The organism is Janthinobacterium amylolyticum, assembly GCF_051380655.1.
GTDB lineage: Bacteria > Pseudomonadota > Gammaproteobacteria > Burkholderiales > Burkholderiaceae_D > Janthinobacterium.
This window is the reverse complement of sequence record NZ_JBNYXL010000010.1, coordinates 1-227775: the sequence shown is the minus strand read 5'-3', so window position 1 is coordinate 227775 and position 227775 is coordinate 1. Positions and strand designations below refer to the sequence as shown.

The window sequence follows — 227775 nt, the reverse complement described above, 5'->3', positions numbered from 1 at the left end:
TGCTGCACCGCCCGCGCCGCGAAGACCAGGAACTGATCGAGCAGGCGATAGCCAAATCCCTGCAAGTCATGCCGCTGATCGTCGAGGGCAAGTTCGAGGCGGCTACCATGAAGCTGCATACGGCCTAGTTATTTGCCTTAGTTATTTCCCGGGCTTGGCTTTGCCGAAGCCGGCCATGATGCTTTTCGCCATCTGCTGCTGGCTGGCCTGGGCGCTGCTGCCTTCGCCCGCATTGGCGGTGATCAGCAAGCCGTCGCCGCTGCCGGGTGCCAGTGCGATCAGCGCGTGCCAGTAGCCGTTCGAACCCAGGTGCGTGAGTACGCGCTGCGGTGCCTGCGGCGGGAAATGCATCACGCCCCAGCCTAGTGCCGCGTTCGTCTCGCCCTGTGCCGTGTGCAGGAACACATACGTTTCTTGCTTGAGCAGCTTGCCCTTGCCTTGCTCGCCTTGCAGTTGATCGAGCGCAAACTTGGCCCAGTCGGCCATGCTCAGGTTAATCTCTCCATCGGGCGCCATCATCAGCGGATTGCCCGCCATCAAGCCGGCGATCGGCTTGCCTTCCTTGTGGCCCAGGTTTTGTCCGCGCACCGTGGCGCCGAAGGCGGCCCGCATGCCCAGCGGGCCGAACACCTCACTTTGCATCAATTCCTCGTAGGTCTTGCCTGTTGCCCGCTCCGCGATGGCGGCGGCGATCATGGCGCCGCTGTTCGAGTAATGCGATTCGCCGCGCGCCGTGGCGATCGGCGCGTCTGCCAGCGCGCGTTGCGCGTATTCCAGGCGCAGCAGCGGCAGCGGGCGCGTATCCGTGTAGGTGGAATTGATCCACGCCTCATCGGGATTGGGCGGCAGGCCGGCGCGGTGCGCCAGCAGGTCCGCCAGGCTGACGTCGCGGTATTCCGCGCGCATGCCAGCGCTCAGCCCAGGCAGCATGCGCGACAGGGGCGCATCCCAGGACAGCACGCCTTTTTCCACCAGGCGCGCGATCAGCGTCGCCGTCATGGCCTTGCCGTTGGAGCCGATATTCCACACATCGTCGGCGCGCACGGCGTCCTTGCCGTCATTGGCCCGCACGCCTGCCTGCGCCTGCGTATCGATCTTGCCGTCGCGGATCACGAGGATGGCCATGGCCGGCACGCTGCTGTCGGCCAGCGCCTGCCGCAGCATGGCGTTCACATCATCGGCGCGGGCGGTGCCGCCGAGCAAAAAGGTGGTGCTGCAAACAAGTGTGGCAAGCAGGGTTTTCATGGTGTCTCCAGTCGATAGGGGTGGTGAGCATGGTAAAATGGTCGCAAAACATGATTTAATTATTGTTTTACGATAATTTATTCTAACGATACTTTGTCTTTTCGTATACTTTTAAATATGCAAAAAAATAATGCGGGGCCAGCTGTACTGAGCCGGCGCGTGCGCCTTGGCGTGAAAAGCTTCTTCGTCGTCTACCTGTTGCTGACGGTGCTGGGCTGGCTGGCACCCGCGCCGGCCGCGCACGGCACCGTGGCGGGCGCAGGCATGTACGAGCTGGTATTGCAGCTGCAGAGTCAGCCATACGCCTTGCTGGCGGCCATGCCCTGGTGGCAACGGGCGCTGGGCCTGGCGCTGGCCTTGCCGGCCCTGCTGGTGCTGGGCGATGCCGTGCGCCAGCTGGGGCGGGTCTTGCGCCAGTTCGAGCAGGGCGTGTACTTTACGCCGCCAGTGGCGGCGTACTTTCGCCGCTTCGCGGCTTGCCTGCTGCTGGGAACGCTCTTGACCCTGCTGGAGCCGACCGTGCGCGGCATGCTGTTCGGCTTGCTGGAAGAGGGGACAAGCCAGTTGCGCCTGGTCATCGATATCACGGGCGGCGATCTGTGGACCTTGCTGCTGTGCTGCGTTTTCTTTGCGCTGGCGCAAATCCTCCACGAAGGCCAGCGCCTGGCCGATGAAAACAGCGGGTTCATCTGATGGGCATCATCGTGCGCCTCGACCTGGTACTGGCCAGGAAAAAAGTGAAATCGAAGGAACTGGCGGCCTTTGTCGGCATCACGGAGCAGAATCTGTCGCTCTTAAAATCGGGCAAGGTACGCGGCGTGCGCTTCGATACCCTGTCAAAAATTTGCGAAATGCTCGAATGCCAGCCCGGCGACATCCTGGAATTCGACGCGTCGCAGCCGGACGACGGCGATAGCGACAGTTAGCGTCAAAGAGGGTGGTTTTTTTGAAGAGTAGGGTGCATAGAGGTACAATTGACCCTTACCAGCATTTATACAGCAAGATTATCCAGAAAACGCCTGTACCGGCCGTTTTTGCACCAGCCGCTTGCCGGCAAAATTGATTATTTAAAGGTTTTCCCATGAGTCTCCAATGCGGTATCGTCGGCTTGCCGAACGTCGGCAAGTCCACCCTGTTCAATGCACTGACGAAAGCCGGCATCCCGGCTGAGAACTACCCGTTCTGCACCATCGAGCCGAACGTCGGCGTCGTCGAAGTGCCGGATCCGCGCATGGATGCGCTTGCCGCCATCGTCAAGCCGGAACGCATGGTCAACGCCATCGTGGAATTCGTCGACATCGCCGGCCTGGTGGCCGGTGCATCGAAGGGCGAGGGCCTGGGCAACCAGTTCCTGTCGCACATCCGCGAGACGGATGCCATCGTCAACGTCGTGCGCTGCTTCGAAGATGACAACGTCATCCACGTGGCCGGCAAGATCAACCCGCTCGACGATATCGAAGTCATCCAGACCGAACTGGCGCTGGCCGACATGGGCACCGTGGAAAAAGCCATCCACCGCGAAAACAAGAAAGCCCGCTCGGGCGACAAGGATGCGGCCAAGCTGCTGGCCATCATGGAACGTATGATGCCTTACCTGAACGACGCCAAACCGGTGCGCGCCATGGGCCTGGACGCCGACGAAATGGAACTGATCAAGCCGCTGTGCCTGATCACGGCCAAGCCGGCCATGTTCGTCGCCAACGTCTCGGACACGGGCTTTACGAATAACCCGCTGCTGGACCAGTTGACGGACTACGCGAAATCGCAGAACGCGCCTATCGTAGCCATCTGCGCCGCGCTGGAAGCGGAAATCGCCGACCTGGACGATGCCGACAAGGGCGCTTTCCTGGCCGACATGGGCATGGAAGAGCCAGGCCTGGACCGCCTGATCCGCGCCGGCTACAAGCTGCTGGGCCTGCAAACCTATTTCACGGCGGGCGTGAAGGAAGTGCGCGCCTGGACCATCCCCGTTGGCGCCACGGCACCGCAAGCGGCAGGCGTGATCCACACCGACTTCGAACGCGGCTTCATCCGCGCGCAAACCATCGCCTATGACGACTTCATCGCCTACAAGGGCGAGGCGGGCGCCAAGGAAGCGGGCAAGATGCGCGCCGAGGGTAAGGAATACGTGGTCAAGGATGGCGACGTGCTGAACTTCCTGTTCAACGTCTAAATTGGGAGTGTTGTTTCATGGCATTTCATTGTGTTTCATGATGCCGAAAAATTCTTGAGTTTTCCCTATGAGAGCCGCGAAATTCGCGGCTTTCTCGTTTCTGATCGTTTCACAATATTTCTTGAGTATTCATGAAAATTGCGGGTACATGGGTGGGTACAATTGCTTGGCATTGCGGGTGTTGGTGGGTACAATCCGGTAACTCATCAATTGCCCGGAGACAAGATGCTGACTGACGCACGCTGCCGAAGCGCCAAACCGATGGAAAAGCTCTACCGGCTGAACGACTACAAGGGCTTGTATCTTGAAATCAAGCCGAGTGGCGTGAAGGCATGGCGCTATCGTTTTAAGCTCGCAGGTAAGGAATCGCTTTTTGCGCTTGGCGACTACCCCAGCGTTGGCCTCGCCGATGCCCGCGAAAAATGCGAAGACGCGCGTAAGTTGGTAAGGCTGGGAGTCAGTCCTGTTCAAAATCGGCAGTTTGAAAAAATTAGGCGTGAGATGGATTCCGCTAATACTTTCGAGGCCGTTGCAAAAGAATGGTTAGCGTTGAAAGATTGGGAGGATGTGACTAAGACGCGACGGTTGGACATGCTTCAGAGAGTAGTCTTCCCGTCAATTGGGAAGTTGCCCGTGCGACAAATTACATCCGCTCATGTACTCGATATTCTCATGAAGACTGTTAAGCGCGGAGCGCCGTCCGTTGCCGCCGAAGCCAAGCGAACGATGTCGTCGGTGTTCGAACTTGCGGTTGCGACGCTGCGCGCCGATACCGACCCGGTGTGGGCGGTGCGTAAATCGTTGCCGCCCAATAAAACCCAGCACAAGCGGGCTTTGTCAGTTGAGGAAATTGGCAAGCTGCTTGTTGATTTTGACGGCCACGGAGGTAATTTCCAGACGATCAATGCATTTCGATTGATGTGGTTGACGCTTACGCGACCTAATGAATCGGTTAAGGCAGAGTGGTCTGAGTTCGATATCGAAAATGCGCTTTGGAAAATTCCAGCGCAGAGGATGAAGGCACGTCGAGAGCACGTGCTACCGTTGCCGACGCAGGCGCTTGACTTGCTGAAGGCTATGAGGCCCGTAACGGGGAATACGAAATTCGTTTTCCCAAATCGAGATGACCGTGCGCGCCCGATGGCCGATGCGGCTTTGCGGCAAGCTTTGAAAAAGCTGGGATGGGCGACCAAATATAGTCCGCATGGGACGCGAACAACTGGCTCTACTCGATTGAATGAAATTGGCTTTCGCCATGATGTTATAGAGGCTCAGCTTGCACATGCGGAGCCAAACGCTGTCCGTCGCGCATACAACCATGCCACCTACTTTGAGGAGAGGCGTGTCATGATGCAAAAATGGGCCGACCTTCTGGATGAGTGGAGAAAACAATGACGAGTTCAATGTCTTTTGGTGGCGAGATAGGTGTTCAGGAAAACGATGTTCTGAGGCGTTTTGTCGAGTTTGTCGAAACAGTTCGTGAGTCGCGCAGGAATCGTGGGGAGTCGGTGATTCTGGGCGCGCAAGTGTTTATCGGGAAGTTGCTTGATCTGCGTCGCTTATATGCTGCCCAGCGCGACCGGGAGTGCAAGATCGATGCGGCTCGAGATCGTATTGTGCTCATTCGGAAGTTGTCGGTGGCGCTTCTTGATGCAATTCATGGGCTTGATGATTTTGAATCGAGTGTCCTGTTTGAATCGCGTGCTTCTTCTGATGTAGTCGAGTGTACTAGGTGGTTGGCAGGGGCAGCTACATCGCTATCTGGCGGTCATTCTATAGGGCGTAAAGGGGATGTGGTGGTTCGCAATCTGGCATCGGAATTCGTGATCATGTGTATTGAGCACGATTGGCTGCCTATTCGCGTCGCCAATTCTGCCGTGACCGAAGCGGCCACTTCGGATCATTGTCGGTGTCTTGCGATGGTGCTTGATGCGTGTGGCCTGTTGGACCAAGTAGCGAGTTCGAAGGACCGGGCTGATCTGTTGCGTACCAAGGCAAGTTCAGCATTACGAAGCTTAAGAAAGGGATTTGACTACGTGGCGGCCCAAAGCGAGGCACAGCGCGAATTCGGCGAATCTTTTCTATACAAAGCGCAGTTCGATGGAAAGACGTTCGTTTCCGTCGTGGATGAAAGCGTTTTTGATACCTGGCTCGACGATGACGTTGATATCGATTCACTTCCAAACTTCATTCCCCCTGGTGCACCAGCCGTCTAGCACGGATACAACTCCCCGTCACGGGCATTAAATGGCCGCTCTAGGCCAGTATTTATTGCCCGTGCTTTCTATCTTTCCCTCTGCCAACATTCTCCCCGGTTTCATTGTCTTTCGGGGAGCGCCATGCGCATTCGTTCATATTCAGATGTTCTAGAAATTCTCGGCATAAGTCGTGTGACGTTGTGGCGTTGGCTGCGTGACGACGGCTCAAATTTCCCACGGCCAGTTTGTTTGGGTAAGCGCAAGCTGGGTTTTGTCCAGAGCGAACTTGATGCGTGGATAGCCGGGAATCGTCGTTCATGAATCAAACTTCCGTTGTGAAAAATTCTTGTGGCCATGGCTCTCCTTGCGCGCATCCAGTATTTACGTATCGGATTTTCAGCGGTGTAACCATGCTTTCGCAAGGTGCTTTCAACGACTTTTTACTTTGCGTGTTGACCGCTCAGCAGATCAAAAATGAATCCCTTTCGAAACTTTGGGGAAGTGTTTTGCGTGCTGAGGTTATTTATCCTCATGGCGCACGTGTCCCATCTGCGGACCTTTTCGCGGCTGAAGCCGCCCTCGCTGCACCTGCGCCTGGAACTGAGTTTGGTTGTCCGATTCGGAAAAATATAGGACAACTTGTCGAGTCTCGTCGCGGTTCAGCCTCGCCGAGTTTCATGGTTATTGACACTCCTAGTACGGCGTCACGGCAAAGCTCGAACGTGCACGCGGTAGCGGGTGCGGGCGAATTTTGCCGTGTGTCCGCTAAAGGCGGACCTGCTCCTCAGAATACTTTAAATTCACAGGAATCTGCGGCATGAAGCGCTCCGTACAAATGAACGATTTAAACCCGGCGATTCGTGCTGTCGATGCAGAAGCTGTTCGTGCCATTTTTTGGTCGCGTGCGTCAATCTCTGCCCGTATTGTTGCCATTAGAGCGGCAGATTTCCCCATAGAGCGCGCCAATAGCGGTCTAATGTCCTTTGATACGGCCGAGCGAGATATCGTTTGGAACGCGCTTCAGAATTTGCTGTGCGAGCTTACTGCTATACAAAAATGCATGTGCGGTGGGCATGCCTCCAACCTGGCAAGTAAGGTACATTGATGCTGGACATGGGGATTCCGTCGCGCATGGCGAACGCCGTGCATCGTCTGTTCGGAGGATTGAACTGCCGCCGTGGCGAAGTGATCGATGCAATTCTAGCCGACGACCAGCGCCTGCCGCTGGCCGATAGTAACGGCATGATGACCGGCCCGGGCGCTATCTCGGTAGCCGCACTGCAGGCCGCGCGCGAGTGCTACGAGGTGTGCTCAAGTCTGCACGATGAGCACGCCATCAAGGCGCGAATTGACGCGATATGCAGTCGTCGCGGCGTCAAGTCGCCAGTGGCTGCAACGATACGCGGCTATATCTCGCGCGCCGCAGATCATGCATGGTGGCGCCGCGCACTGCGCAAGGAATTGATGCGCCGCTTCGAACATACGTCTATTCAGCTGGGCCTGACCTACGTGCGAGCGGATCCGTATGTGAGCCGCGAAACGTGCCTGGCCCAAGCGGCGCAGAACGAGGCAAACCAGAAAGCGCTGGCGGCCGTGACGGCCACCAATGAAAACGGCGACGTCTACAGCCTGGCCGAACTGGCCGAACTGGGTATGGGCAATAAAACGCTTCGCCGCGGCGAATTGATGCTGCGCATTCGCGGCTTTGAAGAGGTAGCCGACAAGATGCGCCACGTAGGCATGTTCTGGACCATAACATGCCCCAGCAAATACCACTCGGTGGGCGGTACGAACGCAAAGTACACGGAATTCGGCAGTCCGACGCCGCGCGCGGCACAGGCGTATCTGGTCAAGGTATGGTCCGCCATCCGTTCCGCGCTGCATCGTCGCGGTATCCAGCCCTACGGCTTCCGCATCGCTGAGCCGCACACGGACGGGTGCCCGCACTGGCACATGCTGCTGTTCGTCGCGCCTGAACACCAGGCCGAGATGGAAGGCGTGATAAATGCCTACGCCATGCGCCAGGATGGCGACGAGCCAGGCGCCATCAAAAACCGCGTCAAGCTGGTACGGATCGAGGCGGGGAAAGGCACGGCGGCGGGCTACATCATCAAGTACGTCTGCAAGAGCATTGACGGCGCAGGCGTGGGCGATCACAAGGCATTCGAGGATGGCCGCACTTACGTCATCGTGCCCGATAAGTTCGACAAAAAGGAATTCACGGCATCTCAGCGCGTCACCTATTGGGCGCAGGTACACGGCATTCGCCAGTTCCAGCAGATCGGTGGCGTGCCGGTGGGCGTATGGCGCGAGTTCCGCCGCCTGTCGGAGGAGTCGGTGCGCAATGCTCCGGAACCTATCCGCGAGGCGTACCAGGCCGCGCAGAAAGTCGAGTCCGAAAATCCCGCCATCGCCCAGCGCGCCGACTTCGCCCGTTTCATATGGGCTATGGGCGGCCCCACGTGTGGCCGCAACACGACGATCAGGCTGGCGACAAGGGAGGAGGACGTTGAGGGGCGATATGAGCAGGTGGAGGCACACAGGCCGGTAGGCGTGTATCTTGCGGCGCAGCCGCATGCGGTCTACGAATCCACCCGCTACCGCTGGACGATAGACCGGGCCGGGGTGGCCCTTGCCGTTCCTCGGACTAGTGTAAATAAGTATACGCAGTCCGCAGAAGCGAGGCCAGCGGCTCAGCCAAAAAATAAAATTGTCTCTTCGCCCTTCGATGCTGGACGAATTTCTGATCGTAATCACGTTCGATGTGCAGAGGTGGACCACATCGCTGTCTACCTGCGGCATCGGAAACGTGCCCCAGGTGCCCCGAGCGTGCATTTGGAATACCTACGCGAAAAATATAGGGACCGCCATGAGGTACCCGTCACAAGCTTGCGCACGCCATCAGTGCATTAAAAATAGCTTCAAAGGTTTAGCAAGCGATTGTGTTTTGTACCGGCGCGCAATCGTGAGAAGTAGCACGCAAGCCGGAAATTATGCAGATAGTTTAGGGGAATAAAAAATGGCGGAATCGAACGTAATGATGAAGATGGACGACAAGAAGGGCCATCAGGCAAGCAAGGCAATGCAGGTGATGGTGAGCGGTCGTATCGAGGGTTCCAAAACCTATGAAGGAAAACGCTACACACAGGTGATCACGCCTGCGGCCGATGTCTATTCGCGGCCGCAGATGGTTGAAATTCGTAGCAAAGTTCGTCTGGGCGATAAGGGCGAGGAAATCTCAGTTCCGTGTGTGTTGGGTGGTTTCCAGCGCAAGCCGTATGAAACGAAGGATAAGCAAACCGGTGAGGTTGTGAAGGTAGTGCCGGTTGAGCATACGCTCGATCTCATCGAAGAGTAGCCGACGCTATTAGATACATGAAAAGAGGAGGTATTTGAATGGACGCAATGACGCCGGAATTTGTTTTGGCTATTGCTGTTGTCGTCATCTTCTCCCTGGGCTGGATTGCCGGGGGGCAGCGGTGACGATCAGCAATCTCGAAATTGAAGCCTTGCAGCGCCTCATTGGTATTCAGACGGCTTGGTCATGGTTTTTTGGCTTCCTTGTTGCAATATTTTTTGATTTTGGGAAATGGCTATTTCGTCGTGTACACACGCATTTTCGCCCAATGCAAGAGAGGAAATTGGAGCAGGAAATGCGGCAGAAGAAAGTTAATTCGGTGACGCCGGGATTTGTCTTTTGGATTGCTGCACTTGTCATCTTGTTCCCGCTGTGGATCACAGGAAGGCTGTCATGACGATGATTAACTACGAAATTGAGATGTTCCAAAATTTCGTTCTGTCCCAGATCGCCGCGTCTTGGTTTGCTGGTTTCCTTGGTGTGATCACTTACAAATTCTATTGGTTGCTGGAATGCTATGAGTCCAAATTTAAATCTGAAATACGGCGAGAGGAGGTTGACGAGTGAAAATTCTTCTTGAATCCATTTGGCCGATTCTGCTATTGACCGCGCTTTTCGTTGGCGGGGTGTATCTCTTCAAGTACATCGTCCACCGCTGCTTCGACCATAAATGAGCGTCTACCAAATCGTTGGCTACTGCCTTACCGCCTTCGGCCTCGGCTATGCAGGCGGGGCTATTCGGCGCATTGCACGTCAGGCGATAGAGTCGCTTGATTAACTCTATGCACTTGTCACATTAAGTATTTGTAGTACTCCCCGGCGTTGCCAAACCGGGGTTTCATTAACGGCTCTCCTGAAAGAGATTTTCACATGAACGCAAATATCAAAAAAGGCCTGGTAGCTGTCGCTGCTTTCGCTGCTTCCGCCACCTCGTTCGCTCAAGCCGCCGATCCTGGCGTCGATGCAATCACCGCGCTGTCGGCTCAGGCTACTACCTACATCACTGCCGCGTTCGCGGTTGCTGTGTTGGTTGCTGGTGGCTTCTGGGGCATCAAGATGATGAAAAAGGCATTCAGTAAAGCCGGTTAAACGGTCTCGCTCCTATAGACCCTTTCGGCCAGCGTTTAGCGACTCTGGCCGTTTTTATGGCAAGTGCAAAAATGGCCTCGTTTAAAAAAATCCTCGCCGTCTCGTTCATATCGGCATCCCTAATTGTCGTGCCGATTCGGAGCGCCCGGGCCATCGTGCCGCTGATTATTCCTTGGCTGCTGGTTGGTTCCAATTTGCTCGTTACCGATCTGGTTGTCGGGCAGGTCGGCTTCTTTGCCGCACTGTTCTGGTGGGACTGTAATAAGTTTGCGCTTAGCGCGCCATGTACGACCAAGACGCCCATTCCCGCCGCTCAGTTGCCCAAGCCTGCCCTCACGGTTAACCTCCAACCAGATGCCAAGCGCGAGAATCCTAATCCTGCTAAGTTCAACGATCCTACACCGGGTAAGCGCGATGTGACGCCTAAGCCGGTCATTGCGGCTTCCGGCAAAGGACCTCCAGCCAGTGCACAGGAAATTCCTGGCGTTCCTGTTGGGCCATCTGATATCGGGGTGCTGACGCAGGCAAATGTTGGAGTCGCTGGTACGGACGCCGGGGTACAGCGCTCTATATACAATGGCTCTTATTCCGCTGGCGGTGTTGTAACCGGGATTTTGGTTGTTCCTCAAAAACTACCCGCATCTCCATTAGCCATTCCCTTTGTTGCTCTGCATGCCACATGTGTGACTAAGGAGGATCAACAGTATCCAGACTGTGTTGGTCCAATCCGGGATACGGAGAGTTATCTTTGGCGCTTAACAGGCGGCAAGTCTGCTACCACTCATGTTATTGAGTGTTGTACTGGCAATGTCTATCGTTATGTCAGCGTCGTTTATTTATTCGATCAAGCTACCAATGTGACTTTGGCTTGTGATCCTGGTTATGTGGATGGGGGGAAGGACGTCAACGGCAACTACCGGTGCAGTCTTACCGACGCTACCAAGGTTAAGAAGCCGTTGGACACCCCCTGCGAGATGCTGTTTGACCCTGCTACCAAGCAGATCATGACCGATCCCGCTAATCCGGGGTGTGCTGGTATGGAGTCCACTTCTAGCCTGAGCGTGCCAGGTTCTGATGGCAAGTCGAGCATCGACGTTAAGGCCAACGCTGGTAACGGATTTGATGTCTGCATTAACAAGGCGAATGGCGGCAAGACTTGTTTTGACACTGGCGTCTACGATCCAGGTACCGGAGGATACGTCATCGTACATACCGCTGTCACGCCACCACCTGATCCGAACAACGGCTTGGGTTGCGGCGGACCCGGTCAGGGTGTTTGTGCGATGGTCGCTAACACTAACGCCGACATGCTGGAAAAGGACGCTGCCTCGCGCGCCAGTGTCGATCAGGCCAACGTGGGCTTAAAGGGGAAGATGGACAACATCGACCCGAATAAATTCCAGTGGTCGTTCATCCCACAGATTCCTACTACCGCCTGCGTCAATCCTTCCCTTCGTAACCCTGTTACCGGAGGCCCTGTCGAAATGGACATCTGTGGAGGCTTCAATAAATTCACGTTCTTTCTTAATGCCGTGCTGGCTATTGCCTGTGTGTATGGGTGTGTTAGGCAGGTACAGAACGCTATTAAGGCATGACCATGATCCGTTTTCTCATTTTTCTCGTCATTGCTCTGGCGACAATATCGGCGTCGGGGCAAACCGTCGCCACTGCTTGCGGTGGTAGTTCGCAACCACGCTGTGAGGTGAATATGACCGCCGATAGTTCCATGATCTCTACCGAAAAGGCATACAAGGACAGCCGTACTTCCTGGGACGACTACTCGAAGTCGTTCATTAATACCAGCATGAGTTTCCGGTGGTCTTTTATCCCTAGCATCCCGACCGCCACCTGCGTTAACCCGAGGCTTGACAATCCGTCGGGCACCGCGTCGGTGGAAATGGATGTGTGTGGACCATTTAATGTGTTTATGACGTTCATCAACGGTGTTCTGGCGTTCTTCTGCCTACTTGGCTGTGTTCAACAAATTCGCGGCGCTCTGGCCGCATAAAAAGGAAGTCCCATGTTCCAGTCAATTTTAGCGTTTATCGGCTTTAACGCTACATCCAACATCGGCATGAAGGTGTGGGCCGTCACCACTCTCGCGCTTATGGTCAGCGTTCTGTGGGCCGCAGGACAGGGCTGTGCGCAGTACGTGTGCGGTCCCGCTATTCAGGCGATCAGCACGTCGCATCCTTCGTTTGCCGTAGGCCTATCGCTTGGGTTCAATCCGACCACTTACGGGCTGGCGAGTTGCTACATGTCCGTCTACACGGCATGCCAGCTCTACATCTACAAGAAACGCACTTTGGATAAATTGGTTTAATCATGACATTTCTCATATTTTTTTTGAGCGGCTTTGTTATTGGTTTTGTTTTCGGCTTGTTCTCGTCTAAGCGCTATTGGAGACCGTGACATGGCCGTCTACGCAATCACCGGAAAGCTCGGAAGCGGCAAGGGCAAGGGCGCGATGAAGTTGTTGCGCGACTACCTGCGCGCTGGCAAGCGCGTTGCGACAAACTGTGACGTGTTCATGGAACATATGATGCCGGGGCAGTCGAAGCAAACTGTTATTCGTGTGCCGGACAAACCCACGTCGGCGGACCTGTACGCCATCGGCTCAGGCAACCGCTTCATCGACTTCGAGCCTGTGCTCAAATACACTTCCAAGGGGTTTGAGTACACGCCGCCCGCGCCGCAGCTTCTCCCCGGTTTCGATGAGTCGCACAACGGAGCGCTGTTCCTCGACGAATGCGCGTCTTGGTTGAATACCCGGGACTTCCAAGCTGGCGGACGTAAGGAGCTGCTGGAATGGGCGATCCATGCACGTAAGTACGGATGGGACGTGTACTTCATCTGCCAGAACATCAGCCAGATTGACAAGCAGTTGCGCGACAGCCTGTTCGAGTACGTGGTGCGCATGAGCCGCCTCGACCGGATGAAAGTGCCGTTTGTTTCAGCCGCCTTCAAGCTGGTCACGGCTGGCTTCAGCGATGGCTCACTGCCCCGCATGCATATCGGCGTGGTGCGTCTTGGCTGCTCTCCGGAAGGCATCGTCGCCGACCGCTGGCACTTCCGAGGCGATGACCTGAACCGCGCCTATAACACCACACAAGTGTTCTCGGACAGCTATCCGCACGCTATCCACTGCTTGCTGCCTAGCTGGCACTTACAGTCCCGTACTGGCATCCGTCCTGGCTTCGTTGGCCCTGTACGTATCCCTCAGGACTATGAACTGCTCGCAGACCGCCCGATCCCTCCCAAACCACCGCACAAGCACATGACCAAGTTTCTCGCAATCGCTCTAATGTTTGGCCTCGTACTCGGGGGGGGAGGTTCCCATGTACTTGGACCGATGTTTTTCACCCCCACTTCCGCCGTGGTCGATGCTGCCAAGCCGGTCAAGTTCTCCGAGACCGTTACCGGCAAAGGGTTTCTCACCAACTCCGGTTCGGTGAGCGTGGTTCTTTCCGATGGCCGTGTTATATCGCCGCTGCGCTTCAAGTCTGGTGTCAGCGGTTGGGAGGCCGAAATCGAGACAGGTCTGTGGGTCAGAGGAGGTGCGCAATGAGACGCTTCCTTTCTGCCCTGATCCTCGCCCCGGTCTTGGCGTTTGCCGCACCTGCTCCTGCTCCGGTTTCATTGAGCTTCGATGCCACGCCGCTGATGGCGTTCGGCGAAGCTATGTTTAAGGCGATCATGCACAGGGACTTCGTGGTATCCCCCGACGTTATCGGAATCGACAAACGAATTACGATCAAAGTAAAGAACATCGACGCCGCCGAGTTGCCACGCTTCGTTGAAGACCTGCTCCTGCGCGAAGGAATTGTGACGACGCTCAAGGGCGGTATCTACTACCTGTCGCTGAGCCGTGAGAGCGGCCCTCAGGATGTCATTGCGAGCCAGCCGCTACCTGCGCACTCGGCTAGTCAGGCATTGAGCTTCACTGGCCCGCAAATCGCGCCCATTGGCATCGATGGTCACGTGGTGCAAGATGCCGCAGGTTTTCAAACGCGGAAAGAAGACGAAGAATCGGAACTTTTTGCTCCCACTCACCGGACCAGCGAATTTGTGAGCGCAGTTGTCGCCGCTGGTTTCGGTGCTAAGGCGGCCATCGTCGCTGGCGAATTGGTGGTGCTTACTGGCTCAAAAGCAGCTGTTTCCAAGATGCTTTCGTTGTGCCGCAGTCTTGACACGCACGCGAAGATGGTCGACGTCTCGGCATCGTGGATTGAAGTCACTAACAGCAGCGGCTCTGGCCGTGGCATTTCATTGGCGGCTTCCTTTCTGGGGGCTAAGCTGGGAGCTTCGCTCGGTACAACTAATTCGGGTTCGGTCATCAGTCTGAAGAACACACGCTTTGAGCTGGTCATCGATGCGCTGAACAGCGATACCCGTTTCAAACAGGTTACGAACAGCCGTCTTGTTGGCTATGACAGGACCAAGCTTAAATTGACGGTGGGTGACAAAACGGCCACTGTTTCCAGTAGTGGCAACGACAATGCAGGCAATCGGGTTCAAAACATTGTGTATACGCCGTCCGGGGTCATCATTGACGCCTTGCCTCGCGTATTGGGGAGCGGAGAGATTAGCCTAGACGTGGATGCGCAGATCAGTAGCTTTAAAGCAAATAGTAGCGGGCTTATAGGGGCCCCGACACTCATCCTGCGCCAGTTGACCACCACTGTAGGTCTTAAAGATGGTGACGTAATGCTGCTGGGCGGATTGCAGGATACCCAGTCGTCGGAATCGAAATCCGGGTTGAGTTTCCTGCCTGCATCCTGGTCCGCTGGGTCGGACAGCAAGACTCAGACCGATCTAGTGCTCGTGGTATCTGCAAAGGTCTTAGAGGACTAGGGTAAATTGTATTGCTATTTGCAACAGCTGCAACAGGCTGATGAACGAACGTTTCATCCCCGTTGGTTGTTGCGATTCTGGGATTATCATAGGATGGTTGAGCGGGGTAATGGCTCAACTAAGTGAGGATGGCAACTCGGCTCAATCACGACTCGCACTCGACTTCTGAGTGTTTATGCGTACATATTTTGGGCTTCGTTCGTCAGGAAACTTTGAAGGCCTTGACCGGTTTTTTTAACGAGAATTTACCGTGAAAAGTCGCTAGTACCTAGCTGTCGGCACTGACACCGACGCGACCAAGGCGATGGAAAATCGTTGCCCCGTACCAATGATCAAAGGAAAAATAATGAAAACAGATGTTCGCCTGACTGATGCCGGTTTCGTCGCCAAGATGGAAGATGGGCGTTGGATCGAGCGCTTCGATTTGCTTGACTTGGCTCATGAGCTACACGCCGCTGGGGTTGCCTCTGACGATGTCTCTTGCGGCGATTGGCGCAAAGGAGAGCATGTTTTGATGTCAGGCCAGCAGGTCGCCTTGAAATTTGAGTTGCGCCGACTTGAGGCGCGCGCATGATTATATTCTTGGATGTTGGCGCTGAAGTCGAGCTGCCCTTCAGGGGCAAACCCGAGCGGCTCTAGCGATCTGAGTGTTTATGCGTGAAAATTCCTCGGTGCCGCTAGTCGATGGAGCGTTGAATATCCTGCGCCGTTTCATCGACGAGAATATACCGCAAACTGCCTCTTAGGACCTAACAATAGATCGCTTGGTAGGAGCCGCGATTTCCATCGAATAGTGACGTAAAGCCAGGAGCGTTTGAGGATGAATTTACAAGAGTTAGCTCATATCGTACCAGTTTATATGAATGCTGGACGACGATACTTTATTCGGATTCAGGATATTCCTGATCCTTGGCGCGACCACTTTACGAAGGCGCTACGTGGTTCAGCGTGTCCGGTGCTGGAAGGCGAGGAAGCGTTGGCGTACGTTTGGGATTGGGAGGCATGGATTGAGGGACGCTGGGCTGCTCGTCCGCCTCCAACTGCCTGAATGTAGGCATTGCGCGCTAGTTTGCAAGCGGCTTGAACGAGGTGATTTGACTAAGAATTTCGTATTGCAGCAGCGATAACTGAATACGCAGAAAGGATTCCGACAATCGAGACAGCGCCTAAAGCTGCTTTTAATCCACCATCTGTGCGGCCTCGCCCAGCAAGCAAAGTAACAGCGCCGAAAGCAAGTGCAAACATCCCCATCCCACCTGCCATAAGGATGGCCGACAAGATTAGGTACCAAGCTGGGCCATCAGTCTGATACTGTACGAATAATGCTGCAGGAAAGTTTACCGCTATGCTAGTGATGGTAAGTACACCAATACGCTTAATCCAAATTCGCATAAAATTCCCTTGTGTTGACAATTTTTCCAATTTGTAAAATTATAAAATAAATCTATGAGCCACCCTTCAATATTTTACAAATATACAACTGCAAGTACTGCTGGTCTCATTCTGGAAAACTCGAAGTTACGTTGGTCAAGCCCGCTAATATTCAATGACATTGGGGAGTTTCAGAGGATGCCGTGTTTTGATCCATCAATGAATGACGCCTATGGATTACTCTCAAGGGAAATAGCCGCCATAGTATTTGATGGCAAAGCGACAAGGGAGGAGTCATTAAAACCCAATGTGAAAATGCTGCTGACCTTGGCTAGGAAGCTTGTTGCTGACGGGATGGCACGCGAGGAGTTGATAGCGCGATTTTCATTGAATAATCCAGGCGCAGACGATCAGGTCGAGTCCACGCTAAGAGGTTACTTTGAGATGCGGAATTCGAAGAAAGTAAGAATTTTATGCCTCTCAACACTGTTCGATAATGCGGTAATGTGGGCGTACTATGCAGATGCAAATTCTGGCTGTGTATTGGGCTTCAGGCATCTTGAAGAGAGGTCAACGCCACTTCTTGAAGCAAAGCCGGTGGCCTATTCAAAAGACCGGCCAGTAGTAGGATCGGGCTTAGATTTTTTGATGTACGAAGAGCAACCTGGGCTAGTGCAAAGAACGATTCAGGCAGTTTGCTACACAAAAGAACAGCAGTGGGCGGCAGAATGTGAGTGGCGTGCAATTGCCTATCGTTCGGACGAAGGGAGTGCGCAGTACAGCGACCTTCTTTTTTACCCTGAAGAACTGGAGTCCGTAACCATAGGTGTGCGTGCAACGCAGGAAACTGAAGAGATGGTTCGGCAGACATTATCTGTAAAGTATCCGAATGCTTGTCTCTATCGGATGGAGGCAGTTTATGGAAAATTAACCCGCCGGAGGCTTCCTTGAGTCTCGTTCGCTACTGCTAAATGCTAGGGGCTTGTCAGCTGTAGACCCGTCGTGAAAATTTGCTCATATAAAGAAAGCGCGCTAGCGGGCCGGTCCTTCGCTTTAGCGGCCTGATCCCCGTTTAGGGGATCACTTGAGGCCTCATGACGCCCCTCCAGGGCGGCAGTCATTGCAAGTGAAATAGCGAGTCATATGTCAACCACATGGCTTAATTGACTTAGTTTGTAGTTCATCTAACGGTCAATGTTAAGCGTGTTTGACAATTTGCTTATTGGCAATATCTGTGGCTCCAACAGGCAAGGTCCTGATGCATTCTATATCGATCAACGTCAGCCTGAATTTGGCCGCTGGTGGATGCCACACTCCGTTTATCATTGGGTGAGGGTCGTCAGGGTCTGTGTAGCCTTGTGGATGTCGTTGGTGCGCAGCAAATAAAGCAAACTTGCACAGTGCAGCTTTTCGATCCGCCAAGACATACTTCAGTTTCTTTTCCGTTACGTCCAAACTCACTAGAAAAACGAAGTTTTCTTCGCTGTCAGCACAGAACGCTTGGCACAGATAGCCATCATCAGTCGGTTTTAGGAATTTTACGTCGAGTACTTCCACTGGTGGCAAGTATGCCTCCAGCTCTTTACCATCAGTTTTGCCTAAAGCATGTTGAATGATGATACGTCCCAACTTTACTGCCGCTGCGTCATTAAGATCAAGATTGATGCTAGGGTTGGTCGAGAAGGCTTGGAGAATTCTATCTTCATCAAAGCCTTGTTGTGGTAACCCTCTAATCCACTCGTATAGCCATTGGAAGCGGTTGGCTCGGAAAGAATCAGAAGTGGTGAACTGAACTGTCGGACTGGTCACACCGATGCTTTTAACATCGTTCAATGCCGCCTGAACAGTTTTGAAGATTTTTGGTCCGCCGCGCGCTACTTCAAGCAAGTTAGAAAAATGGGACGGAAGCGGCGCTGCGAGCTGAAACTCAACTATCCATACGCTGCCGTTCTGAGATGGACGCTCAATCACGGATGCGCCAGTAATCGCGCCCACATGTCGCATCGAAAAAGCCTGTCCAAGTTCCATGATTTTTCTCCAAACGCAGTTAATGTGAGTTCATAGTATACGTATTGAGCCTTCAAAACAATAGTTTTGTTGTTGTGAAAATGCATCTTTGATGGTTTCCTGCTGAGTGGAGTGTAATATTTGCAATTCTTATCAGGTAGCGCTCGTGGTAGACTGCGGCTAGTCAGATGTAGTTGTGCAGCCTTGGCAAAAGTGGGTATGCTGGTGAGTACAAAAGGGGGTGTTATGTATATTATGCAATATAATCAATGACATATGCTATAACTTCCTGTTCAACGTCTAACTCCGACCCGCTCCACTACGGAATCGCCACGAACCCTGCAAGTCATTGATTTGCAGGGTTTTTTATTGCCTGCATGGCCAAGCGAGCAAGCAGGACGGTTGCGGCTGTCCTGTTTTTTGCGATATAATGAGAATAATTCTCATTTATATGTATGTGCCGCTTCTTGCCGGCCGTCGACGACAGGAAGGGTATCGTGAGCACCGCCGAGTTAGCCCTAATGGCGCGCGCCTGTCCGCCGACCTGTATCACAGCGAGGACCGCACGGATGGCTTGAACCGGGGCGTCAACCTGGCCCCCGGCTTGCCCGTGCCGCGTCCGCCGAAAGCGCAAACCCTGCTCAATCCCAGTTGGGCGTTCTACGATACCAAGGACAAGGGCGCCATGCTGCGCGGCGAACTGGACGTGAACGAACAAGTGATGGCCTACGCCGCCGTCGGCGCCAGCCAGGCTGACTACCAGTCGACGGGCGCCTATCTGATCCAGGTATTCAACACGGCCGGCGACTACCGCACCAACGTGGCCGACCTGGGCTTCGACGTGGAAAAGCAGTCGGCGGAGCTGGGCTTGCGCGGCAAGCTGCGCACGGGGGCGATCGGCCATCAATGGGCCGTGAACGCCACGTATTACCACCACACGGACAAGCAGTACGGATGCCGCAATACCCTGGCGAAAGACTGGATCACGAATATCTATCACCCCGTCTGGAGTCCGGCGACGCGCTTCGAGGCGCCGCAAATTTCCAAGGCGGAACTGCGCCTGGCCAGCGTTGGCCTGGTCGACACGCTGTCCTTTGCGCAAGACACCGTGCAGCTGACGGTGGGCTGGCGCCGCCAGGAAGTGCTCAGCGACAGCTTCAACATCAGGACGGGGGCGCGGACCTCGCGCTACGACGAAAGCGCCACCACGCCGGCCGTCGCCCTGCTGGTCAAGGCCAGCAAGACTATCTCGCTGTACGGCAATTACATCGAAGGCTTGAGCCAGGGTGCCACGGCGCCGTTGACGGCGGCCAATGCGGGCGAGGTCTTCGCGCCCTACAAGTCGAAGCAGGCCGAGCTTGGCGTCAAGGTCGACCTGGGCGAGTTCGCGCATACGCTTAGCGTATATGAAATCAAGCGCCCCAGCAGCTATGTCGATCCGCTCAGCAATGTCTTTTCCTTTGGCGGCGAGCAGCGCAACCGTGGCGTCGACTGGGGCTTCTTTGGTTCCCCCTTGCGCGACGTGCGCCTGATGGGCGGCGTGGCCTATGTCGATCCGGTATTGAGCAAGACGGTGGGCGGCATGAACCAGGGCAGGCAGGCAACGGGCGTGCCCAAGCTGCAAGCCAAGCTGGGCGTGGAGTGGGATACGCCCGCCATCCCCGGCGTGACCCTGACGGCGAATGCGACGGCGGCATCGAAGCAATATATCAATGCCGAGAACTCGCTGTCCGTACCGGGCCGCACCGTGTTTGACCTGGGCGCCCGCTATGCCACCAGTGTGGCGGGCCGGCCGCTGACTGTGCGCGCCAGCGTGACGAACGTCGGCAACAAGGCGTATTGGGCGCTGCCGCAATGGACCAGTCTGGGCCTGGGCGCGCCGCGCACCGTCATGCTGTCGGCCACGACGGCGTTTTAAGCCAGCTTGCCGCTACTCGTCCGTCCCCCGCGCCGGCAGGCTGGAGCGGCGCCACGTCCACAGCAGCCCGATGCCGGCCGAGGTGCCGCTGTTCTGGCGTAGCAGGGGGCTGGCACGGTTGGCGGAGCCTGTGTAGTTGTCGTAGCGCAGGAAGGCAAAGGCGCGCCAGTCCGGGTGCAGCAAGTATGCACCGCCGAGGCCCAGGCGGGTAAGCATCAGTCCGCTTTTTGCCGCATACGCCGGGCGTTGATCGGTGGCAAAGGCGGGGGCCACACCATAAAAGTAATCGTTGATGGAAGCATTGCCCAGCACGGCGCCCAGGCTGGCGTCCACATGCCATGCCTGGCCTGCATCGTTCAGGCGGTAGATCAGGCGCGGCTCGAACGTGGCGCCCTGGCGCCGCAGACCGCCGCGCGCTTCGATGACGGCGCGCAAGGGCAGTTCCAGGCTCAGGCGGCCCTGCGGCGTCGGTTCGGCCAGCTTGATTTTCAGGCGCGGGCCAAATTCCACCAGGGTGCCCAGGTCCGGCATGCCGCGCCGGGCTGGCACGTCGCTGGAGCGGGCCGGCAGGGACAGGGCGAAACCGATGTCGCCATCAAGACGGTCCGTATTGAGCAGGCGCGCGCCCACGCCGGAGCGGTCGGCGCGCAGCACGTCGCCGCGATAAATCAGGAAGGGCAGGGCCAAGGTGCGCGTCGAGCGCTCGCTGGCGCCCGGATAGGCAGGGGTGACGGCCGTGCCGCCGAAGACACCCGCCTCCCACAATGGCAAAGCGGGCAAGGCTGGCGCGGCACCCCACGCGGGCGCCATGCAGGCGAGGAAAACAGGTGCTGCCAACAGTGTGCGTGCGATGCGCATCGGCGAACTCCCATGACAGTGGCGAAGGAAAGTGGCTAAGGACAGTAGCTAAGGTTGCGGGCCGCAAGGCTTGCCCACCGGCAACGACTCGATATCGGCGAACGCGCCCAGCGCCCGCGACCCGTGCCAGCCCGGTTCATTGCGCACGGCCAGCGCTTCGGCCGTCTTGCCCTGGCGCTGGTACAGGTCGATCAGCGCCTTGTAGCTGAGGGCGCTCGATTGCCGGCCCTGCTTTGCCAGCGCGATGGCGCTACGGAAATGGAATGCTGCCGCCTCGTAGCGGCAAGCGGCGCTGGCGGCGCGTCCCGCCGCGTGGTGCAAACGGGCTTGCCAGGCGGCGTCTCCATGGCCCAGCTCGGCATTTTGCGCAGCGTCGGCGTAGGCGCGCATGGCTTGCGCCCAGTCGCCCTGGCTGGCCGATTCGCGGCCGAACTGCTCCTGCTGCGCCGCCGTGCGCAGTTCCACCTGCGTACCGCAGGCAGTGAGCAATATCGATACAAGCGTGAAAACGAAGCCAGGCCGCATGGTCAGGGGCAGGAGTGTGGAGATGGCGCCACTGTAGCGCACGGACGGGCGCGCACGTTTGCGCGATACGCATGAATTGGGGAAATCCTGGGCATGGATGACATATAATTTGCACACGACTTTGTTATCTTTGCCCTATCACCAAACAGGAGCACCATGTTTTCACGCCAATTCCATTCTTGTGTACAGCTGATGCTGGCCACCGTGCTGACGGGCTTTATCGCCACCGCTCCCGCGCGCGCGCAGCAAGCGGCCGTCAAATTGCCGAACGTGGTGATCCTGGCCACGGGCGGCACCATCGCCGGCAGCGGCGCCGACAGCACTACCACCGTGGGCTACACCTCGGCCACCGTGGGCGTCGAGCGGCTGATCGCCGCCGTGCCGGAACTCAAGAAAGTGGCTAACGTGACGGGCGAGCAAGTGTTCCAGATCGCCAGCGAAAGCATGGGCAACACCCACTGGCTGACCCTGGCCAAGCGCATCAACGTGCTGCTGGCCTTGCCCGACGTCGATGGCGTGGTCGTTACGCACGGCACGGACACCATCGAAGAGACGGCATATTTCCTGAACCTGACCGTGAAAAGCCACAAACCGGTCGTTGTCGTGGGCGCCATGCGTCCATCGACAGCCATTTCCGCCGACGGCCCCATCAACCTGTACAACGCCGTCATGCTGGCAGGCAGCAAGGAAGCCGTGGGCAAGGGCGTGCTGGTGGCCTTGAACGACCAGATCAACGCGGCGCGCGAAGTGACGAAAACCAACACCTCGACCACCGACACCTTCAAGTCGCCGGAACTGGGCATGCTCGGCTACATCCAGGGCAGCAAGGCTTTCTTTTACCGCCAGTCGACGCGCAAGCACACCTTGGAATCGGAATTTGACATCAGCAAGCTCGATGCCTTGCCGCAAGTCGACATCGTGTACGGCTATGCGAATATGAACCGGGTCGGCATGGACGCCTTCATTGCCGCCGGCGCCAAGGGCATCATCCACGCGGGCGTGGGCGATGGCAGCGTGGCCGCGCAAATGAAGCCGGCCCTGGTGGAAGCGCGCCAGAAAGGCGTGCTGATCGTGCGCTCGAGCCGCGTCGGCCAGGGCATCGTGGCGCGCAATGGCGAAGCCAACGACGATGAACTCGATAGTGTTGTCTCCGACACCTTGAACCCGCAAAAAGCCCGCATCCTGCTGATGCTGGCCTTGACCAAGACCAACAGCACGCAAGAAATCCAGCGCATCTTCTACACTTATTGATGCTTGTTGCGCCAGGCCAGCCACACGGGCTGGGCCTGGCGGATTTACGCTTGCCCGCTTTGCTGCCATACTTCGCTTCTGAATAATTTCCTGGCAGAAGCTGCGATACTGCCCCGGCCCATGGCTATCCTGTCCGACATCATTTTGTACCCCATCAAATCCTGCGCCGGCATCCACTTGCGCGAGGCGGTCCTGACGCATTCGGGTCTGATGAGCGAACAGGTGTTTGACCGCGAGTGGATGGTGGTCGATGCGCAGGGGCGCTTCCTGACCCAGCGCGAATATCCGCGCATGGCGCTGATCGTGCCGCGCATCAAGGCCACCACCCTGGAACTGCGCGCGCCCGGCATGTTGCGCCTGGAAATCGAACTGGGCTTGCCCCATCCGCAGCTGGCGCCGATGCTCGACGTGCAAGTGTGGGACGATACCGTGCGCGCCTATGACTGCGACGACGTCACGGCCACCTGGTTTTCGCAGGCCATCGGCGTGCCGTGCCGGCTCGCGCGTTTCCATCCGGACGTGGTGCGCGCCACCAGCACCACCTGGACGGATGGCGTTGCTGCCGGGACCATGTTTGCCGATGGCTACCCGGTGCTGCTCGCGGGCAGCGCCTCGCTCGACGATGTCAATGAGAAACTACGCGCCGCCGGCCGCGAGCCGCTGCCGATGAACCGCTTCCGTCCCAACCTGGTCATCGGCGACATCGGCGCCTTCGAGGAAGACTACGCCGACTTCCTGCAGTTCGGCGCCACCACATTAAAACCCGTCAAGCCATGCTCGCGCTGCCCGATTCCCTCGGTCGACCAGGCCACCGGCGTGCCGGGACCGGACCCGCTCGACGTCATGCAAAGCTACCGGGCCAAACCCGAGCTCGATGGCGCCATCTGCTTTGGCATGAATGCCATCGTCACGGCCGGTGGGGATGAGCGTATCGTGGTGGGGCAGGAAATCGGTTTCGAACTGGCATTTTAAGCGCGGCGCCCGCACAGAAGGGTTTAAGTTTCTATGAATCAAGCAATACCGCCAGAGCCAGGCCAGCAGGAGAGCGATGCCGCCTCGCCGGCCCAGCGCATTGCCAGCCTCGAAGCCGAGAACCAGGCCTTGCGCGCCCGCATGGCCTTCCTGCTCGAGCAGGTCGAGCGCAACCACGACATCATGTGCCGCCACCAGGCGTTCGACCTGGAAATTGTCGGCGCGTCCACCTTTCCCGAATTGATCGGCACCATCTTCCGCACCTTGCCCGTGATTTCCGACCTCGACGGCGTCACCCTGAGCCTGCTCGACGAGGATGACGATATCGTGCTGGTGATGGAAAAGCTGGGCGTCGACTTCAGCGCCTTCCCGCAGCTGCTGTTCGTGCACGCAGTGGCGCAGCTGGGCTTTGCGCCGCCAGTGCCAGCGGCCGATGGCGAAGCGTCCTTGCCGCCGCTGCCGCTGCTGGGGCCGTTCGATGCTGCCGTGCATGGCCCGCGCTTTCCGGAAATCCACGGCCCCCTGCGCAGCGTGGCCCTGGTGCCCTTGCTGCGCAACAAGCGCCTGATCGGCAGCCTGAATCTGGCCAGCAGCGACGCCGCGCGCTTTACGCCCGTGCTGGGCACGGATTTCATCAAGCACATGGCGTCCATCATCGCCATCTGCCTGGAAAACGTGATCAGCAATGAAATGCTCAAGTACATCGGCCTGACCGACTCCTTGACGGGCGTCTACAACCGGCGCTATATCGACCGGCGTTTGCTGGAAGAAATCGCCCGCGCGCGGCGCCAGAATTATTGCATTTCATGCATGTATATCGACATCGACCATTTCAAGCTGGTCAATGACACCCATGGACACCAGGGCGGCGATGAAGTGCTGCGCGAAGTGGCCATGCGCATCCGCAAGGAATTGCGCCGCTCCGATGCGCTGGGACGCTTTGGCGGCGAGGAATTCGTCGTGCTGCTGATCGATGCCGACCTGGCCAGCGCCACGTTCGTGGCCGAACGCATCCGCGCCAGTATCGCCGGCACCATGTTCGACTTGCCCGGCAGCGCGCAGGCGTGGGTCAGCGTGTCGATCGGCGTGGCCAGCCTTGAAGCGGACGCGGCGCTGCTGCCCATCGAAGCGGTGGCGCAGCAACTGGTGGCGCATGCCGACCAGGCCCTGTACCAGGCCAAGGCGGATGGGCGCAACAAGGTTGTCAGCTGGCAGGCAGCGGCACAGTGATTATTTAAGAAGCAAGGTTTCCGCTTTTGCCACGGCATCGGCACTGCCGCGCAGCACCACCACGTCGCCGCTGGCCAGCTGCGTCTCTGGCGTGACTTCCAGGCGGCCCCGGCCGCGGCGGATGGCCGTCACAAAAGCGCCGCATCCTGCCACGTCGAGGGTGCTCAGGGGCAGGCCCACGCAATGCGCGTCCTCGCCCACGGTGACGGTATGCAGGCGTTCCAGCTCGGCCTCGTCGCCGGCGTCGCTGGCGCCGTGGAAATAGCCGCGCAGCGAGGCGTAGCGTTCCTCGCGCGCCGCCTGCACGCGGTGCACCACGCGGCGCAGGGGCACGCCCATCATGATCAGCGCGTGCGAAGCGAGCATCAGGCTGCCTTCCATCAATTCCGGTACCACTTCGGCCGCACCCGCGTTTTTCAGCAGGTCGAGGTCGCTGTCGTCATGGCTGCGCACGATGACGGGCAGAGTCGGCGCCATCTCATTGAGCAAATGCAGTAGGCGCAGCGCCGACGGCGTGTTCGCATAGGTGATCACCACGGCGCTGGCCCGGTAGATACCGGCCGCCACCAGGCTTTCGCGCCGCCCCGCGTCGCCGTAGGAGACGTGCGCGCCGGCCAGCTGCGCTTCCTGCACCCGTTCCGGATCCAGGTCCAGCGCGTGGTATTCGATCTTTTCTTCCGCCAGCAGGGTGGCCAGGCTTTGCCCGCTGCGGCCGAAACCGGCGATCAGCACGTGCTTTTGCGAGGCCATGGTGCGCGTGGCAATCTTCGTCAGCGCCAGCGATTGCATCATCCAGTCATTGGCCGCCAGTTTCATGACGATGGCGTCGGACTTGGCGATGAGGAAGGGCGCCACCAGCATCGACAGCACCATCGAGGCCAGCACCACCTGTACGACGAACGGGTCCATCAGCTTGATGCCGCCTGCCAGGTTCAGCAGCACAAAGCCGAATTCGCCTGCCTGCGCCAGTCCCAGCCCCGTGCGCAGGGCCACGCCGTTGCTGGAGCCGAACAGCCGCGCCAGGCCGGCGATCAGGGCAAATTTCAGCAAGACGGGGCCGCACAGCAGCAGCAGGACGAGCCACCAGTTTTCAAACACCACGCGGATATTGAGCAGCATGCCGACGGTGATGAAGAACAGGCCCAGCAGCACGTCGCGGAACGGCTTGATGTCTTCTTCCACCTGGTGCTTGAATTCCGTCTCGGAAATGAGCATGCCCGCCACGAAAGCCCCCAGGGCCAGCGACAGGCCGGCCCGCTCCGTGATCCATGCCGCGCCCAGGGTGATCAGCAGCAGGTTGAGCATGAACAATTCCTGCGAGCGGCGCTTGGCGACGATGGTCAGCCAGCCGCGCACCAGCTTCTGGCCGATGAACAGTAGCAGGATCAGCACGACCAGCGCCTTGCCGCCCGCCCAGGCCAGGGTTTCGGCCAGGTTGTCGGAGTCGCGGGTGAGGGCGGGAATCAGGATCAGCAGGGGCACCACGGCCAGGTCCTGGAACAGCAGGATGCCGATGATCTTGCGGCCGTGTTCGCTTTCCAGTTCCAGCCGCTCCGTGAGCATTTTCGAGACGATGGCCGTCGACGACATGGCCAGCGCGCCGCCGAGGGCGAACGCGGCCTGCCAGCTCAGGTGGATGTAGGCTGACAGGTAGCGCCCGACGAACCAGCCGAAGACGATGGTGGCGACGATGGTGGTGACCACCTGCGCCATGCCGAGGCCGAAGACGATGCGCCGCATGGCGAGGAATTTGGGTAGAGAAAATTCCAGTCCGATGGAAAACATCAGGAAGACGACGCCGAACTCGGCCAGGGTATGGCTCGCTTCGTTTTCCGCCGCCAGGCCCAGCGCATGGGGCCCGATGACAATGCCGACGGCCAGGTAGCCCAGCATGGGCGGCAAATGCAACATTCTGAAAGCGACCACGCCCAGTACGGCGCTGCCGAGTAACATCAGGGTCAGTTCAAGCGAGGAAAACATGGGTTGCCCGGGGAGCTCAGTGGAAATCGTTGTTTGTTGCGACTGGCAAGTTTTTTGCTTTCCTAATTCGTTTATACTTTGGGCATGAGTGTAACCCATGAAAAAACAATGCTGAAAGCTTTTGATCGAATTGACATGAAAGCGACAAGCGAGCGCGCTGTCGCGCTGGCCCGCACCACCTTGCAGATCGAGTCCGACGCCATCAATGCGCTGCATGCGCGCCTGGAAACGGACGACAGCGTCGGCCGCGCCGTGGCGATGTTGCTGGAGTGTAAAGGACGTGTCGTCGTTTCCGGTATCGGCAAGTCCGGCCACATCGCGCGCAAGATTGCCGCCACCCTCTCGTCCACCGGCACGCCGGCCCTGTTCGTGCATCCGGCCGAAGCGGCCCATGGCGACCTGGGCATGGTCACCTCGGACGATGCCTTTATTGCCATATCGTACTCTGGCGAATCGTCGGAACTGATGGCCATCATGCCTGTCGTCAAGCGCATGGGTGGCATGCTGATCGCCATGACGGGCAAACCGAACTCCAGCCTGGCCCAGTTGGCCGACGTGCATCTGGATATCTCCGTTGAGAAAGAAGCCTGCCCGCTGAACCTGGCGCCGACGGCCAGCACCACCGTCACGCTGGCGCTGGGCGACGCGATTGCCGTCGCCTTGCTGGACTTGCGCGGCTTCAAGGAAGAAGATTTTGCCCGCTCGCATCCGGGCGGCGCCCTGGGCCGCCGCCTGCTGACCCACGTGCATGACGTCATGCGCAGCGGCGAGCAGGTGCCGAAGGTGCCCGTCGAGGCGTCGCTGCTGCAGGCGCTGGAAGAAATGACGAAGAAGGGCATGGGCATGACGGCCGTCGTCGATGCGGACAACCGTCCCGTGGGCGTGTTTACGGATGGCGACCTGCGCCGCATGTTCGAGCGCGTGCAGGATTTCACGAAAGTGGCGATCCGCGACGTCATGCATGCGCAGCCGCGCAGCATCGCGCCCGAACGCCTGGCCGTCGATGCCGTGGCCGTGATGGAGCAGTACCGCATCAACCAGATGCTGGTGGTCGATGCCGACGGCAAGCTGGTCGGTGCGCTGCATATCCATGACCTGACGCAAGCGAAGGTGATCTGATGGACAGCGTGGCGGACAACCTGGCGCGCGCGGCCAAGGTCAAACTGATGATTTTTGATGTCGACGGCGTGCTCACCGACGGCAGCCTGCATTTCGGCCCGGACGGCGAAATGATGAAAACGTTTAATGTGTATGATGGCCTGGGCATCAAACTGCTGCAGGAATCGGGCGTGCAGACGGCCATCATCAGCGCGCGCCGTTCGCCCATCACGGCGCGTCGCGCGCAGGACCTGGGCATTACCCATGTGCACCAGGGCGGCCATGACAAGCTGACGCCGTTCCGCGAACTGCTGGCGCTGACGGGCTTGACGGAAGAGCAATGCGGCTATATCGGCGACGATGTCATCGATGCGCCCATCCTGCGCCGCGTGGGCTTTGCCGTCAGCGTGCCGGGCGGGCGTGCGGAAGCGCAGGATCTGGCGCATTACGTGACGCAGGCCGGCGGCGGCCGCGGCGCGGTGCGCGAGATCTGCGAATTCCTGCTGCGCGCCCAGGACAACTATGCGCGCGTCATGGCGCCGTTCCTGGAGTGAGGCACCTGCCTTGCCGCCAGTATCATTGAAGAGAGTGAAGCACTATGCAAAAGCCAGGAGGCGCCCACCGTTGGCGCATCATATTTACCATGCTGGGCGCGGTTGTCGTCGCGCTGGGCAGCTTTTGGCTGCTCGAGGTGATGAACAAGAATGGCCAGGATATCGAGGCCAGCAAGCATCTGGATGAACCCGATTATTTCATTACCAATTTCAGCATGGTGCGCATGGACTTGACGGGCAAGCCCAGCTATATCGTCTCGGGTACCAAGCTCACGCATTATCCTGCCGACGATTCGTCCGATATCGACCAGCCTTTCGTGCGCAAGCTCACGCCGGGCATGCCGCCGCTGAACATGAATGCGGAGCTGGCGCATATCGACCAGGACAATACCCGCCTGCAGCTGCACCGCAAGGTCGTCATCGACCGGGCGGCCAGCCCGAAGGCGCAGAACCTCACCATGAAGACGGAAGCGCTGACGGTGTTTCCCGATGAAGAGCGGATGGAAACGGATGTGCCTGTCGATATCCTGACGGGCGCCTCGCGCATCAACGGCGTCGGCATGAAGGCCAATAACGCCACCGGCGTGGTGGAAGTGCAGAACGCCTTGCGCATCGTACTCCCGCCGAAGCCACGGCCAGCCGCCGCGGCACAATGACAGAATGAAACAAGGAAACCATAATATGAAAAACGTCTTGCTGTTGACCCTGTTGTCCACCGTCTGCTCGCTGGCAGTGATGGGCCCGGCGCATGCCGAAAAGGCCGATTCCGAGAAGGAAGCCGTCATCACCGCCCAGCGTGGCCAGGTTGATGATGTCAAGCAAGTGCGCACCCTCACGGGCGACGTCGTGCTGGTGAAAGGCACCCTGACCATGAAGGCGGGCCGCGCCCTGATCACGGAAGATCCGCAAGGCTACCAATTCATCACCTTCTGGGCCGATCCCGGCAAGCTGGCCACCTTCCGTCAGAAGCGCGATGGCGCGGGCGACCTGTGGGTGGAAGGCGAAGCGGAGCGCGTCGAATACGACAACAAGACGGAAGTGGTGAAACTGTTTTCCAAGGCCAAGCTGACACGCCTGGAGGGCACGAAAGTGACCGACGTGGCCAATGGCGCCTTCATCTCGTATGACAGCCGCAAGGAAGTCTTTACGATGGAAAATTCCGACAACGGCACCAACACCCCGGGCGCCGGCAGCGTGCGCATGGTGATCCAGCCGAAGACCAAGGCCCCGGCGGCGGAGAAAGCGCCGGCGACGCCTGCGCCAGGAAAGAAATAATGGAAAATACACGTTGCGGCAGTACCCTGATCGTTCGCGGACTGCAGAAAACCTATGGCAAGCGCCAAGTCGTACATGATGTCTCGCTGCAAGTCGAATGCGGCGAAGTGGTGGGCCTGCTGGGACCGAACGGCGCCGGCAAGACCACCTCGTTCTACATGATCGTCGGCCTGGTGCCGTCCGATGGCGGCAGCATCGATATCAGCGGCGTGGACATTTCCAGCCTGCCGATCCACCGCCGCGCGCAGATGGGCTTGTCATATCTGCCGCAGGAAGCGTCTGTCTTCCGCAAGCTGACGGTGGAAGACAATATCCGCGCCGTGCTGGAAATCCAGACCATCGAAGGGCGTCCCTTGAAGAAGGCCGAGATCGAAGAGCGGCTGGATAAATTGCTGGCCGACTTGCAAATTGAAAAGTTGCGCGAAAACCAGGCGCTGTCCCTGTCCGGCGGCGAGCGCCGCCGCGTGGAAATCGCCCGCGCGCTGGCCACCGACCCCCGTTTCGTGCTGCTCGACGAACCGTTCGCCGGCGTCGATCCTATCGCCGTGATCGAGATCCAGCGTATCGTGCGCTTCTTGAAGGAGCGCAATATTGGCGTGCTGATCACCGATCATAATGTGCGCGAGACGCTGGGTATTTGCGACCGTGCCTACATCATCAACCAGGGCTCGGTACTGGCGTCGGGACGCCCCGACGACATCATCGCGAACGAGTCGGTACGCCGGGTCTATCTGGGCGAACACTTCCGTATGTGAGCCAATGAAACAATCATTGCAGCTGCGCACTTCGCAGCACTTGGCACTGACGCCTCAGTTGCAGCAATCGATACGCCTGTTGCAATTGTCTACCCTGGAGTTGCACCAGGAATTAGAGCAACTGCTGACGGACAACCCCTTGCTCGAACGCCTCGACGATCCCCTCGACCGTTCGTTGCGCCTGCTGTCCGATGGGGCCCTCAGTTCCACGGCCGCACCGGCCGAGGCGCCACCGCAGCCACCGAGCCAGGAAGCGCCAGCCGCGCCCGCTGAAGGGGAAACGTTCGACGGCGAAGGCGGCGATGCGCCGGCCGCCATGGATGGCGCCGACAGCGACTGGAGCGAAGCGAGCCGCGGCAAGGCGCCCGACGACGAAGATGCGCGTCCACAACTGGAAGCCCACCACTGCACCCTGCGCGAACACCTGATGGAACAGATGCGCGTGACGGTGCTCGAGTTGCGCGACCGCGCGCTGGTCGAGCTGATCATCGACGCGCTCGACGACAATGGCTACCTGGAAGAGTCGCTTGACGACATCCTGGCGCGCCTGCCCGAAGAACTGGAAATCGACGCCGACGAACTGCGCACGGCCTTGTCCCTGCTGCAAAGTTTCGACCCGCCCGGCGTGGGCGCGCGCAATGCGTCCGAATGCCTGGCGCTGCAAATCAGGCGCTTGCCGCAGATCGCCATGGTGACGCGCCGCATGGCCCTCGTCATCGTGGAAAAGCACCTGGCCTGGTTTGCCCAGCGCGATTTCAACAAGCTGAAAAAAGCCCTCGATTGCGACGATGAAGATTTGCGCGAGGCGCAGACGGTAATTCGCCTGTGCAACCCGCACCCGGGTGCCGTGTTCGCCTCGGATGTCTCCGACTACGTGGTGCCCGACGTCGTCGTCAAGCGCGCGCGCAATGGCTGGCAAGTCACCTTGAACAATGACGTCATGCCGCGCCTGCGGGTAAACGCCATGTATGCCAATTTATTGAAGCAAGGCAAGGGCGAAGGGGCCATGGGCGCGCAGCTGCAAGAAGCCAAGTGGCTGATCAAAAACATGCGCCAGCGCTTCGATACCATCTTGCGCGTGGCGCAGGCGATAGTAGAAAGACAAAAGAACTTTTTCTCGCATGGGGCCGTTGCCATGCGCCCCCTTGTGCTCCGTGAAATAGCTGATACACTGGGTTTACACGAGAGTACTATCTCGCGGGTAACAACTCAAAAGTACATGCTGACCCCGCATGGCATGTTCGAGTTGAAATATTTCTTTGGTAGCCACGTCGCCACCGAAGCGGGGGGCGAAGCGTCATCGACGGCGATACGGGCATTGATCGTGCAACTGACAGGAGCAGAAGACCCTAAAAATCCTTTATCCGACAGTAAGATTGCGGACATGCTGGGGGAACAAGGCATGGTGATTGCGCGACGTACTGTTGCCAAATACCGGGAAGCATTGAAAATTCCGCCAGTGAGCCTGCGTAAGTGTTTGTAAGTTTTTTTCGGTTCCTCTGCGGGCCGGATACGATGGACCGCACGAACCCGATCATCTTTAGGAGTGTGTATGAATCTCACCATCAGCGGACATCATCTCGAAGTGACACCAGCCATCCGTGAATACGTACAAACGAAACTGGAGCGCGTAAAACGTCATTTCGATCAAGTCATCGATATTGCCGTGATTCTGACCGTCGACAACCTCAAAGAGAAAGAAAAACGTCAAAAGGCCGAAGTGAACCTGCGGCTCAGTGGTAAAACTGTGTATGTGGAAAGCCTGGCGCAAGACCTGTATGCCGCGATTGACAGCCTGATTGACAAGCTGGACCGGCAAGTGATGAAGTACAAAACCAAAGTGCAAGGGCACGGTAAAGAGGCGATCAAGCATCTGCCAGACAGTTCGGACGAGGAATTCGCCGCCGCCTAAGCGGCCTGCGATTCTCAACCCGCTGTGATCAACTAAGGGCGCGCCTACCGCGCCCTTTTTTGCGCCCGTCGCCCTCGCCGGGGATGGACGGGAACGCAATGTTCGTGGTGAAAGCGCTAGAATGCGCCATCTTCACCTCTTTCCATCCTGCCATGAGCGACTTCGTCCAGACTGCCATCCGCAACCGCACCGGGCATATCGTGCTCGACCGCCCGAAAGCCCTCAATTCCCTCTCGCTGGAGATGGTGCGCGCCCTCAGCGCCGCCTTGCTGGCCTGGCGCGACGATCCGCAGGTCGACGCCGTCGTCATCCGCTCGAGCAGCGACAAAGCCCTGTGCGCCGGCGGCGACATCCGTTTCTTTTATGACGCGGGCCTGGCCACGCCGCAGGGCGGCAGCGCGCTGCTGGAAGACTTCTTTACGGAAGAATATGCTTTAAACCATCTAATTCATTTTTACCCGAAACCGTATATCACCGTCATGGATGGCGTGGTGATGGGCGGCGGCATGGGCGTGGCGCAAGCCGGCCCCGGCAACCAGCTGCGCATCGTGACGGGTCGTACGCGCATGGCCATGCCGGAGGTGAACATCGGCCTGTTTCCGGACGTGGGCGGCAGTTATTTCCTGTCGCGCCTGGCCGGCCGGCTGGGCCTGTACCTGGGCTTGACGGGCCTGACCATCGGTGCGGCCGATGCCTTGTACACGGGCCTGGCCGATGTGTATTTGCCGGAAACGCAGATGCCTGCGCTGCTGGCCCTGCTTGACGAGACGCCGGGCGAAGGCTTGCCGGTGGCCATCAAGGCCCTGGCCGCACCGTTCCAGTCGCACGCGGGCACGGCGCCGCTGGCCACGGCGCGCGCGGCGCTGGACCGCCATTTCAGCGCCGGCAGCGTGGCCGCCATCCTGTCCTCGCTGGCACAGGACGACAGTGCGTTTGCCGCCAAGGCACTGGCCGCCATGCGGCAGCGCTCGCCGTTGATGATGTCGGTGACTCTGGAATTGCTGCAGCGGGGCGCCCACCTGGGCGTGGCAGACTGCCTGCGCATGGAGCGCACGGTGGTGCGCCACAATTTCGAACATGGCGAAGTGCTCGAAGGCGTGCGCGCGCTGGTGGTCGACAAGGACAATGCGCCGCGCTGGAATCCTGCCAGCCTGGACGAGGTCGACACAGCCATGGTGGCGCGTTTCTTTGCGCCGGTCTGGCCGGCGCAGGCGCATCCGCTACGCTATCTGGATTAAGCGCGTTCGCGGTGGCGCAGTACGACGCGCTCATGGGCGCTGAAATACTGCGTCAGCCGTTCCGCCATGTACACGGAGCGGTGCTGGCCACCCGTGCAGCCCAGGGCCACCGTCAGGTAGCTGCGGTTGTCGGACTTGAAAGAAGGCAACCATTTCTCGATGAAGGCGCGGATGTCGGCCAGCATTTCCAGCGCGCTGGGCTGTGCGTCGAGGAAGGCGATCACGGGCGCGTCGCGGCCATCGAGCGGACGCAGCGCCAGGTCGTAATAGGGGTTCGGCAAGGCCCGCACATCGAACACGAAATCGGCGTCCAGCGGCACGCCCAGCTTGAAGGCGAAGGACTCGAAGAACAGGGTCAGCGGTGCGCGCTCGGAGGCGACGATATCCTTGATCCAGCTGCGCAGCTTGTTGGCGCTCAGCTCCGAGGTGTCGATCACATGGCCCAGCTGTTCGATGGCCGACAGGCGTTCGCGCTCTTCCGAAATGCACTCGATCAGGGTGCGGCGGCTGGCGGGATTCTGGTTCGGACGCAATTCATGCGACAGCGGATGGCTGCGCCGCGTTTCCGAAAAACGCGCCACCAGCGCATGCGTGGTGGCCGTCAGGAACATGACTTTCACGTCGTGCCCCTGGTCGCGCAGCAGCGCCACATTGTGCGGCAAGTTGGCCAGCGATTCGGCGCTGCGCGCATCGACGGCCACGGCCAACTGCGGGGCACCTTCGTCGAGCAGGGTTTGCACCAGGCTGGGCAGCAAGGCGGGCGGCAGGTTGTCGACACAGTAGTAGCCGGTATCTTCCAGCACATTGAGCGCGACGGATTTGCCGGAGCCGGATATTCCGGTAATAAGGACGATATGCATAGGCCGATCATACAATAAAGAACGGCCCTCTGCCTTCAAGGCAATGAGCTTTACAGATTATTGCAATTTCGACTGTCGTATTTCTTTGCCGCACACGTCAACAATGTTGTCGGATGACGCGGGGCTTTGCCCCGCTAATCCGACCTACATTGCTAATCGCCACTCATGGCGAGTCGTTGGTGCAGCAGGGAATTCACGCAGCACTGCTGCGTGCCTGCGTAACGGTTCGCCCTTGCAAGGGCGAACTCCTTGGCAACATTAATCGCCACTCATGGCGAGTCGTTGCCGCTCCATGAACTCCTGCAAGGTATCGATGCCGCGCAGTTGCAAAATGGTATTGCGTACGGCCGCTTCCAGCAGCACGGCGATGTTGCGGCCGGCGGCGACGGGGATGACGACCTTGCGCACGGGCAAACCGAGCACGTCTTCCGTGGGGAACAGGAAGGGCAGGCGCTCGACTTCTTCTTCCAGCGCATTGCGGCGCACCAGGTGGACGATCAGTTTCAAGCGCATCTTGCGGCGCACGGCCGTTTCGCCAAAGATGGCCTTGATGTCGAGCAAACCCAGTCCCCGCACTTCCAGCAGGTTTTGCAGCAGGGGCGGGCAGCGTCCTTCGATCATGTTGGGGGCGATGCGCGAGAACTCGACGGCGTCATCGGCCACCAGGCCGTGGCTGCGCGAGATCAGCTCCAGCCCCAGCTCGCTTTTGCCCAGGCCCGAGTCGCCCGTGATCAGCACGCCCACGCCCAGCACGTCCATGAAGACGCCGTGCATGATGATGCGCTGCGCCAGTTTTTTCGACAGGTAGACGCGCAGGAAGTCGATCACTTGCGCGGCCGGCAGCGGCGTGGAGAACAGGGGAATGTTTTGCTCGTCGCAAATGGCGAGAATGTCGGGCGGCGTTTCCAGCCCTTGCGCGATGATCAGCGCGGGCGGGCCGCCGGCGATCAGCTCGCCGATCACGTGGGTGCGCGTATTGACCTTCAGGCGCTGGTAGTAATTGATTTCCTGGTGGCCAAAGACCTGGATGCGGCCCGGATGGATGAGGTTCAAGTGGCCTACCTGGTCGGCGGCCGACGAGACGTCGCCCGAGATCAGGCGCTCGCCGCCGGGGAAGCCGGCGAACCAGCCCAGTTGCAGACTTTCACGATTGTCGTCGTACAGGCGTTGTATCGTCAGCGGCGTTTGCAACATGGCAGTCTTCTTCAGGAGTGGAGGAATACCTGAAGTTTAACCCGCCGCTTGAAGACTAGGTTGCCAATTGACGATGCGCGAATGCACGGATTTCGGTTCCGGATCCGTGGCCAGCGCCGTACGGAAGGCGTCATCGGAAAACATTTCGGCGATTTCCGAGAGGATTTCCAGATGTTGCTGGGTGACATGATCGGGAATCAGCAGGAAAAACAGCAGATTGACGGGTTTGCCATCGGGCGACTCGAACGGAATCGGCTCGGCCAGACGGACGAAGGCGCCCAGCGGCGCTTTCAGGGTTTTGCTGCCCTTGACCCTGCCGTGCGGCACGGCCACGCCGTGGCCCAGACCCGTCGAACCCAGGCGCTCGCGGGCAAACAGATTGTCCGACACGGTGGAGCGGGCGATGCCGTAATTGTTTTCGAAGATCAGGCCGGCTTGCTCGAAAGCGCGCTTTTTGCTGGAGACTTCCAGGTCCAGGAGGACGTTTTCGAGGGATAGTATTTTGCTAAGATTAGTCATGACACTCAATGAAATGGTGCAATGCGCAGAGGGCTTGCGAGCCGAATTATAGGCCTGTTTCAGCGGCCTGTAACGCCAATTCTCAACAGTATACGCCCGCTGCGGGCGCAGTGGGCGCTACGGCCCTTGTTGCCTTCATTTTAACAAAAAAATAACACCAGCGGATATCGGCTATTTCCTGATTAAAAACGCGGGACGCACCGCTTTTTCCGTCGCCGAATGCGGATTTTCCGACTTTTCAGCGCTTTGATGATGCCGTAAAGCATGACGGCAACGTTGTTTTAAAACACAGTCAACATTCCTGTTGGCATTTTCAACGCGCCGCCCGCTGTTGCCCTGGTGCTTACTGGCGCGCGTTGCGCAGATTGCCCGGCATGCTGCCCGTGCTGAAGTTGCTGCGCCAGGGATTGATATCGAGGCCGCCACGGCGCGTATAGCGCGCATACACGGACAGTTTTTGTGGCTTGCACTGGCGCAAGATGTCGACAAAGATGCGCTCGACGCACTGCTCGTGGAATTCATTGTGTTCACGGAAACCGATCAGGTAGCGCAGCAGGCTTTCCTGGTCGATCTGCGGTCCCGCATACTCGATCTGCACGCTGCCCCAGTCCGGCTGGCCCGTCACCAGGCAATTCGATTTCAGCAAGTGCGAGACGAGTTTTTCTTCCACGGGAGCTTCGTCCAAGGCCGCCTTGAGCAGCAGGGGCGAAGGCGTGTATTGCGTGATTTCCAGGTCCAGGCGATCGAGCAGCACGCCGTCGAACTCGCCCATTTTCAGCTTGCCGAAGTCTTCCTGCAAGGTCAGTTCCACCTGCACGGGCGCGCCGAAACCGTTGGACAAGTCCTGTTTGAGCAAGGCCAGCAGCGCTTCAGGGCTGTCCAGTTTGGTCTGGTTGAAGGAGTTCAGGTACAGCTTGAACGATTTCGATTCGATGATGTTGGGCGAATCGGCCGGCGCGCTGACCTTGGCGATGGCCACCTGCGGCTTGCCGCGCTGATTCAGCCACGACAGTTCGTAGGCATTCCAGATGTCGAGGCCGAAGAAGGGCAGGGTGCCGCGCAATTCCAGCTCGTCGCGCTTGCCCTGGCGGGGAATCAGGAACAGCAGTTCCGGCGCGTAATCGCTGCGGTAGGCGGAGCTTTTGCCCAGCGGGGATTGTTCGGCGAGGTCGTTGGTGGTGGTCATGGTCGTGTGGCGTGAATTCAGTCAAGCACGCATGGTAGCCTATTTACTCGGACGGTAAGCACTGGCGCAAAGCAATCAGTCTGGTCCGAGCAATTTCAACACCTAACAAAACCGTAGCGAGCGGAAGGGAGAGGTGGTCGAGAAGCGCAACCGTACTTTAGTACGGTGAGCATCGCAGGCTACCTATACCGACGCGCAGTAGGTTTGGTTAGGTGTATTCCATTTAACCGAGGAACAGTTTGTAGACAGGATTGCTGCTTTCATCCCAGTAACGATACCCGAGTGTATCGAGGAAGCGGGCGAATTCTCCCATTTCATCGGGCGGTACCTGCAGGCCGATCAGGATGCGGCCCACGTCGCCGCCCTGGCTGCGGTAATGGCACAGTGAAATATTCCAGTTCGGCGCCATGCTGTCGAGGAAGCGCATCAGCGCACCGGGGCGTTCGGGGAATTCAAAGCGGTACAGCAGTTCGTCCTGCGCCAGCCGGCTCTTGCCACCGACCAGGTGGCGGATGTGCGACTTGGCCAGCTCGTCGTGGGTCAGGTCCAGGGTGCGGAACTCGTGTTCCTCAAACGTTTTCGCCAGCACGCTTGACTCATGCCGGTCGGCAATTTGAATGCCGACAAACACGTGCGCGGCTTTTTCATCGCTGATGCGGTAGTTGAATTCCGTGACGTTGCGTGCGCCGATGAGCGAGCAGAAGCGCTTGAAGCTGCCCCGCTGTTCGCGCATGGTGACGGCGAACACGGCTTCGCGAAATTCGCCCAGTTCGGCACGCTCGGCGACAAAGCGCAAACGGTCGAAATTCATGTTGGCGCCGCAGGCAATCGTCACCAGAGTCTGGTTGATGACAGGGTGCTTGCTCAGGCTGGCCCGTTCCACATAGGCCTTGGCGCCGGCGATGGCCAGTGCGCCGGCCGGTTCCAGGATGGAGCGGGTATCGGTAAACACATCCTTGATGGCGGCGCAGATGGCGTCCGTGTCGACGATGATGACTTCATCCACATACTGCTGCGCCAGGCGGAAGGTTTCCTCGCCCACCAGGCGCACGGCCGTGCCGTCGGAAAACAGGCCCACGTCGGGCAAGGTGACCCGTTCGCCCGCTTTCAGCGAGCGCGCCATGGCGTCCGAGTCGACCGTTTGCACGCCGATGATCTTGATGTCGGGGCGTATCTGTTTCACGTAGGCGGCTACGCCGGCGATCAGGCCGCCGCCGCCGATGGCCACGAAGATAGCGTGGATGGGGCCGGAATGCTGGCGCAGGATTTCCATGCCGATCGTGCCCTGGCCGGCGATCACGTCCGGATCGTCGAACGGGTGCACGAAGGTCAGCTTCTGTTCTTTTTCCAGGGTCAGCGCATGGTTGTAGGCATCCGTGTAGGACTCGCCGTGCAGGACGATTTCCACCTGCACGCCGCCGCGCGCCTTGACGGCGTCGATCTTGACGGGCGGCGTGGTGGTGGGCATGACGATGACGGCGCGGCAGCCCATGCGGGCGGCCGACAGGGCCACGCCCTGGGCATGGTTGCCGGCCGAGGCGCAAATCACGCCGCGCTTGCGTTCCGCATCGCTGAGCTGTGCCATCTTGTTGTAGGCGCCGCGAATCTTGAAGCTGAACACGCTTTGCACGTCTTCGCGCTTGAAGTAAATCTGGTTGTTCAGGCGCTGCGACAGGGCAGGGGCCAGTTCCAGCGGCGTTTCGGAAGCAACGTCATAGACGCGGGCGGTCAGGATTTTCTTGAGGTAGTCGATGTTCATAGTCTGCAAGCAAGTGATTCTGGGCCAGAAAGGTCTGGAGCGTGTCGGTCGATCTCGGCTGCGCCGCGGCGGATAGCCAGGCGATAATTATGCTCTGTGGAACTGCGGGCGGGTGCGCCCTTGCCGGCAGGCGCGGTTTGTGCGGCGCCCAAGCTGCTCTTCATTATAATGGAGAGCCTTACCGCATCGCGAAGTGTTCAATGATCGAATCTGCAATCGCCTGGTTGCTGCAACTGATCGCAGCGCCGGAAGTCGGGCTGACATCGGTCTTTCTGATCAGCTTTATTTCCGCCACCCTATTACCGCTGGGCTCGGAGCCGGCCGTGTTTGCCGTCATCAAGGCCAACCCGTCCCTGTTCTGGGCCGCCATTTTCGTCGCTACTATGGGCAATACCCTGGGCGGTATCGTCGACTACTGGATGGGCTACCGTGCCAAGCAGGCGTTCGCCAAGGAACGCGACACGCGCTGGTTCCGCTGGCTGGCCCGTTATGGCGCCAAGACCATGCTGCTGGCCTGGCTGCCGCTCGTGGGCGATCCCCTGTGCACCCTGGCTGGCTGGCTCAAGCTGCCGTTCTGGCCCAGCGTTGCCTACATGGCCATCGGCAAGTGCGCGCGCTATCTGACCATGACGGCTTTGCTGCTGTATGTGCCCGATGGCGTGTGGCACCGGATTGGCCAGATGCTGGGCTGAGCGGCGACAAAATCGTGCGCGCCGCAACGTGCATTTGCCCCATTTTTGGGCAGGCTGATAGTTTGCAGGTCAGTCCGATCCTTGGCATTTTTTCGCGAAAAAGACAGGCAAGCTGATTTTTTATTCATGGAAAATGTGCGTTTGCCATATTTGCTATGGTTGAGCTGACCCCGCTTAAACCTTGGGCGGCATAAGGCTGTTCCCGCATGGTGCGGCGCAATAAGATAAAATGGGTCTTTAGGGTCCAGTCCACATCGTCACCACACTCATGAACGCTCCCGCACATATCCAAGCTTTACTGGCAGAAACGCCGAATGGTCCCGCAGCAAGCCGCCTGCGCGAAATCCCGTATAACTACACGTCGTTTTCCGATCGCGAGATCGTCATACGCCTGTTGGGAGAGGACTCCTGGCGCCTGCTCGACGAGCTGCGCGGTGCCCGTCAGACGGGCCGTTCCGCCCGCATGCTGTACGAAGTGCTGGGCGACATCTGGGTCGTGCGCCGCAATCCGTATCTGCAGGACGACTTGCTCGACAATCCCAAGCGCCGCCAGGGCTTGATCGATGCCTTGCATCACCGCCTGGCCGAAGTCGACAAGCGCCGCCTGTCCATCGATGCGGCCGGCGGCGACGCGCTCGCTGCCGGTGAAGCGCCGGAAGTGGCGCAGGCGCGCAGCCATAACGTTGAACTGCTGTTAAAAGCTGCCAGCCAGGCCGTGGCCGACTTTGGCAACGAATTCCGCAAGACCTACGACTTGCGCAAGCGCACGGTCAAGGTGCTGGGCCGCTACACGGAAAAACACAATGTGCGCTTCGACGGCATGACGCGCGTGTCGCACGTGACGGATGCCACCGACTGGCGCGTGGAATACCCGTTCGTCGTGCTCACGCCCGACACGGAAGAGGAAATGGCCGGCCTGGTGAAAGGTTGTATCGAGCTGGGGCTGACCATCATCCCGCGCGGCGGCGGTACCGGCTACACGGGCGGCGCGATTCCATTGACGCCGATGTCGGCCGTCATCAACACGGAAAAACTCATCACCCTGGGCGCCGTGGAAATGACGGTCTTGCCGGGCCTCACGCACGAGTACGCGACGATCAATTCGGGCGCCGGCGTGATCACGAATAAAGTCTCGGAAGCGGCGGAAAAGGCCGGTTTCGTGTTTGCCGTCGACCCGACGTCCGCGCATGCCTCGTGTATCGGCGGCAACGTGGCCATGAACGCGGGCGGCAAGAAAGCCGTGCTGTGGGGCACGGCGCTGGACAACCTGGCCTCGTGGCGCATGGTCGACCCGAACGGCGACTGGCTCGACGTCACGCGCCTCGACCATAACCTGGGCAAGATCCACGATATCGCACTGGCACGTTTCCAGCTGGAATGGCGTCACCCGAGCACGCGCGACGCGACCAAGCCGAACGCGCCGTTCAAGACGGAAATCCTGGAAATTCCTGGCCGCAAGTTCCGCAAGGAAGGTCTGGGCAAGGACGTCACCGACAAATTCCTCGCCGGCCTGCCGGGCATCCAGAAAGAAGGCTGCGACGGCCTGATCACGTCGGCGCGCTGGATTTTGCACAAGATGCCGAAGTTCGCCCGTACCGTCTGCCTAGAATTCTTCGGCCAGGCACGCGACGCGATTCCATCGATCGTGGAAATCAAGGATTACCTCGATGGCTTGCCGGCGAAAGGCGAGCAATACACGACCCTGCGCCTGGCGGGTCTCGAGCATCTGGACGAGCGCTACCTGCGCGCAGTCGGCTATGCCACCAAGTCGAAACGGGGCGTGCTGCCGAAAATGGCCCTGTTTGGCGATATCGTCGGCGACGATGAAAATGCCGTCGCGCAAGCGGCGTCGGAAGTGGTGCGCATCGCCAACACCCGCGTGGGCGAAGGCTTTGTGGCCGTCAGTCCGGAAGCGCGCAAGAAATTCTGGTTAGATCGTGCCCGCACGGCGGCGATCGCCAAGCACACGAACGCGTTCAAGATCAACGAAGACGTGGTGATCCCGCTCAACCGCATGGGTGAATACACGGATGGCATCGAACGCATCAATATCGAGCTGTCGATCAAGAACAAGCTGCAGCTGGCCGAGGCCCTGAGCGAGTTTTTTTCCAAGGGCAATTTGCCTATCGGCAAGAGCGACGATGCGTCGGACGACCGGGTCGACGATGCGGAAATGCTGGGCGACCGCGCCGAGCAGGCGCAACAGCTGCTGGCGCAAGTCACGGCCCGCTGGACCTATCTGCTGGCCCAGCTCGACCGTCCGCTGGCGGACGCCAAGCACGAACTGGCCGAACTGGGCATGGAGCGCTTGCTGCCCGTCTTCGATGCGCGCCTGGAAACGCAGCCGAACGCGACATTGTTCGACGTGGTGCAGGACCGCACGGTACGCATTACCTGGAAGCAGGAGATCCGCGCCCAGCTGCGCCAGATCTTCAATGGCGCCGCCTTCAAGCTGATCCTTGACGAGGCGACGGCCATCCATGCGCGCATCCTGCGTTCGCGCGTTTTCGTGGCCCTGCACATGCACGCGGGCGACGGCAACGTGCACACCAATTTGCCCGTCAATTCGGACAATTACGAAATGCTGCAGGACGCCCACGAAGCCGTGGGGCGCATCATGATTCTGGCCCGTTCGCTGAATGGCGTCATTTCCGGCGAGCACGGCATCGGCATCACCAAGCTGGAATTTTTGACGGAAGAAGAGATTGGCGACTTCCGCAGCTACAAGCAGCGCATCGATCCGGAAGGCCGCTTCAACAAGGGTAAATTGCTGAACCTGCCGGGCATGGGCGCGGACTTGCGCAATGCCTACACGCCATCGTTCGGCCTGATGGGCCATGAGTCCCTGATCATGCAGCAAAGCGATATCGGCGCCATCGCCGACAGCGTCAAGGATTGCTTGCGTTGCGGTAAGTGCAAGCCCGTGTGCTCGACCCACGTGCCACGCGCGAATTTGCTGTATTCGCCACGCGATAAAATCCTGGCGACCTCGTCCCTGATCGAAGCCTTCCTGTACGAAGAGCAGACGCGCCGCGGTATTTCCATCAAGCATTGGGAAGAGTTCGAGGACGTGGCCGACCATTGCACCGTGTGCCATAAATGCGTCACGCCTTGCCCGGTGAATATCGACTTTGGCGACGTGTCGATGAACATGCGCAACTTGCTGCGCAAGATGGACAAGAAGAGCTTTAATCCGGGTACCAAGGCAACGATGATGTTCCTCAACGCCACCGATCCCGTGACCATCAACGCCACGCGCCAGGTCATGATCGGCTGGGGCTACAAGGCCCAGCGCCTGGGTCACGACTTGCTGAAGAAATTTGCCAAGAAGCAGACCAAGGCACCGCCGCCATCGACAGGCAAGCCGCCCGTCAAGGCGCAGGTGATCCATTTCATCAACAAGAAGATGCCGGGCAACCTGCCGAAGAAATCGGCGCGCGCGCTGCTCGACATCGAAGACGACAAGGTGATTCCGATCATCCGCAATCCGAAGACGACGACGGCCGATACGGAAGCCGTGTTCTACTTCCCCGGTTGCGGTTCGGAGCGTTTGTTCTCGCAAGTGGGTCTGGCCACGCAAGCGATGCTGTGGGAAGTGGGCGTGCAGACGGTCTTGCCGCCGGGCTACCTGTGCTGCGGTTATCCGCAACGCGGTGCGGGCGAATTCGACAAGGCCGAGAAGATGATGACGGACAACCGCGTCCTGTTCCACCGCATGGCCAATACGCTCAATTACCTGGACATCAAGACGGTGCTCGTGTCGTGCGGCACCTGCTACGACCAGCTGGCAACGTACCAGTTTGAAAAGATTTTCCCTGGCTGCCGCATCATGGATATCCATGAGTATCTGCTGGAGAAAAACGTCAAGCTGGAAGGCGTCAACGGCACGCGCTATATGTACCACGAGCCATGCCACAATCCGATGAAGCTGCAGGAGTCTGGCAAGACCATCAATTCTCTGATCAGCACGGTGGATAACGTGAAGATCGAGAAGAATGACCGTTGCTGCGGCGAATCCGGTTCCCTGGCCGTCACGCGCCCGGACATTTCCACGCAAGTGCGTTTCCGCAAGGAAGAAGAGATGGTCAAGGGCGCCGACAAGCTGCGCGGCGACGGCTTTACGGGCGACGTGAAAATCCTCACCAGCTGCCCATCGTGCCTGCAAGGCCTGTCGCGCTACAATGACGATTCGGGCACGACGGCCGATTACATCGTTGTCGAGATCGCCAAACACTTGCTGGGAGAGAACTGGATGCCGGATTACGTAAAGCGCGCCAATGACGGCGGTATCGAACGGGTGCTTGTCTGATGTCCACGCCTTGCGATCTGTGCAGCTTGCTGGACGGTTACGCCAGCCAGCAGGGTCTGGAGACCTTGCTGTGGCGCAGCGACCGCCTGTCCGTGGTGGCCGTGGATGACCCAGCGTATCCGGGTTTTTGCCGCGTGATCTGGAACAAGCACGTCAAGGAAATGACGGATTTGACGCCAGGCGAGCGCAACTACGTCATGGAAGTCGTGTGGCAAGTCGAGCTGGCCGTGCGCGAAGTGATGCAGCCGGAAAAGGTCAACGTGGCCAGTTTCGGCAACATGACGCCGCACGTACACTGGCACGTGATTCCCCGCTACCGCGACGATGCGCATTTCCCCAGCCCAAGCTGGGCCGTGGTGCAGCGCGAAACGGCGCCCGCCGTGCTGGCCGCGCGCCGCGCCCTGCTGCCGGCCTTGCGCGACGCCATCATTCAACGTTTATCTGCATAAAGTATCGTCATGACTGAAAAAACAGCAACACCGCAACCCACCGGCTTGACCGTGCACAACCAGTCGCGCGTGCTCGACGTGGCCTTCGACGATGGCAGCGAGTTTGCGCTGCCATTCGAATACCTGCGCGTGTATTCGCCGTCGGCTGAAGTGCAAGGCCATGGCAAGGGCCAGGAAACCTTGCAACTAGGCAAACGCCTGGTCGGCATCACGGGCATCGAGCCGGTCGGCAACTATGCCGTGCAGCCCACCTTCAGCGACGGCCACAATTCCGGCCTGTACACCTGGGCCTACCTGTACAAGCTGGGCGCGGAAAAAGCGACACTGTGGCAAGCCTACCTGGACCAGCTGACGGCAGCCGGCTACCCGGGCGACAGCGGCCGCGATGCCAAGGCCGACATGACGGTCAAGCAGTCTTCCGGCCACGTGCATGGGCCTAGCTGCGGCCACAAGCATTAAGCTGAAAAAATAATGCGGTAATCTGTCGGATAACCGCTGTCCCATTCGTCGTATGAATGCCCGCGCTTGCGGGCATTTTTCTTTTGGAGAAGAGACTATGGAATACCTGATCCTGATCTACGCCGATGAATCCCGCTATGAAAGCATGGCGGAAGGGCAGATGGCCAGCCTGATGGCCGACTTTGCCAGCTACACGCAGGCGCTGGACGCGGCCGGTGTGCTGCGCGGCGGCGCCGAACTGGCGCCCGTGGCCAGCGCCACTTGCGTGCGCGTGCAAAATGGCAAGCCCGTCGTCACGGATGGACCGTTCGCGGAAACCAAGGAGCAGCTGGGCGGCTATTACCTGCTAGCCTGCGCCAACCTCGACGAGGCGCTGGCCTGGGCTGGACGTTGCCCGGCGGCTAACCTGGGCACCATCGAGGTGCGGCCCGTCACGGCTTGAGCATGGCCGGCGACGCCATTGCGACCGTCGAGCACGTCTTTCGCCAGGAGCGGGGCAGGGTGCTGGCGGGCCTGATGCGGCGTTTCGGCGACCTGGGCCTGGCGGAAGACGTGCTGCAGGAAGCGTGCCGCAAGGCACTGGAGCTGTGGCCGCAGACGGGTATTCCATCCAATCCCGCCGCCTGGCTGACATCGGTGGCGCGCCATGCGGCACTCGACCACGTGCGCCGCGCAGGCAAGAGCGTGCCGGATGCTGATGCCATTATGTCCCGCTTGCCGGCCGAGCCTGCCCTGGATGCGCAGCCCATCGAGGATGACCGTTTGCGCCTGCTGTTCATCTGCTGCCATCCCGCCCTGGCGCCCGACGCCCAGGTGGCGCTGGCCCTGCGCACTCTGTGCGGCTTGTCCACTGCCGAGATCGCGCGCGCCTTTGGCGTGGCGGAAGCGGCCCTGTCACAGCGCGTACTGCGCGTCAAGCGCAAGATCAGCGAGGCTGGCATCCCGTTTGCGTTGCCAGAGCAGCAAGCCTGGCCGCAGCGCCTGGCGCAGGTGCAGCAGGTGATTTACCTGGTCTTCAGCGAGGGCTATTGCGCCAGCGCAGGCGATGCCTTGCTGCGCGCCGACCTGTGCGCGGAAGCCTTGCGCCTGGCGCGGCTGCTCGACAGCCTGCTGCCGCGCCAGCCGGAAGTGCAGGGGCTGCTGGCCTTGCTGTTGCTGCAAGCCTCGCGCGGCGCGGCACGGCTGTCGCCGGACGGCCAGTTGCTGACTCTGGAAGAGCAGGACCGCAGCCGCTGGCAAGGCGAGCTGATCGCCGAAGGGCTGGCCGTGCTGGAGCAGGCACTGGCCGCACGGACGCCGGGGCCATACCAGTTGCAAGCGGCAATTGCCGCCTTGCACGCCAGGGCGGCCACGGCCGGGGAGACGGACTGGCACCAGATTCACCTGCTGTATGGCGCCTTGCTGCGGCACAAGCCGGAACCGCTGATACTGCTCAACGCCGTGATCGCCTGCGCCATGGCGCATGGCGCGCAACATGGCCTGGCGTGGCTGGCGCGCCTGGAAGCGCTGCCCGGCCTGGCCAGCTCGCATTATCTGCATGCGGCCCGCGCCGACTTGCTGCGCCGCCAGGGCGACCGCGCCGGGGCGCTGGCGGCCTATGCGCAGGCGGCATCCCTGGCGGTGAATACGGTGGAAAGGCAATACCTTCTCCGGCGTCAGGGGGAAATGCGCCTGCCGCTTGTATAATGCACCCAAGTTCAAACAGACTGCCTACCATGACCAATACGACCCATTTCGGATACAAAACAGTTGCAGAAGACGACAAAGTGCGCGAAGTCGCCAAGGTGTTCCATTCCGTCGCTGCCAAATACGACGTGATGAACGACTTGATGTCGGGCGGGCTGCACCGTCTGTGGAAGACGTTTACGATTGCCAATGCGGGCGTGCGCCCCGGCTTCAAGGTGCTCGACATCGCCGGCGGCACGGGCGACCTGTCGAAGGCCTTCGCCAAGCAGGCGGGCCCGACTGGCGAAGTCTGGCTGACCGATATCAATGAATCGATGTTGCGCGTGGGCCGCGACCGCCTCTTGAATCGCGGCTTGCTCACCCCCACCTTGTTGTGTGATGCGGAGAAACTGCCATTCCCCGATAACTATTTTGACCGCGTCAGCGTGGCCTTTGGCCTGCGCAACATGACGCACAAGGATGTGGCGCTGGCGGAAATGCGCCGCGTGCTGAAACCGGGCGGCAAGCTGCTGGTGCTGGAGTTTTCCAAGGTGGCGGCTCCCCTGCAAAAACCGTACGACCTGTATTCGTTCTCGGTCCTGCCGTGGTTCGGACAGAAGATCGCCGGCGACGCGGAAAGCTATCGCTACCTGGCAGAATCGATCCGCATGCATCCGGACCAGGAAACGCTGAAAACCATGATGGAAACGGCGGGCCTGGAGCGCGTGCAGTACTACAATCTGACGGCAGGCATTGCCGCTTTGCACACCGGTATCAAGATGTAATGCATCAACGTTGGTGTTTTTAGGAGATGGAATGAAATTGAAGAAATTTATGGTCGGCATGATGCTGGCCGCGACCACGGTATCCATGCTGGGCGAGGCGCTGGCCCGTCCCATGGGCGGTGGCCGTTCGTTTGGCCGCCAGTCGCAAAACGTAGGTCGCCAGGCGCCAGCGCCGGCACCGACGCCTGCACCGGCTGCCGCGCCACGCCAGGCGCAACCGGCGCCTGCTCCCGCACCGGCACCGGCCGCCAAGGCGCCTAGCCGCTGGAAGGGCTTGCTGGGCGGCGCACTGCTGGGCCTGGGCCTGGGCGCCTTGCTGTCGCACTTTGGCCTGGGCGGCGCCCTGGCCAGCATGATCAGCACCCTGCTGATGGTGGCCTTGCTGGCAGGCGCGGCTTTCTTCATCTATCGCATGGTGCGTGGCAAGCGCGCCGGCAACAGCAATGGCAACGCGCCGTTCGCCGGCTTTGGCGGCAACCAGCCTGCGCCAGCAGGCAACACGCCGGATATCGGCTCGCGCATTCCACCGCTGCCGCCGCTGCAGCCAGTCTCGTCCGGCGTAGGCCTGGACAAGGCGGCACCGGCTGCCGCGCCTTGGGGCGTGCCAGGCGACTTCGACAAGGAAGCGTTCCTGCGCCATGCGAAAAGCAATTTCATTCGCCTGCAAGCGGCCTGGGACAAGGCTGACGTCAACGACATCCGCGAATTTACCTCGCCGGAAGTGTTTGCGGAACTGCGCATGCAGATCCAGGAGCGGGGCGCGCAGGCTGACTTTACGGATGTCGTCAGCATCGACGCCGAATTGCTGGGTATTGAAACAAGCGTCAACGATTATCTGGCCAGCGTGAAATTCACGGGCCTGATCCGTTCGGCGCCCGGTGCCGCGGCCGAACCGTTTGCCGAAGTGTGGAATATGTCGAAACCCGTCAACGGCAATAGCGGCTGGGTATTGGCAGGCATTCAACAATTGGGTTAATGATAACTACTTCCTGAATGGCGGCTTAAGCCCATGGTCAATTCGTGGTGCTTGAGGGAATTTTCCTGCCGAACTGGTAAGATCGAAACCGCCCACGTTGTTTTACGGGCGGTTTTTTCTTTTTGAGGGCGCGCGCGGCGCGTTGCATACTATGGCACCACTCCCCGATATTTCGCCCATGACGCCCGTCATCGCGACCATCAACCACCTGCTGGCGCAGGAGCCGTGGGCACGCCAGCAATTGGCGCTGCACGCGGGCAAGCTGGCGTGCATCGACACGGGCGCCGTGGCCCTGCGCATGCGCGTCGACAGCACCGGCATGCTGGAAGCGGCTCCCCGTACGGGGCCGGCGGACGTGCCGGCTAACGTGACCATCCGCGTGAAATTGTCGGACGTGCCGCTGATCCTGCAAAACCGCGAGCGGGCGTTTTCCTACGTCAAGATCGAAGGCGATGCCGAATTTGCCAATGCCATTTCGCAATTGAGCAAGGGCTTGCGCTGGGACGCCGAGCACGACCTGGAAAAGGTCGTCGGCCCCATCCTGGCCACGCGTCTGGTTGCCGGTGCCAGGGACGCGGCCGCCTTTGTGCGCACGAGCCAGCAAAAGCTGGCGGAAAACGTGGCCGAGTACTTTCTTGACGAACAGCCCATGCTGATCCGTCCCACCACTTTGCACGAGTATTCGGCTGGCGTGACGCGCATGCGCGATGATGTCGAACGCCTTGCCAAGCGCCTTGCCAGGCTGGAAAAGGCGGCCGCCGCCGTCCAGCCGCCGTCCTCCTCACCGGATTTGTCTACATGATATTGAAATTCCTGCGCCTGTTTAAGATCATCCGTGTTTCCATCAAGTACGGTCTGGATGAAATAGCAATTTCTGGCCTGCAAGTACCGCGTACGGCCAAGCTGATCGATACCCTGATTTTCTGGCGTAACCTGTCTTCGCCCCGGGGCTTGCGCCTGCGCCTGGCGCTGGAAGAGCTGGGGCCGATCTTCGTCAAGTTCGGCCAGGTGCTGTCGACGCGCCGCGATCTGATGCCACCCGACATCGCCGAAGAACTGGCGCGCCTGCAAGACAGGGTGCCGCCCTTCGATTCCGACCTGGCCATCGCGCAAATCACCAAGTCGCTGGGCGCGCATCCGGACCAGCTGTTTGCCCGCTTCGAGCGCGAACCCGTGGCATCCGCCTCGATTGCCCAGGTGCACTTTGCAACCTTGAAAGATGGCAAGGAAGTGGCCGTGAAGGTCTTGCGTCCAGGCATGAAAAAGCTGATCGACGAAGACGTGGCGCTGATGCACATCGCCGCCGGCTGGATCAGCCGCCTGTGGGCTGACAGCAAGCGCCTCAAGCCAAAAGAGGTGGTGGGCGAGTTCGACAAATACCTGCACGACGAACTGGACCTGATGCGCGAAGCGGCCAATGCCAGCCAGTTGCGCCGCAATTTCGCCAATTCGGACTTGCTGCTGGTGCCGGAAATGTATTGGGATTACTGCTCCAGCAGCGTGATCGTGATGGAACGCATGGTCGGCATTCCCGTGTCGCAGATCGACCGCCTGGTGGCTGCCGGCGTGGATTTGCGCAAACTCTCCAGCGATGGCGTGGAGATTTTCTTCACGCAAGTGTTCCGCGACGGCTTTTTCCATGCGGACATGCATCCTGGCAATATTCTCGTCTCCATCGCGCCGGAATCGTTTGGCCGCTATATCGCGCTGGACTTCGGCATCGTCGGTACCTTGAACGATTACGACAAGGATTACCTGTCGCAAAACTTCCTCGCCTTCTTCCGCCGCGACTACAAGCGCGTGGCCGAGGCGCATATCGAGTCGGGCTGGGCGCCGAAAGACACGCGCGTCGACGAGCTGGAAGCGGCCGTGCGCGCCTGCTGCGAACCGATCTTTGACCGTCCGCTGAAGGATATTTCCTTTGGCCAGGTGCTGCTGCGCCTGTTCCAGACCTCGCGCCGCTTCAATGTGGAAGTGCAGCCACAGCTGGTGCTGCTGCAAAAGACCCTGCTCAATATCGAAGGCCTGGGCCGCCAGCTGGACCCGGAACTGGACCTGTGGCAAACGGCCAAGCCCTACCTGGAAAAATGGATGAGCAACCAGGTGGGGCCGCAAGGCTTCATGGAGCGCCTGCGCGCCGAAGCGCCCCGCTATGCGCATATCTTCCCGCAACTGCCGCGCTTGCTGCACCAGGCCTTGACGGTGCAGGGCGAGCCGCGTGAAAACGATGTGGAACTGCTCAAGGTATTGCTGGCAGAGCAACGCCAGACGAATCGCCTGCTGAGCTTTATCGTGTATTTCGTGGGCGCCTTCGCGCTGGGCGCGCTGGGTTTGCAAGTCTATATGCGCTGGCATCAGCTGCCATTTTAAAGCCTGAGGAGGTAAGTGATGACTGACTTCCAGACCCGCGATCCCCTCTCTCCCGCGTTCTGGGACGAGCGTTTCGAAAAGCAATTCACGCCCTGGGACCAGGGTGGCGTGCCGGCGCGCCTGCGCCGCTTTGTCGCCGACAGCCCGGCGCCCTTGCGCTGCCTGATTCCCGGCTGCGGCTCTGCGTATGAGCTGGTCTTCATGCTTGATCATGGCTGGGATGCCACGGCGATCGACTTTTCGCCAGGCGCCGTGGCGGCCGCCCGCGTCCAGCTGGGCGAGCGGGCAGGGCGGGTGGTGCAAGCGGATTTCTTTGCCTGGCAGCCCGCCGCGCCGCTGGACCTGATCTATGAGCGGGCTTTCCTGTGCGCCATGCCACGCGCCATGTGGCCGCAAGTGGCGCAGCGCTGGGCCCAGCTGCTGGCGCCAGGCGCCATGCTGGTCGGCTACTTTTTCTTTGACGACAATGCCAAGGGCCCGCCGTTCGGAATGTCGCGTGAGACGCTGCAGCAATTGCTGGCGCCGCATTTCGAGTGCCTGGCCGATGAAGCTGTGGATGATTCCATCCCCGTTTTCGCGGACAGGGAGCGCTGGATGGCCTGGCGCCGCCGGGCGGACTGAGCCTGGAAGGTCGGCGGCCGGGCGATTTCCGCTGGGGCCGGCGGAAAAGCTTTATAATTCAGGGTTTTTGATGATTTTCTCGGAGTAGAGATGCCGATTTACGCTTACCGTTGTGACGAGTGTGGTTTTGCCAAGGATGTCTTGCAAAAGATCTCCGATCCAGTACTGACGGTGTGCCTGTCGTGCGGCAAACCCAGTTTCAAGAAACAATTGACGGCCGCCGGTTTCCAATTGAAGGGCACCGGCTGGTACGCGACCGATTTCCGCGGCGGCACGGCACCCACCACGGCCATTCCGACGGGCCCGGCCGACAACGCCAAGCCAGCCCCCGCTGCCGAAAGCGCGCCCGCTGCTGCGCCCGCGCCTGCGCCGGCCGCCGCTGCGCCGAAAGCGGACTGAAACGCGCGCCGCGCCGACCCATTCCCTTACCGAGAAACTGATGCGTAAATACTTTATTACCGGATTACTGATTTTAGTACCGCTGGCCATCACCGTCTGGGTACTCAATCTGGTGATCGGCACCCTGGACCAGTCGCTGCTGCTGGTGCCGGAACGTTTCCGCCCGAACTCGCTGTTCGGCTTTGACATTCCCGGCCTGGGCACGATACTGACCATACTCATCGTGTTCCTGACGGGATTGCTGACGAATAACCTGGTCGGCAATTATGTGGTGAAACTGTGGGAAAAGCTGCTGCATCGCATACCCATCGTCAATTCCCTGTATTCGAGCGTCAAGCAAGTCTCGGATACCTTGTTTTCCTCGTCGGGCAATGCTTTCCGCAAGGCAGTGCTGGTGCCGTATCCGCACCAGAATTCCTGGACCATCGCTTTCCTGACCGGCGTGCCGGGCGGCGATGCGGCGAACCACCTGGTGGGCGACTACGTCAGCGTGTACGTGCCGACGACGCCCAACCCGACATCGGGCTTCTTCCTGATGATGAAGCGCAGCGATGTGGTCGAGCTGGACATGAGCGTCGATGCTGCGCTCAAGTACATCGTCTCGATGGGCGTGGTGGCGCCTGCGGAAGTTGTCGCTGTACTGGCCCCGGCAGCCAAAGAATAAAGGCAGGCGTCCCGCGGGGACGTGGCCGGATTGAACACTCACTAACCTGAACTGAGAATTTTATGTCTATGCGTACTGAATATTGCGGCCTCGTCACCGAAGCCATGCTGGGACAAACCGTCAGCCTGTGCGGCTGGGTACATCGCCGCCGCGACCACGGCAGCCTGATCTTCATTGACTTGCGCGACCGTGAAGGCCTGGTGCAAATCGTCTGCAACCCGGAACAGGCGGAAATGTTCAAGGTCGCCGAAGCCGTGCGCAATGAATTCTGCCTGCGCGTGACGGGCGTCGTGACCAGCCGTATCGACGGCACCGTCAACAACAACCTGAAGTCGGGCAAGATCGAAGTGGTCTGCTCGGAACTGGAAGTGCTGAACCCTTCCGTGCCCGTGCCGTTCCAGCTGGACGACGACAACCTGTCGGAAACGACGCGCCTGACGCACCGCGTGCTGGACCTGCGCCGCCCGCAAATGCAGAACAACCTGCGCCTGCGCTACAAGGTGACGATGGAAGTGCGCAAGTACCTCGACAACCTGGGCTTCATCGACATCGAAACGCCGATGCTGACCAAGTCGACGCCAGAAGGCGCGCGCGATTACCTGGTGCCGTCGCGCGTCAACGCGGGCAGCTTCTTCGCTCTGCCGCAATCGCCACAGTTGTTCAAGCAACTGTTGATGGTCGCCAACTTCGACCGTTACTATCAGATCACCAAGTGTTTCCGTGACGAAGACTTGCGCGCAGACCGCCAGCCTGAATTCACGCAGATCGACTGCGAAACCTCGTTCCTGACGGAACAGGAAATCCGTGACCTGTTCGAAGACATGATCCGCGTCGTCTTCAAGAACACCCTGAACATCGACCTGCCGAACCCGTTCCCGGTCATGGACTTCGCCGAAGCGATGGGCCTGTACGGTTCCGACAAGCCGGACATGCGCGTCAAACTGGCCTTCACCGACCTGACCGAAGTCATGAAAACGGTGGAATTCAAGGTCTTCAACGGCGCCGCCAACATGCCGAACGGCCGCGTGGTGGGCTTGCGTATTCCAGGCGGCGGCTCCATGCCACGTTCGGAAATCGACGCCTACACGCAGTTCGTCGCCATCTACGGCGCCAAGGGCCTGGCCTACATCAAGGTCAACGAGAAAGCCAAGGGCCCTGAAGGCCTGCAGTCGCCGATCGTCAAGTTCCTGCCTGCCGACGTGCTGGCCACGATCCTCGAGCAGACGGGCGCGCAAGACGGCGACCTGATCTTCTTCGGCGCCGACAAGGCGAAAGTTGTCAACGACGCCATTGGCGCGCTGCGCGTGAAAATCGGCCACAGCGAATTCGGCAAGAAAGCCGGCCTCTTCGACGACGTATGGAAACCATTGTGGGTGGTCGACTTCCCGATGTTCGAGCACGACGAAGAAGCGGACCGCTGGACGGCAACCCACCATCCATTCACGGCGCCGAAAGACGGCCATGAAGACATGCTGGAAACCAATCCGGGCGCCTGCATCGCCAAGGCTTACGACATGGTCCTGAACGGCTGGGAACTGGGCGGCGGTTCGATCCGTATCCACCGCGAAGAAGTGCAAAGCAAGGTCTTCCGTGCATTGAAGATCGATGCGGAAGAAGCGCAGCTGAAGTTCGGCTTCCTGCTCGACGCCCTGCAATACGGCGCGCCACCGCATGGCGGCCTGGCATTCGGCCTGGACCGTATCGTGACCATGATGACGGGTTCCGAATCGATCCGCGACGTGATCGCCTTCCCGAAAACCCAGCGCGCGCAAGATTTGCTGACGCATGCGCCGTCGGAAGTGGACGAGAAGCAATTGCGTGAACTGCACATCCGTTTGCGCAGCGCCGAGCCAAAAGTAGTGTAATGAAGCATGCGGCTGCCCTGGCGGCCGCTGTTTGATCCGCTATGCAAAAAAAAGGCGCTGTCGTGGCGCCTTTTTCATTGTTGATATGACTCATAAAATTCCTGTTTCCGTGCTGGTCGTCATTCATACGGCTGACCTTGACGTCTTGCTCATCGAACGCGCGGGCCAGCCCGGCTTCTGGCAGTCGGTGACGGGCTCCGTCGATGCCGTCGACGAACCGCTGCTGCAGACGGCCGCGCGCGAATTGCTTGAAGAAACCGGCATCGTTGCCGATGGGCGCGATATTGTGCTGCGCGACTGGAACTTGTCGAACGTGTACGAGATCTACCCGATCTGGCGCCACCGCTATGCGCCCGGTGTAACGCGCAACACGGAACACGTGTTCAGCGTGCAAGTGCCGCGCGACATTGCCATCACCCTGAGTCCGCGCGAACATCTGCAATACGCGTGGCTGCCGTACCTGGCAGCCGCCGACCGTTGCTTTTCCTCTTCCAACGCGGAAGCCATTTTGCAGTTGCCGGCCATGACAGGCCTGGCACGTCCTGCCTGACCCCTGATAAGAAAGCCTTCCATGTTGAACTGGATTCATTTGACCACGCAGCAAAAACTGCTGGGCACCGTCGGCATCGTTTTTTGCCTGTGCTTTATTTTCCTGCTGTTCAGTTCCACCGTGCCCGGCCGCACGCCGCCGATCGGCATGCCGCTGATGGCCATCGGCTGGCTGCTGCACCCGGGCGCGTTTGCCCCGGGCAAGCGCACTGTGGCGTGGCGCGGCGCCCCCCTGCTGGTGAAAATCGTCTGGGCCGCCGGCATCACGGCTCTGATCGTCAGCGTGACGGCGGGCGTGGGCCGCATGCTGGCCTGATTGCGTTCGTGATTGTGTCGGTTTAGGTGCGCACGCGCACCTACGCTGGCGCCGCGCGGACCCCGTCTGGGAGTAGAATCAATGCATGAAAATCCGCGTAGCAACTTATAATATACACAAGGGCGTTTCCTCCGTGCGGGGCTTGCCCAGGGTTCACGCATTGAAGCAGGCGATTGCGCTCTTCAATGCTGATGTTGTTTTTTTGCAAGAGGTGCAGGGCAAGCACGACCGCAATGCGGCCCGCTATGGCGCCGAGAAAAACGGCCACAAGCATTGGCCGGAAGCGTCGCAGCACGAATTCTTTGCCGGCGCCGAGCACCATTCCGCGTATGGCATGAATGCCGTGTACGACCATGGCCACCATGGCAACGCCTTGCTCAGCAAGTTCCCCATCGCTTCGCAAACCAACCACGACGTTTCCGACCACGCCTATGAGCAGCGCGGCATCCTGCATTGCGTGCTCAAGACGCCGCAGGCCGACGTGCATTGCTATGTCGTCCACCTGGGCCTGTTCGAGTCGGGACGGGGACGCCAGACGCAGGCGCTGATCGATGCCGTGATGGAATCGGCGCCCGATGGCGAACCCGTCATCATTGCGGGCGACTTCAACGACTGGCGCAACACGCTCAGCGACAAGCTGCGCAATGCGCTGGGCGTGGTCGAGGTATTCGACCAGCGCGCGTCGAACTCGGCCCTGGGCGACCTGGTGCGCACCCTGGCGCGGCGCCAGAGCAAGACCCCCACGCCCGTGCCGGCGCGCACCTTTCCCGCCGCCTTGCCGTGGTTCCGCCTGGACCGCATCTATGTGCGCGGTTTCCACGTGGAAGGCGCGCAAGTGATGCATGGCACCTTGTGGGCAAAATTGTCGGACCACGCGCCGATAGTTGCTGCCTTGAAACTCGCGTAGACTGCCGGCATGCGTACAGTCAATTTCATCGCCCACAACGACATCCGGCTGCTGTATTGCGGCACCGACTATTTTCCAGCCTTGATCGCTGCCATCGACGGCGCGCGTTCCGAAGTCTATTTCGAGACATACATCTTCGCCGACGACGCCACGGGCACCCTGGTGCTCGACGCCTTGATGCGGGCGGCCGCGCGCGGCGTGCTGGTCTGCATGATCACGGACTGGTTCGGCACAGGCAACCGCCGGGTCAACGCCATGCATGCGCAGCTGGAAGCGGCCGGCGTGCACCACCGCATCTTCAACCCCTGGTTCCGGCGCGGCATTACGCGCACGCACCGCAAGATCTGCGTTGCCGATGGCGAGATCGCCCTGGTGGGCGGCATCAATATCAACGATGACATGTTTTGCGACTACGACCACAACATCAGCCTGGAAGCGCCGCGCTGGGACTTCGCCGTGCAGGTGCAGGGCCCGCTGGTCGATGCCATCCACGAGGAAGTACAGGCGCAGTGGGCGCGGTTGGGGAAAATGAACCTCGTGCGGCGTATCAAGCTGTACCGCAAGATGCGCGTCGTCAGCAAGGAGCTGGCGAAGAACCCCGTGGTGGCCGGCTTTGTCGTGCGCGACAACCTGCGCAACCGCCGCACCATCCAGCGCGCCTACCTGCAGGCGCTGGGCCAGGCGCGCAAAAGCGTGATGCTGGCCAACCCGTATTTCGCGCCCGGGCACAAGCTGCGCCGCGCGCTGGCCCAGGCGGCCCAGCGGGGCGTTGACGTGGTGCTGTTGATCGGCGTGGGCGAGTTCCGCATGCAGGATGCCGTGGCGCATTCGTTTTATCCAAAACTGCTGGCCGCCGGGGTGAAAATCGTTGAATACCGCAAGACGCAGCTGCACGCCAAGGTGGCCGTCGTCGACGACGACTGGGCGACGGTGGGCTCCAGCAACATCGATGCGCTGAGCCTGTTCCTGAACCAGGAAGCCAACGTGGTCATCAAGGACGTGGCCTTCGCGCAAAGCCTGCGCCAGCATATCGAGCAGGGCGTGGCGGACGGCATCGTGATCCACCAGGATGATTTCAAGCACATCGGCCGCTTCCGGCGCATCGGCTATGAAGCCGCGTTCCTCGTGTACCGGCTGGTAATGCGCATTTTTTCAGTAGGCAAGTACGCATGAGCGAGATGACAACGGTAAGGCTGGACAAATGGCTGTGGGCGGCGCGCTTCTTCAAGACGCGCTCGCTGGCCAGCGAGGCCGTCGATACGGGAAAGGTCAAAGTGGGCGGCGAGCGCGTGAAACCGGCGCGCAGCCTGCGCGTGGGCGACGAGCTGGCCATCGACAATGGCGCGGAGGTGTGGGAAGTGGCCGTGCTGGGCCTGTCCGACAAGCGCGGCGCCGCACCCGTGGCGCGCCTGCTGTACGCGGAAACGCCGGCCAGCATTGTCCGCCGTGAACAGCTGGCGGAGGAACGCAAGCTGTTCCGCGAGCCGGGCAGCACCATCAAAGGGCGGCCGACCAAGCGCGACCGCCGTCAATTGAGCAGGGCAGGCGACCTCGACTGAGGAAAGCCGTCAGCGGCGCAAGCCGACATAGCCTAGGGCAAGTTGCGGACAACATCCGCATTTGCCGGCCTGAAAGCACGGGTAAAAACGCGGCCCTGAAATGCTGCGCTGCACCAATAGAACACCGGCTCTAAAGTTCCCGTTTGACTTTTACGTGGTAGTGGATAATAGTACGAGCGTTCGGATTTTTTCGGAGCGTGCTTTTTTTTACTCGCGCTCCAGTCCGCCAGATCGGCAACCTCACTTTGAGAACGGACCTCTTGAATACTTCAGTCAAATTCATGCGCAAGGGCGAACTGACCCGTGCAGCCATCCTCGACGTGGCGCTGGACCTGTCCAGTCGCGACGGCCTGGAAGGCCTGACGATCGGGCTGCTTGCGGACAAAATGAACATGAGCAAGTCGGGCGTGTTTGCCCACTTTGGTTCGCGCGAAGACTTGCAGATGGAAGTGCTCAAGCTCTACCACTATCGTTTCGAGCAAGAAGTCTTTTTCCCCAGCATGAAAGAACCACGCGGCATCCAGCGTTTGCAATCGATGTTCGCGCGCTGGGTCAAGCGGGTCAGCGTGGAAATCGCTTCCGGCTGCATCTATATCAGCGGCGCCGTCGAGTATGACGACCGTCCCGGTCCCATCCGCGAGGCCCTGGTGGCCATGGTGCGGGCCTGGCAGGGCGCGCTGCTGCGCAGCGTCGAGCAATCGATCGCCACGGGCGACCTGAAAGCGGACACGGACGCCCAGCAGCTGGTGTACGAGATGTATGGCCTGATTCTGGCCCTGCATCACGATGCACGCTTCCTGCGCGTGCCGGGCAGCATCGAACGGGCGCAAGCGGGCTTCATCCGCCTGCTGGCGTCGTACCAGAATTCAGTTACCAGCAAATAAGCCGTCAGGCAGTATCCGCAGCAACGCACACGCAGTTCACAAGTACAACACTTTAGCTAATCGCCTTCAGGAGAAAATTATGGGTCAATACGTCGCGCCAATCCGGGATATGCAATTCGTCCTGCATGAATTCCTGCAAGTGGAAGAAGAACTGAAGCAAATGCCGTCGTACGCCGACGTCGACGCCGAGATCATCAACCAGGTGCTGGAAGAGGGCGGCAAATTCACCTCCGAGGTCCTATTCCCGCTGAACCACTCCGGCGACCGCGAAGGCTGCCACCACGATCCCGTCACGAAAAACGTGACCACGCCGAAAGGCTTCAAGGAAGCCTACAAGCAGTACGTCGAAGGCGGCTGGGCGGCATTGGCTTGCGATCCGGAATACGGCGGCCAGGGCTTGCCTGTGGTACTGAACAATTCGTTCTATGAAATGCTGAACTCCTCGAACCAGGCCTGGTCCATGTACCCAGGCCTGTCGCACGGTGCCTACGAGTGCCTGAAGGAACACGGCACCGACCACCAGAAAGAAGTCTACCTGCCGAAACTGGTGTCGGGCGAATGGACGGGCACCATGTGCCTGACCGAACCACACTGCGGCACCGACCTGGGCCTGCTGCGCTCGAAAGCGCTGCCTGAGGCGGACGGTTCCTGGACCATCACCGGCAACAAGATCTTCATCTCGGCCGGCGAGCACGACATGGCGGAAAACATCCTGCACCTGGTGCTGGCCCGCGTGCCGGACGCGCCGGAAGGCTCGAAAGGCATCTCGCTGTTCCTGGTGCCGAAATTCCTGCCGAACGCGGACGGCACGCCAGGCGAGCGCAACCCGATCACCTGCGGCGCCATCGAAGAAAAAATGGGCATCCACGGCAATTCGACCTGCCAGATGAACCTGGACGGCGCGAAAGGCTGGATCATCGGCCAGCCGAACAAGGGCCTCAACGCCATGTTCGTCTTCATGAACGCGGCCCGCCTGGGCGTGGGCATGCAGTCGCTGGGCCTGACGGAAATCGCTTACCAGAACGCGCTGATCTACGCCAAGGACCGCACGCAAATGCGTTCGCTGTCCGGCATCAAGAACCCGGAACTGCCGGCCGACCGCATCATCGTGCACCCTGACGTGCGCCGCATGCTGCTGACCGGTAAAGCCTACGCCGAAGGCGCGCGCGCTTTCACTTCGTACGTGGCGCTGCAGATCGACCGCGAACTGCACCACCCTGACGCCGATGTGCGCAAGGAAGCGGCCGACGAAGTGGCGCTGCTGACGCCCGTCATCAAGGCTTTCATCACCGATAACGCCTGGATCGCCACCTCGGACGCGATGCAAGTGTTCGGCGGCCACGGCTACATTGCGGAATGGGGCATGGAGCAGTATGTGCGCGACGCGCGCATCAACATGATCTACGAAGGCACGAACACGATCCAGTCGCTCGATCTGCTGGGCCGCAAGATCCTCGGCGACAACGGCGCCAAGCTGCGCAAGTTCGGCGAAAAGATCAAGGCGTTTGTCGAAGACAACGGCACCGATGAAGCGATGAGCGAATTCGTCACGCCACTGGGCGACCTGGGCGACAAAGTCACCAAGCTGACCATGGAAATCGGCATGAAGGCCTTCCAGAATCCGGACGAAGTGGGCGCGGCATGCGTGCCTTACCTGCGCGTCGTCGGCCACATGATCTACAGCTACCTGTTCGCGCAGATGGCCAAGATCGCCCTCGAAAAAGAGTCCAGCGGCGACACCTTCTACACCGCCAAACTGGCTACCGCACGTTTCTACTTCGCCCGCTTGCAGCCTGAAACGGCAACCCTGATCCGTCAGGCGCGTTCCGGTTCGGCCAACCTGATGGCACTCGACGCAGACCTGTTCTAAGACTTGAGGAAAATATGACCAATTTCATCGTTAAAAAAGTAGCCGTCCTCGGCGCCGGCGTGATGGGTGCGCAGATCGCCGCCCACTGCATCAACGCGAAAGTGCCGGTCGTGCTGTTCGATCTGCCGGCAAAGGAAGGCCCGAAGAATGGCATCGTGCTGCGCGCCATCGAGAACCTGAAAAAGCTGTCGCCTGCCCCGCTGGGCAACAAGGACGACGCCGCGCTGATCCAGGTCGCCAACTACGAAGACAACCTGGACCTGCTGGCCGGTTGCGACCTGATCATCGAAGCCATCGCCGAGCGCATGGACTGGAAACACGACCTGTACCAGAAGGTCGCACCGCACATCGGCCCGAACGCGATCTTCGCCTCGAACACCTCGGGCCTGTCGATCACCAAGCTGGCCGAAGGCTTCGATGCCGACCTGAAATCGCGCTATTGCGGCGTGCATTTCTTCAACCCGCCGCGCTATATGCACCTGGTCGAGATCATCCCGACCGAGTTCACCAAGCCGGAGATTTCCGACCAGCTGGAAGGCTTCCTGACCACCACCCTGGGCAAGGGCGTGGTCCGCGCCAAGGATACGCCGAACTTCATCGCCAACCGCGTGGGCGTGTTCGGCATCCTGGCCATCGTGCACGAAGCTGAAAAATTCGGCCTGTCCGTGGACGTCGTCGATGATTTGACGGGCGCCAAGCTGGGCCGCGCCAAGTCGGGCACCTTCCGCACGGCGGACGTGGTCGGTCTGGACACCATGGGCCATGTGATCAAGACCATGCAGGACTACCTGCCGAACGATCCGTTCGCCGCCGTCTACAAGACGCCGGAAGTGCTGGCCAAGCTGGTGGAAAAGGGCGCACTGGGCCAGAAGAGCGGCGCGGGCTTCTACAAGAAGGTCGGCAAGGAAATTCAACGCCTCGATTTCGCCACCGGTGAATACGTGGCTGGCGGCGCCAAGGCTGCCGACATCATCGCCCGCATCCTGAAGGAAAAGGATCCGGTCAAGAAGATGAAGGCGCTGCGCGAATCGACGAACCCGCAAGGCCAGTTCCTGTGGGCGATCTTCCGCGACGCTTTCCACTACATCGCGATCCACCTCGACACCGTGGCTGACAATGCGCGCGACATCGACTTCGCCATGCGCTGGGGCTTCGGCTGGAACGTCGGCCCGTTTGAAACGTGGCAGGCATCGAACTGGCTGCAAGTGGCCAACTGGGTCAAGGAAGACATCGACGCCGGCCACGCGCTGTGCAACGCACCGCTGCCAGCCTGGGTCTTCGAAGGCCCGGTCGCCGAAAAAGGCGGCGTGCACACGCCGGAAGGGTCGTACTCCGCCGTGTCGAACAGCTTCGTGCCACGCTCGACCCTGTCCGTGTATGACCGTCAGCCATTCCGCGCGCCCGTCCTGGGCAGCGGCGCCATCGACGGCAAGACCGCCGGCACCACCGTCTTCGAAGACGAATCCGTGCGCGTCTGGCATACGGGCGACGACGTCCTGATCATCTCGTTCAAGACCAAGATGCACGTGATTGGCGAAGGCGTGATTAACGGACTCAAACTCGCATTGGCGGAAGCTGAAAAGAATTTCAAGGGCCTGGTGATCTGGCACGCCGATGCAGCCGAAGGCGGCGCCTTCTCGGCCGGCGCCGACCTGCAATCGGCCCTGCCGGCGTTCATGCAAGGCGGCGTGAAAGCCGTCGATCCGATCATCGCCGAACTGCAGAACACCTTCATGTCGCTGAAATACGCGAACGTGCCGGTGATCGCCGCGGTCGCTGGCCTGGCACTGGGCGGCGGTTGCGAACTGGCGCTGCATGCATCGAAGCGCGTGGCCTCGATCGAGTCGTACATCGGCCTGGTGGAAGTGGGCGTCGGCCTGATTCCTGCCGGCGGCGGCTTGAAGGAAGCGGCGCAGCGCGCCTACAAGGAAGCCAAGGGTAACGACATCCTGCAATTCCTGAAAACGGGCTTTACCAACGCAGCCACCGCCAACGTGTCGAAATCGGCGCTGGAAGCGAAGAAGATGGGCTACCTGAAGGAAGACGACGTCATCGTATTCAACGCCTACGAGCTGCTGCACGTGGCCAAGGTCGAAGCACGCGCCATGTTCGACGCGGGCTTCCGTCCAGCGCTCCCTTCGCTGATCCAGGTCACGGGCCGTTACGGCTGGGGCACCATCAAGGCGCAGCTGGTCAACATGCGCGACGGCGGCTTCATTTCGGCGCACGATTTCAAGCTGGGCGAGATGATCGCCGAGATCGTATCGGGCGGCGACGTGGACCAGGGCAGCTTCGTCAGCGAACAGTGGCTGCTGGATATGGAACGCAAGGCATTCCTGGAGCTGTTGAACCATCCGAAAACCCAGGAACGGATCATGGGCATGATGCAAACCGGTAAGCCGGTACGCAACTAAGCCTGACGTCGATGACGATCCTGTCCATTATTTTTAAAGTATTGCTGCGCGTGAGGCCAAGCATGGTGTATGACCGTATCAAACAACAGATGATGGACACCTTGCCCTTCGTGCGGCTGCTGGGGATCAGCATCGACGACATCGGCGCCGGCACCTCGAAGGTGTCGATGCCGGAAGATCCAAAACTGAATAATCACCTGGGCACGCAGCACGCGGGCGCCTTGTTTACCCTGGCCGAAACGGCTTCCGGCGCGGCCATGGCTGGCGGCTTCGCCGAGCTGATACTGGGTTTGCGCCCGGTGGCCAAGGAGTCGCGCATCCAGTACCAGAAGGTGGCCCGGGGCGCGACGCGCGCCGAAGGCCGGGTACCGGGCGACCTGGCTGCCTTGAAGGCGCAGCTGGCGCAGGATGGCAAGGTGGCGTTTCCCGTGGCAGTCGATATTTTCGACGCCGAAGGCACGCTGGCGGCACAGGTGACGGTGGACTGGTATTTGTCGCAGAAGCGATAAGCGATTACCTGAGCAGTCCCGGACATTCGACAGAACACGAACCTCGTTCAACATCTTTGAAAGCATAAAATGAGCAAACAACTTCAAGACGCCTACATCGTCTCTGCAACCCGCACCCCGATCGGCAAGGCGCCGCGCGGCATGTTCAAGAATACCCGTCCGGACGACCTGCTGGTGCGCGTGCTGCAATCGGCCCTGGCGCAAGCGCCTGGCCTGGACCCGGCACTGATCACCGACGCCATCATCGGCTGCTCGTTCCCGGAAGCGGAGCAGGGCTTCAACATCGCGCGTAACTCGGTGCTGCTGGCCGGCTTGCCGAAAACCGTCGGCGGCGTCACCGTCAACCGTTATTGCGCTTCGGGCATCACGGCCATCGCCATGGCGGCCGACCGCATCCGCGTGGGCGAAGCCGACGTGATGATCGCCGGCGGCATCGAATCGATGTCGATGGTGCCGATGATGGGCCACCACCCATCGATGAACCTGGACATGTTCAGCGACGAGAACATCGGCATGGCTTACGGCATGGGCCTGACGGCCGAAAAAGTGGCGCAGCAATGGAAAGTGTCGCGCGAACAGCAGGACGCGTTCTCCGTTGAATCGCACCGCCGCGCCATCGCCGCGCAGCAGGCCGGTTTCTTCAAGGCGGAAACGACGCCCGTGGAAATCATCACGCGCACGCCGAACCTGGCCACCGGCCAGGTCGATGTAACGCGCCGCACCGTCGACACCGACGAAGGCGCGCGCGCCGATTCGTCGATGGAGTCGCTGGCCAAGCTGAAGCCTGTGTTCGCCGCCAAGGGTTCCGTCACGGCCGCCAACAGCTCGCAGATGTCCGATGGCGCCGGCGCGCTCTTGATCGTCAGCGAAAAAATCCTGCGCGAGCACAACCTGACCCCGCTGGCGAAATTCTCCTCGTTCGCCGTGCGCGGCGTGCCGCCAGAAATCATGGGCATCGGCCCTAAATTCGCCATCCCGGCAGCATGCGCCGCCGCCGGCATCACGCAAGACCAGCTGGACTGGATCGAGCTGAACGAAGCATTTGCCGCGCAAGCCCTGGCCGTCATCGGCGACCTGGGCCTGGATCCATCGAAGGTCAACCCGATGGGCGGCGCGATCGCCCTGGGCCACCCGCTGGGCGCCACCGGTGCCATCCGCGCCGCCACCGTCATTCACGCACTGCAGCGCACCAAGCAGAAGTACGGCATGGTCACGATGTGCGTGGGCGCCGGCATGGGCGCAGCAGGAATCTTTGAACGCGTTTAAGTTTGACGGACTAAAGCAGTAAAACAGGGCGCTGTGGGATGACTCCGGCGCCCTTTATTTTTTGGAGACGACATGGATATTTTGTGCAGCAAGAGTGAGGGCATCCTGACCCTGGAATTCAACCGCCTGGAACGCAAGAATGCGATTACGGGCGCCATGTACCAGACCCTGGCCGATGCGCTGGTGGCGGCCGAGACGGACGATGAAGTGCGCGCCATCCTGATCTGCGGCAAGCGCGAGATTTTCACGGCCGGTAATGACCTCGATGACTTCATGAAAACGGCGCGCCCGAAGGACGGCTCGCTCGACCATGACCGTCCCGTGTTCCAGTTCATGCGCGCCCTGTACGGCAGCAGCAAGCCCGTGGTGGCCGCCGTCTCCGGCCCGGCCATCGGCATCGGCACCACTTTGCTGATGCACTGCGACCTGGTCTACGCGGCCGACAACGCCAGCTTCTCGATGCCGTTCACGCAGCTGGGCCTGTGTCCGGAATTCGGCTCCAGCCTGCTGCTCACGCAACTGGCCGGCTACCCGCGCGCGGCGGAAAAATTGATGCTGGGCGAGTCGTTCCCGGCGCAAGAAGCGCTGGAAATGGGCCTGGTGTCGAAGGTCGTGCCCCTGTACGACCTGATGACATTCGCGCAAGGCCAGGCCGCCAAGCTGGTGGCCCTGCCAGCCGCCTCGATCCGCGCCACCAAGCGCCTGATGAAGCAAAGCCGCATGGAACCGATGAAGGCCGCCATCGCCGACGAAAATAAACTGTTCAGCGCCATGCTGGGCGGCGCCGAGGCGAAAGAAGCGTTTACTGCCTTCTTTGAAAAGCGCAAGCCGGATTTCAAGAAGTTTGCCTAGGTTTCAGCAAGCGAACCCAAATGCGGCACAGCCGGGGTCGGACCCTCAGGGTGTTTTGTCGGCAGACATGGGTAACGCTTTGTCGGGAGACATAGGTTACACATCCGACTGCCGGGGTCAGACCCCCGCGTCCGTTAGCGCAAGCCTCTGAGTTGGCGGCCTTGAGGGTCTGACCCCAGAATTTTCTTCTGGGCTCAACTTATTCTAGACGACTGGTCTAATTGTGCTACAATGCCTCGCATGAAAGCTGAATACACCGACGTGCGCCAGCACATTATCGACCAGGGCAAGGCCATCATCACGCGTAAAGGCTTTGCCGGCGTGGGGCTGAACGAGATCCTGTCGGCCGCGGACGTGCCCAAGGGCTCGTTCTACCATTACTTCAAGTCCAAGGAATTGTTTGGCGAGGCAATGCTGGAAGATTACGTCACCGGTTATCTGGCGGAAATGGAAGGCGTGCTGGGCCTGCCGGGCCGGAACGCGGCGCAGGCGCTGATGGCGTATTGGGCCAGCTGGACCAGCGAAAGCCTTGACGGCAGCGGTTGCGACTGCCGTTGCCTGGTGGTCAAGCTGAGCAGCGAAGTGGCCGACATGTCGGAGCCGATGCGCGTGGCGCTGCTCGACGGCACCCACCGCATCATCGCCAGGCTGGCCCTGGCCATCGCGCGGGGCAGGGTAGACGATTCCCTGCCATCCGTGGCCGATCCGGCGCAGATGGCAGCCACCTTGTACCAGCTGTGGCTGGGCGCGGCCATGCTGACCAAGCTGCGGCGCGACGCCAGCGCCCTGCAAACGGCATGGCGGGCGACCCTGGACATGTTGCAGCTGCCGGCGGATATGGTTGCCACGCACTGAAGCAGGCCGGCTACTAAAGCGGCCAAGTTACCGAAGCGGCCAGGTTACTGAAAGGCAAGGTAATGTAAGGCAAGGTACTGAAGCATGCAGCGATGGCAGGCGCAAGCGGGTGCCATCGCGAGTGTGAGCGCGGATGACGCTACTGTCCGCGTTTTTTTGAATTGATTTCTAGACGACCAGTCTAATAATAATGGAGCTACTGATGAAAAATTTTGAATTCCATAACCCGACGAAGATCGTCTTCGGCGCCGATACCGTCGCCAAATTGTCCACCCTGGTGCCGCAGGACGCGCGCGTGCTGATTTTGTACGGCGGCGCCAGCGCGGAAAAGACCGGCACCCTGGCCGAGGTGCGTGCTGCTCTTGCGCAGGGCCAGCGCAGCGTGCGGGAGTTCGGCGGCATCGAACCGAATCCCAGCTATGAAACCCTGATGCGCGCCGTGGCCCTGGTGCGCAGTGAAAAAAGTGACTTCCTGCTGGCCGTCGGCGGCGGCTCGGTGATCGACGGCACCAAGTTCGTCGCCGCCGCTGCCCTGTATGACGGCGAGCCGTGGGAAATCGCCGAGCGCGGCGGCGCCAATGTGCAGCGTGCCCTGCCGTTCGGCACGGTGCTGACCTTGCCGGCCACGGGGTCGGAAATGAACAGCGGCGGCGTGGTGACGAAAAAAGCCACGCATGACAAGCTGAGTTTCCGCAACCCGCTGCTGTACCCGCAATTCTCCGTGCTTGATCCCAGCAAGACCTTCACCTTGCCGGCCACGCAGGTGGCCAATGGCGTGGTTGACGCTTTTGTGCACACGACGGAACAGTATCTGACCTATCCGGTGCAGGCCATGGTGCAGGACCGCTTTGCCGAAGGCTTGCTGCAAACCCTGGTCGAGATCGCGCCGCAGGCCGTCGCCTCGCCCGACGATTACGCCACGCGCGCCAACCTGATGTGGACGGCCACCCTGGCCCTGAATGGCCTGATCGGCGCCGGCGTGCCGCAGGACTGGGCCACCCACATGATCGGCCACGAACTGACGGCCCTGTACGACATCGACCATGCGCGCACCCTGGCGCTGGTGCTGCCTGCGCTGCTGGACGTACAGCGCGAACAGAAACGCGGCAAGTTGCTACAGTATGGCGAACGTGTCTGGAACATCACGCAAGGCAGCGAGGACGAACGCATCGATGCCGCCATCGCCCGTACGCGCGCCTTCTTTGAAGGGCTGGGCATCCCGACCCGTTTGTCGGCCTATCAGTTGGGCCAGGAAGCGGTGGAAGCGGTACTGAAGCAATTGGAAGTACATGGCATGACCGCACTGGGCGAACACCGCGATATCGACCTCGCGCGCAGCCGCCGCATTCTCGAAGCAGCACTGTAATCCTCACCCCGCAAGCTCACTGAAAAGGAAACAAGATGAACATTCTGATGGTACTGACCTCGCACGACCAACTGGGCGACACCGGCAAGAAAACCGGCTTCTGGCTGGAAGAATTCGCCGCTCCTTATTACGCGTTGAAAGAAGCGGGGGCCACGCTGACGGTGGTCTCGCCGCTGGGCGGCCAGCCGCCGCTGGATCCGAAAAGCGACGAACCGGAGTCGCAAACGGATGCCACGCGCCGCTTCAAGCAGGACGCCGATGCGCAAGCCGTGCTGGCCAGCACGGGCAAGCTGGCCGACGTGAAGGTGGCCGATTTTGACGCCGTGTTCTACCCGGGCGGCCATGGCCCATTGTGGGACCTGGCTGAAGACCCGCATTCGATCGCGCTGATCGAGCAGATGATCGCCGCCGGCAAACCGGTCGCCGCCGTCTGCCACGCGCCCGGCGTGCTGCGCCACGTGAAGGCGGCCGATGGCACGCCGCTGGTGCGCGGCAAGCAGGTGACAGGCTTTACGAATACGGAGGAAGAGGCCGTCGGCTTGACGGCCATCGTGCCTTTCCTCGTCGAGGACATGCTCAAGCAAAACGGCGGTGTTTACTCCAAGCTGGGCGACTGGCAGCCGTACGCCGTCACCGATGGCTTGCTGGTCACGGGCCAGAATCCCGCATCGTCGGAAGCGGCTGCCCAGGCGCTGCTCAAGCTGCTGGCTTGATGGCTTGATGGCCTGAGGCCCTGCCGGTGCGCGAGGCGGACAGGCAGGGCCTGGGTGGGCCCGGATTCTTCATGCTGCGGCGGTCATGCCCGCCAGGATCAGGCCGACCGATGCATGCCAGACAGTCTCGCTGGCCGGCCTGCCCGCCAGCGCATAACCGTGCAGGAAATCGACAAGCGTATCGCACCCGCGCTGCCGGGTTTTCCTATCCAGTTCGAGGCCGTCGAGGGCCTGCTCAAACAGCGCCGCAAAGCGTTCGGCCACGTCGGCTTGCGTCACCAGTCCGCGCGCCATCAGGCGCACGAAATACGGCGTGGCGCTGACCAGCTCCAGGTACAGCGCGCATAGCGCGAGCACGCGCCGTGGCGGCGCCTGGCGCCGCGTAAACGGCGGCTGCGCCGGATCGAGCGCGGCAAAACGCACCGCCATCAATGCCAGCAACAATTCCTCTTTACCCGCATAGTAGTGATACAGGGCCATGGTGTCGACGCCCAGCTTCTGCGCCAGCGCGCGCAGCGAGAACGCTTCGCCTTGCTCTTCCAGCAGGGGCAAAGCCGCCTGCAGGATGCTGGCGCTGTCCAGCGCGGGCGCGGCGCGGCGTGGCCGCCCGGCGCGGCGCACGGCAGGTTCGATGGCTTGAAGTTTTTTGGTTTCCATGGGCATAATTCTACACCGTAGAATTAAATGAAGGAATATCCATGAACCTGCCTATTGTCAGTGTTTTTCTCGGCACCAGCATCGACGGCTGTATCGCGGGAGAGGATGGCGACCTGTCCTGGCTGGCCGAACTGGCACCCGATTCGCCCGAGGCCACCGGCTACACGGCCTTGATGGAGCAAGTCGATACCTTGCTGATCGGCCGCACCACCTATGACGCCGTGCTGGGCTTCGAACCATGGCCGTATGCGGGCAAGCGCGTGGTGGTACTCAGCCACCGCGACTTCGTGCCGCGCCACGGGGAAACGCGCCGCGAAGGCAGCGTGCGGGACGTGCTGGAGGCGTTGGCAGGGGAGGGCTGCCGCCACGTGTATCTGGACGGCGGCGCCGTCATCCGCGCCGGCTTGCGCGAAGGCGTCATCGACAGCCTGACCTTGTCCGTGCTGCCTGTGGTGCTGGGGCGCGGCGTGCGCCTGTTCGAAGACGGCTTGCCGCGTAGCGACTGGCGGCTCGATGGCACGCGCCAGCTGCCCAGCGGCGTGGTGCAGCTGCGCTACCGCAAAAATTAAGCCACGTTGGCCAGTTCGACGATAAAGCCTGTGTCAAAAGCTTCGTTCTCGGGGGTGCCATCCGGCCGCTTGTAGCCGCACGGGTTGCAGACCACGCGGCAGTCCTGGATGCGGTAGTCGAGCGAGGCGTGCATGTGGCCATGCACCCACAGGTCCGCTTGCGCCACCATTGCATCAAGCTGCGAGGCAAACGCGGGCGAGCCCAAGTTCGTTGCGTATTGCTCTTCCACCGACAGCATCGACGGCGCCATGTGCGTGATGACCACCGTCCTGCCATTGAAGGGCTGCGCCAGCTGCTGTTGCAGCCAGGCCTTGTGTTGCGCGTGCAGCTGCGCCGTGTCGGCCGCGCACAGCAGGCGTGGCGTGTCGCCGCCCGTGCTGATGCGCTGGTAGTCGGGCATGTAGCTTTGCGCCGCATTCAAGGCTTCTTCCTGACGCTCCGCGCCGAACAGCAGGAAGTCCGTCCACAGCGTCGCGCCGAGGAAGCGCACGCCGTTCAATTCCACGGCGTCGCCGTCGAGCAGGCGGATGCTGGCGCCGTGCGCATTGGCGCTGGCGCAGGCCTCGCGCACGGCGTCCTGCATGTGTTCGAGCTGGTGGCCGTAGCCTTCGTGGTTGCCGTGCACGTACAGCACGGGCAGGGCGCCAAAAGTGCGCGCGGCCCAGGCGATGGCGTTGTTGCCCGTGTCAATGTCGCCGGCCAGGATCACCACGTCGGGGCGGCTGGCGGCAAGGTCGATGGCGGGGGTGTCGTCACCCCAGACTTCCAGGTGCAGGTCGGACAGGATCAGCAGACGCATGGCGATAGGGGAGCAGTGACGGGCCTCTATCGTAGCGCAAACGGGCGGCCGCGCGGCGGCGTGCTTGACCGCGTGCGGCCGCCGACGTTACCCTGTGGCATCGCCCACCGCCATTGCACACTTACTTCTGGAGCCGCATGCAGCCCTTCTTCCTTCCCAAGACCTTGTTGAGTATCGCTCTGGCCGCCGCGCCGCTGGCATCCACCGCGCAGGTGGCCGCGCCGGCCGCCGATCCACTGACGCAGCCGATCGCCTCGCCGTACGCGGAGCAGTGGAACCGTCCGCAACAGCCGGCGCGCATCCATGGCGACACGTATTACGTGGGCGTGGGCGGCTTGAGCGCTGTGCTGATCGACACGCGCGACGGCTTGATCCTAATCGACGGCGCGCTGCCGCAGTCGGTGGCGGCCATCGAGGAACATATCCTCGAGCTGGGCTTTCGCGTGCAGGACATCAAGTTCATCCTGAATACGGAAGCGCACTTCGACCATTCGGGCGGCATCGCCGCGCTGGCGCGCGACAGCGGCGCGCAAGTCGTCGCCAGCCCGCTGGGCGCGCAGGCGCTACGCGCGGGCAAGGTGCTCGACACGGATCCGCAGGCGGGCGCAATCGATGCCATGCCGGCCGTTGAAAACGTGCGCGAGATCGCCGATGGCGAGACCCTGCGCCTGGGCGGCGTGACGGTGACGGCACGCTATACGCCCGGCCATACGCCGGGCAGCACCAGCTGGACCTGGGTCTCGTGCGAGGATGCGGCAGGCGATGATTGCCTGAACGTGGTGTTCGGCGCCAGCCTCACGCCGGTGGGCGCCGGTGATTTCCACTTCAGTGGCGATGCGGATCATGCCGACATGACGCCGGCCTTCCGCCGCACCATGCGTGACTTCGCCAAACTGCCCTGCGATATCCTGATCTCGGCCCACCCCGACCATTCCGGCGCCGATGAAAAACTCAGGCGTCTGCTGGAAGGCGCCACGCCGAATCCCTTCATCGATGCGCAGGCGTGCCGCGATTATGCGGCCAGGAATGAAGCCAAGCTCGATGCGCGCATCGCCAAGGAAAAAGCCAGGCAGAAAGCCCAGGAAACTGCCAAGGATGGCGAGGCTGCGACAAAATAACAACGTTGGCGCATTCGCCATGCAAAGCGGTTGACGCACTGCAGCATCCGGTGCAGAATCAATGTCCGTAGTGCAGATTAACCCAACAAAAAGAAAGGATCCCCATGTTCGAGCTGGCTGGCAGCAAATTGTTCTACCACTAGCCCCGTGCATGACGCTCGGGGCCATCGGCATCTTGCCGGTCCCGAGCCGGTGTCCTTGAAAACCCCGGTGAGGAAACTCGCCGGGGTTTTTTGCTTTACCAGCACCCCGGCATAACGACAAACCCAAGGAATACCGTTATGCCCATTCATCAGACCTTGCACGGCGCCCGGGTGCCCGTGCATATTTTTACCGACGATATCGATGCGCAGGCCCTGCGCCAGCTGCAGCATATCGCCAGCCTGCCCATCGTCCATCCGCATGTGGCGGCCATGCCTGACGTGCATGCCGGCACCGGCGCCACCGTCGGCAGTGTGATCCCCACGCGCGGCGCCATCATCCCGGCCGCCGTGGGCGTGGACATCGGCTGCGGCATGAACGCCGTGCGCACCACCCTGACGGCCAGCGACTTGCCCGACAACCTGGCGCGCCTGCGCAGCGCCATCGAAGCGGAGGTCCCCGTCGGCTTCGAGCAGCATGACTGGAGCCGCGTACAGGGCTCGCGCCATGCGCGCGCCGCGCGCCCCCTCGCCGGCCGCCTGGAGCACATCGTCGAGCGCCATCGCGGCATCGCCAAGATGCTGCGCCAGTTCGAGCGCACGTGGATCTGCCAGGCAGGCACGCTCGGTGGCGGCAACCATTTTATTGAAATCTGCCTCGATGAGGAGCAGCGCGTGTGGGTCATGCTGCATTCGGGTTCGCGCGGCATCGGCAATGCGATCGGCCGCTATTTCATCGCCGCCGCGCAAAAGGACATGCGGCGCCACCAGCTGCAGCTGCCGGATGCGAACCTGGCCTACCTGAGTGCAGGCTCGACAGTGTTCGATGACTATGTGGAAGCGGTGGACTGGGCGCAGGATTACGCACTGCTCAACCGCGGCGAGATGATGCGCCGCGTGCTCGACGTGCTGGTGAAGTTCGCGCCGCCGTTCCAGCTCGACGGGGAAGCCATCAACTGCCACCACAACTACATCGCGCGCGAAACGCATGGCCATGAGGACTTGTACGTGACGCGCAAGGGCGCCATTTCAGCACGGCAGGGGGAGCTGGGCATCATCCCCGGCAGCATGGGTGCGCGCAGCTTCATCGTGCGCGGCAAGGGCAATCCCGCATCGTTCTGCTCCTGCTCGCACGGGGCCGGGCGCAGCATGAGCCGCAGCGAGGCAAAGCGCCGCTACGACCGCTTCGACCTGGCCGAGCAGACTGCCGGCATCGAATGCCGCAAGGACGGCGGCGTGGTCGACGAGATTCCGGCAGCGTATAAAAATATCGACGCCGTCATGGCGCACCAGAGCGACCTGGTGGAAGTGGTGCATACCTTGCGCCAGGTCGTCTGCATCAAGGGCTGAAAGGAGAAAACATGAAAATCAAGCTAAAAACCACGCCCAAGCCGCGCAATCGGCTGGTGGCGGCGGCGAAACTGCGCGGCGGCGCCGGCGCGCACCAGTCGGAGGCGTCGCCACGCGCGGCGCGCCGGGCCGGCAAGCACCGCCTGCAGCAATTGCTGGCGGGGCGTCTCAAGCCGGACGATTAGCGCCCGAACGACGCGGCTGCAGCTCGACGATGAAGTCCGGGTCAAAGTCGGGGTTTTGCGGCGTGCCGTCGCGTGTCTTGTAGCCGCACGGATTGCTGACGACGCGGCATGGGCCCAGCTGATAATCGCGCGAAGCGTGGATGTGGCCATGCACCCACAGGTCCGCCTGCGCGGCCAGTTCTTCCAGGCGCGAGGCATAGGCGGGCGCATGCGCTGCGCCGCCATGGGCGGCGTCGAGCGACTGCAGCGACGGCGCCATGTGGCTGATGACCACCGTGCCGCCGTCAAAGGGCTGCGCCAGTTCGCGCGCCAGCCAGGCTTTTTGCTGCGCGTGGAACATGGCCGTGTCGGCCGCGCGCAGCTTGCGAAAGCCCATGCCGGCCAGGCGGATGCGCTTGTAGTCGTTCATCAGGGCTTCCGCGTCGCGCATGGCCGTCTGGCGCGTGTCGTCGCCCAGCAGGCGGAAATCCGTCCACAGGGTGGCACCCAGGAAGCGCACCTTGTTGCCGTCCTGGTCTGCTATCAGATGCGTATTCGCGTCGAGAAAATGCACGTTCGGCGTGGCGGCGCAGGCCGCGCGCAGCTCCTGGCGTACCTTGTCCAGGTGGTGGCCATAGCCTTCGTGGTTGCCGTGCACGTACAGTACGGGCAGGCCGGCAAACGCGGTGGCTGCCCAGGCGACGGCGCGCGTGCCCGTGTCGATGTCGCCGGCCAGGATGACGGCGTCTGGACGGCTGATGGCCAGGTCGCCTTGCGGCGCATCGTCGCGCCATAACTCATGGTGCAGGTCGGACAGGATCAATAGACGCATGCGGTTTTCCAGGCGCAGGGAGAGACTGCCATCCTACCTGAAAGGCTTCATTCTTCCTGCAGCGCGGCGAACGCCTGCGCCAGGTGGTCGATCAGCATGCGCACGGCCGGCAGCAGGCCGCGCCGCGACGGGAAGACGGCGTGGATGATTTCGCGCTGCGGCCGCCATTGCTCCATCAGCGGCAGCAGGCTGCCATCGGCCACCTGCGCGGTAATCATCATGGTCGGCAGCTGCACCACGCCTACGCCGGCCACGGCCGCGTCGCGCAGGGTCAGCATGTCGCCCGTGACGAAACGCGGCGCATGGCGCAGCTGCGCGCGCGCGCCACCGGGGCCGTACAAATCCCACTGGTAATGCTGCTGCGGCGCGCCCAGGGCCAGGCTGGGCCAGTCGGCCAGGTCGGCCGGCGCCTGCGGGACAGGCGCGTCGCCAAACAGCAGCGGACTGCCCACCATGCACTGGCTGCGCTCGGCCAGCACGCGCAGCACGAGATCGCTGTCGGGCAGCGGCGGCGGGCGCACGCGGATGGCCACGTCGATGCCTTCGGCCACCAGGTCGACGCGGCGGTTGGTCGCTTCGAGCAGCAGCGTCACTTGCGGATGTTCACGCATGAAACTGGCCAGCATGGGCGCGACCAGCGATTGCAGCAGGGCGATGGGGCAGGACAGGCGCACCGTGCCGCGCGGCGCGGCGCGCGTCAGCTCGATGGCATCCTGCGCCGCTTCCGCCTCCACCAGCATGGCCTTGCAATGCTCGTAAAACGACTGCCCCACCTCGGTGACGGAAAAGTGCCGCGTGGTGCGCTGCAGCAGGCGCACCCCGAGGCGCTCTTCCAGCAGCGCGATGCGCCGGCTCAGCTTGGATTTCGGCATGCCCAGCGCGCGCCCGGCCGGGGCGAAGCCGCCATGGTCGACCACCTGCACAAAATAATACAAGTCATTCAGATCCTGCATGCCCTCTCCTTGATCGTTCCATATTTAGAACGCTGATGGCACATTTTACCGTCTAGCGCACTCATCGTTGCAAGCGTATTCTGTCTCCATCGCAGTTCCACTGCCGAACATACTCACACAGGAGATCGAGATGAACAAAATCACCGGTATCTACAGCGCACCGCGCCAGCACTGGGTCGGCGACGGTTTCCCCGTGCGCTCGATGTTTTCGTACAACGGCCATGGCAAGCAGCTGAGCCCATTCCTGCTGCTCGACTATGCAGGTCCGGCCGAATTCGCACCCGGCACCCGTCCACCTGGCGTCGGTTCGCATCCGCACCGCGGCTTTGAAACCGTGACCATCGTCTACAAGGGCGAAGTGGCGCACCGCGATTCGACGGGCCAGGGCGGCGTGATCGGCCCCGGCGATGTGCAATGGATGACGGCAGGCGCCGGCATCCTGCATGAAGAGTTTCACTCGCCAGCCTTCACGCAGTCGGGCGGTACCTTGGAAATGGTGCAGCTGTGGGTCAACCTGCCGGCGAAAAACAAGATGGCGGCGCCCGGCTACCAGGCCATCACCAGCGACACCATTCCTACGGTGACGCTGCCGGACGGCGCCGGCTCCGTGCGCGTCATCGCCGGCGAATTCGACGGCCAGCACGGACCGGCCCGCACGTTCTCGCCGATGCAGGTGTGGGACATGCGCCTGGCCCAGGGCAAGTTGACGGAATTGCCCGTCACGCCAGGCTGGAGCACGGCGCTGATCGTCCTGCACGGCACGGTGCTGGTCAACGGCGAGAGCGTGCTGCGCGAAGCGCAGATGGCGCTGTTCGAGCGCGATGGCGACAGCATCACCATCGAGGCGAACAACGACGCCGTGGTACTGCTGCTGAGCGGCGAGCCGATCGACGAGCCGATCGTCGGCCATGGCCCCTTCGTCATGAACAGCGAAGCGGAAATCGTGCAGGCGTTCGAGGATTTCAACAGCGGCCGCTTTGCCCGCATCGCGCCGTAAGCAGCAAGCAGTAAGCAGCAAGCAGCGAGTAATACCCCATGCCGCATCCCGCGGCATGGGCATGCACACGGCGCCGCCAGATGGCGCCACTTCCAGGAGACTACCATGAGCACCCCCGCCAATTTCAACGGATTGCCCCCGATGATCGATCCCGATGACGCCGTCATGCTGCTGATCGACCACCAGAGCGGCTTGTTCCAGCTGGTGCGCGACATCGAGCAGCACGTGCTGCGCGGCCACGTCACGGCGCTGGCCAAGCTGTCGCGCCTGGCCAACATGCCGACCTTCACCACCGCCTCCGTGCCCGATGGCCCGAATGGCCCATTGATCCCGGAAATCCACCATTTCAACCCGGAAGCCGTCTACATTCCCCGCACGGGCCAGATCAATGCCTGGGACAATCCGGCGTGGGTCGAGGCGATTGAAAAGACCGGCCGCAAGACCCTGCTGATCGCCGGCACGCTCACCAGCGTGTGCATGGCCTTCCCCACGATCAGCGCGCTGGCCGCCGGCTACAAGGTGTTTGCCATCATCGATGCGTCGGGCAACTGGTCGAAGATGGCCACCGACATCACCATGGCGCGCGTCACCCAGGCCGGCGCCGTGCCGATCGACACGTATGCCGTGCTGGCTGAAGTGATGAGCACCTGGAACCGCGCCGACGCGATGGAATTTGCCGCCATCATGACGGACCACATCGTGCCGCCGTACCGCGCGCTGATCGAAAGCTACGACAAGGCGCAGGGCGTGCAAAAGAATGGCCGCGAGACCAAGCTGGAAATCCTCGAAGCGGCCAGCAAGGGCTGAGGGGGCTAAGGCGCCTCGTAGCGGGCGCGGATCGCCGCCAGCGCGCCGCGCTGTTCCAGGCGCGTGATGGCGGCGTTCAGGCGCGCCAGGTCGGCGCTGCTGGTGCTGCGCGCATTGAGCATCAGGTGCACGGGCGCACGCAGGGCGAGGAAGGGCAGGGTACGCAAGGCCACGCCCTGCTGGCGCGCTTCGTGGCGCACGGCCAGCACGTCGCCCATCAGCAGGTCGGCGCGGCCCGCATCGAGCATGCGCACGCCTTGCTGGAAGCCGCCGAAGGTATTCAGGCGGCTTTCCTTTTCCAGCTGCGCGCGGGCCGCCGCATACTGGGCGCCATACCAGCCCACCTTGGGCGCCAGCAGGGTCGACTTGCCGCGCGCCAGCTGCGCGAAGCTGCCGACCGGCGGCTGGCTGGCGGCATTGCCCGGTTTGCTGAACAGGCCCACGGCTTCGTCGCGGTAGGCGATGGAAAAGCGCGCATACGACAGCCGCTCGGGCGTCTCCGAGGCGGCCAGCATCAGATCCAGCCCGCCTTTCTGGAACAGCAGCTGGCGCCGCGCCGTGGGCAGTTCCGGCAGCGTGACGAGCGTGCATTGCGCTTCCTTGAAGATCGCCTGCAGCAGCTCCAGGTCCAGCCCCGTATAGCTGCCCTGCGCATCGCGGTAGACATACGGCGGCCATTGCTCCAGCGCCATCGTCATGCGGCAGGCCACGGCGGGCGTGGCAGTTACACCAAGCACGGCCGTAAACAGGAAATGGCGCAGGCGCATACGGGAGGTGCTTCCATAGAGTGTCAACTTGCTATCCAATTTGCCAGAATGCCCGGATAAGTCAAGGGGCGAGGGCCGTCAACGGCGCCATGGCCGTGTTTTTCGTGGATTTGTGCGCGCTTTTCGCACAATCGCGGGCGCGCGCCATAGCCAGGCACGGCGGACAACGGGCAGTGGAATCGGCTATAGTGGCGCCGTGCCTCCACTGCAAAGGAATACCGCTTGACTCCCCCGCTCGAGATCGCCGCCAATGCGCTGATGACTGTTTCCATCATCCTGGCCGGCCGCAACAATATTCATTCCTGGTGGATCGGCATCGTCGGCTGCGTGCTGTTTGCCGTGCTGTTTTACCAGGTCAACCTGTACGCCGACGTGATGCTGCAGCTGTTCTTCATCGTCACCTGCGTCATCGGCTGGCTGCAGTGGCGGCGCGGCGCGGCGGGCCAGCCCTTGCCGATCACGCGCACGGGCTGGCGCAGCCTGGCGTGGATCGTGCCGGCCGGCATCGCCGCCGTCGCCGTCTACGGCATGCTGCTGCACCGCTTTACCAATGCGTATGCGCCCTTCATCGATTCGGCCGTGCTGGTCTTCAGCATCATCGCGCAATTTTTGCTGATGAACCGGCGCATCGAAACCTGGGGCTTCTGGCTGCTGGTCAACACGGTGGCCGTGCCGCTGTACTACAGCCGCGGCCTGCACCTGACGGCCGTGCTGTACGCGGCCTACTGGGTCAACGCGCTGATCTCCTGGTACTGGTGGGGCGTGCAGGCGCGCCGCGCGGCGGCCGCAGCGCCGCCCGTGCCCGGCACGGCCACGACCATCGCCGATGCGTGAATGTTGTCAGATGACAAGTCCTTAGATCCAAATCGTATATACATTCAATTTTTAATTCGTTCACGCCATAAAGGCACCGCGATATAGTGGCATTTCCCCGCTTACCGGTGTCTTTTATGTCGCGCTTTACCCTTTCTGCCATTTTTTCCGCCGCCCGGCACCAGCTGACCATGCACTGCATGGCGCAGTGGATGCCGATGCGTGGCCGCCCACGCATCCCGTAATTCCCGCACGTCCCCCGTTTGTTGTTTGCCCGCTGGCCTGCCCGGTCCGCGTGCCCCCGCTCGGCCTTTTCACCTGAAAAAGGCCGCAATCCCATCAAGAGGAAACCATGTTCAAACCACTCGCCATCAGTCTTGCCATCGCCGCCGCTTTTCCCGCCGTCTCCACCATCGCCCATGCCGAGGAGGAAATGGCGAGAGTCAACGTGACCGGATCGAATATCCGCGTCAGCGAAAAAGAGGGCGCCAGCGCCGTGCAGGTCATCACCGCCAAGGAGCTCAAGGCCAGCGGCAAGACCAGCGTCGCCGACGTGCTGCGCGCGATTTCCGCCAATAGCGGCAACAGCTACAACGAGCAGTACACGGGCAGTTTCTCGGCCGGCACCTCGGGCCTGTCGCTGCGCGGCATCGGCCAGAAAAATACCCTGATCCTCGTCAATGGCAAGCGCGTGGCCAGCTATGCCACGGCGCAAAATCTGCAGGAAACCTTTGTCGACCTGAACAGCCTGCCGATGGCGGCCGTGCAGCGCATCGAAGTGCTCAAGGATGGCGCCTCGTCGGTCTATGGCTCCGACGCCGTGGCCGGCGTGGTCAACATCATCCTGTATAAGGAATTCACGGGCACGGACATTACGGCGCAGTGGGGCGGCTCGACCGAAGGCACGGGCCAGCATGAAAAAAGCGCGGCCCTGCAGACGGGTTTTGGCAAGCTGGAGGAAGACGGCTACAGCCTGGTCTTCTCGATCGACGCGCAGCAGCGCGACAAGCTGCAGCAAAGCGACGTGGCGTGGATGCGCGACGCGGATTTCCGCACGCAGCAGCGCGGCGCGCTGGGCTGGGTTGCCACCAACTACGCGGGCAGCGACCCCACGCGTATCCTGGGCGGCGTGCGCGGCCCGCTGCAACTGGTCAATTACGGCGACATCTCGCCCGGCAAGACGGGGCAAGTGCTGGCCTACAATCCGTCGCCGTATAAAACCCTGATTCCCGGCATCGAGCGCGTGCATACGGCGGCGCGCGCCACCTTTAAACTGAATGCGGAGACGGAAGCGTATGTCGACTTGCTGCACAGCTATTCGCGCGCCGACCAGACCTTCAGCGCGCCGTTGACGGTCAACAATGCCACGCGCGTGTGGAACAACGCCACGCAGGCGCTCGACACGATACCCGTGGTGCTGCCCGTGGGTCATCCGAACAATCCGGGCACGACGCCCCTGCCGTTTACGGCCACCCTGTTCGACCTGGGGCCGCGCCTGAAGCAGGACCGGGTCACGTTCTACCGCGCCCTGGCCGGCGTGAAAGGCACGCTGGCGGGTTGGGACTGGGATGCGGCCGTGGGCCACTCCAGCAGCAAGCTGGAAGAACCCGTGCAGAACTTCGTCAACCGCTATGAATTCCAGAAGGTGCTGGCCGACGGCAGCTACAATTTCTTTGACCAGTCGCAAAACAGCGAAGCCGTGCGCAACCGCCTGCGCCTGTCGACCCTGCGTCCGGCCGAATCGACGCTCGACACGGTCGACTTTTCGGCCGCGAAAGACCTGTGGCAATTGCCGGCCGGCCCGCTGGGCTTTGCCGCCGGCGCCCAGTGGCGCCGCGAAAAGATGGATTCGCAAACCTCGACGGCCGTGTTGTCGGGCACGGAACTGCGCCCGGCCATCAACATCATCAACGGCTCGCGCAGCGTGTCGGCCCTGTTTGCCGAATTCAACGTGCCCGTCGTGAAAGACCTGTCCGTCAACCTGGCGGGCCGCGCCGACCATTACAGCGATTTCGGCAATGCGTTTTCGCCGAAAGCCAGCGCGCGCTACCAGGCGGCGCCGTGGCTGCTGCTGCGCGGCACCGTCTCGCGCGGCTTCCGTGCGCCGTCGTTGCCGGAAATTACGCAAAGCACGGCCGTCAGCTATGTCAGCGTGCTCGATCCGCGCGACCCGATCACGCCGACGCAGACGCGCGGCGTGACGGCCATTACCATCGCCAATACGGCGCTGCGTCCGGAGCGCTCGAATAACCTGAACCTGGGCGTGGTGGTGTCGCCCACCAGCAGTTCGAGCATCGGTCTCGATTACTACCGCATCAAGCAGGAGGGCGTGATCGGCACGGAAAGCGCCACCACCACCCTCGCCAATGAAGCGACCGCGCCGCAAAAGATCACGCGCGATGCCGATGGCCGCATTACCACTCTGTACCGCCAGTACCGCAACCAGGGCCAGCGCGAAGTGTCCGGCATCGACCTGGACCTGCGCCAGCGCTTCATCGACAAGGACTGGGGCAAGCTGACCCTGGCCGGCCAGCTGAGCCGCGTGCTGCGCTTTGCCGAACCGCTGTCCGATGGCGCGCCACTGACGGACGGCGCCGGCACCAATTATTTCGGCTCGATCCCGAAATGGCGCGGCGTCACCTCGGCCACCTGGGAGCAGGGCAAATGGGCCTCGACCCTGACGTGGAACTACGTGGGCAGCTATGCGCAAAGCACGCACCTGGCGGAATCGGTGGCGGCCTTCAGCACGTTTGACGTGACCACCAGCTGGCAAGTCACGCCGGCCGCGAACGTCACCTTCATCGTGCAGAACCTGGCCAACAAGCGCGCGCCGTGGGATTACTCGGCCTCCGGCTTCGACTATACGCAGGCCGACCCGCGCGGCCGTTTTGCCTCGCTCAAGCTGAACTACAAGTTCTAAGCGGCGCGTTCTAGTGGCCGTTTGACACCTGCCGCTGGCCCGCCTGTTCCTGCAGGCGCTGGCGGTAGGCGCTGGGCGTGACGCCCATGCGTTCGCGGAAGGCGGTGGCGAAATTGCCCGCGTTGTGAAAGCCGATCAGCAGGGCGATATCCTGCACGTCGATTTCCGTCTGCTGCAGCAGTTCCACGCCGCGCGCGATGCGCGCTTCGCGGATGAAGGCAAACACCGTCATGCCCGTCTGTTCGCGGAACATCAAGGTGAGTTTCTCGCGGTAGGTGCCGACGCTGCGGGCGATCTCGGACAAGTTCGGCAAGCTGCCCAGGTTGTCGAGGATGAGTTGCTTCACGGCATTAACGAAGACCAGGTCCGGATGCTGCTGGCGCTCGCCGATCGGCGTGGCGGCCGGTGGCGTACTGTTGCTTTTACGCATCAACCCCAGGTGGATATGGATGCGCGCGGCCAGTTCGTCCGGCGTGAACGGCTTCGAGATGTAGTCGACCCCGCCCACCTGCAAGCCCATGATGCGCTCTTTGGCCGCATCGGCGCCGCTGAGGAAGATCACGGGGATCTGCTCGGTTTCCGGGTTGGCCTTGAGCAGGCGGCACGCCGTGTAGCCATCCATTTCAGGCATGCGCACGTCGAGCAGGATCAGGTCGGGATGGGTGGCCAGCGCCAGCTGGTAGCCCTGGTAGCCGTTGAAGGCAATGCTGAAACGATACGGCTGCTCGCTGAGCAGCTCCATCAGCATGCGCTGCTCGAACGCGGAATCGTCCACGATCAGGATGTTTTTTTTAATGGTTTCGCTGGTCAGTGGCATGGCTTGGATGACTTAACCAAAAAGCAAGTTGTGGCTTATTATGCCTCGCTTTTTCTTTTTTTTCTGCTTTTCGCGTGTTTCAAAAGATGTTTCTCCGCAAGAAGAAGCGGCAATTTTTTAGATGGCTAATAATCGAATCGTACATTGATTTAAAGCAATGTCGATTGTAAAAAAATATGGTTTGCAATCGAGGCAAGTGGCAGTCCCTCGCGGTTGGACTCCGTAGCGATGTATGTGTTGTCCTGGTTTGCGTGCCCTAGAAAACGCCGGCAATTCCGTGACTATCCTCAGTGCCCTCTTGAACAGGGGCCCGACCATGATGTTTCATCATCCGGAGGCTTTATGTTACGCGTTAAATTTTCTCCTCTTGCCGCAGTGGCCACCGCCGCTGTCCTCGCCGTCGGCGTGCCTGCCATCGGCAATGCCGCCTCGTATTCGAATGGCACCAATACGACGACATTCGACGTCACGCTGAAAATCATCGCCAACTGCGTGATTGCGGCTCTGCCACTCGACTTCGGTCAAACTCAGGGTGTACTGGCTACTGCCGTTAACGTCAATACGACGCTGAACGTCACCTGCACCAATACCACCTTGTACAACGTGGGGCTGAATGCCGGCACGGGCGCCGGTTCTGTCGGCACGACGCGCTATCTGAGCGGCACGGGCGGCAACGCGGCCACGGTGCAGTTCAACCTGTTCCAGACCGCCGGCGCCACGGTCTGGGGCAATACCCAGGGCACGGACACCCTGGGCGGCACGGGTAACGGCACGGCCCAGCCCATCACCGTGTATGGCAACGTGCCGCCGCAGGCCACGCCCATGCCCGACACCTACAAATCGACCATCACCGCCACCGTCTACTTTTAGGCGGAGTGCCCATGACGTTGCGCCGTGCCTTTCTGTCCTGGCCGCTGTTGCTCTTCAGCGCGCCCTGGGCCGGCATGGCCGGCGCCGCCAACCTGCAGATTTCGCCCGTGACCCTCACCATGCGGGCCGAGCAGACAGCGGCCGGCATCACCCTGCAGAATCTGGGCGAGGCGCCGCTGTTCGGCCAGGTGCGCGTGTTCCTGTGGGACCAGGCGAATGGCGAGGAAGCGCTGGCGCCGACGCAGGAACTGGTGGCCAGCCCGCCCATCGTGGAAATTGCCGCCAACAGCCGGCAAACCATCCGTCTCGTGCGTACGCAGGCGGGGGCGTCGGCGCAGGAGCGCACCTACCGCGTGCTGATCGACGAGGTGGGGCGCGATGACGATCCCGCGCGCAGCGGCGTCGACATCCGCCTGCGCTACTCGGTGCCCGTGTTCGTGCTGCCCAGCGGTATGCCCGGCAAGGAAGTGCTGGACTGGCAGGTGTTCCGCAAGGACGGTGAATGGATGATGCGCATCAGGAACAGCGGCAATTTCCACGCGCAGATCGGCAGCATGGTGCTGGCCAACCAGGCCGGCAAGGAATTTGCTGTCAGCAAGGGGTTGTTTGGTTATGTGCTGGCAGGGCGCATGCGCGAATGGCGCCTGCCCGTTGCCAGGGACGCCGCGCTCGAAGGACCGCTGGCGATTGCCGTCACCGTCAATGCAAAGGCGCTCGTTGCCCGAAATTCGCCGTCACCCTGAACCTTGCCAGCATGGCGCGCGCCAGCGTAACCGGGTTACACCATGAAATGGTCGCTCACTTGGCAGGCTTGCTCGATGGCGCTGCTGGCCGCCATGGCGCCGGCGGCCAGGACAGCCAATGTGGGCAACGTGGGTAACCTAGCGGAAGCAGCGGGGACAGCTTTATCAGGGGCGGCGGTATCGGGTGCCGACCCTGGCCCGGCCAGCCTGCCCGGGAATCCGGCGGCACCGAATGAATTGTATCTGGAGGTCATATTGAACGCAGAAGCGACGGGACTGATCTTGCGCTTTACCCAGCAGGGTAAGGGCTTGCTCAGCAGTGTGGAGAACTTGCAGCAGCTGGGGCTGGACCCGGCGCGCTTCGGCGCGCCTGGCCAGGCCGAGGTGGCGCTCGACTCCATCCCCGGGCTCAGCTATGACTACGATGCCGCGCGCCAGAGCCTGTCGCTGCGCGTGGACGACAGCCTGCGCGCGCCATTCATGGTCAGCGCCCGTTCCAGCAGCCGCCCGCCGCCGGCCCGGGTCACGCCTGGCGCCGTGCTCAATTACGAAGCGTATGTCGAGCTGGGCCAGACGCGCCGCACGGCCCTGTTCCATGATGTCCGCTACTTCAATGACAGCGGCGTGTTCAGCAATACCGGCACCTTGAACCTGGGCGCGGGCCAGCGCCAGTACATGCGCTTCGATACCTTCTGGAATCACGCCGATGCCGAGACGCTGGAAACATGGCAGCTGGGCGACCTCATTTCCGGCTCGCTGAGCTGGAGCCGCGCCGTGCGCATGGGAGGTTTTCAATGGCGCAAGAATTTCCAGCTGCGTCCCGACCTGCTGACCTTTCCCGTCGCCTCGGTCGACGGTTCGGCCCTCGTGCCGTCGTCGCTGAGCCTGTATGTCAATGGGGTGCAGCAATACTCCGCCAGCGTGCCCAGCGGCCCGTTCGTGCTGAACCAGGTGGCCGGCATCAACGGCGCGGGGCAGGCGACCGTCATCACGCGTGACGCGCTGGGCCGCAGCGTGGCCATGACCTTGCCCCTGTATGTCGACACGCGCCTGCTTGCCAAGGGCTTGACCGATTTTTCCATCGAAGCGGGCGCCCTGCGGCGCGAGTATGGCCAGCGCGTCTTCGACTATGAAAAGAAACCGGTGGCCAGCGCCACGGGCCGCTATGGCGTGAGCGACAGTGTCACGCTGGAAGGCCATGGCGAACTGGGGCCGGGCGTACTCAACGGTGGCGCCGGTGCCCTGCTGCGCCTGGGGCAGGCGGGCGTCATCAACGGCGCGCTGGCCGTCAGCGCCGGCCGCAGCCGTGGCGCGCAGGCGAGCGTCGGCTACCAGTACCTGGGACCGCGCTACAGCGTCGACCTGCAAAGCGTGCGCGCCAGCGCCCGTTACGGCGATCTGGCTTCGCGCGATGGCAGCCCCGTGGCGCGCGCCGCCGACCGGGTCTCGCTGAACCTGGCCTTGCCCGCGGGGCAAAGCGTGAACTTCAGCTATATCGCCTACCGCGCGCCCGGCATCCCCGCCTCGAAGATCGCTACCGTCGGCTATTCGGCCACCTTGTTCCACGGCATCTTCATCAATGCCAGCGCCTTCCAGGATCTGCGGCAGCGGGACAAGCGGGGATTTTATGTGGGCTTGAGCATGGCGTTTGACAACAATATCGCCTTGAGCGCGAATACCAGCCGGCAAAACGACGCGAATACCCGCAGCGTCTCGGCCCAGCAAAGCGCCGATTTTGGCGGTGGCGTGGGCTGGGCCGTGCAGTCGGGTACGTCGGGCGGCGCGGCCTACCGCCAGGGACAGGTCGATTACCTGGGCAATCTGGGGCGGGTCACGGCGCGCGTGCAGACGAATGCCATGAGCAATGCCGGCTCGCTCGGCGCCGCCGGCGCCCTGGTGCTGATGGACGGCCACGTGGCTGCCGCGCGCCAGGTGGGCAACGGTTTTGCGCTGGTATCGACGGGCGGCGTGGCCGATGTGCCCGTGCTGCATGAAAACCGGCAGATCGGCAGCACCGGCGGCAGCGGCTATTTGCTGGTGCCCAATCTGAATCCTTATGGCAATAACCAGATCAGCATCGGCACCGATGCGCTTGACGTCGATGCGCGCGTGCCCGTGACGAATATCAATGTGGTGCCGAAAATGCTGTCCGGCGTGCTTGCCGCCTTCCCTGTCGAGCGCTACAGCGCCGCCACCATCGTGCTGCAGGATGCCGACGGCAAGCCGCTGGCGACGGGCTTGCCCGTGCTGCACGTGCAAAGCGGCAAGCGCACGGTGGTGGGTTTTGACGGCCTGGCCTTTGTCGACGAGTTGAGCGCGGAGAACGAGTTGCAGATCGGCGACAGCGGCAGCCAGTGCGCGGTGCGCTTTGCGTATGTGCGTCCGGCGCAGGGCGGCTTGCCAATGCTGGGGCCGCTGCGCTGCCTGCCTGCCGGGGGAGGCCGCTGATGCGCCGCCTGCTGCTGTGCCTTATCGTCCTGCTTGGCTGCGCGAGTGGCGCGGCACGGGCCGACACGTGCTCGGTAAGCATGACCAATATCAACTTTGGCAACATCAGCCCGATTTCCGGTACCGATTACACGGCGCAGGCCACGGGCACGTTCAGCTGTGTGTTTTCCTCTCTGAACCTGGGGCAACTGCTGACGCCAAATGCGCAAGTGTGCATTTCCCTGGGCCTGGGCACGAATTCCACGTCGGCGCTGCCGCGCAAGCTGGGCAATGGCAGCAACCGCATGGACTACAACGTGTACGTCGATGGCACGTATGCGCCGGCGAAGATCTGGGGCGGCGCCAGCGTCACGGGCGCGCCATCGACGTTCGCGATGACCCTGTCGGCGGGCTTGCTGGCGCCGCCCGGCACGTATTCCATGAACTTTACCGTGTACGCGAAGATTCCTGCCGGCACGTCATTGGCCGCCGTGCCGACGGTGGCCAATGCCAACACGGTGTACACCTCCAGCTTTGCCGGCGCGGGTACCTATACCTACACCACGTACGGCCTGATCAACCTGGCTGGCTGCACCGTCAACAGCGGCAGCTTCGGTTTTACGGTGAACGCGACGGCCATCAACGATTGCACCATCGGCGTGACGCCGATGGCCTTCGCCAACGCCAGCATCCTGACGGGCAATCTGCGCAGCACCAGCACCGTGTCCGTGCGCTGTGTCAACAACAATGCCTACCAGATCGCCCTCAACGGCGGCGTCGTGGCGGCCAGCGTGGCGGGGCGGCAGATGAAAAATACGCTGACCACGGACAAGGTCAATTACTTGCTGTCGGCCACCCTGGACGGGCCCGTGTGGGGCGACGGCACGGCGGGCACCAGCATGGTGACGGGCACGGGCACGGGCGCCAGCGTGCCGCTGACGATCTTTGGCCGGGTGCCGGCACAGACGTCGCCGCGTCCCGGCGACTACAAGGATACGGTGACGGCGACGATTTATTTTTAGAACGTAACGGTGACGAGGCCGCCGCCGGACGGCGTGGCTTGCTGCTGCAGATGGTAGGGCGTGTTGTGACGGCAATGTACTTGCGCCAGCGCGCGCTGGGTGCTGACGCTGCAGACCTCGTGGATGACGAGGGTGGCCTGGAACGATGCGGAAGAGACGGTACCGGCGGTGGTGGTCTGGCAAAGCGTGAGGGCGAGCAGGGCTGGCAGTACGGCAAACTTCAATGGAGTCATCGTGAACGCATCTGGCAAAAAACGGGCGTGGGCAGCAACGCCGCATGGCATGGCTGACACCGTCTTTCGCACCGGGATTAGGGGAACTGAACGAGCCATGATTGTACTTGAACAAGAAAAGTGTGAGTTTGTGCGTATTTTCAAGCCGCCATCATGGGGTGCTCGAAGCTTTCGATTTGATAGTAACTGAAGTTTCCGTATTGCAACTGCAAGATTTTTCGATTGTTGTGTTGAATCAACGTGAGGAGATGGTCATGAAACATACCAACTTTAATAATTTGCCTTGCCCGATCGCTCGCAGCCTGGGCAAGGTGGGCGAATGGTGGAGCATCCTCATCCTGCGCGAAGCGTTTTACGGCAAGACGCGCTTCGATGAATTTGAAAAGAGCCTGAAGATCGCCCCCACCATCCTCACGCGCCGCCTGGCCGACCTGGTGGAAGGCGGTTTGATGACGCGCCGCCTGTACTGCGCCAAGCCGCCGCGCTACGACTATGTGCTGACCAAGTCCGGGCGCGCCTTCAAGCCCGTGCTGCTGGCCTTTATCGCCTGGGGTAACGAGAATTTCGCCCCGGAAGGCGCCAGCCTCGTCATCGCCAGCCGCGACACGGGCCTGGCCGCCGATCCTGTGCTGGTCGATGCCATGACGGGCTTGCCCATCAATGACGAGTACTACGCATTCGCGCCGGGCCCTGCCGCCAGCGACAGCATGCGCAGCATTATCCTCGATGCGGAAAAAAGCAGCGGCATCGCACCCAAGCCGAAGGCGCCGGCCGCCAACCGCGGCTGGGTGGCGGAAGGCCATCTGGCCTGAAGGCAGGGTGCTGGCGTGCAGCAAGTTTGGTAAAAAGCAAAACGGGCGGGCGGGCTTGCGCTTATTGTCGCTGCAGGTGCAGCAACAGTGCGGCGCCCATGCCCGTGCGCGGGCGTGGCGCCTTCCGTGATCCCACCCCGTTCCAGGAGTACCGTGATGACCACATTGAAAACACACGCCTGCCGCGCTGCAGTGGCGCTGGCGCTGGCCGCCCTGCTGGGCGCTTGTACCCATGGACCCGGCCAGCCCGGCGGCCATGGCGTGACTCTTTCCGGCGCGCAGGAAGTGCCGGCCAATACCAGCACGGCCAGCGGCAGCGGCAATATCCGCGTGGCGCCGGACCGCGGCGTCAGCGGTGGCGTGCGCTACACGGGCATGCTGGCCACCGTGGCGCATATCCACGAAGGGGCGGCCGGCGCGAATGGCCCCGTCATCGTGCCGCTGCTGAAAACCGGCGAAGGCATGTTTGCCGTGCCGCCGAATACCGTGCTGACGCCATCGCAGCAGGCGAGCTACCAGGCCGGTAAACTGTACGTGAATGTGCACAGCGACACGTATCCGGCCGGCGAAATCCGCGCCCAGCTCAAGCCCTGACAGGCCACCGGCGTTTTCTCCGAAACCTCCTTGGGCCGCGCGAGCGGCCTTTTTTTGCGCCCGGCGGGGGATTGCGGGAGCACGCTACAATCGCTGCATGCTGACCATCCTTGCCATCACCTTTCCCTTCTTTGCCCTGGTGCTGTGCGGCTACCTGGCCGTGCGGCGCACCTTGCTGCCGCTGGCCGCCATCGGCGGCTTGAACAGCTTTGTGCTGTACTTCGCGCTGCCGTGCATGCTGTACCGCTTCGGCGCCGCCACGCCCATCGCGCAGCTGCTCGACGCCAGCGTCTTCGGCGTGTATCTGCTGTGCGCCCTGATCATGGTGGGCGTGACCATGGCCATGACCCTGAGCCACCGCATCGACTGGAACAACGCGGCCTTCGGTTCGCTGGTGGCGGCCTTCCCGAACACGGGCTTCATGGGCGTGCCATTGCTATTGACCTTGCTCGGTCCCCGCTCTTCCGGCCCCGTGATCGTCACCATCGTCGTCGACATGCTCATCACCAGTTCGCTGTGCATCGCCCTGTCGCGCATCGGCAGCGGCGGCGCGCACGGCGGCCGCGCGGCCGTCATGAATGCCTTGAAGGGCATGGCGGGCAACCCGATGCCCTGGGCTATCGTGCTGGGCGCCCTGTCGTCGTGGCTGGAACTGGCCTTGCCCAAGCCCCTGATGCAGACGGTGGGCCTGCTGGCCGATGCCGCCTCGCCTGTCGCCCTGTTTACCATCGGCGCCGTGCTGGCGCGCTCGCAGATGAGCACCGCCGACCCGGCACCGCTGGGGGAATACGTGCCCGTGGCGCTGAAAAAACTGCTGCTGCACCCGCTGCTGGTGTGGGGCACGGGCCACGCGGCCATCGCCCTGGGCGCGCCGCTCGACCCGTTCGCCCTGACCTGCATGGTGCTGGTGGCTTGCCTGCCCAGCGCCAGCAACGTCACCTTGCTGTCGGAACGCTTCGGCGCAAACACGGCCCGCATCGCCCGTATCATCCTGGTCTCGACGGCGCTGTCGTTCCTGACGTTTTCAGCGGCTGTCAGCTGGCTGGCGTGACATTGGCGGCGATCAGCGCGCCCAGGGCTTGCGCCGCGCCGGGCTGGCTGTCCTGCGCCAGTCCGCGCGCCATGCTGGCCTGGTCTTCCTGCGTGCGGTTCTGTCCCAGCTTCCACTTGCCCGTGAGGCGCGTGAGGGGAATCTCGATGCCGACGATGGCTTTCAGAAGTTTGTCGATGTAAGCGGTCGGCGCATCGGCCACCTGCCACGGTTGCGCCTGGCCCGCTTCATGGCGCGCCGTCAGGCGTTCCACCAGTCCCAGCAGCCAGGCCGCATCGTCGATGGCGCGCAGGGGGCCGTGCGCATGCGCGACGGCGTAATTGAAGGTGGGGACTTCCTTGCCGCTGATTTGCTTTTCCGCATACCAGGCGGGCGTGATGTAGGCGTGCGGCCCCTGGAAGATCACCATGCAGTCGGTACCTGCGGCGCGCCACAGCGGGTTGGCGCGCGCCACGTGGGCACGCAGGATGCCGAACGGGGCCTCCGGCGTCGGCGCGGCGATCTCGAACGGCAGATGGTCGGCGCACAGGCCGTCCTCGCCGTGGCATACCAGCGCCCCCAGCGGGTGGGCGGCGATCAGGCCGTGCAGCACCTCGAGGCGCTCTTCGCGAAAACTGGAAGGCGTGTACATCTAGGCCTCCTCGACGACGACATCGGCCGTCAGCGAATTGGCGATGTAGCAGCGTTCATGGGCGTCGTGGTGCAGGGCGGCCAGGGCCTCGGGCGAGGGTGGCGTTGCCGCGAACACGATGCGCGGACGCAGCACGATGCGCGTCATGGCCAGGCGGCCCTGCGCATTCTTGCCCAGTTCGCCGATGGCTGCGTCGCGGTAGTCGTCGATGACAAAGCCGCGCTGCGCCGCCAGCGACAGGAAGAACAGCATGTGGCAGCTGGACGTGGCGGCCACCAGCGCCTCTTCCGGATCGATGTTGGCCGCCACCGACATGGGCAGCGGCACGGACAGCGGCGACGAGGAGGCGGGCACCGTCATGCCGCCGTCGAATTGCCAGGCGTGGCCACGGCTGTAGCGCTGGCCGGCAAAATCCTGGCCGTCGCGCTGCCAGGCCACGGTGGCGAAAAACTGCTGCATGGAGGCTCCATGATGAAGGAATCGGAACATCATCTTAGTCGGGATCTTGGCTGTTTAAAACAGCCAATAAGTGCTATCTTGAAGCTACCAATTTAAATGCCTCTTTCATGCCTGCCGCCCACGTCAACCAGATTATCGCCGCCTTGCCGCTCGACCGCGCTGCCGCCGAACCGCTGTTCCGCCAGTTGTATGGCGCCATCAGGGCGGCCATCCTCGACGGGCGCCTGAGTCCCGGCATGCGGCTGCCGCCCACGCGCGAGTTTTGCCGCTTGCTGGGCGTATCGCGCCAGACGGTGCTCAATGCGTACGCGCAGCTGGCGGCGGAAGGCTATCTCGATGGCACGGTCGGGCGCGGCACCTTCATCAGCGCCGACGTGCCGCTGCCTGTCTCCGCGCCAGCGCCGCCCGCCGCCAGCGCGCCCGGCCTGCTGCGGCCGCTGTCGGCGCGCGGGCAGGGCGTGGTGGCGGCCATGCGGCAAGTGGCGTTTCACCGTGGCCCGCTGCGCGCCTTCCGCGTCGGCATGCCGCGCATAGACCATTTTCCGTTCGACGTGTGGAACCGCCTGGAGGCGCGGCGCTGGCGCCGTCCCGATCACCACTTCGGCTACAGCGATCCGGCCGGCTTCCTGCCGCTGCGCGAACTGCTGTGCGTGTACCTGAAGGCGTCGCGAGGCATACACTGCACGCCGCAGCAGATCGTCATCACCTCCGGTTCGCAGCAGGCGCTGTTCCTGCTGTCGACCATTTTGCTGGCGCCGGGCGATTGCGCCTGGATGGAGTCGCCCGGCTACCGGGGCGCCAGCGGCCCGCTGCGCGCGGCGGGCGCCAAGGTCTTTCCCGTGCCCGTCGATGCGCAGGGGCTCGACGTGGCGCATGGCGTGGCGCATTGCCCGCAGGCGAAGCTGGCCTACGTGACGCCGTCGCACCAGCTGCCGCTGGGAGTGAGCATGAGCTTGCCGCGCCGCCTGGCCTTGCTGGCGTGGGCCGCGCAGAATAAAGCCTGGGTGGTGGAAGACGATTACGACAGCGAATACCGCTACACGGGCGCGCCGCTGGCGTCGCTGCAAAGCCTGGACCGCGATGGCTGCGTGGTGTATGTCGGCACCCTGTCGAAGGTCATGTTCCCCGGCCTGCGCCTGGGCTACATGGTGGCGCCGCCCGCGCTGGCCGAGTCGCTGGTACAGGCCAAGGCCGTGATGGACCGGCACACGGCCATCGTGCCGCAGATGGCGCTGGCCGACTTCATCGCCGAAGGGCACTTTGGCCGGCATATCCGCCGCACGCGCGACAGCAATGCCGAGCGACGCGACGCGCTGGTGCGCGGCATCGCCAGCGAACTCGATGAGCAACTGGCGTGCGGCCCGGCCGACAGCGGCCTGGATCTGTGCGCGTATTTTCGCGGTGGCCATGATGAGGAAACGGTGTCGCGCGCGGGGCTGGCGCAGGGCGTCGAACTGCGCCCGCTGGGCCATTATGCCGATCCGCTGGCCGGGCCGGCATGCATCGCGCCGCCGGGGCTGCTGCTGGGCTTTGCGGCGATTCCTCCCGCCGAGATGGCGCACGGCTTGCAGGTACTGGGACGCATCCTGCGCGGCCGATAAACTATACTGGCACTTGCCCGCACACGAAGATTCGATGACCATGACTACCACCCGCTGCTCCTGGGCCAATCCGGCCAACCCCCGCTACCTTGACTACCATGATACGGAGTGGGGCGTGCCCTGCCACGACGAGCGGCGCCTGTTCGAGATGCTGAACCTGGAAGGAGCGCAGGCGGGCCTGAGCTGGGAAACCATCCTCAACAAGCGCGAGACCTACCGCGCCGCCTTCGATGGCTGGGAAGCGGAAAAAATCGCCGCGTATGGCCCCGAGAAGGTGGCGCAGCTGCTGGCCGACCCCGGCATCGTGCGCAACCGCCTGAAGGTGGCGGCGGCCATCACGAATGCGCAAGCCTACCTGCGCCTGCGCGCGCAAGGGCAGACCCTGGACAGCTTCCTGTGGGCCTACGTCGATGGCCAGCCCATCGTCAACAGCTGGCAGCCCGGTGAATTTCCCGCCACGACGGCCTTGTCCGACAAACTGTCGAAAGACTTGCTCAAGCTGGGCTTCAAGTTTGTCGGCTCGACCATCATCTACGCCTATATGCAGGGCATCGGCATGGTCAACGACCACGCGCCCGCCTGTTTTTGCCGCGCGGGGCGCTGATGCGCCACGTCCCGGTCCTGCTCGACACGGATTTCGACGGCGCGCGCTTTCGCGCCGCCTGCGCCGCGCATGGCGGGCGGCATTTGCACTACATCGCGCTGGCGCCGCGTCCCGTCGATGCCAGCCATTTGCCGGACGAGTGGCGCGTGCAGTGGCCCCACTGCGTGCCGGGCCTGCACCGCATGGCGTCGCGCGATGGCCTCGTCACTCTCGATGTGCTGATCGGCGAAGCGGAGGCTTGCCTGGCGCAGCTGGTGGCGAAGGTCGACGTGGTCCACCTGGCGTGGGTGCCGGCCGCCGTGCCGGTGCTGGCGCGGCTGATGGTGGACGGCGGCCAGCTGCATGCCGTCCACCTGGATGAAGCGCAGCGCATGGCGCTGCAACAGAACGGCTTCGTGTTTGACGAGAGCCGCTTGCGCGCCGTGTTTTATGCAAGGCGCGGCCAGTACGAAGCCGCTCTCGCCCCCGAGCGCCGCGCCATCGTCATCGGTGCGGGCGTGGCCGGCGCGGCCGCCTGCGAACGGCTGGCCGCGCGCGGCTGGAAAGTGACCCTGGTGGAGCGCCATGCGCAGCCGGCCAGCGAGGCCTCGGGCAACCTGGCCGGCATCTTCATGCCGCTGCTGTCGAAGGATGACAACATCGCCACGCGCCTGACGCGCGCCGCCTACCTGTACGCGCTGCGCTACTGGCATGGCCTGGGCGGCATCGGCGCCGCCATCGAGGGCGCGCAATGCGGCGTGCTGCAGCTGGCGCGCGATGCCGAGCATGCGTACGTGCAGCGGCAGATCGCCGCCAGCGGCGTGTATCCGCCGGAATTCGCGCGCTGGCTGGAAGCGCCGCAAGCTGGCGCCATGCTGGGCGCGCCGGCGCCCGATGGCGGCTGGTGGTTTGCCGAAGGCGGCTGGGCGCGCCCGTCTTCCGTGTGCGCTGCCATGCTCGACGCCTGCGGCAGCCTGCTGACGCGGCGCTTTTCCAGCAGCGCCCTGCGCCTGGAACGCCTGGAAGACGAATGGCTGGTGCGCGATGCGCAAGGCACGCTGATCGCGGCGGCGCCGACCGTCATCCTGGCCGCCGGCACGGGCGCCGTACACTTCGAACAGGCGGCCGGCCTGCCGCTCGACGCCGTGCGCGGCCAGGTCACGCATCTGCCGCAAGGCCTGCTGCCGGCCATCCCCTTTGTCGTCTGCCGCGAAGCCTACATGACGCCGGCGCATGCGGGCATCGTTTGCGTGGGCGCCAGCTACGACGCCGACGCGGATGCCACGCTGCGCGCATCGAGCCAGCATGACAATATCGCGAAGACCGCCGACATCCTCGGCGTGGCCCCGTTCACCGCGCCGCTGGCGGGCCGCACGGGCTTTCGCTGCATGGCGCCCGACCGTTTGCCGCTGGCGGGCGCCTTGCCCGACCCCGGCGTGCCGGGGCGCTGCGAGCGCCTGCGCGACGTGCCCCGCTGGCCCGGCCTGCATGGCTTGCTGGGCTACGCCTCGCGCGGCCTGATCTGGGCGCCGCTGGCGGCCGAGTTCCTGGCCTGCCAGCTGGAAGGCGAGCCGCTGCCGCTGGAACGCCAGTTGGCAGAGGCGCTTGACCCGGCGCGTTTTCTACTTCGCGAACGCCGTAGAGCTTCCTGATGACACCCAGAGGCAAATTCCGGGGTCGGCCCCTCAGGGGGAATATGCCCCAATGGGGCATATTCCGATTCCGAAGGAACTGACCCCATATACGTTTTTCAGCTTTCCAAACTCTTTTTAATTTGTTTTCCGAACAACATAAGTTCGCTACAGTGGACTCGTGCTGGTTTTTGACGACGAAATAATGAGGTGGAATGATGGCTGCTGCAGAACTGGTTTTCGATCCCCGCGCCGCGCACGGCGAGGGGGCGTTCGAGGAGGTGCTCAATCACGCGCGCACCCAGGCGCAGGCGCAAGGCTTGCCGTATGCGGGCGTCGTCAGCGCGCAGGATGCGTGGCAGCTGGTGCAGGCCGGCAAAGCCGTGCTGGTCGACGTGCGCACCAACGAGGAGCGCACCTTCGTCGGCTACGTGCCGCAATCGCTGCACGTGGCGTGGGCGACCGGCACTGCCATGAACCGCAACCCCCGCTTCGTGCGCGAACTGGAAGCGAAGGCGGGCGGCAAGGAGGCCGTGGTGGTGCTGCTGTGCCGCAGCGGCAAGCGCTCGGCGCTGGCCGCCGAAGCGGCCGCCAAGGCGGGCTTCACGCACGTCTTCAACATCGCCCAGGGCTTCGAGGGCGACCTCGATGCACAGCAGCAGCGTGGCCACAGCGGTGGCTGGCGCTGGCATGCGCTGCCCTGGCTGCAAGACTAACCGACCCTTCAGGACCATCATGAACCAGCGTGCCTTGCCTTCCGCCTCCCTTGCCGCGCAGCCGCAATGGGAACTGCACCAGATCGTCGATGAATTGCGCGCCGTGCGCGAACGCTGGCGCGATGGCTTGCTGCGCCACCAGGAGTGCGGCGCGCGCGAATTTCCCTCGCGCCAGCATCTGCGCGACATCGTCACCGCCCTGTGCGCGGCCCTGTTTCCCATGCGTCTGGGGCCACTGGACCTGCAGCAGGAAAGCGAGGATTTCTTTGTCGGCCATACGCTCGACACGACACTGACAGGTTTACATGAACAGGTGCGGCGCGAACTCAGTTACCACGCGCGCCAGCATGGCTTGCAGCAGACGGTGCCCGTGGAACAGCAGGCGCTGGCCATCGTGCAGCGCTTCGCCCGCGCGCTGCCGCGCATCCGCGCCCAGCTCGACACGGACGTGGCGGCCGCCTTCCATGGCGACCCTGCCGCGCACAGCGTCGATGAAGTGCTGCTGTGCTATCCGGGCATCCTGGCCATCATCCATTACCGTTTGGCGCACACCCTGTATGCGCTGGGGGCACCGCTGGTGGCGCGCATCATCGCCGAAGTGGCCCATTCGCAGACGGGCATCGACATTCACCCGGGCGCCGTCATCGGCAGCAGCTTTTTCATCGACCATGGCACGGGCGTGGTGATCGGCGAGACGGCCATCATCGGCGAACGCGTGCGCATTTACCAGGCCGTCACCCTGGGCGCCAAGCGTTTTCCCGCCGGCGAAGACGGCGTGCTGAAAAAGGGACTGGCGCGCCATCCCATCGTGCAGGACGACGTGGTGATTTACGCGGGCGCGACGATACTCGGCAGGGTGACGATAGGCCAGGGCTCCGTCATCGGCGGCAATGTCTGGCTGACGCGTAACGTGGCCCCCGGCAGCAATGTCACGCAAGCCCACAACCAGCAGGAGGCAGCGGAGCTGCCGGCGTCACTGCTTCCAGTCTTTGCCCACCACCCATGAGGACAGCATGTTGATCAAACAGTTTGGACTGGCCGTGCGCCAGTTGCGCGAAGGGCATGGCTGGTCGCAGGAACGGCTGGCCGAAGCGGCCGACTTGAACCGCTCGTTCATCGGCGAAATCGAACGGGGCGCCGCCACGCCGTCGCTGCTGACGGTGGAAAAACTGGCCGGCGCGCTGGGCATCGGCCTGGCTGGCCTGATGGCCCGCTGCGAACCGGAGCTGGTGGACTAGCTTATTGGATTAAACGCCGCGTTGATGGCGATAGCATGTTGAGAGAACCGAGGAGACGCTGGATACTTTATTTGTTTTTCAGATAAGCATATTCACTTTTCTCATTAGGAGTCGTTGATGGCCGAAGCAACCCCCGATAGCCAGTTTGCGCTGGGCGATAACGCCGCGCGCCAGCTGGCCAATGCCAGCAAGAGCGTTCCCCAGCTGTCCACCATCACGCCGCGCTGGCTCGTGCATCTGCTGCAATGGCTGCCCGTGGAAGCGGGTATCTACCGCCTCAACCGCGTCAAGAACCCGAAGGACGTGCGCGTGGCCTGTTCGCAGCGCGACGAGTCGGAACTGCCGCAAACCTTCGTCGACTATGACGAGCAGCCGCGCGAGTATTTCCTCAATGCCGTCAGCACGGTGCTCGACGTGCACACGCGCGTGTCGGACCTGTACAGCAGCCCGCACGACCAGATCAAGGAGCAGCTGCGCCTGACCATCGAGACGATCAAGGAGCGCCAGGAAAGCGAGTTGATCAACAATCCCGATTACGGCCTGCTGGCCAGCGTGCACGACGACCAGCGCATCTTTACCCTGACGGGCGCGCCCACGCCGGACGACCTCGATGAACTGCTGACAAAAGTGTGGAAGGAGCCGGGCTTCTTCCTCGCGCACCCGCTGGCCATTGCCGCCTTTGGCCGTGAATGCACGCGCCGTGGCGTGCCGCCACCGACGGTCAGCCTGTTCGGTTCGCAGTTCCTCACGTGGCGCGGCGTGCCGCTGGTGCCGTCCGACAAACTGCCGATCGAAGACGGCAAGACCAAGATCATCTTGCTGCGCGCGGGCGAACAGCGGCAGGGCGTGATCGGCCTGTTCCAGCCTGGCCTGGCGGGCGAGCAAAGCCCGGGCCTGTCCGTGCGCTTCATGGGCATCAACCGCCACGCGATTTCGTCCTACCTGATTTCGCTGTATTGCTCGCTGGCCGTGCTGACGGACGACGCGCTGGCCGTACTGGAAGACGTGGAGATCGGTAAATACCATGACTACCCAGACACCTACAAGTGATGGCGCGGCGGGCTTGCCTGCCGTTCCGTTCTTGCCCGACGAAGCGACCCTGAACCGCCTGGCAGGTGAATTCTTTGCCCGTTTGCCCGGTCTGTCCCCGGCGTTGGATAAATCCCCCAGCCTTGGCGGCTCCGGCAGCGTGCTCGATGCGGCGCCCCGCTATGCGAACCGCCCGCCGCCGCAGCCCGGCCCTTCCTTCGCCGCCATCGCCCCCGGCGTGGCGACGGCGCAGGTGCCGCCCGTGAAGGCGCCGCTGGAGTCGCCCATCGCCCCGGCGCCAGCCTCCTTGCCGACGCCGCGCGCATCCAGCCTCGGTGCGCCGTCGCCCTACTATTTTGTCGGCGGCGCGCATGGCTATCCCGCATCGAGCCACAAGCTCGATGGCCTGGCGCAGCAGGGGCTGGGCCAGGCCGCGCCCGACGATGTACAGGGACTGTTTGCCACGCCGCGGCACGCATCCGCGCGCCAGCTGCCCGTCGCGCCGGCTTCCGGCCAGCCCGCGTTCTATTTCCAGACCGAGCTGCCCCCGGCGACGCAGCCGGGCCAGCGGCAGACGCCGGCGCCATTCGACGTGCATGCCGTGCGGCGCGATTTTCCCGTGCTGGCGGAAAGGGTCAACGGCAAGCCGCTGGCCTGGTTCGACAACGCGGCCACCACGCACAAGCCGCAGTCGGTGATCGACCGCATCGCGTATTTCTATGCACACGAAAACTCGAACATCCACCGCGCCGCGCACGCCCTGGCGGCGCGCGCCAGCGATGCGTATGAGGCGGCGCGCGCCAAGGTGGCCAATTTTCTGGGCGCCGCCTCGGCCAATGAAATCATTTTCGTGCGTGGCGCCACCGAGGGCATCAACCTGGTGGCCAATACCTTCGGTCGAAAATACATCGGCAGCGGCGACGAGATCATCGTCTCGCAGCTCGAGCACCATGCCAACATCGTGCCGTGGCAGCAGCTGGCAGCGGAGAAGGGCGCGACCCTGCGCGTGATTCCCGTCGACGACAGCGGGCAGATCATCCTCGATGAATTCCGCAAGCTGCTCAACGGGCGCACCAAGCTGGTGTCCGTGACGCAGGTATCGAATGCCTTGGGGACGGTGACGCCCGTGGCGCAGATCATCGCGCTGGCGCATGCGGCCGGCGTGCGCGTGCTGGTCGATGGCGCGCAAGCCGTGTCGCATTTGCGCGTGGACGTGCAGGCGCTGGGTGCGGACTTTTATGTGTTCTCGGGGCATAAAGTGTTTGGCCCGACGGGCATCGGCGCCGTGTATGGCAAGGCGGACTTGCTGGAGCAATTGCCGCCCTGGCAGGGCGGCGGCAACATGATCGCCGACGTGACGTTCGAACGCACCGTCTACCAGGGCGTGCCAAACCGTTTCGAGGCGGGCACGGGCAATATCGCCGATGCCGTGGGCCTGGGCGCGGCCATCGATTACGTGCAGCGCATCGGCCTGGAAAACATCGCCGCCTACGAACACGCGCTGCTGGAATATGCGACGCACCACTTGCAGGCGATACCGGGCGTGCGCCTGATCGGCACGGCGTTGGACAAGGCGAGCGTGGCCTCGTTCGTGCTGGCCGGCTACGCGCCGGCGGAGGTAGGGCACGCCCTGAACGACGAGGGTATCGCCGTGCGCTCGGGCCACCACTGCGCGCAGCCGATCTTGCGCCGCTTCGGCGTGGAAGCGACCGTGCGGCCGTCGTTCGCCTTCTACAACACATATGAGGAAATCGACCGCATGATCACGGTGGTGAAACGCCTGGCGGCCGCCCGGCGCTGATCCTGCCGCGACGCTGTTCCATGCCGCCCCTGCGCCAGCGGGGGCGGCATTGTTGCGTCAAGTCACGGACTTTGCGCGCGGCTGGCGGGCCTCCGCAGGCTGGCGGTATAATTTATCCTTGGCAATATCAAGCCGCGGCGCCGTGCCGCCGGCGCCCGAGGAGATATCCGGTGGAAGATCAACGCAGCTCGCCCGAGCTTTTCCTGTTCCTGGCGTCGACCGTGCACGACATGAAAAATTCGATCAGCGTGGTCAGCGGCACGCTGGAATCATTGCTGGCAGCCGAGCAGGCCAAGGCCTCGCCGCAGGCGGATCCCGCCTATCTGCAGATGGCGCAGATGCTGTACCAGACCAAGCGTCTTAACGATAACCTGATCCAGCTGCTGGCCCTGTACAAGGAAGTGGGCAAGCCCGGCTACCCGTTCGACGTGCAGCCGCAGCTGGTCAGCCAGGTGATCGGGCAGGTGGTGGACCAGGAAAAAATCCTGCTCGCCTCGAAAGGCATCGCCCTGGAGACGGCTTGCCCGCCCGAGCTGATCTGGACCCTCGACGAAGACCTGGTCATCGGCGTGCTGGCGCATGCCATCAACAACGCCATCCGCTACACGCGCGACACGATCCGCCTGTCCGCGCGCCAGGTGGGCGAGGTGCTGGAATTGCGCGTGGAAGACAATGGCGAGGGCTACACGCAGGTCTTGCTCGACGCGGGCAGCGCGGCCATGGATGGCATGGCGGCCGGCGTGAACTTTTCCACCAACAGCACGGGCCTGGGCCTGTATTTTTCCAGCGAGGTGGCGAAGATGCACAAGCACCGGGGGCAGGGCGGCAGCATCGCGCTGGAAAACGGCGGCGCCCTGGGTGGCGGCTGTTTCATCCTGCGCCTGCCCTGAACGAGGACATCATGGCAACCGACAGCCACGCCACCGCCGCCGAAGCGGGCAGCACCGACTGGGCCGACAAGCACTATCTGCTGGTCGACGACTTCATCGGCATCCGCATCCTGCTGCGCGAATCCTTGCGCAACCTGGGCGCGCGCCATATCGACCAGGCGGCCAGCGGCGGCGAAGCCATGAAGCTGCTGGCCAAGACGCGCTACGACGTGGTGCTGTGCGATTACAACCTGGGCGAAGGCAAGAATGGCCAGCAAGTGCTGGAAGAGACGCGCGTGCGCAACCTGACGGCGCCGTCCAGCGTGTGGCTGATGGTCTCGGCCGAGAAAAGCGTGGAATCGGTGATGGGCGCGGCCGAGCACCAGCCCGATGCGTATCTGATCAAGCCGATCACGGAAGGCGTGCTGCTGACGCGCCTGAACCGCGTGTGGCACAAGAAGCAGGTGTTCCGCGAAATCGACCAGGCCTGCATGGAAAAGGATTATCTGCGCGCGGCCAAGCTGTGCGACGCGCAGATCGAGGTCAACAAGCTGCACGAGCTGGAACTGCTGCGCATGAAGGCATCGCTGCTGCTGAAAAGCGGCGAACCGGAAAAGGCCCGCGCCGTGTATGAGAAAGTGCTGGCCGAGCGCGATTACAGCTGGGCCAGGGCGGGCCTGGGCAAGATCCGCATGAATAACGGCGAGCACGAGGCGGCGCGGCAGATTTTCCAGGGCGTGATCGTGGAAAACAAGTATTACATCGACGCCTACGACCAGATGGCCACCGCCTACCAGCTGATGGGCCAGCACGAGGAAGCGTGCGGCGTGCTGGAAAAAGCGGCGCGCCTGTCGCCCAATTCCGTGCCGCGCCAGCGCAACCTGGGCCTCGCTGCCCTGAAGGTCGGGAATGTCGGCATGGCGGAAAAGGCTTTCCGCAAATGCGTGTCCATCGGCGAGTTTTCCGTCATGAAGACGCCGGACGCCTACCTGGGCCTGGCGCGCGTGTGCGGCCTCAAAAAGGATGCCAAGGAAGCGCTGCAGTGGCTGCTGCTGGCGCAGCGCGAATTCCCGCCCGAGCAGATCGGCTTGCGCGCGAAGATCACGGAAGGCATGGTGCACCACGAAACGGGCGACTACCGGCGCGCGCGCAAGTGCGGCGACGAGCTCGAAGCCATGCTGGCCGAGGATCCGGTGCGGCCGGAGAAAAGCATCTGCATGGAACTGGCGACCCTGCTGTTTGCCGTCGGCGTGAAGGATGCGCCGGCCGGGCTGCTGTGCTACGTGGTGAAAAACAACCACGACAACCAGGTGGTACAGGACGAAGTGCAAAAGATTTTCGACAAGGCCAAGATGGGCGACGAGGGCACCAGCCTGATCATCGCTGCGCGCAAGGAAGCGTCGGACCTGATGAACAAGGGCGTGCTGCTGTGGAAGACGGACAAGCTCAACGAAGCCGTCAGCTGGATGCGCGCGGCGCGCGAAAAGCTGCCGAACAACCTGCGCATCCTGTTCAACTCGGCGCAAATCATCGTCTCGTTCCTGCAGCAGCGCGGCTATCAGGCGGACTTGGCGGCAGAAGCCATGGAAGTGTTGTTGTATGTAGACAAAATTGCACCAGGCCAGCAACGCTTCGCCCAATTGATGGAGCAGCTGGTGCAATTGACGCCCCCGCCCGGGCCGGAAGAGGTGGCCGTGGTGTTGGAAAAGGCGGCGCCGGCGGCGGAAAATCCGGGAAAAGCCGTGCGTGAGCGCGCCGGATGATAAACTAGGGGCCAGCGTGGGCTTGCCCGCGCTTGAGTTGCTTTACAACAATAAGGAAGAAACTATGCGTGATGTGGTCAATGAAGTATACAAAAAAATGAAAGTCGGCGCCGTTGCCTGGGTCCGCCCGGTGGCCGCCAAGGGAGACACGCTGGAAACATTCCAGACTTCGTACGAGCACGCCAAGGCGCTGGCCGACGAAGGCCTGATCACGATCGGTGACGTAAAACGCCAGGCCGATAACCAGATCGAGGCGATCCGCATTCATCGTATCGCCTGATCATATCGCCGGCTTGACGCGCTAGGCCTTGCCTGGCGTTTTGGACTTGGGCGCCGCGCGCTTTGCCGGTGCCTTGCGCAGCGGGGCCTTGGCCTTGGCTGCCGTGCCAGCTTCTGCCGGCTTGGCGGCCTTGCTGGCCGCCGGCTTGGCCGCCGTGCCCGCCGTGCCGCCGCCAAAGCTGGCCGCAGCCGCGCTGGCCGCATCGGGCGACATCGCCGACGACACCGCCTGCTTGAACTGATCTTGTAACAAATTCCACCAGGCACTTGGATTGCCCAGCTGGGCTGCCGCATGGCTGCTGGCGTCGCTGGACGCTGGCGCCGCAGGGGGCGCTACCGGTTCCGGCGCGGGCGCTGGGGCAGGTTTGGGGGCCGGGGCGGACGCCGCAGGTACCGCCTGCTGGAAAAACGCGGAAGCGTAGGGCACGGATTCGAATACCGATTTCTCGCTGGCGCCAGGCTGGGTAATGGCAGCCGCCAGCGAGGCACCCATCGATTTCAGGGTGGCGATGGTGCCGCGTTGCACTTCCAGGGCCTGGATACTGCCGCGCAGCATGCTGGTATTGAGGTTCAGCCAGGCTTCGACGGCTTTCAGGTCATTGATTTTCTTGTCCAGCTCTTCCACCGACATGGTGGGCGCCGTGATGCCGGGCACGCCCATGCCAGGCACGCTCATGCTGCCCCACAGGTTTTTGACGAAGTCGAGCGTATCGGTCACAACTGCTGCGCCCGGCATTTGGGGCATTTGCGGGTTTGCCATGCGAAATCTCCTGGTAGATGGATGGTCCTAGGGTAGCAGATATCAGCTTGCAACTGACACAGGCACGCCAACATTTTCTTACATAAAACATCAGAAGTTGAGCACGGGCAAGAGGCAGGAAATGCGGCGGAGGCGTTACACTACGCCTCATGATGCCCGCTTCCTTCTTTTCCTCGCCGCGCCGCCGCACCGTCATCTTCGTCGCGGTAATCGGCGCCTTGCATCTTGTGGCGCTGGAATGGCTCACGTCGCGTGCCAGCATGGTGCCGCTGAAGGCGGACGGCACGCAGGTGGTCAGCCTGGCCCTGCTTGCCGAAGCGCCCAAGCCGGAGCCTGTGCCGCCGCCACCGCCCGAGCTGCCCGTGCCCAAGCCCAGGCTGCCGCCCCCGCCGCCGCTGACGGACTTGCCGTCGAGCGAGGCGCCGCTGGCCACCATGCCGGCCAGCGATGCGCCGGAAGGCCCGGCCACGCCAGCGCCGCCAGCGCCGGGCACGCCCGTCGTCACGGCCCCGGCGCCCGTCGCCGTGGCGTCACCGGCGCCTGCGCCTGCTGCACCGCCGCCCGTGGTGGAGCAGGCGCGGCATTACAAGACGAATGCGCCCGCCTCGGCCCAGTTCGACCTGCATGTGGACCGGCGCGATGCGGACGGCACCAAGTGGCAGGGCGTGGCCGCCATGGCGTGGGACAACAAGGGCGACAGCTACCAGCTGAAACTGGAAGTGGGCTTGAGCATGCTGATCACGCGCATCAACCTGCTGGTGCTGAGCAGCGAGGGGCTGATCGATGCCACCGGCATCGTGCCCGTCACGGCCACGGAAAAGCGCAAGGGCCGCGCGCAAACGGCCACGCATTTCAACCGCGATGGCAAGGTCATCACGTTCTCGGCCACGACGGCCACGGCGCCATGGCAGGTAGGGGTGCAGGACAAGGCCAGCGTGCCGTTCCAGCTGGCCGCCATCGGCCGCGCCGACGTCAACCAGCTGGTGGGCAATATCGACATCCTCGTCGGCGAGGAAAAGGAAGCGACCGTGTTCCGCTTCCAGCTGGTGGGCGAGGAAGAACTGGACACCAAAATGGGCCGCCTGGTGACGTGGCATCTGCGCCGGCCGCCCAAGCCGGGCACGTATTCCTCGCAGCTCGACATCTGGCTGGCGCCATCGATGCAGTGGTATCCAGTCCAAATACGCAATACCGAGGCGAGCGGGGCTTTGACCACGCAAACCGTCACCAAGATCTCCGTCAATGACGCTACAGGAAAATAAATGATGACTCTGACTACCTTGAAACACTTGCTGGCCGCCGGCGTGCTGGCCGCCACCCTGTCGCCTGCCATGGCGGACGCACCCGCGGACCATCCCGCCATCAAGCGCCCGTACAAGCTGGTGCCTTCTGCCGACCTCGTCTACTCGATCAAGGCCAAGCAGCGCGGCATCAGCCTGTCGGGCGAATCCGTCAGTAACTGGCGCGTGGGCGAGGGCAAGTACTCGCTGCTGGCCGAAACCAAGGCGGCCCTGTTCGGCAAGATCCTCGAGCAGCGCAGCGAAGGCACGGTTGACGACTACGGCCTGGCGCCGGCGCAGTTCGTGGAAAAGCGCTTCCGCAAGGATGCCTTCACGACCACCTTCAAGCGCGACAGCAAGACCATCGTCTTTGGCGAAGGCGATGAAAGCTACCCGCTGAAAGGCGGTGAACAGGACCGCAACAGCGCCGTCTGGCAACTGGCCAGCGTGGCACGCGCGGCGCCCGAGAAATTCGTCCCCGGCTCGGAATGGGCCTTCTTTGTTGCCGGCGCACACGATGCCGAGCCATGGGTCTTCAAGGTCGTCAAGCAGGAAACCGTCGCCACCGGCGAGGGCCTGGTGGAGGCCGTGCACCTGGTCAAGGCGCCGCCGCCGGACAAGAAAGGCCAGCAAGTGGACCTGTGGCTGGCACCGTCGCTGGAATGGTATCCCGTGAAAGTGACGTTCGCCGATGCGGATGGCGGCGATTATGTGGAGCAAACCTTGCAGAAGATTGTCAGGAAGTAAGTGCTTGCTGTCATATCAAATATCGATTCCTTGATTTTTTATCCCTAACGGTAAATGCCGGGGGCAGACCCGGCGGGTCTGACCCCGGATTTTCGCTGTTGGTTTTTTTTGCTGATGCAACACTCGACTTGACGACAGCGCCATACCCCCTCTTCCACAAGTCGAATTGCATGTCAGAACTGATATACTGACGCCCCGCGTACCTTTAAGGCCGCAGCGCTGCCAGGGCCCGCTGCGCCGCCCGCTGAACACTCATCCGGAATAGAATGATTGATATAATGGCAAGTGCAGCCGTGGCTACGGATGCAAATCAGACAGAGCAAGAGCATCACGATTCTTTGCAGGCGCATTTCCAGCCGAATATTTCGGCCGACGAGATCGAGCAGGTTTTCCATTTGAAGCGGGCGCAGCCCTTGCTGCAAGTGTTTACGGCCCTGTTCCATGGCGGTTTCGATGGCGTGCTGGTGCGTCTGCTGGTGTTGCGCGAGCTGGCCGCCGATGCGGCCACGTCCGCGTATACGCGCGCCGATATCAATACCAAACTGGCATATCTGTTGCCGGAAAGCCTGGAAACGGTCTTGCTGCGCCTGCGCTCGAACCAGCTGCTGGCCTGGGATGCGCAGCAGGGCGTGTACCGCGTCACGCCCATGGCGCGCAATGTGCTGTCGGCCATCGACAGCCTGCTGGGCCTGGGCCAGACGGAAGACGAAGCGGAAATGGGTTTTCTGCTGTCGCAGGTGGCCGGCGCGCAAGCCGTCGGCGGCGTGTCGGTCGAGCAGCTGCAGCATCTGCTGGGGCGCCTGGTGGACTTGACGGAGGAATTCTCCGACGCCATCGCTTCCGGTTCCGAATTCCGCCTGCGCACGGCGCAGGCGAAGTGGAACATGGCCTGCGACTGGGTGGAAAAAGGCTCCGAAATTCTCGTGGCGATCACGTCCGATGAAAACGCGGACAGCGCCACGCACAAGGCGGCGCAGGCGATTGGCCGCGCGCAGAGTAAATTGCTGAACATGCAAGGCATGTTTTCGCGCGCCCTGAACCAGATCGAGCGCCAGCGCGTGCACCTGGGCCAGTCGGGCCTGTCGACCACCGACATCAAGCGCTGGCTCTTGCTGCACGACGACCTGGCCAGCCTGGCCGAGGGCGCCATCGACCAGCCGGTCGTGCCGCTGTTCGCCACGCCGGCCGAAATGATCGACGTGGCCGAAACGGAACTGCTGTCCGAGCGGGCGGCAGGTGTCATCAACACGGGCCTGCCTAGCGGCGAAGATGCGCCCACCACCATCAGCGACGGCCCAGCCATGCAACTTGAACTCGATGACCTCCTGGCCCGCCTGTCGAACTTTGCCAGCCTGGGCAATTTCCCCAGCATCGGCGAAGAGGGACCGAAATCGGTGCCGGTGCAGGACTCCTTGCTGCCGGCCAGCTTTGCCGTGGCTTCGTACCGCGCCTCGATGCTGCCGCTGCTGGGCGACGTCTCCGAAGCGAGCTTGCAGGGATCGACGGCCGAACTGGCCCGCCTGCCGATTACCTTTACACCGACCGACGAGATGGTCCAACTGTCCGACCCCCACGTGGCGGCCATGTCGATCGCCTCGCTTTCACTGAATGTTTCACTTGATTTAGATAGCGGCAACGCCGATGAATGACGATTCCCAAATCCTGATTGCGCGCCTGCTCACGCATCAAACCCTGCGCCGCGACGACAAGCTCGTCAAGCGCGTGCTGTCCGACGAACTGTTCCGCGCCGAGATCGATGCGCGCTTGCTGGCCTGCGGCCTGAAGCTGCTCGACAACGTATATGCCGACCACGTGACGTTGGCCCTGACGCGCACCATCGAGCCGAAAATTTTCGGCGCGCGCGACGTCTGGCAAAACAATAATTTTGGTTTGGCGCGCGATGGCGTGGCCTTGCTGGTGGTGCTGTGGGCGCAGATCATCCTGCCCAAGCGTGAACGCCAGGAAACCCACCAGCACGCGGACGATGACCAGAACGATATGTTCGGTACGGAAAAGCCGCTGCCGCGCGCGGAAGATGCGTCGATCGGCATTTCCTACAAGGCGCTGCTGTCGGACTTTGGCGACAAGCTGGGCAAGAAGACGCGCATGGACATGAATCTGGGCACCCTGGCCAAGCTGGGCTTCATCGAGCGGCGCGCCGATGTCATCCTGGAAGGTCCGCTGCTGGACCTGATGATGGATACGGACGTGCTGAAAGAGCGCATCATCAACGGCGCCCTGGCCGACGTGTTCAAGCGTGCGCCGGCGCGCCTGGTGGCCGTCAGCGATGATCCGCTGCTTGACGCCGACCTGGCAGACGATTTGTCCGCCGACATCGGCGAGCAGCCCGACGCCGGCGATGCCGATGCCGACGATGCCGCGCCGTCCGACCTCCCTCACTGAAAGCGCCCATGTTTCATATCAAATCACTTGAACTGGTGCACTGGGATTACTGGCAGCGCATCAAGAATATTCCGCTCGACGCGAAAATCATCACCATCGCCGGGCAGAATGGCTCGGGCAAGACCACCTTGCTCGACGCCTTGCGCACCCTGTTCGGCCTCGACTGCTCGATGGGCCGCACGTATAAACACTATGCGCGTCACTCGGGCCAGCAGACGGCCTGGCTGCGCGCCGTGGTCGACAACAAGAACGTGGGCAAGCAGCTGTCGAACCGGCCGTTCCGCAGTTCCGGCTTCTTCAGCGACGATGAAGTGACCTTGTTTTGCCAGATCCAGAAAAATGGCGGCGACTGGAAGCGCCAGTATCTGATGCGTCCGGGCAATGTGCAGATCGAGGACATCACGGACGCCAACGACTGGCTCGGTGTGGAGAACTACCGCAAGCGCCTGGCCAATGCGGGCCTGTCGCCAGCCATGTCGAAAGTGCTGGCGCTGGAGCAGGGCGAGACGGACAAATTGTGCGAATACGCGCCGCGCCAGCTGCTCGACCTGGTGTTCCAGGTGTTCGGCGACAAGGAAGTGCTGGACGCCTACGATGAAGCCAAGCGCCACCAGCGCGACACGGAAGTGGAGCTGAAGCGTTTCGAGACGGAGCTGGAAGCGTCGAAAACCAACCTGGAAGGCTTGCGCCTGCGCGTGGCCAATTATCACCAGTGGGAAGGGCTGCATAAAGAGCGCCGCAACCTGCTGGAAGAAGTGCTGCCCAGCCTGCAATACCACGAGGCGCGCGAAAAAGCCGCCATCGCCAGCCGGCAATTGCGCGATGCGCGCAAGCCCATGGCGCAGGCCGACCAGCAGCTGACGGATAAACGCAATGCGCTGGCTGCGCAAGCCAAGGCGCTGTCCGACGCGCAGATGAACGAAACCTTGCTGGAGCAGGAATCGATCGGCTTGCAGAGCCGCTTGTCCCTGATCAATGCCAAGCTGAAACCGCTGGACAGCCTGCTGGAACAGAAGGATCGCTTGCAGAAGCTGGCGGCGGACTCGGGCAGCGACATCGCCGAAGTGGCGGCCCAGCTGGAACAGAAGGAAGCGGAACTGCTGCGCCAGCGCCAGCAGCGCGACGCCCTGTCGGCGCGTATCGCGGCCGAGCAGGCAACGATTGCCGCATTGCAAGGCAAGACGGCCATGCCGGAGCCGGACAATGTGCGCGGCATGCGCCGCGCGCTGCGCGACGCGGGCATTGCCCACGCGATGCTGTCGGACATCGTCGAAGTGACGGACAGCCGCTGGCAGGGTGCCGTCGAAGGCGTGCTGGGCGGTTACGCCTCGGTCGTGCTGCTGGACAAGGCCAAGGATGCGGCTGCCGCCTACCGTTTGGCGGAAAAGGAACGCTATCGCCACTTCATCGTGCCCGACCTGGTCACGGCGCCCGTCGCCAAGGATGAAAGCCTGCTGGCGGTGGTGAAATTTTCCGCGCCCGTGCCCAGCTGGCTGATCGAGCAGCTGTCGCGCATTGCACGCGTCGATTCCGTCGAAGCGGGCTTCAAGCTGGGCAACCACGAAGAGTGGATCACGCCCGAGGCGTATCACCGCGAACGCCGCGGCGGACGCTCGCTGTTCGTCGAAGCGTCGCGCTACCGCTTCGGCCAGGCTGGCCGCAGCGGCCGCCTGGAAGCGCTGTTGCGCTCCTTGCCGGGACTGGAAGGACAGGAAGACACGCTGACTTTGGCGATCTCGAAACTGGCGGCCGAAGTGGGCGCCTTGAAAGCGCGCATCGCCGGCGTCGACGCGGCCAAGGAACTGAGCGCACGCCAGGAAGAATTCGCCGAAGCGCTGCGCAATTCCAAGCCGCTCAAGGAAGAGCGCCTGGAAGTGGGCGGGCGCCTGGGCGAGTTGCAAAACCTGACGAAGAACGCCACCGTGGCGCGCACGCGTGCCGATACGGTGTGGCAAAACGCGCGTCTGGCCCTGTCGGAAGCGGAAGCCGGGTCGCGCCTCGGCTACAAGAAGCAGATCGAACAGCGCGCCGAGCATGCGCGCGCCTTGCTGGCCCTGCGCCATGCGTGGCGCCACCTGCCGAAAAGCTGGCGCCGTCCCGCCCGCCGCGCGGCACTGGTGGCCGAGCACCAGAACGCGCACCAGGTCGATCTGCGCGTGGCCAGCCTGCAAAACAGCCTGGCGCGTGACGACTGGGAACTCGACGCCACCGTCATCGACCAGCATCACCGCCTGTCGGATCAATTGCATGGCCGCCAGTCGGAAACGGATGAGCGCCGCTACCAGAACAACCGCGCCATCGAGGCGACGGGCAATGCCCGTGGCGCCTACATGGAGCGCTTGCGCTACACCATCAAGACTTACAGCAAGAACATCAAGGAGCTGGGCGAACTGGCCGGCATCGAAGTGCATGCCGACCCCGTGCGCCTGGAAAACGACGATGTGCAGCTGTCGCAGGCGGGCTTGCACGTGCGTTTTAAATTCGACGGCAAGGGCGTCATCGGCATGAACGATGGCGAAGCGTCGGGCGGCCAGCAGGTGATGAAGTCGCTGGTGCTCCTGATCGGTTTGCTGAAATCGGAAGACGGTTCCGGCGGCTTCGTCTTCATCGACGAACCGTTTGCCCACCTGGATATCCGCAATATCCAACTGGTCGGGGAATTCCTGAAAAACACGGAAGCGCAGTATTTGATGACGACGCCGCTGACGCACAACACGGATGTCTACGATCCATCGGAACTGACTTTGATTACCAGCAAGAAGAAAAAGGATACGCAATGGGCGCAACCGATTTTCGTGCTGCAGCGCCGCGTCGATCCGGCATCGGGCAAGGTGGCGTGATGGCACTGCGTACGATGCTGCTGCCGGCCGCGCTGGCGCTGGCGTTCTCGGCGCCGGCCATGGCCAATGACGGCATCGGCTCGGTCAGTGCCGGCGGCATTATTGTCGGCAAGAGCGACGCCGTGGCCATGAAAAAGGAAGTGCTGACCGTCAGCGCGGAATTGATCAAGGTCGAGTACGAGTTCCTGAACGAATCGAAAAGCGATGTGGCAGAGACCATCATCTTCCCGCTGCCCGCCTACGAGGCCGGCTACCACCAGTCGCCCACGTATTACGGCCAGCCGCAGCAGTTCTCGATCGAGGTCGACGGCAAGCGCAAGGATTACCAGACCGTGCTGCTCGCCAAACTCGACGGCCGTGACGTGACGGCGCGCCTGGCGCAGCTGGGCCTATCGGACACGCAAGTGGCGTATTTCCCCTCGTTCAGCCCGTTCGAAAAAAAGGTGGCGCCCTTGAGCGCCGCGCAGCAAAAAGCCATGATCGCCGAAGGCTTGCTGGCCAAGCTGTCCGACGATGAAGAATGGGTGCCGGCCTGGTCCGTGACGGTGGTCTACCAGTGGCGGCAGACATTCCCGGCCGGTAAAACGGTGCGCGTGCGCCATCAATATGCACCGTTCGTGGCCGCTGGCCCAGGTGCCTCCTACCTGGGCGACGGCAAGGAGTTTGAACAAAAGTATTGCGGCGACAAGGCTTTCTACAAGACGTGGAACCGCCTGGCGGCGCAACAGGGCGAGAGCGGTTTCGTCAATGCCAAGTGGGTCTCGTACATCTTGAAGACGGGCAACACCTGGAAGAACGGCATCGAAGACTTTACCTTGAACCTGGTCAAGGGCAAGCCGGATGAGTTGATCAGCCTGTGCTTCCCCGGCACGTTTACCAAGATCAATCCCACCACCTTGCAGGTGAAGCTGCGCAATTTCCGCCCGCAGCAGGATTTGAACGTGTATTTCGGCAATGTCGAGAATGGCAGCGGGAATGAGGGCGAGGCGCCTGCGCTGCGGCCGAACTACTTGCTGAAGAAATAAAGAGCGCGCCTTGGAAGCCGCTGCTCTCCAGCACTTTCTGCGTGTCCTGTTCCGGGACACGCGGCGTGCCGCGCCCGCCGTCCAGGCCCGCAGCGATGCCGCTTCCGGCAAGCAGGCAGGCGCCTGGCAGCGATCCTGGATCCGCGCGTGAGCACGCAGCCTCTACTGGAGGCGCGGCTGCGCGCCATCGCCAGGCGCACGCCATGGTGCAGGCAAGCTTTGCAGGCCGTGGCGCAGCTGGGGTTGCCCGCGTGCTGCATCGGCGCCGGCGCCGTGCGCAACCTCGTGTGGGATGCCTTGCATGGCGTGGCGCAGCCGCCGCTGCCGGCCGATATCGACGTGGCGTATTTTGATGCGGACGATGTCAGCCCGCACAGCGAGGAACGGCTGCGCCAGCGCCTGGCTATCTTGCTGCCCGGCATGCCGTGGGAGGTCTGCAACCAGGCGCGGGTGCACCTGTGGTTCGAGGACTATTTTGGCTATGCCGTGCCGCCGCTGCTGTCGCTAGATGACGCCATCGCCACCTGGCCCGAGTTTGCCACGGCCGTCGGCCTCCATCTGCTGTCTGACGGCGAGATCGGCATCGTCGCACCCCATGGCCTTGATGATTTGTTCAATATGGTGGTGCGGCGCAACCCCGCGCGCATCAGCGCAGCAGGCTATGCACAACGGGTGGCCAGCAAGAACTACGGGGCGCGCTGGCCGCGCGTCACGGTGGTCGCTTAGCGTTGCCTGCCAGGGAGCGCAATAATGCATCAGGGTAACTAATTGCACTGTGGATACACATTGCTTATAATTGCCAATTATCTAATGCTGCGCTGCGTCATGCCTTTTTCATATTCTCTGAAGCGATTACTGGTCTGCTGCGGCAGCCTCTTGCTGCTGTGTTGCCTCGCGGCCGGTTTCATCACGGCGCCGCTGGCCTTGGCGGGCCTGTGCATGGTGGCCATGCAGCTGGGGCTCAGCTTTGCCATGGTCGGACGCGGCAACCGCCGGGCGTGGCTGCTGCTGATGCCCTGCGTGTGGGCGGTGCTGTTTGCCCTGCCTTTCTACCTCGGGCGCGGCATCCATTCTTTCCTGCCGACCTTGCTGGCATTCATGTACATGCCTGTCGCCATTGGCCTGTTTTATACGGCGGCACACCAGTTCCGCCTGTATCGCGCCGCCTGAGGCGCCATCCCCTTTACCTGAGTCATACAACATGATGCGATTGATTACCACGCCGCTGCGCCGCAGCGCCCGCCTGCTGTGCCTTGCCAGCACCCTCTTGGCGCCCGCCGCTTGGGCCGACAGCTATACGGATTTCCAGCAAGCCAGCACGCGCCTGGAAGCGCTGATGGCCGCCGCCACTGCCGATAGCGACTTGCCGCGTTTGGCCGACCCTGCCGTGGCAGCGCTGTTTGCCCACGTAGCCGATGCGCCGCGCCTGTTCCAGGCACCCGTCGCCGCGTTGCAAGACATGGACCGGAGCGTGGCCGTGTGCGAGCGGGCGACCAACCTGGGCAAGGCGTATTACGCGTTTGGCTTGCAGCGGCCGCTGCCGCTGTCGGGCGCCGCGCTGCAGCAGGCGCGCCGCGAGCAGGTGACGCGGAACCTGGCCAATTACGGCGATGAAATGGCGGCCCTGTTTGCCTTTGGCGTGCATTGCCACGCACATTTGACCGGTTTGATGGAAGCGGAGTTCAGCACGCAGCCGGCGCAGGACGTGAGCGGTGCCGAGCGCATGCGCGCCCGCGCGTTCAGCAAGGGATCGAGCACCATGTTTGCGAATGTGGTGCAGTTCGTGCAGGTGCCGTTCTGGAACGTGGCACAAAAGAAAACCATGCTGGCTGCGGCGGCGCAGCATGCCACGGTGAACGCCAGTCTGATGGCGCCGCCCTTGCGCGAGCGCCTGCTGAGCAGCCTGCCGGTGGCGGACCAGGACCTCGATCCGGCCCTGGCAGCGGCCCTGGCGACGATCCGCCAGGCGCTGTCCGTGACGACGTGTACCGGCCTGTGCCAGTACTACTGATTGCCCCGGCTTACTCCGGCGCTTGCAGCGGCTTGTTGCGCTGGCGCCAGCGCACCAGGCCCCAGGCGTACACGGCGTAGTAGCCGGTGACGAGACCGTAGGCGGCCATGGTCAGCGCGCTCTGGCCGAACGGCGGCGGCGGCACGGGCACGTCGGCGCGCGAATTCAGGTAGATTTCCATGCCGCGGTACAGCAAGCGGGCGATGAACAGCATGGTGATGGCCAGGCCCAGATAGCGGTGCTGGGTAAAGAAAAAGTCCTTGCCGACCTGTTCGAAGCGCGTCAGCTTCAAGCCCAGCACGCCCAGCCAGCCGCCCGCCAGCACGCCCGCGCCCAGGCTGGACAGGGGCAGCACGTCGAATTTGGTCGTCGTCGCCAGGAACAGGATCAGCACGGGAAAGCCGGCCGCCACGGTCCAGTGGCGCCACAGCTGCGATTTCTGCCGTGCCACCAGCTTCTTCAGACGCGAATAGATGCGCCAGACCAGCAGCGGGACCAGGAACAGCAAGGCGAGGGTAGTGGTTTCCATGTAGGCATTCGGGACGGGGAAAACAGCGATTGTAAGCCAGATGGCGGCAAGGGCGTAGCGGAGCCGGTGGGAAAAGTTGCTCATTGACATTTACATGGCATGAAAGCACTATGCCCTGTCATCCGGTGCCGCCATGCGCGGTACGGTGCCGCCAGTCACTGTTTTCCATCCACCTCTCTGGAGTGCCATGTCTACTCGTTTCCCCCTGCTGCCCATTACTGTCGGCCTGATGGCGTCGTCGTCGCTGGCCATGGCGCAAGATGGCGGCTATCAAAAGCCACCCGCGCCCCTGCAAGCCATCGTCGATGCGCCGCGCGCGCCGACCCTGAGCCTGAGTCCGAAACGCAACCTGGCTGCCGTGCTGCCGACGCCATCCTTGCCCAGCATCAGCGAAGTGGCGCAGCCGGAATTGAAGCTGGCGGGCTTGCGCATCAATCCGCGCACGTATTCTGCCAGCCGCTTCAGTTTCCATACGGGACTGGGCTTGCTCGACATCGATACGCAGAAGGAAATCAAGGTCAGCGGCCTGCCGGCATCGCCGCGCATCGCCGATCTGGCCTGGTCGCCGGACCAGCGCTACCTGGCGTTCACCCACATCGCCTTTGCCGATCCGGCCTCGGGCGTGAAGGAGGCAGGCGTGGAACTGTGGCTGCTCGACGTGCAGACGAAAGCGGCGCGCAAGCTGGGCAATACGGCCCTGTCGACCGTGTATGGCCGTGGTTTTTCCTGGATGCCCGATAGCAAAACCCTGCTGGTCCAGCTGAAGCCTGCCAAGCTGGGCGCGGCGCCCGTGGCAAGCGGCATCCCGACGGGACCGGCGGTCCAGGACAGCGTGCCCGGTGGCGGCGTCAAGCAATTGCGCACCTATCCCGACCTGCTGAAAAACGAGCAGGACGCGCAGTTGTTCGAACACTACATCACGGTGCAGCTGGCCTTGCTGGACGTGACGGGCAAGCTGCGCCTGGTGGGCCAGCCGGGCCAGTTCTCGCGCGTGTCCGCCTCGCCTGACGGCAAGCATCTGCTGACGACGCGCATCCTGCGTCCATATTCCTACATCGTGCCGGCGTCCGACTTCGGCCACCAGATCGATGTGCGCGACCTGAGCGGCAAAGTGCTGCATGCGGTGGCCAGCGTGCCGCTGGAAGAAGGCCTGCCGCCTGGCAATGATGCCGTGTCCGCCGGCGTGCGCTCCGTCAGCTGGAGGGTCGATGCGCCAGCGACGCTGGTGTGGGCCGAAGCGCAGGATGGCGGCGACCCGGCCAAAGTAGCCGAGATCCGCGACATCGTCTATACGCAGGCAGCGCCGTTCACCGGCAAGCCGGCCGTGCTGGCCAGGCTCGGTTCGCGCTATGCGGGCGTAGCCTGGGGCCGCGGCGACCTGGCACTGCTCAGTGAAGCGTGGTACAAGACGCGCGCCGTCAAGCAGTGGAGAATTTCGCCAGATCAACCCTCCACACCGGCCGACCTCGTGTATGCGGGATCGTTCGAAGACCGCTACAACGACCCGGGCCAGCCCGTCATGCGCGCGGATGCTGCCGGCCTGCCGCGCCTGCTCATCGCCTTTGATAATTCCATCCTGCTTGACGGCCAGGGCGCTTCGAAGGAAGGCGACCGTCCCTTCATCGACCGGCTGAACCTGGCCACGAAACAGAAGGAGCGGCTGTTCCAGAGCGCCGCGCCCTACTATGAAAACGTGGTCGCCGTGCTGGACGAGGACGGCAGCCGCTTGCTTTCCACGCGCGAATCGCCGACCGAGCAGCCGAACTACTATGTGCGCAACCTGAAGCAGCAGGGCGCCGCGCAATTGACGGCCCTCACGCATTTCCCGCACCCGCTGCCGCAGCTGAAGGACGTGCAGAAAGAGCTGATCCGCTACAAGCGCGCCGACGGCGTGGACCTGACGGCCACCCTGATGCTGCCGCCAAACTACGACGCCCGCCGCGACGGCCCCTTGCCGACCCTGATGTGGGCCTACCCGCAGGAATTCAAGACGGCCAGCGCGGCCAGCCAGACCAAGGGTTCGCCGTATAAATTCAATGCCGTCAGCTACTGGGGCCCGGCCGCCTTCCTGTCCATGGGCTACGCCGTGCTCGACAATCCATCCTTCCCCATCGTCGGCAACGGCGAGCAGGAAGCGAATGACACGTATCTGCCGCAGCTGGTGGCCGATGCCGAGGCTGCCGTCGACGAGGTGGTGCGCCGTGGCGTGTCCGACCGCAACCGCATCGCCATCGGCGGCCACTCGTATGGCGCCTTCATGACGGGCAACCTGCTGGCGCATACGCGTCTGTTCCGCGCCGGCATCGCCCGCAGCGGCGCGTATAACCGCACCCTGACGCCGTTCGGCTTCCAGGCGGAAGAGCGTTCGTTCTGGCAGGCGCCCGGCGTCTACCAGGCCATGTCGCCATTCAACTATGCGGACAAGATCAAGGACGCGCTGTTGATGATCCATGGCGAGCAGGACAACAACTCGGGCACCTTCCCCATCCAGAGCGAGCGCATGTTCCAGGCCGTCAAGGGCCTGGGCGGCACGGCGCGCCTGGTCATGTTGCCCAACGAAAGCCACGCCTACCGCGCGCGCGAATCGATCATGCAGATGCTGTATGAAAGCAACAACTGGCTGGAGAAATATGTAAAGAACGCGGCGCCGCCAGCCCCGGAAGTCAAGCCGGCCGGCAAATAAGGACAGGTATCGGGACCTGCGGCGGGCATCTCGTGGTATGGTCTTCCTTTGTCCGCAGGGAGGCCAGCCATGTCAACGTTTGCCATTGATGCCCACCGCGCGCCCGATCCGGCGCCTGTCGATGAACCGCTGCCCGCGCCGGAGCCGCAAGAAGCGCCCGGCCGCCAACCGGGGCCCGTGCATCCGGTGCCGCAGGAAGATCCCGTGCCGCACCCGCACCCCAGTTAATCTCGTCAAGAAAGGCTGTTTTAGATGGCAATTGTCAAGGAAGTCTACACACGCAAAGTCAGCGGTGAAACGTTCGATTATGAGCTCGACTATACGCCAGGCACGGATGTGGCCTGGATCGCGCGCGTGTACCACGACGGCGTGCTGAAAGGCTCGCCACACGGCGCGCTGACGGCCAACGTGCTGTCCGGCCCGGCCCTGGAGCAATACTTGCGCGCGTATGTCGAAGGCATGATCGAGCGCGGCCTGGACGTGGCCGAATAAGCCGCTTGCAGCAATGATGAAAAAGGGCGCCACGGCGCCCTTTGTTGTTTGTTGATGCCGGGGTTGATACCTTGGCCAACAATGTTGTCGGATTACGCCCTGGCGGGCTGATCCGACCTACGCGCATGCATGGAGCGTAGGTCGGATTAGCGCTTGCGCGTAATCCGACAACATCGTTGGCACCGGACCGCTGTCCGCGCAGAATCTAGTCAAACGCCCACGTATACAGCACATCCAGCGCATTGTTGGTGCCGGTCTGGAACTGCAAGGTGATGCGGCGGTTGACCTTGTAGCGCAGCTTCACCAGGCTCGTCGCCGTGCTGGTGCCTTGCTCGAACGTCAGGTAGGCGCGCGAGGACAGGCGCTTGCCGACGGTGACGACGGTGCTTTCCAGTCCCTGCGCCTGCGACAGGCCCACTTCATCGAGGCCCAGCGAGTTGGCCAGCTTGCCTTGCAGGCCGCCGCCGGAGCCGCCGAAGAGGGCGCCCGCCGCCGTCGTGAGCAGGGCCATTTCATCGCCGGCCGCCGATTCCGCACCGTGGCCGAGGATCAGCCATGAGAGCTTGTCGCTGTCCGAGACGGTGGGCGTGGAGACCAGCTTGGCCGTTGGCGCCTGGGCCGTGCCGCGCACTTCCACGCCTGCTTCCACGTTCGTTTCCGACAGCGCTTCGCCTTCCGGGCGCTTGCGCACGGCCAGGATGTTGAGCGACGGATTGTCGTAGGCGCCCGTGAAGGCGATCAGCCCCCGTTCGATGGCCAGTTTCTGCCCGTATGCCGCGTACTGGCCGCTGGTGACGCGGATGCTGCCCGTCACGCGCGGCGCGGCACGGTTGATGACGCGCGCGCGCACATTGCCCGCCAGGTCCGCGTCGAGGCCCATGCCGCGCAGGTGGAAGGCATTGCCCAGGTCAAATTCCAGGTCTATGTTCAGCGGCAGGGATGGCGCTTCCTTGCTGCCCTTGACCTCCTTGCCCAGCACCACCACGTCGTTGCTTTGCGTGGGCGTATCCTGCGGCGCCAGTTCGATCAGCGCGCGGTTGGCCTTGAACTTGCCCTCGAAGCTGAAGCGCTTGTCGTTGCGCACCAGGGTGCTGTTGCCGGACAGGACCAGGGTGCGGTCGGGGCGCGACAGCGCCTGCAGGCGGTCGGCCAGCAGCTTCAGTTCCAGGCTGGCTTCGCCATTCGCAAAGCGTACCCAGCCGTCAGCCTGCACCTTGCCGTCGCCGCCGTCAAAGCTCAGGCGCTGCAATTGCAACTGGTCGCCGGCCAGCTTGGCTTGCAGCACGCCGTTGCGCAGTTTCAAGCCCTGATCGGCCCAGTTCACCAGCAGCTTGCTGCCGTTGATGTCGCCATTTAATTGCGGCGCGCCGATGGTGCCGCTGCCAGCCAGCGCGATTTTCAAGGCACCACCCAGTTCCAGGCCCGGCTGGCCCGTCAGCGGCGCCAGCCACGCCAGCGAATCGATGCTGGTGGTGCCCGTCAGGGAGAGGGCGCTGTCGTTGCTGATGCGGCCACCGAGCATTTGCACGGTGGCATTGATGTCGCTCTGGCCCGCGCGCGCGCCGTCGAGCTTCACTGCCAGGCGCAATTGCTGGTTGGCCACGTCGATGCGTGCATCGAGGGTGCGCAGGCCCAGCGCCAGCGGCTGTTCCACGCCCACCGTCACGTCGCCTTTTTCACGGTAGACGTGCAGCATGCCAGCGAGCGCCGGATCTTTCTGCTTGGCCGTCGGCACCTGCATGTCGAGCGACCATTGCGCGCCCAGGGTCAGGTCGCTGCGCGCATTGGCTTGCAGCGAGGGAATCACTTGCGCCAGATAAGTCAGCGCCACGCCGGCCGCCTGGCCGGAACTGGTCCAGCGCGGGCCGTTCTTGACCAGGCTTTGCATGGTGATGCTGCCCGCCGGCAACTTGATGACGGTGTTGCCCACGCTGATCTGTTCAGGCTGGCCCAGTCCCGCCACGCCGCTGCCGGCAGGACCGGCCACTTTGACGGGCACCGGTGCCTGCAGCACCAGCGCGTAGCGGCCCTTGTTTTGCAGACTGTCGATGCTGCCGGTCCAGCTGGCGCCGCTCTGGCTGCCCTTGATTTGTACCGTGGCATCGAAATCGTCATTGCGCGCCGCCAGGTTTGCCGTATGGCTGCCGCGCGTGCCCGTCGTCCCCAGGCGGGCGCTGCCCAGTTTGAAGGTGGGCGTGCTGTAGCCGGTGATCTCCAGGCTGCTGACCATGGGGTCGAGCGCGCCTTGGCCTGCGCCCACGCTGGCGCTGCCCTTGATGGATTTCAGTTGCTGGTCGCCAAAGAAAGTCAGGTCACGGCCGTCCAGGCTCAGCTGCGCGGCCGGTGCGTCCATCTTGCCCGAGACGGAGCCGGACGCCTGCAGCACGCCGGCGAAGCGGGGGCCGAGGGTCGACAGTTGCGGCGCATCGAGTTTCCACGTCAGCTTGTCGGTGGCGCCGCCCAGCGCGCCCTTCGCTTGCAGGCTGTTCGGCCCCAGGCGCAATTCCGTATCGACATTCTCGACGCGTTTGGCATTCGCCGACAGTTTGGCGTAGCCGGCCAGCGGGGCGTTTTGCAGGGTCGATTCGCGCAGGCCCAGGTTCAGGGCCACTTGCCAGTCGCTCGTCAGGCGGCCGCTGCCGGTGAAATCCGCATTGACATTGCCGTTAGGCAAAGCCGCGCCGAAGGCGGCCGGATTGATCTTTTGCAGGGACCCCGCCACTTTGAGTTCCGCTTCTTTCTTCGGCCCCGTCAAGCCCACCTCGCCGCTGGCGTGGATGGCGCTGTCCGCTGCGGGACGCTTGCCGCTGGTCAGGCCCAGTCCCTTGGCATCGGCAACAAAGCTCGTGCGCGGCTGCTGCAGGGTGCCTTGCACCACGCCGCTGGCCAGCAAGGTGCCCAGCAAGTCGTTTTGCAACGCCGACAGTTGCCGCGCATCCACATTCCAGTTCAGTTTTTCGCCGGCGCCACCGAAATTGCCTTTCGCCGTGACGTTGTTCTTGCCCAGCGCCAGCTGCACATCGATGCCGCTGAAGTGGGCCGCATCGGCCGTCAGCTTGCCCTTGCCCGACAGGGGCTGGTCGAGCAGCTTGCTGGGGCGCACGGTGAAGTCCGCATTCGCCAGCCATGTCGGGGCCACGTGGCCGTTGGCGCGCACGTCGAGGTTCAGGTCGGCCACGGGGAAGGCGCCGAAGTCGGCCGGGTTCAAGCGGCTGGCGTTGGCCACGGCCTTGAATTCCTGTGCGTCCTTCAGGCTGATCTGGCCCGTCGCATTCACGTTGCTCTTGCCGGCTTGCAAGGTCGCCTTGCGCAGCTGCACCAGGGAATCGGCCAGCGTCGCTTCCACGTCCAGGCGGAGCTTGGCTTCGCCCAGTTTGGCGCGCAGGGTCTGCGTCTTGCCGTCGCTGTCGAGCATGATGTCGCCGGCGATCTTCGTGCTGTTGATGCTGCTGTAGATATGCTGCAAGTCGATCTTGTCCGTGTGCAGGGTCACTTGCGCCTTGCCGATGGGCGCGTCGGCCGCATCGCGGTCCACCTTGCCGCTGCCGGAAAACTTGCCCGCGTTGCCGAAGTCGATGATGGCGGACTCCAGGGTCGTGGCCGTCAGGGTGCCGCCCAGGCGCGCCTCGAACTGGCGCAGTGGCAGTTTTTGCTGGTCGATGGGGCCTGGCGTGGCGTGGTTGAGGATGGCCAGCTTGCCCGACACCGTCTGCGCCGTGGGCCGCGTATCGATGGCGGCGTCCAGTTCCAGGCTCAGGTCGGCCTGTGGCAAGGTCGCGTCAAACTTGCCGGGATTGATGTTGCGGCCCTTGATGCTGGCCGAGCGCAGGATCATGACAGGGTCGAACGGCGCCAGCGCCAGTTGTGCGTCGGCCGTGGCGGCACCGGCGCTGCCCTTGGCCGTGACGTTGAGTACGTTCAAGTCGCCGCCCAGCTGCAGGCTCAGGGCGGCGGGCTTTTCGCCGGCCGGCGGCGTGATCTGCGTCAGGTCCGCCTTGCCGGACAGCTTGAACGGCTGCGTGGCGGCAATGGTCGCGCTGGCCGTGGCCTGGCCGAACGGCGTCAGCGCCGAGGCGTCTTCCAGCTGCCATTGCGTCTTGTCGCCCGACAGGGTGAAGTGGATCTTTTCAAATACCGTGTTGCCGCCAGGGCTGACCAGGGTGACCTTGTCCAGACGCGCGTCGGCAATGCCCACCTTGAACGGTGACGCCAGGCTGGTCGGCATGGTGGACGGCTCCTCGGACGGCGCCGTGCTTTCCACGGACAGGCTGGCCACGTGCAGTTCGCTGATGGCGATGCCTTCCGAGAAGAACTGGAACGGCGACCAGTTGATGTCGATATTGTCGGCCGTGATGTGCTGCGTCTTGCTGCGGTAGCTGACATGGCCCAGGTGCATGCGGTTGTACAGCGAACCGGAGACGCCTGTCACCTGGATATCGCCGCCGCTGGCGCTGGAAATCTTTTGCACCAGCAATTGCAAGGTCGATTCGCGGCCCAGGAACCAGAAGGCGGCGCCCAGCAGCACGGCCAGGCTGGCGCAGGCGATCAGCAGGTAGCGCAGCCAGCGGCGCGGTTTTTTCGCCGGCGGCGCCGGTGGCGGCGCGGCGGCGTTGGGGGACTCGGTAGTAATATCGGACATCAGAAAGTGAATCCCAGAGAGAAGTGCAGACGGAATTTGTGAACGGCGTGGCCATACGCCACGTCGACGTTGATGGGGCCGACGGGACTCTTGTAGCGCCCGCCCAGGCCATAGCCGGATTTCGGCGTCATCGCGGCCTTGACCGTGTCGGCCGAGTTACCGGCGTCATAGAAGGCGGCGATCGCCCATTTCGGCTTGAACCAGTACTGGTACTCGGCGCTGCCGGTGAGCATGTAGCGCCCGCCGACGGTGGCGTCGCCTTCCTTCACGCCCAGTTCCTGATAGCCATAGCCGCGCACCGACTGGTCGCCGCCCGCGCGAAACAGGTAGACGGCAGGCACGCCGCGTTTTTCCTTCGAGCCCAGCGCGCCCATTTCGCCGCGCAGGATCAGCTCGCCCTTTTCACCGATGGGACGGTAGAACACCATTTTGCCGGCCACGCGCACGAAGCGCTCGTCCGTCAGCACGGGCAGCAGGGCGCCGCCCACTTGCGCGTTGATGACATAGCCCTTGGTGGGGAACAGCAGGCTGTCGAGGTCGCGCTTGGTGATGGCATAGGTCAGCGGCAAGCTCTTGCTGCGCGTCTGTTCCAGGCCCACCACGGTCTTGTCTTCGCTGAGGAATTCGAACGTCAGGCTGCGTTCCAGGTTGGTGCCGCCCCAGTTGCGTTTCACCGAGATGGTCGAGACGGCCGTGATCTCGTTGGAAATGTCGCTGCGCTCGAACGAGGCGCCCGCGCTGTCGTTGTAGCCGCGTTCGGTCGTCGGAAAATAAAAATTGGCGTGCGCCGCCTGTTTCTTCGTTTCCATGGTGAGGGCGCTCTTGAAGCGCGTGCCCCACACGTTCAGGTTGTCATAGTTGAGCTGGGCACGATTGCCCGTATTCGTACTGAAACCCAGACCGGCGCTGACGTTTTGCTGTTTGTTTTCCGTCACCCGCACTACCAGCGGCAGCAGGGGCGCGGGACCGCGGTTGACGGGTTTCGTCACGGCGCCACCTTCGGCCTCGGCCGCCTGGCTTTCCTGGCCCGCCTCGATCTGCTCGTTGAGGATGCTGCTCATGTCGGCGCTCACTTCCACGCTGGCAAAGTAGCCCGTGTCCTGCAGGCGTGCCTGCAACGATTGCAGCGCCGATTCGCTGTAATACTCGCCCGGACGGATCTTGTCGAGGTTGCGGATGATGCTTTCATCGTAGCGCTTCAAGCCTTCGATGCGCAGCTCGCCAAAGCGCAGCTCGGGGCCGCTGTCGAGCACCACCAGCAGGGACACCTTGTGCGTTTCCGGATCGACGACGGCTTGCGTATCGACCAGCTGGGCGCGCGGGTAGCGTGTCTGCACCACTTCGCGCAGCAGCGCGCGCTTGGCCGATTCCCACTCGGCCTGGCGGAACACGCTGCCCGTCTTCAGGGCCCAGTTGCGCTTCAGCGCTTCCGTATCGTAGGGTTCGCTGGCGGCCAGCGGCGGCGTGGGGTCGAAGCCGCGCAGTTCCAGCTCGACCTTGTCGACAGTGACGGGCTGGCCCGGATCGACGTCAACGATGACGACGGGCTTGGCACCGGTCGTATCGACGCGCACCGTGACGGTGGGCGTGTAGTAGCCGGCAGTGGCGACGAGGTTCTTGGCTTGCTCCGGCGTATCGCGCACGAGGCGCCGCAATTGCTCGCGGTCCATGCGCGGGTTGCCGCGGAAGCGTTCCAGGTCAAGGTTCTTTTCAAGCAATTCATCGAGGTCGCCGGGCGCGTTCACCTTGACCTCGTACTGCAGCGGTGCCGGCGCCGCTTCCGCGCTGGCGGGGCTGTCTGCAACGGCCTCTTGCGCACGCTCTGGCGTGCCCTCCTGGGCACTTGCCTGGGCGGCCGGATACAGCAAGATGGCACTGCCGGCGGCGGCCAGTGTCAGTTGACCCATTACTTTTGTCACCACTTGTGCCAAAATTCGTGGTCGTAGCGCCTTGCTGGCGGCTGTGTGCCGTGTTGGTCGTGCAGAAAACATGGTGCTCCAGATGAGTAAATGCTGACTGCATGTTACCGGAATAGGTAAACTGATGGCGGACGAATAAGTATTTTTTGCATGGGGAATCTCTTTTCCCCACGCACTATTGCAACAGATAAAAACATGGAAAGAAAATTTATGCTAGCAACGGACTCCGCACTGGTGCTCTTTAGCGGTGGGCAAGATTCCACCACCTGCCTGGCCTGGGCCCTCAAGCACTATAGCCGCGTGGAGACGATTGGCTTTGACTATGGCCAGCGTCATGCGATCGAGCTGACGGTGCGTCCCGGCGTACTCGAGCAGATGCGCCAGCAGTCGCCCGAGTGGGACCAGCGTCTCGGCCCTGACCACATGATAGACCTGTCCTTGATTTCCGCCATTTCCGATACGGCCATGACACAGAACGTCGAGATCGTCATGCAGGAAAACGGCTTGCCGAATACCTTCGTGCCAGGGCGCAACTTGCTCTTCATGACGGTTGCCGCCACCGTGGCTTACCGCCGCGGCTTGACGGTGCTGGTGGGCGGCATGTGCGAGACGGATTTCTCCGGCTATCCGGATTGCCGTGACGACACGATGAAGGCGCTGCAAGTGGCTTTGAACCTGGGCATGAATACGCGCTTGAAACTGGAAACGCCGCTGATGTGGCTGGACAAGGCGCAAAGCTGGGACCTGGCGGAAGACCTGGGCGGCCAGCCGCTCGTCGACCTGATCCGCAGCGGTACGCATACGTGCTACCTGGGCGAGCGGGGCGAACTGCACGACTGGGGTTATGGCTGCGGCACTTGCCCGGCCTGCGCCCTGCGCGCGAATGGCTACCAGCAATACGCGGCGAGAAAGGCGGCGTCGAAGTAAAAAGCAGCTTGCGCCGTTTCTTCAAGCGGCAAGGCGGGGTCGGCGGCCATGCTGTGGTTTTTGCCACAGGAGAACCTTGCCATGAAATCCCTCTTTGCCGCGCTGTACGGTCCCGTGTTCTGGGCCGGCTTCATCGGCGCCGCCGCCTGGCTGGTGGCGGCCGGCCATTTCTCCCTCTGGGTGTTGCCGCCGCTGTTGCTGCTGGCCCTGCTCACATCCTTCCTGGCCGAGCGCTACCTGCCGTATGACGGCGCGTGGAACCACGCGCACGACGACGGCGCGCGCGACACGCTGCACGCGCTTGTCAATGAAGCCTTGTACCTGCTGGGCCTGGCCATCTTTCCCTTGCTGGCCGGCCACCTGGCGCTGGGGACATACTGGCCGGGCCAGCTGCCGTTCTGGGCGCAGCTGCTGCTGGCCATCGTCATTGCCGACTTCGGCATTACCCTCGTGCATTACCTGAGCCACCGTTATTATTTTCTGTGGAAATTGCATGCCGTGCACCACAGCGTGCGGCGGCTATATGGTTTCAATGGCTGGATGAAGCATCCGCTGCATTTGCTGCTGGAAGCGGCGGGGGGCATGCTGCCATTGCTGCTGCTGGGCATACCGGAAAGCGTCATGGGCGTGCTGGCCTTCGCCGTGGCGATTCAATTGTTATTGCAGCATGCGAACGTCGATATGCGCATGGGGCCGCTGCGCCACGTGTTTGCGTGGGTGCCGCTGCACCGCTTTCACCACATGAAGTACGGCACCGCCGGCGACGTGAATTTCGGCCTGTTTTTTACCTGCTGGGACCGTTTGCTGGGCACGCGTTTCGACGCGCCCGGTTACCGCATGACGGGCGCCGACCTGGGCATCGGCAGCCGCCCTGATTACCCTGTTGCCTACGCGGCGCAATTGATCGAGCCGTTCCGCGCGGAAGAGGGCGTGCGCGCGCCCGAGCTGCCGCCAGGCTTGCGCGCGCCCATCAATCGATGAGCTTGACCGTCAGCTGGCGCAAGCTGCGGTCGGCACGCACGCCGAACAGGCTGCGCATGGTGCGCGAGAAATGCGCGGCATCGGCAAAGCCGGCGCCGTGGGCAGCGTGCGTCAGGGTGTTGCCGAGCAAGATGCCACGGATGGCCAGGCGCAGGCGACGCCACAGCACCAGCTGCCGCACGGGCAGGCCCAGCTTGGCGCTGAACAGGCGCTCCAGCTGGCTCAGCGACAAATGCGCCGCTTCGGCCACGGCGGCCGCGCTGACCTTGCCCGAGAGTAGGGCATCGACCTGCTCCAGCGCCCGCTGCAGGCGCGGATCGGGCAAGGCTTGGCGCGGTTGCGCCAGCAGCGCGCTGGCGAGGCCATCGAGGCTGACAGGGCTGTGCGCGCCTGGCGGCGCCATGCCGTCGAGCGCCGCCAGCAGGGCGCTGGCAGGCAGGCGCTGCGGTTCCGCGTAGATGGTCAGCATGGGTGCCGGTGCCGTCAGGATGGCATGCGGGCGCAGGCTGGCAACGAGCAGGCGCTGCGCCGTGTGCACGCTGCCGTCGAGCTCTGCCGTGAATGGCGCACCCGTGCTCAGCATCAACTGGTGCGCGTAATGGGCGTGCGTGGCCGTGACGCCCGCGGCGCCATGCAAGATGGCGAAATCGGCCGCCAGCCACAGTGTTCCCTGCCAGTGTTCCGGCGGCATGCACCGCTCCTTTCCCGTGCCGCGCATCTGCGCGTCGCTTGGTATTCCCGGCAACGAATTTTCCCGGGGAATACATAATTGCACATGTGAAATATGTGATCTTTTTCCTACAAAATACGTCATTGCAAGGCCGCCCGCTGTAACGTACTATCATTCTCATCGACTACCGTTGGTAGCCGTTCAGCCCGCTGCCAGCCGCATTCCTGGCCGTGAAGAGGATAGCGACCCGCTCAGATTTCCATCCCGTCATGCATACACGCGCGCCTTCGTCATGGTTTGCCAGGCCCGTCTCGGACTGGGTGGGGCCACGCCTGTTTGCCGCGCTGGTGCTGGCGCTGTGCCTGGGACTGACGTATGGCGCCTGGCGCAATGTGCACGATGCCAGCGTGCAGCAAGTGCGCGCCGATTTTGATTTCCGGGTCCGCGAATTGCTCAACAGTATAGTCGGCCGCATGCAGACCTACATCCAGGTGCTGCATGGCGTGCAGGGCCTGTATGCCAGTTCGCAGGATGTCACGCGCGGCGAATTTCGCGCCTACCTGGCGGCGCAGCAGGTCGACCGGCATTTCCCCGGCATCCACGGCATCGGCTATCTGCCGCTGCTGCCCGGCACGGCGCGTGCGCAGCACGAAGCGCAGGTGCGCGCGGAAGGCTATCCCGGCTATGCCATCCGTCCGCCGGGCCAGCGCCCGTGGCATGCACCGATCGCCTACCTGGAACCGCTGAACGAGAGCAATGCGCTGGCGTTTGGCTACGATATCCTGTCAGAGCCCGTGCGCCGCGCCGCGCTGGAGCAGGCGCGCGATACGGGGCAGGCCGCCATGACGGGCAAGATCCGCCTGGTGCAGGACGGCAGCAGCGGCGATGCCTATGGTTTCCTGGTGGTCTTGCCCGTGTATGACAATGGCTTGCCGCGCGCCAGCGTGGCGCAGCGCCGCGCGGCGCTGCGCGCCTGGGTCTTCGCGCCCTTCCGTATGGGCGACCTGATGCGCGGCGTGGGCGGCGAGGCGTCGCGCCAGCTGGACCTGGAAATCTATGACGGTACGCAGCTGACCGACGCCAGCCTGATGTACGACAGCATGCCGGGCACCGCGTCCGCTGATGCATCGCGCACGCTGGCCGCGCAGCAAGCCATCATCATCGCCGGCCATGCGTGGAGCATGCGCGTGCGCGCCATGCCCGGCTTCGATGGCGACGCCCTGTCGCGGCCGCGGGCGGTCGCCTGGATGGGTGTGCTGGTCAGCATGGCGCTGGCGCTGGCCGCCTGGCTGCTGGCGGCCAGCCGCGCGCGCGCCCGGGTGGCGCTGGCGCGCGCCAGCGAGATGGCCGGCCAGCTGGAACAGGGCCAGGCCAGCGTGATGGCGATGGCCGAGGCGGCGCAGCGCAGCCAGGCCATGCTGCGCAACATCCTCGATTCGACTATTGACGGCATCCTGGTTGATAACATCCATGGGCGCATCTTCACGTCGAACCGGCGCTTCCGCGACCTGTGGCAAGTGCCCGATGCGCTTGACTGGCAAGCCGATGGCGAAGCGCTGGTGCGCCATGTGGAAAGCCAGCTGGAGCAAGCCGCGCCTTTCCTTGGGGCACGCACGCTGGCGCCGGATGGCCACCGTGAGCGGCGCGACGTGCTGCACCTGCGCGACGGGCGGGTGATCGAGCAGTATGTGCGCAGCATGCAGCTTGGCAATGAGCAGGCGCGGCTGTGGACCTTCCGCGATATCAGCGAGCGCAGCCAGATGGAGCGGCGCGAGCATACGCGGCGGCAAGTGCTGGAAATGCTGGCCACGGGCGCGCCCCTGGAGCGGGTGCTGGAAAGCGTGGTGCTGGCCTTGCAGGCCGACCATCCAGCCATGCTGTGCAGCATACTCTTGCTCGATGAAAGCCGGCACCGCCTGGTGCTGGGAGCGGCGCCCGGCCTGCCCGCGTTTTTCAACCTCTCCAGCCATGGCCACGATCTTGGCATGCTGCACGGCGTGCACGGCATCGCCGCGCAAGCCGTGACCAGCGGCCAGCGGGTGATTGTTGCCGACCTGCATGCCGACCTGCATGCCGACGCCGGGCCGCAGGGCAATGTGCAGGGCTCGCTGGAACTGGCGTGGCGGGCCCAGCTGCAATCGTGCTGGGCCGAACCCGTGCGGGGCGGCTCGGGCAAGATACTCGGCGTGCTGATGGCCTATCACCGGCAGCCCGCGCTGCCCGGCGCGGCCCATCTGGCGCGCCTGGGCGAGGCGGCCAACCTGGCCGGCATGGCCATCGAGCAGGCGCAGGTGGCACTGGCCCTGCGTGCCGGCGAGGCGCGTTTCCGCAGCCTGTACGACCACGCGCCCGTGGCCTTGTGGGAGCAGGACTGGTCGGCCGTGCGCGCCGCGCTCGATGCCTTGGCGCAAGCGGGGGTGAGCGACCTGGGCGCGTACTGGCGCGATGATCCTGCCGAGCTGCGCCGCCTGGCCGGACTGGTGCGCATCATCGATGCGAACGGCGCCGCGCTGGCGCAGGTGCGCGCCAACGACGAGGACCAGCGCCGTGGCGCCTTGAGCCTGGCGCAGAATTTCGACGACAGCGCCTTGCCCCGCTTCGGCGATGCCTTGCTGGCGCTGGCCGGCGGCGCCCACCTGTACGAATGCGAGAGCAGTTTTGTGCGCCTCGATGGCGCGGCGCGGCAGAATGAATTGAGCTTGCTGGTGATGCCCGGCCATGCGGACAGCCTCGATTTCATCATGGTGTCCTCGCTCGATATCACCGAGCGCAAACGCATGAATGCGGAGCTGCTGCAGCTGGCCACCACGGATTTCCTGACGGGCCTGCCGAACCGGCGCCAGTTCATGGCCTCGCTGGAAAACGAACATGCGCGGCTGCAGAGGGAACTGGCCAGCTGCGCCACCGTGCTGATGCTTGACATCGATCACTTCAAGCGCGTCAACGATGACCATGGCCACGCCGTGGGCGATGCCGTGCTGCGCCACCTGGGCGCCCTGATGTATCAGGCGCTGCGCAAGGTCGACGTGCCGGGTCGCGTGGGCGGCGAGGAATTCGCCATCCTGCTGCCGGGTACCGACCTGGGCGCCGCCGCCGTGTTTGCCGAGCGGCTGCGCCGGCGCGTGGCGGAAAGTTCCCTGACCACCGATGGCGGCATCCTGATCACCGTCACGGTGAGCATCGGCATGGCGGCCATGGCGGGCACCGATGCCGATTGCGACGCCGTGCTGGCGCGCGCCGACGAGGCCCTGTACCGCGCCAAGCGGGGCGGGCGCAACCGCATCGAGCAGAACGAGGGCAGCGGAGACGGCGTGCTCAGCAAATTCATGGCCAAGTGATTACAGGCTTTGCTGCTGTGCCCGCGACTGCCTGCGGTTGCGGCTGACCAGCAGCCAGACGATGGCGACGGGAATCAGCAAGGGCAGCAGCACGGGCGTGCTGAGGGCCAGCGCCAGCACCACGCAGCAGGCGACGACGACCACCAGCACCATGCCCACTCCGGCCAGGATCACGCCCGTCACGACGGCGGCGAACACCAGCGCGAGGGCCGCGATCAGCAGGCCGCCGCCGGCAAACACCAGGCCGAACAGCCACTCCAGCGGACCGTCGATCTCGTCGCCGTCAAGCTGCATGTGCATGTGCATGTCCGTGGCGCCGATCTTGTCGAGGAACAGGCAGGCCAGCATGAGGATGAGGGCGAAGGTGAGCAATTTTTTCATGGTAAGCCTCTGGGGATGGGTGACTGGGTGCGGCATGGTCACACTGTAGTGGCGCACCGCCGGCGTCGCCAGCGGCGTGCGACAGGCGGTCAAAATCACGGTATGGAAGGTCGTGATGGGCCGAAAACACTCATTCACAACAAGATTTCTTTTCTTGTAATACGCGTAAGCCGTCCTATACTGAACACCTCAGTCTCGCAAGGAGGGCAACATGCTTTTGTTTGCAGATACCGGGGATCAATCGCTATCCCCTGCCGACCGTCGAATCACGCGCCAGCGTAGCGCCACGCAGTCTTGTGCCGAGCCCGTCGGCGCGCCATCGGCTATTCCACCGATCATCATCAATCCTTTCAATTACCACGCACCGCTGCCCGCGATCGACCCGCGCTGGGTGCCGCCCGGCCCGCCCCTGACCTGGCCCGGCCGGCCTGCCATGTCGATGTGCTGACAGCAGTTCGCCAGTCACGGCGGTGACGAAACTGGCAGTAAAAAAGCCCGCGCTGCGGGCTTTTGCCAGTGCTTGCCAGGCACTCAGGATGATTTGCGGCGCAGCATGAAACCCAGCAAGCCCAGGCCGGCGAGCAGCATGGCATAGGTTTCCGGCTCCGGTACGGCCGTAATGTAGGCGTGGTTGTCGCTTTCAAATGCGTTCTGGTTAGGCGAATGGAAGGCGATGGAGGTGAACTTCGCCCCTGCGCCAGCCCAGGCGTTCACATACAGGCCGACTGACTGGTCGCCATTCGGGCTGACGCCACCCATGGCGGCGATTTCCGAGCCGCTCAGGATGACCGTGCTGTTATCGCCCATGGTGAAGACGACGCTGTTATACGTGTCTGGCGAACCCATGTAGAAACCAAAATAGCTGAGGCCGCCATTGAAGGTGGCCACGCCCGGGGTGATCTGGCCATCCGAGACGCCGACGGAATAAAAGGCCGTCATGTCGTTCGGCGGTTGCGCCGCATAGCTGGGGTGGTTGCTGGTAAACACGGCGCCCGTGTAGTTGCTTGGCAATAGGCCGTCGTTGAAGTTGATCGTCGTGGCGCCTGCCACGGAAGTGACGAGGCCTTCATTGGCAAGTGCGGTGCCGCCCGTGGTGAAGGTGGGGACGGCGCTCGCGCTACCTGCGGCGACAGTCAGCGTGGCCAAGGCCAGTGTGGTGAACAGTTTCATGTGTAATCCCTCTGATTTGTATGGTTGTGCGCAACTTTTCTCAAGGCGATGACATGCTTGCCTGGCGTGGCGATACGGTGCGGCGTGCGGGGACGAGGGGCGTCGCAGAGGGAGAAAATTTCTTGTGGCCAAGCATTACTGAATGCAATATTTGAATATAAAAAACACAATTCAGATTGCAAATTAATAATAGGTTTACTTGAGCAATATCAAAGCTCGATCGCTAGAATGAAGCTACTAATTTGATACCTTGCTTTATTGCCCAGATCGTCTAAGGCGCGCAGCGCTTTGGCGGGCGGCAAGACGGCACGGACGGGCATTTTCGACTATCATGCTAGCCCCGACCTTCCATCACGAGCACCGCCATGAGTACCGATTTCCCCGACTTTTCCGACGCAGCAGCCGAGCAAGACAACGACGCCCCGATTCAGGAGCCGCGCCTGTGGGTAGGCAATGGCTGGACGGCGCGGGTCATCAAGAATGAGGAAGACGAAGGCTGGGCCGTGGCCATGATCAAGGATGGCGAACCGGAGCCGGCGCTGGTGGGTCCGTGGACCATGGGCCGCGACAAGAAAAACCCCAAGCCGCTCGACGTCAACGCCTTCAACACCTTGGTCAAGACGGCCTCGGAAGTGCTGCGCCGCCACGAGCAGCAGCTGCACGCGCAGCTGCACAAGAACCTGTTCGTCGCCACCGACGAGGGGCAAGTCAAGGTGATGTTTGACATCGTGCCGGACGAAGACCACCCGTATGCCGAGCTGAGCGCCTACGACGCCGACGGCGAGCAGATCGCCAAGGTGCGCACCTCGGCCGCGTTCAAGTTCAATGCGACCTCGGCGGCGAACTGGATCGAGGGCGGCTACCGCCGTCCGTAATCCGGCGCCACCACTTGCGCCAACAATGTGTCGGATTACGCGCTTGCGCGCTAATCCGACCTGCCTCGTGCAGCATATGCGAGCCGGTGCAGCAGCGGCAGGCGTAGGTCGGATTAGGCCTGAAAGGCCGTAATCCGACGCGACCAGAGCCAACAATGTGTCGGATTACGCGTGCCCTTCGGCCACGCTAATCCGACCTGCCTCCTCTTCTTTCCTGCGATATGCGAGCCGGTACAGCAGCGGCAGCACCAGCAGGGTCAAGGCCGTCGACGACAAGATGCCGCCGATGACCACGGTGGCCAGCGGGCGCTGCACTTCGGCGCCCGTGCCCGTGGCAATCGCCATCGGCACGAAGCCCAGCGAGGCCACCAGCGCCGTCATCAGCACGGGCCGCAGGCGGGTAATCGCCCCCTCGCGTATCGCCTGCTGCAAGGGCATGCCCTGCTCGCGCAATTGGCGGATGAAGGCGATCATCACCAGGCCGTTGAGCACGGCCACGCCGGACAGGGCGATGAAGCCGACCGCCGCCGAAATCGACATGGGGATATCGCGCAGCCACAGGGCGATGATGCCGCCCGTCAAGGCGAACGGGATGCCGCTGAACACCAGCAAGCCATCTTTCACGTTGCCGAACATGGCGAACAGCAAGACGAAGACGAGGGCCAGCGCCACTGGCACCACCAGTTCCAATCGCTTGGTGGCTGACTGCAATTGTTCGAACTGGCCGCCCCAGCTGGTCCAGTAACCGGCGGGAATGGCCACTTGCGCCTGCAGCTGCTGCGTGGCGTCTGCCACGAACGAGCCGATATCGCGCCCGCGCACATTGGCGCTGACGACGATGCGGCGCTTGCCGTCTTCGCGGCTGATCTGGTTCGGCCCCGGCGCTACTTGCAGGCTGGCCACTTCGCCCAGCGGGATGAAGCGCGCGCGCCCTTCCGCGCCCGCGCCCTGGGGCAGGGCGATGGGCAGGCGTTTCAGCTGCTCCAGGTCGCTGCGCAGGCTGTCAGGCAGGCGCACGACGATGTCGAAGCGGCGGTCGCCCTGGAACAGGGTGCCCGCTGCCTGCCCGCCGATGGCCGTGGCAATCGCCGATTGCACGTCAGCAATGTTGAGGCCATAGCGGGCCGTCTGCTCGCGGTCGATCTGCACCGTCAGCATGGGCAGGCCCGTGGTCTGCTCGACCTTCACTTCCGTGGCGCCGGGAATCTTGCCCAGCACGCCGGCGATCTTCGCCGCCGTGCTGTCGAGGACAAGCATGTCGTCGCCGAACAGTTTCACGGCCACGTCGCTGCGTACGCCGGAAATCAGTTCATTGAAGCGCAGCTGGATCGGTTGCGAGAACTCATAATTGTTGCCCGGCAAGCTGGTGGCTGTCGCTTCGATTTCCGCCAGCAACTGCTCGCGCGGTTTCTTCGGTTCCGGCCATTCCTTGCGCGGCTTGAGCATGATGTAGCCATCGGAAATATTCGGCGGCATGGGGTCGGACGCAATCTCGGCTGTTCCCGTGCGGGCAAACACGCGGGCGATTTCCTTGTGGTTTGCCATCAGCTTGTTTTCCAGCTGCTGCTGCATGGCCAGCGACTGGCTCAGGCTGGTGCCGGGGATGCGCAGGGCCTGGATGGCGATGTCGCCCTCGTTCAGGCTGGGCACGAATTCGCTGCCCATGCGCGTGGCCAGCAAGCCCGACAGCACCACGGCCACCGTCGCGCCCGTCAACACGACGGGCGTGTTGCGCATCACCGTGTCCAGCGCGGGCGCATACCAGCGCTTGGCGGCGCGCATGATGGCGTTTTCCTTCTCCGCCACCTTGTCGCCGATAAACAGCGCCACGGCGGCAGGGATGAAGGTGATCGACAGCAGCATGGCGCCCAGCAGGGCGATGACGACCGTCAAGGCCATCGGCGTAAACATGCGGCCTTCCACGCCCGTCAGGGCGAAGATGGGCAGGTACACCACCATGATGATCAGCTGGCCGTACAGCAATGGGCGGCGCGCCTCTTGCGATGCGGCAAACACTTCCTGAAAACGTTCCTGCAAGGTCAACGGCCGGCCCAGCTTTTGCTGCGCATGGGCCAGGCGGCGCACGCAGTTTTCCACGATCACCACGGCGCCATCGATGATGATGCCGAAGTCCAGCGCCCCCAGACTCATCAGGTTGGCGCTCACATGGTATTGCACCATGCCGGTAAAGGTAAACAGCATGGCCAGCGGAATCACCATGGCCGTGATGACGGCCGCGCGAATATTGCCGAGGAAGAGGAACAGGATGGCGATCACCAATACCGCGCCTTCCAGCAGGTTTTTCTTCACCGTATTGATGGCCTTGTCGACCAGCACCGTGCGGTCATACACGGTGACGGCGTGCACGCCCTTGGGCAGGCTGCGGTTGATTTCCACCATCTTCTTGTCGACGGCCTGCGAGACGGCGCGGCTGTTCTGGCCGATCAGCATGAAGACGGTGCCCAGCACCACTTCGCGGCCGTTTTCCGTGGCCGCGCCCGTGCGCAGTTCGCGCCCGATCAGCACGTCGCCCACGTCGCGGATGCGGATGGCCACGCCCTGTACGTTGGCGACGACGATGTTGCCGATATCCTCTTTCGAGGCCACCTGGCCCGGCGCGCGTATCAGCAGCTGCTCGCCCTGCTTTTCGATATAGCCGGCGCCCACGTTGCCATTGTTGCGTTCGAGCGCCGTCACCACGTCTTGCAGGCTGATGCCGTAGGCGGCCAGTTTTTCCGGGTAGGGTGCCACCTGGTATTGCTTGGCGTAACCGCCGATGGCATTGATTTCCGTCACGCCCGTGACATTGCGCAGCTGCGGCTTGATGATCCAGTCCTGGATTTCGCGCAAGTCCGTCGGCGTGTACGGCGTGCCGTCGGGCTTCTTCGCGCCGTCTTGCGTTTCCACCGTCCACAGGTAGATTTCACCGAGGCCCGTGGAAACGGGTCCCATCTTCGGCGTGATGCCGGCCGGCAGGCTTTCCTTGGCTTCCTGCAGGCGCTCGTTGATCATCTGGCGGGCAAAATAAATGTCCGTGCCATCCTTGAAGATCACGGTCACCTGCGACAGGCCATAGCGCGACAGCGAGCGCGTCTGCTCCAGATTCGGCAAGCCGGCCATGGCCGTCTCGATGGGGAATGTGACGCGCTGCTCGGTTTCCAGCGGCGAATAGCCGGCCGACTGGGTATTGATTTGCACCTGCACATTGGTGATGTCGGGCACGGCGTCGATGGGCAGCTTCTGGTAGCTGTAGATGCCCAGGCCGGCCATGGCGGCCACGGCCAGCATCACCAGCCAGCGCTGGTCGATGGCGAAGCGGATCAAGCGTTCAAACATGATGGTTTCCTTTGGCTTGACGTGATCAGTGTTCGTGGCCGGCGGCATCTTTGCCCAGCTCGGACTTCAGCACGAAGCTGCCTTGCGCCGCGTACGGCGTGCCGGCGGGCAAGCCTTGCCTGATCTCCGTCCACTTGCCATCGCTGCGCCCCAGCACCACGGGCGTCGCCTGGAAACCCTCTTTCACCTGCACGAAGACGACGGGCTTGTCTTCCACCGTCTGGATGGCTTGCGTTTGCACCGTGACGGGCGCATCGGCCTCGCCGGAGACCACTTCCACGCTGACAAACAGGCCCGGGCGCCAGGCCATGTCGGGGTTCGCCAGGCTGATGCGCGCCTTGGCCGTGCGTGTCTGTTCGCCCAGCAAGGCGCCTACATAGGTGATCGTGCCTTTCGCGCTGGCATCAAAGGCGCTGGCATTGACTTCCGCCTTGCCTCCCACGCGCACGGTGGCCAGGTCTTTTGCGGGCACGGCGATTTCCGCCCACACGGTCGACAGGTCGGAAATGACGAAAATGTTCGCGTCTTCCTTGACCGCCTCGCCCAGCGCGATATGTTTTTCCAGCACCATGCCATCGAAGGGCGCGCGGATTTCATAGCGGTTCAACGGCCCCTTGGCGGCACCGGTGGCGCCCAGCGCGCTGAGCTTTTGCTGCGCGTTCTGCACGGCGATTTCCGCTTCGCGCCACGCTTGCTGCGCCTGCAGGTAATCCTGTTCGGCGGAGATTTTTTCGCGCCACAGTTTTTCCTCGCGCTCATACGTGGAGCGGGCCAGCGACAAGCGCCGCTGCGCCGACAGCAGTTCGCTGCGCTGTTCCGACAGGTCCGTGCTGGCGATGACGGCCAGCACTTGTCCCTTTTTCACCAGCTGGCCCAGGTCGGCCTGCACGGCTTCCACCACCCCAGCCAGGCGCGGCACGACGTGCGCCGTGCGGTCTTCATTGAAACGGATTTCGCCGGGCAGGGCGACGGTGGTCTTGATGCGGCCGTGCGCGGCCGTGGCGATGACGACGCCGGCCGCCCTGGCTTGCGCGGCCGTCAGTTCCAGCTTGCCCTCGACTGCTTCGTGGCCGTGCTCGTCCTTCTTTTCAGCATGTGCTTCCGCCTTGGCGGCGGGGGCGGCGGGGGCGCCGGACTTGCCCGTACCAAGGATCAGGCCGGCCAGCACGATGCCGATCACGGCGATCGACGCGATGGCGATGGTTTGTTTCTTGTTGAGTTTGATGTTCATATGGCTGTTCCTTACAGGGAAGCGGGGGCGCCCAGCAGGCGCTCGATCTCGGCGGCGGCCTGGTGCGCTTCGGTGAGGGCGCGCAGGTACTGGTTTTTGGCTTGCAGCAAAGTGCGCTGGGCATCGAGCACGTCAAGGAAGGCGAACTTGCCAAACTCGAAGCCCTTGCTGGCCGCGTCGTAGGCGCTTTGGGCGCCGGGCAAGATGTCGCGGCGCAAGCTTTCCACGTCAAGCCGGGCCGTTGCCAGGCGTTCGCTAGCGGCGGACACGGCCGTTTGCACGTCGATGCGGGCGGCGGCCAGCTCGTCGCTGGCCTTGTCGCTGCGGCGCAGGGCGTCGAGTTTATTGCCCGCGTTGCGGTCGAACAGGGGCAGCGGCAAGGCCAGCCCGATGATGGCCTGGTTGCGGCCCAGCTCTTCCGAACGCTTCATGCCCACGCTGACCGTGACGTCGGGCGTGGCACGCCGCTGTTCCACGTCCAGCAAGGCTTGCCGCTGCGCCAAGGCACTTTGCGCCTGGCGCACGGCAGGCGCCGCCGGCAAGCGCGCCGCCAGCTCGCTTGCCGGCGGCAGCTCGGGCAAGGTTTCCAGGCGGCCATCGGCCTGGGTGAAACGGGGCGTGGCGTTGCCCCACAGGGCGGCCAGGCGCTTGCGGGCGCTGGCCAGGGCGCTGCGCGCCAGGTTCAGCTCCAGGCGCACGCTGGCCTCGGCCACGCGGGCACGCGTTTCCTCGACCGGGGACGCCTTGCCGGCCGTCACCCGGCGCGCCGTGATGTCGCTGGCGCGCGCGGCCAGCGTCTGCGCGCTGTCGGCCAGACGCAAGCCTTCCTGTGCCGCCAGCACGTCGACAAAGGCACTCGTGACTGCCGCGCGGGTGTCCGCCTGCTGCTGGGCCAGGCCCGCTTGCGCCACGTCTTCGCCGCGCTGGGCGGCGGCCGTGCGGGCGCCGCGCTTGCCGCCCAGCTCGATTAATTGATTGAGCTGTACGGTGGTGCTGCGCGTGGCGCGGCGCGTATCTTCCAGCACTGTTTGCAGTTCCGGATTGGGCAAGGCGCGCGCCTGCTGCAGGGCGCCGCCCTGGGCCGCCAGTTCATGGCGGGCGGCCGACAGGGTGGCGTTGCCGTTTTCGGCGAGCAGCAGGGCCGCTGGCAGGGTCAGGGGACCCGCGGCTTCCTGTGTCGCCTGGGCATGGACGACGTTGCCGGCCAGTAGGCCGGCGGAGAGCAAGAACAGATAGATGGATCGGTACATCGAATTCTCCAAAAGCATGGAAAAGAATTCGACGGGACGCGCAGGCTAGCGCCCGGGTTGATCAGGCGCGTGTATTGCGATCAGTGGAATGAGACGTCCCGTCGGCCTAGGTGGCCGACGACCAGTCAGGGCGCTTGGGAACGTCCGGGATGTGCGAAGCGTAAAAGAAGGGGGAGGTGTCGGCGTTGACGGACGCCGTATCGAACACGGGCAGGCTGGAGCCGGCCGGCAGCCATGCATGGCCGATGCCATGGCAGACGTTGCAGTCGCTGTGCGGCTGGCCTTTTTTCTGCTGGTCCGCCACTTTTTTGTCGCCGGCAGGCTGTTTATCCGCATCTGCCTCGGCCTTGTGCTGGTGGCTGTGGTGGCCCAGGTGCTGCGCCGCCTTGCCTTCTTCATGCAGGCAATACGCGCTCGCCGCGGCCCAGGACATCTGGAGCGGAAGCACGAACAGCAGGAAAATGAGGAAGAATCGGCGCATGGTGACGGCTATTGTACAGAACAAAGAAAGGCCGCGCTGCGCTTAGCGCGGCTGTGCGCGCCAGGCCGCCAGTTGCGCGGCGATGGCCTTGCCCTGGAACAGCTGCGGCTCGGAATGTTCTTCCGCCTCCATGCCGCCAGCGCTAAAGTCGGCCGCCTCGCGCGCCCGCACCAGCACCTTGGCTTGCTCGAAGGCTTCGGCAAAGCCGGCGCTTCTGGGCAGCGCTTCCTTGAAGTACGCTTCGCTGAAATACGTAAAATCGTTCTGGTCGTCGCAGCCGAACGAGGTGCGGTCGCTGCGCGCGGCCGTGATGATGAGGGTGTTGTCATCTTTTAATGGCGCGATGAAGCCGCCCGCATAGCAGGCGGACACGACGATGACTTTCCAGCGGATGCCGCTGTGCTTGAGCATGCCCGCCAGCTCTTGCGCGGGCAGGCTGTGCAGGTCCATGCCGTTTTGCGCCAGCGCCAGTTCGTGCTCGGGTGAACCATGGCTGGTGAGGAACAGGAACAGGATGTCGTTCTGCTTGTCCATCTTCGCGCCCAGGGCGTCGAGGCTGGCGCGGATGCTGGTGCGCGTGGCCATCGGCTGCTGCGCCACCGTGTTGCGGCTGTTGACGAGCATCAAAGAACGGCCCGTGGTGCCATAGTCGCGGTCGAACTGGCGCTGCACGAAGGCCGTTTCGCGGCGAAATACTTCCTGCGCGCCGTCGCCTGCCACGCCCAGCAGGTAGAGATTGATTTTCTTTGCCGGGTCGCGCGCCGCGATGCGCGCCAATGCCCCTTCCAGCAGGCTGCGCTGGTTGTACAGGGCCACTTCGATGTTGTCGCGCGTGAGCTTGTCCAGGGCCGGGTCGTCCAGCTGGCCTTCCGTCCAGTTGCCGCTGTCTTCGCGCCGGCCGTCCGCCTGCGCCACGGCATAGCGCAGCACGCCCTTGCCATCGAACTGGCCATTCTTGAAGCCGCCCCGGTATTCATCGCCGTCGGCCGTGCGCAGCACGCCTACACCCTCGAATTTCCAGTCTTTCAGTTCGCCTTCGTAGTGGATGCCGTCGCTGGTGACGACTTTCGCCTTGCCCAGCACTTGCCCCTGGACGAACTGGCCTTCGAAGACGGTGCCATCGGTATCGGTCAGCCTGCCGGCGCCGTGCGGGCGCCAGTTCTTGAAGTGGCCTTCGAAGGTGGCGCCATCGGCGCCCTGGAAGCGGCCTTCGCCGTCGAAGCTGCCCTTGACGAAACTGCCCACGTACAGCTCGCCCTTGGGCGAGGTATAGCGGCCCTGGCCATCGAAGGCGCCCTGGCGGAAGGCGCCCGTGTATTCCACGCCCGAGGCCTGGCGCAGCCGGCCCTGGCCGGAAAACACGCCGCGCGCGAAGCCTCCTTCGTAAAACGCGCCGCTCGCATATTCCAGGCGGCCCTGGCCATGCATCTTGCCTTCGACCAGGGGGCCGAAGTAGCGCCCGCCATCGGCCGTCTCCGCCGCCGGCGCCTTGGCTGGCGCGGCGCACAGCGGCGGCATGCCCAGCGCGGCAAACGCCAGCAGGCCGGCGAGGGTGTAGGGACGAAGGGAAGCGCGTAGCGTGGCGGTCATGAGGACGATCTGGTCTGTAGGGAGGGCCTAGTCTGCCACTGTATCGCCAAGGTGGCAAATACTGGTGTGGCGTGTGTTGCCGTGCCTCAAGGCAAGATTCTGCTTTTTTAGCCGTGCCAAGGCAGGACTGAACTGATAATATTGATTTTCAGAACATATCTCTCGGAAGGTAGCCGTCAAGCCATGGAAAGTCGTCTCAGCCGCCTGGAAGCCGTGCAAACCGTGTTGCTGGAAATCGGCCAGCGCGCCAGTACCTGCAGCGATATCAGCGAATTCCTGCAGGCCGTGCACGCGGCGCTGGGTCGCATCATGTATGCGGCCAATTTTTATGTGGCGTTGAGCGACCGCGACGACGGTCTGGTGCGTTTTCCGTATTTTGTCGATGAATTCGACGCCGCGCCCGAGGCCGGCGTGGGCGTGCGCCTGGCCAGTGCCGCGCAGTCGCCCACGGCCTGGGTCATCGTCAACGGCAAGCAGCTGGTGATGACGGCCGACGACGACGCCATGCGCGCCATCGGCGGCGGGGCCTGGGGCGGCGGCACGGCGGCCGAGCACTGGATCGGCTGCCCGCTGCTGGACCAGCAGCACCAGGTGCTGGGCGCCATCGTCATCCAGAGCTACGACGCGGAGCACCGTTTCAGCCTGGAAGACCAGGCCCTGTTCGCGCTGATCGCCACGCATGTGTCGAGCGCGCTGCAGGGCATGCAGAGCATGGACCGGCTGGAAAAGGCGGTACAGGAGCGCACGGCCCTGCTGGCCCACGAAGTGGCCGAGCGGCGCCGCGCGGAAAACCTGCAGCATGCGCTGTATGAAATCGCCAACCTGTCGGCGCAGGTGTCCGATGCGACGACCCTGTACGCGCGCCTGCACGCCATCATCAGCGAACTGGTGACGGCGAAAAATTTCCTCATTGCCCTGTACCACCGCGACAACAAGGACATCACGATTCCGTACTTTGTCGATGAAAAGGATGCGCAGGCGCCCGTGAAACGCTTTCACTACGGCATCGGCATGAGTTCGTATGTGCTGGCGCGCCGCCAGGCCTGCCTGCTCGATGCGCAAAGCTATGCGGCGCTGGTGGCCAGCGGCGAGATGGAAGAGCCGCTGGGCAATACCGGCATCGCCAGCTGGATGGGCGCGCCGATGCTGCTGGGCGACCGGAAATATGGAGTGATCATCGTGCAAAGCTATGACGAGTCCGTCGTGTATGGCCAGGCGGAACTGGACGTGCTGGCCTTCATGGCCAGCCACGTGGCCGTGGCGATGGCGCGCATCCAGGCTGACGGCGCCATGCGCCGCGCCAAGGAAACGCTGGAAGAACAGAACGCGGCCCTGAACAGCGCCTTGAGCAAGCTGCAGGAAGCGCAGTCGGAACTGGTGCGCCAGGAAAAACTGGCCTCGCTGGGCCGCCTGGTAGCGGGCGTGGCGCATGAAATCAACACGCCACTGGGCATTTGCGTGACGGCCACCAGCCACCTGGTGCAGGAACTGAAACTCACGCGCGAAGACCTGGCGGCCGGCCAGCTCGATGAAGACGGCCTGCAGCAGTTCTTCGACATCATCGACCAGACGCTGCGCATCATGACGACGAACACCCAGCGCGCCGCGGCGCTGGTGCGCAGCTTCAAGCAGGTGGCCGTCGACCAGTCGTCGGACGAATTGCGCAGTTTTAATTTGCGCAAATACCTGGACGAAGTCCTGCTGTCGCTGCAGCCCAAGCTGAAAGGCAAGCCGGTCAAGGTGGAGATCGACTGCGCGCCGGAGGTGCAGCTGCGCAGCTATCCGGGCGCCGTCTCGCAGATCGTCACCAACATGGTGGTCAATTCACTGGTGCACGGCTTTGCCGAAGGCGAGCCGGGCAAAATCAAGATCGGCGCGCGCACGGCCGGCGAGATGCTGGAACTCGATTACAGCGACGATGGCATGGGCATGGACAGCGCCACCCTGGGCCAGCTGTTCGACCCCTTCTTTACCACCAAGCGCGGCTCTGGCGGCAGCGGCCTGGGCGCACATATCCTGTACAACCTGGTGACGGGGCCGCTGGGCGGCACGGTGAAGGTGGTCAGCGCGCCGGGCATGGGATTGCATTACAAGATACGCTTTCCGCTGGAGCCGAAAAGCGCTTGACAACTTGAATACTTGAAAACGGCGGGCCGAAGACGCCGACCTGAGAAAATGCCGATGGCGGCGTTGCAGCTCCTTGCCGTACTGGCATACTGTCTGCGTCGCTGCGCCTTGCCCTCGACATTTTTCAGGCCCGCTTGGCCCGGAATGCCCGTGTTGGGGGCCTGGGCCGCCGCGTGTTTTGCTGGTAGCCGCGAAGCCACGTAGGTCGGATTAGCGGCGCAGCCGCGTAATCCGACGTACGCATGCTAATCCGGGAAACGTTGATTCAGCGCCAGCGCTGCATCGAGGTTGGCGATCAGCAATTCCACATACTGCGGGTCGAGGTGGCTGCCGCTCACTTCGCGCAGGTAGCTGACGACGCGCTCCAGCGGCCAGGCGTCCTTGTAGCAGCGCTTGTGCATGAGGGCGTCGAAGACGTCGGCGACGGCGGCGATGCGCGCGTATTTGTGGATGTTTTCGCCCACCAAACCCTGCGGATAGCCGCTGCCGTCGTATTTTTCATGGTGCTGGTGGGCGATCACGGCTGCCGCCTTGAGCAGCGGGCGCTGCGAACCGTCGAGGATGGACATGCCCACCGTCGGATGCTGCTTCATGATTTCCCATTCCGCCGCGTCGAGCTTGCCCGGTTTCAGCAGCACGGCGTCGGGCGTGGAAATCTTGCCGATGTCATGCATTGGCGCCGCGTGGCGCAGCACCATGGTTTCGTCTTCCGACATGCCGGACGCCTGCGCCAGCAGCTGACACACTTCGGCCATGCGGCGCACGTGGTTGCCGCCTTCGTGCGAGCGCGATTCGACCACGTCGCCCAGGCGCAGGATCAGCTCGGCCTGGGTATCGGTGATTTCCTGCGTCAGCAGGATGTTGTCGAAGGCGATGGCCACGCCGGAGCAGAACACTTCCAGCAATTGCGCATCGAGGTCGGAAATTTCTTCCACGCCTTTCAAGACCAGCAGGGAGGCTTTGCCGCTGCTGTTGGGAAAATAGCCGACATAGGTGTCGCCGTGCAGGCGCGAGATCTTGTTGCTTTTCGCATGGTCCAGCTGCGACAGCAGGGAAGGGCTGAGCATGCCGTCGTCCGTGTCGCCGATTTGCGCAAGGATTTCGTAATCCTGTTCGCCCGTGATGGCGCTGGCGCCGCGCAGGCGCAGCAGCATGCTCGTTTCCAGGCGCAGCAGGGCGACGACTTGCTGCAGCAGGCCGCTGGCGAAGTCGCGCAGGTTGCGCTGCTTGAAAATGTGCGCCGAAGCGGCGATGACGCGCTCCAGGCCTTCGCGGTAATGCAGCTGGGCCAGGCGCGCTTCTTCCACCTTCATGATGTCGCGGTAGGCGCGCAGGGCGGCGAAGGTGGTGGTAAACAGCTTGGTGCGGTCGAGTTCGGTCTTTTCCTTGTAGTCGTTGATGTCATAGTTGACGATCACGCGCTCTTCCGGCGCCTGGCCCGGCTGGCCCGTGCGCAGCACGATGCGCGTAAACTGGTTGCCCAGGTCTTCGCGCATCCAGCGCGCCACTTCCAGGCCGCTGTCTTCGCGCTCCATCACCACGTCCAGGAAGACCAGGGCGATGCCGGACTCGCGCGCCAGCACCTGCTTGGCTTCGGCGCCGCTGTAAGCATGCACGAAGCTGAGGGCGCGGCCTTCCAGGCGGAAACGGCTGAGTGTCAGTTTGGTGATGTCATGGATGTCGGGTTCATCATCGACGAGCAGGACTTTCCAGGGAGGTAACTTGGGCGATGCTGAAGACAAAAATGACATAGGGGCAAGTTCCGCTAAAAGGCATAACTGACGCAATGCTGAGACGCCTGCACGAGGAAAATCCCGCGTGCTGCTACCGGCGCTGCGCGTTTTTCGGGCGCATTTTGTCGATTGTAGACTGACAGCTAAGTATTAACAACAAGCAAGAATAATTGACTAGTTTCATGCAACAAGCATGTCGGAAAGATACTTTAAATTGACGCAAACGCTACTATCTGTACTTTATCGCTTAGGCAACTATATTTTCAAGACAATACTTTGTTTTTATTAATATTGCCAACGAATCTGCAAAAATCTGCGCTGGCGGGCCGTTCCCTTGTTTTTGGGAAAGAAAAGTAACAAGGTATGAATTTCGCTTCCCAAGCCGGTGCTTGCCGTTATATTGAATGGATATAAGGGCGGCCCGTGCGCCAACCTTTTGACGAAAGGATGAGCATCATGCAAAAGAAGATGACGACGCGCGCCCTGGTGGCCGCGCTGGCCTTGCTGGCCACCAGTGCCGCCTGGGCCGATACCCAGGTACGCTACGAAAAACCCGAGCAATTTACGGACTTGCCGTTCAGCCAGCGTGAGCGTGAAGACGTGCTGAAGGACCTGAGCGCGCATTTCGAGAAGCTGGGCCAGTCGCTGCCCGCAGGACAAACCCTGAAAATCGATGTGACCGACATCGACCTGGCGGGACGCGAAGAGCCGCGCCTGCGCGGCGCCAGCGATCTGCGCGTGCTCAATGGCCGCGCCGACTGGCCGCGCATGCGCCTGCACTATGTGCTGGAGCAGGATGGCAAGGTCATCAGTAGCGGTGACGCATCGCTGTCCGACATGTCATACATGAGCCGTATCAACCGCTACACGGGCGACGCGCGCCTGCGCTATGAAAAGCAGATGATCGACGACTGGTTTGTCCAGACCTTCGGCGTGCCGGCCAAGCAGGCGCGCAAGGCCGCTGGCAAGTAAGCGGACACACAAGCCGGCAAACAGGCAGCCAGGCAGACGCTGCCTGCGGGCATGCGCGGCGGCTGGCAAGAATCGCCGCGCTGCCTGTTTCCATGCGTGATGTATTGCGCTCCAGAAATTTTCACTTCACGTTATATTCAAAGCAGGCAGCGCAATGCATGGCATTGCGGCCACTGCCCGCCCGTGCGGCTTTCTGAAAGGGATGAATATGCGTATTTCCAAGGCAACCAGGACGTGGGTCGCGGCACTGGCGCTGCTGGCCAGCAGCAGCGCCTGGGCCGGTGTGCACGTCAACTTCAGCAAGCCCGACAATTATTCGGATATGCCCTTCAGTTCGCGCGACCGCGAGCAGATCCTGGCCGGCCTGGCCGAGCATTTCCAGTTGCTGGGCAAGGGCTTGCGTCCGGGCCAGGACTTGAAGATCGAGGTCACGGATGTCGACCTGGCCGGACGCGAAGACCCGATGCGCCGTGGCGCCATGGAAGTGCGCGTGATGGATGGGCGCACCGACTGGCCGCGCATGCGCCTGCGCTACCAGCTGGAACAGAACGGCAAGGTGATTGCCAGCGGCAACGCGGCCCTGTCGGACATGTCGTATCTGCAGCGCATCAATCGCTACTCGAGCAACGATGCCCTGCGCTATGAAAAAAAGATGATCGACGAGTGGTTTGAAGACACCTTCGGCATCAAGCCGCAAGGCCGCAGCAAGCCCGTGCTGACCTTGCAGCAGCCGGTGCACCGCCGCTAAGGCTGCCATAGCCCGTCAGCGCAAATAGGTGTGTTCGATGCGCGCCAGTTCGCCGCTCTGGCGCAGAGCCAGCAAGGCGGCGTTCATCTTCTCGATGAAATCCGTCTTGTAGGCTGGCTGGCTGTGCGCGCTGTAGGCGATGTAGGTCGCTTCGGACGACAGTTCCAGCACTTCGTGCAGGCGGAAATGATAGCGCGCCAGCTCGTCCTGCAGCAGCCTGGCCGTGTGGCGCGCGGCGGCGCGGTCGCTGGCGTAGCAATCGATGCGCCGCAGCGCCAGCTTCTTCAGGTTGGCCTCGTTTCCCTTCGCCGCTTCCAGTTGCAATACGCCCTGGCGCGCCGGCGCCATCAGTTTTTCCGACAGCAGGAAGCCGGCATTGACGCCGATGCGCAAGCCGGCAAAGTCTTGCGGGAAATGCGCGCGCGGCGTACGCATCACTTCGTCATGGCAGAACAGCACCACCGATTCGCGGTACAGCATGGCCGAATACGGGTGCACGTAGGGCCGCTCCGTCTTGCGTCCCGGCGGAAACAGGCCAAACACGCGGCCCTGCTCCAGCGCGGCGAGTCCCCGTTTCCACGGGCGTGGCTGCAGGACGAGGCGGTAGGCGGGCATCTGGCTGGCCGCCTCGCGCAGGATGTCGATATACATGCCCTTGAAGACGCCATTTTGCACATAGCTGTAGGGCGCGTAGTCGTCGTCGCCATACAGGATCACCGTTTGCGGTGCGCCGAAGGCGGACGGCAGCACGCCCAGCAGCGCCAGGCTGAGGCACAGTCTTGCCCTTATCGGTGATCGCATGCCGCTCCAGAATCAATTATCTTCCTGGCAAGCATACAGCATGGCGGCATGCGGCTCCGCTTAATCGATCCAGTTGACTTGCGGGAATTTGCTGCCGAAATCTTCCGGCATGGGCACGACCTGGCTGCGCTTGTAGTTGAAAAACACGAAGCCGGACTTGGCCATGGCGATCAGGGTGTTATCGCGCGGCCGCGTGATGCGGAAGGTGATGTCGCCGCCGTACTTGTTGAAATCCATGACGCCGACCTCGAACAGCAGCTGGTCGCGCGCATGGGCTTCGGCGCGGTAGGTGGTGGCCAGGTCGGTGACGATGATGCCGGTGCCGTCCGCTTCGATGTCGCGCACGCCATATTCGAACAGGAAGCGCGCGCGGGCTTCGGAAATCATGGAAATCATGGAATCGTTGCCGAGATGGTTGCCGGCATTGATGTCCGTCGTGCGTACCGTCAGTTGCGAGGAATAGCAGTACTGGTCTTCAGGAAATTCGAGTTTCAAACGGGCCATGGTGTTCTCTTGAGCTGGGGCGCAGGGCGCGGCGGAAAAAACCAATTCTAGCCGGTTCCCCGCGCCGCGTCGAAAAGCGCCGCCTCAGGCGTGCGCCGCAAGACTGCCTGCGCATCCTGATTTGCGCGCCTACTTGCGCACGATCCGGTAAACCTTGCCCGTGCCGCTCAGCATGTACAGTTCGTTCTGGCTATCCTGGCCGAACGACAGGATATTGCCGACATTGCTGATATTCCAGTCCGTCACGGCCGAGGCGGCGCCATTGCTGTCGCTGAAACTCTTTAGCCAGCCGCTGCAGTAGTCGGAATACAGGTAGTGGCCGGCCAGTTCCGGCAAGGCCGTGCCGCGGTACACATAGCCGCCCGTGATCGAGCAGCCGCCCGCGCTGTCGTGGCCGTACTCGACCACGGGCAGCACCAGCCCCGCCTGGCTGCAGCTGGCGCTGTTGTAGCACTGCGTGCCTTCCATGATGTTCCAGCCATAGTTGTTGCCCGCCTGGCCCACGGGGCGCACGTTGACCTCTTCCCGGTTGCCCTGGCCCACGTCGGCGAGGTACAGCAGCTGGGCCGGCACGTCGAAGGCGTAGCGCCATGGATTGCGCAAGCCATACGCCCAGATTTCACCGCGCGCGCCCGCCGTGCCGACAAATGGATTGCCGGATGGAATGACATACGGCTGGGCCACGGTGCTGGCGTTGACGTCCAGGCGCAGCAGTTTTCCCAGCAGCACGTTGGTGTTTTGCGCATTGCGGGGCGGATCGCCCGCGCTGCCGCCGTCGCCCGTGCCCGCATACAGGTAGCCGTCGGGGCCAAAGCTGAGCAGGCCGCCGTAGTGGTTGCTGAAGGTCGGGTGCGGGATCGTGATGATCGTCAATGCCGACAGGGCATCGGCCACGTTGGCGTTGCCGGCTGACACTTGCCGCCGTTCGATGACGATATCGCCCGCCAGGTTGGTGTAATAAATGAAGAAATAGCCATTGCGCGCGTATTGCGGGTGGAAGGCCAGCGACAGCAGCCCCCGCTCGCCGCTGGTGGTGGTGAGCGTGCTGATATCGAGGAAGGGCGTGGCCAGCAAGTTGCCGTTTTGCACCACGCGGATGCGTCCTGCACGCTCGAGAATGAACAAGCGGCTGTCGCCCGCAGGCGCCGTCAGGAAAATGGGCGCATTCAGGCCCGTGGCCACTTCCTGCAGGGTCAGGGCCAGCGGCGCGCCGGCCGCATAGCTGACCATGGCGCTGGCCGTCGCGCCGGCATTGACCTGCACTTGCTGCGTCGCCGGCGTGGGCGCCAGGCTGCCCGTGCCTTGCAGCACGCTGGCGGCGCTGACGGTATAGGCGCCGGGCGCCAGGCCCGCCAGGGTGCTTGAGGCCGTCAACGCCTTGCTGTAGGAAGCCGGTCCCGTCACCGTGACGGCGGCGGCCACGCCGGCCGGCAAGCCGCCGATGGTGACAAGCAAGCTGCCGCTGGCGGGAGCGGGTACGGGATCATCGTCGCCGCCGCCGCATGCGGCCAGCAGGCCCAGGCAGCAAGCCAGCAGCAGGGCCATCCAGGTGTGGGGAAGTGGGCGAAGTAGCTTGCGCATGTCAGTCTCCTGCGGGAAGGACAACGATGGCGGGGCGGGGTGCATCGATAGAACTGTCGTATGCCAAGAATGCGCGTATTGACACTGGCAAGATTGAGTTGGCGCAAGCGCACATCGCATGCCCGCCAGCATACGCCGCGTGCGCGCCGCTACCGTGCGTTGCAGCACGCAGCGGCGCCATCGGACAAATGCGCCGCGTTTACAGACAAGCGCGCGGCCATCCGCACCGCCGCGCCCGCAGGCGCCCGATAATGGCGCATCTGAAACCGAGCAGGAAGAATACGATGAAAACCAAAGCCGCGATTGCATGGAAGGCGGGCGCCCCGCTGACGATAGAAGAAGTCGACCTGGCCGGCCCGCGCGCCGGCGAAGTGCTGGTCGAGCTGAAAGCCACCGGCATTTGCCATACCGATTACTACACCCTGTCCGGCGCCGATCCGGAAGGCATCTTCCCCGCCATCCTCGGCCATGAAGGCGCCGGCGTCGTCGTCGACGTCGGTCCGGGCGTGACGACCCTGAAAAAGGATGACCACGTCATCCCCCTGTACACGCCGGAATGCCGCCAGTGCAAATTCTGCCTGTCGCAAAAGACGAACTTGTGCCAAGCCATCCGCTCGACCCAGGGCCGCGGCCTGATGCCGGACGCGACCAGCCGCTTCTCGCTCAATGGCCAGCCGCTGTTCCACTACATGGGTACCTCGACCTTTTCCAACTACATCGTCGTGCCGGAAATTGCCCTGGCGAAGATCCGCGAAGACGCGCCATTCGATAAGGTCTGCTATATCGGCTGCGGCGTGACGACGGGCGTGGGCGCCGTGCTGTTCTCGGCCAAGGTCGAGGCGGGCGCCAACGTGGCCGTGTTCGGCCTGGGCGGCATCGGCCTGAACGTGATCCAGGCGGCGAAGATGGTGGGCGCCGATAAAATCATCGGCATCGACATCAACCCGGCGCGCCAGGCGATTGCCCGCAAGTTCGGCATGACGCACTTTATCAATCCGAACGAAGTGGAAAACGTCGTCGACGCCATCGTGCAGCTGACGGACGGCGGCGCCGACTACAGTTTCGAATGCGTCGGCAACACCACCCTGATGCGCCAGGCGCTCGAGTGCACGCACAAGGGCTGGGGGAAATCGTTCATCATCGGCGTGGCGGCGGCGGGCCAGGAAATTTCCACGCGTCCATTCCAGCTGGTGACGGGGCGTGAATGGCGCGGTTCGGCCTTCGGCGGCGCGCGGGGACGCACGGATGTGCCGAAGATCGTCGACTGGTACATGGAAGGCAAGCTCAACATTGATGACCTGATCACGCACCGCTTGCCGCTGGAACGCATCAACGAAGGCTTCGACCTGATGAAGAGCGGCGAATCGATCCGTTCGGTCGTGCTGTATTAAGCACTGTTCTTATTGCGCAACACTTGACGGACGGGGCAGGGCGGCGGGCTGTACTTCGCCGCCTGCCCCTGCTAGTGTGAAGGTATCCGCCTTGCTTTGGGAGCCGTCCATGTTTGCCACTGCTTATTTGCTGACCCTGCGCCGCATGCTGCCCGTGTTTCTCGGCGCGGCCCTGTCGTCCCTGCTGGCCTTGTGGTGGAGCAATGCCACCATCCTCGCCACGCCCGCCATCTGGCTGGCGCTGCTGGCCACCTATCTGCTGTGCGCGCTGATGTTTACGCCGCTGGCCTGGCATCGCCAGCAGCTGGCCACGCGCCACGTGCGCACCAACAAGTCGCGCTGATAGCGCCGGGTGCGCCTAGCGCGCCGTGCTGGAGAAACGTTCGCGGTAGTCGCGCGGCGTGATGGCGAGTTTCTTTTGAAACAGGCGGCGCAGCCTTTCCTCGCTGTGCAAGCCTGCCTGCACGGCAACCTGTTTCAATGACGAGACCTTGTCTTCCAGCAGGCGCCGCGCCACTTCGAAGCGCGCCGTTTCGATGAATTCCGTAGGGCTGGTGCCCGTCTCGCGCTGGAACACGCGCGTAAAATTGCGTTCGCTCATGGCCAGCCTGGCGGCCAGCAGCGGCACGCCCAGCTCGTCGCCCAGGTGTTCCATGATCCAGCCCTGCAACTGGCGGATGCTCGGATGCGTTGTCATCTGGCTCGACAGGTGAACGGAAAACTGCGACTGGCCGCCGGGCCGCTTCAGATACACCACCAGGTCGCGCGCCACTTCCAGCGCGATATCGCGGCTGAAATCGTCTTCCACCAGGGCCAGCGCCAGGTCGATGCCGGCGGTGACGCCCGCTGACGTCCAGAATTTCCCCTCCCGCACGAAAATCGCATCCGCATTGACCTGTATCAATGGATAGCGCTGGCGCAGGCTGTCCACGGCACTCCAGTGCGTGGCCGCGCTCTTGCCATCAAGCACGCCCGCCTCGGCCAGGAAGAAGCAGCCCGTGCACAGGGCCGCCAGGGTATCGATGCGCGGCGCCGCTTCGGCCACCCAGGCGGCGATGGCGGGTATGTCCTGCAGCACTTGTTCGACGTGGTGGCAGCCGACGATCACGGCCAGGTCGGGCAGGCGCTGCGCATCGAGCGCCTTGCTTGCCTGCAGTGACATCAAGGTGTCGGACTCGACAGGGCCGACGGCCGTCGAGGCGATGCGTACGTCGTAGCCGCCGGGCAGCTTGCGCAAGCGCAAATGCGTGTTGGCGTAATCAAACACTTTCATGGCGCCGATGGCTTCGAGCGCCTTGAAGCCCGGGTAGACGATGATGTCGACCGTGCGCAAGGGAGATTCTTTGGAGATAGGCTTGATCATGCGATATGCGCGAGGGTGAAAAATACTGCCATAATGCAACAACAGCGAGGACGTAGATTAGCATGGAAAGATCCGCGCCCCGGCTGGCTCCCCACCCATCAGACTCCTGGACATCGTGCGCTTATTCCACTTTCTTGTTGCCCTGACATGCTTGCTGGGCGCATCCCTGGCCCAGGCGGCCACGCTCAACTTCAATGGCGGCAGTGTTGCCGGCTGCACCCTCAGCGGCGCGCAATACACGTGCGCCACCCTGGCGCTGGGCGACACGGACATCGTCATCATCGCCAGCGGAATCGGCGTGACGGTCAACAGTTCGCTGACGATGAAATATAACCAGGGCTTGACGATGAGCGGCAGCGCCGCGCTGACGGCCAGGCCCAATCTCGACATCAGGGATATCAACCCGCCCAACCTGAAGGTCACGGGCGGCAGCCTGACGGCCGATGGCGGCACCTTCAGCATGGGTGCCCAGGAGCAGACGATCACGGCCAATGTTGCCGCTACCACCATCAGGATGGGCTCGAACAACGTCAAGGTGACGGGCAGCATCAGCGCCAAGGGCCTGGTGGAGATTGCGTCGGGCTCCGTCATCAACGGGCCGATCAGTGGCGCCACGGTGAATATTCTGGCCGCCAGCAGCCGCATCCAGGGCGACATCACGGCCACCACTTCGCTCACCATCGGTTCGGGCAGCCAGGTGACGGGCAACCTGACGTCGCCCAACATCGACCTGAAGGCCTCGGGCCTGCTCGTCACGGGCGACGTCAAGGCCAGCAATACGCTGACGATCGCCTCGGGCAATGGCATCAAGGGCAACGTGGAAGGGGGCGACGTCACCCTCGATTCCTCGAATGCCTACATCACGGGCAACGCCGTGGTCGATCACATCACCCTGGGCTGGCAGGGGCGGGTACAGCAGACCATCACCTGCAAGGCCTACACGCCGTCGAACCCGTGCAGCTGCGTGACGAACAACAGCGGCTGGGCCTTCAATGAGCCGCAAGGGCCGAAATGCGGCCCCAGCACGCAGGCCGGCCCCGACCATTTCCAGATCACGCATCCGCCCACGGCGCTGACCTGCGCGCCAGCACCCGTCACCGTCACGGCTTGCGCCGATGCGGCCTGCAGCAGCGTCTACACGGGCGCGGCGCAAGTGACCCTGACGCCCGGTGGCGCGACGGCGCAGATCAACAGCGTCCAGCCGCCGACGGGCATGGTGACGTCCAGCGTGGCGCAGACGGCGGCGGCCGGCAGTGTGCTGCTGGGCCTGACCAGCACGCCGGCCACCACGGGCGCGCTGGTGTGCCGCAGCAGCGTCGACAACAGCCTGACGAATTGCCGCATGGCTTTTGTCAGCAGCGCGCTGCAAGTGAGCGGCATCCCCCGCTATGCCGAAGACGCGGAGCGCATCGCCATCAGCGCCCTGCAGGCGTCGGCGTCGAACCCGCGCGCCTGCGTGCCCCTGTTTGCCAACCAGAACAAAACCTTGCAGCTGCGCTGCACCTACGCCAATCCCGACTCGGGCACCTTGCCGGCGCGCATACAGAACAAGGATGGCACGTATATTCCCCTGGCCGCGAATACGGGCAGCGCCTGCAGCGCCACCGGTGCCGCCGTGCAGCTGGCTTTCGATGCCAACGGCCTGGCCACGCCGAACATGCTGTACGCCGATGCGGGCGCGCTGGGCCTGACGGCCACCTATGCCTCGACCAGCGGCAGCGACAGCGGCTTGACCATGACGGGCAGCGGCAACGTCATCGTCGGTCCCAAGACTTTCCTGTTCAGCCCCATCGTCACGCCGCAGCGCGCCGGCCTGGCCGTGCTGCCGGTGGCACCCGCGCTCGGCATCAGCGTCTCGGCCCTGAATGCGGCGGGCGCCGTGACGCGCAATTTCGGCCGCGAGGCGACGGCGCAAACGGTGTTGCTGGGACGCAGCATCAGCGCTCCCGTGTTCACCGGTTACAGCGATCCCGCCGTGGCGGGCAGCCTGACATTCAGCAATAACAATGGCGTGGGCACGGCTGCGAATCTCAGCTGGCCGGAAGTGGGTACCCTGAAGTTTACCGCCAGCATCACGACCTACCTGGGCGCCGCGCAGCCGGCGCTGCCGGCCACGGGCAGCAGCAACGATGTGCAGTACATTCCCCACCACTTCAAGACGGACATCATTGTTGCCGGCGATACGGACTTGCCGGCCTCCGCGACCCTGGCCGCGCCGTGCCTGAGCGCCATGAAATGCGTCGTCGGCGTGCCGCCGGCGGGCGTGTACAGCTATTCGGGGCAGGCTTTCGGCTTGCGCGTGACTGCGCAGAACCTGGCCAACGTGACGACGCGCAATTTTGACGGCCGCGACACGACGTACATGGCGCCGGTGCAGGTGCAGGGCTGGGACGCTGCCAAGGGCGAACAGCTGTTTCCACCGGCCAGCCCGGCCGGCAGCCGGCTCACCGATGGCAGCAGCGCGCAAACCACCGTCACCGCCATCGCGCCCGAGAAATTCACCCTGGGCGTGGCGCTTACCCCGCTCGCTTACCGTTTTCCTGGCAACAGCGGCGTGGCCGTCAAGGTGGCGCCCACTCACGTGCTGCTGCGCGCCAGCGGCACCTTTGCGGGCGCCAGCGCCAGTTCGGCGCCGGCCGCGTCCGGCACGGAAGGCGCGCTGACGATATTGTCCGGGCGCCTGATGGTGCCGCATGGCTATGGCTCCGAGCTGTATCCGCTGCGCCTGGCCGTGCAAGCCCAGTACTGGGATGGCGCGGGCTGGGTTGCCAACCTGGCCGACAGCATCAGCAGTTTCAGCAAGGCGCAAGTGCTGCTGAACAATTGCAAGAAGGCGCTCGTCTGCGGCGACCTGCAAGTGGCGGACGGCCCCTACACCGTCAACAAGGGCGAGCTGCCGAAAAACAAGCAGCTGACCTTGCTGGCGCCGGGCGCCGGCAGGACGGGCAGCGTCGATGTGTCCGTGCCTGGCCTGATTTATCTGCCCAGCACGGTAGGCACGGTCGTCTTTGGCGTCTTCAAATCCGGTCCCGTGATCTACATACGCGAGATGTATTGAGGCAGGTCCCCGGCAGGAGGCGGCGCGGCGCAGACGGCGCGAAAAACCAGTAACATGCCTGGCTGTGGCATTTCCCATCCTTTAAAGCAGACTGGAGTCTTTATGAGCACAACTTCGCAGTGGATCGATATCGCCGGCCCGGACGGCAGCTTCCAGGCTTACCTGGCCGTGCCGCACGTGGGCAAGGGCCCGGCCATCGTCCTGTTGCAGGAAATTTTTGGCGTCAACGAGCACATCCGCGCCGTGGCGGACCAGTACGCGGCCGATGGCTATGTGGTGCTGGTGCCCGACCTGTTCTGGCGCGCCGGCGCGCACATCGAACTGGGCTATGACGAGGCGGGCTGGAAGCGCGCCGTCGAACTGATGCAGGCGACCGACAATCCGCAGGCCGACGCCGATATCGCCGCCACCGTCGCCGTGCTGCGCGCGCGTCCGGAAGTGACGGCGGGCAAGCTGGCCTCGATCGGCTACTGCTTCGGCGGCCGTTTGTCGTACCAGGCGGCCGCGGCCGGCGTGGTCGACGTGGCCATCGCCTATTACGGCGGCGGCATCCAGAACAAACTGGACCTGGCCGAGCAGATCAAGGTGCCGCTGCTGATGCATTTCGGCGGCCAGGACAGCCATATCCCGCCGGAAGCCGTGCAACAGATCGCCGTGCGCTTCGAGGACCGCCAGGAGGTGGAAATCCATGTGTATCCCGGGGCCGAGCACGGTTTCAACTGCACCCACCGCGACAGCTACCAGCAGCGCGCCGCCGCCCAGGCGCATGGCAATTCGCTGATTTTCCTCGCGGAAAATATGTAACTTCCTTCCTCCAGTCCGGCCAGCCGCCCGTGTGCATGCCGCTACCTGCCCAGCAGCAAAGCCGCATGGGCGCTAAAATAGCGGCTGTGCCGGGCAACTCCGGCCGGCCGGGCATAGCGCCCGGCAAACCTGGATGAGGAACCGAATTAAAGATGGCCCAAGTAATTGTTTCTGTAACATTGGCGGCAAGCGCCGAACGAGTGTGGGATTTTATCGGCGGCTTCCAGTCGCTGGCTGAATGGTCGAGCTCGATCAAGACCAGCCTGTCCGAACATGGCGGCCGCGTGCGCCGCCTGAAGACCACGGACGGCGCCGTCATCGCCGAACGCCTGCAAAGCTACAGCGAAGCGGACAAAAGCTACAGCTACACCATCGTCTCGGGTCCGATCCCCGTCAAGAACTACCGTTCCACCCTGCGCGTCACGGGCGAGCCCGGCGCGAACGAGTGCGTGGCCGAATGGTCGAGCCAATTCGACGCGGCCGAAGGCGTGGAAGAGGTCATGGTGGGCGCGTTCCAGCATTTGTATGAAACGGCGTTTGTCGACCTCAAACGCATCATGGCCATTTGATTGATTGAACCCTGCGGCAAATACCGGGGTCGGACCCTGAGGGTCCGACCCCGGTCTTTTTTGCTTTGCGGCTTAGTTCACCGCTATCTGCTTACCGTTTTACTTTCCCAAACGCCTCGCCCTTGTTCCACGTTGGCAAATTCTTGTCATTCGCCACTTCATAGCCCAGGTTCAGGGTGAACTGCGCCTGCTGCACCATGCCCGACAGGTCCCATGACGGGTGGTACTCGTCGGTGACCTGGTGGTAATCCTTTTTAAACGCGACCAGGCGTTCGCTTGATGCTTTCGGCTCCTTGACGAAGTCGAAGGAACCGTCGCCGGAAAACACGGCCGAGCCCACGTTGAAGGCGGGCACGCCGGCCTTGGCGAAGGCGAAATGGTCGGCGCGGTAAAAGGCGCCGGACAGGTCGGGGATGGCCGGTGCCAGGCGCAGGCCCATGCGCTTGGCCACCTTGGCGGCGCTCCCGTACAGGCTGCTGCGCTCGGCGCCAGCCACGCCGATGTCATGCGTCTTGCCGACGAAGTTCATGCTGTCCAGGTTCAGGTCGGCGGCCGTCTTGGCCAACGGCCATAATGGCGCGCGCGTGTAGGCGGTGCTGCCCAGCATGCCCGTTTCCTCGCCGGCCGGCCACAGGAAGATCTGCGTGCGGCGCGCCGGCTGTTTCACGGCCACCTGCGCCATGGCCAGCAGGGCCGCCGCGCCCGAGGCGTTGTCGATGGCGCCATTGTAGATGTGGTCGCTTTGTCCGGTGCGCTGGCTGCCCTCGTCATCCTTGCCCAGGTGGTCCCAGTGGGCCGAATAAATCACGGCTTCGTCCTTCAGCTTCGGGTCCGTGCCGGGCACGATGCCGGCCACGTTGAATTGCTCGATGCTGCGGATCTGGCTATCGAGCTGGACCTTGACCGTGGCGTTCAGGGCGACAGGGCGGAACGCGCGCGTTTCCGCCTGGGCGCGCAAGGCGTCCAGGTCTTGCCCGCCCGCCTGGAACAGGGCGCGCGCCATATCTTCCTGCAGCCAGCCTTCCATCGCATTGCCCGCGCCAGCCAGGCTGAAGCGTTCATGGCCAAAACCGTTGGCCGGCACCGACCAGGGGTACGAGGCCGACGCGGTCGTGTGGATCAGCAGCACGCCGGCCGCGCCCTGGCGCAGCGCTTCCTCGTACTTGTAGACCCAGCGGCCATACCAGGTGAGCGACTTGCCGGCAAAGCGGTTCGGCTCGCTTGCGGTCGGCTGCGGGTCGTTGACCATCATGATCACCAGCTTGCCTTTCAGGTCGATGCCCTTGAAGTCGTCCCAGTTTTCATCGGGGGCGGCGATGCCGTAGCCGGCAAACACGACGGGCGCGTCGAACGCCACTTTTTCCTTGCCATTGGAGGCGCCAAAGACGATGTCCTTGCCGAAGGCGGGCGCGAGCGTCTTGCCGCCCGCGCTGAAGGTCACCGTGCTCGATGGCAAGGCCTTGCTGCCGACGATGGTCAGCGCCTGGCGGTACGTGCCATCCTTCAATGGCTGCAGGCCGGCCACGGCCGCCTGCGTTTCCAGGTAGCGCACGGCCAGGTCGCCGCCGCGCTGGCCCGTGCCGCGCCCTTCGAGCAAGTCATCGGCCAGGAAGGACAGGTGGGCGCGCAGCGGCGCTTCGGCGACGATGGGCTGGGCGAGGGCAGCCGTGCTGAGCACGCTGGCGGCGAGGACGAGGGGGAAACGCATGACGACTCCAAAAGTGAATACAGGAAAGCAAAGCAGGGGCAATCTTACTCTACCGCAAAGGCTTGGGCCTAGCGCGCGGCACGCCAGCGGCGATTGCGGCCACAATGGCCGCTGGCCCACCGACAAGGAGCGTTCCATGACTGCCACCGATAACACCGTGCAAGCGAGCAATACCCTGCGTACCGCCGACGGTACCCTGATCTACTACAAGGACTGGGGCAGCGGCCCGCCCGTCGTCTTCAGCCATGGCTGGCCGCTGTCGTCCGACGCCTGGGAAGACCAGATGTTTTACCTGGCATCGCGGGGCTTTCGCGTCATCGCGCACGACCGGCGCGGCCATGGCCGCTCCAGCCAGCCGTTCGATGGCAACGACATGGATACCTACGCGGACGACCTGGCCGCCCTGATCACGGCGCTGGACCTGACGGGCGCCACTCTGGTGGGGCATTCGACGGGTGGCGGCGAAGTGGCGCGCTACATCGGCCGCCATGGCACGGACCGCCTGTCCGGCGCCGTGCTGGTGGGCGCCGTGCCGCCGCTGATGCTGCAGACCACGGACAATCCGCTGGGCTTGCCGCTATCCGTTTTTGACGGCATCCGCGCCGGCGTGCAGGCGGACCGCAGCCAGTTCTTCCGCGACTTGAGCGAGGCCTTCTATGGCTACAACCGGCCTGAGGCGCAAGCGTCGCAGGGCGTGCGCGACAGTTTCTGGCGCCAAGGCATGCAGGCGGGCATGCCGGCCGCCTATCTGTGCATCAAACAATTTTCGGAAACGGATTTTACGGCTGACCTGGCCAAGTTCGACGTGCCGACCCTGGTGATCCACGGCGACGATGACCAGATCGTGCCCATCGCGGCCTCGGCGCGGCGCACTGCCGAGCTCATCATCGGCAGCAAGCTGCTCGTGTATGCGGGCGCGCCGCACGGTCTGGCGACGACGCACAAGGAGCGCCTGAACGAGGACTTGCTGGAATTCCTGCGGCACTCGGTCGACGCGGCAAGCAACCTTGAAGAACATCTGTAAAACCGGCATATCTATTGCAAAACACATAATATTTCTTGTTTTTTGCACCAATTGCGTGCGGATCGCCGATTTTTCTGCGTTTTAGAATGCAAAAAACGGCGTTCTGCCGCCCCGTTCCACCCGGTAAGGTCCAGTAAAGAGTAAACTAGCGGCTACACTCTTTCGCATTGGGCGATTCGAGCGAACTTGTGAGTGATTTCATGTCTGATACACCAATTTCCTTATTTTCCGACCTTAACCTGAGCGAGCCGCTGATTCGCGCGCTCAAGGATGTCGGTTACGAAACACCGTCGCCTATCCAGGCGGCCACGATTCCATTATTGCTCGCCAACCGCGACGTACTGGGCCAGGCGCAAACGGGCACGGGCAAGACCGCCGCCTTCGCCTTGCCTATCCTGTCGCGCATCGATCTGAAACAAAGCTCACCCCAAGCCCTGGTCCTGGCACCGACGCGCGAACTGGCCATCCAGGTCGCCGAAGCATTCCAGGTATATGCCGCCCACATTCCCGGCTTCCACGTGCTGCCGATCTACGGCGGCCAAAGCTACGGCCCGCAGCTGTCGGCCCTGCGCCGTGGCGTGCACGTCGTCGTCGGCACGCCAGGCCGCGTCATCGATCACCTGGACAAGGGTTCGCTCGACCTGTCCAAGCTCAAAACACTGGTACTCGACGAAGCCGATGAAATGCTGCGCATGGGCTTTATCGACGATGTCGAACGCATCCTGCAAGAAACGCCGGAAGGCCATCAAACGGCCCTGTTCTCGGCCACCATGCCTTCCGTCATCAAACGCATCGCCACCACCTACCTGGTGAACCCGGCCGAAGTGACGGTGGCCGCCAAGACGGGCACGGCCGACAATATCCGCCAGCGCTACTGGCTGGTGTCGGGCATGCACAAGCTCGACGCGCTGACGCGCATCCTGGAAGCGGAAGCGTTTGACGGCATGATCATCTTCGCCCGCACCAAGCTGGGCACGGAAGAGCTGGCTGGCAAGCTGCAGGCACGCGGCTTCTCGGCTGCTGCCATCAATGGCGACATCCAGCAAGCCCAGCGCGAGCGCACGATCCAGCAGTTGAAAGACGGCAAGATCGACATCCTCGTCGCCACCGACGTGGCTGCACGCGGCCTGGACGTCGAGCGCATCAGCCACGTCGTCAACTACGACGTGCCGCACGATCCGGAAAGCTACACCCACCGCATCGGCCGCACGGGCCGCGCCGGCCGCAGCGGCGAAGCGATTTTGTTCATCACCCCGCGTGAAAAGAACTTGTTGAAAGCCATCGAGCGCTCGACCCGCCAGCCGATCGGCATGCTGGAACTGCCAACGATCCAGGCCGTCAACGACGTGCGTATCGCCAAGTTCAAGGAGCAAATCAGCGAAACCCTGGCCCTGGGCGAGCTGGAACAGTTCCAGTCGCTGATCGAAGATTTCGAACGCGAGAAAAACATTCCCGCCATCGAAATCGCGGCCGCCCTGGCGAAAATGGCGCGTGGCAATGTGCCGCTGCTGCTGGACAAGAACAAGGCGCGCGAGCAAGCCGCCTGGCAGGACGACCGTCCTGTGCGCCAGGATCGTTTTGAGCGCAACGACCGTCCGGAACGCGGCGACCGCTTCGACCGTAACGAGCGCAGCGACCGTGGCGAACGCCCGGCCTTCCCGAAAAAAGAACGTGTCCAGCGCCCGGCCGATGCCGGCATGCAGACGTTCCGCATTGAAGTGGGCCACCAGCATGGCGTCAAGCCAGGCAATATCGTCGGCGCCATCGCCAACGAAGCGGGCATCGATTCGAAAAACATCGGCCGCATCGAAATCTATGACGACTACAGCGTCCTGGACTTGCCGGACAGCATGCCGAAAGAATTGCTGGACCAGCTGAAAACCGTGTGGGTAGCGGGCCAGCAACTGCGCATCAGCCGTGATGGCGACGCGCCGGATCTGGCGCCGCCAGCCGCGCCGCGCAAGCCGTTCGCCGCCAAGTCCGCGCCAGCGTTCAAGGATGCGCCAGCGGATGCGGGCGATGCAGCACCTGCACCGCGCGCGCCGAAGAAGGAACGTCCGCGCCCGGGCGTGACGGCTTACCGTATCGAAGTGGGCCGTGAGCACGCCGTGACGCCAAGCAACATCGTTGGTGCCATCGCCAACGAAGCGAACCTGGAAGCCAAGCATATCGGCCGTATCGATATCTTTGACAACTACAGCGTGCTGGACCTGCCGGAAGGCATGCCGCCGGAAATCCTCGATCACCTGAAATCGGTCGTGGTATCGGGCCAGAAACTGCGCATCAGCCTGGATGACGGCACGACGGAGCGTAAACCTGCGCCACCGCGTCCGAAGTCCCCGCCGCGCAAAACCTACAAGTAACACCTGAGCAGACCTGCTGCGCGGCGCGCCTTGCGGCCGCGCGCGACGGTTTTGTCAGGCGTCGTTACTGACAAGTGTCCATCGCCTCACAGCCGCTCCGGCGCCTGTGTCGCGGATTGGAGACATATTCCCCACTGGCGCGTTCGCGCCAGTTTTTATTTTCCCTGAAGAAACGATCCTTATCGCTCCGTTACTAAGCGGGATGGCAGCGCCATGGATTTTTCCTATTGAACTGACGTTGCCATCTTTTAATCGGCGGATGCGGCTTGTTTTTCGCGCCAAATCACAATAAATAATATTTAAATAATTATTTATGCCGCACTTTATTAAGCTTTTGAATTTCAATAAAACCAATCAAGTTGGGTCAAAGTAAATTCTAAAACATAAATGAATTGGTTTTTATTAAATTTTTTGACTGGCATCACTGTCGCCGAGGCGATATATCATGGGTGCTTGATGTGGTATATTGTTTTTATGTTTTTGTTATGCTAGTTGAAAAAAATAGAGGAGCGACGATGCGGGTCAACACGCCTATCACGCAAAATGAATACGTATTAAATGAAGGCATGACGATTGTTTCCACCACGGATTTACAGGGAAACATCAATTACGCCAATCCGTACTTTATTGAAGTCAGCGGCTTTTCAGAAATGGAACTGCTGGGTGCGCCACAGAATATCCTGCGTCATCCCGACATGCCGGCCGAAGCGTTTGCCGACCTGTGGGACACCATCAAGACGGGCATGCCATGGACCGGCATGGTCAAGAACCGCTGCAAGAATGGCGATTACTACTGGGTCTTCGCGAATATCACCCCCGTCATCGAAAACGGCCGCCCGATCGGCTACATGTCCGTGCGCACCAAGCCCACGCGTGAGCAGATCAACGAAGCGGCCGCCCTGTATAAAAGTTTTAAAGATGGCAATGCATCCAGGCTTGCCATCCGCAATGGCCGCGTCGTGCGCCAGGGCTGGGCCGCCAAGCTGGCCGAGTGGCGCAAGCTGAGCCTGTCGCAGGACCTGGCCTTCCATTGCATCGTCTTTGGCGTGGTGCTGGCCATTCTTGGCTGCGCCGTATGGAATATCGATGGCGACACCAGCACGGCCACGCGCAGCTGGCTCAGCGGCGCTGCTGCTGCCGCCGTCGCGCTGGTGCTGTATTTCTGGGCGCACCTGCACAATGCCATCGTCGTGCCCCTGGGCGACGCCGTTACCGTGGCGCGCAAGATGGCTGGCGGCGACTTGACGGGCGTCATCGACAAGGTGCGCGACGATGACATGGGCCAGTTGATGGCCGCCCTGCGCCAGACGAATATCAACCTGCACAGCATCATCGGCGACGTGCGCGCCAATTTCGAGGATATCCGCATCACCACGGCGGAGATCGCCACTGGCAATATGGACTTGTCCAGCCGCACGGAATCGCAGGCGTCCAGCCTGGAACAGACGGCCGCCAGCATGGAAGAGCTGACGTCCACCGTGCAGAACAGCGCCGACCACGTGGACACGGCGAACAAGCTGGCGGCGCAGGCGTCCACCGTCGCGGCCAAGGGCGGCACCATCGTCAGCGAAGTGGTGACCACGATGGACGAGATCAGCACCTCGTCGCGCAAGATTCTCGACATCATCGGCCTGATCGATGGCATCGCGTTCCAGACGAATATCCTCGCCTTGAACGCGGCCGTGGAAGCGGCACGTGCCGGCGAGCACGGCCGGGGCTTTGCCGTCGTGGCCGGCGAAGTGCGCAGCCTGGCGCAGCGCTCGGCTACCGCCGCCAAAGAGGTCAAGAATCTGATCGACCATTCGATCGCCACCGTGAACGCGGGCAGCGTGCTGACCAGCAATGCGGGTGCCACCATGACGGAAGTGATCGCCTCGGTGGCCCGGGTGACGGAAGTGATGGACGAGATTTCCTCGACCACGCGCGAGCAGAACCAGGGCATCGGCCAGGTCAACCAGGCCGTCATCCACATGGATGGCATCACGCAGCAGAATGCGGCGCTGGTGGAGCAGGCGGCCGCGGCCGCCAGCAGCCTGGCGCAGCGCACCGAGAGCGTGGCCCAGTCGATCGGCATCTTCAAACTGAAGGCCTCGCCCAAGCGCAAGGCGGCCGGCGTGGGGCGCGGCGTGGGCGCGGGCGTGACGGCAAGGGCGCTGTTAAAGGCTCGCTAATAAACCCAGTAAGTGCCGGGGTCCGTCACTGCGTGACCGGAGTGCTTCCCATCGGGAGCATTCCCCCCAGACTTTGTGGGGTACTCTTACTGCTTCACCCGATACACTTCCCCGCTGCGCATCTTCTTCACCACCCCATCCGCGCCAAACAAAATCACATATTCGCCCTGCGCGCCCGAGGCGGCCGGGTAGGTGTACATCCACACTTCATTGCCGCTGTCGAAACGGATGGACGTGCTCTCGCCCAGCGCCGCGCGTACTTGCTCACGCGTGCTGCTGCCAGCTTGCACCGTTTGCTCCAGGGTGGCGTAGGGCACATTCTTGCTCGCTTGCAATGCGCGCGTGCCGGAGCATGCTGCCAGGCAGAGCAGCGGCAAAAGAGTCAGCCACTTCATGGCGCCACCTCGTCCATATAAGTAAATTCCAGCAGGGTATCGTCGGGCCAGCTGGCATCCCACAGGGGCGCGTAATACGTACGGTCCAGCAGGACCTGGCAATCGCAGTAGGGCAGCGAAGCGGGCGTCTGCTCGCCGCCCGCGTACAGCATGCTGAACGGCAGCGCCAGGCGGCGTTCGCCATGCACGAGGGTCACGCCGAACAGGGGACGCTCCGCGAAGAACAGGTAGTTGCCGTCCGGCTGAGAGCACACCTTGTCCGTGCTGTAGAGCATGCTGGAGAGCCAGGAAATGATTTCCGGGTCGTTCGAGATCAGGCCGGAATCCATGCCGGCACGGCATTCCAGGCGCAAGTCGCCCAGGCGCCGCGTGCCGGGCGGCAAGCCTGGGGTGATGACCTGCGCGCGCCAGCTCATGGTGGTGGCCTTGCGGTTGGCGATCAGCACGGCATCCTCGCGCGCCGCCTGGGCATTGCGCACGGGGGCAAAGCTGTTGTCCTCGGCCAGGGGCAAGGGGATGCTGACCGTGTCGCCGGCGATGCGCAGCCGCACGTCCGTCATGTCCACGCCGGGCTGGCGCGGCAGCAATCGAAAGCGCAGCACGGCTTGCGGCGCCAGCGCATGGTCGCGCTCGAAACGCTGCACGCCCTGCAGCATCTTGCGGTAGGATTTATCGACGGGATCGCGCGTGGCGTCCACTTTGACCTGCGGCACAGGCGCGGTTTGCGCCAGGGCAACAGTGCCATGCAGTGTACCAGCGAGCAGACAGGCAAGCAGCAGGGAAAGATGGATACGCATGGCCCGATGCTACGCTCATTTGCGCAGCCGCCACGCACGGATGGGGAATCAGTACTCGCTATATTTGCGCGCGTCGCCGCGCACCTGCTGCGCCGGGTATTTCTGCGCATTGAGTGCCATCTTTTCCAGCACGGCCGCGTGCAGGTCCACGCCGCTCTTGTCGGCCAGGCGCACCAAATACATCAGCACGTCGGCCAGTTCATGGCGGATGCCCGTGCGTTTGGCGTCATCGAGTTCGGCATCGGCACCCGTGGGCAGCCACTGGTAGTGTTCCACCAGTTCCGCCACTTCCACGGACAGGGCCATGGCCAGGTTCTTCGGCGTGTGGAACTGGTCCCAGTCGCGCTCTTGCGCAAACGCGCGCAGGCGTGCGCGGATATCAATCAGGCTGTCGGCAGGCGCGCTCATGCTGCCACCTGCAGTGATTTTTCCATGAAGACACTGAACGGGTCATCCGGATAGTCGCCGTAAGGCCCCCGCCGCTGATAGCCGTGGCGCGCGTACAGGGCGATGGCTTCCGGCTGGTGGATGCCTGTCTCCAGGGTCAGCAAGCGGCAGCCGCGTGCCAGCGCCTGCGCTTCCAGCAGGGCCAGCAGGCGCTTGGCCAGGCCCAGCCCACGGCTGTCCGGGTGCACGTACATGCGCTTGACTTCGCCAAAATCGGGCGTGACGACGATGGCGCCGCAGGCGCGCGCGCGGCCATCGGCATCGCGGGCGACGGCGAACAGCAGGGTTTCCGGCGGCAACGATGCCAGGTCCAGCGAATACACGCACTCGGCCGGGTACAGCGTCTGTTGATAGGCATCAAGCGCGGCGATCAGTGTCTGCACGTCGGCTTGCTGCGGCGATTCCAGGCGGATGGTCATGGGGAAAAATCGAGTGAACGGAATGTCTCCATGGTATCACTGCGGCCGCGCCAGGCGCATGCTCAGGCCGATGGGCGACATCACAAAGCCCATCAGTTCCTGCGCCTCGCCGCCATCGGGCGTGTCGACGCCGGCGATGTCGAAACTGCCCAGCAGCATGGCCATGGCGATCTTGATTTCCAACAAGGCCAGGTAGCGGCCGGGACAGGTACGCAAGCCGCCGCCGAACGGCATGGCGGCGCGCTTGTTGTTCACCTCGCTGCTGTCCGCCAGCCAGCGCTCGGGCTGGAACGCTTGCGCGTCGGGAAAGTGCGCATCGGACACGCTGTCGTGGCGCATCACGCACCACAGCATGCTGCCGGCGGGCACGGCCACGTCGCCCACCACCGTGTCGCGTAGCGCTTCGAGCGGAATGTAGGGCGCCACCGGTTTCAAGCGCATGGCCTCGCTGGCGCAGGCGCCCAGGTAGTCGAGGCTATCCATTTGCGCCACGCTGAACTGTGCCACGTCGGGCGCCAGGCGCCGCACTTCCTCGCGTGCCTTGGCCAGGCTGTGCGGATGGCGCTGCAGCAGGTAGATGATCCAGGAAATCGTGTTGGCCGTCGTGTCTTCGCCGGCCAGCAGCATGGTCAGCACATTGCCGGCCACGGCGCGGTCGTTCACGCCGCTGCCGGGTTCGTCGGCGGCGGCGATCATGGCTTCGAGCAGGTTGGGCGGGCGCACGCGCCGCGCGGGGTCTTGCTCCATGCGTTCGCGTGCCTGCCGCACCAGTTGCGCCACGGCTACGTCCAGCGCCGCCACGTCGCGGTCCAGGCGCCGGTCGACGGGCAGCTTGACGTAGCGCCAGTACGGCAGCATCGACAGGCTGCGCCGTGCCACGGCTGGCAGGATGGCGTCCAGGTGGCGCTGGATCACGTCCTCGCCCGATTCCAGCGTGTTGACTTCGCTGCCGAAGGCCAGCCCGGCGATGATGTCGACCGTGTAGCGCTTCAGGTCGCCGTCGAGGGCGATGGCCTGGCCTTGCATGGCGGCATCCTGCCAGCGCCGCTGCAGGCGCTGCGCCACCGTCACCAGCGCGGGGAAATATGCCTTGATGGCGCCCGGCGCCATGCCGGCCATCACCATGCGGCGCTGGTTGCGCCACTCGCTGCCTTCGGCCAGGAAAACGCCGGGATTGCCACCCATTTCCTCCGAGACGATATAGCTGCTGAGTGGGCGGCGGAAGCCGTCCGGGCGGTCGCGCAGCACGGCGGCCACTGCCTCGCTGTCGGCCACCACCAGCACCAGGGTGCGACCGAACCAGGCGCGCATGAAAGGTCCGTAGCGGCGTACCCAGCCTTCCACGTCGCGGTGGATGCGCGGCAGCCGCACTTGCATGGCGTTGCCGATGATGGGCAAGGCGAATGGCCCCGGCAACTGGCGGATCTGGCGCAGGGCTGGGGTGGTGGCGGGTGCGGGTGCTGCGGCGTGGTCGAGTGGCGGCATGGCAAGCTCCTGTTGTCGTGGAACGATGGGATGACTGTAGCGCGCTTGCGCGCACGCGTCTTGAACGAATACGACATCGCGCGCAGCATCAAACATTGCCGGTACAATCGTCGCCATGCCTGCCGCCCCGACGCCCCTGACACGCCTGATCGCACCGCGCACCGCGCTCGCTTCCTGCGTGCGCGCCTTCCTCGTGCGCGACACCACGCGCTGCGCGCCGTTGCCGCCCGCGCAGCGCCTGAACCGTTTTCCCGCCACGCCCATGTGCTGCCTGCTGTGGACGGTGGCGGGCGACGTCGAGGCGGCGGCGCCCGGCCCCGACCTGCTGCACGTGCGCATGCCGCCGGCCCTGTTCAGCGGGCCGCGCGGCTATCCGCTGGTCAGCTACAACCCCGGCCCCGTGCACTCGTTCATGGTGATGCTGTATCCGGCCGCCCTGCATGCGCTGACGGGCATCGACATGGCGGCCCTGTTCGACCAGGTGCGCCCGCTGGCTCCGCTGTTCGACGCCGACTGGCTGGCCTTGTCCGACGCCGTGCTGGCCGCACCCGACGATGACGCGCGCATCGCGCTGGTGGAAGCGTTCCTGGCGCCGCGCTGGGCGCTGGCGCGCAAGAGCGGCGACCAGCCGGCCGGCGCCATCCAGGACTGGGTGCGCCGCCTGGGCGTACAGGCCGCCTCGACGGGCGTGGCCAGTGGCGCGCGCAATATCGAGCGCCGCATCAAGGCCTGGGCCGGCCAGCCCATGCGCACCCTGCGCCGCATGCGCCGCGCGGAACAGTCGTTTCTCGATGCACGCGAGGCCATGCTGCAAGGCAATGCTTCCTGGACCGATATCGCCGCCGACGGCGGCTACGCCGACCAGGCCCACCTGTGCCGCGAAGTGCGCGCCATCACGGGCCTGAGTCCCACCGAACTGGCACGCGCCAGCCGCGAGGATGAAAGTTACTGGGTTTATCGAATATGGGCGTAATCCGACAACATCGTTGGCGCAGCCGGTGGCGATGTCGGATTACGCGGCGTTGCCGCTAATCCGACCTACGATTTCCTGTCCGGCCATGGGTCGGACCAGGTTCGAAGAACTCCCATCCGGGAGCATTGTTGGCGCGGCCTGCGATGTTCGCCATGCCAGGGCGTAGGTCGGATTAGCGTGGCAACGCCACGCGTAATCCGACAACATCGTTGGCGTGGCCGGTGGCGATGTCGGATTACGCGGCGTTGCCGCTAATCCGACCTACGATTTCCGGTCCGGCCATGGGTCGGACCAGCTTCGGAGAACTCCCATCCGGGAGCATTGTTGGCGCCGCCGGTGGCGATGTCGACCTACCCCTCGCTGTACACATTTCCCTTCGACAGGGTCATCTCATGGTGCCCCGCACCCGGCGCCATCATGGGGAAGCAGTTTTCTTCACCGTGCACGCGCACGTCGAGGAAGTAGGGGCCGCTCGATGCCAGGCAGGTGGCCAGGGCCGCGTCGAGTTCGTCGCGCCGGCTGACCGTGTGCGCCTGCCAGCCGAAGGCGCGGGCCAGGGCGACGAAGTCGGGCAGGGCTTCCGTGTAGCTGTGGCTGTAGCGTCCGCCGTGGTTGAGTTCCTGCCACTGGCGCACCATGCCCATGTAGCCATTGTTCGACAGCACCACCTTGACGGGCAGGCGGTGCTGCACGGCCGTGGCCAGTTCCTGGATGTTCATCAGGATCGAGGCGTCGCCGCTGACGCACACCACGCAGCGCCCGGGGTGGGCGATCTGCGCGCCGATGGCGGCCGGCAGGCCATAGCCCATGGTGCCGGCGCCGCCCGACGTCAGCCAGCGGCGCGGCTGCTCGAAGCGCAAATGCTGCGCCGCCCACATCTGGTGCTGGCCCACATCGGTGGAAACGATGGCGTCCACGCCAGGCATGCCATCGAGCGCGGCCTGCAAACGCCGCATCAGCGCCTGCGGCGCGATCACCTCAGGCGTGTCGTCGAACGCCAGCGAGTCTTGCGCGCGCCAGGCGTCGATGCGCTGCCACCACGGCTGGCGGTCCGCCAGTAATCTTGCGCGCAGCTGCGCCAGCAGGGCGGCCAGAACGGGCGCGCAGTCGCCGCGCAGGGCCACGTCGGCGCGCACCACCTTGTGTATCGAGGCCGGGTCGATATCGATGTGGATGACTTTCGCGCCGGGGCAGAAGGCGTCCAGGCGGCCCGTCACCCGGTCGTCGAAGCGGGCGCCGACGCAGACGATGAGGTCCGCGTGGTGCATGGCCAGGTTCGCTTCCAGGGTACCGTGCATGCCCAGCATGCCGAGGAAGGCGGGGTGCGACGCGGGAAAGGCACCCAGGCCCAGCAGGGTCAAGGTGCAGGGGGCGGCCGCCAGTTTCACCAGCTGCTGGAAAACGGCGCAGGCTTCCGGGCCGGAATTGACGAGGCCGCCGCCAGCGTAAAACACGGGCTGGCGCGCGCCGGCGATCAGGCTGGCGGCCAGTTCGATATCGGCGCCCGCTGGCAGGGGCGCGGCGGCCACGGTGGCGGGCGGCAGCGGCGTATCGTCCGCGACAGGCGCCAGTTGCAAATCCTTGGGAAAATCGACCAGCACGGGGCCGGGCCGGCCTTGCGTGGCTTGCGCAAATGCTTGCCGCACCACGGCGGCCGTTTCCCCGGCCGCGCGGATCTGCCGGTTCCACCTGGTGACGGGACGCGAAATGCCCAGCGCGTCGCATTCCTGGAAAGCGTTCGTGCCGATGCTGGTGGTGGCCACCTGGCCGCTGACGCAGATGACGGGAACCGAGTCGCACAGGGCGTCGAGCAAGCCCGTGGTGGTATTGCTCATGCCGGGGCCGGAGGTGACGAAGACCACGCCGGGCCGGCCCGTGCTGCGCGCGTAGCCTTCGGCCGCGTGCACGGCGGCCTGTTCGTGGCGCACCAGCACGTGGCGCAAGCGGGGCTGCGCGTGCAGCGCGTCGTACAGGGGCAGCACGGCGCCGCCCGGATAGCCGAAGACGGTGTCGACGCCGAGCGCCAGCAGGGTGTCGATGAGGACGCTGGCGCCGTTGCGCGGGGCGGGCGCAGCGTCGGATGGAGCGGGCGAGGCGAGGAGGGTGGCGTGGTCAGGTTTCATGGCCTTATTTTCTGCCTGATGCGGCAGAAAAGGCTGCTGGTTTTCTCGTATAAAATGTCTCTATAAGCAAATTTTGCTGCAAATACGGGGAATGACAAAATGAAGCTGGATAAATTCGACCTCGCCATCCTGACGGCGCTGCAGCAGGATGCCCGCATCAGCCTGCATGACCTGAGCGCCAAGGTGGGTCTGACCTCGTCGCCGTGCTGGGCGCGCATCAAGCGCATGGAGGACGATGGCGTCATCGAGGGCTACACGGTCAACGTCAATGCGGTCAAGGTGGGGCTGGCCGATACGGTCATCGTGCAAGTGACCCTGGACGACCATTCCGACCAGGCCCTGTTTGAATTCGGCCACGCGCTGGCCATGATCCCGGAAGTGCTGGAAGCGTTTCTTGTTTCCGGCGACTACGATTACTACCTGCGCATCGCCGTCAGCGACACGCGCGACTATGAACGCCTGCTGCGCGAGCGCCTGTACAAAATTCCCGGCATCCGCCACAGCAAATCGAGCTTTGTCTTGCGCCAGCTGAAGCACAGTTATTTGCCGCTGCAGCGCTGATCCTCTTGCCGCCCCCGCGCCGCGCCAGTGCACGGCGGGAGTTTTTCCCTAGTCCCCCGATGGTGGCTGCCGGATACTGGGCAGACATAAAAACCACTATAAAACGGGGACAAGCATGAAACTGACTTTATTCGCCGCCGCCGCGCTGGCGCTGTGCCAGGCGCACGCCGCCGAACCGGCCTCGGCCGCCAGCCTGGACGCGAATCTGGCCGCAAGCGTGGCCACCTCGGGCGACTTGCCTAGCGTCATCATCACGGGCAGCATGCCGCTGCCCACCATCGAGCAGCCGCGCGCTGCGCTGGCCGCGCCCGTGCAGACGGCCAGCGCGCAGCAGATCGCCCGCAGCGGCGCGCTCGACCTGTCCGCCTTTCTGCGCCGCAACCTGGGCAGCGTGGTCGTCAACGAGGTGCAGAACAACCCGTTCCAGCCCGACGTCAGCTACCGCGGCTACACGGCTTCGCCGCTGCTGGGCACGCCGCAAGGCCTGTCCGTGTACCTGGACGGCATGCGCTTGAACCAGCCGTTTGGCGATGTCGTCAGCTGGGACCTGATACCGCGCATGGCCATCGACTCGCTGACCCTGATGCCCGGCTCGAATCCCCTCTTTGGCTTAAATACCCTGGGCGGCGCGCTGGCGATCCAGACCAAGGACGGGCGCAGCAGTCCCGGCACCGCCATCGAGGCGCGCCTGGGTTCGGATAAACGCCGCGCCGTGGAGGTCGAACATGGCGGCAGCAATGCGCAGGGCTGGCACTGGTATGTGACGGGCAACCGTTTCAAGGAAGCGGGCTGGCGCGACGATTCGCCGTCCGACGTGCGCCAGCTGTTTGGCAAGCTGGGCTGGAGCGATGCGCGCACCGACATCGCCGCCACCGTGGCGCACGCGGACAATGCGCTGACGGGCAATGGCTTGCAGGAACAGCGCATGCTGGCGCGCGATTACCGCAGCGTGTACACCAAGCCCGACCTGACGCAGAACAGGTCGACCCTGCTGAACCTGACGGGCAAGCACCGCGCCAGCGAAGCGTTGCTGCTGTCGGGCAATGTGTACTACCGCAAGATCGACACGCACACGTTTAACGGCGACCTGAACGACGAGTCGCTGGACCAGTCCGTCTACCAGCCCGGCGCGGCCGAGCGGGCGGCGCTGGCGGCGGCCGGCTACACGGGTTTCCCCGCCAGTGGGGCGAATGCATCCAATACGCCTTTCCCGAAGTGGCGCTGCATTGGCAACGTGCTGCTGGGTGATGAACCGGCCGAAAAATGCAACGGCATGATCAACCGCAGCCATACACAGCAGGAAAACTACGGCTTTTCCGGCCAGCTTACCTTGCTGGCCGATATGGCGGGCGCGCGCCACGCCGTCACGGCCGGCGCCGCCATGGATAGCAGCCATGCAACGTTCCGCCAGACCAGCCAGTTCGGCTATCTAAACCCGGACCGCGGCATCACGCCGGTGGACTTCTTTGCCGCCGGCACGCAAATCGACGACGACGGCACGCCGGTCGACAACCGGGTCGACTTGCACGGCCGCATGCGCACCTGGAGCGTGTATGCAAGCGACAGCATGGCGTTCAATCAAGATTTAACCTTGACCGTCTCGGGCCGCTACAACCGCAGCACCGTGCGCAACCGCGACGCCATCACGCCCGGCGGCGGCAGCGGCTCGCTTGATGGCGACCACCGTTTCAGCCGCTTCAACCCCGCCATCGGCCTGGCCTATGCGCCGGCCGCGGGCATCGGCGCCTACGTCGGCTATAACGAAGGCAGCCGGACGCCGACGGCCATCGAACTCGGTTGCGCCGATCCGGAAAACCCTTGCCGCCTGCCCAATGCCATGGCCGGCGACCCGCCCTTGAAACAGGTGGTGACGAAGACGTGGGAAGCGGGCCTGCGCGGCAAGGTCGCCAGCGTGGCCAGCTGGAGCGCGGGCGTGTTCCGCGCGGAGAACCATGACGACATCCTGTTCGTCGCCGACAACCAGGCGGGGTTTGGCTATTTTAAAAATTTCGGCAAGACGCGCCACCAGGGCGTCGAACTGGCGCTCGACGGCAAGGCGGGCGCGCTGGATTTCGGCGTCAACTACACCTGGCTGCAGGCAACTTATCAAAGCCGGGAAACCGTCAACGGCAGCGCCAACAGCAGCAGCGATGCGGACGCGCCCGGCCTGGAAGGCAATATCCCCATCACGCCGGGCAAGCGCATTCCCCTGACGCCCAGCCATATCCTGAAGGCGCACGTGGAGGTTCAGGGCGGACGCGACTGGACGGTGGGCCTGGCCATGACGGCCGTGTCGAGTTCCTATGCGCGCGGCAATGAAAACAACCGGCACCAGGCGGGCGGGCCAGCGTATCTGGGCGCGGGCAAGAGCGGCGGCTATGCCGTGTTTGAGCTCAACGGCACATATCAGCTGACGCGCCAGCTGGGCGTGTTTGCCCAGGTGAATAACCTGTTCGACCGCAAATATGCGACGGCCGCGCAACTGGGCGCGACGGGCTTCAATGCCAACGGCAACTTTGCCGCCCGACCATTGCCAGCCGTGGGCGGCGAGTATCCGATGGTCAACGCGACGTTTTATGCTGCCGGCGCCCCGCGCAGCGTGAATGCGGGCTTGCGCTACGTGTTTAATTAGATTTTCTTGAAATGAAAGATGCCTGACAAAACCGTAGCGAGCGGATGGGCGTTGTGGCGAAGAAGCGCAACCGTACTCTGGTACGGTGAGCATCGCAGGTGCGCAAAGCGCACCGCGCAGCAGGTTTGCTCAGGCATTAAGCCGGGTGTTCGATCACCCCGTTACGCAGCGCAAGATGCACGAGGGCGGCGGGGCCGGGCACGTCGAGCTTTTCGCGGATGCAGGTCTGGTGGTTGGCCACCGTCTTGCTGCTTAGGTGCAGCAGGCGGGCGCAGTCGGCGGCGCTGTGGCCTTCGGCCAGCAGGCGGAAGATTTCGAATTCGCGCTGGCTCAGGCTGCTCAAGCGCCGGGCTTCCGCGCCGGCCGCGCCTTGCTGCACGCCGGGCGCGCTGTGCGGATCCAGGTAGCGCCGGCCCGCGTGGGCGGCGCGCACGGCGTCGACCAGGTGTTCCGGATCGGCCTGCTTGCTGACGAAGCCGCAGGCGCCGCCGTCAAGGGCGCGCGCGATCAGCTGCGGCGTGTCGTGCATGCTGAACACCAGCACGCGGGCGCCGGCGTCGCGGGCGAGCAGCTTGCGCAGCAACTCCAGGCCGCCGATGCCGGGCATGGACAAGTCCGTCACGCAGACGTCGGGCGCCTGCTGCAGGTGCAGCGCATACGCCGCTTCGCCCGTGCCGGCCTCGGCCACGACAGCGATATCGCCACCCTGTTCCAGCAGGCGGCGGTAGCCGGCGCGCACCACGGGGTGGTCGTCCACCAGCATCACGCGGATGGGCAGCATGGCTGCGTGCCGGTTCATGCCGCGCCCGCCGCCAGCGGCATCGCCACTTCGATGCGCAGGCCGCGGCCCAGCGCATTGATCCAGTGGATATGCCCGCGCAAGCCGGCCACGCGCTCGCGCATGCCCAGCATGCCGAAGCCGCCGTGTTCCGGCGTGTCCTGGCGCAAGCCGCGGCCATTGTCTTCGATGGCCAGGTGCAAGGTGCCGCCGGCATCGGCGCGCAGCTCCACCGTGGCGCGGTCGGCCTGCGCGTGGCGCGCCACATTCGTCAAGCCTTCCTGCACCAGGCGGTAGATGGCGATGGCCGTGCTGTCGTCGAGCATGGCGGGTATGCAGTGCGGCGCGAAACGGCAAGCGATGCCGTGCTGCTGCGCCCAGCTGTCGCACAGTGCCTGCAGGGCCGGCGCCAGTCCCAGGCTGTCGAGCACGGGCGGGCGCAGCCGGTGCAGCATGCTGCGCACCATCGCGTGCAGCGCTTCCGATGCACGGGCGATGCTGGCCGCGCAGGCCTGCACATTGGCCTGGTCGCCGTCGCGCGCGCGCAGGATGTAGCTGGCGGCGGCGCGGATGGCGGTGCAGTTCTGGCCCACTTCATCGTGCAATTCGCGCGCCAGCGCACAGCGTTCCGCCTCCTGCGCGCGCAGCAAGCGCTGGGTCAGCGCGCGGTTTTGCGCCAGCAGGGCGGCCACCTGGCGCCCGCGCCACACGGCAAAGCCCGCCAGCGCGAGGACCAGCAGCAGCAGGCTCAGGGCCAGCTCATCGAGTTGCCAGTGTTCCTGGCGCAGCAGCGCGCGGCCCAGGCGTTCGGACAGGTCGAAGCGGGCCGCCAGCAGGAAAAATGCCAGTGCCAAGGTGCTGCATACGATGATGCGCGGACCCGGCCGCACGCCGCCGCGGGCCGCGCCGCCAAGTTGATGGTGTTCCATGATGCCGCCCCCTGAGCACAGTCGATATGGTCATAGTGCAAGCTTCATGCCATCGTCAGGCGGGCGGGGCGCGCACGCGCCAGCAGGGGAAGGGACAGGCAGGTGTTCCAGGATGGAACAGGTGTACCGCGATGTGACGCTGGCGCCGGCCACGGTTTTCAAGCATAGCCGAAGTCGCGCGCACGCGCTGCTGCGCACCTATGGCGAGTAGGGAAATTGTTGTGCGAATGTAACGTTGAGATTTATCAGATGCCATAGCTGAAACAAAACAAAGTTTCGGGAAGTTAGACGAAAAATAAATAAATGATATTAAAAATATGTTATTTATTTTGTGCAATTTGCTATATTCATTGACACTTTTGTGAAAAAGCCGCAAGCGGGCGTTCGACCTGCCGACCTCTCTATCCACAACAATCAAGGGAATAGAATGAATCAACTATCGCAAGCCGCGCGGGTATCCCCCGCCGCCGTCCATGTCCCCGCTACCAGCGGCCACAAAACGCTGTTCTCCGCCATCGCCACGCTCGCCCTGCTGTCCTCGGCGCCTGCCATGGCGGACGTCATCAGCTTCGACAATCTGCTGCCGGACGTGTACGAGAGCGGCCAGACGCTCAACACCGCGAGCTATAACCTGCAGTTCCTGGCCGATCCGACCACCGCCGCCGGCGGCGGCGTCAGCGGCGTGGGCGCCATCCTCGATGGCCGCGCGGGTTCCTCGTGCGATATCGCCGCCTGCCCGCAGGGCGGCACCGGCAACTACCTGGCCATCCTCAACGATGGCGGCGTGAATTTCTCGCGCGCCGACCACCAGGCGTTCACCCTGGCCGGCTTCGATTATTCCTTCATCTCGCCCGTGTCCGGCCTGCCGGACCAGAATTGGGGCAAGCTGCAGCTGAGCGGCACCTTGCTCAACGGCCAGGTGGTCAGCACCGCGCTGGATTTCCCTGGCCAGGGCAGCGATGGCAATTACTATTTCCAGAACGCCTCCCTGCTGGGCGGCTTCAGCAGCTATGTCTTCACGGGCCTGACCTTCAACGCGTGTATCTTCAACGACACGGGCGCGTGCAGCAATTCCCTCGATTTCCCCGCCTTTAACCAGGGCCAGTTCGCGCTCGACAACATCAATGTCAGCGCCGTGCCGGAGCCATCGACCTACATGCTGATGCTGGTCGGCCTGGGTGCCATCGGCATGCTGTCGCGCCGCCGCGCCAGCGGCAAGGCCGTCGCCAACGCCAACGTGCAAGGAGCGTAAGATGAAACTTCGTCCCGTCTCCCTTGCCATCCTCCTGCTGGCCGCCAGCCTGGCCCAATCGGCGCAGGCGCAGGAACGCCGCTCCTACATCGTGCAACTGGCCGACAAGCCGGCCGCCAGCTACACGGGCCAGGTCGCTGGCTTGCCCGCCACCAAACCGGCGCCTGGCGCGCGCATCGATGTGGGCGCCGCCGATGTGCAGGCCTACCTCAGCTACCTCGATACCAGGCAGGCCGCCGTGGCCGGCACCGTCAGCGCGGCCGAAATCACGCACCAGTACAGCGTCGTCTTCAACGGTTTTTCCGCCTTGCTGACGGACGAAGAGGTGCGGGCCCTGAAGAAAAACAGCGGCGTGCTCAGCATCAGCGCCGATTCCATACTGCAACTCGACACCAGCTACACCCCCAGCTTCCTGGGCCTGGACAAGCCGGGCGGCATCTGGGAGCAACTGGGCGGCAAGACGCATGCCGGTGAAGACGTCATCATCGGTATCGTCGACAGCGGCATCTGGCCCGAAAACACGGCCTTTGCCGACCGCCTCGACGAGAACGGCGTGCCTAGTCACAGCGGCAACAACGTCGTGTACGGCGCGCCGCCGGCCAGCTGGCAGGGTTCGTGCCAGACCGGCGAAGGTTTCAGCGCCGACAATTGCAACAACAAGCTGATCGGCGCGCGCTATTACCGCGCCTCCAGCGCGGCCCTGCACTGGACGGAATTCCGTTCGCCGCGCGACTCCGTCGCGGGCCTGACGGGCCACGGCGGCCACGGCACGCATACGGCATCGACGGCCGGCGGCAACAATGGCGCGCAGGCCACCTCGAACGGCGTCTCGCTGGGCAAGGCGTCGGGCATGGCCCCGCGCGCGCGCATCGCCGCCTATAAAGTCTGCTGGACGGCCGCCTCGACGGGCCGCAATGGCTGCGCCACGGCCGACAGCGTGGCTGCCATCGACCAGGCCGTCAAAGACGGCGTGAACGTCATCAACTTCTCCATCGGCCCGAATGCGGGCGGTGGCGCCTTCGACGAAGCGACGGAACAGGCGTTCCTGGGCGCCGCCAATGCGGGCGTCTTCGTCGCCACCTCCGGCGGCAACTCCGGCCCGTCCACGCCGGCGCCCGATGTGCCGGCCCCCGTCTCGCACATCAGCCCATGGCTGGCGACGGTGGCCAATTCCACCCATAACCGCCTGTACGCGGGCAATGTCATCCTCAGCAACGGCAGCAAGCTGGAAGGCGCGTCGAGCAATGCGAACACGCCGGCGCTGCCGCTGATCCGCTCGCGCGATGCGGGCCTGGCCGGCGTGTCGCCGACGGACGTCAACCTGCTGCGCTGCTACGGCGCGGCCGATGTCACCCAGGCTTACCTCGATCCGGCGAAAGTGGCGGGCAAGGTGCTGGTGTGCGACCGCGGCGGCAACGTGCTGGTCAACAAGAGCGCCAATGCCAAAACGGCGGGCGCGGCGGGCGTGATCATCGCCAACGTGGCCGGCGGCGCCAACACCATCATCAACCAGGCACACGTGCTGTCGACCGTGCACCTGGCGCAGGCCCAGGGCGACGCCCTGAAAGCCTTCATGGCGGCCAACCCGGACGGCACGGCGGCGCTGGGCGACATCCATACCATCGCCGACACGACGGTGCAGGCGCCGATCGTCAGCGACCGTTCCTCGCGCGGGCCGAACGTGGCCAATGCGAACATCCTGAAACCCGACCTGTCGGCACCCGGCACCAACGTGCTGGCCGGCGTCACGGCCGACCTGACGCAGGCCGAGCGCGATGCCGTGGCGGCGGGCGGCTTGGCGCCGGCGGCGGAGTGGGCGTTCTATTCCGGCACCTCGATGGCCAGCCCGCACGTGGCGGGCGTGGCGGCACTGCTGCACCAGCAGCATCCTGACTGGTCGCCGGCTGCCATCAAGTCGGCCCTGATGACGACGGCGTTCAACACCTATCCGGACGGCTTGAACGGCTCCGTCTCGTGGGATGCGACGGCGAAGAACTCGGGCCAGCTGCCCTGGGGCCAGGGGGCGGGCCATATCGCGCCCAACAGCGCGGCCGATCCCGGCCTTGTGTACGACCTGTCCGAGCTCGATTATTCGCGCTTCCTGTGCGGCCTGAACATCCGCACGCAGTATTCGTCCAATTGCGCCGTCACCGGCAGCATCGCCGCCTATAACCTGAACCTGCCGTCGCTGACGGCGGCCAATGTGCTGGGCACGCAGACCCTGACGCGCACGGTGACGAATGTGGGCAGCGGCAGCGCCGTCTACACGGCTTCGGCCAGCCTGCCAGGCTACACGGTGGCGGTGACGCCGGCCAGCCTGAACCTGGCGCCGGGCGCCAAGGCGCAGTTCCAGGTCAAGCTGACGCGCACCACGGCGCCGCTCGATACCTGGGTGTATGGCGCCTTGAGCTGGACGGACGGCACGCATACGGTGCGCAGCCCGCTGACGGCGCGCGGCAGCATCCTCGTCTCGACGCCGCTGGTAAAGAGCGAAGCGGCCACGGGCAGCAAGGTCGTGACCCTGGGCACGGGCTTTGCGGGACCTCTGGTCGGCGTCAAGTCGGGGCTGATCGAAGCCGTGCGCGACTCGCGCACGATCGGCCAGGCCAACAACAGCACGGCGTCGGCCAGCTGCAAGGCTGGTGGCGCCCCGGGCGTGAACGTGCACAACGTGGTGGTGCCGGCAGGCACCCTGGCGGCGCGCTTTGCCACGTATGACGCGGAAACGACGGGCGGCGCGCAGACCGACATGGACATGGAGGTCTACAACGCCGCCAATGTGCTGGTCGGCAGCAGCGGCAATCAAAGTTCCAATGAGCAAGTGGAACTGCGCCTGCCCGCCGCCGGTACCTACAAGGTGTGCGTGATCGGCTATGCGCCGCAAAACGGCCAGGCCAACTACACCCTGTCGTCGTGGGTGCTGGCCCCGGGCCTGTCGAATGGCGGCTTCAAGGCGCTGATGCCTGGCACCGCCTTCATGGGCGGCACGGCTTCCGTCTCGCTGGGCTGGTCCAACCTGGCCGAGGGCAAGCGCCACCTGGGCGCCGTTGGCTACCAGATCGCTGGCGTGATCCAGGGCGTGACCGTGGTCGAGGTCAATACCGATGATCCCGTGCCGCTGGCACAGGACGCGCGCGGCGACAAGCCGGTGCTGGCGCGTTAATCTTCCCGCCAGCCGCAACAGGGGCGTGCCTTCGGGCACGCTTTTTTTTTTGCCTGCGCAGGCGTGTTCGCCAGGAATAGCACTTGCGCGGCGGCAAAGGCAACGGTATCTTGTCGTTCAGCCATGGATTTGTACCCTGGCATACTTGGGGAGTCGCGCGTGACCAGTTTCCGCACCAATACCGACCGCCTGCTGGAAGTGCGCCTGCAGGATGAAAAAGTGCTGGCGATTGCCGGCGCCATGGTCGCCTATACGGGCAGCATCAAATTTGAAAAATCCCTGCTCGGTGGCGAGGGCATCTTTGGCGCGCTCAAGCGCAAGGTGACCAACGAAGGCATGCAGCTGATGCAGGCGTCCGGCAGCGGCACCGTCTTTTTCGCGCACAACGCGGCCGAGATCACCGTCATTCCCTTGACCGGTGAAAAGCTGACCATCGAAAGCAGCAGCCTGCTGGCCTACGATACCAGCCTGAAGACGGGCACCAGCTTTGCCGGCTTGCGCGGCGCCAGCTCGGGCCAGGGCCTGTTTTCCACCACCGTCGAAGGCCAGGGCAATATCGCCGTCATTTCGCGCGGCAACCTGATCATGCTGGAAGTGACGCCGGCGCATCCGCTGCGCGTCGATCCGGACGCCTTCGTCGGCTTCAAGGGCGACATCCGCCAGGAATTCGTCTTCGACGTCAACTGGCGCACGATGATCGGCGAAAGCTCAGGCGAATCGTACCAGCACAAATTCACAGGCCAGGGCGTGGTGTTCATCCAGCCCGCCGAACGCTAGGAGCGCGCGATGCCCGTTTATCAGCAAATCAATGAAAAGATGCTTGAGGTAAAACTCGGCAATGAAGAAGTGTTCGCGCGCAAGGGTTCCATGGTCTCGTACCAGGGCGACGTGGCCTTCAGCCGCTCGTTCCTGGCTGGCCAGGGCGTGCAAAGCCTGGCCATGCGCGCCGTCACGAATGAAGGCTATTCCCTGATGTCGGCGCGCGGCACGGGCAGCGTGTTTTATGCGCACGCGGGCCTGTTCGTCACCATCGTGCCCGTGCGCGGCGACACGTTTTACGTGGAAAGCGATTCCCTGCTGGCCTTCGACGCGCGTCTGGCGGCCGGCACCATGTTCCTCGGCAACCAGGGCGGCGTGCAGGGCGTGGTGCGCGGCATGGCCTCGGGCCAGGGCTTGTTTACCACCACCTTGCAAGGCACGGGCGAAGTGGCGATCCTGTCCGACGGCAACGCCATCGGTTTGCCTGTCACGCCGGACGTGCCCGTGTTTGTCGACCCGCAAGCGTATATCGGCCATACGGGCCAGCTGAGCTCAAGCATCGTCACGGACTTGAACTGGAAGACTTTTGTCGGCCAGGCCTCGGGCGAGTCCTACCAGGTGAAGTTCATGGGCCAGGGCACGGTCTACATCCAAGCGAGCGAAAGGTAAGCCATGACGATTTACAACCCCGATACCTTGCCGAAGAACGATAACCTGAACCGTTTTTCGTATGTCATCGACGTCAAGGAACAGATCTTCATTCGCAAGGGCAAGATGATCGCCTTTTATGGCGAGCTGCGCTTCGAAGCCATGGGCAGCAGCGTGCTCGACCTGATCGTGCGCAATGCCTTCAACGCGCCCAAGTACGTGCACCACTTTGTCGTCGCGCAAGGGCAGGGACAATTGATTTTGGGCGACAACGGCAACGACCTGGCATGCTACGACCTGGACAACGCCAACATGACCATCCGCGCGAAAAACCTGCTGGGTTTTACCAAGGATGTGATCTGCCAGGAATCGACCTTGCCCGGCTATCTGACCATGATCGGCACGGGCAAGGTCATCGCCTCGTCGAACGGCCCCGTGCATTTCCTGGAACTGCCATGCCGGGTTGACGAGCAGGCCGTGCTGGGCTGGGCCGATTGCCCCAGCCCCTCGTACCACTACGATTACGCCCACGTGCAGGGCTGGGCCTCGGCGGCCGGCGCACTGACGGGCTTTACCCTGTCGGGCGAGGAAAAGCAGATCGACTTCACGGGCGCCGGCACGGTGCTGGTGCAGTCATCCGAGCTGGACGTGTCGGGCAGTTCCACCCTGATGCAGCTGCTGTCGCAATTGCCGCTGCTGGGCAAGGAAGACCTGGGCAAGCTGAGTCTTTCGGTGCAGCAGCAGATGAAGGACAGTCGTTAAGACTAGGAAGTCCAAGAGTACCTGACCGAACCTTAGCGAGCGGAAGGGACAGGCAGCCGAGACGCGCAACCGTACTGAAGTACGGTGAGCATCGCAGGCTGCCTGTGCCGACGCGCAGCAGGTTCAGTCAGATACTCAAGGCCGCGCCCAGCTGGGCGGCCGTTTCTCCAAAAAGGCGGTCACGCCTTCCTCCGCATCCTCTTCCATCATGTTGCGCGCCATCACGTCGCCCGCATACGCGTAGGCGTCGGCCAGCGGCAGCTGGCGCTGCCGGTAAAACATCTGCTTGCCATAGCGAATGGCTGTCGGGCTCTTTGCCATGATGTGCTGCGCCAGGCGCGCCACGGCGTCGTCGAGCCTGGCGTCGGCCACCGTTTCGTTGACCAGACCCCAGTCGGCGGCCGTGTCGGCGTCGATGAAGCGGCCCGTGACCAGCATGTCGAAAGCCCGCTTGGTGGACACATTGCGCGACAGGGCCACCGATGGCGTGGCGCAGAACAGGCCCACGTTGATGCCGGAGACGGCAAAGCGGGCGGATGCGCCCGCCACGGCCAGGTCGCAGCTGGCCACCAGCTGGCAGCCGGCCGCCGTGGCGATGCCATGCACGCGGGCGATCACGGGCACGGGCAGCGCCTGGATGGCTTGCATCACGCGCGAGCATTGCGCGAACAGGGTTTGATAATACGCAAGCTGGCGCGTGGCCTGCATCTGGCGCAGGTCGTGGCCGGCGCAAAAAGCCTTGCCTTCGGCCGCCAGCACCACGCAGCGCACATGCGGCTCTTCGGCGATGGCGTCGAATTGCGCCTGCAGGGCCGCCAGCATGGCTTCCGACAGGGCATTGAATTGCAGGGGACGGTTCAGGCGCAGGGTGACGAGGCCATCGTGCTCCTCGCGCAGTACCAGCGGCGCGGCGGTATCCTGGGTATCGGGTATGGCGGTCATGCGGTCTCCAGTGGCCTGATGGCCTTTTTTTATGGATCTTGCGGGAAAAGCTTACTTGGCGGCGTTGACGCTGCCGATGCCGGCGATCGACTTGTGCACGATCTTCGGCTTGCCGTAATAGGTCAGTTCGCCCATGCCGCGCACCACGGCGTTCAGCTCGCCCGAGGAATACACCTTGACGTTGCCGATGCCGTCGAAATTGACATCGACGTTTTTCGCCAGCAAGGCTTTCGTGTCGACATCGCCCACGCCTTGCGCCTTCAGGCGCAGCCAGTCGACATTGCCATCGGCGGCCAGGCGGCCCGCGCCCTTGTAGCTGATGTCGACCCTGGGGCCGTTGAGCTTGCTCAGGATTTTTTCGCCCGCACCTTCGGCGATCAGCTTGCGCAGGGTGGGCATGGTGATGACGATGCGCGCATCGCCTTCAGTCTTCTTGATGCTCTTGTCCTTCAGCGAGATCTTCAGCTCGCCGTTGACCACTTCCGTGACGACGTTGCCGAGGAATTTCTGGTCGCCGCGCAGCAGCAGGCTCTGCTCCTTGCCCGATTCCACTTCGAGGCTGATGGGGCCGCGGATATCGATGGCATTGAAGGCGCCGACCGTGCGCGCCTGCTCGTCGGCATGCGCTAGGGGGGCGAGGCAAGCAAGCGAGGCGGCGGACAGGGCGGACAACAGGAACAGGTGGCGCATGGCGGTTTCCTTGAGTAGTTGATAAGTGTATTCTATGGTGCAACTTCTCCCGTGGGGAGAAAATTGCGACGAGCTGCACGAATCGGGACGTGGAAAGGACACACGGCCAGCGCCACCCGCGCGACCGCCACGCCGCCATTCGGCTATGCTAGCGCGTACCGCGTCCAGGAGACCAGATGAAAAATTACCACAAAGAAGATTATCCCGTCGCCGATATCCGCCGCTTTCTCGAACCGGGACCGGTGGTGCTGGTCAGTTCAAGCTGGAAGGGCGAGAGCGACGTCATGACCATGGCCTGGCACATGCTGATGGAATTTACGCCATCGTTGCTGGGCTGCTTCATTTCCGACGCTAACCACAGCTATGAAATGATCAAGCGCAGCATGGAATGCGTGATCAACCTGCCGACGGCCGACATGGTCGACCAGGTGGTGGCGATCGGCAATTGCAGTGGCGAAGACACGGACAAATTCGCCGCCTTCGGCTTGACGGCGCAGCCGGCCGAACAGGTGGGCGCGCCCCTGATCGCCGAGTGCTACGCCAACTTCGAATGCAAGCTGGCACAGGTGGCGGGCAACCCGAAGGGCGGCTTCTTCATCTTCGAATGCGTGAAAGCCCACGTGGCCACCTCGCCCAAGCTGCCGGAAACCCTGCATTACCGGGGCAATGGCGAGTTCATGGTCTCGGGCCGCACCATCAGCCGCAAGAGCCTGATGAAGCCTGAAATGTCGTAGGTCGGCGTAGGTCGGATTAGCGCGCAAGCGCGTAATCCGACGCCATTGTTGGCAAGGCTGGTGGTGGTGTCGGATTACGGCGCCATGCGCCTAATCCGACCTACGCCACATCCAAGCTGCGCTCAGATCACGCCCTGCGCCAGCATCGCATCGGCCACTTTGACGAAACCGGCGATATTCGCCCCATCCACATAGCTGACGGAACCGTCCGCGCGCGTGCCGTACTGTTTGCATGCCGCGTGGATGCCTTGCATGATCTGCAGCAGGCGCGCGTCGACTTCTTCGCGCGGCCACGACATGCGCGCCGCGTTCTGGCTCATTTCCAGGCCCGAGGTGGCCACGCCGCCCGCATTGCTGGCCTTGCCTGGCGCATACAGCACGCCGGCCGCTTCGAACGCCTTGGCCGCTTCGATGGTGGTCGGCATGTTGGCGCCTTCGGCCACGCATTGCACGCCATTGGCGATCAAGGTGCGCGCATCGTCGATATTCAATTCATTTTGCGTGGCGCAGGGCAGGGCGATGTCGACCGGCACATGCCATGGTGACACGCCCGCCTCGAAGCGCACGCCCGTGCGTTCGGCGTAGTCGCTGACCCGGCCATACAGGTGGTTCTTGATTTCCATCAGGATGGCCAGTTTTTCCGGCGTAAAACCTGCCTCGTCGATGATGGTGCCGCTGGAATCCGAAACAGTGATGACTTTCGCGCCCATGGCCATGGCCTTTTCCACCGCGTACTGCGCCACGTTGCCCGAGCCGGAGACGGACACGCGCATGCCTTCAAACGAGCGGCCGCGCGTTTTCAGCATTTCCTGCGCAAAATACACGGTGCCGTAGCCTGTCGCTTCCGGACGCATCAGCGAGCCGCCGAAGCTGGCGCCCTTGCCCGTAAACACGCAATCGGCGCGGTTGCTGAGTTTTTTCATCATGCCGGCCATATAGCCCACTTCACGCCCGCCCACGCCGATGTCGCCGGCCGGCACGTCCGTATCCGAGCCCACATGGCGGAACAGTTCGCTGACAAACGCCTGGCAGAAACGCATGACTTCGCCCGGGCTCTTGCCCTTCGGATCGAAGTCCGAGCCGCCCTTGCCGCCGCCCATCGGCAAGGTGGTCAGGGCATTCTTGAACGTCTGCTCGAAGGCGAGGAATTTCAGCACGGACAGGGTGACGGAGGGGTGGAAGCGGATGCCGCCCTTGTACGGCCCGATGGCCATGCTGTGCTGGATGCGGTAGCCGCGGTTGACTTGGACTTGCCCATGGTCATCGACCCATGAGACGCGGAACATGACCACGCGCTCCGGCTCGATCAAGCGTTCCAGCAAGCCTTGTTCCGCGTATTTCGGGTGCTGCTCCAGGAACGGCCACAAGCTCTCCATGACTTCGGTGACGGCTTGCAGAAACTCGGGCTGACCTGGATTGCGTGCGGCGACATGCTGGACATACTCGTGAGCAGATGCGTATTTCATCAGAATTCCATGGAGGTAATCGGTTATTTGGGCAACTATCATCGCAGATTTTGCACGAAAATGGTGCGGAAATTTGGTTTTGAGGGGTTTCTGCTACATGATGGGGATTTTTTGCGAGGCTCTGTCGTCGCCCGACAGGCAACTGGTCTGGCCGGAAAACTAACCAAGTGACGCTGCCGTTTCAGCAGGGCGGCAAGGCTGGCGTACGCCACGGCGCGCCGGCGTCGCCATGCTGGGATACCGCCGGTCACTGCCGCGATTGGGCGTGGCGCGCTGCCGTGCGCTGGGCTCGACGACATGTCCCGTGCAGAAACGACAACGCCAGCGCGAAGGCTGGCGTTGTGGTGCTTCATGCAACAAGCTGGCGAACGCCAGTCAGTCGATCACCCCGCCATGCCGCGCAGGATCAGGCCCGTGATGTAGGCGCCGTAGGTGCCCAGCGCGTAGCCGAGCACGGCCAGCAGGACGCCGACGGGGGCCAGCGAAGGGTGGAAGGCACTGGCGATGACGGGAGCCGAGGCGGCGCCGCCGATGTTCGCCTGCGAGCCCACGGCCATGAAGAACAGGGGCGCGCGGATCAGCTTGGCGACGAGCAGCATCAGGCCGCCATGCACGGCGATCCAGATCAGGCCCAGCAGGAACAGGAAAGGCTTGTCGAACAGGGCTTTCAAGTCCATGTGCATGCCGATGGTGGCCACCAGCACGTACAGCATGGCCGAACCGATGGTCGAGGCGCCCGCGCCTTCCAGGCTGCGCGCCCTGGTAAAACTCAGCAGCAGGCCGAAGGTGGTGGCCAGCACGACGATCCAGAAGAAGTTCGACGTCAGGCTGTAATCCTGCAAGCGCCATTCGGCCGGCAAGGTGTTGATCCAGCTGATGATGGGGCCGGCCAGGAAGTGCGACAGGCCCGTCACGCCCAGGCCCACGCCGAGGATGATCATGATGTCCGTCAGGTTGGCGATGCGCGCATGCTGGGCGCGGTAGCTTTCGATGCTGTCCTTGAGCGCGTTGATGGCGGATAAGTCCGCGCCGGTCCAGCGATCGAATGCGCCCGCGCGGCCGGCCAGGAACAGCAGCACGGCCGTCCAGACATTGGCCACCAGCACGTCGACGGCGACGAACTGGCCAAACAGGGTGGCGTCCACTTCAAACACTTCCTTCATGGCCGCCTGGTTGGCGCCGCCGCCTATCCACGAGCCGGCGACAGTCGTCATGCCGCGCCACGTGTCGCCCGCCACCGTTTCCGGGTGGATCAAACGCATGGCTTCGAACGAGACGAGGGCCCCCAGCATGACGCCAAGAGTTCCCGTGAGGAACATGATGATGGCCTTGGGGCCGAGGCGGATGATGCCGCCGAAATCGATGGCCACGCACAGCAGCACCAGCGCGCTGGGCAGCAGATAGTCGCGCGCCACGGCGTACAGGCCGGAGGCGTTGCCGTCGATGATGCCAAACGTGTTGAGCAGCGCCGGGATCAGATAGCACATCAGCAGCGAAGGGATATACGTGTAAAACTTTTTCCAGAAACCGTCGGCGCGGGAAGCGGTCCAGAAGACGCCTCCCAGGGTCATGGCAAGCAGGCCGAGGACGACGGCGTCATTGGTGATCAGGGCGGTAGTGGCAGGTGGCATCGGGGATTCCGGTGAACGTGTCAGGAATGCCCGGGTGCCGATCAGGCCCCCCGGGCGCAGGGTGGCCGTATCGTATAGCAATGTTGAAGCCTAAACAAATTATTTAGGTAGTGCCAGCTGGATTTTTCTTGTCAAATCAAACACTTGTGGGTAGGTTTGCCACTGCCGTCGCCAGACTGGCGGTTACAAATAACGCGCCAGCAAGGCCTTGTCCAGCGCGCCGTCGAGGGCGATGCGCACGAAGTGGCCGCTGCCGGGCGCCACCTGGATGTCGCTGCCATCGTCGGCCAGCATGCGCGCGATGGTGATGTCGCGGTTGCCGCCCGGATGCACGGCCTCGATGCGGTCGCCCACGGCAAAGCGGTTTTTCACTTCCACCCTGGCCCAGCCGTCCACCACTTCGAGCACGTCGCCCACGTACTGGCTGCGGTCCGCCTCGGAGGCGCCGCGCATGTAGTTCTGGTGCGCCTGCGTGTGGTGGCGCTGATAAAAACCATCCGTGTAGCCGCGGTTGGCCAGGCCTTGCAACTGGCCCAGGAGACCCATGTCGAAGGGACGGCCCGCCACGGCGTCATCGATGGCCTGGCGGTAGACTTGCGCCGTGCGCGCCGCGTAGTACAGCGACTTGGTGCGGCCTTCGACCTTCAGCGAATCGACGCCGATTTTCACCAGGCGTTCGATGTGCTCGACGGCGCGCAAGTCCTTGGAATTCATGATGTAGGTGCCGTGCTCGTCTTCGAGGATGGGCATCAGCTGGCCAGGGCGCTGGGCTTCTTCAATCAGATAGGGCTGGTCGGCCAGCGGGTGGCGCGGCTGCTGGTGCAGGGCGGAAAAGGCATTGTTGTCCGCTTCGGCCAGCGCCTGGTGAAATTCCAGCGGTACCACCTGCATGCCGCCCAGGTCGCCGCTGGCGTCTTCGGACGCGTTTTTCACCTTGTAGTCCCAGCGGCAGGAATTCGTGCACGTGCCCTGGTTCGGGTCGCGGTGGTTGAAATAGCCGGACAGCAGGCAGCGGCCCGAATAGGCGATGCACAGGGCGCCGTGGACAAACACTTCCAGTTCCATTTCCGGGCAGCGCTGGCGGATTTCCTCGATCTCGTCGAGCGACAGTTCGCGCGACAGGATCACGCGCGTCAGGCCCATGCGGTGCCAGAACTTCACGTCGGCCCAGTTGACGGCATTCGCCTGCACGGACAGGTGCACGGGGACGTCCGGCCACTTGTCGCGCACCATCATGATCAGGCCAGGATCGGCCATGATCAGCGCATCGGGGCGCATGGCGATCACCGGTTCCATGTCGCGCAAATAGGTTTTCAGCTTGGCGTTGTGGGCAAAGATGTTGCTGGCGACAAAGAACTGCTTGCCGCGCGCATGCGCGCCATCTATGCCTTCCTGCAAGGCTTGCAAGGTCGAAAAGTCATTATTGCGCACGCGCAAGCTGTAGCGCGGCTGGCCCGCGTAGACGGCGTCGGCGCCAAAATCGAAGGCGGCATGCATCTTGGCAAGCGAGCCGGCAGGCAGGAGAAGTTCGGGAGCGTGGCGCATGGAGGATGGGCAAAGCCGGCGATTCTAGGCCGGCTGGCGCGCCATTGCATTGCCCTGGGTCAAGGGATTGGCATTCGCAGCCGAAGTGCTCAGGCGTAAGGCGTACCCGCCAGGGCGGCGTTCAATCCGGTGTGCCCCTGGTCCACCAGGGCGAGAAAACCGGCCCTGGCCCGCTGCGCGTCGCCATGCTGGCGGAACGCCCGGTGCGCCTCGATCAGGGCCACGCTCCAGGTCGCCAGCAGCAGGCTGGCTGCCAGGTGGGCCAGCGGGTCGCCACTTTCCCGTCCCGTCGATTCCGTCAGCGTCTGCGCCACCACTTGCACGAGCTCGTCGCGGATGGCCCTGGCGCGGGCCTTGAGGGCGGCGCTTTCTTCAACGGTGGCAATAAAACCCTGGCCGGCGGCGGAAAAGGAGATGTAGGGACTGTCGTCGGCCACCAGGCGATGCGCGAGCAGGCGCAGGGTCTCGACGGGGGAAATGGCGGGGTCGCGCTGGCGCAAGGCGGCGCGCAGCAGTGTGCGGCCCTCTTCCTCGCGGTCGAAGAACATGTCTTCCTTGCGCGGAAAGTGGTTGAACACCGTCATGCGTCCCACATTGGCGGCCGCCGCGATCTCGTCCACCGTCACGTGGTCGAAGCCGCGCACGAAGAACAATCGCGTGGCGGCGTTGGAAATGGCTTGCCGCGTGGCCAGGCGTTTGCGGGAGCGGAGGTCGGTAGGAATGGTCATGTTGCCCCGATCATACACGAAGTGTACTGAGTACAGATATCGCTTGATGGCGCAGCACGGCTGGGCGTACTATTTATGTACTGAGTACATATTTAGATTGAGTATATGAAATTATTGCTTCCCGCCACGGCGCCCCTGCAGCAGCGCGCGCTGGTCGTCATCTTTGCCACAGTCGTGCTTGATGCCATCGGCATCGGCCTGATCTTTCCCATCCTGCCGGCGCTGCTGCAGGACGTTACGCATGCCAGCAATGTGGCGCCCTACATCGGCGTCATGACGGCCCTGTACGCGCTGATGCAATTCATTTTTGCGCCCGTGCTCGGTTCCCTGAGCGACCGCCTGGGGCGCCGCCCCGTGCTGCTGCTGTCCCTGGGCGGCGCCGCCATCAATTACCTGTTCCTGGCCTTCGCGCCCAGCCTGGGGATGCTGCTGCTGGGGCGGGCCATCGCCGGGCTGAGCAGCGCCAACGTGTCCGTCGCCACGGCCTACCTGACGGATATCTCCACGCAAGCGCAGCGGGCGCGGCGTTTCGGCTTGCTTAATGCCATGTTCGGCGCCGGCTTCATCATCGGCCCTGTGCTGGGCGGCGCGCTGGGCGACTACGGCCTGCGCCTGCCATTCCTGGCCGCAGCCGTGCTGAACATGGGCAATCTGCTGCTGGCGTTCTTTGCCTTGCCGGAATCAAGAACGCCGACACGCACGCGTATCGACCTGGCGGCGCTCAATCCATTGCGGCCGCTGCGCTGGGTCTTCGCCGAAAAGCGTTTATTGCCGATTACCCTGATTTTCTTCACCTTCAGCGCCGCCGGCGAAGTGTATGGCGTGTGCTGGGCGCTGTGGGGGCACGATGTGTTCGAGTGGAATGGCTTGTGGATCGGCCTGTCGCTGGGCGCCTTTGGCGTGTGCCAGGCGCTGGAGCAAGCGTTCCTGCCCGGCCCGGCAGTCAAACTGCTGGGCGAGCGGGCCACCATCCTGGCGGGCGTCGCGTGCGCCTGCGTGGCCCTGGTGGTCATGGCCTTTGCCACGCACAGCTGGATGATCTTCGCCATCATGCCCGTGTTCGCCTTGGGCGGCATCGGCGCGCCAGCTTTGCAGTCGCTGGCGACGCGGCAAGTGGCCGAGGACCGGCAAGGCCAGTTCCAGGGCGTGCTGGCCTCGTCCGTCAGCCTGGCGTCCGTGCTGTGCCCGCTGTTGTTTTCCAGCATTTATTTTGGCGTCAGGGCGTACTGGCCCGGCGCCGTCTGGCTCTCCGTCATCGTCGTGTATGTGGCGCTGGTGCCGCTCGTGCTGGGCTTGCCGCTGGCCTCGACCACGCCGGCGTCATCGCGCGGATAGGCATCCGGCATTGCCTGCGCCGCCGTGGGCGCAAAATCGTCGACCTGTATCAAGCCATCGACCAGGCGCGCAAATTCCAGCAAGGTATTGTGCTCATGGCAGCTGATGGCGCCTGCCGCCTTGGCGGCGGACAACCATGTTTGCATGGCGCTCAAGCTCTGCGGCATGTGCTTGAGATCCGCGTTGGCGTCTTTCAGGCGTTTCTCGATGGCCACCACTTGCGGCAGCAACATCAAGGCTCGTTCGGCGCTGGCCAGCGGATCGCCGCCCTGGCCGCCTTCGCTTTCCACGTAGCAATCGGCCAGCAGGCGTTCGCGGTCAGCGCCGGCCGTCTGCATGGCGTGCGTCACGTCGCTGCCGAGCTGGTCCGAAGGCGGACGATGCGGCAAGCCGAACGGGAACAGCACGGCGCGCAGCAATACCGCCAGCCCCCGCGCGGGGAAATTTTCCAGCACGCCAGCCAAGCCCTGCTGTGCCTTTACCAGCGCATCCTGCAGCGACCAGTGCACATACGGCAGGTCGGCAGGCGGCCGCCCGTCATCCTCGTAGCGCTTCAGCACGGACGAGCACAGATACAGTTGCGAGACCACGTCGCCCAACCGTGCCGACAGCCGTTCGCGCCGCTTGAGTTCGCCTCCGAGCACGAACATCGACATATCCGTCATGACGGCAAAGGCCGTCGACAGCCGCGTGAGGGCGCGGTAGTAGGCTGCCAGTTCCGGCGCGCCCGCTGCGGGAACGGCGGCCAGGCGCGCACCGCCCAGTCCGTACCACAGTCCCCGTGCCAGGTTGCCCAGCACAAAGCCGACGTGGCCAAAGAAGGCCGAGTCGAAATCGTGCAAGGCTTTGCGGCCATCGCTTTCCTTGACGGCCGCCATTTCCCGCAACACATACGGATGGGCGCGGATGGCGCCCTGACCGAAGATGATCAGGCTGCGCGTGAGGATGTTGGCGCCCTCGACCGTAATCGCAATGGGAATCTGCTGATAGGCAGTGGCGAGGAAATTGTTGGGCCCGCTGCAAATGCCCTTGCCGCCCAAAATGTCCATGCCGTCGTTGACGAGCGCGCGGCCCCGCTCCGTGACGTGGTATTTGACGATGGCGGAAATGACGGCCGGCTTTTCGCCCAGGTCCACACCCACCGCCGACAAGGTGCGCGCCGCATCCATCAGGTACAGGTTGGCGCCCATGCGCGCCAGCGCTTCCTGCACGCCCTCGAACTTGCCAATCGGCATGTTGAACTGGCGCCGCACGGCCGCATACGCGCTGGTGCCGCGCACGGCCATCTTGCCCATGCCCACGCTGGACGAGGGCAGCGAAATGGCGCGTCCGGCGGCCAGGCATTCCATCAGCATGCGCCAGCCTTTGCCGACTTGCGCCTGGCCGCCGATGACCCATTCCATGGGGATGAATACATCCTTGCCGGAAGTGGGGCCGTTCTGGAACACGGCGTTCAGCGGATGGTGGCGGCGTCCGATCACCACGCCATCGTGGCTGGCGGGGATCAGGGCGCAGGTGATGCCGGGCGTGTCGTCATCCGACAGCAGATGCTCGGGATCGCTGGTCTGGAATGCCAGGCCCAGCAGGGTCGCAACAGGCGCCAGCGTGATGTAGCGCTTGTTCCAGGTGATGCGCAAACCCAGGGTCGATTTGCCTTCATGCATGCCCATGCACACCACGCCCAGGTCAGGAATGGCGGCCGCATCGGAACCCGCATACGGGCTGGTCAGCGCAAAGCAGGGAATCTCGGTGCCGGCCGCCAATCGCGGCAGATAGTAGTCTTTTTGCGCTTCGGTGCCGTAATGCAGCAGCAGTTCGGCCGGCCCCAGCGAATTGGGCACCATCACGCTGACGGCCAGCGCCGAGCAGCGCGTCGACAGCTTCATCACCACTTGCGAATGCATGTAAGCGGAAAATTGCTTGCCGCCATATTGTTTGGGAATGATCATGCCCAGGAAACCCTGGCTTTTCATGTAGGCCCAGGCTGGCGGCGGCAAGTCCAGCAACTGCTGCGTATCCCAGTCGTTGACCAGTTCGCACAGGCGTTCGACGTCGTGATCGAGAAAATGGCGCTCCTCGGCGCTCAAGGTCGGCGGCGCATACGCCAGCAGCTTGGCCCAGTCGGGCTTGCCGGAAAACAGTTCCGCATCCCACCACGTGGTGCCTGCCTCGAGCGCATCGCGCTCCGTGTCGGACATGCTTGGCAAGATGCGCTTGAACAGGGCCAGCAGGCGCGGCGTGATGAGGGCGCGGCGCACGGGGCCGACCACGAACAATATAAGCAGGCCCAGCAGGGCCACCAGCAGAGCAATCTTGAGCATGCGATATCTCCCTGTGTAATGAGGACAGGGTAGACCGATGTGGCGGATGTTACTGTGCGGTACTGCGCATAGGGGGAAGCCCGGCCATTCACCTTGTGCCGCCGCAAACAGGAAAGCCAACTCTCAAGTTGCCTTTCCTGTCATGTTTTCCGGATTCCTGCTGGCCCGCGGCAGCATCGTGCCAGCGGCACAAGGATTTTCAAGGCCAGGCCCGGCCTATTTAGCGCTTTCCATGGATGCCACGGTGTCGAAAATATGCGCCAGCGCGCTTTCCATGGCGCCGGCGGTGGCGTCGCCGCTCTGGTTGGTGATGATGAAGACGCCAAGCTGGTATTTGGGAACGAGGTAGGCGTAGCTTTGCGCACGTGGCACGCCGCCATGGTGTACATAATGCGTGCCCAGCTGGCGATTGTTGCCGATGTTCCAGAAGTAGCCGATGCTGAAATCGTCCTGAAAGCGGACCAGCGGCTTGTGCGATTCAACCACTGCAGGATGGGCGCCCAATTGCAGGCGCAGATACTTCGCCATATCCGGCATGCTCGACATCAGGTTGCCGGCCGCCCCCCAGGGCAGTTGTGGCATCGGCGTCGTCATGACGGGATTGTCGCTGTGGTAGCCGGGCGCCAGGCGGCCGCTATCCTCGGCTGTGATTCTCAGCCTGGTATCTTGCATGCCGGCTTCGCGCGCGATGAATTGCGTAAGCAGGACTTCATACGGCATGCCATGGATTTTTTCCAGCGTGTGCGCAATCAGTTCGGTACCGGCGCTTGAATACGCGTAGTCCTTGCCTAGCGGACCGTTGATGCTGACCTTGTGCAAGTCCTGCCAGAATTGCTGTTGCCCGTAGCTGGCGTAGGCGGCATTGAGCTTTGCCGGCGTGGCGTGTGCGGTGAAAGCCTGCAATATGGTGTTCACCTGCAATGGCAGCATGCCCGGCATATTGCTGGTGTGCGTGATCAGATGGCGCAAGCGAATAGGCTGCCCCTGCCACTGCAGGTTCGGGTAGGCGGCCGGCAGGTACTGTTGTACGGGGTCGTCGAGCGCCGCCTTCCCGTCAAGCACGGCGTCCGCCAGGAGCAGGCCAGCAAAAGTTTTGCTGACTGAGCCTATTTCATACAGCGTTGCATCGTTCGGCGGATTGGCTTTGCCGGTCTCCAGTTCGCCTTGATGCAGAATGAATTCCTTGCCGCGATAAACGACAGCAATCGAGGTCGCGTGCAGCAATGGTGACTGCAGCACGGCGGTCGCGGTCTCGCGCATGGCCGCAGGAATGTCATGCGCAGGCGCTGTGGCTGCCGGCTTGCAGGCGGCCAGCATGAGCGTCATTCCAATTGTGACTGCAGCGAGTTTGGTCATCATGCGCACCATCCATGGGGGAAGGGAATTCTCGCATAATGGTTTCAGCGGTGGCAGAAAAAAGTCGCCGCACGATTTTTCCAGAGAGTGGATGGCGCTGCTGGATAAAAAAAACGCCACCCGAAGGTGGCGTTTTTTTTTAATTCTTGGTGGCCCGGGGCGGAATCGAACCACCGACACAAGGATTTTCAATCCTCTGCTCTACCGACTGAGCTACCAGGCCAAGGCGGCGAATTATAGCAGAAAGACTTTCCACCTGACCAGAGCTAGCTGTGTTCAAATGCAACAGATGGCCAAAACATGGTGTTTTGGCATCGCGAGTGACATGAGGATGCGACGATGCGGCGACGGAATGGCGTGCAATGGCTGGTGCTGGGCGGCTTGTTCAGCGTGGTGTGCGGGGCGGCGCGGGCCGATGGCCTGGCCGATTTGAATGCGGCGCTGGCGCGGCTGCAGGGGCAAACGCCGATCAAGGGGCAGGTTGAATCGAAAACCTGGCGCCGCGAAGGCGAGGGCAAGGAGGCGGAAGAAGATAGCGGCACGGCCACGGTGGCCGTCGAAGGCGGACCGGCGGGATTGCAGGTGCTCTATGGCAAGGATTTGCTGGCGAAGGTGGAAGCCGAGCAGCGCGCCAAGGTGAAAGACCCGAAGGTCAAGACGCCGACCGGCTTTGCGCTGGGGGAAATGAAGGCGACGGAGCTGCGTTCCATGGTGTCGGCGGCGGATGCCCTGTCGCGCGAGATCGAGGAAGCCGTGTTCGGCGGTGAAAAGATGGATAGCTACAAGGGCAAGCCGGCGCGTTTGCTCAGCTTTACCTTGTCGCTCGACAAGGTTCCCGAGAAAGATCGCAAGTATGTGAAAAAGTTCGACGGCGGCATCGAGGTGTGGATCGCTGCGGACGGCACGCCGCTGGCCAGCCGTTTCCATTTCGACGTCAGCGGGCGGGCCTTTGTGGTGGTCAGTTTTACGCAAAAAATGGACGAAACGCGCCAGTATGGCGTGAGTGGCGATCACTTGTTGTTGCTGCGCAAGGAGAGCAAGAGCGCCACCTCCGGCGCGGGAGAGAAGGTGGAAAGCAAGATCGTCAAGACCTTGCAGTTGCAGCCCTGATTTTTTCCACTACCACTCAAGCCGCTGAACCAGCGGCTTTTTTACATGGCGGCGTTGCCGCCCAGGCCGCTCTTTTGCAGCACGCAGCGCCCCGCCTCGCAGCTGGCGCCCGGGTCCGTGACGATGGCGCAGGTGGACATCATGCCGTCTGACTGCTGCTGTTTGCGGCTCGCTTCGGCATGCGCCTGGGCCAGGGCCTTGAGTTTCTTGCCGTCAATGTCCTTGCTGGACCAGGCCAGATAGCGCTCCGGGCCGCCGCACGCCTTGGCGCCGATGGCGATGGTTTGGCACTGCTGGGTGGAGTCGCAGGCGGCGGCGCCCACTTCCGCCTCGATCTGCGCCAGCAAGCCCGCATTGCCCGGCGCCGGGGGCGCATCCTGCTTGGGCGCGCTGCCGCAGGCGCTGGCGGCCAGCAAGAGGAAGGTGGCGCAGGCGGCGCGCAGCAGGGCGGGGTAATTTGGTGTGTGCATGCCTTCATCATGTGCCACGCTTGCGTAAATGGCAAGCGCGATTCGCACTCGGCGAGAACCTTGATCTTGGTCATTTATATTATCAAGCAGTCAAAGTTAATATAAATCAACATCCAATCAGTGATGTACGGGTGGCAACCGGACCGGCGCGCCGCATTCCCGCGCCGGTGCGCGCCGCCGATTCGGGAATGTTTTCAGGAGTAGACCATGCGCCGTACCCTCTCACCCTTGCTCTTCATCACCAGCCTGGCCTTTGGCGCCATCGTGCATGCCGCCGACCGGGAGCCGATCCAGCCCATCGCCGCCGCCAAGGTCGCCCATCCGGCGATGGTGGAACTGGGCAAGAAACTGTTCTTCGATCCGCGCCTGTCGCGCTCGGGCTTTATTTCCTGCAATAGCTGCCATAACCTGAGCATGGGCGGCACGGATAACATCAAGACCTCGATCGGCCACAACTGGCAGCGCGGGCCCATCAATTCTCCCACGGTGCTCAATGCCGGCATGAACGTGGCGCAATTCTGGGATGGCCGTGCCAAGGATTTGCAGGAGCAGGCGGGCGGTCCCATCGCCAATCCCGGCGAGATGGCTTTTACGCACGAGCTGGCCATCGATGTGCTGGCGTCGATTCCCGCCTACCGCCAGGAATTCAGGCAAGTATTTGGCCAGGACAAGCTGAGCATCGAACAAGTCACGCGCGCCATCGCTGCCTTCGAAGAGGTGCTGGTGACGCCCGGTGCGCGTTTCGATCAATGGTTGATGGGCAAGAAAAGCGCGCTGACGAAAGACGAGCTGGCCGGCTACCAGCTGTTCAAGACGAGCGGCTGTATCGCCTGTCATAACGGTCCCGCCGTGGGCGGCAATACCTTCCAGAAGATGGGCGTCGTCGAGCCGTACAAGACGGCCATGACGACGTAAGGGCGCGCGGCCGTGACGGGCAAGGATGCGGACCGTTTCAACTTCAAGGTGCCGACCCTGCGCAATGTGGAGCTGACCTATCCGTATTTCCACGACGGCGAGGCCGCGACGTTGACGCAAGCCGTCGACGTGATGGGCCGCCTGCAGCTGGGCCGCACCTTCACGCCCGATGAAAACGCGAAACTGGTGGCCTTCCTGAAAACCCTGACGGGCAAGCAGCCGCACATCGTGCTGCCGATCCTGCCGCCATCGGGCGACACGACGCCGCGGCCGGTGCCGTTTGACTGAGTGCTTGCCTGGGGTCAGACCCGGCGGGTCTGACCCCGACACCAGTTACTTCAGCGTGCGGTTAAACAACTGATAAATGCGGCGGTATTCGTCATACCACGCTTCCGGCTGCACGAAGCCGTGGCGTTCCATCGGGTAGCTGGCCATTTCCCAGTTATCCTTTTTCAGCTCGATCAAGCGCTGCGACAGGCGCACGGAATCCTGGTAGAACACGTTGTCGTCGATCATGCCGTGGGCGATCAAGAGGTTGCCCGTCAGCTTGTCCGCGTATTCGATCGGCGAGGAGATTTTATACGCTTGCGGATCGAGTTCCGGCGTGTTCAGGATGTTGGCCGTGTATTCGTGGTTGTACGTCGTCCAGTCCGTCACGGGGCGCAGGGCGGCGCCCGACTTGAAGATCTCGGGCGCGCGCATCAGGGCCATCAGGCTCATGAAACCGCCATAGCTGCCGCCATAGATGCCCACGTTCCGGATGTCGCCCTGGTGCTGTTGCGCCAGCCACTTGGCGCCGTCGATGAAGTCTTCCAGTTCCGGGTGGCCCATCTGGCGGTAGATGGCCGTGCGCCAGGCGCTGCCGTAGCCGAGCGAGGCGCGGTAGTCGACGTCAAGCACAATGAAACCCTGTTCCACCAGCAGGTTGTGGAACATCTGTTCGCGGAAATACACGGGATAGCGCTCGGTCACGTTCTGCAGGTAGCCGGCGCCGTGGGCGAACATCACGATCGGATATTGTTTGCCCGCTTCCAGTGTTGCCGGGCGGTACAGCTTGGCCCAGATCGGCGCCGCGCCGTGGGTCGACGGCACTTGCACCAGTTGCGGCATGATCCAGTTGCGCGCCTTGAAGGCGTCGCTGCGCGTATCCGTCAGGATATTCGCCTTGCCGCCCGCCACGCTGATCGTGGCCAGTTGCGCCGGCACGTAGCTGGTGGAATAGCGCACCAGCAGCTTGCCGTTATCGGCCGACAGGCCGAAGTTTTCCACGCCCTTCAAGCTGGTCACTTCGCGCGCGCCGCCATCTTTCGCCGTGCTGGCGCACACTTCATACGTGCCTGGCGCTTGCGGGTTGCAGACAAAGTAGGCGTTCTTGCCGTCGCGGCTCCACTCGACATTGCTTACTTCCCACTGGCCGCTGGTCAGCGCGCGCGCAGGTGCGGCACCCGTCTTCGTGTACAGGTGGGCGTAGCCGCTTTCCTCGGACAGGTACCACAGGGTGGCGTTGTCGGGCAGCCAGCCGAATTCGTCGGCGCGGCGGTTGACCCAGGCCGCGTCGCTGATGCGGTGCACGGGCAGCAGGGCGCCATTGGCCAGGTCGACATTGGCGATCCAGCGGTCCTTGTTGTCGATGGCGCGCACGCGCACGGCCACGCGCGAACCGTCCCCGGTCCAGACGATGCCGTCGCGCTGGGCGTCGACGCGCACGGGACGGTTGCCTTTCAGCGGCGTGAGCTTTTGCTCGGCGCGCAAGGCGGCCAGCGGATCGGTGGCGATGCCGGGCAGGCTGTCGAACGCGATCTCGCGCACCTTGCCCGTGCGCAGGTCGGCCAGTTTCAGGCTTTGCGCGATGGGCATGTTGCGGCCCACGCGCGTGCGCTCGTCGTCCACGTCCGGGTAGCCGGTTTCCGTGACGTAGCGCGCCAGCTTGCCCAGCTTGCCTTTTTCCGCCGCCTTGTCTTGCGTGACGAACAGCAGCCAGCGGCCGTCCGGCGACAGGGCGCTGCCGGAAATCGTCACCTTCTCGCCCAGGTAGATCGGTTCCGGCGCGCGCGTGGCGTCCAGGCGGCGCTCTTCATGGCGGCGGTCGCGGCTCGTGTCGCGGTCTTCCTTCTGGCGCGCCAGGTTGACGATCAGGCGCAGTTGCAGGTCGCGCTGCGCGTCCGCTTCCGGCTTGGCGTCCGGGTCCTTGGCGGCGCGCAGCAGGGCAACGGGGGCGCTCAGGCGGTCAACGCGGCTCCAGCTGAACCAGTCGGTGCCGCTGCGGTATTGCACGGCGCCGCCGTCGCTGGAGTATTGCGGGTCGCTGATGGCCGACACGCCGCGCGTGATCTGCACCAGGACGCCGCTTTTCAGGTCGCGCTCGAACAAGTCGCCATTGCGCAGCAGGATGGCACGCGTGCCCGCCCGGTTGACGATCATCTGCTGGCCATCGAGGTTGGCCAGCTGCGCGTCATCGACCTTCTTGCCGCTATTGAGCTTGGCGTTCGCGCCGGACAGCTGATAGGTGTCGCGCAGGGGTGAGCCGAGGCGCTTCTGCTTGTAGTAGAGCTGGCCATTCCAGCCCCACCAGGCCGCTTCAACGGGTGTGCCGATCCAGTCGGGATCGGCCATCGCCTGGTCCAGGGTGATGGGCGTAGGCAGGGTGGGAGCAGGGGCCGCATGGGTGGCGGGCAGGGCGGCAGCAAGCAAGGCCAGCAGCAGTGGACGGGCCAACAGGGGGAGAACCAGACGCATCGGAGATCACTTTAACAAGAAAGAGTGGTGAAGGTGCAAGGCTATGAGGCTGGTATTCTAGCGGAGGAGTTTCATGCAGGAAATGTCGGAAAGCTAAGCCTGATGCTGGGCCAGCCAGGCGATCAGCGCGTCCAGCGGCATGGGGTGGGCATACAGATAGCCTTGCAAGCCGTCGCAATCGTGGGCGATCAGGAAGTTGGCCTGCTCCACCGTTTCCACGCCTTCGGCCACCACGCGCAAGCCCAGGTGGCGCGCCATGGCCAGGATGGCTTGCACGATGGCCGTATCGCGTGCGTCGCGCGGCGTGTCGTCGATGAAGCGCTTGTCGATTTTCAGCTCATACAGCGGCATCGAAGTGAGGTAGGCCAGGCTGGAATAGCCGGTGCCGAAATCGTCGATCGAAAAGCGGATGCCCATGGCGGCCAGTTCGCGCATGCGCGCCAGCGAGGCGTCGCGCTGGTCGATCAGCAAGCCTTCCGTCAGTTCCAGTATCAGGGCCGTGGCCGGCGTGCCGTGCTGGGCCAGCGCTGCCTGCACGCGGGCTGCGAAATCGGGCTGGCGAAACTGGGCCGGGCTCACGTTGACGGACAGGGCGATGGGCTGGCCGGCCTGCGCCAGCCGCGTGGCGGCGCGGCATGCTTCGTGCAGCGCCCAGTGGCCCAGGCGCACGATCAGTCCCGATTCCTCGGCGATGGGGATGAAGACGTGGGGCGACACCTGCGTGCCGTCCGCCTGCGGCCAGCGCATCAGCAGCTCGGCGCCCGTGACCCGGCCATGGCGGTCTACCTGCGGCTGCACATGCATGCACAGCTCGCCGTCGTCGAGGGCGCGCGCCAGTGCACGCTCCAGTGTCAGGCGGCGCTCGACGCCGGCCTGCATGGCCGCCTCGAAAAACGCGATGCCATTGCGCCCTTCCGCCTTGGCGCGGTACATGGCGATATCCGCCTCGCGCAGCAGGTCGTGTGCCTGCTGGCCCGCTTTTGGCAGCAGGGTCACGCCGATGCTGGCCGAACAGTGGTAGGACTGCGCGCCGATATCGAAGTCGCGCGCGATGGCGCTGCGGATCTTCTCGGCCACCTGGGCCGCCGTGCGGGCGGCGCTGTCCGCGTCATCGGTCAGGTGAGTCAGCAGCACGACGAATTCGTCGCCGCCCAGGCGCGCCACCGTATCGGCCTTGCGCATCAGCTGGGCCAGGCGTTCAGCGGCCATGCGCAGCAGCGCGTCGCCGGTGGCGTGGCCGCGCGCGTCGTTGATGTGCTTGAAGTGGTCGAGGTCGATGAACATCAGCGCGCTTATCGACGGGTCGCGCGGCGCGGCGGCCAGCAGGTGCGCGATGCGGTCCATCAGCAGGCGCCGGTTGGGCAGTCCCGTCAGCACGTCATAGAAGGCCAGGCGGTGGATATCCGCTTCCGATTTCTTGCGTTCGCCAATTTCGCGCTCGACGGCCACCCAGTGCGTCTGCCTGCCGGTGTCGTCTGTAAACGGCACCAGTTCCGCCTCGACCCAGTAAGCCGTGCCTGTCCGGTGGTAGTTGAGCAATTCCGCCCGTACCGCTTGCGCGCCAGCCATGGCCGCGGCGATGCGCGCCAGTTCGCCCGCGTCCGTATCCGGGCCCTGCTGGAACAGCAGGCTGCGGCCCAGCACGTCGGCGCGCGCATAGCCGCTGCTGCGCTCGAAGGCGTCGTTGACGAAAATGATGCGCGTGGCCGGGGCGGCGTGCGTGCCGGGGGGATGCTCCGCCACTTCGGCGATCATCACCATGTCGTTCAGGCGTGCCACCGCCGTGGCCGTCAAGCGCAGTTCCGCGTTCAGCGCCGACAGGGCCACACCGCTGTGCTCGAGCGACAGCGCGCTCGCTTGCAGGCTTGCCAGCGCGTGCTCCAGGTGACGCAGCAGAAAGGCGCAGGACAGGGTCAGCACGGCCGCGATGAACAGGTAGTTCAGGGCAATGATCAGCGCGCGCAGCACGGGCGAATCGGGTACGCCACGCAGTTGCAGCGCCACGTCCGGATGCAGGCCCAGCGCAAAGATGGTCAGCGAGGTCAGCGCCAGGCCCCACAGCGCCGGTTGCATGCCCAGCAGCAAGGCGGCCAGCACGGGAATGACCATCATGTAGATCTGGCTGATGGGGCCGATCTTCAGCAGCAGGCCCACGCCAACAATGAAGGCGATGGCGAGGAATTGTCCTACCCGCCACTGGTAGGATGCGGCGCGCCAGTGCCAGAGCGCGGCGATCCAGGCAATGGCCAGCAAGTCGATGGCGACTATGGACCAGATAGCTTCGCGCGCGGCCAGCAGGGCGCTGGGAATGGCCGTGACTATGCCCAGCAGCAACACTACCTGCAGCAGGCGCGTAAAAATCTGGCCGCGCCAGTGCGCGAGATCGTTCGACGCAGCCACGCTGCCGTCCTTTCCCCAGGATGCTGTGCTGCCGAACTGGGCAGTATGATGAAAATACTACGCGTTATCTTTCTTCATGTCATCTTGATCATTAAGCATGATTGACACGCTGGCGCGCTGGCGCTGGCCAAAAAAAACGCCAGCCGTCAGGGCTGGCGCTGCGGCAAGGGCCGATCGCCGTGCTTATTTTTTTGGCGCGCTCAGGCATTCCTTCATGAAGGCCTTGCGTGCATCGCCCTTCATGTCCTTGGCGTCGGCGTTGCACATCTTCATCTTGTTTTGCTGTGTCATGGCCGGTGCCGGCTTGGCGCTCAGGCATTCTTTCATGAAGGCCTTGCGTTCATCGCCTTTCTTGCCGGCGGCGTCCGCATTGCAGGTGGTCATTTTCGACTGTTGCGCCGTCTTGGCGACAGGCGCCGCTTCCGGTGCGGCGGCAAAGGCGGAGCCGGCGAACGCGGCGGCGATGCAGAGGGCGATGAATTGTTTCATGATAAATCCTTTAGACGCGGGCGATGGAAGGGGCATGCAATCGGCGCTGACTGCCGATATGCAAAACGTAACTAACTATATGACATTTATCAACAAAATTTACACACGAGTGTGTCTTTTTGTTACTGCCGGCTCCCCGTTGCCCGCAAACCGGCCCGGGCGGCCATTCCGCGGCGGCAAGCGCCCTGTTTTTTGCTATGCTAGCGACTTTCCACCGGCCGATGCCGCTGCCCTGGCCGGCGCACCCTCAATACGGAGTAGTTATGGTCTCGTTGCAAGAGCAGTTTTTAAAGGCCGGCCTGGTCGACAAGAAAAAGGTCAAGCTGGCCAACCAGGACAAGAGCAAGCAAAAGAAGGACGAGCGCAAGAGCGGCACGCAAAGTGTCGACGAGGTGCGCCTGGCCGCGCTCGAGACGCAGCGCAAGAATGCCGAGCGGGCGCGCGAACTGAACGCCCAGCGCGACGCGGCCGCCAACCAGAAAGCCATCGTCGCGCAGATCGCGCAAATGGTGCAAAAGAACCGCCAGAGCAAGGGCAACAATGGCGACGTGCCGTATAACTTCACCTTCAACAACAAGATCGAGCGCATCTATGTGACGGCCGCCGTGCAGGCCCACCTGGTGGCGGGCCGCCTGGTGATCGTCTGCCTGGGCGGCGCCGTGGAACTGGTGCCGCGCATCATCGCCGACAAGATCGCCGAACGCGACCCCGCCATCGTCGTGCGCGTCAAGCAGGCCAGCACGGAAGTGGACGAGGATGATCCGTATGCGGCGTTCCAGATTCCTGATGATTTGATGTGGTAAGCACGTGGGGCTGGCCGCAGGCGGCCGCCTTGCGTGATTTGAGAACGCCAACCTTCGGGTTGGCTTTTTTTCGCGTTAATTCGGTGCGACAGGCAGGCCAAATCCTGCAGGTAATCGACCCAGGATGTCGCCAGTGATGCCGGAGTAAAAAATAATGCCGGCCATATTGCCGGCAAGGTAAATGCTTTGTATTGTTTTCATGTCCGTTCTGTCCGGAGTAAACTTGGACCGGTAGAAATCATAGACCAGGTAAGGCGCCGCCACTTTCATCACGAGCAGCGCCTTCAAGGCGGGTAGCTCTTTTTCCGCGACGGCATTTTCCATCGTCAACTGGATGACAGGTTTCTTGTTAGATTGAAAATTGTCACGCTGAAAATCCAGGAACGGGATGCGATTGACTGCAATGCCCAGCCTTGCCGTGTCGGTTTCTTCGATGGGGTATTTTGCGCGATAGCTGCCAGGGCCTTTGTACGGACCTTTTGATTTCAGTTTGTAGCTCAATTCAAATTGATCCAGGCCCTTGTATCGCATTTTGTTGAGGTCGTAGTCAGGCGCGCCGATGTTATTGAGCTCAAAAGAGTAAGGCAAGACAAAGAGCTTTACTTTTCCCGTATTCGCATTGAATTCGTAGCTGATGGCATTGGAAGATTGTCCGTTGTTTTTGACCGGGGTCACCAAGGCAAACCAGTCATTCAAGCTTGAGTTGCCGATGATTTTTTCATCCAGGGCAGCGGTCTTTCTACGCTGGTAATCAGCCGTCGATTCGAATTCCCCCTTTTTGTCGGCCACGAATTTTTGTATTGCTGTCACGGCGAGGCCAAGCGGCAAGCCAGGGTAGTCGGGATCAATGCGGCCGCTTGCCAGCATCTGCATGGAAAACGTCGACGCTGCCAGCCTTTTTTCCCATGGTCTGAGTGGGATTGCGCGCCGAGGTTCCTGCTGCGTGGTGCTTGAAGACGTTGTTACCGGTGCTGCGACTTGCGCGGGCTGCGCCATCCCGGTACTGGCAACGGCCAGAAATAAACATTGTTTCACAGTCATCTTCCTTGATACGGGCGTTAATCTTTAATTAATCTCAACATGTTTCCCGTGGGGAAAATCCTGTGTCAGGAATGCCGGCGCCTTGTGCAATGGTGCCGGATGATGCGCTGGGAGGGGATGTGACGGCGCTATCAAATGTGACGGCGCCACAAACAAAAACGCCACCCGAAGGTGGCGTTTTTGAATGTGAAACGAATTCTTGGTGGCCCGGGGCGGAATCGAACCACCGACACAAGGATTTTCAATCCTCTGCTCTACCGACTGAGCTACCAGGCCAAGGTGGCGAATTATAGCAGACCAAAACGCGAATGCAAGAGCTGGCTGCCATTTTCCCCGGATTTCTTGCGGCGGCAGCTATTTATTTGCCTGTGGCGCAAATATGATTTGAGATGAGCGGTATTTTTCTCAACAAAAGATGGGCGCATAGTGTGGTCATCGTTACTGACTTGAGAGGATAACCGCATGAACGCCAGCACCCGACACACCGCCATCCCTGAAATTGGCCTGGGCACTTTCCGCCTGCAGGGCCAGGTCGTCATCGATTCCGTCACCACGGGCCTGGACGTCGGCTACCGCCATATCGATACGGCGCAAATCTACGGCAACGAAGCCGAAGTGGGCCAGGCGATCGCCGCCAGCGCCGTGCCGCGCGAAGAACTGTTCGTCACCACCAAGATCTGGATCGAGAACCTGCAGCGCGACAAACTGATCCCCAGTTTAAAAGACAGCCTGCACAAGCTGCAGCTGGAGCAGCTGGACCTGACTCTGATCCATTGGCCGTCGCCGAATGACGCCATTCCCGTCGCCGAATACATGACTGCGCTGGCGCAGGCCAAGGCACAGGGACTGACCAGGGCCATCGGCGTGTCGAATTTCACCAACGCGCAGCTGCGGCAAGCCATCGATACCGTGGGCGCATCGGCAATCGCCACGCAGCAGGTCGAGATCCACCCCTTTCTGCAAAACCGCAAGGTGATTGACTTCGCGCGCAGCCAGGGCATCCACATCACGGCCTACATGCCGCTCGCATATGGCAAGGTGATGGCCGATCCCGTGATCGCTGCCATCGCGGCCCGGCACGGCGTGACGCCGGCGCAGGTGGCCTTGAGCTGGTCGCTGCAGCAGGGCTTTGCCGTGATCCCGTCGTCGACCAAGCGCGCCAATCTGGAGGCGAACCTGCATTTCCAGCGCATCACCCTGTCGCCGGACGAGATGGCGCAGATGGCGACCCTGGAACGCGGCGAGCGCCTGGCAAATCCGGACGGCCTGGCGCCGCAGTGGGATTGAGGTGCAGACCATGACGGCGATGCACAAGCTGGGGCAGGGCGGTTTCAGCATCGGCCTGGAAATGCCGCTCGATAATGACTGGTCGTCCATGGGGCGCCAGGCGAATGCGGCGTCCGGCCGCCTGCCGGGCGAGCCTGACCTGAAACAGCACGCGGTGCTGGCCAAGCTGGTCGACCGCCTGGGTTTCCGCGCGCTGTGGCTGCGCGACGTGCCTTTGTACGACCCCTCGTTCGGCGATGCGGCCCAGGTCTTCGAGGTATTTACTTACCTGGGCTACCTGGCCGGCATCACCGAGAACATCTTGCTGGGCACGGCCGCCGTGGTGCTGCCGCTGCGCGAACCCGTGCTGACGTTAAAGGCGGCGGCCAGCGTGCAGCAGTTGAGCGGCGAACGTTTGCTATTGGGCGTGGCCAGCGGCGACCGGCCCGTCGAGTATCCCGTGTTTGGCCGCGATTTCGACCAGCGCGGCGCCGCCTTCCGCGAGCAGGTGGCCATGCTGCGTGACTGGGGCGAGAACCGCCTGCCATCGGGCATCCGTTTGCTGCCGAAGCCCGCCGCACCGTTGCCGCTGCTGGTGGCGGGGCTGGCGCAGCAGTCGCCCGCGTGGATCGGCGCGCAGATGGATGGCTGGCTTGCCTACCCGGGCACGCCGGACGACCATGCGCGGCGCTCGGCGCAATGGCGCGCCGTGGCCGGCGAGGACAAGCCTTACGTCAGCTTCATTCACCTGGACCTGGACGAGGACCCGTCCATGCCGCTGCAGCGTTTCCGTTTCGGCGGACGCACGGGGCGCGCTGGCCTGATCGCCGAGCTGCACGCCATGCGCGCGGCCGGCGTGCGGCATATCGGCTTGCAGCTGCGGCAGAACCGCCGCCCGCTGGCCGAGGCGCTGCAGGAGATCGCGCAATATGTGCTGCCCGTGTTTCATGCGGAAGCTTGACCTGGTGCAGGCTGTCCTGTACTTCCGGACTATCTGAAAAGGGCGGGGCAAACGCTATAATGGCCGCATGAACAGTCCCACTCCCCCTACCATGCGGCGCTTCATGCATAGCCACAGCGACGTTTGCATCGTCGGCAATGGCGCCATCGCGAAAACCACGGCGCTGGCGTTTGCCCAGGCAGGACAAAGCGTCACCCTGTTATGCCCGGCCAGCCCGCCGGCCGCCGCTTTGGCCGCCAAGCCGGCCGAGCCAAGCTGGGATGTGCGCGTGTATGCGCTCAATCACACGGCGCACCAGCTGCTGTCGTCCCTGAAGGTGTGGGGCGCGCTGGAGGCTGACAGGGTGGCGCCCGTTGATGCCATGCTGGTCAACGGCGACGGCGCGCAGGCGGGCGGACTCGGTTTCGACGCCTATGGCGCCCACGTGGGCACCCTGGCGTGGATCGTCGAAGACCGCAACCTGGGCCAGGCGCTGGACGCCGCGCTGAAATTCGCGCAGAACGTCAACGTGGTGCAGGGCCGCGCCAGCCGCCTGGAATGGACGAATGATTCCACCATCGTGCATCTCGACAGTGGCGACAGCATCACCTGCGCGCTGGTGGTGGGCGCGGACGGCGCCCAGTCGTGGGTGCGGGGCCAGTGCGATATCGGCCTCGATTACCGCTCGTATGGCCAGCGCGGCGTGGTCAGCAACTTCGCCTGCGCAAAGCCGCACCATGGCGCGGCGCACCAGTGGTTCACGGGCAGCGAAGGCATCGTTGCCCTGCTGCCGCTGCCAGGGGACCGCGTCTCGCTGGTCTGGTCGGCGCCCGATGCGCTGGCCGATACCTTGATGGCCGAACCGGCCGACGCCCTGGCCGCGCGCCTGTCCGCTTACTGCGAGGACAAACTGGGCAAGCTCACGCCTTTGCAGCCGGAACTGGTGCGCGCGTTTCCGCTGACCCTGATGCGCCCGCACGCCATGGTGGCGCCGCGCGTGGCCCTGGTGGGCGATGCCGCGCACGTGGTGCATCCGATGGCCGGCCACGGCATGAACCTGGGTTTTGCCGACGTGGCGCAGCTGGTCAAGACCATCAGCGAACGCGAAGCGCACCGCGGCATCGGTGACGAGCGCGTGCTGGCCCGCTATGCGCGCGCGCGCAAGGAAGACGTGCTGCTGATGCAGCTTGCCACCGATGGCCTGGCGCGGTTATTCGGCGCCGATCTGGAGCCGCTGCGCGTAGTTCGCAATTTGGGATTAAACTTGCTGGATAAATTACCGGCCCTGAAGCGGAAAATGATTGCGCACGCATTGGGACATCCGTAAATATCAGCGAATCTTAAGATATCGCCGGATAATGGTAGCAGTGAAAATTCAAGGTCGCCGCAGCTCGTCTGCGGCGATCGTTTTGTTAAAGAGATAACGGCGCCGGGCCCCCTGCCAGTTTCGCCGGGCGTTACAAGTGGAGAAGTGATAGTGATGAAAATGAGCAGAATCGCATTGGTACTGGCCTCGGGCCTGATGATGTCGTGCGCCGGCGCGGAAACGCCGACGGAAGCGAATATCAAGAAGCTGATCGAGCCGCGCCTGGGCGAAGGCGCCAAGGTGGACTCGGTCAAGGAAACCCCGTACGGCGGCCTGTTCGAAGTGCGCACGGGTGGCGACATCCTGTACACGGACAAGAATGCGCAGTATCTGTTCGTTGGCCACGTCTTCGACGCCAAGACTTCGCAAGATCTCACCAAGGTGCGCCTGGATGAAGTCAATCGCATCAAGTTCTCCGACCTGCCGCTCGATTCGGCCATGAAAACCGTCAAGGGCAATGGCAAGCGCGTGATCGCCGTGTTCGAAGATCCGAACTGCGGCTATTGCAAGCGCTTCCGCCAGAACGCCTTGAAGGAAATCGACAACGTCACCGTCTACACCTTCATGTACAACATCCTGTCGCCCGATTCGATCGCCAAGTCGCGCAATATCTGGTGCTCGCCAGACCGCAACAAGGCCTGGGACGACTGGATGCTGAACGGTAAAGTGCCAGCCGCCTCGCCGACCAATTGCGCCAACCCGCATGAGAAAATCCTCGCATTGGGCCAGCAATTGCGTGTCTCCGGCACGCCAGCCATCTTCTTTGCCGACGGCAGCCGCATTCCGGGCGCAGTCGATGCGAAAACGCTGGAACAGAAATTCTCGACCATTAAGTAATCCGGGCTGTCGCCAGGAAGGCTGGACGGCGCGCCCTCGCAAGGCGCGCTTTTTTTTGCTTTTTTTTCCGCTGTCGTATCATCAAGTGTTGTTCATAGACGCCATAACAATCCAAAAAAGGGGAAGCAGCAGATGATTACCTTGAATATCAACGGACGCGACACGCAAGTCGACGCCGATCCATCCACGCCCATCCTGTGGGCGCTGCGCGATAACCTGAACATGACGGGTACCAAGTTCGGCTGCGGCGCGGCCCTGTGCGGCGCCTGCACGGTGCACCTGGACGGCCAGCCGATCCGTTCCTGCATCACGCCGATTTCTTCCGTCGGCGCGCAAAAGATCACCACCATCGAAGCGATGGAAAACGACCAGGTGGGCAAGGCCGTGCAGGCGGCCTGGGTACGCCACGACGTGCCGCAATGCGGCTACTGTCAAAGCGGCCAGGTGATGAGCGCGACGGCCCTGCTGCACACCAACAAGTCGCCCAGCGATGCCGACATCGATGGCGCCATGAGCGGCAACATCTGCCGCTGCGGCACCTATCAACGGATCCGCGCGGCCATCAAGGACGCGGCCAAGACCCTGGCCTGAGGAGAGCGACATGCGTATCGAATGGTTGAATCAGGAAGCATTGCAGCATGGCGGCGTGACCCTGGGCGCGGCGCTGGCAGCGGCGCCGGTGGCTGTCGTTGGCGCGGCCGATGGCGTGTCGCGGCGCGGTTTCATGAAAGCCGGCGCGGTGGCTGGCGGTGGCTTGATGTTGGGCTTCTTCCTGCCCAGCGCAGGCAAGCTGGCGCAGGCGGCCGATGCCGCTCCCGCCAAGCCCGTGTACGCGCCGAACGCCTTCTTGCATATCGCGCCCGATAACACGGTGACGGTGCAGGTGAACCGGCTGGAATTTGGCCAGGGCGTGCAAACCAGCTTGCCCATGCTGATCGCCGAGGAACTCGACGCCGACTGGAGCCTGGTGCATGGCGCCCTGGCGCCGGCCGGCGAGCAATACAAGGATGCCGCCTACGGCATGCAGATGACGGGCGGTTCGGGCAGCATCGCCCATTCGTTTACGCAGTACCGCGAAATCGGCGCCAAGGCGCGCGCCATGCTGGTGGGCGCCGCCGCCACGCAATGGAAGGTGAATCCCGACCAGGTGCGCGCCGCCAAGGGCGTGCTGTATGGCCCTGGCGGACAAAAGGCGACGTATGGCGAGTTTGCCGACGCGGCCATGCGCCAGAGCGTGCCCGCCACGGTCAAGCTGAAGGACCCGCGCGACTTTTCCATCATCGGCAAGCCCGTGAAGCGCCTGGACGCGGCCGCCAAATCCACCGGCAAGCAGCAGTTTGGCATCGACTTCAAGCCACCTGGCGCCAAGGTGGCGATGGTGGCGCGCCCGCCCGTGTTTGGCGCCAAGGTGGCGAAATTCGACGCCAGCAAGGCCAAGGCCATTCCTGGCGTGCTCGACGTGCTGGAAGTGAAGACCGACCGTGGCGGCAGCGGCGTGGCGGTGATCGCCACTGGCTACTGGCCCGCCAAGCAGGGGCGCGACGCGCTGGCGATCGAGTGGGATAGCAGCGCCGTGGAAAAGGTCAGCAGCGACAAGCAGCTGGCCGCCTTCAAGGCGCTGGCGAAAACGCCGGGCACGGTGGCACGCCCATTCGATGTCGCCGCGCTGGCCAAGGCGCCGAAGAAAATCGACGCCGTCTACGAGTTCCCTTACCTGGCGCACGCGCCGATGGAGCCGCTCAACTGCGTCGTCGACCTGCAGGCCGACAAATGCACGATGTGGGTGGGTTCGCAATTCCAGACGGGCGACCAGGCGGCGATTGCCGCCACCTCCGGCCTGAAACCGGAACAGGTGACCCTGCACACGATGATGGCGGGCGGCGGCTTTGGCCGGCGCGCCGTGCCGTCGTCCGACTACGTGGTCGAAGCCGTCAACGTCGCCAAGGCATACCGGGCGGCGGGCAAGAGCGGCCCCTTGAAACTGATGTGGAGCCGCGAGGATGACATCAAGGGTGGCTACTACCGGCCGTCGCATGTGCACCGCGCGCAGATCGGCCTCGACGCCAAAGGCAAGATCATGGCCTGGGACCACATGATCGTCGGCCAGTCCATCATGGCCGGCACGCCATTCGAATCCTTCATGGTGAAAAATGGCGTCGATGGCACCATGGTCGAAGGCATGGGCGAGCCGTACACCTTGCCGATGAAGCTGTCCGTGCACACGGCCAAGGCGAACGTGCCCGTGCTGTGGTGGCGTTCCGTCGGCTCGACGCACACGGCCTTTGTCATGGAAACCCTGATCGACGAGGCGGCGCACGTGGCGAAGATGGACCCCGTCGCCTACCGCAAGCAGCTGATCGACGCCAAGCACACGCGCCACATCGCCGCGCTGGATCTGGCCGTGGCCAAGTCCGGCTATGGCAAGAAGAAGCTGCCAAAGGGGCAGGCCTGGGGCGTGGCCATGCACGAGTCGTTCAATTCCGTGGTCGCCTACGTGGTCACGGCATCGGTGGTGGAAGGCGCGCCCAAGCTGCACCAGGTGTGGGCCGGCGTGCATTGCAACCTGGCCGTCAATCCGCTGACGATCGAGGCGCAAGTGCAGGGCGCCGCGCTGATGGCGCTGGGCATGACGATTCCCGGCGCGGCCATCACGCTCAAGGATGGCGTGGTGGAGCAGCAGAACTTTGGCGACTACCCGGTGCCGCGCATGCCCGACATGCCGGTGATCGAGGTGCACCTGGTGCCGTCGGGCGACGCGCCGACGGGCATGGGCGAACCGGGCGTGCCGCCGTTGGCGCCCGCCTTCGCCAACGCGCTGTTCGCCCTGACGGGCAAGCGTCTGCGCAAGCTGCCGTTCGACCTGGCCGCCGCATGACGGCAGTGGTGTTGTGAGTACGGTCGGCATCTTGCTGGCAGCCGGAAGGGGACGCAGGTTCGACCCTTCCGGCGTACAGAATAAATTACTGCAGCCCTTGAAGGAAGGTCCGCACGCCGGATTGCCGGTGGTGGTGGCGGCAGCGACGAACATGCTGGCGGCCCTGCCGCGCGTGCTGGCCGTGGTGCGCGCCGACGATACGCAAGTGGCGCGTGCGCTCGGTGCGCTGGGCTGCGAAGTGCGCGTCTGCCACGACGCCGACACGGGCATGGCCGCCTCGCTGACCTGCGCCATCGCGCATGTGCGCGGCGCGCCGGGCTGGCTGATCGCGCTGGGCGACATGCCTTGGGTGGAAGCGGCTACAATCGCCGCCTTGTCGCAAGCCATAGACGATGGCGCGCGCATCGCCGTGCCCGTCTTCCAGGGCCGGCGCGGCAATCCTGTCGCGTTCAGCGCCTTTCACTTGCCGCTGCTGCTGGCGCTCGACGGCGACCAGGGCGCGCGCAGCATCGTCAACAGCCATGCCGTATGCGAAGTGAGAGTGGACGACGGCGGCATCTTGCGCGATATTGATACACCTGACGATTTGTCGCCGGTGCATGGCGCGCCCGGGCGATAGTAGAACATCCATGCCAGACACGAGGAAAACATGAAGAAAGCACCGATTAAAAAAATCACCGCAAAAGTCTCCGGCAATGCCACAAGCAAAGCCGTTGCGAAAACCAAGGCGAAAGCCGCACCGGCCGCCGGCATCCTCTACAGCATCGCCGCTCTTGATCTGGCGGGCCACATGTTCAAGGTGACGCTGACCGTCAAGGCGCCGGCCGCCATCGGTCAGGTGTTTGCCCTGCCGGCCTGGATCCCGGGCAGCTACATGATCCGCGAATTCTCGCGCAACATCGTCAGCATCCGCGCCGAAGCCGAAGGCAAGGCCGTGGCATTGGCCAAGCTGGACAAGCATTCGTGGCAGGCCGCGCCCTGCCAGGGACCCCTGACGGTGGAATACGAGGTATATGCCTGGGACCTGTCCGTGCGCGCCGCCCACCTGGACCAGAACCACGGCTTCTTCAACGGCACCAGCGTGTTCCTGCGCGTGCTGGGCCAGGAGGCCGACGCACATGAAGTCAATATCGTGCAGCCGAAGGATGCGGCCTGCAAGAACTGGAAAGTGGCCACCACCTTGCCGGAACTGAAAGCCAAACGCTATGGCTTCGGCAGCTACCAGGCAGCCAATTACGATGAGCTGATCGACCACCCGGTGGAAATGGGCGACTTCGCGCTGGCCACCTTCACCGCGCACGGCGTGCCGCACGATATCGTCGTCACGGGCAAGGTGCCGAACCTGGACCTGGAGCGCCTGTGCCGCGACCTGAAAGCCATCTGCGAAACGCAGATCGCCTTCTTCGAGCCGAAGACAAAAAAAGCGCCGATGGACCGCTATGTGTTCATGACCATGGCCGTCGGCGACGGTTACGGCGGCCTCGAACACCGCGCTTCGACGGCATTGATCTGCGCGCGCGCCGATCTGCCGACGACGGCTTCCACCAGCACGGAAATCGGCGACGGCTACCTGAAATTCCTCGGCCTGTGCAGCCACGAGTACTTCCATACGTGGAACGTCAAGCGCATCAAGCCGGCCGCGTTCGCGCCCTACAACCTGCAGGCGGAAAGCTATTCGCCGCTGCTGTGGCTATTCGAAGGCTTCACCAGCTACTACGATGACCTGATGCTGGTGCGCGCGGGCCTGATCGACGAGGACGCCTACTTCAAGCTGCTGGGCAAGACTGTCAACAGCGTCTTGCGCGGCAGCGGCCGCACCAAGCAGAGCGTGGCCGATTCCAGCTTCGACGCCTGGGGCAAGTACTACCGCCAGGATGAAAACGCGCCGAACGCCATCGTCAGCTACTACACCAAGGGTTCGCTGATCGCGCTGGCCTTCGACCTGACCCTGCGCAGCAAGACGAACGGCGAAAAATCGCTGGACGATGTAATGCAGGCCTTGTGGCAGCGCTATGGCCGCGATTTCTACAAGGGTAAAGCGCGCGGCGTGACGCCGGCCGAAGTCGAAGCCCTGTTCGACGAGATTGCCGGCACGCGCATGAAGCCCTTCTTCGAGCGCTATATCCGCGGCACGGACGATGTGCCGCTGGCGCGCCTGCTGGCGCCGTTCGGCGTCAAATACAGCGATGTGCGCAAGGCGCAAAAACCGAGCCTGGATGCCAATCTGGGCCGCGACGGCAACGATGCCAAGCTGGCGCAGGTGCACCAGGGCGGCGCCGCCCACCTGGCCGGCCTGTCGGCAGGCGACGTGCTGGTGGCCATCGATGGCTTGCGCGTGACGGGCAGCAACCTCGACACCTTGCTGGGCCGTTACGCCGTCGGCGCCAAGGTGACGGTGCACGCCTTCCGCCGCGACGAACTGATGACCTTCACGGCCGAACTGCAGGGCGACCGCGCTCCCGGCATCAGCCTGGCACTGCTGCCGGCGCCCAAGAAGGCCACAGGGCCGAAGCGTCCTAGCGCGCAATAAGCGCGTAGAACCGCCAGCAATACCGCCGGTGGGACTGCTTGTGCCATGCACAAGTTTTCCCTGCCGGCGATTCTCCGCCTGTTTTTCACGCTACACTCTCGCACGAACCCTGGCGCTGGCAAGCATGTGCGGCGCCACTCCACTGTCCCGTGTACCGATTCTGCCGTGAACCTAGATCCTGTTTCCATCATCCTGATGTCAACCCTGATGACGGTTGCCATGTGCGTGGTCATGTTTGCCGCGCAGCGCAGTTTCCCGCGCAACGTGGAAGGCTTGCGCGAATGGGGCATCGGCATGGCAGGCCTGGTGCTGGCCAGCGGCCTGTTTGGCTTGCGCGGCATCGTCATTCCTGAAGTCTTGCTGCCACTGGCCAATTCCATGTTCCTGTGGGGCGTCGGCTTGATGATGGTGGGCACGCAGCGGTTCTATGGCGTGCGGCCCAGCTGGCACCTGTTTCACGGGGCATGGCTGCTTGGGTTGCTGGTGATGCTGTGCTGGCTGTACCTGTGGCCCGACTTCGCCATGCGCGTGGCCATGTTTTCCTTCCTCATGCTGGCGCTGAACCTGACGCAATTTATCGTCATCGTGCGGCATGGCGAGCGCCACGCCACGACCTGGTTTTTTGGCCTGCTGATGCTGGTGCAGGCGCTGGCGATGCTGCACCGTGGCGTGAACGCCTTGCTGGGCGGCGCCGGCAGCGACATGATGCATGGCGGCCCCCACTACAATCTATATTTGGCGCTGCTCGCCTTCATGACCTTGCTGCTGCCCGTCGGCTTCATCACGGTGGCCACGCGCCGCCTGCAGACCTTGCTCGAGCAGCGCTCCAACCGCGATCCGCTGACAGCGGTGCTGAACCGGCGCGGCTTTGCCGACTTCCACGCCCGGCATAGCGCGCGCCAGCCCTTGGCCGTGATGAGCATCGACCTGGATTTTTTCAAGGCCATCAATGACCGGCACGGCCATGCCATGGGCGACCGCGTACTGGTCGACGTGGCAGGCGTGATCCGCGGCGTCTTGCGCGACAGCGATGCCGTGGCGCGTTTCGGCGGCGAGGAGTTTGTCGTCCTGCTGCCCGAGTCGCAGCAGGCACGCGCCGAACTGCTGGCGCAGCGCATCCAGGCGGCGCTGCGCCAGCCGCGTCCGGACGCAAGCTTGCCGCACTACACGCTGAGCATCGGCATCGCCTGCCAGGCGGCGGAGGACGAATCGCTCGACAGCATGCTGCAGCGCTCGGACAGGGCGCTGTACCGCGCCAAGCAGCTGGGACGCAACCGTGTCGAGGTCGCCACGCCCGCATTGCTTTCGCCGCAAGCGCCGCAGCATATTTGCCTTAACTGAACTAAATTTTCCATAACTGAACTAAAATTGCTGTAATGATTTTTTAGGCCGCCTCCGCCAGTGGAAACCCTCGATCCCCGCACCATCATGTTGATGACTACCCTGATGTGCGGGGCCATGAGCATCGTCATGTTTTCCGTCTACCGCAGTTTCCGGCGCGAGGTGCATGGACTGGGCCACTGGTCGGCGGGCCTGCTGCTGCTGGTGCAGGCATCCTTCCTGTTCAATATGCGCGATAGCTGGCCCGATGCGGTGGCGCTGCTGGGGGCGAACACGGTCCTGATGCTGGGCATCGGCCTGTCGATGCTGGGCACGGAAAAATTCTATGGGCAGGGCCCCAGCCTGCGCTGCTATGCGCTGGCCTGCGGTCTCGGTGTGGCGGGCATCGCCTGGTGGCTGCTGGTGACGCCCGATTTTTCACGCCGCGTGGCGGTTTTTTCCTTCATCGTGTTTTTTTTCTATGCGCGCCAGGCGCAGCTGGTGTTTGCGCACGGCGAGCGCCATTTTTCCAGTTTCTTCTTTGGCGCACTGATGTTGCTGCAGGCTTGCGTGGTGCTGCTGCGCGGCGGCATGGCCTTGTGGCATGGCGGCGCCAGCGTGGACTTGACGGTGGCCGGCACGCAAGCCAGTATTTATCTGGCGGTGGCCAATTTCATGGCGTTGCTGCTGACGGTGGGCTTCATGACGGTGGCCACGCGGCGCCTGCAGACGATACTCGAGCGCCGCTCCACGCACGATCCTCTGACGCAGGTGCTGAACCGGCGCGGTTTCGGCGATGTGTACGAACGCGAAAAGGCGAATCTGCGCCGCAAGGGCCAGCCTTTGACCTTGCTCAGCATCGACCTCGATTTTTTCAAGTCGATCAATGACCGCTATGGCCACGCGATGGGCGACAAGGTACTGGCGCACGTGGCGCGCATCATCGGCGGCGCGCTGCGCGACACCGATTGCGTGGCCCGCTTCGGCGGCGAGGAATTCGTCGTGCTGATGCCGGACATGGCGCCGCACAACGCGCTGGGCGTGGCCGAGCGCATCCGCACCCTGCTGCATGAGCCGAACGGCCATGGGCTGCCGCCGTGTACGGTGAGTATCGGCGTGGCGTGCCAGGCATCGGTGCTGGAGGAACTGGACCAGTTGCTGTCGCGTGCCGATGCTGCCCTGTACCTGGCCAAGGAAAATGGCCGCGACCGCATCGAGTGTGATGTGCTCAGCGTTACTGTGGTCCGGACAATGTCCGCAGCTGGAAGCGATACTGGTCGTTGAACAGGAAGGTCTCTGAGAAATCCAGCGTCTTGCCGCGGCTGTGCATCAACTGCGCCGCGGGCGGGAAGGGCGCCGGCACGCGCCGCACGGCGGCCAGCGCCGCCTGCGACGCCACGCTGTCGCGCGAGCGGTGCACGCGCACGCTTTTCAGGACGCCATCGCGTTCGACGCTGAGGTCCAGCACGACGATGGCGGGCAGCATCGGAGGCAGGCGGCCGCTGAAGGTGTAATTGCTGTTGGCCGCCATGATCTGCTGCGCCACCCGCAATTTGTAGGCGTCGATGCTGGCAGCGGGGGCGATGGCCTTGGGCGCCAGCGGCACTGCCGGGATACTGGCGGGTGCCTGCGCGCGCGGTTCCGGCGCTTTCTGGCATGCTGCCAGCAGCGCGGTGACGGCAAGGACGGTCAGGAGCTGTCTCATGACCGCCAGACTACCACTTTCTAGCTGAACAGGCGTTCCAGCTCCACGCCGGGGTCTGGCGCGCGCATGAAGGCTTCGCCCACCAGGAAGCTGTGGATGTGCGCGTCGCGCATGCGCTGCACGTCGGCCGTGGTGTGGATGCCCGATTCCGTGATGACCAAACGGTCTGGCGGGATGCGCGGTAGCAGGCCGAGGGTCGTGTCCAGCGAGGTTTCGAAAGTGCGCAGGTTGCGGTTGTTGATGCCGATCAGCGCGCTCTTGAGTTTCAAGGCCGCCGTCAGTTCCTCGCCATCGTGGCTTTCGATCAGCACGCCCATGCCCAGTTCGTGGGCGCACGCTTCCATCTCCGCCATCAGCCCATGGTCGAGCGCCGCGACGATCAGCAGGATGCAGTCGGCGCCCATGGCGCGCGCTTCATAGATCTGGTACATGTCGACCATGAAGTCCTTGCGCAGCACGGGGATGGCGCAGGCGGCGCGCGCCTGCCGCAGGTATTCCACGGAGCCCTGGAAGAACTGTTCGTCCGTCAGCACGGACAGGCAGGCGGCGCCGTGCAGGGCATAGCTGGCGGCGATGTCGGCGGGACGGAAGTCGGCGCGGATCACGCCTTTCGATGGCGACGCTTTTTTCACTTCGGCGATGATGCCGGGCTTGCCTGCGGCGATGTGCTGGCGCAGGCTTGCTTCAAAGCCGCGCAGGCCGGCGCGCAGTTCGCTATCGCCTTCCACGTCGCCGCGCAGGCTGGCCAGGCTGCGGTGGGCTTTCGCCTTCGCCACTTCGTCGGCTTTCACGGCCAGGATTTTGTCGAGTATGTCGGACATGATGGTCGCTATTTTCTATTCTATAAGGGAGGGGGCGGAGACTACGCTTGCTTTGGTGTGCCCAGCTGCTGCGTGACCTGCACGAATTGCGCGAGTTTCGCCAGCGCGGCGCCCGAGCTGACGGCCGTGCGTGCGCGCGCCAGACCATCCTCGATCGAGCTGGCCACGCCGGCCGCGTACAGCGCCGTGCCCGCGTTCAGGGCGACGATATCGCTGGCCGCGCCGGGTTCGCCGCGCAGCGCTTCCATCATCTTGGCTTTCGATTCGACGGCATCGGCCACCTTCAGGTTGCGGCTGGCGATCATCTGCAAACCGAAATCTTCCGGGTGGATTTCGTATTCGCGGATCTCGCCGTTGACCAGCTCGCCCACGAGGGTAGAGGCGCCCAGCGACACTTCATCCATATTGTCGCGGCCATACACGACGATGGCGTGCTGCGCGCCCAGGCGCTGCAGCACGCGCACCTGGATGCCGACCAGGTCGGCGTGGAACACGCCCATCAGAATGTTCGGCGCGCCGGCAGGATTGGTCAGCGGACCGAGGATATTGAAAATCGTGCGCACGCCCAGCTCCTTGCGCACGGGCGCCGCATGCTTCATGGCCGCGTGGTGGTTGGGCGCATACATGAAGCCGATGCCCGTTTGCGCGATCGACTGGGCGATCTGCTCGGGCTGCAGGTTGATGTTGACGCCCAGGGAGTCCAGCACGTCGGCGCTGCCGGACGAGGACGAGACGCTGCGCCCGCCATGCTTGGCCACGCGCGCGCCGGCCGCGGCCGCCACGAACATCGAGGCGGTGGAAATGTTGAAAGTGTGCGCGCCGTCGCCGCCCGTGCCGACGATGTCGAGCAGGTTGGTGGTGTCGGCCATGGGCACCTTGGTGGAAAACTCGCGCATCACTTGTGCGGCGGCGGCGATTTCGCCGATGGTTTCCTTTTTCACGCGCAAACCCACGGTCAGCGCGGCGATCATGGTGGGCGACATTTCGCCGGACATGATCTGGCGGAACAGGTACAGCATTTCGTCGTGAAAGATTTCGCGGTGTTCGATACAGCGCAGCAGGGCTTCTTGTGGGGTGATCGGCATGATGCTTCCTTCTTCAATGATGGCGCAGGAGGACACTGATGGCACGCCGCGGCGTGCGCGGAAAATCAGCGCTCGAGAAAGTTCTTCAGCAAGGCGTGGCCGTGCTCCGAGAGGATCGATTCGGGGTGGAACTGCACCCCCTCGATATCGTATTCCCGGTGGCGCACGCCCATGATTTCGCCGTCGTCCGTCCACGCCGTCACTTCCAGGCAGGAAGGCAGCGAGGCGCGTTCGATCGCCAAAGAGTGGTAGCGGATCACTGTGAAGGGGCTGGGGATGTCCTTGAAGACACCCACGCCCGTATGCGCGATGAGGGAAGTCTTGCCATGCATGACTTGCTTGGCGCGGATGACCTTGCCGCCAAACGCCTCGCCGATGGCCTGGTGGCCCAGGCACACGCCGAGTATCGGCTTCTTGCCGGCGAAGTGCTTGAGCACTTCCACCGAAATGCCCGCCTGTGCCGGCGCTTTCGGACCGGGCGAGATGCAGATGCGGTCCGGGTTCAGCGCCTCGATCTGTTCGATCGTGATCTCATCATTGCGGTAGACCCGCACGTCTTCGCCCAGCTCGCCGAAATACTGCACGATGTTATAGGTGAAGGAGTCGTAGTTGTCGATCATGAGCAGCATCTTAAAACCCTCCATCCAGGCCATCTTGCACTTGTTCGGCGGCGCGCAGCACGGCGCGCGCCTTGTTTTCGGTTTCCTGCCATTCCATTTCGGGGATGGAGTCGGCCACGATGCCGGCCGCCGCCTGCACGTACAGCATGCCGTCCTTGACCACGCCCGTGCGGATGGCGATCGCCACATCCATTTCGCCGCCAAACGACAGGTAGCCGCAGGCGCCGCCGTAGATGCCGCGCTTGGTGATTTCCAGTTCGTCGATCACTTCCATGGCGCGCACTTTCGGCGCGCCCGTCAGGGTGCCGGCGGGGAAGGTGGCGCGCAGCACGTCCAGGTTCGACAGGCCCTTCTTGAGGGTGCCTTCCACGTTCGAAACGATGTGCTGCACATGCGAGTATTTTTCGATGACCATACGGTCGGTGACGTGCACGCTGCCCGTTTCGGCAATGCGGCCGATGTCGTTACGCGCCAGGTCGATCAGCATCACGTGCTCGGCGATCTCTTTCGGATCGGCCAGCAGTTCGGCCGACAATTCGGCATCGCGCTCTGGCGTGGCGCCGCGCGGACGGGTGCCGGCGATAGGGCGCAAGGTGACTTTCTTGCCGCCATCGGCCGTGCTTTCGTTGCGCACCAAAATCTCGGGCGAGGCGCCGATGATCTGCATGTCGCCGAAATTATAGAAGTACATATACGGCGACGGATTGAGCGAACGCAAGGCGCGGTACAGGGTCAGCGGCGAATCGACATACGGTTTACGGATGCGCTGGCCGATCTGCACCTGCATCAGGTCGCCCGCCATCACGTATTCATGCGCCTTGGCGACGGCCTTCAGGTACTCTTCCTTGGAAAAGTCGCGAATGGTTTCCGTGCGCACGGAAGCGCTGGTGACGGGCGCATCGACACCGCGGCGCAGCATCATGCGCAAGTCCTTCAGGCGCTGCTGCGCTTTCGAAAACGATTCGGGCTGCGTGGTGTCGGCATAGACGATCAGATACAGTTTGCCGGACAGGTTGTCGATGACGGCCAGTTCTTCCGTCACCATCAGCTGGATGTCGGGCAGCTTCAAGTCATCTTTCGGCGCGCCGCCGGCCAGTTTTTTCTCGATGTGGCGCACGGTGTCGTAGCCGAAGTAGCCGGCCAGGCCGCCGCAGAAGCGCGGCATGCCGGGGCGCAGGGCGACCTTGAAGCGCGACTGGAACTGTTCGATGAAGTCGAGCGGATTGCCTTCGTGCTCTTCGATCACGACGCCGTTCTTGACGATTTCGGTGCGCTTGCCATAGCTGCGCAACACGGTCGTGGCAGGCAAGCCGATGAAGGAATAGCGGCCGAAGCGTTCGCCGCCGACGACGGATTCGAGCAAAAAGGTGTTCTTGCCACCTTGTTGGGCCTGTGCCAGTTTCAGGTACAGGGTGAGCGGGGTTTCCAGGTCGGCGAACGCTTCCGCGATCAGGGGAATGCGGTTGTAGCCCTGCTGGGCCAGCGATTTGAATTCGAGTTCGGTCATGTTTCTCTCCATGCCGTCAGGGTATGCGTGTGCATAGTGCACAAACCCTGCGGTGGGTTATCAAAAAACTTGCCGGTACAGGGAACTTGCGCAAAATGCGCAAAGGACGCGTGTGCAACCGGCAGCAATCGTAACGGCTCGGCCCTTAAGCCTGCCAGGATTGCCAGCGTCGCCAAAGCCAGGCCTCAATCGAGCCGGTTTGGGTGACATTGTGTTTTTTGATGAGAAACGTGTTCACGATATGGTGTTGGGTTTGGTCAGTATGCCGGTTAGTTTTGCATGCTAATAAAACGGGCTGCTTCGAGCAGCGTCTTTACTATACCATCGGAATCGGTATCGTGTATAGAGTGTCCGTGATTGTAGCCATACGGTACCGTCAGTACGGGGCAAGCCGCAGCCCTGGCCGCTTGCGCGTCGTTCGACGAGTCGCCGATGGCCACCACTTTGGCGGGCGGCAGGTCGAAGTCCGCGCACACTTGCAGCAGCGGCAGCGGGTCCGGTTTTTTCCTCGGCAGCGAATCGCCGCCGTAGACGATCTCGAAATAACCATCGAGATTTTTCTGTTTCAGCAGGGGCAGGGCGAAAGCGATCGGCTTGTTGGTGACGCAGGCCAGGCGCAAGCCCGCCGCCTTCATCGCCGCCAGTCCCGCTTCCACGTCCGGGTAGAGGGTGCTGAACTGGCCATTGATGGCCAGGTAGTGACGCTGGTAGGCATCCATCGCCGCATCAAAACGCTGTTCCACGCCGGCCGCATCGAAGTCGAGCGCCAGCACCGTGCGGATCAGGTTTTCCGAGCCCTTGCCCACCATCAGCTTGATGGCGTCAGCGCTGATGGGCGCAAGTTCGAATTCGGCGCGCATGCCGTTGATGGCGACATGGAAATCGGGCACGGTGTCGAGCATCGTGCCATCGAGGTCGATGATGGCGGCGCGCACGCCGGCCAGTACGTGATCTTTCACCATGCCCGCTTGCATCAGGCGCCCGCTACTTTGGCCAGTTCGGCGCGCATGGCGTCGATGACGGCTTTGTAGTCGGGCTTGCCGAAGATGGCCGAGCCGGCGACAAAGGTGTCGGCGCCGGCGGCCGCGGCGGCGGCGATGTTGTCGATCTTGATGCCGCCGTCGACTTCCAGCATGATGTCACGGCCCGATTCATCGATCATGCGGCGCGCTTCGGCGATTTTCTTCAGCGCGTGCGGGATGAAGGACTGGCCGCCGAAGCCCGGGTTGACGGACATGATCAGGATGATGTCGATCTTGTCCATCACGTGTTCCAGGTAATGCAGCGGCGTGCCCGGGTTGAATACCAGGCCCGATTTGCAGCCATTGTCGCGGATCAGCTGTAGCGAACGGTCGACGTGATCCGACGCTTCCGGGTGGAAGGTGATGATGTTCGCGCCAGCCTTGGCGAAATCCGGGATAATGCGATCGACAGGCTTGACCATCAGGTGCACGTCGATGGGCACTTGCACGTGCGGGCGGATCGCTTCGCACACCAGCGGGCCGATGGTCAGGTTCGGCACATAGTGGTTATCCATCACGTCGAAGTGGATGATGTCGGCGCCGGCGGTAACGACGTTGCGCACTTCCTCGCCCAGGCGGGCAAAGTCGGCGGACAGGATGCTGGGAGCGATACGGAATGTAGTCATGGTGAAGTAGCCAAAGGATAGAAAATGCGAAGATGCGCTATTTTACGCTTGACGCCGCTACCATGCCGCGTTGACGCACGCTGAAACACAGAATACGCGGCGCGCCGTGGCTAATCGGGCACGCGCGACACAATATATTGACTGGCAATGTCTGAATAGGAATGACGATGGCGACTTATGAATTTACGGTAACGGTCAAGACGCAATACCTGCCCGAGCAATCGGCACCGGACCAGGGGCGGCACGTGTTCAGCTACACGATCCGCGTCGTCAACACGGGCACCGTTGGCGCGCAGCTGATTTCGCGCCACTGGGTTATCACGGATGCGAACAACAAGGTGGAAGAAGTACGCGGCCTGGGCGCCGTTGGCCATCAGCCGCTGCTGCAGCCGGGCGAACAATTTGAATACACGAGCGGCACCATGCTGGGCACGCCGCAAGGCTCGATGCGCGGCGAATATTTCTGCGTGGCCGAAGATGGACACCAGTTCGAAGCGTTGATTCCCGAATTCGTGCTGTCGGTGCCGCGCACCCTGCATTGAGCAAACGCAGCGGCCGCGCGCCGCTTATTTCAGTTTTTCGGTGGTGTCCTGCTCGTCATCGAGCTGCTTGCGCGCCGGCGGCGTGGGCTTCTTGCCCGAATACATGGTCCACCAGACTATAAATGCCAGCAAGAAGAACGCCACCAGCGCCTCTATCATCAAGATCCACATACGCACCCCTATGTTATTTACCCGCAGCTTAGTATTTACCCGCCGTCTGTTGACACGCGGTAGTCTACCCGTTTCAATCGGCGCCGTCGCACTTGCGTTGTCCGCCTGTACCACGCCGCCGTCGGAACCGGTCGCTGTCACCGGCAAGGCGCCAGCGATTGCCCCGACCGTTGTCAGGCCCGTGCCGGCCAAAGCGGCCGGCGCCAAGGACGCCAAGGACACGATTGATGCAGCGGCAGCCCCCACTTTCGTGCCCGCCAAGTTTGCCGCCTTGCCGGGCTGGGCACGCGACGACATGCGCGCCGCCTGGCCCGCCTTCATGGCGTCGTGCGGCGTGCTGGTCAAGCGCCCGGACTGGAAGGAGTCGTGCACCATCGCGCGCCAAGTGAATGCCGACAGCGACAAGGCCATCCGCCTGTTTTTCGAGACATTCTTTGTGCCCAATCAAGTCATCACCGCCGATGGCGCCAGTACCGGCCTGGTGACGGGCTACTACGAGCCGCTGCTGCACGGCGCGCGCAAGCGCGGTGGTCCGTATCAGACGCCGCTGTACAAGGTACCCGACGACCTCGTCTCGGTGGACTTGTCCGGCGTGTATCCGGAACTGAAGAATATGCGTTTGCGGGGCAAGCTGGTCGGCAAGAAGGTGGTGCCGTACGCCACGCGCGCCGACATCGAGCGCGCCACCTCTGTTACGGGCAAGGAATTGCTGTGGGTCGACGACGAAGTGGAAGCGTTCTTTTTGCAGGTGCAAGGTTCCGGCCGGGTGCAGCTCACGGATACGCAGGAAACCGTGCGCGTGGCCTATGCCGACCAGAATGGCCACCCGTATAAATCCATCGGCCGCTACCTGGTCGACAAGGGCGAGCTGACGATGAGCCAGGCATCCGCGCAAGGCATCAAGGCGTGGATCGCCGGCCACCCGACGCGCAAGGATGAGTTGTTCAATGCCAACCCCAGCTATGTGTTTTTCAAGGAAGAGCGCTTGCCGGATCCGAAAGTGGGGCCGAAGGGGGCGCTGGGCGTGCCGCTGACGCCGCAGCGTTCGGTGGCCATCGATTCGCGCTACCTGCCGCTTGGTGCGCCCGTGTTCCTGGCCACCACGCAAGCCAATAGCGATATCCCGATGCAGCGCCTGGTGATGGCGCAGGATACGGGCGGCGCCATTCGCGGGCCCATCCGTGTCGACTATTTCTTTGGTTTTGGTGCGGAAGCGGCGGAGAACGCGGGCCGCATGAAGCAGAGCGGCACCGTGTGGGTGTTGCTGCCGAAACAGGCGCCAGCGCGCTGAGTTTCTTGCGGCGCTGGGCAGTTCGTGGTGTCGCTTAGCGCAGGACCATCACTGGCAGGTGAGTGTGGCCCAGCACTTTTTGCGTTTCGCTGCCCACGAACAACTTGTTCAAGCCCTTGCGTCCATGCGAGGCCATCAGGATGATGTCACACTGGTAAGTCTGCGCCGCATTGACGATTTCTTCGTGCGGGCTGGGCGAGACGGCGACCACGCCTTCGAATGGCACGCCGACGGCACGCGCCGCTTCGCCGATCTTGTCGATCGCGCGCTGCGATGCTTCCCGCATCTGCTGTTCATACAAGCCGGCGTCGAGCACGATGCCGCCATCGGCCATGGGCGAGAACGGGAATGGCTGTACCACGCTGATGGCGACCAGCTTGGCCTTGTTCAATTGGGCAAAGGCGAGGGCGGTTTCGGCGGCTTTGTCGGACAACGGCGAACCGTCGGTGGGAAATAAGATGGTGTTAAACATGGCGTGCTCCTCAAGTGATGTAAACAGCTTATGGATTTACGTCAATTAATTCCTTGATGTAAATCAAATCGATCAGGCTTTGCCGTGAATAGTGTCGCCAAGGCAATCTTTAGCAGTGTATGCCTGTTCATTGCTTCAGGTGCGCACGCTACGTAGCGGCGTGCCCCACACCATGGCGATGGTCAGCAGGAGGCTGCCGGCCGCGATGCAGGCCAGTCCATTGCGCACGCCAAAATGTTCCGCCACCCAGCCAGCCGCCAGCGCGCCCAGCGGCGCCGTCGCCACCGTCAGGAAACGCATGGTTGACGTCATGCGCCCCAGCATGGCATCGGGCGTGACCTTCTGGCGCAAGCCCAGGTAGGGGATAAAGAACAGCATCACACCGCAATCGAAAAAGAACATCAATATGGCATAGGCCACGGCGGTGGCGGTCGCGCTGCCGAACAGCGCGGCGGGAATCGTCGGCGTCAGGGCAAAACACACGGACGTGGAGGCCAGGCCGATGAGGATGGTGCGGCCCGTGCCATAGCGCCTGGTCAACGGCTTGACAATGAAAGCGCTGAGCAGGACGCCGGCGCCGCCCAGCATTTGCGTCATGCCCAGCACGCCGGGGCTCATGCCCAGGTCGTGGGTGGCGAACAGTACCGCCAGAGCCATGCTGGCGTAGAACAAAAAGTGCCAGATGCCGGCGCCCCAGGCCAGCGCGCGCAGCAGCGGCTCGTGCCAGACGAACAGCAAGCCATCGGCGATGTCGCGCAAGGCGTGCTTGCTTGACGGTGCGGGACGCGGATCGCGCACGCTCATGGCGCGCAGATTGAATACGGAAATCACATAGCCGCAGGCCGTGCACAGGATGGCGACGGGCGCCGACAGCAGTTGCACCAGCACGCCGGCCAGGCCGGGGCCGATCAGGCGCGAGGCCGATTCTGTGGCGGCAAATTTCGACTGGGCATCGATCAAGCCGTCGCGACCCACGAGGAAGGTCAAAAAGACTTGCTCAGCGCCGCCACCGACGACGAAGCCCGTGCCGATGATGAACCCTACTATATATAACCACGGCATCGACAGCACGCCGCACCAGTAAGCGACGGCCACGCTGGCCAGGGCCAGGCCGGACATGCTTTCACTGAACAGCATGATCGGGTGCTTGCTGCGCCGGTCCAGCAACACGCCGACGGGCAAGCCGAAGAGGGCAAACGGCAGCGCCTGCAAGGCGACGAGCAAGCCCATCTGCTCCGGCGTCGCATGCAGCAGGAGCACCGCGCACAGGGGCAAGGCCAGCGAGGTGATCTGGGCGCCGAAGCAATTGAGGCCATTGCTGAACCACAGGCGGCGGAAATTCATGCTGGCGACGCTGCCGTCGCCGCGCAGACGCCTGGTCAGGGATTGAATAAGTGGAGAGGAAATTTTGCCGCTCGATGAGAAAAGGATCAGGCACAGAATAATAGCAGCGCGCCTGCCGCGCCGTTGCCGTTAGCCGCTACAATCGTTGCACCGTTCATCCAGAGGAGACACTATGCAATACGAAGACTTGATCATCGATATCCAGGACAAAGTGGCGGTCATCCGCCTGAACCGCCCGAAGGCGCTGAATGCCTTGAACGACAACATGATGAATGAGCTGGGCGACGCGCTGCTGAAGTTCGACGCCGACGAGCATATCGGCTGCATCGTGCTCACGGGCAGCGAAAAAGCCTTTGCCGCCGGTGCCGATATCGCCGCCATGGCTGACTATACTTATCCGGACACCTTTACCCAGGGCTATATCAGCCGCAACTGGGAATATATCCTGCGCGTGCGCAAACCCGTGGTGGGCGCGGTGGCGGGCTATGCGCTCGGTGGTGGCTGCGAATTGGCCATGATGTGCGATTTCCTGATCGCCGCCGACAGCGCCAAATTTGGCCAGCCGGAAATCAAGGTCGGTGTCACGCCAGGCGCAGGCGGCACGCAGCGCTTGCCGCGCGCCATCGGCAAGGCCAAGGCCATGGATCTGTTGTTGACGGCGCGCACCATCGATGCTGCCGAAGCGGAGCGCATCGGCCTCGTGTCGCGCGTGGTATCGGCGGATAAATTGCTGGAAGAAACCCTGGCCGCCGCCAAGACCATCGCCGCCATGCCGACCTCGGTAGCCATGATGATCAAGGATTGCGTCAACCGCGCGTTTGAAACCACCTTGACCGACGGGGTCGCTTACGAGCGCCGTCTGTTCCAGGCTGCCTTCGGCACGCCTGCGCAAAAAGAAGGCATGCACGCTTTCCTGGAAAAGCGCTTGCCAAACTTCGACGGTCTTTGATATGATTCGCCTCCTCGCAAAACGACGCACACAAAACATGGTGTTGCAGAGTAAAAACGGGGAGAAAAAGAAGGTTGACGAAATGCTGCAAACGCTTCATACTCTTCCTTCTTCGCAGCTGACAAACACAACGCTTTGTCGATAGCGCGAGAGTAGTAAATAAGCAGTACCGAATACAGTTCTTTAACAATTAACAGTCGATAAGTGTGGGCATTTGATGTAAGTGCAGCGTCAATCTTCGGATTGGCGTCTAACTTAAAATATCAAATGTTCACAAGAAATAATGAAATAGGATACTTCTTCGGAAGTGGCCTGTCAGTTTTTTGAGTGAGCGACCCGTCAGCAATGACGGTGCCAATAAAATGGCAAAGTAACAGAGATTAAACTGAAGAGTTTGATCCTGGCTCAGATTGAACGCTGGCGGCAT

The 227775-nt window shown here is 62.9% G+C and carries 205 protein-coding genes, 2 tRNA genes and 3 pseudogenes (1 of these 210 only partly in view); 140 read left to right on the top strand and 70 right to left on the bottom strand.

The genetic code is table 11. The features are described from left to right. Window positions 1-128: the final stretch of an aminoacyl-tRNA hydrolase gene (gene pth / locus ACQ4WR_RS21680; RefSeq protein ID WP_436489866.1), read on the top strand. 457 nt of this gene lie to the left of the window's left edge; 128 of the gene's 585 nt are visible here — the last part of the coding sequence; its start codon lies off the left edge, out of view; it ends in the stop codon at window positions 126-128. Between the two features lie 13 nt (window positions 129-141). On the opposite strand, the gene ACQ4WR_RS21675 is transcribed toward pth, so the two are convergent. After that, window positions 142-1245, bottom strand: a complete 1104-nt coding sequence (locus ACQ4WR_RS21675; RefSeq protein ID WP_436489864.1) for a serine hydrolase domain-containing protein — start codon at window positions 1243-1245, stop codon at window positions 142-144. A gap of 117 nt (window positions 1246-1362) precedes the next feature. On the opposite strand from ACQ4WR_RS21675, the gene ACQ4WR_RS21670 reads away from it, so the two are divergent. From ACQ4WR_RS21670 to ACQ4WR_RS21580, 19 genes are all read left to right on the top strand, one after another. After that, a complete protein-coding gene (locus ACQ4WR_RS21670) occupies window positions 1363-1938 on the top strand; it encodes a DUF2975 domain-containing protein (protein ID WP_436489863.1) in 576 nt (191 codons plus the stop codon). Further along, window positions 1938-2171 carry a helix-turn-helix domain-containing protein gene (locus ACQ4WR_RS21665; protein ID WP_102294495.1) on the top strand — a complete coding sequence of 78 codons (234 nt, stop codon included), beginning with the start codon at window positions 1938-1940 and terminating at the stop codon, window positions 2169-2171. The genes ACQ4WR_RS21670 and ACQ4WR_RS21665 overlap by 1 nt, the downstream gene beginning before the upstream one ends. 155 nt (window positions 2172-2326) lie before the next feature. Next, window positions 2327-3418 carry a redox-regulated ATPase YchF gene (gene ychF, locus ACQ4WR_RS21660; RefSeq protein WP_102294496.1) on the top strand — a complete coding sequence of 364 codons (1092 nt, stop codon included), beginning with the start codon at window positions 2327-2329 and terminating at the stop codon, window positions 3416-3418. 225 nt (window positions 3419-3643) lie between these two features. After that, window positions 3644-4813, top strand: coding sequence for a tyrosine-type recombinase/integrase (locus ACQ4WR_RS21655; RefSeq protein WP_436489860.1), 1170 nt, complete (start codon window positions 3644-3646; stop codon window positions 4811-4813). Further along, window positions 4810-5634: a hypothetical protein gene (locus ACQ4WR_RS21650; RefSeq protein WP_219887455.1), complete on the top strand. Its 825-nt coding sequence runs from the start codon at window positions 4810-4812 to the stop codon at window positions 5632-5634. Before ACQ4WR_RS21655 ends, ACQ4WR_RS21650 begins: the two co-directional genes overlap by 4 nt. A gap of 123 nt (window positions 5635-5757) precedes the next feature. Beyond that, a complete protein-coding gene (locus ACQ4WR_RS21645; protein ID WP_086145739.1) occupies window positions 5758-5937 on the top strand; it encodes a helix-turn-helix transcriptional regulator in 180 nt (59 codons plus the stop codon). After that, on the top strand, window positions 5934-6437 hold the full coding sequence (locus ACQ4WR_RS21640) for a hypothetical protein (RefSeq protein WP_436489857.1): 504 nt from the start codon (window positions 5934-5936) through the stop codon (window positions 6435-6437). The genes ACQ4WR_RS21645 and ACQ4WR_RS21640 overlap by 4 nt, the downstream gene beginning before the upstream one ends. Beyond that, window positions 6434-6721 carry a hypothetical protein gene (locus tag ACQ4WR_RS21635; protein WP_219887453.1) on the top strand — a complete coding sequence of 96 codons (288 nt, stop codon included), beginning with the start codon at window positions 6434-6436 and terminating at the stop codon, window positions 6719-6721. The genes ACQ4WR_RS21640 and ACQ4WR_RS21635 overlap by 4 nt, the downstream gene beginning before the upstream one ends. Continuing rightward, window positions 6721-8529 (top strand): replication endonuclease, encoded by a 1809-nt coding sequence (locus ACQ4WR_RS21630; RefSeq protein ID WP_436489855.1) that lies wholly within the window; start codon window positions 6721-6723, stop codon window positions 8527-8529. The genes ACQ4WR_RS21635 and ACQ4WR_RS21630 overlap by 1 nt, the downstream gene beginning before the upstream one ends. 106 nt (window positions 8530-8635) lie before the next feature. Beyond that, the gene (locus tag ACQ4WR_RS21625) at window positions 8636-8974 is read left to right on the top strand and encodes a single-stranded DNA-binding protein (protein ID WP_436489854.1); all 339 of its coding nucleotides are present in this window, start codon (window positions 8636-8638) and stop codon (window positions 8972-8974) included. Between the two features lie 34 nt (window positions 8975-9008). Continuing rightward, window positions 9009-9371, top strand: coding sequence for a hypothetical protein (locus ACQ4WR_RS21620; protein ID WP_436489852.1), 363 nt, complete (start codon window positions 9009-9011; stop codon window positions 9369-9371). 473 nt (window positions 9372-9844) lie between these two features. After that, window positions 9845-10063, top strand: coding sequence for a major coat protein (locus tag ACQ4WR_RS21615; protein ID WP_219887450.1), 219 nt, complete (start codon window positions 9845-9847; stop codon window positions 10061-10063). 56 nt (window positions 10064-10119) lie between these two features. Further along, on the top strand, window positions 10120-11658 hold the full coding sequence (locus ACQ4WR_RS21610; protein ID WP_436489850.1) for a hypothetical protein: 1539 nt from the start codon (window positions 10120-10122) through the stop codon (window positions 11656-11658). Between the two features lie 2 nt (window positions 11659-11660). Further along, window positions 11661-12071 carry a hypothetical protein gene (locus tag ACQ4WR_RS21605; protein ID WP_219887448.1) on the top strand — a complete coding sequence of 137 codons (411 nt, stop codon included), beginning with the start codon at window positions 11661-11663 and terminating at the stop codon, window positions 12069-12071. A gap of 12 nt (window positions 12072-12083) precedes the next feature. Then, on the top strand, window positions 12084-12386 hold the full coding sequence (locus ACQ4WR_RS21600) for a hypothetical protein (RefSeq protein WP_219887447.1): 303 nt from the start codon (window positions 12084-12086) through the stop codon (window positions 12384-12386). 90 nt (window positions 12387-12476) lie between these two features. Then, window positions 12477-13631 carry a zonular occludens toxin domain-containing protein gene (locus ACQ4WR_RS21595; protein ID WP_436489847.1) on the top strand — a complete coding sequence of 385 codons (1155 nt, stop codon included), beginning with the start codon at window positions 12477-12479 and terminating at the stop codon, window positions 13629-13631. Then, complete coding sequence (locus ACQ4WR_RS21590; protein WP_436489845.1) at window positions 13628-14917, top strand: type II secretion system protein GspD; 1290 nt, start codon at window positions 13628-13630, stop codon at window positions 14915-14917. Before ACQ4WR_RS21595 ends, ACQ4WR_RS21590 begins: the two co-directional genes overlap by 4 nt. A 346-nt stretch (window positions 14918-15263) precedes the next feature. Continuing rightward, on the top strand, window positions 15264-15491 hold the full coding sequence (locus ACQ4WR_RS21585; protein ID WP_436489843.1) for a hypothetical protein: 228 nt from the start codon (window positions 15264-15266) through the stop codon (window positions 15489-15491). 872 nt (window positions 15492-16363) lie between these two features. Then, window positions 16364-17239 carry a hypothetical protein gene (locus ACQ4WR_RS21580; protein ID WP_436489841.1) on the top strand — a complete coding sequence of 292 codons (876 nt, stop codon included), beginning with the start codon at window positions 16364-16366 and terminating at the stop codon, window positions 17237-17239. 246 nt (window positions 17240-17485) lie between these two features. Here ACQ4WR_RS21580 and ACQ4WR_RS21575 read toward each other — a convergent pair whose 3' ends face one another. After that, window positions 17486-18316 (bottom strand): hypothetical protein, encoded by an 831-nt coding sequence (locus ACQ4WR_RS21575; protein WP_436489839.1) that lies wholly within the window; start codon window positions 18314-18316, stop codon window positions 17486-17488. 505 nt (window positions 18317-18821) lie between these two features. On the opposite strand from ACQ4WR_RS21575, the pseudogene ACQ4WR_RS21570 reads away from it, so the two are divergent. Further along, window positions 18822-20213, top strand: a pseudogene (locus ACQ4WR_RS21570) (TonB-dependent receptor); the annotation flags it as partial. Window positions 20214-20225: 12 nt separating this feature from the next. Here ACQ4WR_RS21570 and ACQ4WR_RS21565 read toward each other — a convergent pair. Both ACQ4WR_RS21565 and ACQ4WR_RS21560 read right to left on the bottom strand, forming a co-directional pair. After that, entirely contained in the window at window positions 20226-21071 is an 846-nt protein-coding gene (locus tag ACQ4WR_RS21565) for a MipA/OmpV family protein (protein ID WP_436489837.1), read from the bottom strand. 48 nt (window positions 21072-21119) lie between these two features. Beyond that, window positions 21120-21560 carry a hypothetical protein gene (locus tag ACQ4WR_RS21560; protein ID WP_436489835.1) on the bottom strand — a complete coding sequence of 147 codons (441 nt, stop codon included), beginning with the start codon at window positions 21558-21560 and terminating at the stop codon, window positions 21120-21122. A gap of 228 nt (window positions 21561-21788) precedes the next feature. On the opposite strand from ACQ4WR_RS21560, the gene ACQ4WR_RS21555 reads away from it, so the two are divergent. The 3 genes from ACQ4WR_RS21555 (at window position 21789) to ACQ4WR_RS21545 (ending at window position 25049) form a co-directional block, all read left to right on the top strand. Then, a complete protein-coding gene (locus tag ACQ4WR_RS21555; RefSeq protein ID WP_436489927.1) occupies window positions 21789-22847 on the top strand; it encodes a type II asparaginase in 1059 nt (352 codons plus the stop codon). 120 nt (window positions 22848-22967) lie between these two features. Then, window positions 22968-23819: an MOSC domain-containing protein gene (locus ACQ4WR_RS21550; protein WP_436489833.1), complete on the top strand. Its 852-nt coding sequence runs from the start codon at window positions 22968-22970 to the stop codon at window positions 23817-23819. Window positions 23820-23852: 33 nt separating this feature from the next. Then, window positions 23853-25049, top strand: a complete 1197-nt coding sequence (locus ACQ4WR_RS21545) for a GGDEF domain-containing protein (RefSeq protein ID WP_436489832.1) — start codon at window positions 23853-23855, stop codon at window positions 25047-25049. On the opposite strand, the gene ACQ4WR_RS21540 is transcribed toward ACQ4WR_RS21545, so the two are convergent. Beyond that, window positions 25050-27029 (bottom strand): cation:proton antiporter domain-containing protein, encoded by a 1980-nt coding sequence (locus ACQ4WR_RS21540; protein WP_436489830.1) that lies wholly within the window; start codon window positions 27027-27029, stop codon window positions 25050-25052. Window positions 27030-27137: 108 nt separating this feature from the next. Here ACQ4WR_RS21540 and ACQ4WR_RS21535 point away from each other — a divergent pair, with 108 nt between their 5' ends. The 8 genes from ACQ4WR_RS21535 (at window position 27138) to ACQ4WR_RS21500 (ending at window position 33861) form a co-directional block, all read left to right on the top strand. Next, window positions 27138-28148, top strand: coding sequence for a KpsF/GutQ family sugar-phosphate isomerase (locus ACQ4WR_RS21535; protein WP_436489828.1), 1011 nt, complete (start codon window positions 27138-27140; stop codon window positions 28146-28148). Beyond that, window positions 28148-28681, top strand: coding sequence for a KdsC family phosphatase (locus ACQ4WR_RS21530; protein ID WP_102294512.1), 534 nt, complete (start codon window positions 28148-28150; stop codon window positions 28679-28681). The genes ACQ4WR_RS21535 and ACQ4WR_RS21530 overlap by 1 nt, the downstream gene beginning before the upstream one ends. Window positions 28682-28770: 89 nt before the next feature. Continuing rightward, window positions 28771-29337: an LPS export ABC transporter periplasmic protein LptC gene (lptC, locus tag ACQ4WR_RS21525; RefSeq protein ID WP_436489825.1), complete on the top strand. Its 567-nt coding sequence runs from the start codon at window positions 28771-28773 to the stop codon at window positions 29335-29337. A gap of 25 nt (window positions 29338-29362) precedes the next feature. After that, complete coding sequence (gene lptA, locus ACQ4WR_RS21520; protein WP_102294514.1) at window positions 29363-29956, top strand: lipopolysaccharide transport periplasmic protein LptA; 594 nt, start codon at window positions 29363-29365, stop codon at window positions 29954-29956. After that, window positions 29956-30711, top strand: coding sequence for an LPS export ABC transporter ATP-binding protein (gene lptB / locus ACQ4WR_RS21515; RefSeq protein ID WP_102294515.1), 756 nt, complete (start codon window positions 29956-29958; stop codon window positions 30709-30711). The genes lptA and lptB overlap by 1 nt, the downstream gene beginning before the upstream one ends. A gap of 4 nt (window positions 30712-30715) precedes the next feature. After that, window positions 30716-32194: an RNA polymerase factor sigma-54 gene (locus tag ACQ4WR_RS21510; protein ID WP_102294517.1), complete on the top strand. Its 1479-nt coding sequence runs from the start codon at window positions 30716-30718 to the stop codon at window positions 32192-32194. 69 nt (window positions 32195-32263) lie between these two features. Further along, on the top strand, window positions 32264-32623 hold the full coding sequence (hpf, locus tag ACQ4WR_RS21505) for a ribosome hibernation-promoting factor, HPF/YfiA family (RefSeq protein WP_102294519.1): 360 nt from the start codon (window positions 32264-32266) through the stop codon (window positions 32621-32623). A 152-nt stretch (window positions 32624-32775) separates the two neighbouring features. Further along, window positions 32776-33861 carry an enoyl-CoA hydratase/isomerase family protein gene (locus tag ACQ4WR_RS21500; protein WP_436489822.1) on the top strand — a complete coding sequence of 362 codons (1086 nt, stop codon included), beginning with the start codon at window positions 32776-32778 and terminating at the stop codon, window positions 33859-33861. On the opposite strand, the gene rapZ is transcribed toward ACQ4WR_RS21500, so the two are convergent. The 5 genes from rapZ to ilvA form a co-directional block, all read right to left on the bottom strand. Further along, the gene (gene rapZ, locus ACQ4WR_RS21495) at window positions 33858-34721 is read right to left on the bottom strand and encodes an RNase adapter RapZ (protein ID WP_102294521.1); all 864 of its coding nucleotides are present in this window, start codon (window positions 34719-34721) and stop codon (window positions 33858-33860) included. The two genes, ACQ4WR_RS21500 and rapZ, sit on opposite strands and share 4 nt — an antisense overlap. 258 nt (window positions 34722-34979) lie before the next feature. Continuing rightward, window positions 34980-35915, bottom strand: a complete 936-nt coding sequence (gene hprK / locus ACQ4WR_RS21490) for an HPr(Ser) kinase/phosphatase (protein WP_034753337.1) — start codon at window positions 35913-35915, stop codon at window positions 34980-34982. A gap of 36 nt (window positions 35916-35951) precedes the next feature. Next, complete coding sequence (locus ACQ4WR_RS21485; protein WP_071079718.1) at window positions 35952-36434, bottom strand: PTS sugar transporter subunit IIA; 483 nt, start codon at window positions 36432-36434, stop codon at window positions 35952-35954. A gap of 343 nt (window positions 36435-36777) precedes the next feature. Continuing rightward, entirely contained in the window at window positions 36778-37620 is an 843-nt protein-coding gene (gene queF / locus ACQ4WR_RS21480) for an NADPH-dependent 7-cyano-7-deazaguanine reductase QueF (RefSeq protein ID WP_436489819.1), read from the bottom strand. A 223-nt stretch (window positions 37621-37843) separates the two neighbouring features. Further along, window positions 37844-39379 (bottom strand): threonine ammonia-lyase, biosynthetic, encoded by a 1536-nt coding sequence (ilvA, locus tag ACQ4WR_RS21475; protein WP_102294524.1) that lies wholly within the window; start codon window positions 39377-39379, stop codon window positions 37844-37846. A gap of 200 nt (window positions 39380-39579) precedes the next feature. On the opposite strand from ilvA, the gene ACQ4WR_RS21470 reads away from it, so the two are divergent. From ACQ4WR_RS21470 to ACQ4WR_RS21335, 28 genes are all read left to right on the top strand, one after another. After that, window positions 39580-40071, top strand: a complete 492-nt coding sequence (locus tag ACQ4WR_RS21470; RefSeq protein WP_102294525.1) for a YqaA family protein — start codon at window positions 39580-39582, stop codon at window positions 40069-40071. A 268-nt stretch (window positions 40072-40339) separates the two neighbouring features. After that, window positions 40340-44380, top strand: coding sequence for a DUF3683 domain-containing protein (locus tag ACQ4WR_RS21465; RefSeq protein WP_436489816.1), 4041 nt, complete (start codon window positions 40340-40342; stop codon window positions 44378-44380). Further along, window positions 44380-44829 (top strand): HIT family protein, encoded by a 450-nt coding sequence (locus tag ACQ4WR_RS21460; protein WP_436489814.1) that lies wholly within the window; start codon window positions 44380-44382, stop codon window positions 44827-44829. The genes ACQ4WR_RS21465 and ACQ4WR_RS21460 overlap by 1 nt, the downstream gene beginning before the upstream one ends. A 9-nt stretch (window positions 44830-44838) precedes the next feature. Then, window positions 44839-45288: a gamma-butyrobetaine hydroxylase family protein gene (locus ACQ4WR_RS21455; protein WP_436489812.1), complete on the top strand. Its 450-nt coding sequence runs from the start codon at window positions 44839-44841 to the stop codon at window positions 45286-45288. A 97-nt stretch (window positions 45289-45385) separates the two neighbouring features. Continuing rightward, window positions 45386-45730, top strand: coding sequence for a YciI family protein (locus ACQ4WR_RS21450; RefSeq protein WP_436489810.1), 345 nt, complete (start codon window positions 45386-45388; stop codon window positions 45728-45730). Window positions 45731-45732: 2 nt separating this feature from the next. Continuing rightward, the gene (locus ACQ4WR_RS21445; RefSeq protein WP_436489808.1) at window positions 45733-46974 is read left to right on the top strand and encodes an RNA polymerase sigma factor; all 1242 of its coding nucleotides are present in this window, start codon (window positions 45733-45735) and stop codon (window positions 46972-46974) included. A gap of 29 nt (window positions 46975-47003) precedes the next feature. After that, window positions 47004-47738 (top strand): bifunctional demethylmenaquinone methyltransferase/2-methoxy-6-polyprenyl-1,4-benzoquinol methylase UbiE, encoded by a 735-nt coding sequence (gene ubiE, locus ACQ4WR_RS21440; protein WP_034753359.1) that lies wholly within the window; start codon window positions 47004-47006, stop codon window positions 47736-47738. Between the two features lie 31 nt (window positions 47739-47769). Continuing rightward, window positions 47770-48714, top strand: coding sequence for a Tim44 domain-containing protein (locus ACQ4WR_RS21435; protein WP_436489805.1), 945 nt, complete (start codon window positions 47770-47772; stop codon window positions 48712-48714). Window positions 48715-48865: 151 nt separating this feature from the next. Beyond that, complete coding sequence (locus tag ACQ4WR_RS21430) at window positions 48866-49516, top strand: ubiquinone biosynthesis accessory factor UbiJ (protein ID WP_436489803.1); 651 nt, start codon at window positions 48866-48868, stop codon at window positions 49514-49516. Next, a complete protein-coding gene (gene ubiB, locus ACQ4WR_RS21425) occupies window positions 49513-51084 on the top strand; it encodes a ubiquinone biosynthesis regulatory protein kinase UbiB (protein ID WP_102296393.1) in 1572 nt (523 codons plus the stop codon). Before ACQ4WR_RS21430 ends, ubiB begins: the two co-directional genes overlap by 4 nt. Window positions 51085-51102: 18 nt before the next feature. Then, the gene (locus ACQ4WR_RS21420) at window positions 51103-51705 is read left to right on the top strand and encodes a methyltransferase (RefSeq protein ID WP_436489801.1); all 603 of its coding nucleotides are present in this window, start codon (window positions 51103-51105) and stop codon (window positions 51703-51705) included. Between the two features lie 90 nt (window positions 51706-51795). Then, on the top strand, window positions 51796-52104 hold the full coding sequence (locus tag ACQ4WR_RS21415; protein ID WP_077398979.1) for an FmdB family zinc ribbon protein: 309 nt from the start codon (window positions 51796-51798) through the stop codon (window positions 52102-52104). Between the two features lie 40 nt (window positions 52105-52144). Continuing rightward, a complete protein-coding gene (locus ACQ4WR_RS21410) occupies window positions 52145-52768 on the top strand; it encodes a DUF502 domain-containing protein (RefSeq protein ID WP_102296390.1) in 624 nt (207 codons plus the stop codon). Between the two features lie 68 nt (window positions 52769-52836). Further along, window positions 52837-54633 (top strand): aspartate--tRNA ligase, encoded by a 1797-nt coding sequence (gene aspS, locus ACQ4WR_RS21405; RefSeq protein WP_436489925.1) that lies wholly within the window; start codon window positions 52837-52839, stop codon window positions 54631-54633. Window positions 54634-54718: 85 nt separating this feature from the next. Continuing rightward, a complete protein-coding gene (gene nudB / locus ACQ4WR_RS21400; RefSeq protein WP_436489798.1) occupies window positions 54719-55183 on the top strand; it encodes a dihydroneopterin triphosphate diphosphatase in 465 nt (154 codons plus the stop codon). 21 nt (window positions 55184-55204) lie between these two features. Continuing rightward, entirely contained in the window at window positions 55205-55498 is a 294-nt protein-coding gene (locus ACQ4WR_RS21395) for a hypothetical protein (protein WP_102296384.1), read from the top strand. Between the two features lie 85 nt (window positions 55499-55583). After that, window positions 55584-56405, top strand: coding sequence for an endonuclease/exonuclease/phosphatase family protein (locus ACQ4WR_RS21390; RefSeq protein WP_102296383.1), 822 nt, complete (start codon window positions 55584-55586; stop codon window positions 56403-56405). Between the two features lie 9 nt (window positions 56406-56414). Further along, window positions 56415-57578: a cardiolipin synthase ClsB gene (gene clsB / locus ACQ4WR_RS21385; RefSeq protein WP_102296381.1), complete on the top strand. Its 1164-nt coding sequence runs from the start codon at window positions 56415-56417 to the stop codon at window positions 57576-57578. After that, on the top strand, window positions 57575-57964 hold the full coding sequence (locus ACQ4WR_RS21380) for an RNA-binding S4 domain-containing protein (protein WP_436489795.1): 390 nt from the start codon (window positions 57575-57577) through the stop codon (window positions 57962-57964). Before clsB ends, ACQ4WR_RS21380 begins: the two co-directional genes overlap by 4 nt. 281 nt (window positions 57965-58245) lie before the next feature. Then, entirely contained in the window at window positions 58246-58848 is a 603-nt protein-coding gene (locus tag ACQ4WR_RS21375) for a TetR/AcrR family transcriptional regulator (RefSeq protein ID WP_102296378.1), read from the top strand. A gap of 79 nt (window positions 58849-58927) precedes the next feature. Next, entirely contained in the window at window positions 58928-60718 is a 1791-nt protein-coding gene (locus ACQ4WR_RS21370; RefSeq protein WP_436489793.1) for an acyl-CoA dehydrogenase C-terminal domain-containing protein, read from the top strand. Window positions 60719-60732: 14 nt separating this feature from the next. After that, entirely contained in the window at window positions 60733-63132 is a 2400-nt protein-coding gene (locus tag ACQ4WR_RS21365; protein WP_034753388.1) for a 3-hydroxyacyl-CoA dehydrogenase/enoyl-CoA hydratase family protein, read from the top strand. Window positions 63133-63194: 62 nt separating this feature from the next. Next, window positions 63195-63641, top strand: coding sequence for a PaaI family thioesterase (locus ACQ4WR_RS21360; RefSeq protein WP_034753657.1), 447 nt, complete (start codon window positions 63195-63197; stop codon window positions 63639-63641). Window positions 63642-63710: 69 nt separating this feature from the next. Next, the gene (locus tag ACQ4WR_RS21355) at window positions 63711-64907 is read left to right on the top strand and encodes an acetyl-CoA C-acyltransferase (protein ID WP_034753391.1); all 1197 of its coding nucleotides are present in this window, start codon (window positions 63711-63713) and stop codon (window positions 64905-64907) included. A gap of 72 nt (window positions 64908-64979) precedes the next feature. Then, a complete protein-coding gene (locus ACQ4WR_RS21350) occupies window positions 64980-65759 on the top strand; it encodes an enoyl-CoA hydratase (protein WP_102296374.1) in 780 nt (259 codons plus the stop codon). 240 nt (window positions 65760-65999) lie between these two features. Then, window positions 66000-66614, top strand: a complete 615-nt coding sequence (locus ACQ4WR_RS21345; protein WP_436489790.1) for a TetR/AcrR family transcriptional regulator — start codon at window positions 66000-66002, stop codon at window positions 66612-66614. Between the two features lie 202 nt (window positions 66615-66816). Further along, window positions 66817-67980 (top strand): iron-containing alcohol dehydrogenase, encoded by a 1164-nt coding sequence (locus ACQ4WR_RS21340; protein WP_436489788.1) that lies wholly within the window; start codon window positions 66817-66819, stop codon window positions 67978-67980. A gap of 35 nt (window positions 67981-68015) precedes the next feature. Continuing rightward, complete coding sequence (locus tag ACQ4WR_RS21335; protein ID WP_436489786.1) at window positions 68016-68693, top strand: type 1 glutamine amidotransferase domain-containing protein; 678 nt, start codon at window positions 68016-68018, stop codon at window positions 68691-68693. 69 nt (window positions 68694-68762) lie between these two features. On the opposite strand, the gene ACQ4WR_RS21330 is transcribed toward ACQ4WR_RS21335, so the two are convergent. Beyond that, the gene (locus ACQ4WR_RS21330; protein WP_436489784.1) at window positions 68763-69350 is read right to left on the bottom strand and encodes a TetR/AcrR family transcriptional regulator; all 588 of its coding nucleotides are present in this window, start codon (window positions 69348-69350) and stop codon (window positions 68763-68765) included. A gap of 41 nt (window positions 69351-69391) precedes the next feature. Between ACQ4WR_RS21330 and ACQ4WR_RS21325 the strand changes: the two genes are divergently transcribed. Beyond that, window positions 69392-69919, top strand: coding sequence for a dihydrofolate reductase family protein (locus tag ACQ4WR_RS21325; RefSeq protein WP_102296365.1), 528 nt, complete (start codon window positions 69392-69394; stop codon window positions 69917-69919). Here ACQ4WR_RS21325 and ACQ4WR_RS21320 read toward each other — a convergent pair. After that, complete coding sequence (locus tag ACQ4WR_RS21320) at window positions 69916-70719, bottom strand: metallophosphoesterase family protein (protein ID WP_102296363.1); 804 nt, start codon at window positions 70717-70719, stop codon at window positions 69916-69918. The genes ACQ4WR_RS21325 and ACQ4WR_RS21320 overlap by 4 nt on opposite strands. Window positions 70720-70856: 137 nt before the next feature. On the opposite strand from ACQ4WR_RS21320, the gene bla reads away from it, so the two are divergent. The 3 genes from bla to ACQ4WR_RS21305 all read left to right on the top strand — a co-directional run bounded on the left by bla (window position 70857) and on the right by ACQ4WR_RS21305 (window position 73512). Next, window positions 70857-71837, top strand: coding sequence for a subclass B3 metallo-beta-lactamase (gene bla / locus ACQ4WR_RS21315; RefSeq protein ID WP_436489781.1), 981 nt, complete (start codon window positions 70857-70859; stop codon window positions 71835-71837). Between the two features lie 281 nt (window positions 71838-72118). Continuing rightward, entirely contained in the window at window positions 72119-73327 is a 1209-nt protein-coding gene (locus ACQ4WR_RS21310) for an RtcB family protein (RefSeq protein ID WP_436489780.1), read from the top strand. Window positions 73328-73338: 11 nt separating this feature from the next. After that, window positions 73339-73512, top strand: a complete 174-nt coding sequence (locus ACQ4WR_RS21305; RefSeq protein ID WP_436489778.1) for a hypothetical protein — start codon at window positions 73339-73341, stop codon at window positions 73510-73512. Here ACQ4WR_RS21305 and ACQ4WR_RS21300 read toward each other — a convergent pair. Both ACQ4WR_RS21300 and ACQ4WR_RS21295 read right to left on the bottom strand, forming a co-directional pair. Next, on the bottom strand, window positions 73496-74323 hold the full coding sequence (locus ACQ4WR_RS21300; RefSeq protein ID WP_436489777.1) for a metallophosphoesterase: 828 nt from the start codon (window positions 74321-74323) through the stop codon (window positions 73496-73498). The two genes, ACQ4WR_RS21305 and ACQ4WR_RS21300, sit on opposite strands and share 17 nt — an antisense overlap. A 47-nt stretch (window positions 74324-74370) precedes the next feature. After that, on the bottom strand, window positions 74371-75276 hold the full coding sequence (locus ACQ4WR_RS21295; protein ID WP_436489775.1) for a LysR family transcriptional regulator: 906 nt from the start codon (window positions 75274-75276) through the stop codon (window positions 74371-74373). A 130-nt stretch (window positions 75277-75406) separates the two neighbouring features. Between ACQ4WR_RS21295 and ACQ4WR_RS21290 the strand changes: the two genes are divergently transcribed. Then, entirely contained in the window at window positions 75407-76273 is an 867-nt protein-coding gene (locus ACQ4WR_RS21290; protein ID WP_436489774.1) for a pirin family protein, read from the top strand. A gap of 105 nt (window positions 76274-76378) precedes the next feature. Beyond that, window positions 76379-77080 carry an isochorismatase family protein gene (locus tag ACQ4WR_RS21285; RefSeq protein WP_219726867.1) on the top strand — a complete coding sequence of 234 codons (702 nt, stop codon included), beginning with the start codon at window positions 76379-76381 and terminating at the stop codon, window positions 77078-77080. Between the two features lie 5 nt (window positions 77081-77085). On the opposite strand, the gene ACQ4WR_RS21280 is transcribed toward ACQ4WR_RS21285, so the two are convergent. Then, complete coding sequence (locus ACQ4WR_RS21280; protein ID WP_436489772.1) at window positions 77086-77874, bottom strand: substrate-binding periplasmic protein; 789 nt, start codon at window positions 77872-77874, stop codon at window positions 77086-77088. A gap of 195 nt (window positions 77875-78069) precedes the next feature. Between ACQ4WR_RS21280 and pnuC the strand changes: the two genes are divergently transcribed. Both pnuC and ACQ4WR_RS21270 read left to right on the top strand, forming a co-directional pair. Further along, the gene (gene pnuC, locus ACQ4WR_RS21275; protein WP_436489770.1) at window positions 78070-78681 is read left to right on the top strand and encodes a nicotinamide riboside transporter PnuC; all 612 of its coding nucleotides are present in this window, start codon (window positions 78070-78072) and stop codon (window positions 78679-78681) included. Window positions 78682-79012: 331 nt separating this feature from the next. Next, window positions 79013-81580, top strand: a complete 2568-nt coding sequence (locus ACQ4WR_RS21270; protein WP_436489768.1) for a TonB-dependent receptor — start codon at window positions 79013-79015, stop codon at window positions 81578-81580. A 10-nt stretch (window positions 81581-81590) separates the two neighbouring features. On the opposite strand, the gene ACQ4WR_RS21265 is transcribed toward ACQ4WR_RS21270, so the two are convergent. Beyond that, window positions 81591-82397 carry a response regulator transcription factor gene (locus tag ACQ4WR_RS21265; protein WP_102297815.1) on the bottom strand — a complete coding sequence of 269 codons (807 nt, stop codon included), beginning with the start codon at window positions 82395-82397 and terminating at the stop codon, window positions 81591-81593. A gap of 342 nt (window positions 82398-82739) precedes the next feature. Between ACQ4WR_RS21265 and ACQ4WR_RS21260 the strand changes: the two genes are divergently transcribed. From ACQ4WR_RS21260 to ACQ4WR_RS21245, 4 genes are all read left to right on the top strand, one after another. Beyond that, window positions 82740-83267, top strand: coding sequence for a Csu type fimbrial protein (locus ACQ4WR_RS21260; RefSeq protein WP_436489765.1), 528 nt, complete (start codon window positions 82740-82742; stop codon window positions 83265-83267). Window positions 83268-83278: 11 nt separating this feature from the next. Further along, window positions 83279-84010, top strand: a complete 732-nt coding sequence (locus tag ACQ4WR_RS21255) for a fimbrial biogenesis chaperone (RefSeq protein ID WP_436489763.1) — start codon at window positions 83279-83281, stop codon at window positions 84008-84010. A 255-nt stretch (window positions 84011-84265) separates the two neighbouring features. Next, on the top strand, window positions 84266-86458 hold the full coding sequence (locus tag ACQ4WR_RS21250) for a fimbria/pilus outer membrane usher protein (RefSeq protein WP_436489761.1): 2193 nt from the start codon (window positions 84266-84268) through the stop codon (window positions 86456-86458). After that, entirely contained in the window at window positions 86458-87459 is a 1002-nt protein-coding gene (locus ACQ4WR_RS21245) for a Csu type fimbrial protein (protein ID WP_102297807.1), read from the top strand. The genes ACQ4WR_RS21250 and ACQ4WR_RS21245 overlap by 1 nt, the downstream gene beginning before the upstream one ends. Here ACQ4WR_RS21245 and ACQ4WR_RS21240 read toward each other — a convergent pair. Further along, window positions 87456-87692 (bottom strand): hypothetical protein, encoded by a 237-nt coding sequence (locus tag ACQ4WR_RS21240; RefSeq protein ID WP_436489759.1) that lies wholly within the window; start codon window positions 87690-87692, stop codon window positions 87456-87458. The genes ACQ4WR_RS21245 and ACQ4WR_RS21240 overlap by 4 nt on opposite strands. A 254-nt stretch (window positions 87693-87946) precedes the next feature. Between ACQ4WR_RS21240 and ACQ4WR_RS21235 the strand changes: the two genes are divergently transcribed. From ACQ4WR_RS21235 to ACQ4WR_RS21225, 3 genes are all read left to right on the top strand, one after another. Beyond that, window positions 87947-88504, top strand: coding sequence for a winged helix-turn-helix transcriptional regulator (locus ACQ4WR_RS21235; protein ID WP_071326735.1), 558 nt, complete (start codon window positions 87947-87949; stop codon window positions 88502-88504). A gap of 156 nt (window positions 88505-88660) precedes the next feature. Continuing rightward, window positions 88661-89098, top strand: coding sequence for a CHRD domain-containing protein (locus ACQ4WR_RS21230; RefSeq protein WP_436489757.1), 438 nt, complete (start codon window positions 88661-88663; stop codon window positions 89096-89098). Between the two features lie 97 nt (window positions 89099-89195). Continuing rightward, window positions 89196-90149 carry an AEC family transporter gene (locus ACQ4WR_RS21225; protein ID WP_436489755.1) on the top strand — a complete coding sequence of 318 codons (954 nt, stop codon included), beginning with the start codon at window positions 89196-89198 and terminating at the stop codon, window positions 90147-90149. On the opposite strand, the gene ACQ4WR_RS21220 is transcribed toward ACQ4WR_RS21225, so the two are convergent. After that, window positions 90133-90780 carry an FMN-binding negative transcriptional regulator gene (locus tag ACQ4WR_RS21220; RefSeq protein WP_102297796.1) on the bottom strand — a complete coding sequence of 216 codons (648 nt, stop codon included), beginning with the start codon at window positions 90778-90780 and terminating at the stop codon, window positions 90133-90135. The genes ACQ4WR_RS21225 and ACQ4WR_RS21220 overlap by 17 nt on opposite strands. Further along, a complete protein-coding gene (locus ACQ4WR_RS21215) occupies window positions 90781-91239 on the bottom strand; it encodes an OsmC family protein (RefSeq protein WP_102297793.1) in 459 nt (152 codons plus the stop codon). It abuts the gene before it with no gap. 107 nt (window positions 91240-91346) lie between these two features. On the opposite strand from ACQ4WR_RS21215, the gene pdxR reads away from it, so the two are divergent. The 11 genes from pdxR (at window position 91347) to ACQ4WR_RS21160 (ending at window position 102750) form a co-directional block, all read left to right on the top strand. Beyond that, on the top strand, window positions 91347-92840 hold the full coding sequence (gene pdxR / locus ACQ4WR_RS21210; protein WP_436489752.1) for a MocR-like pyridoxine biosynthesis transcription factor PdxR: 1494 nt from the start codon (window positions 91347-91349) through the stop codon (window positions 92838-92840). 40 nt (window positions 92841-92880) lie between these two features. Then, window positions 92881-93444 carry a DNA-3-methyladenine glycosylase I gene (locus ACQ4WR_RS21205; protein WP_102299359.1) on the top strand — a complete coding sequence of 188 codons (564 nt, stop codon included), beginning with the start codon at window positions 92881-92883 and terminating at the stop codon, window positions 93442-93444. After that, the gene (gene mnmC1 / locus ACQ4WR_RS21200) at window positions 93444-95075 is read left to right on the top strand and encodes an FAD-dependent 5-carboxymethylaminomethyl-2-thiouridine(34) oxidoreductase MnmC1 (protein WP_436489750.1); all 1632 of its coding nucleotides are present in this window, start codon (window positions 93444-93446) and stop codon (window positions 95073-95075) included. Before ACQ4WR_RS21205 ends, mnmC1 begins: the two co-directional genes overlap by 1 nt. A gap of 197 nt (window positions 95076-95272) precedes the next feature. After that, the gene (locus ACQ4WR_RS21195; RefSeq protein WP_102298971.1) at window positions 95273-95770 is read left to right on the top strand and encodes a rhodanese-like domain-containing protein; all 498 of its coding nucleotides are present in this window, start codon (window positions 95273-95275) and stop codon (window positions 95768-95770) included. A gap of 19 nt (window positions 95771-95789) precedes the next feature. Continuing rightward, window positions 95790-96776 carry a serine O-acetyltransferase EpsC gene (epsC, locus tag ACQ4WR_RS21190; protein WP_102298970.1) on the top strand — a complete coding sequence of 329 codons (987 nt, stop codon included), beginning with the start codon at window positions 95790-95792 and terminating at the stop codon, window positions 96774-96776. A gap of 7 nt (window positions 96777-96783) precedes the next feature. Beyond that, the gene (locus ACQ4WR_RS21185; protein WP_034784364.1) at window positions 96784-97008 is read left to right on the top strand and encodes a helix-turn-helix domain-containing protein; all 225 of its coding nucleotides are present in this window, start codon (window positions 96784-96786) and stop codon (window positions 97006-97008) included. 117 nt (window positions 97009-97125) lie between these two features. Continuing rightward, window positions 97126-98058 carry a family 2A encapsulin nanocompartment shell protein gene (locus ACQ4WR_RS21180; protein ID WP_092801784.1) on the top strand — a complete coding sequence of 311 codons (933 nt, stop codon included), beginning with the start codon at window positions 97126-97128 and terminating at the stop codon, window positions 98056-98058. Then, window positions 98033-99838: a family 2A encapsulin nanocompartment cargo protein cysteine desulfurase gene (locus tag ACQ4WR_RS21175; protein WP_436489748.1), complete on the top strand. Its 1806-nt coding sequence runs from the start codon at window positions 98033-98035 to the stop codon at window positions 99836-99838. The genes ACQ4WR_RS21180 and ACQ4WR_RS21175 overlap by 26 nt, the downstream gene beginning before the upstream one ends. Before the next feature lie 170 nt (window positions 99839-100008). Next, a complete protein-coding gene (locus ACQ4WR_RS21170) occupies window positions 100009-100728 on the top strand; it encodes a sensor histidine kinase (protein ID WP_436489746.1) in 720 nt (239 codons plus the stop codon). Between the two features lie 11 nt (window positions 100729-100739). After that, window positions 100740-102470: a tetratricopeptide repeat-containing response regulator gene (locus tag ACQ4WR_RS21165; protein WP_102298965.1), complete on the top strand. Its 1731-nt coding sequence runs from the start codon at window positions 100740-100742 to the stop codon at window positions 102468-102470. Further along, window positions 102454-102750: a hypothetical protein gene (locus tag ACQ4WR_RS21160; RefSeq protein ID WP_258003192.1), complete on the top strand. Its 297-nt coding sequence runs from the start codon at window positions 102454-102456 to the stop codon at window positions 102748-102750. Before ACQ4WR_RS21165 ends, ACQ4WR_RS21160 begins: the two co-directional genes overlap by 17 nt. 21 nt (window positions 102751-102771) lie before the next feature. Here ACQ4WR_RS21160 and ACQ4WR_RS21155 read toward each other — a convergent pair whose 3' ends face one another. Then, the gene (locus ACQ4WR_RS21155) at window positions 102772-103509 is read right to left on the bottom strand and encodes a PhaM family polyhydroxyalkanoate granule multifunctional regulatory protein (protein WP_436489744.1); all 738 of its coding nucleotides are present in this window, start codon (window positions 103507-103509) and stop codon (window positions 102772-102774) included. 149 nt (window positions 103510-103658) lie between these two features. On the opposite strand from ACQ4WR_RS21155, the gene ACQ4WR_RS21150 reads away from it, so the two are divergent. From ACQ4WR_RS21150 to ACQ4WR_RS21110, 9 genes are all read left to right on the top strand, one after another. Beyond that, entirely contained in the window at window positions 103659-104771 is a 1113-nt protein-coding gene (locus ACQ4WR_RS21150) for a DUF3108 domain-containing protein (protein WP_436489742.1), read from the top strand. After that, window positions 104772-105536 carry a DUF3108 domain-containing protein gene (locus tag ACQ4WR_RS21145; protein ID WP_436489740.1) on the top strand — a complete coding sequence of 255 codons (765 nt, stop codon included), beginning with the start codon at window positions 104772-104774 and terminating at the stop codon, window positions 105534-105536. It begins immediately after the preceding gene. 278 nt (window positions 105537-105814) lie between these two features. Then, a complete protein-coding gene (locus tag ACQ4WR_RS21140) occupies window positions 105815-107185 on the top strand; it encodes a hypothetical protein (RefSeq protein WP_436489739.1) in 1371 nt (456 codons plus the stop codon). Then, the gene (locus tag ACQ4WR_RS21135) at window positions 107178-107939 is read left to right on the top strand and encodes a hypothetical protein (RefSeq protein WP_436489737.1); all 762 of its coding nucleotides are present in this window, start codon (window positions 107178-107180) and stop codon (window positions 107937-107939) included. Before ACQ4WR_RS21140 ends, ACQ4WR_RS21135 begins: the two co-directional genes overlap by 8 nt. Window positions 107940-107947: 8 nt before the next feature. Beyond that, entirely contained in the window at window positions 107948-110779 is a 2832-nt protein-coding gene (locus ACQ4WR_RS21130) for an ATP-binding protein (protein ID WP_436489735.1), read from the top strand. Further along, a complete protein-coding gene (locus tag ACQ4WR_RS21125; protein ID WP_436489733.1) occupies window positions 110779-111804 on the top strand; it encodes a DUF4424 family protein in 1026 nt (341 codons plus the stop codon). The genes ACQ4WR_RS21130 and ACQ4WR_RS21125 overlap by 1 nt, the downstream gene beginning before the upstream one ends. A 147-nt stretch (window positions 111805-111951) precedes the next feature. Beyond that, the gene (locus ACQ4WR_RS21120; RefSeq protein ID WP_436489731.1) at window positions 111952-112530 is read left to right on the top strand and encodes a nucleotidyltransferase family protein; all 579 of its coding nucleotides are present in this window, start codon (window positions 111952-111954) and stop codon (window positions 112528-112530) included. A gap of 150 nt (window positions 112531-112680) precedes the next feature. Next, window positions 112681-112974 carry a hypothetical protein gene (locus ACQ4WR_RS21115; protein WP_436489729.1) on the top strand — a complete coding sequence of 98 codons (294 nt, stop codon included), beginning with the start codon at window positions 112681-112683 and terminating at the stop codon, window positions 112972-112974. 31 nt (window positions 112975-113005) lie between these two features. After that, the gene (locus ACQ4WR_RS21110; protein WP_436489727.1) at window positions 113006-113815 is read left to right on the top strand and encodes a hypothetical protein; all 810 of its coding nucleotides are present in this window, start codon (window positions 113006-113008) and stop codon (window positions 113813-113815) included. A 10-nt stretch (window positions 113816-113825) separates the two neighbouring features. On the opposite strand, the gene ACQ4WR_RS21105 is transcribed toward ACQ4WR_RS21110, so the two are convergent. After that, window positions 113826-114344, bottom strand: coding sequence for a CcdC protein domain-containing protein (locus ACQ4WR_RS21105; RefSeq protein ID WP_102294293.1), 519 nt, complete (start codon window positions 114342-114344; stop codon window positions 113826-113828). A 187-nt stretch (window positions 114345-114531) separates the two neighbouring features. Here ACQ4WR_RS21105 and ACQ4WR_RS21100 point away from each other — a divergent pair, with 187 nt between their 5' ends. From ACQ4WR_RS21100 to ACQ4WR_RS21090, 3 genes are all read left to right on the top strand, one after another. Further along, the gene (locus tag ACQ4WR_RS21100; protein ID WP_436489725.1) at window positions 114532-117027 is read left to right on the top strand and encodes an alpha/beta hydrolase family protein; all 2496 of its coding nucleotides are present in this window, start codon (window positions 114532-114534) and stop codon (window positions 117025-117027) included. 69 nt (window positions 117028-117096) lie between these two features. Continuing rightward, window positions 117097-117255 carry a hypothetical protein gene (locus tag ACQ4WR_RS21095; RefSeq protein WP_180979389.1) on the top strand — a complete coding sequence of 53 codons (159 nt, stop codon included), beginning with the start codon at window positions 117097-117099 and terminating at the stop codon, window positions 117253-117255. A gap of 24 nt (window positions 117256-117279) precedes the next feature. Beyond that, the gene (locus tag ACQ4WR_RS21090; RefSeq protein ID WP_092801751.1) at window positions 117280-117519 is read left to right on the top strand and encodes a hypothetical protein; all 240 of its coding nucleotides are present in this window, start codon (window positions 117280-117282) and stop codon (window positions 117517-117519) included. Window positions 117520-117724: 205 nt separating this feature from the next. Here the strand turns inward: ACQ4WR_RS21090 and ACQ4WR_RS21085 are convergent, their stop codons facing one another. Together ACQ4WR_RS21085 and ACQ4WR_RS21080 are read right to left on the bottom strand one after the other, a co-directional pair. Further along, a complete protein-coding gene (locus tag ACQ4WR_RS21085; protein ID WP_436489723.1) occupies window positions 117725-122158 on the bottom strand; it encodes a translocation/assembly module TamB domain-containing protein in 4434 nt (1477 codons plus the stop codon). After that, the gene (locus ACQ4WR_RS21080; RefSeq protein ID WP_436489721.1) at window positions 122158-124065 is read right to left on the bottom strand and encodes an autotransporter assembly complex protein TamA; all 1908 of its coding nucleotides are present in this window, start codon (window positions 124063-124065) and stop codon (window positions 122158-122160) included. Before ACQ4WR_RS21080 ends, ACQ4WR_RS21085 begins: the two co-directional genes overlap by 1 nt. Before the next feature lie 222 nt (window positions 124066-124287). On the opposite strand from ACQ4WR_RS21080, the gene queC reads away from it, so the two are divergent. Together queC and ACQ4WR_RS21070 are read left to right on the top strand one after the other, a co-directional pair. Continuing rightward, the gene (queC, locus tag ACQ4WR_RS21075) at window positions 124288-125004 is read left to right on the top strand and encodes a 7-cyano-7-deazaguanine synthase QueC (RefSeq protein WP_102294296.1); all 717 of its coding nucleotides are present in this window, start codon (window positions 124288-124290) and stop codon (window positions 125002-125004) included. A gap of 81 nt (window positions 125005-125085) precedes the next feature. Beyond that, window positions 125086-125985, top strand: coding sequence for a sterol desaturase family protein (locus ACQ4WR_RS21070; protein WP_436489719.1), 900 nt, complete (start codon window positions 125086-125088; stop codon window positions 125983-125985). Here the strand turns inward: ACQ4WR_RS21070 and ACQ4WR_RS21065 are convergent. Next, window positions 125975-126676 (bottom strand): helix-turn-helix transcriptional regulator, encoded by a 702-nt coding sequence (locus tag ACQ4WR_RS21065; protein ID WP_436489717.1) that lies wholly within the window; start codon window positions 126674-126676, stop codon window positions 125975-125977. The two genes, ACQ4WR_RS21070 and ACQ4WR_RS21065, sit on opposite strands and share 11 nt — an antisense overlap. Before the next feature lie 248 nt (window positions 126677-126924). Between ACQ4WR_RS21065 and ACQ4WR_RS21060 the strand changes: the two genes are divergently transcribed. Further along, complete coding sequence (locus ACQ4WR_RS21060; RefSeq protein WP_436489715.1) at window positions 126925-129993, top strand: sensor domain-containing diguanylate cyclase; 3069 nt, start codon at window positions 126925-126927, stop codon at window positions 129991-129993. Here the strand turns inward: ACQ4WR_RS21060 and ACQ4WR_RS21055 are convergent, their stop codons facing one another. Then, on the bottom strand, window positions 129994-130374 hold the full coding sequence (locus tag ACQ4WR_RS21055) for a hypothetical protein (protein ID WP_436489713.1): 381 nt from the start codon (window positions 130372-130374) through the stop codon (window positions 129994-129996). A 211-nt stretch (window positions 130375-130585) separates the two neighbouring features. On the opposite strand from ACQ4WR_RS21055, the gene ACQ4WR_RS21050 reads away from it, so the two are divergent. Continuing rightward, window positions 130586-130822, top strand: a complete 237-nt coding sequence (locus ACQ4WR_RS21050) for a hypothetical protein (protein WP_146012486.1) — start codon at window positions 130586-130588, stop codon at window positions 130820-130822. An 83-nt stretch (window positions 130823-130905) separates the two neighbouring features. On the opposite strand, the gene ACQ4WR_RS21045 is transcribed toward ACQ4WR_RS21050, so the two are convergent. Then, window positions 130906-131544, bottom strand: coding sequence for an Npun_F0296 family exosortase-dependent surface protein (locus ACQ4WR_RS21045; protein WP_180979543.1), 639 nt, complete (start codon window positions 131542-131544; stop codon window positions 130906-130908). Window positions 131545-131909: 365 nt separating this feature from the next. On the opposite strand from ACQ4WR_RS21045, the gene ACQ4WR_RS21040 reads away from it, so the two are divergent. Then, a complete protein-coding gene (locus ACQ4WR_RS21040) occupies window positions 131910-132419 on the top strand; it encodes a hypothetical protein (RefSeq protein ID WP_102297681.1) in 510 nt (169 codons plus the stop codon). 165 nt (window positions 132420-132584) lie between these two features. Here the strand turns inward: ACQ4WR_RS21040 and ACQ4WR_RS21035 are convergent, their stop codons facing one another. The 5 genes from ACQ4WR_RS21035 to ACQ4WR_RS21015 all read right to left on the bottom strand — a co-directional run bounded on the left by ACQ4WR_RS21035 (window position 132585) and on the right by ACQ4WR_RS21015 (window position 140307). After that, window positions 132585-135755, bottom strand: a complete 3171-nt coding sequence (locus ACQ4WR_RS21035) for an efflux RND transporter permease subunit (protein WP_436489710.1) — start codon at window positions 135753-135755, stop codon at window positions 132585-132587. Between the two features lie 25 nt (window positions 135756-135780). Next, window positions 135781-136986 carry an efflux RND transporter periplasmic adaptor subunit gene (locus ACQ4WR_RS21030; protein ID WP_436489708.1) on the bottom strand — a complete coding sequence of 402 codons (1206 nt, stop codon included), beginning with the start codon at window positions 136984-136986 and terminating at the stop codon, window positions 135781-135783. Window positions 136987-136997: 11 nt separating this feature from the next. Further along, entirely contained in the window at window positions 136998-138236 is a 1239-nt protein-coding gene (locus ACQ4WR_RS21025) for a TolC family protein (RefSeq protein WP_436489706.1), read from the bottom strand. Between the two features lie 106 nt (window positions 138237-138342). Continuing rightward, window positions 138343-138717 carry a cation efflux protein, CzcI family gene (czcI, locus tag ACQ4WR_RS21020; protein ID WP_436489704.1) on the bottom strand — a complete coding sequence of 125 codons (375 nt, stop codon included), beginning with the start codon at window positions 138715-138717 and terminating at the stop codon, window positions 138343-138345. A gap of 42 nt (window positions 138718-138759) precedes the next feature. Further along, window positions 138760-140307 (bottom strand): C13 family peptidase, encoded by a 1548-nt coding sequence (locus tag ACQ4WR_RS21015; RefSeq protein ID WP_436489702.1) that lies wholly within the window; start codon window positions 140305-140307, stop codon window positions 138760-138762. Between the two features lie 183 nt (window positions 140308-140490). Between ACQ4WR_RS21015 and ACQ4WR_RS21010 the strand changes: the two genes are divergently transcribed. Then, a complete protein-coding gene (locus ACQ4WR_RS21010; protein ID WP_436489700.1) occupies window positions 140491-142434 on the top strand; it encodes a GAF domain-containing sensor histidine kinase in 1944 nt (647 codons plus the stop codon). Between the two features lie 245 nt (window positions 142435-142679). On the opposite strand, the gene ACQ4WR_RS21005 is transcribed toward ACQ4WR_RS21010, so the two are convergent. After that, window positions 142680-144185 carry a DUF3369 domain-containing protein gene (locus ACQ4WR_RS21005; RefSeq protein ID WP_436489698.1) on the bottom strand — a complete coding sequence of 502 codons (1506 nt, stop codon included), beginning with the start codon at window positions 144183-144185 and terminating at the stop codon, window positions 142680-142682. A 438-nt stretch (window positions 144186-144623) separates the two neighbouring features. Between ACQ4WR_RS21005 and ACQ4WR_RS21000 the strand changes: the two genes are divergently transcribed. Then, window positions 144624-145139, top strand: coding sequence for a DUF3016 domain-containing protein (locus ACQ4WR_RS21000; RefSeq protein ID WP_102292859.1), 516 nt, complete (start codon window positions 144624-144626; stop codon window positions 145137-145139). A 208-nt stretch (window positions 145140-145347) separates the two neighbouring features. Continuing rightward, window positions 145348-145887 carry a DUF3016 domain-containing protein gene (locus ACQ4WR_RS20995; RefSeq protein ID WP_102292858.1) on the top strand — a complete coding sequence of 180 codons (540 nt, stop codon included), beginning with the start codon at window positions 145348-145350 and terminating at the stop codon, window positions 145885-145887. Window positions 145888-145902: 15 nt separating this feature from the next. On the opposite strand, the gene ACQ4WR_RS20990 is transcribed toward ACQ4WR_RS20995, so the two are convergent. The 3 genes from ACQ4WR_RS20990 to ACQ4WR_RS20980 form a co-directional block, all read right to left on the bottom strand. Next, on the bottom strand, window positions 145903-146688 hold the full coding sequence (locus ACQ4WR_RS20990; RefSeq protein WP_436489695.1) for a substrate-binding periplasmic protein: 786 nt from the start codon (window positions 146686-146688) through the stop codon (window positions 145903-145905). Between the two features lie 60 nt (window positions 146689-146748). Then, window positions 146749-147192, bottom strand: a complete 444-nt coding sequence (locus ACQ4WR_RS20985; protein ID WP_099401379.1) for a thioesterase family protein — start codon at window positions 147190-147192, stop codon at window positions 146749-146751. Between the two features lie 129 nt (window positions 147193-147321). Continuing rightward, the gene (locus ACQ4WR_RS20980) at window positions 147322-148773 is read right to left on the bottom strand and encodes a PQQ-dependent sugar dehydrogenase (RefSeq protein WP_436489693.1); all 1452 of its coding nucleotides are present in this window, start codon (window positions 148771-148773) and stop codon (window positions 147322-147324) included. A gap of 284 nt (window positions 148774-149057) precedes the next feature. Between ACQ4WR_RS20980 and ACQ4WR_RS20975 the strand changes: the two genes are divergently transcribed. Then, entirely contained in the window at window positions 149058-150164 is a 1107-nt protein-coding gene (locus ACQ4WR_RS20975; RefSeq protein ID WP_035824324.1) for an S-(hydroxymethyl)glutathione dehydrogenase/class III alcohol dehydrogenase, read from the top strand. Between the two features lie 109 nt (window positions 150165-150273). Then, complete coding sequence (locus ACQ4WR_RS20970; RefSeq protein ID WP_102297298.1) at window positions 150274-150507, top strand: hypothetical protein; 234 nt, start codon at window positions 150274-150276, stop codon at window positions 150505-150507. A gap of 15 nt (window positions 150508-150522) precedes the next feature. Here ACQ4WR_RS20970 and ACQ4WR_RS20965 read toward each other — a convergent pair whose 3' ends face one another. After that, on the bottom strand, window positions 150523-151515 hold the full coding sequence (locus ACQ4WR_RS20965; protein WP_180979525.1) for a GlxA family transcriptional regulator: 993 nt from the start codon (window positions 151513-151515) through the stop codon (window positions 150523-150525). Window positions 151516-151678: 163 nt separating this feature from the next. Between ACQ4WR_RS20965 and ACQ4WR_RS20960 the strand changes: the two genes are divergently transcribed. The 3 genes from ACQ4WR_RS20960 to ACQ4WR_RS20950 all read left to right on the top strand — a co-directional run bounded on the left by ACQ4WR_RS20960 (window position 151679) and on the right by ACQ4WR_RS20950 (window position 155958). Beyond that, on the top strand, window positions 151679-154585 hold the full coding sequence (locus ACQ4WR_RS20960) for a DUF6701 domain-containing protein (RefSeq protein ID WP_436489690.1): 2907 nt from the start codon (window positions 151679-151681) through the stop codon (window positions 154583-154585). Window positions 154586-154687: 102 nt separating this feature from the next. Continuing rightward, the gene (locus ACQ4WR_RS20955) at window positions 154688-155389 is read left to right on the top strand and encodes a dienelactone hydrolase family protein (protein WP_436489689.1); all 702 of its coding nucleotides are present in this window, start codon (window positions 154688-154690) and stop codon (window positions 155387-155389) included. A 152-nt stretch (window positions 155390-155541) separates the two neighbouring features. Continuing rightward, complete coding sequence (locus ACQ4WR_RS20950) at window positions 155542-155958, top strand: SRPBCC family protein (protein WP_102297288.1); 417 nt, start codon at window positions 155542-155544, stop codon at window positions 155956-155958. A 91-nt stretch (window positions 155959-156049) separates the two neighbouring features. Here ACQ4WR_RS20950 and ACQ4WR_RS20945 read toward each other — a convergent pair whose 3' ends face one another. After that, entirely contained in the window at window positions 156050-157666 is a 1617-nt protein-coding gene (locus tag ACQ4WR_RS20945; protein ID WP_436489687.1) for a M28 family peptidase, read from the bottom strand. A 136-nt stretch (window positions 157667-157802) separates the two neighbouring features. Between ACQ4WR_RS20945 and ACQ4WR_RS20940 the strand changes: the two genes are divergently transcribed. From ACQ4WR_RS20940 to ACQ4WR_RS20930, 3 genes are all read left to right on the top strand, one after another. Continuing rightward, window positions 157803-158690: an alpha/beta fold hydrolase gene (locus ACQ4WR_RS20940; protein WP_436489685.1), complete on the top strand. Its 888-nt coding sequence runs from the start codon at window positions 157803-157805 to the stop codon at window positions 158688-158690. Window positions 158691-158890: 200 nt separating this feature from the next. After that, window positions 158891-161053, top strand: coding sequence for a DEAD/DEAH box helicase (locus ACQ4WR_RS20935; RefSeq protein ID WP_436489683.1), 2163 nt, complete (start codon window positions 158891-158893; stop codon window positions 161051-161053). Window positions 161054-161568: 515 nt separating this feature from the next. Further along, complete coding sequence (locus ACQ4WR_RS20930; protein ID WP_436489681.1) at window positions 161569-163224, top strand: methyl-accepting chemotaxis protein; 1656 nt, start codon at window positions 161569-161571, stop codon at window positions 163222-163224. A gap of 86 nt (window positions 163225-163310) precedes the next feature. Here the strand turns inward: ACQ4WR_RS20930 and bamE are convergent, their stop codons facing one another. From bamE to ACQ4WR_RS20905, 5 genes are read right to left on the bottom strand one after another with little or no spacing between them, the layout of a single operon-like run. Beyond that, a complete protein-coding gene (bamE, locus tag ACQ4WR_RS20925; RefSeq protein ID WP_436489679.1) occupies window positions 163311-163619 on the bottom strand; it encodes an outer membrane protein assembly factor BamE domain-containing protein in 309 nt (102 codons plus the stop codon). After that, a complete protein-coding gene (locus ACQ4WR_RS20920; protein WP_436489677.1) occupies window positions 163616-164416 on the bottom strand; it encodes a hypothetical protein in 801 nt (266 codons plus the stop codon). Before ACQ4WR_RS20920 ends, bamE begins: the two co-directional genes overlap by 4 nt. Window positions 164417-164464: 48 nt before the next feature. After that, entirely contained in the window at window positions 164465-164824 is a 360-nt protein-coding gene (locus ACQ4WR_RS20915) for a nucleotide pyrophosphohydrolase (RefSeq protein ID WP_102297276.1), read from the bottom strand. Continuing rightward, the gene (locus tag ACQ4WR_RS20910) at window positions 164821-165282 is read right to left on the bottom strand and encodes a GNAT family N-acetyltransferase (RefSeq protein WP_102297273.1); all 462 of its coding nucleotides are present in this window, start codon (window positions 165280-165282) and stop codon (window positions 164821-164823) included. Before ACQ4WR_RS20910 ends, ACQ4WR_RS20915 begins: the two co-directional genes overlap by 4 nt. A 36-nt stretch (window positions 165283-165318) precedes the next feature. After that, window positions 165319-166767 (bottom strand): cytochrome P450, encoded by a 1449-nt coding sequence (locus ACQ4WR_RS20905; protein ID WP_436489675.1) that lies wholly within the window; start codon window positions 166765-166767, stop codon window positions 165319-165321. Window positions 166768-166882: 115 nt separating this feature from the next. Here ACQ4WR_RS20905 and ACQ4WR_RS20900 point away from each other — a divergent pair, with 115 nt between their 5' ends. Next, window positions 166883-167740, top strand: coding sequence for a helix-turn-helix domain-containing protein (locus ACQ4WR_RS20900; protein WP_436489673.1), 858 nt, complete (start codon window positions 166883-166885; stop codon window positions 167738-167740). Window positions 167741-168090: 350 nt separating this feature from the next. On the opposite strand, the gene ilvB is transcribed toward ACQ4WR_RS20900, so the two are convergent. Further along, window positions 168091-169863: a biosynthetic-type acetolactate synthase large subunit gene (ilvB, locus tag ACQ4WR_RS20895; RefSeq protein WP_436489671.1), complete on the bottom strand. Its 1773-nt coding sequence runs from the start codon at window positions 169861-169863 to the stop codon at window positions 168091-168093. Between the two features lie 99 nt (window positions 169864-169962). Here ilvB and ACQ4WR_RS20890 point away from each other — a divergent pair, with 99 nt between their 5' ends. Next, window positions 169963-170424, top strand: a complete 462-nt coding sequence (locus ACQ4WR_RS20890; protein WP_436489669.1) for an Lrp/AsnC family transcriptional regulator — start codon at window positions 169963-169965, stop codon at window positions 170422-170424. Between the two features lie 115 nt (window positions 170425-170539). Then, window positions 170540-173056 carry a TonB-dependent receptor gene (locus ACQ4WR_RS20885; protein ID WP_436489667.1) on the top strand — a complete coding sequence of 839 codons (2517 nt, stop codon included), beginning with the start codon at window positions 170540-170542 and terminating at the stop codon, window positions 173054-173056. A 136-nt stretch (window positions 173057-173192) separates the two neighbouring features. Here the strand turns inward: ACQ4WR_RS20885 and ACQ4WR_RS20880 are convergent, their stop codons facing one another. Both ACQ4WR_RS20880 and ACQ4WR_RS20875 read right to left on the bottom strand, forming a co-directional pair. Beyond that, window positions 173193-173855, bottom strand: a complete 663-nt coding sequence (locus tag ACQ4WR_RS20880; RefSeq protein WP_436489665.1) for a response regulator — start codon at window positions 173853-173855, stop codon at window positions 173193-173195. Continuing rightward, on the bottom strand, window positions 173852-174763 hold the full coding sequence (locus ACQ4WR_RS20875) for a histidine kinase (RefSeq protein WP_102293495.1): 912 nt from the start codon (window positions 174761-174763) through the stop codon (window positions 173852-173854). Before ACQ4WR_RS20875 ends, ACQ4WR_RS20880 begins: the two co-directional genes overlap by 4 nt. A gap of 427 nt (window positions 174764-175190) precedes the next feature. Between ACQ4WR_RS20875 and ACQ4WR_RS20870 the strand changes: the two genes are divergently transcribed. From ACQ4WR_RS20870 to ACQ4WR_RS20850, 5 genes are all read left to right on the top strand, one after another. Next, window positions 175191-176015 (top strand): NF038120 family PEP-CTERM protein, encoded by an 825-nt coding sequence (locus ACQ4WR_RS20870; protein ID WP_436489663.1) that lies wholly within the window; start codon window positions 175191-175193, stop codon window positions 176013-176015. A 1-nt stretch (window position 176016) separates the two neighbouring features. Further along, window positions 176017-179178 (top strand): S8 family peptidase, encoded by a 3162-nt coding sequence (locus ACQ4WR_RS20865; protein ID WP_436489661.1) that lies wholly within the window; start codon window positions 176017-176019, stop codon window positions 179176-179178. Between the two features lie 159 nt (window positions 179179-179337). Further along, on the top strand, window positions 179338-179955 hold the full coding sequence (locus tag ACQ4WR_RS20860; protein ID WP_219726790.1) for an AIM24 family protein: 618 nt from the start codon (window positions 179338-179340) through the stop codon (window positions 179953-179955). A 9-nt stretch (window positions 179956-179964) separates the two neighbouring features. Further along, window positions 179965-180606 carry an AIM24 family protein gene (locus tag ACQ4WR_RS20855; protein ID WP_102293491.1) on the top strand — a complete coding sequence of 214 codons (642 nt, stop codon included), beginning with the start codon at window positions 179965-179967 and terminating at the stop codon, window positions 180604-180606. Window positions 180607-180609: 3 nt separating this feature from the next. After that, complete coding sequence (locus tag ACQ4WR_RS20850; protein WP_102293490.1) at window positions 180610-181347, top strand: AIM24 family protein; 738 nt, start codon at window positions 180610-180612, stop codon at window positions 181345-181347. A 135-nt stretch (window positions 181348-181482) separates the two neighbouring features. Here ACQ4WR_RS20850 and ACQ4WR_RS20845 read toward each other — a convergent pair whose 3' ends face one another. After that, complete coding sequence (locus ACQ4WR_RS20845) at window positions 181483-182289, bottom strand: enoyl-CoA hydratase (RefSeq protein WP_436489658.1); 807 nt, start codon at window positions 182287-182289, stop codon at window positions 181483-181485. A 51-nt stretch (window positions 182290-182340) separates the two neighbouring features. Continuing rightward, complete coding sequence (locus tag ACQ4WR_RS20840) at window positions 182341-182979, bottom strand: GIN domain-containing protein (protein WP_436489657.1); 639 nt, start codon at window positions 182977-182979, stop codon at window positions 182341-182343. A gap of 176 nt (window positions 182980-183155) precedes the next feature. Between ACQ4WR_RS20840 and ACQ4WR_RS20835 the strand changes: the two genes are divergently transcribed. After that, the gene (locus ACQ4WR_RS20835; RefSeq protein ID WP_102293487.1) at window positions 183156-183713 is read left to right on the top strand and encodes a flavin reductase family protein; all 558 of its coding nucleotides are present in this window, start codon (window positions 183156-183158) and stop codon (window positions 183711-183713) included. Between the two features lie 122 nt (window positions 183714-183835). Here the strand turns inward: ACQ4WR_RS20835 and gdhA are convergent, their stop codons facing one another. From gdhA to ACQ4WR_RS20815, 4 genes are all read right to left on the bottom strand, one after another. Beyond that, window positions 183836-185179 carry an NADP-specific glutamate dehydrogenase gene (gene gdhA / locus ACQ4WR_RS20830; protein ID WP_102293486.1) on the bottom strand — a complete coding sequence of 448 codons (1344 nt, stop codon included), beginning with the start codon at window positions 185177-185179 and terminating at the stop codon, window positions 183836-183838. A gap of 383 nt (window positions 185180-185562) precedes the next feature. Further along, on the bottom strand, window positions 185563-186810 hold the full coding sequence (locus ACQ4WR_RS20825; RefSeq protein ID WP_436489654.1) for a DUF819 family protein: 1248 nt from the start codon (window positions 186808-186810) through the stop codon (window positions 185563-185565). 183 nt (window positions 186811-186993) lie between these two features. After that, complete coding sequence (gene trhP, locus ACQ4WR_RS20820; RefSeq protein WP_436489652.1) at window positions 186994-188355, bottom strand: prephenate-dependent tRNA uridine(34) hydroxylase TrhP; 1362 nt, start codon at window positions 188353-188355, stop codon at window positions 186994-186996. A gap of 89 nt (window positions 188356-188444) precedes the next feature. Next, window positions 188445-189083: a TetR/AcrR family transcriptional regulator gene (locus ACQ4WR_RS20815; RefSeq protein ID WP_436489650.1), complete on the bottom strand. Its 639-nt coding sequence runs from the start codon at window positions 189081-189083 to the stop codon at window positions 188445-188447. A gap of 105 nt (window positions 189084-189188) precedes the next feature. Between ACQ4WR_RS20815 and ACQ4WR_RS20810 the strand changes: the two are divergent. Continuing rightward, window positions 189189-190313, top strand: a pseudogene (locus ACQ4WR_RS20810) (TCR/Tet family MFS transporter); the annotation flags it as partial. On the opposite strand, the gene ACQ4WR_RS20805 reads toward ACQ4WR_RS20810, so the two are convergent. From ACQ4WR_RS20805 to ACQ4WR_RS20795, 3 genes are all read right to left on the bottom strand, one after another. After that, a complete protein-coding gene (locus ACQ4WR_RS20805; protein ID WP_436489649.1) occupies window positions 190289-192739 on the bottom strand; it encodes an acyl-CoA dehydrogenase in 2451 nt (816 codons plus the stop codon). The pseudogene ACQ4WR_RS20810 and the gene ACQ4WR_RS20805 overlap by 25 nt on opposite strands. Before the next feature lie 216 nt (window positions 192740-192955). After that, window positions 192956-194065, bottom strand: coding sequence for a serine hydrolase domain-containing protein (locus tag ACQ4WR_RS20800; RefSeq protein ID WP_436489647.1), 1110 nt, complete (start codon window positions 194063-194065; stop codon window positions 192956-192958). 177 nt (window positions 194066-194242) lie between these two features. Next, window positions 194243-194318, bottom strand: a tRNA-Phe gene (locus ACQ4WR_RS20795). Between the two features lie 116 nt (window positions 194319-194434). Between ACQ4WR_RS20795 and ACQ4WR_RS20790 the strand changes: the two genes are divergently transcribed. Continuing rightward, on the top strand, window positions 194435-195205 hold the full coding sequence (locus ACQ4WR_RS20790; RefSeq protein ID WP_436489646.1) for a hypothetical protein: 771 nt from the start codon (window positions 194435-194437) through the stop codon (window positions 195203-195205). A 41-nt stretch (window positions 195206-195246) separates the two neighbouring features. On the opposite strand, the gene ACQ4WR_RS20785 is transcribed toward ACQ4WR_RS20790, so the two are convergent. Continuing rightward, a complete protein-coding gene (locus tag ACQ4WR_RS20785) occupies window positions 195247-195675 on the bottom strand; it encodes a hypothetical protein (protein WP_102293475.1) in 429 nt (142 codons plus the stop codon). 207 nt (window positions 195676-195882) lie between these two features. On the opposite strand from ACQ4WR_RS20785, the pseudogene ACQ4WR_RS20780 reads away from it, so the two are divergent. Beyond that, window positions 195883-196878: pseudogene (locus tag ACQ4WR_RS20780) on the top strand (cytochrome-c peroxidase). Between the two features lie 45 nt (window positions 196879-196923). Here the strand turns inward: ACQ4WR_RS20780 and ACQ4WR_RS20775 are convergent. From ACQ4WR_RS20775 to ACQ4WR_RS20765, 3 genes are all read right to left on the bottom strand, one after another. Next, window positions 196924-199326 (bottom strand): S9 family peptidase, encoded by a 2403-nt coding sequence (locus ACQ4WR_RS20775; RefSeq protein WP_436489644.1) that lies wholly within the window; start codon window positions 199324-199326, stop codon window positions 196924-196926. A gap of 93 nt (window positions 199327-199419) precedes the next feature. Then, window positions 199420-201726: a putative bifunctional diguanylate cyclase/phosphodiesterase gene (locus ACQ4WR_RS20770; RefSeq protein ID WP_436489642.1), complete on the bottom strand. Its 2307-nt coding sequence runs from the start codon at window positions 201724-201726 to the stop codon at window positions 199420-199422. Between the two features lie 183 nt (window positions 201727-201909). Continuing rightward, window positions 201910-202215 carry a PsiF family protein gene (locus ACQ4WR_RS20765; RefSeq protein WP_102293472.1) on the bottom strand — a complete coding sequence of 102 codons (306 nt, stop codon included), beginning with the start codon at window positions 202213-202215 and terminating at the stop codon, window positions 201910-201912. A gap of 263 nt (window positions 202216-202478) precedes the next feature. Here ACQ4WR_RS20765 and ACQ4WR_RS20760 point away from each other — a divergent pair, with 263 nt between their 5' ends. Continuing rightward, the gene (locus ACQ4WR_RS20760; protein WP_034753528.1) at window positions 202479-203018 is read left to right on the top strand and encodes a DUF2058 domain-containing protein; all 540 of its coding nucleotides are present in this window, start codon (window positions 202479-202481) and stop codon (window positions 203016-203018) included. Between the two features lie 75 nt (window positions 203019-203093). Here ACQ4WR_RS20760 and ACQ4WR_RS20755 read toward each other — a convergent pair whose 3' ends face one another. Next, the gene (locus ACQ4WR_RS20755) at window positions 203094-204059 is read right to left on the bottom strand and encodes a hypothetical protein (protein ID WP_436489640.1); all 966 of its coding nucleotides are present in this window, start codon (window positions 204057-204059) and stop codon (window positions 203094-203096) included. Between the two features lie 200 nt (window positions 204060-204259). Further along, window positions 204260-204335 (bottom strand) — tRNA-Phe (locus tag ACQ4WR_RS20750). Window positions 204336-204521: 186 nt separating this feature from the next. On the opposite strand from ACQ4WR_RS20750, the gene dkgB reads away from it, so the two are divergent. From dkgB to ACQ4WR_RS20700, 10 genes are all read left to right on the top strand, one after another. Beyond that, window positions 204522-205346 (top strand): 2,5-didehydrogluconate reductase DkgB, encoded by an 825-nt coding sequence (gene dkgB, locus ACQ4WR_RS20745; RefSeq protein WP_436489638.1) that lies wholly within the window; start codon window positions 204522-204524, stop codon window positions 205344-205346. Window positions 205347-205356: 10 nt separating this feature from the next. Continuing rightward, entirely contained in the window at window positions 205357-206286 is a 930-nt protein-coding gene (locus ACQ4WR_RS20740) for a TIGR03571 family LLM class oxidoreductase (protein ID WP_436489636.1), read from the top strand. 67 nt (window positions 206287-206353) lie between these two features. Then, window positions 206354-207592 carry an FAD-dependent monooxygenase gene (locus ACQ4WR_RS20735; RefSeq protein WP_436489635.1) on the top strand — a complete coding sequence of 413 codons (1239 nt, stop codon included), beginning with the start codon at window positions 206354-206356 and terminating at the stop codon, window positions 207590-207592. A 153-nt stretch (window positions 207593-207745) separates the two neighbouring features. Further along, on the top strand, window positions 207746-208468 hold the full coding sequence (locus ACQ4WR_RS20730) for a DsbC family protein (RefSeq protein ID WP_436489633.1): 723 nt from the start codon (window positions 207746-207748) through the stop codon (window positions 208466-208468). Window positions 208469-208600: 132 nt separating this feature from the next. Next, on the top strand, window positions 208601-209059 hold the full coding sequence (locus ACQ4WR_RS20725) for a (2Fe-2S)-binding protein (RefSeq protein ID WP_436489631.1): 459 nt from the start codon (window positions 208601-208603) through the stop codon (window positions 209057-209059). Between the two features lie 10 nt (window positions 209060-209069). Then, window positions 209070-211343, top strand: coding sequence for a xanthine dehydrogenase family protein molybdopterin-binding subunit (locus ACQ4WR_RS20720; RefSeq protein ID WP_436489629.1), 2274 nt, complete (start codon window positions 209070-209072; stop codon window positions 211341-211343). 13 nt (window positions 211344-211356) lie between these two features. After that, complete coding sequence (locus ACQ4WR_RS20715) at window positions 211357-211962, top strand: nucleotidyltransferase family protein (RefSeq protein ID WP_436489627.1); 606 nt, start codon at window positions 211357-211359, stop codon at window positions 211960-211962. A gap of 30 nt (window positions 211963-211992) precedes the next feature. After that, window positions 211993-213873: a M61 family metallopeptidase gene (locus ACQ4WR_RS20710; protein ID WP_436489625.1), complete on the top strand. Its 1881-nt coding sequence runs from the start codon at window positions 211993-211995 to the stop codon at window positions 213871-213873. Window positions 213874-214038: 165 nt separating this feature from the next. Then, a complete protein-coding gene (locus ACQ4WR_RS20705; RefSeq protein WP_436489623.1) occupies window positions 214039-215214 on the top strand; it encodes a GGDEF domain-containing protein in 1176 nt (391 codons plus the stop codon). An 87-nt stretch (window positions 215215-215301) separates the two neighbouring features. After that, the gene (locus ACQ4WR_RS20700) at window positions 215302-216477 is read left to right on the top strand and encodes a GGDEF domain-containing protein (RefSeq protein WP_436489621.1); all 1176 of its coding nucleotides are present in this window, start codon (window positions 215302-215304) and stop codon (window positions 216475-216477) included. On the opposite strand, the gene ACQ4WR_RS20695 is transcribed toward ACQ4WR_RS20700, so the two are convergent. The 7 genes from ACQ4WR_RS20695 to rpe form a co-directional block, all read right to left on the bottom strand. Continuing rightward, the gene (locus tag ACQ4WR_RS20695; protein ID WP_436489619.1) at window positions 216428-216898 is read right to left on the bottom strand and encodes a hypothetical protein; all 471 of its coding nucleotides are present in this window, start codon (window positions 216896-216898) and stop codon (window positions 216428-216430) included. The two genes, ACQ4WR_RS20700 and ACQ4WR_RS20695, sit on opposite strands and share 50 nt — an antisense overlap. A 20-nt stretch (window positions 216899-216918) precedes the next feature. Further along, window positions 216919-217719 carry an indole-3-glycerol phosphate synthase TrpC gene (trpC, locus tag ACQ4WR_RS20690; protein ID WP_436489617.1) on the bottom strand — a complete coding sequence of 267 codons (801 nt, stop codon included), beginning with the start codon at window positions 217717-217719 and terminating at the stop codon, window positions 216919-216921. A gap of 41 nt (window positions 217720-217760) precedes the next feature. Beyond that, entirely contained in the window at window positions 217761-218804 is a 1044-nt protein-coding gene (gene trpD / locus ACQ4WR_RS20685; protein WP_102297844.1) for an anthranilate phosphoribosyltransferase, read from the bottom strand. Window positions 218805-218869: 65 nt separating this feature from the next. Next, window positions 218870-219433, bottom strand: coding sequence for an aminodeoxychorismate/anthranilate synthase component II (locus tag ACQ4WR_RS20680; protein WP_035824429.1), 564 nt, complete (start codon window positions 219431-219433; stop codon window positions 218870-218872). A 1-nt stretch (window position 219434) separates the two neighbouring features. Then, window positions 219435-220931 (bottom strand): anthranilate synthase component I, encoded by a 1497-nt coding sequence (gene trpE / locus ACQ4WR_RS20675; protein WP_102297842.1) that lies wholly within the window; start codon window positions 220929-220931, stop codon window positions 219435-219437. A gap of 269 nt (window positions 220932-221200) precedes the next feature. Further along, the gene (locus ACQ4WR_RS20670) at window positions 221201-221893 is read right to left on the bottom strand and encodes a phosphoglycolate phosphatase (protein ID WP_102297854.1); all 693 of its coding nucleotides are present in this window, start codon (window positions 221891-221893) and stop codon (window positions 221201-221203) included. A gap of 11 nt (window positions 221894-221904) precedes the next feature. Next, window positions 221905-222579 (bottom strand): ribulose-phosphate 3-epimerase, encoded by a 675-nt coding sequence (gene rpe, locus ACQ4WR_RS20665; RefSeq protein ID WP_102297840.1) that lies wholly within the window; start codon window positions 222577-222579, stop codon window positions 221905-221907. A gap of 167 nt (window positions 222580-222746) precedes the next feature. Between rpe and apaG the strand changes: the two genes are divergently transcribed. Further along, a complete protein-coding gene (gene apaG, locus ACQ4WR_RS20660) occupies window positions 222747-223121 on the top strand; it encodes a Co2+/Mg2+ efflux facilitator ApaG/CorD (protein WP_092804098.1) in 375 nt (124 codons plus the stop codon). A gap of 24 nt (window positions 223122-223145) precedes the next feature. On the opposite strand, the gene ACQ4WR_RS20655 is transcribed toward apaG, so the two are convergent. Next, window positions 223146-223292 carry a hypothetical protein gene (locus ACQ4WR_RS20655; protein ID WP_436489614.1) on the bottom strand — a complete coding sequence of 49 codons (147 nt, stop codon included), beginning with the start codon at window positions 223290-223292 and terminating at the stop codon, window positions 223146-223148. Window positions 223293-223389: 97 nt separating this feature from the next. Between ACQ4WR_RS20655 and mltA the strand changes: the two genes are divergently transcribed. Beyond that, window positions 223390-224583: a murein transglycosylase A gene (gene mltA / locus ACQ4WR_RS20650; protein ID WP_436489612.1), complete on the top strand. Its 1194-nt coding sequence runs from the start codon at window positions 223390-223392 to the stop codon at window positions 224581-224583. Window positions 224584-224617: 34 nt separating this feature from the next. Here the strand turns inward: mltA and ACQ4WR_RS20645 are convergent, their stop codons facing one another. Then, window positions 224618-225055 carry a universal stress protein gene (locus ACQ4WR_RS20645; RefSeq protein WP_102297838.1) on the bottom strand — a complete coding sequence of 146 codons (438 nt, stop codon included), beginning with the start codon at window positions 225053-225055 and terminating at the stop codon, window positions 224618-224620. Between the two features lie 135 nt (window positions 225056-225190). Continuing rightward, entirely contained in the window at window positions 225191-226399 is a 1209-nt protein-coding gene (locus ACQ4WR_RS20640) for an MFS transporter (RefSeq protein ID WP_436489610.1), read from the bottom strand. A 172-nt stretch (window positions 226400-226571) separates the two neighbouring features. Here ACQ4WR_RS20640 and ACQ4WR_RS20635 point away from each other — a divergent pair, with 172 nt between their 5' ends. Then, window positions 226572-227348 (top strand): enoyl-CoA hydratase, encoded by a 777-nt coding sequence (locus ACQ4WR_RS20635; RefSeq protein ID WP_436489608.1) that lies wholly within the window; start codon window positions 226572-226574, stop codon window positions 227346-227348. Window positions 227349-227775 lie beyond the last annotated feature (427 nt).

Bases quoted from the DNA above. Each gene is read 5' to 3' on its own strand.
- ACQ4WR_RS21180 (WP_092801784.1), top strand. From the start codon at position 97,126: ATGGCCGAAGCAACCCCCGATAGCCAGTTTGCGCTGGGCGATAACGCC.
- gdhA (WP_102293486.1), bottom strand. From the start codon at position 185,179: ATGAAATACGCATCTGCTCACGAGTATGTCCAGCATGTCGCCGCACGC.
- trhP (WP_436489652.1), bottom strand. From the start codon at position 188,355: ATGCGCCACGCTCCCGAACTTCTCCTGCCTGCCGGCTCGCTTGCCAAG.
- epsC (WP_102298970.1), top strand. From the start codon at position 95,790: ATGAACCAGCGTGCCTTGCCTTCCGCCTCCCTTGCCGCGCAGCCGCAA.
- ACQ4WR_RS20790 (WP_436489646.1), top strand. From the start codon at position 194,435: ATGCGGCGACGGAATGGCGTGCAATGGCTGGTGCTGGGCGGCTTGTTC.
- ACQ4WR_RS21625 (WP_436489854.1), top strand. From the start codon at position 8,636: ATGGCGGAATCGAACGTAATGATGAAGATGGACGACAAGAAGGGCCAT.
- ACQ4WR_RS21535 (WP_436489828.1), top strand. From the start codon at position 27,138: ATGCTGAAAGCTTTTGATCGAATTGACATGAAAGCGACAAGCGAGCGC.
- ACQ4WR_RS21575 (WP_436489839.1), bottom strand. From the start codon at position 18,316: ATGGAACTTGGACAGGCTTTTTCGATGCGACATGTGGGCGCGATTACT.
- ACQ4WR_RS20905 (WP_436489675.1), bottom strand. From the start codon at position 166,767: ATGCCGCCACTCGACCACGCCGCAGCACCCGCACCCGCCACCACCCCA.
- hprK (WP_034753337.1), bottom strand. From the start codon at position 35,915: ATGTTGCAAACGCCGCTGACGATACAACGCCTGTACGACGACAATCGT.
- ACQ4WR_RS20785 (WP_102293475.1), bottom strand. From the start codon at position 195,675: ATGCACACACCAAATTACCCCGCCCTGCTGCGCGCCGCCTGCGCCACC.
- ACQ4WR_RS20995 (WP_102292858.1), top strand. From the start codon at position 145,348: ATGCGTATTTCCAAGGCAACCAGGACGTGGGTCGCGGCACTGGCGCTG.
- mnmC1 (WP_436489750.1), top strand. From the start codon at position 93,444: ATGCGCCACGTCCCGGTCCTGCTCGACACGGATTTCGACGGCGCGCGC.
- ACQ4WR_RS21345 (WP_436489790.1), top strand. From the start codon at position 66,000: ATGAAAGCTGAATACACCGACGTGCGCCAGCACATTATCGACCAGGGC.
- trpC (WP_436489617.1), bottom strand. From the start codon at position 217,719: ATGTCCGACATACTCGACAAAATCCTGGCCGTGAAAGCCGACGAAGTG.
- ACQ4WR_RS21365 (WP_034753388.1), top strand. From the start codon at position 60,733: ATGACCAATTTCATCGTTAAAAAAGTAGCCGTCCTCGGCGCCGGCGTG.
- ACQ4WR_RS21255 (WP_436489763.1), top strand. From the start codon at position 83,279: ATGACGTTGCGCCGTGCCTTTCTGTCCTGGCCGCTGTTGCTCTTCAGC.
- ACQ4WR_RS21590 (WP_436489845.1), top strand. From the start codon at position 13,628: ATGAGACGCTTCCTTTCTGCCCTGATCCTCGCCCCGGTCTTGGCGTTT.
- ACQ4WR_RS21045 (WP_180979543.1), bottom strand. From the start codon at position 131,544: ATGAAACTGTTCACCACACTGGCCTTGGCCACGCTGACTGTCGCCGCA.
- ACQ4WR_RS21040 (WP_102297681.1), top strand. From the start codon at position 131,910: ATGAGTACCGATTTCCCCGACTTTTCCGACGCAGCAGCCGAGCAAGAC.
- trpE (WP_102297842.1), bottom strand. From the start codon at position 220,931: ATGACCGAACTCGAATTCAAATCGCTGGCCCAGCAGGGCTACAACCGC.
- ACQ4WR_RS20730 (WP_436489633.1), top strand. From the start codon at position 207,746: ATGAAAATGAGCAGAATCGCATTGGTACTGGCCTCGGGCCTGATGATG.
- ACQ4WR_RS21110 (WP_436489727.1), top strand. From the start codon at position 113,006: ATGATGCGATTGATTACCACGCCGCTGCGCCGCAGCGCCCGCCTGCTG.
- ACQ4WR_RS21445 (WP_436489808.1), top strand. From the start codon at position 45,733: ATGGCCGGCGACGCCATTGCGACCGTCGAGCACGTCTTTCGCCAGGAG.
- ACQ4WR_RS20890 (WP_436489669.1), top strand. From the start codon at position 169,963: ATGAAGCTGGATAAATTCGACCTCGCCATCCTGACGGCGCTGCAGCAG.
- ACQ4WR_RS20845 (WP_436489658.1), bottom strand. From the start codon at position 182,289: ATGACCGCCATACCCGATACCCAGGATACCGCCGCGCCGCTGGTACTG.
- ACQ4WR_RS21235 (WP_071326735.1), top strand. From the start codon at position 87,947: ATGAAACATACCAACTTTAATAATTTGCCTTGCCCGATCGCTCGCAGC.
- ACQ4WR_RS21675 (WP_436489864.1), bottom strand. From the start codon at position 1,245: ATGAAAACCCTGCTTGCCACACTTGTTTGCAGCACCACCTTTTTGCTC.
- ACQ4WR_RS20850 (WP_102293490.1), top strand. From the start codon at position 180,610: ATGACGATTTACAACCCCGATACCTTGCCGAAGAACGATAACCTGAAC.
- ACQ4WR_RS20930 (WP_436489681.1), top strand. From the start codon at position 161,569: ATGCGGGTCAACACGCCTATCACGCAAAATGAATACGTATTAAATGAA.
- ACQ4WR_RS20805 (WP_436489649.1), bottom strand. From the start codon at position 192,739: ATGCTCAAGATTGCTCTGCTGGTGGCCCTGCTGGGCCTGCTTATATTG.
- ACQ4WR_RS21600 (WP_219887447.1), top strand. From the start codon at position 12,084: ATGTTCCAGTCAATTTTAGCGTTTATCGGCTTTAACGCTACATCCAAC.
- ACQ4WR_RS21095 (WP_180979389.1), top strand. From the start codon at position 117,097: ATGTCAACGTTTGCCATTGATGCCCACCGCGCGCCCGATCCGGCGCCT.
- ACQ4WR_RS21325 (WP_102296365.1), top strand. From the start codon at position 69,392: ATGAACCTGCCTATTGTCAGTGTTTTTCTCGGCACCAGCATCGACGGC.
- ACQ4WR_RS21010 (WP_436489700.1), top strand. From the start codon at position 140,491: ATGGAAAGTCGTCTCAGCCGCCTGGAAGCCGTGCAAACCGTGTTGCTG.
- ACQ4WR_RS21030 (WP_436489708.1), bottom strand. From the start codon at position 136,986: ATGAACATCAAACTCAACAAGAAACAAACCATCGCCATCGCGTCGATC.
- ACQ4WR_RS20950 (WP_102297288.1), top strand. From the start codon at position 155,542: ATGGCCCAAGTAATTGTTTCTGTAACATTGGCGGCAAGCGCCGAACGA.
- ACQ4WR_RS21060 (WP_436489715.1), top strand. From the start codon at position 126,925: ATGCATACACGCGCGCCTTCGTCATGGTTTGCCAGGCCCGTCTCGGAC.
- ACQ4WR_RS21290 (WP_436489774.1), top strand. From the start codon at position 75,407: ATGAACAAAATCACCGGTATCTACAGCGCACCGCGCCAGCACTGGGTC.
- ACQ4WR_RS21550 (WP_436489833.1), top strand. From the start codon at position 22,968: ATGGCTATCCTGTCCGACATCATTTTGTACCCCATCAAATCCTGCGCC.
- ACQ4WR_RS21050 (WP_146012486.1), top strand. From the start codon at position 130,586: ATGCTTTTGTTTGCAGATACCGGGGATCAATCGCTATCCCCTGCCGAC.
- trpD (WP_102297844.1), bottom strand. From the start codon at position 218,804: ATGCCGATCACCCCACAAGAAGCCCTGCTGCGCTGTATCGAACACCGC.
- ACQ4WR_RS21375 (WP_102296378.1), top strand. From the start codon at position 58,246: ATGCGCAAGGGCGAACTGACCCGTGCAGCCATCCTCGACGTGGCGCTG.
- ACQ4WR_RS21240 (WP_436489759.1), bottom strand. From the start codon at position 87,692: ATGACTCCATTGAAGTTTGCCGTACTGCCAGCCCTGCTCGCCCTCACG.
- ACQ4WR_RS20885 (WP_436489667.1), top strand. From the start codon at position 170,540: ATGAAACTGACTTTATTCGCCGCCGCCGCGCTGGCGCTGTGCCAGGCG.
- ACQ4WR_RS20935 (WP_436489683.1), top strand. From the start codon at position 158,891: ATGTCTGATACACCAATTTCCTTATTTTCCGACCTTAACCTGAGCGAG.
- ACQ4WR_RS21140 (WP_436489739.1), top strand. From the start codon at position 105,815: ATGGCAAGTGCAGCCGTGGCTACGGATGCAAATCAGACAGAGCAAGAG.
- rapZ (WP_102294521.1), bottom strand. From the start codon at position 34,721: ATGCATATCGTCCTTATTACCGGAATATCCGGCTCCGGCAAATCCGTC.
- ACQ4WR_RS21605 (WP_219887448.1), top strand. From the start codon at position 11,661: ATGATCCGTTTTCTCATTTTTCTCGTCATTGCTCTGGCGACAATATCG.
- ACQ4WR_RS21085 (WP_436489723.1), bottom strand. From the start codon at position 122,158: ATGTCCGATATTACTACCGAGTCCCCCAACGCCGCCGCGCCGCCACCG.
- aspS (WP_436489925.1), top strand. From the start codon at position 52,837: ATGCGTACTGAATATTGCGGCCTCGTCACCGAAGCCATGCTGGGACAA.
- ACQ4WR_RS20765 (WP_102293472.1), bottom strand. From the start codon at position 202,215: ATGAAACAATTCATCGCCCTCTGCATCGCCGCCGCGTTCGCCGGCTCC.
- ACQ4WR_RS21610 (WP_436489850.1), top strand. From the start codon at position 10,120: ATGGCAAGTGCAAAAATGGCCTCGTTTAAAAAAATCCTCGCCGTCTCG.
- ychF (WP_102294496.1), top strand. From the start codon at position 2,327: ATGAGTCTCCAATGCGGTATCGTCGGCTTGCCGAACGTCGGCAAGTCC.
- ACQ4WR_RS21435 (WP_436489805.1), top strand. From the start codon at position 47,770: ATGAAATTGAAGAAATTTATGGTCGGCATGATGCTGGCCGCGACCACG.
- ACQ4WR_RS21025 (WP_436489706.1), bottom strand. From the start codon at position 138,236: ATGTACCGATCCATCTATCTGTTCTTGCTCTCCGCCGGCCTACTGGCC.
- ACQ4WR_RS21510 (WP_102294517.1), top strand. From the start codon at position 30,716: ATGAAACAATCATTGCAGCTGCGCACTTCGCAGCACTTGGCACTGACG.
- ACQ4WR_RS21155 (WP_436489744.1), bottom strand. From the start codon at position 103,509: ATGGCAAACCCGCAAATGCCCCAAATGCCGGGCGCAGCAGTTGTGACC.
- ACQ4WR_RS21330 (WP_436489784.1), bottom strand. From the start codon at position 69,350: ATGGAAACCAAAAAACTTCAAGCCATCGAACCTGCCGTGCGCCGCGCC.
- ACQ4WR_RS20825 (WP_436489654.1), bottom strand. From the start codon at position 186,810: ATGCCACCTGCCACTACCGCCCTGATCACCAATGACGCCGTCGTCCTC.
- ACQ4WR_RS20635 (WP_436489608.1), top strand. From the start codon at position 226,572: ATGCAATACGAAGACTTGATCATCGATATCCAGGACAAAGTGGCGGTC.
- ACQ4WR_RS21310 (WP_436489780.1), top strand. From the start codon at position 72,119: ATGCCCATTCATCAGACCTTGCACGGCGCCCGGGTGCCCGTGCATATT.
- ACQ4WR_RS21070 (WP_436489719.1), top strand. From the start codon at position 125,086: ATGAAATCCCTCTTTGCCGCGCTGTACGGTCCCGTGTTCTGGGCCGGC.
- ACQ4WR_RS20920 (WP_436489677.1), bottom strand. From the start codon at position 164,416: ATGCGTATCCATCTTTCCCTGCTGCTTGCCTGTCTGCTCGCTGGTACA.
- ACQ4WR_RS20835 (WP_102293487.1), top strand. From the start codon at position 183,156: ATGAAAAATTACCACAAAGAAGATTATCCCGTCGCCGATATCCGCCGC.
- ACQ4WR_RS21320 (WP_102296363.1), bottom strand. From the start codon at position 70,719: ATGCGTCTGCTGATCCTGTCCGACCTGCACCTGGAAGTCTGGGGTGAC.
- ACQ4WR_RS21185 (WP_034784364.1), top strand. From the start codon at position 96,784: ATGTTGATCAAACAGTTTGGACTGGCCGTGCGCCAGTTGCGCGAAGGG.
- ACQ4WR_RS20775 (WP_436489644.1), bottom strand. From the start codon at position 199,326: ATGCGTCTGGTTCTCCCCCTGTTGGCCCGTCCACTGCTGCTGGCCTTG.
- ACQ4WR_RS21540 (WP_436489830.1), bottom strand. From the start codon at position 27,029: ATGTTTTCCTCGCTTGAACTGACCCTGATGTTACTCGGCAGCGCCGTA.
- ACQ4WR_RS21630 (WP_436489855.1), top strand. From the start codon at position 6,721: ATGCTGGACATGGGGATTCCGTCGCGCATGGCGAACGCCGTGCATCGT.
- ACQ4WR_RS20980 (WP_436489693.1), bottom strand. From the start codon at position 148,773: ATGCGCAAGCTACTTCGCCCACTTCCCCACACCTGGATGGCCCTGCTG.
- queF (WP_436489819.1), bottom strand. From the start codon at position 37,620: ATGACCACCACCAACGACCTCGCCGAACAATCCCCGCTGGGCAAAAGC.
- ACQ4WR_RS20680 (WP_035824429.1), bottom strand. From the start codon at position 219,433: ATGCTGCTCATGATCGACAACTACGACTCCTTCACCTATAACATCGTG.
- ACQ4WR_RS20955 (WP_436489689.1), top strand. From the start codon at position 154,688: ATGAGCACAACTTCGCAGTGGATCGATATCGCCGGCCCGGACGGCAGC.
- ACQ4WR_RS21640 (WP_436489857.1), top strand. From the start codon at position 5,934: ATGAATCAAACTTCCGTTGTGAAAAATTCTTGTGGCCATGGCTCTCCT.
- ACQ4WR_RS21360 (WP_034753657.1), top strand. From the start codon at position 63,195: ATGGTGTATGACCGTATCAAACAACAGATGATGGACACCTTGCCCTTC.
- ACQ4WR_RS20725 (WP_436489631.1), top strand. From the start codon at position 208,601: ATGATTACCTTGAATATCAACGGACGCGACACGCAAGTCGACGCCGAT.
- ACQ4WR_RS21655 (WP_436489860.1), top strand. From the start codon at position 3,644: ATGCTGACTGACGCACGCTGCCGAAGCGCCAAACCGATGGAAAAGCTC.
- ACQ4WR_RS21165 (WP_102298965.1), top strand. From the start codon at position 100,740: ATGGCAACCGACAGCCACGCCACCGCCGCCGAAGCGGGCAGCACCGAC.
- ACQ4WR_RS21485 (WP_071079718.1), bottom strand. From the start codon at position 36,434: ATGACTAATCTTAGCAAAATACTATCCCTCGAAAACGTCCTCCTGGAC.
- ACQ4WR_RS21455 (WP_436489812.1), top strand. From the start codon at position 44,839: ATGACTGAAAAAACAGCAACACCGCAACCCACCGGCTTGACCGTGCAC.
- ACQ4WR_RS20985 (WP_099401379.1), bottom strand. From the start codon at position 147,192: ATGGCCCGTTTGAAACTCGAATTTCCTGAAGACCAGTACTGCTATTCC.
- ACQ4WR_RS21015 (WP_436489702.1), bottom strand. From the start codon at position 140,307: ATGACCGCCACGCTACGCGCTTCCCTTCGTCCCTACACCCTCGCCGGC.
- ACQ4WR_RS21470 (WP_102294525.1), top strand. From the start codon at position 39,580: ATGATCGAATCTGCAATCGCCTGGTTGCTGCAACTGATCGCAGCGCCG.
- ACQ4WR_RS20910 (WP_102297273.1), bottom strand. From the start codon at position 165,282: ATGACCATCCGCCTGGAATCGCCGCAGCAAGCCGACGTGCAGACACTG.
- ACQ4WR_RS20670 (WP_102297854.1), bottom strand. From the start codon at position 221,893: ATGGTGAAAGATCACGTACTGGCCGGCGTGCGCGCCGCCATCATCGAC.
- ACQ4WR_RS21215 (WP_102297793.1), bottom strand. From the start codon at position 91,239: ATGCAGCAGTTTTTCGCCACCGTGGCCTGGCAGCGCGACGGCCAGGAT.
- ACQ4WR_RS21005 (WP_436489698.1), bottom strand. From the start codon at position 144,185: ATGTCATTTTTGTCTTCAGCATCGCCCAAGTTACCTCCCTGGAAAGTC.
- ACQ4WR_RS20915 (WP_102297276.1), bottom strand. From the start codon at position 164,824: ATGAGCGCGCCTGCCGACAGCCTGATTGATATCCGCGCACGCCTGCGC.
- ACQ4WR_RS21420 (WP_436489801.1), top strand. From the start codon at position 51,103: ATGACTGACTTCCAGACCCGCGATCCCCTCTCTCCCGCGTTCTGGGAC.
- ACQ4WR_RS21285 (WP_219726867.1), top strand. From the start codon at position 76,379: ATGAGCACCCCCGCCAATTTCAACGGATTGCCCCCGATGATCGATCCC.
- ACQ4WR_RS20815 (WP_436489650.1), bottom strand. From the start codon at position 189,083: ATGACCATTCCTACCGACCTCCGCTCCCGCAAACGCCTGGCCACGCGG.
- ACQ4WR_RS21205 (WP_102299359.1), top strand. From the start codon at position 92,881: ATGACTACCACCCGCTGCTCCTGGGCCAATCCGGCCAACCCCCGCTAC.
- pdxR (WP_436489752.1), top strand. From the start codon at position 91,347: ATGCCTGCCGCCCACGTCAACCAGATTATCGCCGCCTTGCCGCTCGAC.
- ACQ4WR_RS21665 (WP_102294495.1), top strand. From the start codon at position 1,938: ATGGGCATCATCGTGCGCCTCGACCTGGTACTGGCCAGGAAAAAAGTG.
- ACQ4WR_RS20900 (WP_436489673.1), top strand. From the start codon at position 166,883: ATGCCTGCCGCCCCGACGCCCCTGACACGCCTGATCGCACCGCGCACC.
- ACQ4WR_RS20740 (WP_436489636.1), top strand. From the start codon at position 205,357: ATGACGGCGATGCACAAGCTGGGGCAGGGCGGTTTCAGCATCGGCCTG.
- ACQ4WR_RS21130 (WP_436489735.1), top strand. From the start codon at position 107,948: ATGTTTCATATCAAATCACTTGAACTGGTGCACTGGGATTACTGGCAG.
- ACQ4WR_RS20695 (WP_436489619.1), bottom strand. From the start codon at position 216,898: ATGAGACAGCTCCTGACCGTCCTTGCCGTCACCGCGCTGCTGGCAGCA.
- ACQ4WR_RS21390 (WP_102296383.1), top strand. From the start codon at position 55,584: ATGAAAATCCGCGTAGCAACTTATAATATACACAAGGGCGTTTCCTCC.
- ACQ4WR_RS20710 (WP_436489625.1), top strand. From the start codon at position 211,993: ATGAAGAAAGCACCGATTAAAAAAATCACCGCAAAAGTCTCCGGCAAT.
- ACQ4WR_RS20735 (WP_436489635.1), top strand. From the start codon at position 206,354: ATGAACAGTCCCACTCCCCCTACCATGCGGCGCTTCATGCATAGCCAC.
- ACQ4WR_RS20755 (WP_436489640.1), bottom strand. From the start codon at position 204,059: ATGACTGTGAAACAATGTTTATTTCTGGCCGTTGCCAGTACCGGGATG.
- clsB (WP_102296381.1), top strand. From the start codon at position 56,415: ATGCGTACAGTCAATTTCATCGCCCACAACGACATCCGGCTGCTGTAT.
- ACQ4WR_RS20720 (WP_436489629.1), top strand. From the start codon at position 209,070: ATGCGTATCGAATGGTTGAATCAGGAAGCATTGCAGCATGGCGGCGTG.
- ubiE (WP_034753359.1), top strand. From the start codon at position 47,004: ATGACCAATACGACCCATTTCGGATACAAAACAGTTGCAGAAGACGAC.
- ACQ4WR_RS21670 (WP_436489863.1), top strand. From the start codon at position 1,363: ATGCAAAAAAATAATGCGGGGCCAGCTGTACTGAGCCGGCGCGTGCGC.
- ACQ4WR_RS21650 (WP_219887455.1), top strand. From the start codon at position 4,810: ATGACGAGTTCAATGTCTTTTGGTGGCGAGATAGGTGTTCAGGAAAAC.
- ACQ4WR_RS21615 (WP_219887450.1), top strand. From the start codon at position 9,845: ATGAACGCAAATATCAAAAAAGGCCTGGTAGCTGTCGCTGCTTTCGCT.
- ACQ4WR_RS21395 (WP_102296384.1), top strand. From the start codon at position 55,205: ATGTTGAACTGGATTCATTTGACCACGCAGCAAAAACTGCTGGGCACC.
- ACQ4WR_RS21090 (WP_092801751.1), top strand. From the start codon at position 117,280: ATGGCAATTGTCAAGGAAGTCTACACACGCAAAGTCAGCGGTGAAACG.
- ACQ4WR_RS20880 (WP_436489665.1), bottom strand. From the start codon at position 173,855: ATGAACCGGCACGCAGCCATGCTGCCCATCCGCGTGATGCTGGTGGAC.
- ACQ4WR_RS20875 (WP_102293495.1), bottom strand. From the start codon at position 174,763: ATGGAACACCATCAACTTGGCGGCGCGGCCCGCGGCGGCGTGCGGCCG.
- ACQ4WR_RS20700 (WP_436489621.1), top strand. From the start codon at position 215,302: ATGTTGATGACTACCCTGATGTGCGGGGCCATGAGCATCGTCATGTTT.
- ACQ4WR_RS21145 (WP_436489740.1), top strand. From the start codon at position 104,772: ATGATGACTCTGACTACCTTGAAACACTTGCTGGCCGCCGGCGTGCTG.
- lptA (WP_102294514.1), top strand. From the start codon at position 29,363: ATGAAAAACGTCTTGCTGTTGACCCTGTTGTCCACCGTCTGCTCGCTG.
- ACQ4WR_RS21055 (WP_436489713.1), bottom strand. From the start codon at position 130,374: ATGAAAAAATTGCTCACCTTCGCCCTCATCCTCATGCTGGCCTGCCTG.
- ACQ4WR_RS21645 (WP_086145739.1), top strand. From the start codon at position 5,758: ATGCGCATTCGTTCATATTCAGATGTTCTAGAAATTCTCGGCATAAGT.
- ACQ4WR_RS21105 (WP_102294293.1), bottom strand. From the start codon at position 114,344: ATGGAAACCACTACCCTCGCCTTGCTGTTCCTGGTCCCGCTGCTGGTC.
- ACQ4WR_RS21370 (WP_436489793.1), top strand. From the start codon at position 58,928: ATGGGTCAATACGTCGCGCCAATCCGGGATATGCAATTCGTCCTGCAT.
- ACQ4WR_RS21295 (WP_436489775.1), bottom strand. From the start codon at position 75,276: ATGCAGGATCTGAATGACTTGTATTATTTTGTGCAGGTGGTCGACCAT.
- ACQ4WR_RS21125 (WP_436489733.1), top strand. From the start codon at position 110,779: ATGGCACTGCGTACGATGCTGCTGCCGGCCGCGCTGGCGCTGGCGTTC.
- ACQ4WR_RS21100 (WP_436489725.1), top strand. From the start codon at position 114,532: ATGTCTACTCGTTTCCCCCTGCTGCCCATTACTGTCGGCCTGATGGCG.
- ACQ4WR_RS21150 (WP_436489742.1), top strand. From the start codon at position 103,659: ATGATGCCCGCTTCCTTCTTTTCCTCGCCGCGCCGCCGCACCGTCATC.
- apaG (WP_092804098.1), top strand. From the start codon at position 222,747: ATGGCGACTTATGAATTTACGGTAACGGTCAAGACGCAATACCTGCCC.
- ACQ4WR_RS20990 (WP_436489695.1), bottom strand. From the start codon at position 146,688: ATGCGATCACCGATAAGGGCAAGACTGTGCCTCAGCCTGGCGCTGCTG.
- ACQ4WR_RS21430 (WP_436489803.1), top strand. From the start codon at position 48,866: ATGGCACCACTCCCCGATATTTCGCCCATGACGCCCGTCATCGCGACC.
- ACQ4WR_RS21555 (WP_436489927.1), top strand. From the start codon at position 21,789: ATGCTGGCCACCGTGCTGACGGGCTTTATCGCCACCGCTCCCGCGCGC.
- czcI (WP_436489704.1), bottom strand. From the start codon at position 138,717: ATGCGCCGATTCTTCCTCATTTTCCTGCTGTTCGTGCTTCCGCTCCAG.
- ACQ4WR_RS21265 (WP_102297815.1), bottom strand. From the start codon at position 82,397: ATGCCACTGACCAGCGAAACCATTAAAAAAAACATCCTGATCGTGGAC.
- nudB (WP_436489798.1), top strand. From the start codon at position 54,719: ATGACTCATAAAATTCCTGTTTCCGTGCTGGTCGTCATTCATACGGCT.
- ACQ4WR_RS21500 (WP_436489822.1), top strand. From the start codon at position 32,776: ATGAGCGACTTCGTCCAGACTGCCATCCGCAACCGCACCGGGCATATC.
- ACQ4WR_RS21245 (WP_102297807.1), top strand. From the start codon at position 86,458: ATGCGCCGCCTGCTGCTGTGCCTTATCGTCCTGCTTGGCTGCGCGAGT.
- ACQ4WR_RS21355 (WP_034753391.1), top strand. From the start codon at position 63,711: ATGAGCAAACAACTTCAAGACGCCTACATCGTCTCTGCAACCCGCACC.
- ACQ4WR_RS21175 (WP_436489748.1), top strand. From the start codon at position 98,033: ATGACTACCCAGACACCTACAAGTGATGGCGCGGCGGGCTTGCCTGCC.
- ACQ4WR_RS21260 (WP_436489765.1), top strand. From the start codon at position 82,740: ATGTTACGCGTTAAATTTTCTCCTCTTGCCGCAGTGGCCACCGCCGCT.
- ACQ4WR_RS21380 (WP_436489795.1), top strand. From the start codon at position 57,575: ATGAGCGAGATGACAACGGTAAGGCTGGACAAATGGCTGTGGGCGGCG.
- ACQ4WR_RS20840 (WP_436489657.1), bottom strand. From the start codon at position 182,979: ATGCGCCACCTGTTCCTGTTGTCCGCCCTGTCCGCCGCCTCGCTTGCT.
- ACQ4WR_RS21415 (WP_077398979.1), top strand. From the start codon at position 51,796: ATGCCGATTTACGCTTACCGTTGTGACGAGTGTGGTTTTGCCAAGGAT.
- ACQ4WR_RS21230 (WP_436489757.1), top strand. From the start codon at position 88,661: ATGACCACATTGAAAACACACGCCTGCCGCGCTGCAGTGGCGCTGGCG.
- ACQ4WR_RS21585 (WP_436489843.1), top strand. From the start codon at position 15,264: ATGAAAACAGATGTTCGCCTGACTGATGCCGGTTTCGTCGCCAAGATG.
- ACQ4WR_RS21545 (WP_436489832.1), top strand. From the start codon at position 23,853: ATGAATCAAGCAATACCGCCAGAGCCAGGCCAGCAGGAGAGCGATGCC.
- bamE (WP_436489679.1), bottom strand. From the start codon at position 163,619: ATGAAGTGGCTGACTCTTTTGCCGCTGCTCTGCCTGGCAGCATGCTCC.
- ACQ4WR_RS20800 (WP_436489647.1), bottom strand. From the start codon at position 194,065: ATGACGCTCATGCTGGCCGCCTGCAAGCCGGCAGCCACAGCGCCTGCG.
- ACQ4WR_RS21410 (WP_102296390.1), top strand. From the start codon at position 52,145: ATGCGTAAATACTTTATTACCGGATTACTGATTTTAGTACCGCTGGCC.
- ACQ4WR_RS21035 (WP_436489710.1), bottom strand. From the start codon at position 135,755: ATGTTTGAACGCTTGATCCGCTTCGCCATCGACCAGCGCTGGCTGGTG.
- ACQ4WR_RS21220 (WP_102297796.1), bottom strand. From the start codon at position 90,780: ATGTACACGCCTTCCAGTTTTCGCGAAGAGCGCCTCGAGGTGCTGCAC.
- lptC (WP_436489825.1), top strand. From the start codon at position 28,771: ATGCTGGGCGCGGTTGTCGTCGCGCTGGGCAGCTTTTGGCTGCTCGAG.
- ACQ4WR_RS20975 (WP_035824324.1), top strand. From the start codon at position 149,058: ATGAAAACCAAAGCCGCGATTGCATGGAAGGCGGGCGCCCCGCTGACG.
- ACQ4WR_RS21000 (WP_102292859.1), top strand. From the start codon at position 144,624: ATGCAAAAGAAGATGACGACGCGCGCCCTGGTGGCCGCGCTGGCCTTG.
- ACQ4WR_RS21460 (WP_436489814.1), top strand. From the start codon at position 44,380: ATGTCCACGCCTTGCGATCTGTGCAGCTTGCTGGACGGTTACGCCAGC.
- ilvA (WP_102294524.1), bottom strand. From the start codon at position 39,379: ATGAACATCGACTACCTCAAGAAAATCCTGACCGCCCGCGTCTATGAC.
- ACQ4WR_RS21300 (WP_436489777.1), bottom strand. From the start codon at position 74,323: ATGCGTCTATTGATCCTGTCCGACCTGCACCATGAGTTATGGCGCGAC.
- ACQ4WR_RS20865 (WP_436489661.1), top strand. From the start codon at position 176,017: ATGAAACTTCGTCCCGTCTCCCTTGCCATCCTCCTGCTGGCCGCCAGC.
- ACQ4WR_RS20655 (WP_436489614.1), bottom strand. From the start codon at position 223,292: ATGTGGATCTTGATGATAGAGGCGCTGGTGGCGTTCTTCTTGCTGGCA.
- ACQ4WR_RS21595 (WP_436489847.1), top strand. From the start codon at position 12,477: ATGGCCGTCTACGCAATCACCGGAAAGCTCGGAAGCGGCAAGGGCAAG.
- ACQ4WR_RS20855 (WP_102293491.1), top strand. From the start codon at position 179,965: ATGCCCGTTTATCAGCAAATCAATGAAAAGATGCTTGAGGTAAAACTC.
- ACQ4WR_RS21350 (WP_102296374.1), top strand. From the start codon at position 64,980: ATGGATATTTTGTGCAGCAAGAGTGAGGGCATCCTGACCCTGGAATTC.
- lptB (WP_102294515.1), top strand. From the start codon at position 29,956: ATGGAAAATACACGTTGCGGCAGTACCCTGATCGTTCGCGGACTGCAG.
- queC (WP_102294296.1), top strand. From the start codon at position 124,288: ATGCTAGCAACGGACTCCGCACTGGTGCTCTTTAGCGGTGGGCAAGAT.
- ACQ4WR_RS20970 (WP_102297298.1), top strand. From the start codon at position 150,274: ATGTTTGCCACTGCTTATTTGCTGACCCTGCGCCGCATGCTGCCCGTG.
- ACQ4WR_RS21465 (WP_436489816.1), top strand. From the start codon at position 40,340: ATGAACGCTCCCGCACATATCCAAGCTTTACTGGCAGAAACGCCGAAT.
- ACQ4WR_RS20640 (WP_436489610.1), bottom strand. From the start codon at position 226,399: ATGAATTTCCGCCGCCTGTGGTTCAGCAATGGCCTCAATTGCTTCGGC.
- rpe (WP_102297840.1), bottom strand. From the start codon at position 222,579: ATGACTACATTCCGTATCGCTCCCAGCATCCTGTCCGCCGACTTTGCC.
- ACQ4WR_RS21135 (WP_436489737.1), top strand. From the start codon at position 107,178: ATGAATGACGATTCCCAAATCCTGATTGCGCGCCTGCTCACGCATCAA.
- ACQ4WR_RS20760 (WP_034753528.1), top strand. From the start codon at position 202,479: ATGGTCTCGTTGCAAGAGCAGTTTTTAAAGGCCGGCCTGGTCGACAAG.
- ACQ4WR_RS21270 (WP_436489768.1), top strand. From the start codon at position 79,013: ATGTTCAAACCACTCGCCATCAGTCTTGCCATCGCCGCCGCTTTTCCC.
- bla (WP_436489781.1), top strand. From the start codon at position 70,857: ATGCAGCCCTTCTTCCTTCCCAAGACCTTGTTGAGTATCGCTCTGGCC.
- ACQ4WR_RS20940 (WP_436489685.1), top strand. From the start codon at position 157,803: ATGACTGCCACCGATAACACCGTGCAAGCGAGCAATACCCTGCGTACC.
- ACQ4WR_RS21080 (WP_436489721.1), bottom strand. From the start codon at position 124,065: ATGGGTCAACTGACACTGGCCGCCGCCGGCAGTGCCATCTTGCTGTAT.
- ACQ4WR_RS21195 (WP_102298971.1), top strand. From the start codon at position 95,273: ATGGCTGCTGCAGAACTGGTTTTCGATCCCCGCGCCGCGCACGGCGAG.
- ilvB (WP_436489671.1), bottom strand. From the start codon at position 169,863: ATGAAACCTGACCACGCCACCCTCCTCGCCTCGCCCGCTCCATCCGAC.
- ACQ4WR_RS21580 (WP_436489841.1), top strand. From the start codon at position 16,364: ATGAGCCACCCTTCAATATTTTACAAATATACAACTGCAAGTACTGCT.
- ACQ4WR_RS21565 (WP_436489837.1), bottom strand. From the start codon at position 21,071: ATGCGCATCGCACGCACACTGTTGGCAGCACCTGTTTTCCTCGCCTGC.
- ACQ4WR_RS21305 (WP_436489778.1), top strand. From the start codon at position 73,339: ATGAAAATCAAGCTAAAAACCACGCCCAAGCCGCGCAATCGGCTGGTG.
- ACQ4WR_RS20645 (WP_102297838.1), bottom strand. From the start codon at position 225,055: ATGTTTAACACCATCTTATTTCCCACCGACGGTTCGCCGTTGTCCGAC.
- ACQ4WR_RS21635 (WP_219887453.1), top strand. From the start codon at position 6,434: ATGAAGCGCTCCGTACAAATGAACGATTTAAACCCGGCGATTCGTGCT.
- hpf (WP_102294519.1), top strand. From the start codon at position 32,264: ATGAATCTCACCATCAGCGGACATCATCTCGAAGTGACACCAGCCATC.
- dkgB (WP_436489638.1), top strand. From the start codon at position 204,522: ATGAACGCCAGCACCCGACACACCGCCATCCCTGAAATTGGCCTGGGC.
- ACQ4WR_RS21225 (WP_436489755.1), top strand. From the start codon at position 89,196: ATGCTGACCATCCTTGCCATCACCTTTCCCTTCTTTGCCCTGGTGCTG.
- ACQ4WR_RS20945 (WP_436489687.1), bottom strand. From the start codon at position 157,666: ATGCGTTTCCCCCTCGTCCTCGCCGCCAGCGTGCTCAGCACGGCTGCC.
- ACQ4WR_RS20870 (WP_436489663.1), top strand. From the start codon at position 175,191: ATGAATCAACTATCGCAAGCCGCGCGGGTATCCCCCGCCGCCGTCCAT.
- ACQ4WR_RS21340 (WP_436489788.1), top strand. From the start codon at position 66,817: ATGAAAAATTTTGAATTCCATAACCCGACGAAGATCGTCTTCGGCGCC.
- ACQ4WR_RS21335 (WP_436489786.1), top strand. From the start codon at position 68,016: ATGAACATTCTGATGGTACTGACCTCGCACGACCAACTGGGCGACACC.
- ACQ4WR_RS21065 (WP_436489717.1), bottom strand. From the start codon at position 126,676: ATGCCGCCGGAACACTGGCAGGGAACACTGTGGCTGGCGGCCGATTTC.
- ACQ4WR_RS21450 (WP_436489810.1), top strand. From the start codon at position 45,386: ATGGAATACCTGATCCTGATCTACGCCGATGAATCCCGCTATGAAAGC.
- ACQ4WR_RS21530 (WP_102294512.1), top strand. From the start codon at position 28,148: ATGGACAGCGTGGCGGACAACCTGGCGCGCGCGGCCAAGGTCAAACTG.
- ubiB (WP_102296393.1), top strand. From the start codon at position 49,513: ATGATATTGAAATTCCTGCGCCTGTTTAAGATCATCCGTGTTTCCATC.